General features: G+C 43.8%; 196 protein-coding genes, 5 tRNA genes and 1 pseudogene (1 of these 202 cut by a window edge). 83 read left to right on the top strand and 119 right to left on the bottom strand.

Annotation, left to right across the window (positions count from 1 at the left end; all coding sequences use genetic code 11):
- Positions 1–902, bottom strand: the 5' portion of a protein-coding gene (epmA, locus tag AB6D93_RS07005; protein ID WP_102332661.1) for an elongation factor P--(R)-beta-lysine ligase. The gene continues 70 nt to the left of window position 1, outside the view; only the first 902 of its 972 coding nucleotides appear in the window; its start codon is at positions 900–902; its stop codon lies off the left edge, out of view.
- 451 nt (positions 903–1,353) lie between these two features.
- Here epmA and frdA point away from each other — a divergent pair, with 451 nt between their 5' ends.
- From frdA to frdD, 4 genes are read left to right on the top strand one after another with little or no spacing between them, the layout of a single operon-like run.
- Positions 1,354–3,195, top strand: coding sequence for a fumarate reductase (quinol) flavoprotein subunit (gene frdA, locus AB6D93_RS07000; RefSeq protein ID WP_102332660.1), 1,842 nt, complete (start codon positions 1,354–1,356; stop codon positions 3,193–3,195).
- Positions 3,195–3,959: a succinate dehydrogenase/fumarate reductase iron-sulfur subunit gene (locus tag AB6D93_RS06995; RefSeq protein WP_102332659.1), complete on the top strand. Its 765-nt coding sequence runs from the start codon at positions 3,195–3,197 to the stop codon at positions 3,957–3,959. Before frdA ends, AB6D93_RS06995 begins: the two co-directional genes overlap by 1 nt.
- A 1-nt stretch (position 3,960) precedes the next feature.
- Positions 3,961–4,344 carry a fumarate reductase subunit FrdC gene (gene frdC, locus AB6D93_RS06990; protein WP_017061300.1) on the top strand — a complete coding sequence of 128 codons (384 nt, stop codon included), beginning with the start codon at positions 3,961–3,963 and terminating at the stop codon, positions 4,342–4,344.
- Between the two features lie 12 nt (positions 4,345–4,356).
- Positions 4,357–4,743, top strand: a complete 387-nt coding sequence (frdD, locus tag AB6D93_RS06985; protein WP_102332658.1) for a fumarate reductase subunit FrdD — start codon at positions 4,357–4,359, stop codon at positions 4,741–4,743.
- A gap of 74 nt (positions 4,744–4,817) precedes the next feature.
- Here the strand turns inward: frdD and AB6D93_RS06980 are convergent, their stop codons facing one another.
- Both AB6D93_RS06980 and efp read right to left on the bottom strand, forming a co-directional pair.
- Positions 4,818–10,634 (bottom strand): hypothetical protein, encoded by a 5,817-nt coding sequence (locus AB6D93_RS06980; RefSeq protein ID WP_240799506.1) that lies wholly within the window; start codon positions 10,632–10,634, stop codon positions 4,818–4,820.
- A 406-nt stretch (positions 10,635–11,040) separates the two neighbouring features.
- A complete protein-coding gene (gene efp / locus AB6D93_RS06975; RefSeq protein ID WP_017067165.1) occupies positions 11,041–11,607 on the bottom strand; it encodes an elongation factor P in 567 nt (188 codons plus the stop codon).
- A gap of 33 nt (positions 11,608–11,640) precedes the next feature.
- Between efp and epmB the strand changes: the two genes are divergently transcribed.
- On the top strand, positions 11,641–12,663 hold the full coding sequence (gene epmB, locus AB6D93_RS06970) for an EF-P beta-lysylation protein EpmB (RefSeq protein ID WP_102332657.1): 1,023 nt from the start codon (positions 11,641–11,643) through the stop codon (positions 12,661–12,663).
- Positions 12,664–12,866: 203 nt separating this feature from the next.
- Entirely contained in the window at positions 12,867–13,355 is a 489-nt protein-coding gene (locus tag AB6D93_RS06965) for an MgtC/SapB family protein (protein WP_004733333.1), read from the top strand.
- A gap of 86 nt (positions 13,356–13,441) precedes the next feature.
- Here the strand turns inward: AB6D93_RS06965 and AB6D93_RS06960 are convergent, their stop codons facing one another.
- Both AB6D93_RS06960 and AB6D93_RS06955 read right to left on the bottom strand, forming a co-directional pair.
- Positions 13,442–14,920 (bottom strand): sensor domain-containing diguanylate cyclase, encoded by a 1,479-nt coding sequence (locus AB6D93_RS06960; protein ID WP_102332656.1) that lies wholly within the window; start codon positions 14,918–14,920, stop codon positions 13,442–13,444.
- 237 nt (positions 14,921–15,157) lie between these two features.
- Entirely contained in the window at positions 15,158–15,715 is a 558-nt protein-coding gene (locus AB6D93_RS06955; RefSeq protein WP_017061293.1) for a VC2662 family protein, read from the bottom strand.
- A 441-nt stretch (positions 15,716–16,156) separates the two neighbouring features.
- Here AB6D93_RS06955 and AB6D93_RS06950 point away from each other — a divergent pair, with 441 nt between their 5' ends.
- Positions 16,157–18,577 (top strand): ATP-binding protein, encoded by a 2,421-nt coding sequence (locus tag AB6D93_RS06950; RefSeq protein ID WP_102332655.1) that lies wholly within the window; start codon positions 16,157–16,159, stop codon positions 18,575–18,577.
- A gap of 151 nt (positions 18,578–18,728) precedes the next feature.
- On the opposite strand, the gene groL is transcribed toward AB6D93_RS06950, so the two are convergent.
- Both groL and AB6D93_RS06940 read right to left on the bottom strand, forming a co-directional pair.
- Positions 18,729–20,375, bottom strand: a complete 1,647-nt coding sequence (gene groL, locus AB6D93_RS06945) for a chaperonin GroEL (protein ID WP_102332654.1) — start codon at positions 20,373–20,375, stop codon at positions 18,729–18,731.
- Between the two features lie 206 nt (positions 20,376–20,581).
- On the bottom strand, positions 20,582–20,872 hold the full coding sequence (locus AB6D93_RS06940) for a co-chaperone GroES (protein WP_102332653.1): 291 nt from the start codon (positions 20,870–20,872) through the stop codon (positions 20,582–20,584).
- Between the two features lie 218 nt (positions 20,873–21,090).
- Between AB6D93_RS06940 and AB6D93_RS06935 the strand changes: the two genes are divergently transcribed.
- The 3 genes from AB6D93_RS06935 to AB6D93_RS06925 all read left to right on the top strand — a co-directional run bounded on the left by AB6D93_RS06935 (position 21,091) and on the right by AB6D93_RS06925 (position 23,364).
- Positions 21,091–22,440, top strand: a complete 1,350-nt coding sequence (locus AB6D93_RS06935) for an MATE family efflux transporter (protein WP_102332652.1) — start codon at positions 21,091–21,093, stop codon at positions 22,438–22,440.
- A 141-nt stretch (positions 22,441–22,581) separates the two neighbouring features.
- Positions 22,582–23,067: a methylated-DNA--[protein]-cysteine S-methyltransferase gene (locus AB6D93_RS06930; protein ID WP_017063159.1), complete on the top strand. Its 486-nt coding sequence runs from the start codon at positions 22,582–22,584 to the stop codon at positions 23,065–23,067.
- Positions 23,068–23,175: 108 nt separating this feature from the next.
- Entirely contained in the window at positions 23,176–23,364 is a 189-nt protein-coding gene (locus AB6D93_RS06925; protein ID WP_017071100.1) for a hypothetical protein, read from the top strand.
- A 15-nt stretch (positions 23,365–23,379) separates the two neighbouring features.
- On the opposite strand, the gene AB6D93_RS06920 is transcribed toward AB6D93_RS06925, so the two are convergent.
- The 17 genes and pseudogenes from AB6D93_RS06920 to AB6D93_RS06840 all read right to left on the bottom strand — a co-directional run bounded on the left by AB6D93_RS06920 (position 23,380) and on the right by AB6D93_RS06840 (position 41,058).
- Complete coding sequence (locus tag AB6D93_RS06920; RefSeq protein ID WP_017067158.1) at positions 23,380–23,703, bottom strand: nucleotidyltransferase family protein; 324 nt, start codon at positions 23,701–23,703, stop codon at positions 23,380–23,382.
- Positions 23,693–24,139 (bottom strand): HI0074 family nucleotidyltransferase substrate-binding subunit, encoded by a 447-nt coding sequence (locus AB6D93_RS06915; RefSeq protein WP_017093683.1) that lies wholly within the window; start codon positions 24,137–24,139, stop codon positions 23,693–23,695. Before AB6D93_RS06915 ends, AB6D93_RS06920 begins: the two co-directional genes overlap by 11 nt.
- A 332-nt stretch (positions 24,140–24,471) precedes the next feature.
- Positions 24,472–26,004: a 2,3-bisphosphoglycerate-independent phosphoglycerate mutase gene (gpmM, locus tag AB6D93_RS06910; protein ID WP_102332651.1), complete on the bottom strand. Its 1,533-nt coding sequence runs from the start codon at positions 26,002–26,004 to the stop codon at positions 24,472–24,474.
- 226 nt (positions 26,005–26,230) lie between these two features.
- Complete coding sequence (locus AB6D93_RS06905) at positions 26,231–26,413, bottom strand: hypothetical protein (protein ID WP_017063154.1); 183 nt, start codon at positions 26,411–26,413, stop codon at positions 26,231–26,233.
- Positions 26,414–26,550: 137 nt separating this feature from the next.
- Positions 26,551–28,488 (bottom strand): nucleoside-diphosphate sugar epimerase/dehydratase, encoded by a 1,938-nt coding sequence (locus AB6D93_RS06900; RefSeq protein ID WP_102332650.1) that lies wholly within the window; start codon positions 28,486–28,488, stop codon positions 26,551–26,553.
- A gap of 308 nt (positions 28,489–28,796) precedes the next feature.
- Positions 28,797–29,972 (bottom strand): DegT/DnrJ/EryC1/StrS aminotransferase family protein, encoded by a 1,176-nt coding sequence (locus AB6D93_RS06895; RefSeq protein ID WP_102332649.1) that lies wholly within the window; start codon positions 29,970–29,972, stop codon positions 28,797–28,799.
- A gap of 25 nt (positions 29,973–29,997) precedes the next feature.
- Positions 29,998–30,624, bottom strand: a complete 627-nt coding sequence (locus AB6D93_RS06890) for an acetyltransferase (RefSeq protein WP_102332648.1) — start codon at positions 30,622–30,624, stop codon at positions 29,998–30,000.
- Positions 30,621–31,232 carry a sugar transferase gene (locus AB6D93_RS06885; RefSeq protein WP_170967446.1) on the bottom strand — a complete coding sequence of 204 codons (612 nt, stop codon included), beginning with the start codon at positions 31,230–31,232 and terminating at the stop codon, positions 30,621–30,623. Before AB6D93_RS06885 ends, AB6D93_RS06890 begins: the two co-directional genes overlap by 4 nt.
- Positions 31,232–32,359, bottom strand: coding sequence for a glycosyltransferase family 4 protein (locus AB6D93_RS06880; RefSeq protein ID WP_102332646.1), 1,128 nt, complete (start codon positions 32,357–32,359; stop codon positions 31,232–31,234). Before AB6D93_RS06880 ends, AB6D93_RS06885 begins: the two co-directional genes overlap by 1 nt.
- On the bottom strand, positions 32,352–33,509 hold the full coding sequence (locus AB6D93_RS06875) for a hypothetical protein (protein WP_102332645.1): 1,158 nt from the start codon (positions 33,507–33,509) through the stop codon (positions 32,352–32,354). Before AB6D93_RS06875 ends, AB6D93_RS06880 begins: the two co-directional genes overlap by 8 nt.
- A gap of 22 nt (positions 33,510–33,531) precedes the next feature.
- Complete coding sequence (locus AB6D93_RS06870) at positions 33,532–34,449, bottom strand: hypothetical protein (protein ID WP_102332644.1); 918 nt, start codon at positions 34,447–34,449, stop codon at positions 33,532–33,534.
- A complete protein-coding gene (locus AB6D93_RS06865; RefSeq protein WP_102332643.1) occupies positions 34,446–35,702 on the bottom strand; it encodes an oligosaccharide flippase family protein in 1,257 nt (418 codons plus the stop codon). Before AB6D93_RS06865 ends, AB6D93_RS06870 begins: the two co-directional genes overlap by 4 nt.
- A 2-nt stretch (positions 35,703–35,704) precedes the next feature.
- Positions 35,705–36,571: a polysaccharide pyruvyl transferase family protein gene (locus AB6D93_RS06860; protein ID WP_102332642.1), complete on the bottom strand. Its 867-nt coding sequence runs from the start codon at positions 36,569–36,571 to the stop codon at positions 35,705–35,707.
- A gap of 60 nt (positions 36,572–36,631) precedes the next feature.
- The gene (locus AB6D93_RS06855; protein WP_102332641.1) at positions 36,632–37,687 is read right to left on the bottom strand and encodes an NAD-dependent epimerase/dehydratase family protein; all 1,056 of its coding nucleotides are present in this window, start codon (positions 37,685–37,687) and stop codon (positions 36,632–36,634) included.
- Between the two features lie 187 nt (positions 37,688–37,874).
- The gene (gene tviB, locus AB6D93_RS06850; protein WP_102332640.1) at positions 37,875–39,155 is read right to left on the bottom strand and encodes a Vi polysaccharide biosynthesis UDP-N-acetylglucosamine C-6 dehydrogenase TviB; all 1,281 of its coding nucleotides are present in this window, start codon (positions 39,153–39,155) and stop codon (positions 37,875–37,877) included.
- Between the two features lie 336 nt (positions 39,156–39,491).
- The gene (locus AB6D93_RS06845) at positions 39,492–39,812 is read right to left on the bottom strand and encodes a hypothetical protein (protein WP_102332639.1); all 321 of its coding nucleotides are present in this window, start codon (positions 39,810–39,812) and stop codon (positions 39,492–39,494) included.
- 163 nt (positions 39,813–39,975) lie between these two features.
- Positions 39,976–41,058: pseudogene (locus AB6D93_RS06840) on the bottom strand (helix-turn-helix domain-containing protein).
- Positions 41,059–41,344: 286 nt separating this feature from the next.
- Here AB6D93_RS06840 and AB6D93_RS06835 point away from each other — a divergent pair.
- The 3 genes from AB6D93_RS06835 (at position 41,345) to AB6D93_RS06825 (ending at position 42,807) form a co-directional block, all read left to right on the top strand.
- The gene (locus AB6D93_RS06835) at positions 41,345–41,818 is read left to right on the top strand and encodes a hypothetical protein (protein ID WP_102332638.1); all 474 of its coding nucleotides are present in this window, start codon (positions 41,345–41,347) and stop codon (positions 41,816–41,818) included.
- The gene (locus AB6D93_RS06830) at positions 41,770–42,375 is read left to right on the top strand and encodes an N-acetylmuramoyl-L-alanine amidase (RefSeq protein ID WP_102332637.1); all 606 of its coding nucleotides are present in this window, start codon (positions 41,770–41,772) and stop codon (positions 42,373–42,375) included. Before AB6D93_RS06835 ends, AB6D93_RS06830 begins: the two co-directional genes overlap by 49 nt.
- Before the next feature lie 96 nt (positions 42,376–42,471).
- Complete coding sequence (locus tag AB6D93_RS06825; RefSeq protein ID WP_016784030.1) at positions 42,472–42,807, top strand: hypothetical protein; 336 nt, start codon at positions 42,472–42,474, stop codon at positions 42,805–42,807.
- Positions 42,808–42,919: 112 nt separating this feature from the next.
- Here the strand turns inward: AB6D93_RS06825 and AB6D93_RS06820 are convergent, their stop codons facing one another.
- From AB6D93_RS06820 to AB6D93_RS06790, 7 genes are all read right to left on the bottom strand, one after another.
- Complete coding sequence (locus tag AB6D93_RS06820) at positions 42,920–45,091, bottom strand: polysaccharide biosynthesis tyrosine autokinase (protein ID WP_102332636.1); 2,172 nt, start codon at positions 45,089–45,091, stop codon at positions 42,920–42,922.
- 232 nt (positions 45,092–45,323) lie between these two features.
- Entirely contained in the window at positions 45,324–45,764 is a 441-nt protein-coding gene (locus tag AB6D93_RS06815; protein ID WP_102332635.1) for a low molecular weight protein-tyrosine-phosphatase, read from the bottom strand.
- Between the two features lie 116 nt (positions 45,765–45,880).
- A complete protein-coding gene (locus tag AB6D93_RS06810; RefSeq protein WP_102332634.1) occupies positions 45,881–47,014 on the bottom strand; it encodes a polysaccharide export protein in 1,134 nt (377 codons plus the stop codon).
- A gap of 717 nt (positions 47,015–47,731) precedes the next feature.
- The gene (locus tag AB6D93_RS06805) at positions 47,732–50,050 is read right to left on the bottom strand and encodes a YjbH domain-containing protein (protein WP_102332633.1); all 2,319 of its coding nucleotides are present in this window, start codon (positions 50,048–50,050) and stop codon (positions 47,732–47,734) included.
- Positions 50,050–50,931, bottom strand: a complete 882-nt coding sequence (locus tag AB6D93_RS06800; protein ID WP_102332632.1) for a capsule biosynthesis GfcC family protein — start codon at positions 50,929–50,931, stop codon at positions 50,050–50,052. Before AB6D93_RS06800 ends, AB6D93_RS06805 begins: the two co-directional genes overlap by 1 nt.
- 84 nt (positions 50,932–51,015) lie before the next feature.
- On the bottom strand, positions 51,016–51,720 hold the full coding sequence (locus AB6D93_RS06795) for a YjbF family lipoprotein (RefSeq protein WP_102332631.1): 705 nt from the start codon (positions 51,718–51,720) through the stop codon (positions 51,016–51,018).
- A 114-nt stretch (positions 51,721–51,834) separates the two neighbouring features.
- A complete protein-coding gene (locus AB6D93_RS06790; protein ID WP_102332630.1) occupies positions 51,835–52,080 on the bottom strand; it encodes a hypothetical protein in 246 nt (81 codons plus the stop codon).
- 459 nt (positions 52,081–52,539) lie between these two features.
- On the opposite strand from AB6D93_RS06790, the gene wecA reads away from it, so the two are divergent.
- The gene (gene wecA, locus AB6D93_RS06785; RefSeq protein ID WP_102332629.1) at positions 52,540–53,598 is read left to right on the top strand and encodes a UDP-N-acetylglucosamine--undecaprenyl-phosphate N-acetylglucosaminephosphotransferase; all 1,059 of its coding nucleotides are present in this window, start codon (positions 52,540–52,542) and stop codon (positions 53,596–53,598) included.
- A 213-nt stretch (positions 53,599–53,811) separates the two neighbouring features.
- Here wecA and AB6D93_RS06780 read toward each other — a convergent pair whose 3' ends face one another.
- The 3 genes from AB6D93_RS06780 to AB6D93_RS06770 form a co-directional block, all read right to left on the bottom strand.
- On the bottom strand, positions 53,812–54,426 hold the full coding sequence (locus tag AB6D93_RS06780; RefSeq protein WP_102332628.1) for an SDR family oxidoreductase: 615 nt from the start codon (positions 54,424–54,426) through the stop codon (positions 53,812–53,814).
- Positions 54,423–54,884 (bottom strand): adenylyltransferase/cytidyltransferase family protein, encoded by a 462-nt coding sequence (locus AB6D93_RS06775; RefSeq protein WP_102332627.1) that lies wholly within the window; start codon positions 54,882–54,884, stop codon positions 54,423–54,425. Before AB6D93_RS06775 ends, AB6D93_RS06780 begins: the two co-directional genes overlap by 4 nt.
- Positions 54,885–55,019: 135 nt before the next feature.
- Entirely contained in the window at positions 55,020–55,865 is an 846-nt protein-coding gene (locus AB6D93_RS06770) for a glycosyltransferase (protein WP_102332626.1), read from the bottom strand.
- A 173-nt stretch (positions 55,866–56,038) separates the two neighbouring features.
- Between AB6D93_RS06770 and AB6D93_RS06765 the strand changes: the two genes are divergently transcribed.
- The 10 genes from AB6D93_RS06765 (at position 56,039) to AB6D93_RS06720 (ending at position 67,389) form a co-directional block, all read left to right on the top strand.
- A complete protein-coding gene (locus AB6D93_RS06765) occupies positions 56,039–58,096 on the top strand; it encodes a CDP-glycerol glycerophosphotransferase family protein (protein WP_102332625.1) in 2,058 nt (685 codons plus the stop codon).
- A 65-nt stretch (positions 58,097–58,161) separates the two neighbouring features.
- Positions 58,162–59,253 (top strand): hypothetical protein, encoded by a 1,092-nt coding sequence (locus tag AB6D93_RS06760; RefSeq protein ID WP_157938693.1) that lies wholly within the window; start codon positions 58,162–58,164, stop codon positions 59,251–59,253.
- Between the two features lie 8 nt (positions 59,254–59,261).
- Entirely contained in the window at positions 59,262–60,494 is a 1,233-nt protein-coding gene (locus AB6D93_RS06755; RefSeq protein ID WP_102332623.1) for an oligosaccharide flippase family protein, read from the top strand.
- A complete protein-coding gene (locus tag AB6D93_RS06750) occupies positions 60,484–61,419 on the top strand; it encodes a glycosyltransferase family 2 protein (protein ID WP_102332622.1) in 936 nt (311 codons plus the stop codon). Before AB6D93_RS06755 ends, AB6D93_RS06750 begins: the two co-directional genes overlap by 11 nt.
- On the top strand, positions 61,416–62,594 hold the full coding sequence (locus AB6D93_RS06745) for an EpsG family protein (RefSeq protein WP_102332621.1): 1,179 nt from the start codon (positions 61,416–61,418) through the stop codon (positions 62,592–62,594). The genes AB6D93_RS06750 and AB6D93_RS06745 overlap by 4 nt, the downstream gene beginning before the upstream one ends.
- Before the next feature lie 391 nt (positions 62,595–62,985).
- Complete coding sequence (locus tag AB6D93_RS06740; RefSeq protein ID WP_017061445.1) at positions 62,986–63,420, top strand: rhodanese-like domain-containing protein; 435 nt, start codon at positions 62,986–62,988, stop codon at positions 63,418–63,420.
- A gap of 88 nt (positions 63,421–63,508) precedes the next feature.
- Positions 63,509–63,976, top strand: a complete 468-nt coding sequence (secB, locus tag AB6D93_RS06735; RefSeq protein WP_009847959.1) for a protein-export chaperone SecB — start codon at positions 63,509–63,511, stop codon at positions 63,974–63,976.
- A 262-nt stretch (positions 63,977–64,238) separates the two neighbouring features.
- Positions 64,239–65,285 carry an NAD(P)H-dependent glycerol-3-phosphate dehydrogenase gene (gene gpsA, locus AB6D93_RS06730; protein WP_102332620.1) on the top strand — a complete coding sequence of 349 codons (1,047 nt, stop codon included), beginning with the start codon at positions 64,239–64,241 and terminating at the stop codon, positions 65,283–65,285.
- 47 nt (positions 65,286–65,332) lie between these two features.
- Positions 65,333–66,154 carry a serine O-acetyltransferase gene (gene cysE, locus AB6D93_RS06725; RefSeq protein WP_009847961.1) on the top strand — a complete coding sequence of 274 codons (822 nt, stop codon included), beginning with the start codon at positions 65,333–65,335 and terminating at the stop codon, positions 66,152–66,154.
- 83 nt (positions 66,155–66,237) lie between these two features.
- The gene (locus AB6D93_RS06720; protein ID WP_016797614.1) at positions 66,238–67,389 is read left to right on the top strand and encodes a murein hydrolase activator EnvC; all 1,152 of its coding nucleotides are present in this window, start codon (positions 66,238–66,240) and stop codon (positions 67,387–67,389) included.
- 62 nt (positions 67,390–67,451) lie between these two features.
- Here the strand turns inward: AB6D93_RS06720 and AB6D93_RS06715 are convergent, their stop codons facing one another.
- Positions 67,452–68,090 carry a TetR/AcrR family transcriptional regulator gene (locus AB6D93_RS06715; RefSeq protein WP_004733226.1) on the bottom strand — a complete coding sequence of 213 codons (639 nt, stop codon included), beginning with the start codon at positions 68,088–68,090 and terminating at the stop codon, positions 67,452–67,454.
- A gap of 194 nt (positions 68,091–68,284) precedes the next feature.
- Positions 68,285–69,448 carry a nucleotide sugar dehydrogenase gene (locus AB6D93_RS06710; RefSeq protein WP_102332619.1) on the bottom strand — a complete coding sequence of 388 codons (1,164 nt, stop codon included), beginning with the start codon at positions 69,446–69,448 and terminating at the stop codon, positions 68,285–68,287.
- Between the two features lie 151 nt (positions 69,449–69,599).
- Here AB6D93_RS06710 and rfaD point away from each other — a divergent pair, with 151 nt between their 5' ends.
- The 5 genes from rfaD (at position 69,600) to AB6D93_RS06685 (ending at position 74,670) form a co-directional block, all read left to right on the top strand.
- A complete protein-coding gene (rfaD, locus tag AB6D93_RS06705; protein WP_102332618.1) occupies positions 69,600–70,541 on the top strand; it encodes an ADP-glyceromanno-heptose 6-epimerase in 942 nt (313 codons plus the stop codon).
- Between the two features lie 133 nt (positions 70,542–70,674).
- On the top strand, positions 70,675–71,631 hold the full coding sequence (gene lpxM / locus AB6D93_RS06700; protein ID WP_102332617.1) for a lauroyl-Kdo(2)-lipid IV(A) myristoyltransferase: 957 nt from the start codon (positions 70,675–70,677) through the stop codon (positions 71,629–71,631).
- A gap of 16 nt (positions 71,632–71,647) precedes the next feature.
- Positions 71,648–72,847, top strand: coding sequence for an O-antigen ligase (locus AB6D93_RS06695; protein WP_102332616.1), 1,200 nt, complete (start codon positions 71,648–71,650; stop codon positions 72,845–72,847).
- Entirely contained in the window at positions 72,840–73,586 is a 747-nt protein-coding gene (locus tag AB6D93_RS06690) for a glycosyltransferase family 25 protein (protein ID WP_102332615.1), read from the top strand. Before AB6D93_RS06695 ends, AB6D93_RS06690 begins: the two co-directional genes overlap by 8 nt.
- 4 nt (positions 73,587–73,590) lie before the next feature.
- Positions 73,591–74,670, top strand: a complete 1,080-nt coding sequence (locus tag AB6D93_RS06685; protein ID WP_102332614.1) for a glycosyltransferase family 4 protein — start codon at positions 73,591–73,593, stop codon at positions 74,668–74,670.
- Positions 74,671–74,716: 46 nt separating this feature from the next.
- Here AB6D93_RS06685 and AB6D93_RS06680 read toward each other — a convergent pair whose 3' ends face one another.
- The 3 genes from AB6D93_RS06680 to AB6D93_RS06670 are packed head-to-tail and all read right to left on the bottom strand — an operon-like array spanning position 74,717 to position 77,461.
- Entirely contained in the window at positions 74,717–75,649 is a 933-nt protein-coding gene (locus AB6D93_RS06680; protein ID WP_102332613.1) for a polysaccharide pyruvyl transferase family protein, read from the bottom strand.
- Positions 75,650–75,652: 3 nt separating this feature from the next.
- Positions 75,653–76,420 carry a glycosyltransferase family 2 protein gene (locus AB6D93_RS06675; protein WP_102332612.1) on the bottom strand — a complete coding sequence of 256 codons (768 nt, stop codon included), beginning with the start codon at positions 76,418–76,420 and terminating at the stop codon, positions 75,653–75,655.
- 9 nt (positions 76,421–76,429) lie between these two features.
- Complete coding sequence (locus AB6D93_RS06670; RefSeq protein WP_102332611.1) at positions 76,430–77,461, bottom strand: CDP-glycerol glycerophosphotransferase family protein; 1,032 nt, start codon at positions 77,459–77,461, stop codon at positions 76,430–76,432.
- 132 nt (positions 77,462–77,593) lie between these two features.
- Here AB6D93_RS06670 and waaA point away from each other — a divergent pair, with 132 nt between their 5' ends.
- Positions 77,594–78,856 (top strand): lipid IV(A) 3-deoxy-D-manno-octulosonic acid transferase, encoded by a 1,263-nt coding sequence (gene waaA, locus AB6D93_RS06665; protein ID WP_016792883.1) that lies wholly within the window; start codon positions 77,594–77,596, stop codon positions 78,854–78,856.
- Between the two features lie 40 nt (positions 78,857–78,896).
- Here waaA and AB6D93_RS06660 read toward each other — a convergent pair whose 3' ends face one another.
- Positions 78,897–79,610 carry a 3-deoxy-D-manno-octulosonic acid kinase gene (locus tag AB6D93_RS06660; protein WP_010433793.1) on the bottom strand — a complete coding sequence of 238 codons (714 nt, stop codon included), beginning with the start codon at positions 79,608–79,610 and terminating at the stop codon, positions 78,897–78,899.
- Positions 79,611–79,706: 96 nt separating this feature from the next.
- Between AB6D93_RS06660 and AB6D93_RS06655 the strand changes: the two genes are divergently transcribed.
- From AB6D93_RS06655 to AB6D93_RS06645, 3 genes are all read left to right on the top strand, one after another.
- The gene (locus tag AB6D93_RS06655; RefSeq protein ID WP_010433790.1) at positions 79,707–80,789 is read left to right on the top strand and encodes a glycosyltransferase family 9 protein; all 1,083 of its coding nucleotides are present in this window, start codon (positions 79,707–79,709) and stop codon (positions 80,787–80,789) included.
- A gap of 1 nt (position 80,790) precedes the next feature.
- Positions 80,791–81,273 carry a pantetheine-phosphate adenylyltransferase gene (gene coaD / locus AB6D93_RS06650; RefSeq protein WP_010433787.1) on the top strand — a complete coding sequence of 161 codons (483 nt, stop codon included), beginning with the start codon at positions 80,791–80,793 and terminating at the stop codon, positions 81,271–81,273.
- A 242-nt stretch (positions 81,274–81,515) separates the two neighbouring features.
- Positions 81,516–82,268, top strand: coding sequence for a glycosyltransferase family 25 protein (locus AB6D93_RS06645; protein WP_016792613.1), 753 nt, complete (start codon positions 81,516–81,518; stop codon positions 82,266–82,268).
- A gap of 134 nt (positions 82,269–82,402) precedes the next feature.
- Here the strand turns inward: AB6D93_RS06645 and AB6D93_RS06640 are convergent, their stop codons facing one another.
- The 6 genes from AB6D93_RS06640 to radC form a co-directional block, all read right to left on the bottom strand.
- A complete protein-coding gene (locus tag AB6D93_RS06640; protein WP_010433784.1) occupies positions 82,403–83,407 on the bottom strand; it encodes an NAD-dependent epimerase in 1,005 nt (334 codons plus the stop codon).
- A gap of 91 nt (positions 83,408–83,498) precedes the next feature.
- Entirely contained in the window at positions 83,499–84,308 is an 810-nt protein-coding gene (gene mutM / locus AB6D93_RS06635) for a bifunctional DNA-formamidopyrimidine glycosylase/DNA-(apurinic or apyrimidinic site) lyase (RefSeq protein WP_102332610.1), read from the bottom strand.
- A gap of 2 nt (positions 84,309–84,310) precedes the next feature.
- A complete protein-coding gene (locus tag AB6D93_RS06630; RefSeq protein WP_032546317.1) occupies positions 84,311–84,835 on the bottom strand; it encodes a hypothetical protein in 525 nt (174 codons plus the stop codon).
- A 204-nt stretch (positions 84,836–85,039) separates the two neighbouring features.
- Positions 85,040–85,207 (bottom strand): 50S ribosomal protein L33, encoded by a 168-nt coding sequence (rpmG, locus tag AB6D93_RS06625; protein WP_002535344.1) that lies wholly within the window; start codon positions 85,205–85,207, stop codon positions 85,040–85,042.
- A 13-nt stretch (positions 85,208–85,220) separates the two neighbouring features.
- Positions 85,221–85,457, bottom strand: a complete 237-nt coding sequence (gene rpmB, locus AB6D93_RS06620; protein WP_004728407.1) for a 50S ribosomal protein L28 — start codon at positions 85,455–85,457, stop codon at positions 85,221–85,223.
- 291 nt (positions 85,458–85,748) lie between these two features.
- On the bottom strand, positions 85,749–86,423 hold the full coding sequence (radC, locus tag AB6D93_RS06615) for a DNA repair protein RadC (protein WP_017071069.1): 675 nt from the start codon (positions 86,421–86,423) through the stop codon (positions 85,749–85,751).
- Between the two features lie 223 nt (positions 86,424–86,646).
- Between radC and coaBC the strand changes: the two genes are divergently transcribed.
- From coaBC to lpxL, 3 genes are all read left to right on the top strand, one after another.
- The gene (coaBC, locus tag AB6D93_RS06610; RefSeq protein ID WP_102332609.1) at positions 86,647–87,888 is read left to right on the top strand and encodes a bifunctional phosphopantothenoylcysteine decarboxylase/phosphopantothenate--cysteine ligase CoaBC; all 1,242 of its coding nucleotides are present in this window, start codon (positions 86,647–86,649) and stop codon (positions 87,886–87,888) included.
- Between the two features lie 139 nt (positions 87,889–88,027).
- On the top strand, positions 88,028–88,618 hold the full coding sequence (gene slmA, locus AB6D93_RS06605) for a nucleoid occlusion factor SlmA (RefSeq protein WP_004741428.1): 591 nt from the start codon (positions 88,028–88,030) through the stop codon (positions 88,616–88,618).
- Between the two features lie 39 nt (positions 88,619–88,657).
- On the top strand, positions 88,658–89,638 hold the full coding sequence (lpxL, locus tag AB6D93_RS06600; protein WP_102332608.1) for an LpxL/LpxP family Kdo(2)-lipid IV(A) lauroyl/palmitoleoyl acyltransferase: 981 nt from the start codon (positions 88,658–88,660) through the stop codon (positions 89,636–89,638).
- 138 nt (positions 89,639–89,776) lie between these two features.
- On the opposite strand, the gene pyrE is transcribed toward lpxL, so the two are convergent.
- Entirely contained in the window at positions 89,777–90,418 is a 642-nt protein-coding gene (gene pyrE / locus AB6D93_RS06595; RefSeq protein WP_017059267.1) for an orotate phosphoribosyltransferase, read from the bottom strand.
- Between the two features lie 107 nt (positions 90,419–90,525).
- Complete coding sequence (gene rph, locus AB6D93_RS06590; RefSeq protein ID WP_009847983.1) at positions 90,526–91,242, bottom strand: ribonuclease PH; 717 nt, start codon at positions 91,240–91,242, stop codon at positions 90,526–90,528.
- A gap of 248 nt (positions 91,243–91,490) precedes the next feature.
- Here rph and AB6D93_RS06585 point away from each other — a divergent pair, with 248 nt between their 5' ends.
- On the top strand, positions 91,491–92,357 hold the full coding sequence (locus AB6D93_RS06585; protein WP_048618554.1) for a YicC/YloC family endoribonuclease: 867 nt from the start codon (positions 91,491–91,493) through the stop codon (positions 92,355–92,357).
- A gap of 327 nt (positions 92,358–92,684) precedes the next feature.
- On the opposite strand, the gene AB6D93_RS06580 is transcribed toward AB6D93_RS06585, so the two are convergent.
- The 3 genes from AB6D93_RS06580 to AB6D93_RS06570 form a co-directional block, all read right to left on the bottom strand.
- The gene (locus AB6D93_RS06580) at positions 92,685–92,897 is read right to left on the bottom strand and encodes a cold-shock protein (RefSeq protein WP_004735656.1); all 213 of its coding nucleotides are present in this window, start codon (positions 92,895–92,897) and stop codon (positions 92,685–92,687) included.
- 310 nt (positions 92,898–93,207) lie between these two features.
- A complete protein-coding gene (locus AB6D93_RS06575) occupies positions 93,208–93,633 on the bottom strand; it encodes a phosphate-starvation-inducible protein PsiE (protein WP_102332607.1) in 426 nt (141 codons plus the stop codon).
- A 221-nt stretch (positions 93,634–93,854) separates the two neighbouring features.
- Positions 93,855–95,225, bottom strand: a complete 1,371-nt coding sequence (locus AB6D93_RS06570) for an NCS2 family permease (RefSeq protein ID WP_102332606.1) — start codon at positions 95,223–95,225, stop codon at positions 93,855–93,857.
- Positions 95,226–95,991: 766 nt separating this feature from the next.
- Here AB6D93_RS06570 and gmk point away from each other — a divergent pair.
- The 4 genes from gmk (at position 95,992) to recG (ending at position 101,429) form a co-directional block, all read left to right on the top strand.
- On the top strand, positions 95,992–96,615 hold the full coding sequence (gmk, locus tag AB6D93_RS06565) for a guanylate kinase (protein WP_017062466.1): 624 nt from the start codon (positions 95,992–95,994) through the stop codon (positions 96,613–96,615).
- 119 nt (positions 96,616–96,734) lie between these two features.
- On the top strand, positions 96,735–97,007 hold the full coding sequence (rpoZ, locus tag AB6D93_RS06560) for a DNA-directed RNA polymerase subunit omega (RefSeq protein ID WP_009848003.1): 273 nt from the start codon (positions 96,735–96,737) through the stop codon (positions 97,005–97,007).
- 39 nt (positions 97,008–97,046) lie between these two features.
- Positions 97,047–99,173, top strand: coding sequence for a bifunctional GTP diphosphokinase/guanosine-3',5'-bis pyrophosphate 3'-pyrophosphohydrolase (spoT, locus tag AB6D93_RS06555; protein ID WP_019826453.1), 2,127 nt, complete (start codon positions 97,047–97,049; stop codon positions 99,171–99,173).
- 177 nt (positions 99,174–99,350) lie between these two features.
- A complete protein-coding gene (recG, locus tag AB6D93_RS06550; RefSeq protein ID WP_017066313.1) occupies positions 99,351–101,429 on the top strand; it encodes an ATP-dependent DNA helicase RecG in 2,079 nt (692 codons plus the stop codon).
- A 276-nt stretch (positions 101,430–101,705) separates the two neighbouring features.
- On the opposite strand, the gene envZ is transcribed toward recG, so the two are convergent.
- On the bottom strand, positions 101,706–103,001 hold the full coding sequence (gene envZ / locus AB6D93_RS06545; RefSeq protein WP_102332605.1) for a two-component system sensor histidine kinase EnvZ: 1,296 nt from the start codon (positions 102,999–103,001) through the stop codon (positions 101,706–101,708).
- 153 nt (positions 103,002–103,154) lie between these two features.
- Positions 103,155–103,874 carry a two-component system response regulator OmpR gene (gene ompR, locus AB6D93_RS06540; RefSeq protein WP_008218409.1) on the bottom strand — a complete coding sequence of 240 codons (720 nt, stop codon included), beginning with the start codon at positions 103,872–103,874 and terminating at the stop codon, positions 103,155–103,157.
- Between the two features lie 178 nt (positions 103,875–104,052).
- On the opposite strand from ompR, the gene greB reads away from it, so the two are divergent.
- Together greB and AB6D93_RS06530 are read left to right on the top strand one after the other, a co-directional pair.
- The gene (gene greB, locus AB6D93_RS06535) at positions 104,053–104,535 is read left to right on the top strand and encodes a transcription elongation factor GreB (protein ID WP_017062470.1); all 483 of its coding nucleotides are present in this window, start codon (positions 104,053–104,055) and stop codon (positions 104,533–104,535) included.
- Positions 104,536–105,198: 663 nt separating this feature from the next.
- Positions 105,199–107,529: a Tex family protein gene (locus AB6D93_RS06530; RefSeq protein WP_102332604.1), complete on the top strand. Its 2,331-nt coding sequence runs from the start codon at positions 105,199–105,201 to the stop codon at positions 107,527–107,529.
- A 126-nt stretch (positions 107,530–107,655) separates the two neighbouring features.
- Here the strand turns inward: AB6D93_RS06530 and AB6D93_RS06525 are convergent, their stop codons facing one another.
- Positions 107,656–108,129, bottom strand: a complete 474-nt coding sequence (locus AB6D93_RS06525; RefSeq protein ID WP_017063078.1) for a hypothetical protein — start codon at positions 108,127–108,129, stop codon at positions 107,656–107,658.
- 355 nt (positions 108,130–108,484) lie between these two features.
- Complete coding sequence (bioH, locus tag AB6D93_RS06520; protein WP_017063077.1) at positions 108,485–109,261, bottom strand: pimeloyl-ACP methyl ester esterase BioH; 777 nt, start codon at positions 109,259–109,261, stop codon at positions 108,485–108,487.
- Between the two features lie 93 nt (positions 109,262–109,354).
- Between bioH and AB6D93_RS06515 the strand changes: the two genes are divergently transcribed.
- The 4 genes from AB6D93_RS06515 to cysQ all read left to right on the top strand — a co-directional run bounded on the left by AB6D93_RS06515 (position 109,355) and on the right by cysQ (position 112,467).
- Entirely contained in the window at positions 109,355–110,068 is a 714-nt protein-coding gene (locus AB6D93_RS06515; RefSeq protein WP_170962812.1) for a ComF family protein, read from the top strand.
- 109 nt (positions 110,069–110,177) lie between these two features.
- Positions 110,178–110,762, top strand: coding sequence for a Fe-S biogenesis protein NfuA (gene nfuA, locus AB6D93_RS06510; RefSeq protein ID WP_102332663.1), 585 nt, complete (start codon positions 110,178–110,180; stop codon positions 110,760–110,762).
- A 289-nt stretch (positions 110,763–111,051) separates the two neighbouring features.
- Complete coding sequence (nudE, locus tag AB6D93_RS06505; RefSeq protein WP_102332603.1) at positions 111,052–111,603, top strand: ADP compounds hydrolase NudE; 552 nt, start codon at positions 111,052–111,054, stop codon at positions 111,601–111,603.
- Positions 111,604–111,639: 36 nt separating this feature from the next.
- Complete coding sequence (gene cysQ, locus AB6D93_RS06500) at positions 111,640–112,467, top strand: 3'(2'),5'-bisphosphate nucleotidase CysQ (protein ID WP_017062477.1); 828 nt, start codon at positions 111,640–111,642, stop codon at positions 112,465–112,467.
- A gap of 119 nt (positions 112,468–112,586) precedes the next feature.
- Here cysQ and AB6D93_RS06495 read toward each other — a convergent pair whose 3' ends face one another.
- The 12 genes from AB6D93_RS06495 to gspC form a co-directional block, all read right to left on the bottom strand.
- The gene (locus AB6D93_RS06495) at positions 112,587–113,366 is read right to left on the bottom strand and encodes a type II secretion system protein N (RefSeq protein WP_017062478.1); all 780 of its coding nucleotides are present in this window, start codon (positions 113,364–113,366) and stop codon (positions 112,587–112,589) included.
- Position 113,367: 1 nt separating this feature from the next.
- Positions 113,368–113,856: a type II secretion system protein M gene (locus AB6D93_RS06490; protein WP_102332602.1), complete on the bottom strand. Its 489-nt coding sequence runs from the start codon at positions 113,854–113,856 to the stop codon at positions 113,368–113,370.
- 20 nt (positions 113,857–113,876) lie between these two features.
- Entirely contained in the window at positions 113,877–115,106 is a 1,230-nt protein-coding gene (gspL, locus tag AB6D93_RS06485; protein WP_102332601.1) for a type II secretion system protein GspL, read from the bottom strand.
- On the bottom strand, positions 115,075–116,124 hold the full coding sequence (gene gspK, locus AB6D93_RS06480) for a type II secretion system minor pseudopilin GspK (RefSeq protein WP_017062481.1): 1,050 nt from the start codon (positions 116,122–116,124) through the stop codon (positions 115,075–115,077). The genes gspL and gspK overlap by 32 nt, the downstream gene beginning before the upstream one ends.
- Positions 116,108–116,875 carry a type II secretion system minor pseudopilin GspJ gene (gene gspJ / locus AB6D93_RS06475; protein ID WP_017063073.1) on the bottom strand — a complete coding sequence of 256 codons (768 nt, stop codon included), beginning with the start codon at positions 116,873–116,875 and terminating at the stop codon, positions 116,108–116,110. Before gspJ ends, gspK begins: the two co-directional genes overlap by 17 nt.
- Complete coding sequence (gene gspI, locus AB6D93_RS06470; RefSeq protein WP_017062483.1) at positions 116,862–117,257, bottom strand: type II secretion system minor pseudopilin GspI; 396 nt, start codon at positions 117,255–117,257, stop codon at positions 116,862–116,864. The genes gspJ and gspI overlap by 14 nt, the downstream gene beginning before the upstream one ends.
- On the bottom strand, positions 117,244–117,837 hold the full coding sequence (gspH, locus tag AB6D93_RS06465) for a type II secretion system minor pseudopilin GspH (protein ID WP_017062484.1): 594 nt from the start codon (positions 117,835–117,837) through the stop codon (positions 117,244–117,246). Before gspH ends, gspI begins: the two co-directional genes overlap by 14 nt.
- A gap of 78 nt (positions 117,838–117,915) precedes the next feature.
- Positions 117,916–118,359: a type II secretion system major pseudopilin GspG gene (gene gspG, locus AB6D93_RS06460; protein ID WP_017062485.1), complete on the bottom strand. Its 444-nt coding sequence runs from the start codon at positions 118,357–118,359 to the stop codon at positions 117,916–117,918.
- An 88-nt stretch (positions 118,360–118,447) separates the two neighbouring features.
- Positions 118,448–119,668 carry a type II secretion system inner membrane protein GspF gene (gene gspF / locus AB6D93_RS06455; protein ID WP_017070113.1) on the bottom strand — a complete coding sequence of 407 codons (1,221 nt, stop codon included), beginning with the start codon at positions 119,666–119,668 and terminating at the stop codon, positions 118,448–118,450.
- A gap of 1 nt (position 119,669) precedes the next feature.
- Positions 119,670–121,172 carry a type II secretion system ATPase GspE gene (gene gspE, locus AB6D93_RS06450; protein ID WP_372050050.1) on the bottom strand — a complete coding sequence of 501 codons (1,503 nt, stop codon included), beginning with the start codon at positions 121,170–121,172 and terminating at the stop codon, positions 119,670–119,672.
- Positions 121,172–123,196, bottom strand: a complete 2,025-nt coding sequence (gspD, locus tag AB6D93_RS06445) for a type II secretion system secretin GspD (protein ID WP_102332599.1) — start codon at positions 123,194–123,196, stop codon at positions 121,172–121,174. The genes gspE and gspD overlap by 1 nt, the downstream gene beginning before the upstream one ends.
- Positions 123,197–123,237: 41 nt before the next feature.
- Positions 123,238–124,119, bottom strand: coding sequence for a type II secretion system protein GspC (gene gspC / locus AB6D93_RS06440; RefSeq protein WP_017062489.1), 882 nt, complete (start codon positions 124,117–124,119; stop codon positions 123,238–123,240).
- Between the two features lie 331 nt (positions 124,120–124,450).
- Here gspC and hslR point away from each other — a divergent pair, with 331 nt between their 5' ends.
- From hslR to AB6D93_RS06420, 4 genes are all read left to right on the top strand, one after another.
- A complete protein-coding gene (gene hslR, locus AB6D93_RS06435; protein ID WP_017062490.1) occupies positions 124,451–124,837 on the top strand; it encodes a ribosome-associated heat shock protein Hsp15 in 387 nt (128 codons plus the stop codon).
- A gap of 18 nt (positions 124,838–124,855) precedes the next feature.
- The gene (hslO, locus tag AB6D93_RS06430) at positions 124,856–125,749 is read left to right on the top strand and encodes an Hsp33 family molecular chaperone HslO (RefSeq protein WP_017063067.1); all 894 of its coding nucleotides are present in this window, start codon (positions 124,856–124,858) and stop codon (positions 125,747–125,749) included.
- A 337-nt stretch (positions 125,750–126,086) separates the two neighbouring features.
- The gene (gene pckA, locus AB6D93_RS06425) at positions 126,087–127,712 is read left to right on the top strand and encodes a phosphoenolpyruvate carboxykinase (ATP) (RefSeq protein ID WP_017062492.1); all 1,626 of its coding nucleotides are present in this window, start codon (positions 126,087–126,089) and stop codon (positions 127,710–127,712) included.
- Positions 127,713–127,866: 154 nt separating this feature from the next.
- A complete protein-coding gene (locus AB6D93_RS06420) occupies positions 127,867–129,837 on the top strand; it encodes an AsmA family protein (protein ID WP_102332598.1) in 1,971 nt (656 codons plus the stop codon).
- Positions 129,838–129,881: 44 nt separating this feature from the next.
- Here the strand turns inward: AB6D93_RS06420 and AB6D93_RS06415 are convergent, their stop codons facing one another.
- Genes AB6D93_RS06415 through AB6D93_RS06405 form a run of 3 tightly spaced genes read right to left on the bottom strand, consistent with a single transcriptional unit; the run spans position 129,882 to position 132,181 of the window.
- Entirely contained in the window at positions 129,882–130,817 is a 936-nt protein-coding gene (locus AB6D93_RS06415; RefSeq protein ID WP_102332597.1) for a bifunctional GNAT family N-acetyltransferase/hotdog fold thioesterase, read from the bottom strand.
- Between the two features lie 16 nt (positions 130,818–130,833).
- Positions 130,834–131,268, bottom strand: a complete 435-nt coding sequence (gene dtd / locus AB6D93_RS06410; protein WP_004735590.1) for a D-aminoacyl-tRNA deacylase — start codon at positions 131,266–131,268, stop codon at positions 130,834–130,836.
- A complete protein-coding gene (locus AB6D93_RS06405; protein WP_102332596.1) occupies positions 131,240–132,181 on the bottom strand; it encodes a virulence factor BrkB family protein in 942 nt (313 codons plus the stop codon). Before AB6D93_RS06405 ends, dtd begins: the two co-directional genes overlap by 29 nt.
- Positions 132,182–132,223: 42 nt before the next feature.
- On the opposite strand from AB6D93_RS06405, the gene AB6D93_RS06400 reads away from it, so the two are divergent.
- Both AB6D93_RS06400 and AB6D93_RS06395 read left to right on the top strand, forming a co-directional pair.
- Positions 132,224–132,865 (top strand): DUF2959 domain-containing protein, encoded by a 642-nt coding sequence (locus AB6D93_RS06400; protein ID WP_029235101.1) that lies wholly within the window; start codon positions 132,224–132,226, stop codon positions 132,863–132,865.
- 31 nt (positions 132,866–132,896) lie between these two features.
- Complete coding sequence (locus AB6D93_RS06395; protein ID WP_102332595.1) at positions 132,897–133,427, top strand: AAA family ATPase; 531 nt, start codon at positions 132,897–132,899, stop codon at positions 133,425–133,427.
- A gap of 144 nt (positions 133,428–133,571) precedes the next feature.
- Here the strand turns inward: AB6D93_RS06395 and typA are convergent, their stop codons facing one another.
- Positions 133,572–135,407, bottom strand: coding sequence for a translational GTPase TypA (typA, locus tag AB6D93_RS06390; RefSeq protein WP_017059220.1), 1,836 nt, complete (start codon positions 135,405–135,407; stop codon positions 133,572–133,574).
- A gap of 562 nt (positions 135,408–135,969) precedes the next feature.
- Here typA and glnA point away from each other — a divergent pair.
- The 5 genes from glnA to AB6D93_RS06365 all read left to right on the top strand — a co-directional run bounded on the left by glnA (position 135,970) and on the right by AB6D93_RS06365 (position 143,618).
- Positions 135,970–137,379: a glutamate--ammonia ligase gene (glnA, locus tag AB6D93_RS06385; RefSeq protein WP_017059221.1), complete on the top strand. Its 1,410-nt coding sequence runs from the start codon at positions 135,970–135,972 to the stop codon at positions 137,377–137,379.
- 214 nt (positions 137,380–137,593) lie between these two features.
- Positions 137,594–138,157 (top strand): DUF4124 domain-containing protein, encoded by a 564-nt coding sequence (locus AB6D93_RS06380; RefSeq protein ID WP_102332594.1) that lies wholly within the window; start codon positions 137,594–137,596, stop codon positions 138,155–138,157.
- 168 nt (positions 138,158–138,325) lie between these two features.
- Entirely contained in the window at positions 138,326–139,402 is a 1,077-nt protein-coding gene (gene glnL, locus AB6D93_RS06375; protein ID WP_019826501.1) for a nitrogen regulation protein NR(II), read from the top strand.
- A 121-nt stretch (positions 139,403–139,523) separates the two neighbouring features.
- A complete protein-coding gene (gene glnG, locus AB6D93_RS06370) occupies positions 139,524–140,927 on the top strand; it encodes a nitrogen regulation protein NR(I) (protein WP_017059224.1) in 1,404 nt (467 codons plus the stop codon).
- Positions 140,928–141,035: 108 nt separating this feature from the next.
- Positions 141,036–143,618, top strand: a complete 2,583-nt coding sequence (locus tag AB6D93_RS06365; RefSeq protein ID WP_017063058.1) for a GGDEF and EAL domain-containing protein — start codon at positions 141,036–141,038, stop codon at positions 143,616–143,618.
- A gap of 83 nt (positions 143,619–143,701) precedes the next feature.
- On the opposite strand, the gene hemN is transcribed toward AB6D93_RS06365, so the two are convergent.
- The 5 genes from hemN to AB6D93_RS06340 all read right to left on the bottom strand — a co-directional run bounded on the left by hemN (position 143,702) and on the right by AB6D93_RS06340 (position 148,305).
- Positions 143,702–145,093 (bottom strand): oxygen-independent coproporphyrinogen III oxidase, encoded by a 1,392-nt coding sequence (hemN, locus tag AB6D93_RS06360; protein WP_102332593.1) that lies wholly within the window; start codon positions 145,091–145,093, stop codon positions 143,702–143,704.
- 346 nt (positions 145,094–145,439) lie between these two features.
- Positions 145,440–145,928: a DUF2489 domain-containing protein gene (locus tag AB6D93_RS06355; RefSeq protein WP_017060164.1), complete on the bottom strand. Its 489-nt coding sequence runs from the start codon at positions 145,926–145,928 to the stop codon at positions 145,440–145,442.
- Between the two features lie 6 nt (positions 145,929–145,934).
- Positions 145,935–146,492, bottom strand: coding sequence for a Der GTPase-activating protein YihI (gene yihI, locus AB6D93_RS06350; protein WP_017060163.1), 558 nt, complete (start codon positions 146,490–146,492; stop codon positions 145,935–145,937).
- Positions 146,492–147,130 carry a class I SAM-dependent methyltransferase gene (locus AB6D93_RS06345; protein WP_010433503.1) on the bottom strand — a complete coding sequence of 213 codons (639 nt, stop codon included), beginning with the start codon at positions 147,128–147,130 and terminating at the stop codon, positions 146,492–146,494. Before AB6D93_RS06345 ends, yihI begins: the two co-directional genes overlap by 1 nt.
- Positions 147,131–147,687: 557 nt before the next feature.
- A complete protein-coding gene (locus tag AB6D93_RS06340; RefSeq protein WP_012602993.1) occupies positions 147,688–148,305 on the bottom strand; it encodes a cytochrome c in 618 nt (205 codons plus the stop codon).
- Between the two features lie 148 nt (positions 148,306–148,453).
- Here AB6D93_RS06340 and yihA point away from each other — a divergent pair, with 148 nt between their 5' ends.
- On the top strand, positions 148,454–149,113 hold the full coding sequence (gene yihA / locus AB6D93_RS06335) for a ribosome biogenesis GTP-binding protein YihA/YsxC (RefSeq protein ID WP_017060162.1): 660 nt from the start codon (positions 148,454–148,456) through the stop codon (positions 149,111–149,113).
- Between the two features lie 218 nt (positions 149,114–149,331).
- A complete protein-coding gene (locus AB6D93_RS06330; RefSeq protein WP_102332592.1) occupies positions 149,332–149,931 on the top strand; it encodes a GTP-binding protein in 600 nt (199 codons plus the stop codon).
- Positions 149,932–150,438: 507 nt separating this feature from the next.
- Here the strand turns inward: AB6D93_RS06330 and polA are convergent.
- The 3 genes from polA to hemB form a co-directional block, all read right to left on the bottom strand.
- A complete protein-coding gene (gene polA, locus AB6D93_RS06325) occupies positions 150,439–153,237 on the bottom strand; it encodes a DNA polymerase I (RefSeq protein ID WP_102332591.1) in 2,799 nt (932 codons plus the stop codon).
- Positions 153,238–153,916: 679 nt separating this feature from the next.
- Positions 153,917–154,351, bottom strand: a complete 435-nt coding sequence (locus AB6D93_RS06320) for a GNAT family N-acetyltransferase (RefSeq protein ID WP_017063054.1) — start codon at positions 154,349–154,351, stop codon at positions 153,917–153,919.
- A 76-nt stretch (positions 154,352–154,427) separates the two neighbouring features.
- On the bottom strand, positions 154,428–155,471 hold the full coding sequence (hemB, locus tag AB6D93_RS06315; protein ID WP_102332590.1) for a porphobilinogen synthase: 1,044 nt from the start codon (positions 155,469–155,471) through the stop codon (positions 154,428–154,430).
- A 208-nt stretch (positions 155,472–155,679) separates the two neighbouring features.
- Between hemB and AB6D93_RS06310 the strand changes: the two genes are divergently transcribed.
- The gene (locus AB6D93_RS06310; protein ID WP_102332589.1) at positions 155,680–156,441 is read left to right on the top strand and encodes a TatD family hydrolase; all 762 of its coding nucleotides are present in this window, start codon (positions 155,680–155,682) and stop codon (positions 156,439–156,441) included.
- Positions 156,442–156,729: 288 nt separating this feature from the next.
- On the opposite strand, the gene tatC is transcribed toward AB6D93_RS06310, so the two are convergent.
- The 7 genes from tatC to rmuC form a co-directional block, all read right to left on the bottom strand.
- Positions 156,730–157,485 carry a twin-arginine translocase subunit TatC gene (tatC, locus tag AB6D93_RS06305; RefSeq protein WP_017060156.1) on the bottom strand — a complete coding sequence of 252 codons (756 nt, stop codon included), beginning with the start codon at positions 157,483–157,485 and terminating at the stop codon, positions 156,730–156,732.
- Positions 157,486–157,633: 148 nt separating this feature from the next.
- On the bottom strand, positions 157,634–158,041 hold the full coding sequence (tatB, locus tag AB6D93_RS06300) for a Sec-independent protein translocase protein TatB (RefSeq protein WP_017060155.1): 408 nt from the start codon (positions 158,039–158,041) through the stop codon (positions 157,634–157,636).
- 3 nt (positions 158,042–158,044) lie between these two features.
- Positions 158,045–158,299, bottom strand: coding sequence for a Sec-independent protein translocase subunit TatA (gene tatA / locus AB6D93_RS06295; protein WP_017060154.1), 255 nt, complete (start codon positions 158,297–158,299; stop codon positions 158,045–158,047).
- 53 nt (positions 158,300–158,352) lie between these two features.
- On the bottom strand, positions 158,353–159,987 hold the full coding sequence (gene ubiB / locus AB6D93_RS06290; protein WP_102332588.1) for a ubiquinone biosynthesis regulatory protein kinase UbiB: 1,635 nt from the start codon (positions 159,985–159,987) through the stop codon (positions 158,353–158,355).
- Positions 159,984–160,589, bottom strand: a complete 606-nt coding sequence (locus AB6D93_RS06285) for an SCP2 domain-containing protein (RefSeq protein WP_102332587.1) — start codon at positions 160,587–160,589, stop codon at positions 159,984–159,986. The genes ubiB and AB6D93_RS06285 overlap by 4 nt, the downstream gene beginning before the upstream one ends.
- 98 nt (positions 160,590–160,687) lie before the next feature.
- Complete coding sequence (ubiE, locus tag AB6D93_RS06280) at positions 160,688–161,467, bottom strand: bifunctional demethylmenaquinone methyltransferase/2-methoxy-6-polyprenyl-1,4-benzoquinol methylase UbiE (RefSeq protein WP_026012235.1); 780 nt, start codon at positions 161,465–161,467, stop codon at positions 160,688–160,690.
- Positions 161,468–161,532: 65 nt separating this feature from the next.
- A complete protein-coding gene (gene rmuC, locus AB6D93_RS06275) occupies positions 161,533–163,065 on the bottom strand; it encodes a DNA recombination protein RmuC (protein WP_017063049.1) in 1,533 nt (510 codons plus the stop codon).
- Between the two features lie 138 nt (positions 163,066–163,203).
- Here rmuC and AB6D93_RS06270 point away from each other — a divergent pair, with 138 nt between their 5' ends.
- The 3 genes from AB6D93_RS06270 to AB6D93_RS06260 all read left to right on the top strand — a co-directional run bounded on the left by AB6D93_RS06270 (position 163,204) and on the right by AB6D93_RS06260 (position 167,202).
- Entirely contained in the window at positions 163,204–164,112 is a 909-nt protein-coding gene (locus AB6D93_RS06270) for a DMT family transporter (RefSeq protein WP_102332586.1), read from the top strand.
- 328 nt (positions 164,113–164,440) lie between these two features.
- Positions 164,441–165,613 carry an amidohydrolase gene (locus AB6D93_RS06265; protein WP_017079350.1) on the top strand — a complete coding sequence of 391 codons (1,173 nt, stop codon included), beginning with the start codon at positions 164,441–164,443 and terminating at the stop codon, positions 165,611–165,613.
- A gap of 56 nt (positions 165,614–165,669) precedes the next feature.
- Positions 165,670–167,202 carry an AbgT family transporter gene (locus AB6D93_RS06260; RefSeq protein WP_102332585.1) on the top strand — a complete coding sequence of 511 codons (1,533 nt, stop codon included), beginning with the start codon at positions 165,670–165,672 and terminating at the stop codon, positions 167,200–167,202.
- A gap of 10 nt (positions 167,203–167,212) precedes the next feature.
- On the opposite strand, the gene AB6D93_RS06255 is transcribed toward AB6D93_RS06260, so the two are convergent.
- Positions 167,213–168,103, bottom strand: coding sequence for a LysR family transcriptional regulator (locus tag AB6D93_RS06255; protein ID WP_017079352.1), 891 nt, complete (start codon positions 168,101–168,103; stop codon positions 167,213–167,215).
- An 854-nt stretch (positions 168,104–168,957) separates the two neighbouring features.
- Here AB6D93_RS06255 and AB6D93_RS06250 point away from each other — a divergent pair.
- Complete coding sequence (locus AB6D93_RS06250) at positions 168,958–169,431, top strand: hypothetical protein (RefSeq protein WP_372116305.1); 474 nt, start codon at positions 168,958–168,960, stop codon at positions 169,429–169,431.
- Between the two features lie 95 nt (positions 169,432–169,526).
- On the opposite strand, the gene AB6D93_RS06245 is transcribed toward AB6D93_RS06250, so the two are convergent.
- From AB6D93_RS06245 to ftnA, 15 genes are all read right to left on the bottom strand, one after another.
- Complete coding sequence (locus AB6D93_RS06245; RefSeq protein ID WP_372116308.1) at positions 169,527–170,039, bottom strand: hypothetical protein; 513 nt, start codon at positions 170,037–170,039, stop codon at positions 169,527–169,529.
- Between the two features lie 63 nt (positions 170,040–170,102).
- The gene (locus AB6D93_RS06240; protein WP_116869844.1) at positions 170,103–170,453 is read right to left on the bottom strand and encodes a hypothetical protein; all 351 of its coding nucleotides are present in this window, start codon (positions 170,451–170,453) and stop codon (positions 170,103–170,105) included.
- Positions 170,454–170,614: 161 nt separating this feature from the next.
- The gene (locus tag AB6D93_RS06235) at positions 170,615–171,661 is read right to left on the bottom strand and encodes a hypothetical protein (RefSeq protein WP_372116312.1); all 1,047 of its coding nucleotides are present in this window, start codon (positions 171,659–171,661) and stop codon (positions 170,615–170,617) included.
- Between the two features lie 33 nt (positions 171,662–171,694).
- Positions 171,695–172,849, bottom strand: a complete 1,155-nt coding sequence (locus AB6D93_RS06230) for a hypothetical protein (protein WP_372116315.1) — start codon at positions 172,847–172,849, stop codon at positions 171,695–171,697.
- On the bottom strand, positions 172,849–174,630 hold the full coding sequence (locus AB6D93_RS06225) for an AAA family ATPase (protein WP_372116336.1): 1,782 nt from the start codon (positions 174,628–174,630) through the stop codon (positions 172,849–172,851). The genes AB6D93_RS06230 and AB6D93_RS06225 overlap by 1 nt, the downstream gene beginning before the upstream one ends.
- Entirely contained in the window at positions 174,630–175,958 is a 1,329-nt protein-coding gene (locus AB6D93_RS06220) for a restriction endonuclease subunit S (RefSeq protein ID WP_372116318.1), read from the bottom strand. Before AB6D93_RS06220 ends, AB6D93_RS06225 begins: the two co-directional genes overlap by 1 nt.
- A 3-nt stretch (positions 175,959–175,961) precedes the next feature.
- Positions 175,962–177,500 carry an N-6 DNA methylase gene (locus AB6D93_RS06215; RefSeq protein ID WP_372116320.1) on the bottom strand — a complete coding sequence of 513 codons (1,539 nt, stop codon included), beginning with the start codon at positions 177,498–177,500 and terminating at the stop codon, positions 175,962–175,964.
- A 64-nt stretch (positions 177,501–177,564) separates the two neighbouring features.
- On the bottom strand, positions 177,565–181,086 hold the full coding sequence (gene hsdR / locus AB6D93_RS06210; protein ID WP_372116323.1) for a type I restriction-modification system endonuclease: 3,522 nt from the start codon (positions 181,084–181,086) through the stop codon (positions 177,565–177,567).
- A 74-nt stretch (positions 181,087–181,160) separates the two neighbouring features.
- Positions 181,161–182,738, bottom strand: coding sequence for a TnsD family Tn7-like transposition protein (locus AB6D93_RS06205; RefSeq protein ID WP_372116326.1), 1,578 nt, complete (start codon positions 182,736–182,738; stop codon positions 181,161–181,163).
- Positions 182,739–182,770: 32 nt separating this feature from the next.
- A complete protein-coding gene (locus AB6D93_RS06200) occupies positions 182,771–184,198 on the bottom strand; it encodes an ATP-binding protein (protein WP_372159160.1) in 1,428 nt (475 codons plus the stop codon).
- On the bottom strand, positions 184,195–186,333 hold the full coding sequence (locus tag AB6D93_RS06195) for a transposase (protein WP_372116331.1): 2,139 nt from the start codon (positions 186,331–186,333) through the stop codon (positions 184,195–184,197). The genes AB6D93_RS06200 and AB6D93_RS06195 overlap by 4 nt, the downstream gene beginning before the upstream one ends.
- Entirely contained in the window at positions 186,320–187,147 is an 828-nt protein-coding gene (locus AB6D93_RS06190) for a TnsA endonuclease N-terminal domain-containing protein (RefSeq protein ID WP_372159158.1), read from the bottom strand. The genes AB6D93_RS06195 and AB6D93_RS06190 overlap by 14 nt, the downstream gene beginning before the upstream one ends.
- Before the next feature lie 132 nt (positions 187,148–187,279).
- A complete protein-coding gene (locus AB6D93_RS06185) occupies positions 187,280–188,473 on the bottom strand; it encodes an NAD(P)/FAD-dependent oxidoreductase (protein ID WP_017060150.1) in 1,194 nt (397 codons plus the stop codon).
- 250 nt (positions 188,474–188,723) lie between these two features.
- On the bottom strand, positions 188,724–189,047 hold the full coding sequence (uspB, locus tag AB6D93_RS06180; RefSeq protein ID WP_004735557.1) for a universal stress protein UspB: 324 nt from the start codon (positions 189,045–189,047) through the stop codon (positions 188,724–188,726).
- 68 nt (positions 189,048–189,115) lie between these two features.
- Positions 189,116–189,643: a non-heme ferritin gene (ftnA, locus tag AB6D93_RS06175; protein ID WP_004735556.1), complete on the bottom strand. Its 528-nt coding sequence runs from the start codon at positions 189,641–189,643 to the stop codon at positions 189,116–189,118.
- 189 nt (positions 189,644–189,832) lie between these two features.
- Here ftnA and uspA point away from each other — a divergent pair, with 189 nt between their 5' ends.
- Positions 189,833–190,267 carry a universal stress protein UspA gene (gene uspA / locus AB6D93_RS06170; RefSeq protein WP_004735555.1) on the top strand — a complete coding sequence of 145 codons (435 nt, stop codon included), beginning with the start codon at positions 189,833–189,835 and terminating at the stop codon, positions 190,265–190,267.
- 52 nt (positions 190,268–190,319) lie between these two features.
- A complete protein-coding gene (locus AB6D93_RS06165) occupies positions 190,320–191,198 on the top strand; it encodes a carboxylate/amino acid/amine transporter (protein WP_102332584.1) in 879 nt (292 codons plus the stop codon).
- A 165-nt stretch (positions 191,199–191,363) separates the two neighbouring features.
- Here the strand turns inward: AB6D93_RS06165 and AB6D93_RS06160 are convergent, their stop codons facing one another.
- The 3 genes from AB6D93_RS06160 to AB6D93_RS06150 all read right to left on the bottom strand — a co-directional run bounded on the left by AB6D93_RS06160 (position 191,364) and on the right by AB6D93_RS06150 (position 196,155).
- A complete protein-coding gene (locus AB6D93_RS06160) occupies positions 191,364–191,939 on the bottom strand; it encodes a hypothetical protein (RefSeq protein WP_102332583.1) in 576 nt (191 codons plus the stop codon).
- A 141-nt stretch (positions 191,940–192,080) separates the two neighbouring features.
- Positions 192,081–192,860 carry a class I SAM-dependent methyltransferase gene (locus tag AB6D93_RS06155; protein WP_004735552.1) on the bottom strand — a complete coding sequence of 260 codons (780 nt, stop codon included), beginning with the start codon at positions 192,858–192,860 and terminating at the stop codon, positions 192,081–192,083.
- Positions 192,861–193,032: 172 nt separating this feature from the next.
- Entirely contained in the window at positions 193,033–196,155 is a 3,123-nt protein-coding gene (locus tag AB6D93_RS06150) for an EAL domain-containing protein (protein WP_102332582.1), read from the bottom strand.
- A gap of 126 nt (positions 196,156–196,281) precedes the next feature.
- On the opposite strand from AB6D93_RS06150, the gene asnC reads away from it, so the two are divergent.
- Complete coding sequence (gene asnC, locus AB6D93_RS06145) at positions 196,282–196,746, top strand: transcriptional regulator AsnC (RefSeq protein WP_008218581.1); 465 nt, start codon at positions 196,282–196,284, stop codon at positions 196,744–196,746.
- Between the two features lie 91 nt (positions 196,747–196,837).
- Here asnC and prlC read toward each other — a convergent pair whose 3' ends face one another.
- A complete protein-coding gene (gene prlC / locus AB6D93_RS06140) occupies positions 196,838–198,880 on the bottom strand; it encodes an oligopeptidase A (protein WP_102332581.1) in 2,043 nt (680 codons plus the stop codon).
- Between the two features lie 279 nt (positions 198,881–199,159).
- Between prlC and AB6D93_RS06135 the strand changes: the two genes are divergently transcribed.
- The 9 genes from AB6D93_RS06135 to AB6D93_RS06095 all read left to right on the top strand — a co-directional run bounded on the left by AB6D93_RS06135 (position 199,160) and on the right by AB6D93_RS06095 (position 209,882).
- A complete protein-coding gene (locus tag AB6D93_RS06135) occupies positions 199,160–199,999 on the top strand; it encodes a 23S rRNA (adenine(2030)-N(6))-methyltransferase RlmJ (RefSeq protein WP_017060143.1) in 840 nt (279 codons plus the stop codon).
- A 187-nt stretch (positions 200,000–200,186) separates the two neighbouring features.
- Positions 200,187–201,545 carry a glutathione-disulfide reductase gene (gene gorA / locus AB6D93_RS06130; protein WP_102332580.1) on the top strand — a complete coding sequence of 453 codons (1,359 nt, stop codon included), beginning with the start codon at positions 200,187–200,189 and terminating at the stop codon, positions 201,543–201,545.
- A gap of 95 nt (positions 201,546–201,640) precedes the next feature.
- The gene (locus AB6D93_RS06125) at positions 201,641–202,960 is read left to right on the top strand and encodes a tyrosine-type recombinase/integrase (protein ID WP_102332579.1); all 1,320 of its coding nucleotides are present in this window, start codon (positions 201,641–201,643) and stop codon (positions 202,958–202,960) included.
- Positions 202,953–204,686, top strand: a complete 1,734-nt coding sequence (locus AB6D93_RS06120; protein ID WP_102332578.1) for a hypothetical protein — start codon at positions 202,953–202,955, stop codon at positions 204,684–204,686. The genes AB6D93_RS06125 and AB6D93_RS06120 overlap by 8 nt, the downstream gene beginning before the upstream one ends.
- A gap of 11 nt (positions 204,687–204,697) precedes the next feature.
- Entirely contained in the window at positions 204,698–206,743 is a 2,046-nt protein-coding gene (locus tag AB6D93_RS06115; protein WP_102332577.1) for a hypothetical protein, read from the top strand.
- Entirely contained in the window at positions 206,740–207,198 is a 459-nt protein-coding gene (locus AB6D93_RS06110; protein ID WP_102332576.1) for a hypothetical protein, read from the top strand. The genes AB6D93_RS06115 and AB6D93_RS06110 overlap by 4 nt, the downstream gene beginning before the upstream one ends.
- Before the next feature lie 291 nt (positions 207,199–207,489).
- Positions 207,490–207,663, top strand: a complete 174-nt coding sequence (locus tag AB6D93_RS06105) for a hypothetical protein (RefSeq protein ID WP_157938408.1) — start codon at positions 207,490–207,492, stop codon at positions 207,661–207,663.
- Between the two features lie 51 nt (positions 207,664–207,714).
- On the top strand, positions 207,715–209,274 hold the full coding sequence (locus AB6D93_RS06100; RefSeq protein WP_102332575.1) for an anti-phage dCTP deaminase: 1,560 nt from the start codon (positions 207,715–207,717) through the stop codon (positions 209,272–209,274).
- A gap of 356 nt (positions 209,275–209,630) precedes the next feature.
- Complete coding sequence (locus tag AB6D93_RS06095) at positions 209,631–209,882, top strand: DUF6482 family protein (protein ID WP_102332574.1); 252 nt, start codon at positions 209,631–209,633, stop codon at positions 209,880–209,882.
- Between the two features lie 92 nt (positions 209,883–209,974).
- Here the strand turns inward: AB6D93_RS06095 and AB6D93_RS06090 are convergent, their stop codons facing one another.
- The 11 genes from AB6D93_RS06090 to AB6D93_RS06040 all read right to left on the bottom strand — a co-directional run bounded on the left by AB6D93_RS06090 (position 209,975) and on the right by AB6D93_RS06040 (position 219,516).
- Positions 209,975–211,216, bottom strand: coding sequence for an NADH:ubiquinone reductase (Na(+)-transporting) subunit B (locus AB6D93_RS06090; protein ID WP_102332573.1), 1,242 nt, complete (start codon positions 211,214–211,216; stop codon positions 209,975–209,977).
- A gap of 179 nt (positions 211,217–211,395) precedes the next feature.
- On the bottom strand, positions 211,396–212,358 hold the full coding sequence (locus AB6D93_RS06085) for an SPOR domain-containing protein (RefSeq protein ID WP_102332572.1): 963 nt from the start codon (positions 212,356–212,358) through the stop codon (positions 211,396–211,398).
- A 187-nt stretch (positions 212,359–212,545) separates the two neighbouring features.
- Positions 212,546–213,484 carry an ABC transporter permease gene (locus AB6D93_RS06080; RefSeq protein ID WP_017060135.1) on the bottom strand — a complete coding sequence of 313 codons (939 nt, stop codon included), beginning with the start codon at positions 213,482–213,484 and terminating at the stop codon, positions 212,546–212,548.
- 2 nt (positions 213,485–213,486) lie between these two features.
- Positions 213,487–214,464: an ABC transporter permease gene (locus AB6D93_RS06075; RefSeq protein ID WP_008218600.1), complete on the bottom strand. Its 978-nt coding sequence runs from the start codon at positions 214,462–214,464 to the stop codon at positions 213,487–213,489.
- 178 nt (positions 214,465–214,642) lie between these two features.
- Positions 214,643–216,196, bottom strand: a complete 1,554-nt coding sequence (locus AB6D93_RS06070) for an ABC transporter substrate-binding protein (RefSeq protein ID WP_017060133.1) — start codon at positions 216,194–216,196, stop codon at positions 214,643–214,645.
- A gap of 94 nt (positions 216,197–216,290) precedes the next feature.
- Entirely contained in the window at positions 216,291–218,018 is a 1,728-nt protein-coding gene (locus AB6D93_RS06065) for an ABC transporter ATP-binding protein (RefSeq protein WP_017060132.1), read from the bottom strand.
- A gap of 891 nt (positions 218,019–218,909) precedes the next feature.
- Positions 218,910–218,986: transfer RNA gene (locus AB6D93_RS06060), tRNA-Pro, on the bottom strand.
- Between the two features lie 55 nt (positions 218,987–219,041).
- Positions 219,042–219,117, bottom strand: a tRNA-His gene (locus AB6D93_RS06055).
- Positions 219,118–219,161: 44 nt separating this feature from the next.
- Positions 219,162–219,238, bottom strand: a tRNA-Pro gene (locus AB6D93_RS06050).
- A 77-nt stretch (positions 219,239–219,315) separates the two neighbouring features.
- Positions 219,316–219,391: transfer RNA gene (locus tag AB6D93_RS06045), tRNA-His, on the bottom strand.
- 48 nt (positions 219,392–219,439) lie between these two features.
- Positions 219,440–219,516, bottom strand: a tRNA-Arg gene (locus tag AB6D93_RS06040).
- 298 nt (positions 219,517–219,814) lie between these two features.
- Here AB6D93_RS06040 and AB6D93_RS06035 point away from each other — a divergent pair.
- Positions 219,815–220,228 carry a cytochrome c5 family protein gene (locus AB6D93_RS06035; protein WP_017063036.1) on the top strand — a complete coding sequence of 138 codons (414 nt, stop codon included), beginning with the start codon at positions 219,815–219,817 and terminating at the stop codon, positions 220,226–220,228.
- Positions 220,229–220,309: 81 nt separating this feature from the next.
- Here the strand turns inward: AB6D93_RS06035 and rep are convergent, their stop codons facing one another.
- Complete coding sequence (gene rep, locus AB6D93_RS06030; protein WP_017061960.1) at positions 220,310–222,328, bottom strand: DNA helicase Rep; 2,019 nt, start codon at positions 222,326–222,328, stop codon at positions 220,310–220,312.
- A 180-nt stretch (positions 222,329–222,508) separates the two neighbouring features.
- On the opposite strand from rep, the gene AB6D93_RS06025 reads away from it, so the two are divergent.
- The 4 genes from AB6D93_RS06025 (at position 222,509) to ubiK (ending at position 227,720) form a co-directional block, all read left to right on the top strand.
- Positions 222,509–223,090 carry a TetR/AcrR family transcriptional regulator gene (locus AB6D93_RS06025; protein WP_017061961.1) on the top strand — a complete coding sequence of 194 codons (582 nt, stop codon included), beginning with the start codon at positions 222,509–222,511 and terminating at the stop codon, positions 223,088–223,090.
- An 18-nt stretch (positions 223,091–223,108) separates the two neighbouring features.
- Positions 223,109–224,215 (top strand): efflux RND transporter periplasmic adaptor subunit, encoded by a 1,107-nt coding sequence (locus AB6D93_RS06020; protein WP_102332571.1) that lies wholly within the window; start codon positions 223,109–223,111, stop codon positions 224,213–224,215.
- Positions 224,216–224,226: 11 nt separating this feature from the next.
- A complete protein-coding gene (locus tag AB6D93_RS06015; RefSeq protein WP_048661258.1) occupies positions 224,227–227,349 on the top strand; it encodes a multidrug efflux RND transporter permease subunit in 3,123 nt (1,040 codons plus the stop codon).
- Between the two features lie 119 nt (positions 227,350–227,468).
- The gene (ubiK, locus tag AB6D93_RS06010; protein WP_009848085.1) at positions 227,469–227,720 is read left to right on the top strand and encodes a ubiquinone biosynthesis accessory factor UbiK; all 252 of its coding nucleotides are present in this window, start codon (positions 227,469–227,471) and stop codon (positions 227,718–227,720) included.
- 274 nt (positions 227,721–227,994) lie between these two features.
- Here ubiK and ilvC read toward each other — a convergent pair whose 3' ends face one another.
- Positions 227,995–229,479 carry a ketol-acid reductoisomerase gene (gene ilvC, locus AB6D93_RS06005; protein ID WP_102332570.1) on the bottom strand — a complete coding sequence of 495 codons (1,485 nt, stop codon included), beginning with the start codon at positions 229,477–229,479 and terminating at the stop codon, positions 227,995–227,997.
- Between the two features lie 146 nt (positions 229,480–229,625).
- Between ilvC and ilvY the strand changes: the two genes are divergently transcribed.
- Positions 229,626–230,516, top strand: coding sequence for an HTH-type transcriptional activator IlvY (gene ilvY, locus AB6D93_RS06000; protein ID WP_102332569.1), 891 nt, complete (start codon positions 229,626–229,628; stop codon positions 230,514–230,516).
- Positions 230,517–230,686: the final 170 nt, after the last annotated feature.

Raw genomic sequence — 230,686 nt, 5'->3', positions numbered from 1 at the left:
CGATCAATACCTAAAGCAACACCCGCACAGTCTGGTAAGCCCGCTTTTAATGCCTCAATCAAGTGATGGTCAATCGGTTGAGGCGATAAGCCCATCTCAATACGTTTGGCATTGTCATCTTCAAAGCGCTTGAGCTGCTCTTGTGGCTTATCTAATTCATGGAAGCCGTTTGCCAATTCAATCCCTTTAAAGTACACCTCAAAGCGATCCGCCACTCGCGGGTCCTCAGGATTAATCTTAGCCAATGCCGCTTGTGAAGCCGGAAAGTCATAAACAAACGCAGGGACTTGTTGGCCTATTTTGGCTTCAACCCCAATACTAAACAGCAACTGCAGCAAGGTATCACGATCTTCTTCAGGGTCAGCTATATCGCTGAGCCCAAGTTTTGCTGCGGCTTGCTTTAGCGTAGCCATCGAATCTTCCAGTGGACACACACCTAACACGTCAATAAAGGCTTGTTGGTAAGTCATTCGCTCTGCTGAGCCCGATTTAAGTACCTGCTGTAACAGCAAATCCATTTCATCCATCAGGTCATGGTGATCAAAGCCAACGCGATACCACTCCAACATGGTGAACTCAGGGTTGTGGTAACGGCCATTTTCTTCGTTACGGAAAGACTTACAAATTTGGTAAATACAGCCACTGCCCGCCGCTAATAGACGTTTCATATGAAACTCAGGGCTAGTCATAAAGAACAGAGGCTGACCGTGCGCATAACCCGGCCCTACGAATTCAGTTTTGAAAGTATGCAAATGCACGTCCGTCACCGTGGCGTGGCTCATCGCAGGCGTATCCACTTCCATCACGTTTCGCTCAGCAAAGAACTGACGAATTTGATTAAGGATATCAGCACGTTGCTTTAACTGTTTAATGGTTGCGGCCGGTTGCCATGTAGAGTGCATTATTGAGTTCCATATTACTGAATTCTAGGCGACGAAAATTACCACCTTTCATCGCTTTTGTAAGCTTCTATCTTTCTATTCGTGAAAGCAAAATGTTGTTTTAATGAAGCCAGAAAATTACGTTCTACAATACAATTATCAATACATATTTCACATCAACATTGATAACAAAAATCATACTCAACAAGCCGTTAACACCCGTCCTGTGGGTTAATCGTTATCAACGATTCATTGCCGTGATTGCAGTCACATAACCTATAATTTCTATGCCTCCATATGCATTACCGACCTAAAAACCCAAATGCATCAACTTTTCGAATACCTTCCTCTCTTACACTGAACCTACCACTTAAGGCTTAGGGGTGCTAAATGGTTCCTACAATTTAGAACCTCCTAAATAGGCTTTTTATAATAACAAGCGGAATACTCCGCATCACACTGGAGAATAACTGTGAAGACAATTACCACAGATATCGCAGTCATCGGCGCAGGCGGCGCTGGTCTTCGTACAGCTATTGCTGCGGCTGAAGCTAATCCTGAACTGGAAGTAGCACTGATTTCTAAAGTTTACCCAATGCGTTCGCACACGGTAGCGGCAGAAGGCGGTTCAGCAGCGGTAATTAAAGACGAAGATAGCCTAGATAACCACTTCAACGATACTGTTGGCGGTGGCGACTGGCTATGTGAACAGGATGTTGTTGAATACTTTGTTGAAAACTCGACTCGCGAAATGATCCAAATGGAACAATGGGGCTGCCCATGGAGTCGTAAAGAAAACGGTGAAGTAAACGTACGCCGATTCGGCGGTATGAAAGTAGAGAGAACGTGGTTCGCAGCGGATAAAACCGGCTTCCACATGCTTCATACTCTGTTCCAGACTTCGATGAAGTACGACACAATCAAACGATTTGATGAGTACTTTGTGGTGGACCTTCTCGTAGAAAACCAGAGCGGCGTTGAAGATGGCGAAGTACAAGGCCTAATCGCGATTCACATGTCTGAAGGTGAGCTTGTTACCATCAAAGCAAAATCTGTTGTTCTAGCAACCGGTGGCGCAGGTCGTGTTTACCACTGTAATACCAACGGCGGCATCGTAACTGGCGACGGTATGGCAATGGCTTATCGCCACGGTGTACCACTGCGTGATATGGAGTTCGTTCAATACCACCCAACAGGCCTACCGGGCACTGGCATCTTGATGACCGAAGGTTGTCGTGGTGAAGGCGGTATCATCGTCAACAAGAACGGCTACCGTTACCTGCAAGATTACGGCATGGGCCCTGAAACTCCAGTGGGCGAGCCGAAAAACAAATACATGGAACTGGGTCCTCGTGACAAAGTTTCTCAAGCATTCTGGCACGAGCAGCAGAAAGGCAACACCATCAAGCACCCACTTGGTGATGTCGTACACCTTGACCTTCGCCACCTTGGTGAAGAGTACCTACAAGAGCGTCTACCGTTCATCTGTGAGCTAGCAAAAGCGTACGTAAACGTAGACCCAGCAAAAGAGCCGATCCCAATTCGTCCAACCGTTCACTACACCATGGGTGGTATTGAAACTAACGGTACCTGTGAAACTCGTATTAAAGGCCTATTCGCCGTTGGTGAATGTGCTTCAGTTGGCCTACACGGTGCAAACCGCCTAGGTTCTAACTCACTGGCTGAGTTCGTGGTATTTGGCCGCGTTGCTGGTGAAGAAGCGGTGAAACGCGCTGCTGAATTCAAAGGCTGGAACGAAGAGTCTATCGCTAAGCAAGTGAAAGCGGTTGAAGATCGCATCGCAGGCATCTTGGCTCAAGAAGGCGACGAGAACTGGGCTGATATCCGTACTGAAATGGGTCACACCATGGAAGCGGGTTGTGGTATCTACCGTCAAGAAGACTTGATGCAAAAGACCATCGACAAACTCACTGAACTGAAAGCTCGCTACAAGAAGATCAGCATTAAAGACAAAGGCAAAGTATTCAACACTGACCTACTTTACGCTATCGAAGTGGGTTACGGTCTTGAAGTTGCAGAAGCGATGGTTCACTCAGCGATCCTTCGTAAAGAGTCTCGCGGTGCACACCAACGTCTAGACGACAACTGCACAGAACGTGATGACGTAAACTTCCTGAAACACTCTCTATCTTTCTACAACGAAGATGCAGCACCAACCATCGACTACAGCGGCGTTAAGATCACCAAATCTCAACCTAAAGCTCGTCTGTACGGTGAAGCTGCAGAGAAAGCCGCTGCCGCTGAAAAAGCAGCAGAAGAGAATGCGAAGAAGAGCGAAGAGGAGCAAGCATAATGTCAGCGAATCGAATCCAAAAAATTGAAATCCTGCGTTATGACCCTGAGCACGATGCAGAACCTCACTTTCAAACCTTTGAAGTACCATTTGATGAAACCATGTCGGTACTTGATGCGATTGGTTACATCAAAGATAACCTAGATAAAGACCTGTCTTACCGTTGGTCTTGTCGTATGGCGATTTGTGGTTCTTGCGGCATCATGGTTGATGGCGTGCCAAAACTGGCATGTAAGAGCTTCTTACGTGATTACCCGAATGGCTTCAAGATTGAGCCTTTGGCTAACTTCCCAATCGAAAAAGATTTGATTGTCGACATGACACCGTTCATCGAACGCCTTGAAGCAATCAAGCCTTACATCATTGGTAACGACCGTAAGCCAGAAGACGGCACGAACATCCAAACTCCAGAGCAAATGGCGAAATACAAACAGTTCGCTGGCTGCATCAACTGTGGTTTGTGTTACGCAGCATGTCCTCAGTTTGGTCTAAACCCTGAGTTCATTGGCCCTGCGGCACTTGCTCTTGCTCACCGCTACAACCTAGATAGCCGTGACAATGGTAAAGCTGAGCGCATGAAGCTTATCAATGGCGACAACGGCGCTTGGGGCTGTACGTTTGTAGGTTACTGTTCTGACGTTTGTCCGAAGAAAGTAGACCCAGCGGCTGCAGTAAACCAAGGCAAAGTTGAGTCTTCAATGGACTTAGTTATTTCGATGTTCAAGCCTGATGGATCGCAAGTAAAAACAGCAGAGGAGGCATAATATGAGCAATCGTAAGCCTTATGTTCGTGAGATGAAGAGAACGTGGTGGAGCAACCATCCGTTCTACCGCTTCTACATGCTACGTGAAGCGACTGTACTGCCTTTGATTTTATTCACTCTGTTCCTAACCTTCGGTTTGGGTGCACTAGTGAAAGGGCCTGAAGCTTGGGCTGGTTGGTTGAGCTTTATGGCTAACCCTATCGTTGTTGGTATCAACATCGTGGCACTGCTAGGCAGCTTGCTGCACGCTCAAACCTTCTTCAGCATGATGCCTCAAGTAATGCCAATCCGTCTTAAAGGCAAATTGGTTGATAAAAAAATCATCGTACTGACCCAGTGGGCAGCGGTGGCTTTTATTTCTTTAATCGTTCTTGTTGTGGTGTAAGGAGCTTTCGTTATGAACACAAATTACAAAGTAAAACCTGTTAACCACAACCCACAACGCTCTGATGAGCCAATCTGGTGGGGCCTATTTGGCGCTGGCGGTACTTGGTTTGCGATGATCACACCAATCACGGTTCTAGTGTTAGGTATCTTAGTGCCAATGGGCATCATTGATGCTGACGCAATGAGCTACGAGCGTGTGTCTGAATTCGCCACCAGCATTATCGGTGCGCTATTCATCATCGGTACGCTAGCACTGCCAATGTGGCACGCAATGCACCGTCTTCACCACGGCATGCACGACCTTAAGTTCCATGTCGGTGTTGCGGGTAAAGTTGGCTGCTACTTCTTCGCAGGCCTAATCAGCGCACTGTCTATTATCTTCATTTTTATGATTTAACAGTTAAATAGAAAACGCCTAGGTTTGACCCTAGGCGTTTATTCTATGCTAGATGATAAGTCTATGCGTTACGGCTATTCAAACCCCACAAATCGCATCACACCTGAGGTTATCTCCGCTTCTCCCTCTGCCGGCGCAGGGTTGCTCCAGGTTGGATCGCTCCAGAAGGATTTAGTCGTAATATACTCTCCATCTTGATCAACCTTATTCCAGGTGTCTTTGGCTCCTATAAATTCCTCTTCGGTTATGGTTAAGGTCACCTCACCATTCAAAATCACCCAATCGAACCCGAACAATCCCTCATCATCGTCAAAGTAGCCAGTACCGTTACTATGGAACACAACCTCTTCTTCAACTACAGCCATGACGGTGCCATTTATCTCCCAAAGATCGATGAGCTCCCAACGAGAACTTTCACTGCCATTACCTGTGAAATCAGACTCTATAAACTGAGCACCACCAACGGTACAGTTGGCGACTGCGCTGTCATAGTCCGAACGAGTGCCAAAGTCAGAGGGTTGGTCCGTAAAATCATCCCACGGTGAATCACCATCCTCACAGACCGTTACTGTTCCCTCGTAGGTAACATTTGTAAGCACCTCCTCTGAACCATCCCTAGAGATAGTTAATTCATCATCAGTTTGTGATAAAAGTACCCATTGCTCGGTTGAGGTATCTTCATAAGTTATCATCATGGTATTAGCTGAAGTTTTCATCCAACTGTTCCCATAGGTCTCAGTGCCATCATTGCCGATATAGCTCATACTGCCGTTATCATGGAAAAAGAGGGTGTTACCATCGTACTCCATCAATACCAAGTTAGTCGGGTCAAACTGCAGAGCGTTTCTATCTTGTTGCACCACGGTATCTGCCCATATCCAACTTTCAGTCACACCGCCTAACGTTTCTTCCTCGAAGAACTTAATTGACCAAGTTTGCTCCATTGACTCTAATAACGCCCAGTAAGTCGTGAAGCTCTCCGATTCATCAGAATAGCTAACCTTAATAAAGCCATCTTCTATGGCCCAGTCATCGATATAGTCACCACCCTCACTCTTCAATACATGTACAGTACCATCAGCATTGAACAAGTAATCACGAGTATCTCCATTGCCTTTAACGCGTTGGAAGTTTAGACCCTCGACCATCTCACTGGTAATGTGAGTTCGACCGCCACAATCCGTGATCGCCGTTTCGTAGTCACTCATACTCGGGATAGGTTGCCCCTCAACAGGTTCTGCATCACCGATGTAGCACTCTTCAAGCACAATCGGACGATCTTGTTGAATAATAGTATCCATCCAGATATAGCTACTTGATTGACCGTCCACAACTTCGTTCTCATAGAACTTGATTGACCACGTATCATCCAACGAATCTAACAGTGCCCAGTAAGTCGTGAAGCTCTCCGATTCATCAGAATAGCTGATCTTAACCAAGCCATCTTCTATGACCCAATCGTCAGTATAGTTACCGCCCTCTCCCTTCAATACATGCACTGTGCCATCAGCATTGAACAAGTAGTCACGAGTATTTCCATTGCCTTTAACGCGTTGGAAGTTTAGACCCTCGACCATTTCGCTGGTAATGTGAGTTCGACCGCCACAATCCGTAATCGCAAGCTCATAGTCAGCCATGATTGGGCTTGACTGATCATCGCTATCACCCAAGTAGCAGGTAAATAGGTAATCGCTCAACACTACACCATCTTCTATAGACTGTGCGGCAATACCATTGAAAGCGTACATAGTATCGTCCGACGGTTCAGCACTTGGCGCCTCAATCTCACCTACCGTAAGTTCACCATTGTACATGCTAAAGATCATGGTAGGCGTATCCCCCTCTCCCATGTAGGGCATAGCCTCAACTGGTACGGTAAATTCGACGATATCTTCACCGTGTAATGTGTAACGTAAGTAATCCGCAGTAGCGACGCGACTTGCCGTTCCTGCGTCCCAATCAAAGAAGTAATAATGCGCCGTGCCATCACTCACTAACTCGATATCAAAGTCTAGATAGAGGCCAACAGAGGTAGTAAGATCTGTGGAAACCGACTCACCGACCGACTGCGACACAATAATGTCGTCCAGACTTGTAATAGAGCTACCATCCGTATCATAACCGACGTCAGAGAACCTCACGTACGGACTACCACCCTCCCATAGGAAGTACTGGTTTACGGCTGGAGAGAAGGTAAACATTACCGCTTGTGAGCCTTCAGCGAACCTCGCCTCTTCCATGAAGTCGAACCACTCAAAGTAGACTTCATACAATGCCATACCCGATAGGTTTACCACTTCTGATTCTACTGAATAATAGAAACTGGAATTGTCTTCTGGATAGGCAATAAGTTGCTCTCCAGAGAAGTCTATCGTATAACCTACCGGAGTTTGCCAGCCGTTTTCAGTGAGCTGTACGTCCCCCTCAGCTTCAAGTGGTAGCTGGATAAAGGATTGATCACCACGGTACTGTATGAGTTCCGTAAGGGTTAACGTATCACCGCCATAACTCAAGGTTTCTTTAAACAGAATATCTACGAACGATAGTTCGCTCCAATCGCTGAAGAATCCGTAAAGAGTCCCCTCTTGCTCCGCAAACTCTTGGGCGGTAATAGTCCACTTATTTGGGTCGGTTGGATAAAGGTCTTCACCGTCATAAACGCCGTCTTCATCTGAATCAGCATTATTCGGATCTAAACCTTCGGTTGCATTCTCATGGTTATCGCCTAAACCATCACTATCAGAATCCGCCCACTCTAATGAGTCATAAGGGAAGGCATCGCTATTGTCGCCAACATAGTCACCATCACTATCATCCCATTCATTTGGATCATTAGGGAAAGCATCCTCGTAGTCTTTAAAGCCATCGTCGTCGCTATCTTGATTTAAAAACTCTGCAAGATAATCTTGCGCAGCTGTCTCGTCTAAGAAGAACACTCCTAGACTGTTATGCCAACTAAACGCTTCCTCCGTTAGGTCCATGCTCCAAGTGTCTATGCCCCTGCGATAGTAAGCATTGTGCCAAGGCCAAGGATTCTCAACATCCGGGACCATAAGCACCATATCAACATCATTCACTCCGGTAAACGAACCAGGAACCACACCACTATCACCAAGATCCAGTGTAACCAGTGTTGGAATACCAGTATCAGTGAACAGATAGTCTTGTGTTACGACGTGCCATTGAATTGGCCCATTGTCATCGTATTGGAAACTGCTTGTAGGTAACAGCGTAGCGTATCGGCTCAGGCCTGGAATGATTTGGTCATCAATAAGCTCCAACTCTGTGCCAGCAACACGGGCATCCTCTACCTGTTGTGGTAGATCCACAACAGCTTGTGTTCCCCACTCATCAAATGAGGTAGCAACCCAAAGGCCATTAGATTGTTTCTGGTAAACGCGATAGGCCTGTCCGACGTTATCTGTGTCAGTCGTAAATGAATAATCAGTTAATGGGTAGTGCTGCCACTCTATGTGTTTATTTTCTTCCACATCACTAACAGAGCGAGACACTGCATTCCATTCATTGAACAAAGTATTTTTTGGATCACTATCGACAATAAGTTGAGTATTCGTCTCCTCGTCTAGAACCGTACGCTCTCCACTTTCAAGAACATCACCATTAATCAGTACCTCTTTGCGGTAGTAATTCCAGTACGCTGTGAGATCGTCCCATTTGCCATCATTAAAGTTAAAGTCTGCGTACTCATGGAATTCACCATCTTGTGGGTTTGCCCATATTGGTGTCGAATATTCGTAGACATAGCTACCATCAGGGATATTATTAAATCGAAGTTCAACATTGATGTAACCGTCTGCACCCCAGTCCTGCTTAGACTCCACGAAACTCTGCACGTAATCCTGCGTTACAGTGGTTAAAGTCTGAACCCATTGAGCTTGATGGGTTTGAACATCGTCGATATCAAAGCCATTTACCGTGTATTCGGTTAACGTTTCGACCGCTTGAACGCCCTCTGCGACGTCCTCAAATTCCACTGATACACTATGTATTGTATCTATTTGAGATAAGTCATTTGGGTGAACTCTAGATGTTAAGGCTACGCCTTGTTCATAGACACGACCATTACCGCCGAAACCGCCCTCAAGAGATGCATCACCCTCATCGATATAGCGCCAATACGTCTCGCTTGTTTCGGTTCTAGTACCAATTTCAAGAGACATGCCTTCGTAACGTGCAGTACCATCGAGGTTATAGTCGTACGCAAAGGTCTGGATACGAGTAAAGTCATCATTTAACAGGTGATCGACACTTTGTGTCGTGCCATATACCACGTCATCAGCAGTGATATATTGAGTAGTTATGGTGGTAACAATCTCTCCGCTATTCAGTGTCTCAACCATTTCTTCGACCTCAATATCCAGTGTAATGATATCGCGATCTGTTATGTTTAAAACTGCTACATCAGTTGCACTAACATTGGCCACAACATCAGCAATTGACTTATTTCCATCCTCTGGATGAACATCGGCATTATTACCAACGCCATCACCGTCCACATCGACCCATTCGGTCGCATCGGTTGGGAATTCATCAACATCATTGTTGTAACTGTCGTTATCCGTATCGTTTGGATACGGGTCATCCTCGTTATCGCCTAAGCCATCATCATCCGTATCTGCCCATTCGGTCGCATCGGTTGGGAATTCATCGGCATTATTACCAACGCCATCACCGTCCGTATCTAAGGACTCGTTGGGATCCGATGGGAATTCATCGGCATTATTACCAACACCATCACCGTCCGTATCTGCCCATTCGGTTGGGTCATTATCAAATACATCTTGATTGTCACCATAGCCATCAGAGTCATTATCAGCCCACTCAGTTGGATCTTGTGGGAAGACATCATCAATACTGTCTACCCCATCCGAATCATGGTCACCAGCACGAGAACGATCCGTCGGAAACGCATCATTGGCATCAGGGTAGATGTCATCTTCTCCGTCCACCGTATCATCATTTAGGTCGGCATTATTACCGATCTCATCACCATCGGAGTCCAGACTTTCATCGGGATCATTCGGAAAGTCATCTAAGTCATTGGGGACGCCGTCATCATCTGTGTCATTAGAAAAATCGACACCCTCTGTCGCACCACCAACATTATCAAATGTCTTATCGCTATCACCTGCAACTTCTTCAATTTTCTTTTTGATTTCATTATTCACAGATGCAGTCACAGAGATAAACTTAGTCCCTTTATCTTCACTTTCAGCAACTTCTTGCAACTCTTGAGGAGATGAAGGCAAAACATTTGAATCAACCAAGTTTTCAGCGGCATAAGCGGCAGCCTCAACACCTGACTCAACAAAATCACCTAAGATTTCATCTTCATCTAAGCCTAGCTGATCAGCGACTTGCTGAATGGCAGCTTGCTTTGCTGCTTCAACCGCAGCAGCATCGTCAGAATCTGTAGTGTTTTGCTCGATCAATATGTGAACTAGCGTACTCAAAGGGGTGACATCTTTTTCACCTGGAGGGGCTGACATAATATAGTCGTCAGACACCGTAACATCAGGTTCATCTTCATCAATCGTCTGCCCGGAGATCGCTTGCACAACGACAGGGTACTGTTCAGGGTTGTCGACATCGGTGACGTCTAAATCTGCAACTCCGCCATCACCAGAAATAGCATTAGGCTCACCGTCGTCTAAGACGTAGTTACCGTTAAGGTCTAACCAAATTCGAGCATGACGTAAATAACCATCAATTGCAGTCACACTGTATTTAGTCGTTTCAGCTGGGGAGCTGGGAGTCGAGGGAGTCTCACTCGGAGTCGTGGTTGACACGGTTGTATCATCGTCATCACATCCTGAAAGCCCGACGATACTAACCAAACCAAGAGCCAACTTAATTGCATCAAGTCTCATATCAATACCCACATAGTTGCTTAATAACATCGCGTATAAAGCTAGTAGACTCTACTCATTCTAACAATATTGTAATCAGCTTCCCTTCCCACCACACACATTCACAAAATCAATATTAAACAGTCACATATTGAATTGAGAGATTTTTGTTGCGATATATAAACGCCAACAACACCTTGTAAATCTATAAGTTAGATAAAATTTTTGATTTTCATCCAGAATACAACCAAAATATGACACTAGTCACATAATGTAGCCTTGTAACCAAGGTGAATCGCATCTGGCTTACTCACTCTTGATTTTCCAGCTCTTCGTATCTCGCATCCCGCATCTCGTTTACGCGAATCTGATCTTGGGATACAAAAAAAGGCCGCCTAAGCGACCTTTTTCAGATACTTGAAGTCAATTACTTCACACGACCAACGTATTCGCCAGTACGAGTATCAACTTTAACAACTTCACCGATAGCGATGAATAGAGGTACGCGAACTACCGCGCCTGTTGCTAGAGTTGCAGGCTTACCGCCAGTACCTTGTGTGTCGCCTTTAAGGCCAGGATCGGTTTCTGTTACTGCGATCTCAACAAAGTTTGGTGGAGTTACTGTGATAGGGTTATCATTCCACAACGTTAGAGTACATACGTCGTTTTCAACTAACCATTTAGAAGTCTCGCCTACTGCTTTTGCATCAGCAGCGATTTGCTCGAATGTTTCGTTGTTCATGAAGTGGTAGAATTCGCCATCGCTGTATAGGTAGCCTAGTTCAACGTCTACAACGTCCGCTAGTTCTACTGTATCGCCTGACTTAAATGTTTTCTCTAACACTTTGCCTGACAGCAGTTTACGAAGTTTAACACGGTTAAACGCTTGGCCTTTACCTGGCTTAACGTATTCATTTTCGATAATTGAGCAAGGCTCGTTATCCATCATGAATTTTAAACCGCCTTTGAATTCATTGGTGCTTACTGACGCCATGATTTTCTCTTCCACATCTTTGAGTTAATTTCAATGCCGCATATCATAACCCGAAAAGTCGAATCTGTTGAGCAAAACTGGCTCAAACAACTATCGAATGCGATCTCTGACCCGACAAAACTGCTTGAGGCATTGGAAATAGACCCAACACCATGGCAAGCAGGCTTCGCTGCTCGTGAGTTATTTGCACTTCGGGTACCTCTTAGCTTTGTCGAACGAATGGAAAAAGGCAACCCACACGATCCATTGCTACGACAGGTTTTACCGCTAAGCGAAGAGTTTGAGGTACACCAAGGCTATTCCGCCGATCCTTTGGAAGAACAAGAAAATGCAATTCCGGGCTTACTGCACAAATACAAAAATCGTGCACTGATGATTGTAAAAGGCGGTTGTGCGATTAACTGCCGCTACTGCTTCCGTCGTCACTTCCCTTACCAAGATAACAAGGGCTCGAAGTTTGTTTGGCAAACCAGCCTAGACTATGTGGCTGCTCACCCAGAGATCAACGAAGTTATCTTGTCGGGTGGCGATCCACTGATGGCAAAAGACAGCGAACTAGAGTGGCTAATTCATGCTATCGCACAAATTCCACATGTGAAAACAGTTCGAATTCATAGCCGATTACCGGTTGTGATTCCCGCTCGAGTAACGGATGAACTGTGCCAATTGTTAGCTCAAACTCGCCTCAATGTGGTGATGGTGAGCCATATTAATCATGCCAACGAGATTAACTTAGAACTCAAGCAAGCCTTTCATAAGCTAAAGCAAACTGGGGCTACTCTGCTCAATCAAGGCGTGATGCTAAAAGGTGTAAATAACAACGCTAACTCATTGAAAGAATTAAGCGAAAAGCTATTCGACGCCGGTGTTTTACCTTACTATATGCATGTACTTGATAAGGTTCAGGGCGCCGCTCATTTCTATATTTCAGATGAAGAAGCCAAGCGTCACTTTAAGGGATTAATCTCTGAGGTTTCTGGCTACCTCGTACCTAAGTTAACTCGTGAAATTGGCGGCCGCACTAGTAAGACACTACTCGACCTACATATTGAATAACTCTATCTAGAGCAATGGTCGCTTCTTATCGTATTGAGTACCAAGAAGCGACAGAGACCACGACACCAGCCTTCACCTTAACAACAAGCGGCTGCTAGGTTTTAAGTAATCTTTATCAATCGTTAAGACAAAAAGTTTTTGTTCGATCGTCCGGTCTATTATTAGCATACTCGGCTCTATTCTAAATTTTTAGGAGGGGTGATATGTCACAATTTATAGAACAAACTCTCAACCTTGCCCCCTTTAGCTGGGCAGGCCTCGCTGCATGCATGCTGTGTGGTTCTTTAATCGGAATCGAAAGGCAAACACGCGGTAAACCCGTCGGAATCCGAACGTCGATTCTGATCATCAGTGGTACCTATTTCTTCCTTACGATGGCGATTAGCCTTTCCCCTAACACACTCGATCAAGCTCGTGTGCTTGGTCAGATAATTACGGGTGTTGGATTTCTTGGGGCTGGTGTAATGATGACACTGGATGGCAAGATTCATGGCGTGACTTCAGCCGCAATTATCTGGGTACTCGCAGCATTAGGTATGATGATCGCACTAGGGCATCTTTCCCAATCGGTCATTATCACGCTAATGGCGCTAGTGATTCTGCTTGGTGTCGATAAAGTGGAAAACAGCTTCCAAAGCTTACGTCGTGGCGTTCACCAAAAGTGGATGCGAAAAGGTCGCGTGAAGAAATAGCGCAGCACTTGATAGCCTTAGTGGTAATGCCAATGATACAAAGAAGCCTAGTCAAACGACTAGGCTTCGCATTATTTTGGGAGAACTTAATACACCTGAATACACACCTGATTCTTACCCGCAGCCTTTGCCTTATAGAGCTGCTCATCAGACGAACGAATACTCTGGTTTTCCCACAAGTGCCCTACGCTGTCGAACTTATACAAAGAGTAAAGCGTCGCGCCACCAGGCACTGAGATACTAATCTTGTCACCCGTAGGGCATCGATAACTCTGTAGGCTAATGTCGTTTTGAATTCGCTCAAAGATCGATGAAAGCAACTCAGACGATTCACCCGTAATCGCGACAACAAACTCTTCGCCACCAAATCGAGCCACGATATCTTGCTGTCTAACGCTGTTCAGCATCAACCGAGCAACATGGCAAATCACCTCGTCCCCCACTTTATGGCCATGCTGATCATTAACGACTTTGAAATCATCGATATCAAACACGCCAACACCAATAATCGGCTCTTCATCTTGCGCCAGTAATCGAGCCTCAAAACCACGTCGATTCAGCAAGCCCGTTAATGGGTCGCGCATTGCTAGCTCATTTAAACGCTGGTGCTCTTGTCTTGTATAGAAGCGCCATAGCCATAAAACCGAGAGCAGATACAAAACCAACAGTATCGAAAGCTGAATCTTCTCCATCTCCAATACATGCAGAAAGTGCTCGCTCTTATCTTCTTCAATACTCAGATATAGCTGGGTGTTAATGTCATCAACATACAGAGGCTTGGAATACGTAAAATCCATAAACCCGTATTTGTTTGCGCCTCGAGTACTGGTGACTTTATAGCCATGGGTAGGGTTCGATACTAGGTTCGAGACATAACCATCGACACCCAATACCCCTTTAAACTCACCATTAACGTAGATTCCTTTGGTTAAGGTCACCACTTTCTGACCTGTTAAGTGATCATCATATTGGCCGGTATACACCACTTGGTCTTGCCCTTGAGCTAAGCCAAAGCGAATCGTATTCACCCAATAAGGCCTGCTATTCACAACCGAATCAAAGGTGTCGCCCTTAATGTAACTGGCAAAATCAGAAGGCGAAGAGATAATGAATTTCTCTTTTGAAATGAAATAAATCGCAGAGATGGTATCAATGGTATTGGCAAAATAAGCCATGGTCGGCGCGATGAACAGGCGCTTACCCGCTTCGGTATAAAGGTCCGATTCCGGGTTGCACATCTCGCGAGGGCCAGAGAACATAAAATCAAAACGAGGGGCATGTTGCTCCTCACTGGTGAAGTAACACGTCTCACCCTCGATCTTTTTGTCATGCGAGAATACGTAGGTATCCCCATGCAGTGGATAAAGCGCAGTGATGTTGTACTCAAGCGCATTTATGATCTGTGTGAGCTCCGCTAAAGAGCGTGTTACGCCTTGGTTCTCCATTCCATACTGTTTATCTGATTCTTCCGCTGAATCAACGAGCAACAAGCTCAAAACTACTAAAAAACTGGCGGTCAGGCCTAAGAAAGCCTTTTTAAAATCGACGGTATGGTGGTTAATCAAAGCATATAAATCATCATTGGGAATTTATCGCACATTGTACCTATAAATTCAAACATCGCAACAACAAATATAAAACAACATGCTTATTGGGTAATTTGAGAAGTTTATCGTGGAAGTAGAATTGAATGTAATAACGCCCAAACAAGGGTTTAGGCGTTGATAGGCTTAGCGCTTAAAAGCTAATGCACTAACTGAACGTTGCTCGCCAATGGGAGAACCAAAGGCTAAACGACAGCGTTATTTAGCAAAGTTTACAATCGGGAAGCACGGGAAGAAACCGTTGTCAGCACAGTTGATCAGACCAACTTGTACGCCTTCGATTTTGTTGGTTTTGTTGAAGATACCAACCTGAACCGTAGACACTTCTGAAAGGTTCGCAGCGCCAACATCAACCATAGTGTTACCTTCTGAGTAGTTGACGAAACTCACGTTCGCGCCTTTCACATCATTAGTAATGTTCACAGCACCAAGGTTAACACCCGTTGTTTTACCCGTGTTCCAGTTGAAGAAACCTAGAGATGCACCGGTCATTTCTTGGTTCACTTTTGATGCACCCAAAATACCCAGGTTCACACCTGTGGTCGTTTGCGTCTCAGACATACCAACAACAGCAAGATCAAGACCTTTAAGGTCGTTCACTTGTCCGTGAAGTAAAGCCAAGCGCACACCGCCAACAGCATCTGAGTCAGGTGCGTTGAAGCCATTGATCGTTGAAAACATAACAGGCGAAGAAGCAAATGCCGCCGGTGCCATTACTGCTGCAGACACAGCAAGTACTGAAAGTAGTTTTTTCATTGGGGAGTCTCCACTGACTTATTGTTCACTTGATTAATCCATTTTTAATCAAGCATTTATTGTCCTTTATTCAACAGCTACCCATGTTAAATCAATGTAATAACTGTACTGTTGAATATAAGCCGCTAAATCATAAAGAGCAATGGTTAAGAGCAGATGCGGGATTCGAGTGAACGAGATGCGAAAAGCAAAAAAAACAGAGACCGAAACCTCCGCTCTAACGCTTATTATTCCAAACAAAAATCTAGGCGAGAAAATCAACATGTTTCACAAGCTTATAGCCCACACACTTATTGCCGCATCTAAAGCGATGTCATCCTAAAAAATTTATTGATAAAAGATCAACAGACCTCAGGTATTCAAAAACTAATGTTCGTAAAATTCTGAAAATAAACTAAATTCTAATATAGGAATAGAACGATATGAAACAGTGGGAATAGCATGATTAAGGAACCTACGAATAAACAGACCATTAAAGCGATTATTTCGCGTGGTTTTTTGGCTATCGTGTTATTTTTAGGCCTCTATATCTATGTTAGCCATGCTCTGAAGAACAAAGAGCAGGACATGATTAATCTCCAGCTCAGTCTTTCTGAAGCTTATAGCGTTATGCTCTCTGTCAGACGACAAGAGCAGCAGTTTGTTTCCACAAGGCAACCAGAGATTCAAGAACAACTCAATATAAAGCGAAGTCAGCTGATCGAAAAGCTGGCTGAGATCGATGGGAAAATCGTACGAAGCGACCTCAATATTTCTTTTAATTATGCCAAAGTTGTCGAGTATCTCGACGAGTACCACACCGCCTTTACATTATTAGCCCTTGAGTTAGTCAGCATACATGGCAAGAGGGACCAAATTGGGCTCATTGAGAAACTAAAAAATGCAGCGTTGACACTTGAGCGCTTCGTACATGAATCCAATAATGTGCAGCTTGAAGAATTGACTTTAGAAACACAAGATCTCATGTATCAGTTCTTTACCGATTTTGATCAGACAACATTAGATAAGATTGTCGATTCATTGTTCAAAATCCAAGATGAAATAGAACAGAATTCCCGAACGATCAGTGCATTAGCTTCGTTTAATAATTTTAAACGCCACTTTTGGCGATTGCAGCGAGGGTTAAAGAGTGTCGGGTACAGCTCTGATAGCGGCCTCAAAGGAGAACTCACCAGCAGTATTTATCATGTTGAAGATGAGCTCAACTTACTTTTCACCGAAACACCCAAGCAGATCGCAGAGAGCCTGACGCAGATAAAGTCGTACAGCTACTTATCGACAGCCGCATTAGGAGGGGTGACGTTACTGGTGCTGCTTTATGTTGTGTGGCGTGCCAGTCAACTTGAAACTCAATTGATTGTTTCACAAGAGAAAGCACGACAAGCAAACCGTGCAAAAAGTGCCTTTCTTGCCAATATGTCTCATGAGATACGGACACCGCTTAATGGCGTGATTGGTATGTCAGAAATACTGGCAGAAACCAAACTATCCGCAGAACAGAAAGACTGCCTTGGGACTATCTATACCTCTTCTCAAACCTTACTTATGTTGATCAACGATGTTCTCGATCTGTCCAAAATTGAATCGGGTAAACTGGAAATTAATCCACATACGACAGACTTAAGAGAGCTGCTGTTTGATAGCGTGACTCTGATTTCTTCTAAAGCTTATCAAAAGCAGATTAAGTTGGAAGTTGAAATTGATGGCGAGCTCCCAGAGTACATTCATGTTGATGGGAATAAAATTCGCCAAGTGTTGATGAATTTAGCCTCAAATGCGATCAAATTTACAGAACAAGGCTCTATCGTATTCACCGCTAAACGGCTTCCATCATTGGAAACAGAGTGTGTGGTCGAGTTTTCTGTTCGAGATACGGGTATTGGTATCGCAGCAGACCAACAAGAGCACATTTTCAAAGCGTTTTGCCAAGAAGATACCAACATCACCTCCAATATTGCGGGGACCGGATTAGGGCTTAGTATTTCGTCACGTATGGTGGAAATGATGGGAGGCTCGATAAACGTTGAGTCAGAGAAGGACGTGGGCAGTTGCTTTCATTTCCAATTAACCGTAGTGCCATCAGATCATTCTGAACATAAAAATCGTAAACAAACCGTTGTCTATTATTCAGATGCGCCATCGAAACTTTTACTCGATGACTTGTTCCGCCTTGGTTACTCACCACAACTAAAATCAATCGAAACAAACTTGGCGGCAACTGACCTCCCAGAGATCGCTTTGATGGAAGATATTAACCAAGCCAAAACACTGCATCGCTTAGCACCAGAGGTGAAAATCATCATAGTGAAAGATAATCTTAGTGATCCTATGAGTGAGTGTCATTTTATCTCAGGCTATGTGACTCTTCCTATGCTCGGTTCCCGCTTAAGTAGCATGTTGAACTCCGTACTTGAAAGGTCACAGCCACAACCCCCTCAACATCAACCTGAGCCGATAGAAGCGACTGTACGTCAAAAAGTCCTCGTAGTTGAAGATAACCGCGTAAATCAGAAGGTGGTATGTATCAATTTAGATAAGTTAGGGATTGAATATTGGGTTGCCAATGATGGACAAGAAGCGATTGATTTATATAAAGAGCATAATCAAGACATCGGCCTTATCTTGATGGACTGCATGATGCCGAATGTAGATGGCTTTGAGGCAACAGAGCGAATCAGGCGCTATGAAGAAAACCTGCAACTTCAGGCAACACATATCCTCGCTTTAACGGCATCCGTGCTCGATGATGATATTAAACGTTGCTTCGAGTGTGGAATGAACGATTATCTTCCAAAACCATTTAAGCGTGACATGATGCTGCAAAAAATTGATGAACAACAGTTTACGCACAAGGCAGGCTGACCAAGGAGCTTTGGAAAAAAGGGGGATGGTGAAGCTGAAATACAGATACGGGATGCGAATAAATAAGGCTTAAGAGCAAAAAACGGAGACCGAAGTCTCCGTTTTCTAAAGCTTATGTGTGACTTTCTCTGCTATAGAGAAAGGGGGATGATTACATCATGCCGCCCATGCCACCCATACCGCCCATGCCACCCATATCAGGCATTGCAGGGCCAGAATCTTGTGGCTTATCAGTGATCATCGCTTCTGTTGTGATCATAAGACCAGCAACTGACGCTGCGAACTGAAGTGCAGAGCGAGTTACCTTAGTTGGATCTAGGATACCCATTGCAATCATGTCGCCGTATTCGCCAGTCGCCGCGTTGTAACCGTAGTTACCTTCGCCAGCACGAACGTTGTTAGCAACAACAGATTCTTCATCACCTGCGTTCTTAGTGATTTGACGGATAGGCGCTTCCATTGCACGTAGTGCAACACGGATACCGACGTTTTGCTCTTCGTTGTCGCCTTCAAGGCCAGCAACTTTAGATGCAGCGCGGATAAGTGCAACACCACCACCAGCAACCACACCCTCTTCAACGGCAGCGCGAGTTGCGTGAAGTGCATCTTCAACGCGGTCTTTCTTCTCTTTCATCTCAACTTCAGTTGCAGCGCCCACTTTGATTACTGCAACACCGCCAGCTAGCTTAGCTACGCGCTCTTGAAGTTTCTCTTTGTCGTAGTCAGACGTTGCATCTTCGATTTGTTGACGGATTTGAGAAACACGACCTTGGATCATTGTTTCTTCGCCCGCGCCATCGATGATGGTTGAGTTTTCTTTAGTGATAGTTACACGCTTAGCTTGACCTAGGTCTTCTAGCGTTACTTTCTCTAGGTCTAGGCCGATCTCTTCAGAGATAACCGTACCGCCCGTTAGGATAGCGATATCTTGTAGCATAGACTTACGACGGTCACCGAAACCAGGCGCTTTAACAGCCGCGACTTTCACGATGCCACGCATGTTGTTCACAACAAGTGTTGCTAGCGCTTCGCCTTCTACATCTTCAGCGATGATAAGAAGTGGACGAGATGCTTTTGCTACAGCTTCTAGAGTCGGAAGAAGCTCACGAATGTTCGAAATTTTCTTGTCGATAAGAAGAATGAATGGGCTTTCTAGATCAACAGAACCCGCTTCTTGGTTGTTGATGAAGTAAGGAGATAGGTAACCGCGGTCGAACTGCATACCTTCAACTACGTCTAGCTCGTCTTGTAGAGCCTGACCTTCTTCAACAGTGATAACGCCATCACGGCCTACTTTTTCCATCGCTTCAGCAATGATGTTACCCACTGTAGCGTCAGAGTTTGCAGAGATAGTACCTACTTGCGCGATAGCTTTTGTATCTGCACATGGAACAGAAAGGCCTTTTAGCTCTTCAACTGCAGCGATAACTGCTTTGTCGATACCGCGCTTAAGATCCATTGGATTCATGCCAGCAGCAACGGCTTTTAAGCCTTCAGTGATGATTGCTTGAGCAAGAACTGTTGCTGTAGTCGTACCGTCGCCCGCCGCGTCATTCGCTTGCGAAGCCACTTCTTTAACCATTTGCGCGCCCATGTTTTGGAACTTGTCTTCAAGTTCGATTTCACGTGCAACTGAAACACCATCTTTAGTGATCGTTGGTGCGCCAAATGATTTGTCTAGAACAACGTTACGGCCTTTAGGACCTAGCGTTACTTTTACTGCGTCAGCCAGAACGTTTACACCTTCTAGCATTTTAATACGTGCGTCATTACCAAATTTAACGTCTTTAGCAGCCATCTTAATTTCCTTTCAAATTCTTTGTTTCGGGGCGTCTCAGCGTTATCGCGTCATTCTGAACAGTGAGGGACGAACGTGATTCAGAATCTACTCAAATCGCACTCTGTTTAGATTCCAGATAATTCGTTCCTCATTTCTGGAATGACGATATGAATCATCCAATACTGGCTCTGATAACTTTTACTGAGAGTTAAATGAAAAATAGATTACTCGACGATCGCCATGATGTCGTTTTCAGACATAATCAGAACTTCTTTGCCGTCGATTTTTTCAGATTTAGTGCCGTAACCTTCAGCAAAGATAACGGTATCGCCAACTTTTACGTCCAACGGTTGCACTGAACCGTTTTCTAGAATGCGGCCTTTGCCAACAGCTAGAATGATACCGCGAGTCGATTTTTCTGCGGCAGAACCAGTTAGAACGATGCCACCAGCAGATTTAGATTCAACTTCTTGGCGCTCAACGATAACTCGGTCATGTAGAGGACGGATATTCATCGGTCTTATCTCCTGATAATTTCCATTTAAATTTTGATAGTTGCCACGATTAGCGTGGGTCAAACAATATGTTGGGGGCGATGTGAAAGATCCCAAGGGGGGAACGAAAAAATTGTGAGCTAAAGTGCAGATTCTCACCCCTCATCTTTCCCTGCTTTTCGTTTACTCGTATCCCGCATCTGTTTATCCTACGCTTTTGGTTTCTATCGGCGTTTTGCATGCAAGATAAGCACGGGCTATTAACTGCCCCAATTGAGAGTACATTGCGTACCATGACCATACCGACCATATTCGGTATGGTGGCGATCTTGATGTTTAACCTCGTCGATACTTTCTTCATCTCATTGCTTGGCACCCAAGCCTTAGCCGCGGTGAGTTTTACCTTTCCAGTCACCTTTGCCATCAACTGCATCACCATGGGGATTGGTATTGGCTTATCGACATGTATCGGTCGATTGCTTGGCCAAGGCAGCGCACAAAATGCAGCACGCTTTACCTGTCATGGCTTATTGCTGGCTCTGCTTCTGGTCGGCTGCGCGTCTACATTAGGTATTATCGCCTTAGAACCACTGTTTACCCTGCTAGGAGCAAAGCAAGAGTTGTTGCCGCTGATATCGGAATACATGTCGGTGTGGTATCTCGCGATCCCATTGTTGGTCATCCCCATGGCAGGCAACAGCGCGATTCGAGCGACCGGTGATACGAAAACACCCGCCAAGATCATGCTACTGGCTGGCCTTATCAATGGCGTTTTAGATCCGCTACTCATCTTCGGGTATGGGCCTTTTCCTGAACTGGGGATTCAAGGCGCTGCGATTGCCAGTGGTTTCAGTTGGTTTGGTGCGTTGTGTGGCTCACTCTACGTATTGATGGTGCGAGAAAAACTGCTTGCGCCGCCTAAGCTGACAAACATCGTCAGTGACTGGCGACAGATCTTAAAAATAGGCACCCCAGCGGCTTTGTCTAACGCTCTGAACCCACTTGCCGGCGCTATCATCATGATGATGCTGGCCAAACAAGGGACTGAAGCCGTGGCGGCGTATGGCGCAGCGCAACGTATCGAGTCCATTCTTATCATTGTGTTGATGTCTCTTACTTCGGCGCTTACGCCTTTCATGGCGCAGAACTTTGGCGCAAACAACCCACAACGCAGTTTTAAGGCACTGTTTCTGAGTATGCGTTTTGCTGTGATGTTCCAAGGTTTGATTTTCTTAATGATGGTGCCGTTGAGCATTCCTTTGGCTGCCCTGTTCTCTCAAGAAGAATCCGTCCGAGGCATATTGTGGCATTACCTGTTAGTCGTGCCCTTTAGCTATGGATTCCAAGGCATTGTGATGATGCTGATCAGTGGGATGAATGCCATGCATCAACCACTCAAAGCCTTTCAATGGAGCTTCATGCGTTTGTTTGTCTTTACCTTGCCATTCGCTTGGATAGGCAGCCAAATTGATGGTGTCGAAGGGCTGTTTATAGGCTTAGCCTTGGGGAACATTTTCGGCGGTATTTCAGGGTACTTGTTTGCGCTTCGTGTAAGGGGTAAAGCAGATGCGGGATACGAAAAGATATAGGAGCAGATACGGGATGCGAAAAGATATAAGAGCAGATACGAGATGCGAGTAACCGGGATGCGAAAAGATTTAAGAGCTTAAGAGCAGTTACGAGATTCGAAGAGCTTGAGAGCAGAAAAAGACTAAAAAAAGGAAGATGACATGGAAGACACCACTTACAAAATGTTCTATGACGCACCAATTGGCAAGATGATCATTGTTAGCAATGGTGTGTCGCTTATTGAAATTGACCATGTAAATCACGAAGAGCTAATGATTAGCAATCCAGATGACCTTTGCCAACTGGCAGCGAAACAGTTAGATGAGTACTTCGCAGGTCATCGAATAGAATTCGATTTGCCATTAAGAGCGATAAAAGGCACTGACTTTCAAAAAGTAGCTTGGCAAGCTTTAACAACCATTCCTTATGGCGAAACCATCAGTTACGGTGAACAAGCGAAAATAATGGATAACCCAAAAGCAGTAAGAGCTGTGGGTGGTGCAAATGGCAAGAACCCATTTAGTATTGTTGTGCCTTGCCATAGAGTCATCGGCGCGAATGGAACATTAACCGGCTACACCGGCGGTATGAATCGCAAAGAGTGGTTGTTAGATTTTGAGCGTTCGATCTTAAATAAAAAGAAGTAAACCTTATCTCACTAGATCAATAATATAAAATTTCGCCATCAAGAAGCGCCATTATCACCAGACAACATATAGTCTATATTTAAAATTTCATACAAAGAGGTGATGGTAATGTCCACTGATACGATTGAATCTTATGAAGATCGAAAGCGTAGAGATGGAGCTATAGCGCTAATGAAACTATTATCGTTTTCTATTGATGATAAAAAACATGGCCGAGTCAATTCAGGTACTCAGATTCGAGATAAACTGGCAAAACGTAAACAATCGGTTCAAGAATCAACATCACCGTTACGCTGATAATAATACGTTCGGTTACTTTAGTTTAATCCCATAAGTGTCAATATGGGCAAGTAGCTCATTCGATGTAATTCTATGCTTAACGAGCAAGTCAACCTTGAATGGAAGCGACGACTGTTCTAAACGATCTTGCAAGCCTGCGACGACACTTAACGAAATCCCATGCCCCTCGATAACAATATCGATGTCGGAGTTATCTTTATAAGTTCCAAGGGCTCTAGAACCGAATACCCAGGCATGAATGACTGCGGCATGACTCAAAACAATATCCTCAATCAACTGATACTGATGAGGCTTAAGGCCGACCGAGTCTGGTTTAACCAAATAACTATCGATCACATTTAACCTCTTGTTCGCATTGACCCTCTTGATCACATTTAAGCTTTAAATAGAGTGTGACTTGCCCTATCACTGGTGAAAATGACTCTAAGATCAGTGACTGAGCTTCAAGGACATTTTCCTCATCATAGGTGTGGGACAATAAATTTCGTTTTATGAGTGCTTCAAGCATAATCTCACACTGCTCCGAAGACAGGTGCTTAGCTTCTAAGGCCGTACGAAAAACGCTCCTCGGCGAAGCCACATCAAACCCTTCAAACTCAAGTAAGTCTTTAAGGGTCTTCCATGTCAGTTCGAAAGAAAATTCAAAAGTTTGTACTAACCCAGCGAGCTCTAACTCATTGTAGCTATCTTGTGAGCACGCTCTCTCAAGCCTTTGCTGCGCTTTCATTAAGTTTTGCAGTCGTTGCTTCCAACGGTCTGGGTTTGAGTTCATATAAACAGCCTAGAGATAAGGTAAAAGATAAGTATAGTATGAGCCTTAAGCTACCTAATCATTCAAGCAATGTCACTCTTTCGATATTCATCAAGACTGTTCTTTTCGTCTTTTGTTTAAGGTCGTGCCCTTATGTTCTCCCCTGCATGTTTTTCTTACCCAATACCTGTCCTTAAGCTCTTCGCTACTCGTTTACCCGTATCTCACATCACGCATCCGTTCTTAAGCTCTTCTCATCTCGCTTACTCGTATCTCACATCTATAAAAAAGCCCGCACTTTAAGTGCGGGCTTTCAAAATCGTTAAAGCTCAGTGAACCGCTGAGCCAAACAACTATTTAACGATCACATCGCCTGACATTTCAGCCGGGATTGCGATACCAGATAAAGAAAGCATCGTTGGCGCTAAGTCAGACAGTTTACCGCCCTCTTTGAACTCAACGTCTTTGCTACCTACGTAGATAAGTGGCACTGGTAGGTTAGTGTGTGCTGTGTGGATGCCGCCCGTTTCTGGGTTAACCATCATTTCTGCGTTACCGTGGTCCGCTGTGATTAGCAGTTGGCCGTCAGCTTCTTTGATTGCTTCAACCACTTTACCAAGACATTCGTCTAGAGACTCTACCGCTTTAACCGCTGCATCATAAACGCCAGTGTGGCCAACCATGTCACAGTTAGGGAAGTTACACACGATAGCGTCGTATTTGCCGCCTTTGATCGCTGCAACTAACTTTTCAGTTAGCTCTGGTGCGCTCATTTCTGGCTGTAGGTCGTAAGTTGCTACTTTTGGAGAAGCAACAAGTTGACGCTCTTCACCTTCGAACTCGTCTTCGATACCGCCATTGAAGAAGAAAGTAACGTGCGCGTATTTCTCTGTTTCAGAGATACGTAGCTGCGTTTTACCTTCCTTCGATAGCCATTCACCGTAAGTGTTCTCTAGAGAAGCCGGTGGGAATGCACATAGAAGCGGGATGTCTGCTGCGTATTGAGTCAGCATCACGAAATCGATCGCTGGGAATACGTTACGAGCAAAACCGTCGAAATCAGGAACGAATGCACGTGTAATTTCACGAGCACGGTCAGCACGGTAGTTCATGAAAATAACCGCATCGCCATCAACGATAGCGGCAGACTCTTCGCCTTCCGCTTTGATTTCAGTCGCTTTTACAAACTCATCGTTTTCATCACGAGCGTAAGCCGCTTCTAGGCCAGCTACTGCAGTGTCGAATGTGAACTCTGCTTTTGCTTGAGTCAGCAGGTCGTAAGATTCTTGAACGCGATCCCAGTTGTTATCACGGTCCATTGCGTAGTAACGACCAATAAGCGAAGCCACACGGCCTTTGCCTAGCTTAGCGAACAACGCTTGGAAACGTGCCAGTGTGTTTTCTGCGCTACGTGGCGGCGTATCACGGCCGTCTAGGAATGCGTGTAGGTAGATTTTCTCTGCGCCACGTTCTGCTGCCATTTCAACAGCCGCGTAGATGTGATCTTCATGAGAGTGAACGCCACCTGGAGACATAAGGCCCATGATGTGAACCGCTTTCTCAGCTTTCACCGCTTTATCGATAGCGTTCACTAGCGTTTCAGTTTGGCCGAACTCGCCGTCTGAAATTGACTTAGTAATACGAGTAAGATCTTGGTATACCACGCGACCCGCACCAATGTTGGTGTGACCCACTTCAGAGTTACCCATTTGGCCATCAGGTAGGCCTACATCTAAGCCAGAAGCCGAGATTAGCGTGTTAGGTTGGTTAGCAATAAGACCGTCTAAAACTGGTGTTTTAGCGTTCGCGATAGCGTTGTCTTGGTTGTCTTCACGGTAACCGTAACCGTCAAGGATCACTAGAGCCATTGGCTTCTTAGCTGACATAGGACTGACCTCGTTCAATTCAAAATAAATCGGTATAAAAACAAATTAGCGTAATTTTACTACAGTTTACAGTCAAAACTGTAGCGGAAGATCAAGAAAGGGCGCAGGTAGGATGATCGAATGTGAAAAAAAGCGTCATTTTAGAAGGGAGTAAAGTAGGGATATGAATACTTATATCCCCACCATCCATATTGAAAAAGCGGAACAACGGTAGCCTCACGGCTCTTCAGTTTAGAAGATTAATCTCAGTGTCATGCTCTTCATCATCGTCCTGTGATTTTAGATCATGCACTGCTGGTTGCTCTATCACTGTGGTTTTGTTGGTAACATATTGAAAGCTAAAATCATCCCACAATATTTGATCCAAACTTTCTTCAATTTCTTGATTAGATGAAATATCTATTATCATGATTACTGCCTCATATCGCTATTAAAGCTCATAGTAATTATGGACAATAAACAGAACACCTTCGAAAGAATTGTGTAAAAAACACGCTAACGGAAGGTCATAATTCAAATAACCGAACCCAATATCGGTTCTAGGCTCTAGGCTCTAGGCTCTAGAAGGAGCTCTTCTTGGTTCTGAGCAGCATTCCAAACCAAATCCCCTATCCCATCTGTCGGCTTAAACCCGGTTGGTGCATCGAGAAGAAGCTGGCGAATCGCATCATGTTGTAGGTTATGACAAGCAAAATCCAAAGATTCAAGTAGCGTGTCATATTCATTAATCGGTAAGAACACTTCTTGTGCCGTCATGATTCGCTCATGAGCGGTTGGGGATACATTATCGCCAATCAATAACTCTTCATAGAGCTTCTCACCAGGGCGCAGGCCGGAGAACTGGATTTCAATATCACCATGAGGGTTCTCTTCATTCTTAACAGAAAGGCCTGAAAGGTTGATCAAGTTTGCTGCAAGGTCTGTGATTTTGACCGATTCGCCCATATCAAGAACAAACACATCACCGCCTTTACCCATAGCGCCCGCCTGAATAACCAGCTGCGCCGCTTCAGGGATGGTCATAAAGAAACGGGTAATATCGCGGTGGGTAACAGTAAGTGGGCCACCGGCTTTAATCTGCCTTTTAAACAGAGGAATAACCGAGCCAGACGAGCCAAGTACATTGCCAAAACGAACCATACAGAAACGTGTGCCGTGCTCTTTTTGGTTTTCTTGCTCAGCTAAAGCTTGCAGGCCTAATTCCGCCATACGCTTGGTGGTGCCCATCACGTTAGTTGGGCGTACCGCTTTGTCTGTCGAGATAAGCACGAAAGACTCAACACCCGCTTCAATAGCGGCTTTAGCCGTATAGTAAGTGCCGTAAACATTATTACGCACACCTTCTACCACGTTGTACTCGACAAGAGGAACGTGTTTATAAGCCGCGGCATGATAAACCGTTTGGACACCAAAAGACTGCATTGAGGTCAATAAGCGATGTGAGCGCTGAACGGAACCTAGTAAAGGCACGATTTCAACATCGTAACCTTTGGTTTCTTTAACTAAAGAAAGCTCACGATCAATTTGGTACAAGCCAAATTCAGACACTTCAAACAACACTAATGTTTTAGGTTGTTGTTTAAGGATCTGACGACAAAGTTCAGAACCAATAGAGCCGCCAGCACCGGTCACCATCACCACTTTGCCTTTGATGTTGGCTTCCATCAGAGCTTGCTGAGGTGCAACTGCATCACGACCGAGCAAATCTTCGATAGGTACATCGGTAAGCTCATCAATTTTTGCTTTACCTGACACAATATCCGCCATTTCAGGAACGGTTTGAATCTCAACGGGCAGCTGCGCCAGCAAATCCAATACTTGCTTACGGCGAGCGCGAGAAGCGCTTGGGATCGCGAGCAAGATTTTAGAAACATCGTGCTTCTCAATCAACCTTTCCGCTTTGTCTAATACAATAACGGGCAAACCCAAAATCATCGTATTGGTGAGCGTTTTATCTTCATCAATGAACGCGCGTACTCGATAGTTTTCAGACGCTCTTAACGCGACAGCCAACTGTCGGCCGCCTGAGCCCGCACCGTAAATTAATACTTCTTGACGTGAATCTTTCGACGTCGTCGCGACAAGATTGCGAACCACCAAACGAGAGCCGCCACATAACAAAGCTAAATAAGCACCGTAAATAATAGGCACCGTACGAGGGACTGGTTCTTGCAGGTAATAGGCAAACAGAGCCAAAGAGATTGCCGACAATATTGCGCCTGCCGTTACCACAAACAGTGCTTGAAAGGTGAGATACCTAAGTACTGCGCGATAAAGCCCTAATTTAGTAAAAATAAGCACCGTCATTATTACTGTTAAGCCTGTCAGTAATAAGTTGTCGCCATCATTCAAAAATTGGAAATCGCCTAGCCTTGTCCACAACGCAATGTGCAGAGCAAATATAATGAGTAAAGCATCAATAGAAACACTGATAACCCGCTTTTTAAAACGAGAAAGATGCCATATGAAGTTTAGACGTTGCATAAAGTTATTCTTATTTATGAGTATTTAATAAACCACAGAGACTGCATTAGTGGATGTATTGAACATGGTTAGGGTTTACAAGGAGAGTGTGCAAACTCCAACCCAAACATTTACTTCGAGCTTAAATTTGTTACTGACCTAAACACCCCAACAGTTCGACAACTTTAACTTATTGGGGTGTTTGTGGTCTGTCTAAGAAAGGATTTTAAACTAACTGGCATCTCATGTATTGGAAACTCAAACAAATAAGCCAATAATGTTGAGACCAAAAATACCAAAAGAAAAAACCTTTTTACTCATGAAAGCTATTAAGCTTGCGCTTCAAGTAAAACAGCACGAAGCACTTCCGCCGTTTTCTCAATCTCGTTCTGCGTTAAAGTTGGGTGCACTAAAAACATTAAGCTGGTTTCACCTAACTCAACTGCGTTCTTTAATGGTATTTCTGGCCTGAAGTTTGTGCCATCAAATGCTTTTTCTCGGTAAACTTCAGAACAACTGCCTTGGTATGCAGGCACACCTTGCTCAACAATCGCATCAACAATTTTATCGCGAGTCCAACCTGGTTTTAGGTGCTCAGGGCGAATAAACATATAATGCTTATATTCGGCATGTTCAATGTATTCAGGAATATCCACACTTCGAACAATTGGAAGATCAGCCATCGCCGCTTCAATCACAGCGGCGTTTGCTTGACGCTTTTGCGTCCATTCAGCCATGCGTTGAATTTGGATACGACCAATAACCGCTTGCATTTCTGTCATACGCCAGTTGGTACCAAAGCTTTCATGAAGCCAACGAAAGCCTGGTGGGTGCTCGCGGTTGTAAATAGCATCATAGCTTTTCCCATGATCTTTATAAGACCACATAAACGACCATAGTTCTTTGTCGTTAGTGGTTACCATGCCGCCTTCGCCACCTGTGGTCATGATCTTGTCTTGGCAGAAAGACCAAGCACCAATATGACCAATCGTACCGACACTGCGACCTTTGTATTTCGCACCATGTGCCTGAGCACAATCTTCAATAACCTTGAAGCCGTGCTGTTCAGAGAGCGCCATAATGGCATCCATCTCGGCAGGCATGCCTGCAAGGTGAACAACAATCACGACTTTAGTTTTTGGCGTAAGTACCGCTTGTATCGATTCAGCGGTAATGTTTTGACTGTTCAGATCAACATCCGCAAAAACAGGTGTCGCACCAGCTGTTACAATAGAAGAAGCCGATGCTAAGAAAGTACGAGATGTGGTGATCACTTCATCACCTTGACCAACCCCAAATGCCTTTAATGCAACATCTAACGCGAGCGTTCCGTTACCCAGAGCCACTGCATATTCACAGCCAACCCAAGCCGCAAACTCTTTTTCGAATTCACGACCTTCTTGACCCGTCCAATAGTTTACTTTATTTGAAAGTACAACCTTACTTACGGCATCCGCTTCTTCTTGAGTAAACGAAGGCCATGGGGAAAATGATGTATTAAGCACGATGTCACCTAATCAGTTTTAATTTTTATGATTTGATAAACTCATGAGCTGGAGAGCCCACAACAGTTTTAAAATTTGGAACATTATTGATAACTGTTGAACCTGCGCCAACAACGGTATCACATCCAATAACAACAAGTTGTTTCACTTGGCTTCCGATTCCGATCCAAGTATTTTTACCAACTTCAACGCCACCCGCCAAGTTTACACCAGGACTAATGTGAACACCTTCAGCGAGCTTGCAGTCATGATCAACAGTGGAGCCTGTATTAATAATGCAGCTCACGCCAATATGACTAAAAGGGTTAACGACCGCATTCGCCATAACAACCGAACCGATACCAATATTAGCGTACTTACTTATTACAGCTTTGGGGTGAGCAAGTACACCAAAGTTCGCTCCCGCAGAAGTCAATTCACGCTGTTTGGAACAGCGAGTCGCATTGTGACCAATCGCGACAACAGCCAGGTCATACTCTTTCACATTAGAGAGCAGCGTACTTGTATCACCAGACACCGACCAGTGTTCAACGGATTTTAAGCTTGGCCAACGGTCATCAAAAAAGACGATATTGTGATAACCATTAAGTTCAGCTATCTCGGCGATTACTTTTCCATGCCCACTTGCCCCTAAAATGGCGCAGCTTTTCATGATTGGTTATTGCCTTGATGCGGTGAACCTGTAAAAGGTTCGATGGTAACGTGCCCATCAGCTGATATGCCCTCTTTAACGAAGACTTTTTTTACCGTTAAGAAAAGGATTTTAATATCTAGCCAAAGGGTTCTGTTATCTACATACCAAACGTCTAATGCGAACTTATCTTCCCAACTGATTGCATTGCGACCGTTAATTTGAGCCCACCCCGTTATACCAGGGCGAACGTCATGGCGACGAGCTTGCTCTTTGTTATAAAGAGGGAGGTATTGCACCAATAAAGGACGAGGGCCAACCAAACTCATGTCCCCTTTCAATACGTTCCAAAGGCCTGGTAACTCATCTAGACTACTTGAACGTAACTTGTCACCAAATGGTGTCATGCGTTCTGCATCAGGTAGCGGATTGCCATTAGCATCAACCGCATCTTTCATACTGCGAAACTTCACCATTTCAAATGGCTTTCCATTCAATCCAGGGCGAGTTTGACGAAATAAAACGGGAGAGCCAAGGTTTTTACGAATCTTCCAAGCCACTAAAATCACTATAGGCGATAACAAAACCAGTGCAATTAAAGAGGATAAAAAATCAAATAGTCTTTTCATCACTTAATTCTCATCTCTTTTAACATAAAGTCATTAACCTTGTGTACATCAAATTTTTGCTCAGCAATTTCCCTTGATTTCAATCCCATTGTTTCGGCTAAAGGTTTATCTTCAATGAACTGAATCATTTTATTGTATATAGCAATACTATCTTTAACCGGTATAAGGAATCCATTTACACCATTTACAACCGTTTCACGACAACCTGGTGCATCAGTCGTGATAATTGGCCGCCCCATCGCCATAGCCTCTAACACAGAACGGGGCGTGCCTTCTCTATAGGACGGTAATACATAAACCGCAGATTGTGTTATCGCAGGTTTGACATCATCCATGCGCCCCAAAAAGTCGATATAACCTCCATCAACCCAAGATTGAAGTTCAGACTCTTGTATCGAATCAGGGTTATCATCTACAAAACCGACAAGACGACAAGTAGCAGTAGGATGAGATTCCTTTAGCATTTTGGCAGCTTTCGCGTACTCTCTAATACCTTTATCACCAAGTAATCGTGCAATTAATAGAAAGTCAACGGATAACGGGAAGGCAGTTGGTTGAAAATCTTCAACATTTATACCTGAACCGTTTACAACGGATATAGGAGTTTTAGTAGTTACTAATCCTAGGCTTTGGAATAAGCATTTATCATCATTATTTTGAAAAAATACACCTGCATTAGTATTCAATGCAATCTTGTATAAGAACTGCAGTATTTTTTGAATAAACTTACGTTTACCCTTAGCCTCTCCTGTAAAAGCATAACCTAAACCGGTGATCAGGGAAAAAGTGTTTTTTACACCAGCTAACCATGCGGCTAAAGAACCATAGATTACCGGTTTTATGGTATATCCCATTACAAAATCAGGCCCTAATTTATTCAATATTTTATAGATTTTAAAAAAATAAATAATATCTGCAAAGGGGTTTAGTCCGGTTCGCTGAAGTTTAACTTGATGTACAGAAATGTTTTTTATCTTAAAAGAATCTTGTAAACTCATAGGCATATTCGGTACGATGACATGCACATCATATCCTTTATTTTGAATAGCCCTTATTAACGCGCCACGAAATGATTGAATCGACCCTGGGAAACTAGCTATCAAAACAAATTTTTTATTTTTAGTCATAAGAGTTACTTTTTCGCCTTGCTTCTTGAGCTGAAGCGATTATAGAGATAATCAAAAAAATCAATATTGGTGTAAACATCCATTTTTGTCGTACAGCAATACCTAAGTTAGCGGTTGTCATAGACAAAATAACCCAACTTATAAAAACATACCACCACATAAATATTCTATTACCTGTCAAACATAAGTTTTTAGTCGTTAACTTTGCTTTTAATGCCAAATAACAAAGGTACATAAGTAACATGTTATCTAGAGATGCTAACAGTTGTGTAATACTATGAGCTTCAACCGGCAATGGTCTAAACATATAAGTAAACATCTGCATTGGTAGTGACATTGAAGAAATATCAATACCGCCGCCACCTTCTTGATTATATCCTTGCCGGGTTTCAATATAACTTTCTAAGTTTGAGGCGTCATTTTCAACACCTGCATACTCTAAAGCAAAGGGGATCATTATGAGTGCAGTTACAAGTCCAATCGACCCTAGAACAAATCGTGGTATTAAAGAAATATCACGACTTAACACAGTTGATATTACAACAGCTATTATCATAATTCCTGCCATATGTGGCCTAACAAGAAGCATTAATACCAAGGCAATGAACATTAACAATATACGCTTATGAAAGTTCAGAGATGAAAATAAGGCGATCCCCATCGCCAAAAAAGAGATAGCGTCTTTACCCAGACTTGAAGACCAGAAGCTAACAGAAGGCAGAAATAAAAAAACTAAAACCAGTCTCCTAAGAAAAAGACTAGAGTTACCAGTAATAGTGTTTAAACTTGCATAGACGAAAAGCAGACCTATTGAACCAAAAAAATTAAAGACTAAGAACATGCCCAGTATTGATAAGTCTAATTGGTGCAAAATACTAGTTATATAATTAATAGCTACGGTCCCAGGCCTAAAGCTTGCTAAGGGCTCAGCTCCCCAATAGTAATAATTAACAGCATCACCGCCGTGCTTTAATACATAACTAAGTGCGACAAAACAAAACATCGTATGATAAAAATACAGCCCAGTAGATAACTTTTGACTAATTTGCAAAAACCATGAACATTTGAGCGTTAGAAACCAGCCGAAAATAAATATCAATAGCGCACTAATTATATGCCACACAGTAGAAGCCAAATCAATATTATACATTTTCACCTCTAAGTTATGATATTCAACTTTGATTCAAAAAATTGATGAAGTTACATTTCCTAAGTATTTCTGACCATGAGTGATCTGAAATTTCACTCCCTGAGTTGATATTTTTAAGTTCAGATAAATCTGTATCAACATTAATGCTGGAAATTCTACCTTTTTCAAATAAATCGTCAAAATAGAAGAACTCAGAGTCTACTTCTAACAAAAATTTGTCTACCCAATGATAACTATTAGTTAAAACCATTAGTCCAAGACCTAAATACTCTTTTACCTTTGTACTATCTTGCAAATAAAAAGGGTAAGAGACTGGCGTATAGTTAATTCCTGCGACGGCCTGTGACATATAGAAATAGCAATCATCTCTATCTAATCGCCCCTTAAAAACAATACGTGTAGATTGAAGCTTACGTTTATCTTGCTCTGAGTTACCAATAACTATAATAGAGTAGCCTAAGCTATCTATTTTTTTTAAATACTCAATGACACCTGTGCGATTCAGTGAACCACAATAAACAAAATGGTATTTCTTATGACTCTTCTTATAGTGATTGGCAAGCTGTGAATCAAACCCCATAGGTCTATATATTTTTTTTGTTGCTCTAGTGAAGAAATAACCTTTACGAACGCTTTCATTAAGAAAAATATAACGGCCACACTTTACGTTAAACAGCCTTTTCAGAAGGTTTTTTAATATTGGATAACTTCCTGTAGATAAAGAGTGGTATTCTCCTATTAATTGACTTCGTTTAAATCCTTTGAACTTCCAGAATGGGATAAAGCCAAAGTAAATAATCACCAAATCAAATTCTCTTGCCTCTTTTATGTCACTACCAAATGAAACAATAAACCCCCTGCTTTCTAAATATTCTAAATATGCCTTCGTTTCAGGAAGAAATGATTCAGTCTCCTTAAAGTAAATATATATTTTTTTCATAATAAAACACCTAAGCTAATTCCTCTACAAAATCTATAGTAAATACTTGGAAGCAATCTATTGAGAACATATCCTACACCGGTCCCAATTGCTGCTCCAACAATACCATAATGATTAATTAGAGAAACCCATAGAATTATACTAACGAACATAGAAACTACCATGAAAAAAAGCAGTCTCTTACGCTCACTGTTTTCTGAGTATAACATTATAGTGGAACCAAACCCGAACAACATACTTGCTGATTGAGATAACATTAATATATATACTGATATTGAAAATAATTCATTATCTATATTAAATATCATTTCTAACATAGGAATAAATGCGAGCAACAATACACACACGGACAAACCAAATAAGAATGAAATCAATGAGTACTTTCTAGAAAGAACAGAAAGTTCTTGCAACTTACCTTCATTATTAAGCTTTACAAGCTTTGGATTTATTCTCAAAATAACAGATTGAACAAAATAGTTTAGTATATAAACTATTGTTTGTGCTTTAAAATAAACACCCAAGTCAGAATATCCATTAAAATTAGCAATAAAAACACGGTCAAACTGGTTAAGCATTAGTTGCAAAAGAGAAATAAATAAAACCAAATATCCAGATTTAACTACTGAATGAACTTCTGATTTTAAAGTTACATTACATAAAATCTCCCATTTAAAATCTAATAATTTAATTGTATGATAAGCAACAAATAAAACAACAGTTAAAGTAACAACCATTAGAAGCATTGAAATGCTAAAAGTTCTTATTCCACCACCAAAAAATATATTAACAGCCAAAAGTATAGCAAATATTAATGTAATGGCAGGTCTTATAAAGTCATCAACTAATGAATTAATAAAAAACTTTTCATTTACTGTCCAAACAGGTGTTTTCAATGAAATTAAAACCAAAAGAATAAATAAAGCCAGAAAAATTGGAGCTACTTGTCCATCAATACGATAAAGAACATAATACAGAAAGGGAATGATAAATATGCTGGTAACTAGGCAAATAAAAAAAGAAGCATACGTCCTATTTACGCTATCTTTTTTTCTGTGCACATAATTTTTCATTATAACTACATGTTGACCAAGAGAAGCCAAGATCGCACAGACTGCTATTACAGTCAAAGACAATGAATACTTACCTAAAAAATCATCCCCTAAGTACTTAGATAGTAATATTGCTGTCAATACACTAAATAGTGCGCCAGTACATTTTAACAGAAAAATAAATGCTGTTTTTGGTATCTTCAAATTTATGCTTTCTTTATATTTTCAAATTCATACATTGAATAATTTATTATACCTTCAACCTTGTAATAGCTATTGCTATATGCTTTGACTTTTTTCCCTAGCACACCAGCAGCTATAACAACATGTAAGCGATCTGTTGTTATTTTTTCATAACAATTAATAAGCTCTACGAATTTTTTTGCACTATAAAAAGATTCGGCTTTGCCACCAGCATCGAACCGAGCAATTGCAGATATATCATTATATTTACGACGTTTTACATCTAAATTTTCATTTATCTCCCTATCACAGCGATAGGCAAGTATCTCTTCTGATATCTTGGATTTTAGATATTTATGATATAGAAATATCCCATGCCTAAATACATTGTATAAATGAAGATTCGGCTTATAATCAGTAGTTTCTTCATAACTAAGTAGCTTTACGAGATCTACATTAAACGCCATGTCATGATCAATTAATATATTACATTTAGTAGCTAATTTTTGGCAGTAGTTATAAGATGGTAGCTCTCTACAAAATACTATATCATCCTCTTTAAGATTAGTAATGAATTGATCCACCCCTCTAATAGACTGAGGCAGAATTATCAGCTTCTTGCAGTTTTTTGACATTTCAATATACGCGTCGATTATAGTTAATTGCTCAGGAACTAAAGCGCCACCACCACCAGTTACAACAACATCAGTAGAGTTTACACTCCTCGAGTCATCATAGTTAATAATTTCATAATCAAGTCCTATTGAATCAGCCAGCATATAAAAGCCGACGTTTATTAACGAGTCACCGGCATTACCTCTATTTGGAAAATATTTTATTTTATTTCCTGATTTTTTTAAATTTTCTAAAACACTCTTAACAGATGTCATTCTTTACATTCCACTCTAACAGTTAATTTAACTTTAAAAATAACTAAAACCGCATACTAATTATATTATATGAACTAGTGGTACATTTACAAACTGGTAGTTTGATTTAATATACCAAATTACTGCTTTATCAATACCTTTTTTGATATCATATCTCGGTATATAACTTATTTTTGATCTTGCCTTCGAAATATCAGCTTGCGAATGCCTTACATCTCCGGCTCTAAACTCTCGATAAGTTGGTGCTGCTGAGTGTTGTAGACCTAAAGCTTTAAGTGCTGTTTGTATAGAATAATACAGTTCGTTAAGTGTTGTTCTGTCCCCTACAGCTACATTATAGACTTCGTCTTTTGCTTCATCTTGTGCTATCGCAGCCAATAAGTTCATTTGTACAACGTTATCGATGTAGCAAAAATCTCGGCTCGTTTCGCCATCACCATTAATGTAAACGTCTTCGCCATTAATCATCGCCGCAGTCCATTTTGGAATTACCGCCGCATAAGCGCCGTTTGGATCTTGTCTGCGACCAAACACGTTAAAGTAGCGTAGGCCAATGGTCTTGAATCCATAAGTGCGAGCGTATACTCCTGCATAAAGCTCATTTACGTACTTGGTTACTGCGTAAGGCGACAGTGGGTTGCCAATGTTTTCTTCTACTTTTGGTAATGCTGGATGGTCGCCATATGTCGAACTGCTCGCGGCATAAGTGAAGCTTTTCACTTGCTCTTCTTTCGCTGCGTCTAGTATATTTAAGAAACCAGTAATGTTCGCAGCATTCGTGGTAAGTGGATCGGCGATAGAGCGAGGCACGGAACCGAGTGCTGCTTGATGCAGTACGTAATCAACGCCTTGCACGGCTTGTTGGCAGGATTTTAGTTCACGAATGTCCCCTTCCATAAAATTAAAGCGAGACCATTGTTCTTCTGATACTAGGCTTTTCACTTCATCTAAGTTGTGTTGGTGACCAGTTGCAAAGTTGTCTAACCCTACTACGGTTTGATTAAGCTTTAGTAGCTTCTCTAACAGGTTTGAGCCGATGAAGCCAGCGACACCTGTTACTAACCACGTTTTCGGTGATTCCAGTAACTCTTGTTGGATTTGTTCGTATTTGGTCATTATGTTTTCCGTTACGGGCGAACTCAACGTTAATAGTTAAGGTTGATTGCTGTTGCCAATAGATTCTGAATCACGCTTACTCCTCGCTGTTCAGAATGACGAGATTTAGGCTACAGTGTGGGGGTCTTTCATTCTTCAAGCTAAGGTTCAGGAGTCCTTAATCAGACTCCTGAACTTTGGCTTGAGATTACAGGCGCATGTCTACGCTTTCTTTGTCTAGTACGTACTTCAAGTCATATAATACGTGTGCTGGCTTGCCCAGTGCGTGGATCTTCTCTGCGCCCATCTCTTTGAACTCATCGTGAGATACAGCCATGATGATAGCATCGTAATCACCTTGTTGTGGTTCTTCAGATAGAGTCAAACCATACTCATGCTGAGCTTCTGCGCTCGAGCACCATGGATCCACGATGTCTACATTGATGTTGTACTCTTGTAGCTCAGCAACAATATCAACCACTTTGGTGTTACGTAAGTCTGGACAGTTCTCTTTAAAGGTAAGGCCCATCACTAGTACATTTGCACCCTCAACGTGAATACGCTTCTTAAGCATCTTCTTCACAAGCTGAGATACAACATATTGGCCCATACCATCATTCAAGCGACGACCTGCTAAGATCATCTCTGGATGGTAACCGACTGTTTGAGCTTTGTGCGTTAGGTAGTAAGGATCCACACCAATACAGTGGCCACCAACCAAACCCGGGCGGAATGGTAAGAAGTTCCATTTTGTGCCAGCCGCTTCTAACACTTCTAAGGTGTCAATACCTAGTTTGTTGAAGATGATTGAAAGCTCGTTGATAAGTGCAATATTGACGTCACGCTGTGTGTTTTCAATCACTTTTGCTGCTTCTGCTACTTTGATTGAAGATGCTTTGTGTGTGCCAGCTGTTATAATACTTTTGTAAAGCTGATCAACATATTCTGCCACTTCTGGAGTAGAACCACTGGTTACTTTTAAGATATTAGTCACGCGGTGCTCTTTATCACCTGGGTTAATACGTTCTGGTGAGTAACCAGCAAAAAAGTCTTGGTTAAACTTAAGGCCAGAAACACGCTCTACAACTGGGATGCAGTCTTCTTCCGTCGCGCCTGGGTATACTGTTGATTCGTAAATAATTACATCACCTTCAGAGACCACTGTTCCCAATGCCTCAGAAGCTTTGATTAGCGGTGTTAGATCCGGTTGTTTATGCTCATCAATCGGTGTTGGAACCGTAACAATATAAACATTGCACTCTTTTAAGTCTTGAAGAGAGGTGGTGTAAGAAAGGTGAGTGGCTTCCGCCAGTTCATTGTCACTGCACTCTAGTGTGCTATCACGGCCCTTCGCCAGTTCGTCAATACGTACTTGATTGATATCAAAGCCAATCGTTGGCGACTTTTTACCGAACTCTACAGCCAAAGGTAACCCAACGTAACCTAAGCCAATGATTGCAATTCTTGCATTTTCTACTGACATATTCATAAGTAATAAAACCTAATTATTAATAATTATTTTATCGAGGCTCCGGCCTAACACTTGGTTCCGTTTAACCTAGTGTTAGGAAAGCCTCAAAATGCCTCAGCACGCTTTTGGTTACTCAGGCATGTTTAATTTCGTTTAAGAAGATATATTTGACGCGCAGACTAAGCTGGCCAGTCGCATTTGGGTACGCTACCGCCCTTAGGTTTGGCTCCTACAGGCAATAGTCACAATTTGTTCGCTTTATGCGGTTTTCATACGGTTTTAAATATGCGGAGCATTCTAGCAAAGTAAGTGCATATTAACCAGTTTGAAATTGACTCTGGCATGACAAACAACTCACCACGCATTCAACCAGCGAGAGCATTGTACGTCTTGTAGGTACTGAGTGCCTATGTGGTATCGGTTTTCTTGTGCTGCGTCGCAGTAGCGTTTTTCTATATCAATAAAAATATTGCCGTTGCGGTACAGCGAGACGAAGCTCGGGTTATTGTTTACCGCCAATAACGCTTTAATCTCGGTGCGTGTTAGCCCTTGTGGGTAGTGGTTAACCAGCAGTTTCAAAAACTCGCCAATGCGTCCTTCTACTCGCGCTATCTCTTTTTCTAAAATGGTGACTTTTTCTTCCGTTGTCAGTTTTTTTAGGCTGATATCGTCCATTTGCCCTCTCCCTAATTCTACTTTTGTTTCTTGACGTTTTTTGTCTGTATTCGCGCTTGGTCTGCCCTAGCCTTTTGGTTTCCTAAGATCTTGGTTTTCTAAGCTATTTTTTTAATAGCTTTGGCTGTGTGAACAAGCGCTTCGTCTGTGAATAATCGAATGGTCACTTTTTAGAATCCGTGCAGGGCGATTTGGATTGAACTAGGGCCTTGATACGTGCTTCGAACGGATTGGTGGTGCTTTTGGCTTGGTAGTCCGCTAGGGCCTGAGAGACGGGCGTGGGTTGTTTGTGAACCATGGGCTTGGCTGCCGGTTGGGTTTTAGCTTCCTTGGTCGATGTAGAAGCAGAAGCCCTTGCTGGTTTAGCCGCTTTTGTTTGCTTAGCCGCTCTAGCCTGCTTAAAGACTGGCGATGAGTCTCGCTTCGCTTTGGCTTAGGCGCTTCTTCTTAGCCAGCCATTCACAAAGTGGCCAATGTGCTCAAAGGGTTTGCGCTTATCGGGGTTGATGTACAGCCAGGCTTGCATAGCATGCAGTTCTTGCAGCACATCTAACTTTGGGTAGGTTCGCTCTAAGATTTTGTAGAACTCATGATAAATCGGCGCGCTGCCCTCTTTGGTGAGCAGGTGAATCACGGCTTCATTCTGTTGGCTTATGGGGTTTGTGACGTTGGTTTTAGGTGTCGAGGTCTCATGTTGTTCAGAACCGCTTGGGGGATCAAGTACATCGGTGTCATCCAAGCTGCCGTTTTTCAAGCTCAACTCTGTTTTATGTTCTTTATGAAAGATTATGTGTGCCGGATGATCACTCTCCGTGGTGGATCTTGAGTCACCCAGGGGAGTGTCTGAATGGTCGGTTTTCTTCGCATGTTCTGTCTTCTGTGGATATTCCGACGAAGCTGACGGTAAACCTGTTTGTTCTACATTCGTGTTCTCTTGATTCGCTTGGTCTAGATCGATCTGTTGAATGTGGCTGTCGCTGGGAAGGCGCAGCTGATATATGTTGCTGCGCTGGCGTCCTGAATCATCAAACCGCTTTATCCGCTTCACAAACCCTTGTTTTTCGAGCTCGTTAACGTGTCGTTTAACGGTTCTTACCGACACTTCACAATATTGCGCCAAGTAATTGAGGGAAGGAAAACACACGCCGCGCGCGTCTGCGTTATCGGCTAATTTCAATAGCACTAACTTGCTTATTGGCGAGCCAGTTTTTAATGGGATGAAAGAAAGAATTAGAGAAACACACATGGTTAACGCTCCTTGTTAATTAGTCATTCGTATAGAAATCCATTGATATACAGAGCATTAACAACACTTTTTGGCGCTTTATGGGCGAAAGGCCCATGAGATAAGTTGTAAGAAAAGATGTTTGGTTAATCGCCTCGGATAGATATCCAACATCAACCTTATTAAGCAATGGCTTTTCGAAGCACCTCTCACTTTTTTGCGTTCCTCTGTTTTCGTGTTATTCCCGCCAAACCCAATCAAGAATGTTGAAGTACATTGCCCTCCCCATGCAGCAATAAGGTGCTTAATGAAGGCGATAGTTTCTCTTTTTATTTCAGCGTATCAACCCGGAATGGCGAGCATCGAGTGCCACGCTAACTCCCTCATTCAGTCACGCCAGCCGTTACTTTTTAGTGATAGTGATGGGTCTGGCCAAGTACTGAGCTATGAAGTTAACGGTTATAAAGAAAGCCATTTAGAAGGTTGTTATTTTAATGAGGATGAATGCGGTGACACCCCCAGCTATGACGATATTTGTTGGATGATCAGCCGAGCACGGCGTAAGCAGCCTCTGGGTTATTACGTGATGTATCTGCGTTATGTCAGCCACCACCCCGGCTATGAAAAAACCGTAGCCACCAGTCTGCGACAACACATCGCATTGCACCCTGATTTAAAAGAATCGCTATCAACGTCTTTAATCGCCTATTTACAACAACACGAGGATTTATTTTGTCAAACACTCCACCAGCAACTGATCGAGTTCCAAATCAGCCGTTAGAAGCGTCTGTTTTACAAGAGCGGGCTGACACCAAAGAACGAATTGATTCGGAAGAGCAGGCTAGCAAGATGGAGCTTATCCCTTCGTTAGAGCCTTGTTTACCTTCAGCATCCTATTCATTCAGCCTGGTTTCGGTTTTACTCCGCTTACCTCATAGCCCGCCATATTCCTTTATTACGGTGCATTGCAGCGCCACGCCACCACAGCAAGATGTAGACGTAGCCGAGATTCGCAAATGGCATAAAAAGAAAGGCTGGCGCGACGTGGGCTATCACTTTGTTATTCGTCGCAACGGGGATGTCGAACTTGGCAGGCCGCTGTCGCAAACCGGCGCGCATGTGAAAGGACACAACAAGGGCAATATTGGGGTTTGTTTGGTCGGCGGCTGTAATGCCGAGCTGCAACCAGAAGATAACTTCACACTTGCGCAGCGTAAGGCACTGTTTGGTTTGACGGCAGCGTTACAAGAGCAGTTCTTGATTTCAGATGAGAATGTTAAAGGGCATAAAGATTGGGGCGTAAATAAGGCGTGTCCGGTTTTGGCTTTAAGAGCTTAAGAGCAGATGCGAGTAACGGGTAGCGAGATTCGAAAGGCTTAAGAGCGGGAGTGACGAGAAAGGCGCTATATAACCATCAATAAACCAAGGAGTTGTATGACATTGTTCGGAAGAATATTCGGGAGCCAGTCTTCTATTAACAAGGGGTTAGATGCACTCACCAACACAGGAGATGCGATGTTTTTTACTGATGAAGAAAAAGCGAAGCACAAACTGGCACTGCTTAAAGCGTATGAACCTTTTAAGTTAGTACAGCGCTACATTGTGTTGTTGTTCACTATTCCTTATGTGGCATTGCATGTGATGGTAATTCTGGGTTGTATGCACGGTTACGATTGGAAACCGTTGGGGGAAATGACCAATGAAGCGTTTGGCTATCCGGTGTTAGCGGCGATTGGATTGTATTTAACGGGAGGGGTGGTAAAGAAGTAGAAGAGCAGATGCGGGTAGCGGGTATACTAGTAACGAAGAGATGAAGAGATGAGGAGCAGATTCGAGTGGCGCTTTTCGTATCTCGCCACTCGAATCTCGTTACTGCTTTTAGTTATTTCTTGTCGCTCGAATACGTGTAGTTGTAGTAACCGTAGCCATACGAGCTTGATGCTTTCTTCTCGATGGCATTGAAGATAACGCCTTTCACTTCGATACCCGATTGTTCGAAACGGTGGCGAGCCACATCGATCTCTTTAATGGTGTTTTGGCCGTAGCGCGCAACCATTAGTGTAGTACCAGCGAAGGCACCGACAATGCTTGGGTCGGTTACCGCCAGTACAGGTGGAGTATCGACAATCACCAAATCATATTCTTTTGATGCCCATTCCATAAGTTCTGCAAAGCGCGGGTGCATTAGCAGCTCAGATGGGTTGGGTGGTACTTGCCCGCGGGTAATGATTTCTAGGTTTTCTACTGGGGTCGTTTTAACTGATTGAGCGAATTCTTGCTTGCTGCTCAATACATCAGAAAGGCCGTTTTCCCATTTCAAACCAAAGCTTTGTTGTAGGTAACCTTTACGCATATCGGCATCAATCAACAATACTTTCTGGCCTGTTTTTGCGGCTACTGCGGCAAAGTTAGTCGAGATGAATGATTTACCAATGCCTGGCGCAGGGCCAGAAATCATCAAGATGTTATTTTTCGCTTCTAGCATTGCGAAGTGCAAGCTGGTACGAAGGCCACGCAGCGCTTCAACTGAAAGATCCGCCGGGTTCGATTCAGCAAGTAGTGCTTGAGTCCCCTTGGTCTGCTGTTTCTTCGATTTAAAGCGGTTGGTTAGTTCAATCTGTAAATCAGATTTTGGTACCGCTGCGTAAACAGGCAGGCCGATTTGTTCAATTTGGTCTGGGCTTTCCACACCACGGTGGAACGCTGCTTTTACTAACACAAACGCGACACTTAGCATGCTACCCAATAGCGTTGCTAACACAACAATCAGCGGCTTCTTAGGTTTAACGGCGCGAGCATAAGCTTGAGCGTCATCTAAGATACGAACGTTACCGACCGTACCGGCTTTAATAATGCTTAGCTCTTGAACCTTGTTTAATAACTGGATGTAGATTTGTTGGTTTACTTCAACATCACGTGTCATACGCAGTACTTCACGTTGTGTTTTCGGTAGTTTTTGCACTTGTTTGTTTAAGCGCTCTCTCTCACCCAATAGCGTTTTACGCTTATCAAGCAGGGCTTTATATGCAGGGTGATCTTTAGTGAAGCGCTGGCTGATTTCACTCTCTTTAAACGTCAGCTCATTTAATTGCGCTTCAAGCTCTACCATTACCTTCAAGGTTGATTGTGCCTCTAAGCCCAAGTCGATCGATTCGTTCTTCTGGCGATAATTGTTCAGTACGTCTTCATAGCCGGTTAGCTCAGATTTAATGCCCGGAAGGTGGCTTTCTAGGAACTCGAGGCTCTTCTCTGCTTCTGCTGAATTACGCTTCACGTTTTGTAAGAAGTAGATCTGGCTAATATGATTAAGAATTTCAGAAATCTGTTGTTTGTCTTCACCTTCAAAGCTTAGCTTCAAAATACCGGTTTGCTTGCCTTGCTCAGACAGAGACAAAGAAGCTTTCAACCATTCGATTGCTTCTAGTCGGCTTTGTTTCGCAATAGAGAATTCAAAATCGTTGTGTGATTCAAAACCCGCCACAAACAAACTGTAATCGTCAGCGGTGGCTAGCTCACCCACCTTGCCTTGCAAGATAACGCGCTCATCGTCACGAACCAATTGGTAAGTACCCTGCTCCGCATCAACAATCTGAATGGTGTGCGCGTAACTGTTCGCGTAGCTTGGCAAAGTAAAACGGCTTACTGCGATGTGGTTGATGTCGCCAGTTAAGCGGGCAAAGCCTTTACCTACGATGGGTGCATAGTTGGGTGAAGTCACAGTCGTTAAGTTAAACTTATCAACCGTTTCACCCAAGATCATACGAGATTTGATGATCTCCACTTCTGTTGTGGCAGAAGATTCTTGAGAGAACAGTTCTCCCATATCACCGACCATAGAAGAGATGCCACCAGAGCTTTTCTCTTCAATTTGAATCAGGGCATCGGCTTTGTATATCGGCGTTGAAAGCAAAGCAAACGCAATACCAAGCACAGCAAAAACAAATGTGGTCAGCATGATTAACCATTTAGCATCTAATAAGATACCAAGCAGTTTCCCTAAGTCTATCTCATCAGAGTTATCTGTGTGTGATTGCTGAGATGGTTGTGTTGTCATCAGATTACGACTTCCTAAACTAGTATTTTGAAGAGAAGTTAAGTACGGCTTATTGGCTTCTCTTTTATATGATTCGATTAATGGCTGTGTGTATAGCTTTACTGGGTATCTCTAAAGCCTAACTGGGCATACCTAAAAACTTAATGAGCCATCTAGAGCTTTTGGCTATATCCAAAGCTTAACTGGCTATATAGAAAGCTTAACGAGCTTTAGTTAACGCTTAACTTCTTCTCTAGAGCTTTTTCGCCCAAGCTTGTGCGGCTTCGTCAATCAACTGGTAAGCGTATTCAAACGCTTCGCGGCTTTGGCGGTGCGGGTCAGGAATGTCTTTTTGACCAATCCACTGACCAAACAGCATGGTTTTACCACGCGCTTCAGGTGATATTTGAGTGAGCGCCTCCATATGGCCCTTCTCCATCACCAAGATCAAGTCATACTGGGCACAAAGCTGTGGTGTCACTTGTTGAGACTGATGATTTTCAACATCGACCCCGTTTTCTGCGGCGATTAAAATCGCGGTATCGTCTGCTGGCTTACCAATTAAACGACTTTTCTCGGCAGCAATACCGGCAGAGGCCACTTCTTTGTTGGGGAGCAGTTTTTGAAGAACGCGCTCTCCCGTCGGGGAACGGCAAATATTGCCCACGCAGACGACTAAAATTTTATTAAACATAATGGTCTCTAATTGTATTGGGCCTATAAGCTGGGTTTACTTTTAGATGTAAAAATCAGGTTACACGTACAATGCAACCTGATGATTAATTAGGGTTTATTACAAACCAGGGCTTATTACCAATTACGAACGCGCAACATGCCTTCAGTTAGGTTGTTAAATCCAGAAATGGTCGGAAGCAACTGTCCTATCACACGGTTCCAGCGGGTGATTGGTGCTGCCGTGACATAAACAATGTCGTAAGGTTTTAGATCAAACTCAGTGCCAATCACCAATGCAGAGGTATCTTCCATATTCAGCTGGTAGATGTCTGCCATGCGTTCTGATTTATCATCCGAAGTGCGAATCACAAATACGCCCGTGGCGTCTGCCGTTAATTGGTTAATGCCACCAACGTTGCTGAGAGCTTCCGTTAAGCTCATGCCTACACGGTCGATCTTCAACAGTTGCGGGTCATTCACTTCACCCATCACGAATACTTTTTGGTTATCGTTACGCGGCACGTGAACAATATCACCCGCTTGCAGTAAGCGGTTTTGCGTTAGGTCACCACGTTGCATCAAGCCGTACAAAGACAGGCTTTCTTCCACGCCATTACGTGTTAGTGAAACATTACGCCAGTCGGCATCTTCAGATAAACCGCCAGAACGGTTCACGGCATCCAATAACGTTAAGGGGATGTTGGTGATTGCTTGCTGGCCAGGTTTCGACACCTCACCCGTAATGTAGGTTTTCTTAGATCGGAAAGCCGCGACGTTTACATCAACTTGCGGGCTTTCGATGTATTTCGCCAAACGTTCTGCTATATCAGAACGAATTTCACGAACCGTTTTTCCTGCAACGTCTACTGTACCAATGTACGGGTAGAAGATGGTGCCGTCTGCATGAACCCAGTTACCCGCTTCTGTGCTGCTACGGTAAGAACCGGCAGGAATCGTCAGTTCAGGGTGATCCCAGATCGTGATATTTAAGATATCACCGACGCCAACTTTGTATTCATACTTTGCGATGTCTACGTCAAGCTCAGGGTTGGCTTGTGAAACCGACAATGTACCCGTTTGATAAGTCGATACTAGCTGTGCCGTCAGCGGATACACATTAACCACATCAGAGATATCAGATTCTTGCTGTTCTTCTGAAGGCTGAATCACATTCTTATTGTCAGTGGAAAGGTGGGTCCCTGGAGTGGTACAGCCTGCTAATAATGCTGGCAGGAGCGCTAAAATGAGGCGATTTTTATTAATCTTCATGTTTACCAAGTCATAGAAACGGAATGTGTCGTGATATCCCAAAGGACACCCAAAGAAGTTAGAACAAACAATTTTATCAGCTACGCAGTATTTAATAGAGTTAAGGAGGGCTATTACTGTGATATCGCTCCCACTTAATATCAAAGATAGGAACGCTACCGCCCTTTGATATTCCGCGACATCACACTGCGTAGTTAATCTGCCTCTATCTATCTGGAATTGAGATAGAGGTTTTTTGTCATAAACCGAGCCAAAGATCGGACTTTCACCCGGTTATTTTATTGCGTATGCATTATCCACAATTTGTGTTTATTATCAACCTAGTTGAATGGTTAAAGAGCAGATACGGGATGCGAGTGAACGAGTGGCGAAGAGCTAAAGAGCAGATGAGAGTAGCGAGATACGAGTAAACGAAGAGCCTAAAGCCGTGTCGGGATGCTTTTAGCTCCTCCCCTTTATCACAACTGTTGCTTGGCAGAAAATACCAACATAAGGGGAGGCTGGGAGGGGTTGGTAACACATAGATTAATATCCCCCTCTAACTCCCCCTTTGATGAACATCACCGATCAAAAACGAACGGCGTTCAAGGGGGAGAACCAAAAGCTAGACCCAATGAATATCACGATATCTTAAGCTATTCGTTATTCGATTATTCGAGACTGCTCTTTCCCCGCTCTTCGTATCCCGCTTACTCGTCACCCGCATCTGCTTTCGATCTACTTAACGCTACTCGGCCTTTGGAACCAAGGTGAGCGCGCATCGGTTTGATCGAACAAGTTGTACTGCTTGTTCAGCACTTGGCCGCCGTCACGCGTGATCGGTAACCAGGTAAAACCAGCGCGGCTTGAGCTTGGTTTCACGGTAACAAGATCAAACGGAATCGATACATAGAAGCCTTTGGTATAGCTGCCTTCACCGTACTCTTCCGTTGTCATGTCGGTTAAGCTGACAAACGCACCGGCAATAACGCCACTCTTGAATTGCTTAGAGAAATCGACACGAGTCCCGACATCACCCGCAAGAAATTTACCCACACCCACTTTAAGCAAGGTATCGCTCAAGAAATCCCATTGTGGGGTGTAGTAACCAGTAATAAAGCCCGTCGTGCCTTTGTCGATCACTTTGTACGTTCGGCTGCTGTCGTCTGGGTTAACTTGGATCTCTTCATCAAACGTGCCAAACCAGCTTTCTGGATCGCGCTGGCTTATTGCTGTCATGTCTGCGCCAATCGCCCAGTTTTGGTTGAATGGACGATACAGGATTTCGCCACCCACACCCGCGAACATGCTCTCTAGGTAACCGCCGTAAGCTTGTGTGTAGACACCGCTGCCGTAGTCTTCAAACCACGTCAGTTGTAAACGGTCTAAACGAACCGGATCATCAACATAAGAGCGGAATAAGGTTCTTACTCTTGGCGTTTGGTCAGTGCCGTCTGATGGGATTTCGTAATTAAACTTGTCGTAGTTATCGACTAAGTTAACGTAAAGCGAACCCGACAGTTCAACATTGTTTAACGCCCAGAATGACGCATTGGTGTATAAGCCTAAACTGTATAAGTAGAAGTTTTCAGCCGAACCGAACGATTGCGCTAGGTTTGGTGAAATCGACACGTCGAATCGTTCACGCCCATCATGATAAATAACGGATTTCTTACGCTCTAATTCGTGAGTATCGGTTGCATCACTGGTTTGAGCATTGAGATAACTATTGTTAGCTGCCGCTTTGAACGCTTGGGCATCTACCGTTGTCTCGGTGAGTTCCAACGATTTGTCGTTTTCAATGATTTTGTAGGTGTCTATGTAACTCGGGACCGCGTTGGCAATCACGGTCGCACCGCGCTCAAGGGCGATATCTCTGTCTCGGTATTTAACCTGAGTACCCTTTACCACAATACTATTATCGTCGACCAAGATTTGCGCTTGTTCATAGCCCGCGATCGTTTCAAGTTCTTCTGCAAGGGCCGCCATATCAATATCGTCAACCGTATCGACACCACTTGGGCGCAATTCTGCTGTTTCGGTATCTCGCCACACAGAATACATTTCATTGAAGTTGGTAGAAAGATCGAAGCCAAGGGTTAAAGTATCACCACGCTCATAACTGACTTTTGCCGTTGCCCAATCAGTAAAACGATACACTGCGCCCACATTCCAAGGGGTATGCTGCGTCATAACCGCAGCACCATTCGTTACGGGATAATCTTGTGAATAGTCATTGCTGTCATATTCAAGCTTAAGCGTTAATGGCTTATAAGGCGTTTGATATTCTAAACCACCATAGATTGCCGCATCGCCTTTGAACCAGCGCTCAAAATCGACCATACCACCTCTACCTTTTGTATCTGACTCACGCTCGCAAAATTTATCACTGGCTTTACAGAACGGATTGGTGAAATTACCACTGGTGCCCATGTAGCCCCAGCCCATGCCTAACGTGACATCAAGCGGGCCAAATCGTTTACTCGCCGCGACAAATTCGCCATCAAATAATCCTGTTCCACCGAAGTCACGTACTCCGACAGAAAACTCTGGCAAATAGTAGCCTTCTTCGATTAAGCGAACTTTAAAATCGATGCCTTTGTCAGCGTGCGTGTTACAACCACTAAAATTATCAGCAGAGCAATTAGGGTCCCCAGCATTATCCCCGCTATAAAGTACATCTTGTGTTTGTGTGTAACGAATGGTGGTTTCTAACCAAGGCATCAATTGCAGGCTAACGTTATAAAAATAATACTCGTTATTGAACGATGCACTAAGGTTGAATTCACCCTCTGGAGCCATGCGCGCGGTAGGCATTTGCATTAAGCCAACACCACCAAAGTTCATTTGCGACGTTCTGTATTCTGTGTCGTCGAATGGTGATTTTTCTGCTCGAATCGAAGAGGAATCAATGGTTGTTTCTGCACGAGCCGTGTCTGTAAAAACCGGGGCTGCAATAACCGTATCTGCAAATACAAGGCCACTACTGGCCATTAACAAGGCGCAGGTAACCGATGTGCACACTGCCGATAGAGGGAATGATTTCTGTTTCAGCATTACAGGCCAACCTTATGACGTAGCAAATCGACAATATCTTGGTTCAACGTTGAGTATTCCGATGGCAAAGAGTAGAACGCCATAAATACGATGGCACCTGGTGCTAAGTAAACCGGCTGTTCGTTCCAGTACGCATATTGAATGGTTTGCACCACGCCATCTGGCTGAACAACATACGCCACACTTTTATCTGCAGATTCACCAATAAAGCCGTTCGGTAATGCATCAAGATAATCATTCAACGTGCCATGCTCAATCAGATTCATTGTTACCGACTCTTTCATTGCACCCATCAACTGAATTGACGTTGGTCGTTGTGGTAAGTACAGAGAAAAGGCTTGAGTTTGACTGTCTGACGGCTTGTTAGTATGAGAACTTGAAACAAGCAGTGGATTCTTATCTGATTGCGAGATAACGGCATTACGGTCTAACTCAATAAAAACTCGATTGAGATATTGGAAAGAGGCTAATTGTTGGCGCACTAAATTTGCTTCTGGCTCTTCTACTGCGAAAGCTTCAAGCTGGTTAAATACATTGCGCTTTTTGGCTTCGATAGCTTGGTTAGCTTCTTTAAATCCAGTAACTGCAGTCGCTTCAGTATTGGTTATATCAAACAGTTGAGCTGAAAGGGGGAAGTAACCAATAGTACCGTTAGCGTTAGAGCTCGCATTCGCGTTTGCGTCGTCTAATACACGAAGCAGTCGAACGTTAGTTTGATACTCAAGCGTCACACCTTGAAGAGGAAGCTCGATTGTTGTTTTAACTGAAGAAGCGCTGTCAGGCTTATAAAGAGAAGCAGGCGTAACAAGATCAGAAGCCGCAGAAGCGGAGCTCAAAGCAAACAAAGCGCTCATCATTAACAGAGCTCTCATCGTTAACATAGTTCTCACCAATGGCAACCGACGCCCCGTCATTTTTGATGTATGACTCATATAATTCATCATTTTAGTTCATTACCCTGTTCGTTAATTGCTTTGATAATGCTTAAGGACGGTTAACTCAAGCCTTGTCATATCAGGGCCTAAATACTGTATGGTTTTTACCACTTTGCCTTCGCTGTCGACCCAATATTCGTTGGTGATGTCTTGTTCTAATATTGGGAATTGAATTTTTTCTTGGAATTTCTTGGTATCGATAGACGCTAACGGAGTTTCAACCGTGTCATTTCCCACATACGTTCGGGTGATGTTCGCTTTATAGCCGAATCGATAGTTAGGTTGCCAGTCGTAAACCGCTTGCCATTTTTGAGCTCCGGGGTTGGCAGACACATCAAACGCAGAAGAAGAATCGGCTGACGAATTGTTTGCAGAAGAGAATGCATTCAACGGTTGGAATGCCAAACCAGAAAGGTTTTCGTAAGGAAGCAATAACGTTTGTACGACACGTCCATTTTCAGTGACGATCATCGCTTTGTCAGAAGACATCCACTTTAACTGTTCTGCGCCCGTTTGCGGGTTTTCACCGACGTACGCTAAGACCATGAAGATTTTACCTTGGTCATTCACTTCTGCATAAATGCTCGAATAAGGTAAGTTTTGAATGTATTCCTTCGACAGCTCAACATCAGAGCTTCCAAAAAAGGCTTCATCAAAAGTAGAGTTAACGTCTTGAAACTGCTGAGAACAACCAGCAAGAAAAAGACCAAGAGATATGATTAGAGGTTTAAGCATGATGAGTTCTGCTTCCTAGCAATCTTGTTGCTGATGTCCAATATGAAAATCTGATATAAAAAAACCACTTTATGCTTTCACATAAAATGGTTTTGAACATACTCTAACAATAAATTAGTTAGTAGTAGTTGTTGTTGTTGCGCCGCTTTCGTTAGAAGCAACGGCTACTGCTGCCGCTGCTGCTACTGCTGCTGTCGCAACTGCAACGGTTGTTGCTGTGCCAGCTGCTGCTGCAGATGCACCAGCGCCTGCTGCTGTACCAGTACCTGAACCAGTACCCGCCGCTGCTGTTTCTTCAGCTGCAAATGCAGCACCTGAGAAGCTAACTGCTAATGCAGCTGCTAGAGCCATCTTTTTCATAATGATTTCCATTAATATAAACGTTTATATGTAGAGAGTAAGTTTTACACCCTCAATCAGTTGCTCAGCTTAAACAACTGATTGATCATCATAGATAATAACCACAATCAAGTAAATGGATAAATCATAAGCAATACCTTATAAAGCAATATTTAGGAAATTACATCACATGAAAAGCAACTACGGAATGATCATCACCGCCAAAGAGCATAAGTCACTACCACAAAAGCGGAAAGTGACACCAGGTTACACTCTTTAAAGTTAAAAACTTAACAAGAATTCCTCGATTAGTATTTAGGTTTAAAGAATAACAGCAGCAGCAACAAAAAAACATCCGCCCATCGTTGATCAACCAGCCCCAAAATTAACAAAAATGAGTCACGTTACTTTTGTATTAGCCTTTTATATCTATAATAAATAAACTAAAATCAACAGCAACATACATAATTAGGTTTAATCGTGCTAACTCCAACCCTTGACCTCTTGTTTCTCTTTTTCTTTTCTCTTGCAACCCTTTTTACTATGCGTAAATTCGCCAAGAGAATTGGCTTAGTCGATAGACCTAATACTCGTAAGCTCCATAGCGGAGCTGTGCCATTGGTTGGTGGGATTTCTATTTGCATCTCGCTTTTATATTTTCTTCTTAACAACCCGAACATTCTCCCAAATACAGAGCTTTATGCTGCATGTATTCTAACATTAGTTGGAATTGGTGCTCTAGATGATAAATTCGATTTGAGCTTTCAACTACGATTTGCTATTCAAGCCTCTTTATCTGTAGCTATGATGATTGTCGGCGGCATTGAGCTTAACACTATTGGCGATATCTTGGGCTCTGGTGAAGTTGTAACATTGGGCTGGTTTGGTTACTTCGTTACAATATTTGCAGTTGTAGGTGCTATTAACGCCTTTAATATGGTAGATGGTATAGATGGGCTACTTGGAGGATTGTCAATAGTCACATTTGGCGGGTTAGGAATTATGCTAGGTTACGACAAACAATATAATCTAGCTTACATCTGCTTAGTACTTGTCGTTGTGATTACTCCTTATATCCTGTTAAACCTTGGTGCTTTCGGCAGAAAAAGAAAGGTTTTTATGGGAGATGCAGGAAGCATGCTCATCGGCTTTACTGTTATTTGGCTTTTACTACTATCAAGCCAAAACGGCACAAAACCCCCACTAAGACCAGTAACAGCTTTATGGCTTATTGCTGTACCACTAATGGATATGGCTGCAATAATGATTAGAAGAATAAAAAGAGGAGACTCTCCTTTTAAACCTGATCGTGAGCACTTGCATCATATCTTTCAACGGTTAGGACTAACCTCAACTCAAACTCTTATAGTTATTTGTACTATTGCTGCTACATATGCTGCTATAGGAATTTATGCTGAAATGGTAGCAATTCCAGAGTTTATTATGCTTTATTCATTCGTAGCATGCTTTATTATATATCTAGTAATTTTAAGTAATATCTGGAAAATTATCGCATATATTAGAAAAGTGATGACATGAAGTTAGAGGTAATACCGCTCTGCTGCAGCTTACGAATAAGAAGTTAAGAAGTCGGCATTGGGTATGTAGGGAGTATAATAACCAGATTTTAGGTTGGAGAATATCGTTATTTAGTCTCAGCGAATAGCTTACTAGTTCCTCAAGATAGGAACTAGCTGCCATAAAAGAAGTTCTGTAATTAGTTGTCATAAAGGTACTGAACGCTAGCAAAGACTACCAAATATCAGACGGAGGATTAACAGAAATAGTCCCTTTACGATAAAATACAATATCACCAGAATGATACAACCCAGAGATAGCGTCAAGAACCGGAGCAACGGCTTCATCGAGCGTCATTATATTATTATTTATAATATTCAAACCACCTCTCAGTTTCGTATCAATAGCTCCTGGACACAAAATTATTACATTATACCCATCTAATGCCATCCCCTTAGAGAAGGTGACGACTCCAGCTTTCGAAGCACAATACGAAGTCCAATCTTTGTAGTGATTGAAGGCAGCTGTAGAAGCCAAATTGATAACTAGGCAATTCCGATTTCTTTGGACAGCTAAACGAGAGACCAGATAAGTGCCAATGAGATTCACGTTAATATCGTTTATCCATTGTTCAGGCTCAGAATCAGCAACTAACGATGAATATAGAGTTCCTGCTGCATTTATAACAATATCAAAAGACTTGCCATTAAAGTACTCTTCAACACTACAAGAATTGCTAACATCAAGCTCAGAGCGTAAGGGGGAAAAAACTAAGTAGTCCTCCGAAAGCACTCTAACTAGCTTTTTTGCAATATCACCATTCCCACCAGTTATTAGAATTGACTTCATAATTTAGCAACATCTTGAGGTTCTGGGATTGGGTGGTCGTCTGCCGGCCTTATCAGTTTTTTATATTGACTGTAGATCTTTTCTTTAAGGTTAGTAGAGCTCACCCCTTTTCCATAAGGTAAGTAAAATACTTGTACACCACGCTCACGTAAATAATCATACTTACCTTTCCAATCATCACCTATAACAAAAATATCTATGTTAAGGTTCTCTACCGTTTCATTGTGTTCTAGAGTGTGCTGGGGAATAACAAGGTCGGGGTACTTTAAACCTTCTATTATAGCTATTCGCTCTTCAAAAGGTACAGCTGGCGGGTTCTTGTAAGAGCACACCAGTTCGTCAGTACTCACGCCTACAATCAACGTTTCACCTAATCCGCGGCTATACTTTATCATTTTGAGGTGATTACTGTGAAAAAGATCAAAAGTACCTGATACATAAACAATTTTATTATTCATAAAGCCCTGTAACTATCATGTTTTTAGTAAAAGTGCAAATCCGAAAACTTCATAATACACAACAGTGTAAAGCCCCAGACCATAGAAAGTGTACCAACCTAGATTATATTACAATCCACCACAGTAAGGTATACTTTAACGTAGATTTTTATATGCAGACTTGAGAAGTCTGATCGGAAGAAAATGGAAAACTATACGTAACAAGATCAACACTACATTTTTCAATGAGAATTTTCTGAGTTTTATCATATAACGTAAACGCAATTTAATCTCACTAACAGCTTTATTCAAACCTTTTCTACGTTGAACAGTATTTTCATTCAAACGATATTTTAACAATACCTGATCTAAGTTATGAAACTTGAATCCATGATCTAATAGAATGAACCATAACGCCATATCCTCAGTAAGCTCCGTATCTACGGGATACTTAAAACCACGTTCAAACACAACGTTCCTAAACATAACTGTTGGATGGATAAAGGGACAACGAGTAATACTAAACTCGACTAATTCATGATGTTGTATGGGTAACCGCTTTTCAGTCAAAGCATAACTCGCACCAAACTCTTCACAAGCAGTACCAAGGACGTCTATCGTCCTATTAGATTCCATAAAACGTACCTGCTCTGATATACGATTAGGTAGTGATATGTCATCAGAATCCATTCTAGCAATATAATAGAATTCACCTGCGAGAGTAATTTCTATTAATGCATTTAAACCATTAGCCAAACCTTCGCTATCTTGAGATTCTACCACGGAAATCGTGGGGTCTGATTTGTATAAGTTTAACTGGTCTTGCAACTCTGTAGAAACAAGACCATCGCGATATATATATAAGGAACAAGGGTATGTTTGCTGTTTAATACTCTCAACAGCTAGTCGAAATAGTTCAACTGTATCGCCACGATAAACAGACATGATCACAGCAACTGAAGAAGAGTGTGTAACAGGGGTTAACGTCTTGGTCAATGGCATAAAAAAGCGTTGCGTAAAAAAAAGATAATGAACTTTACACTAAAAGATAGAAATATTAAAGTGATGACGATATAATCGTCGTGAAATGTTGTGTAGCAATTATCAATGCGCTTAAGGTGCTTCTTAAGTTAACAAAGAACCATAAGGCATTGAAAAACAAGAAAAGTGTGTAAATGATTTCAATTGCAATAATAATTACATTGTACAACCGAGAGCGATCCATCGTAGCTGCTGTTGAAAGTGCACTAGAACAAGAATATCCCCATAAAGAAATCATTGTTGTAAATGATGGATCTACAGATAAATCTGCTGAAAAGCTAATTCCATATTTAGAGCAAATCACACTTATAAACCAACAAAACGCAGGACCAGGAGCAGCAAAAAATGCGGGGGCAAGTCACGCAAAGTCTAAATATTTGATATTTTTGGATAGTGATGATGTACTTCCTAATAATAATGTGTTGAACGATATAGCTGAAAAATTAGATGCGGGTTACGATTTCGTATCTTATTTAAAAATAAAAAAATTGGATAAGAACGGCTTACATATTGACTCAGTAGATGCTCCAAAAGATATAAACTCCTATATACTTAACTCCCCTTTAAATTACCCAGCACTACCACCTTATTGTTTAAATACTAAATTATACAGCAAGGCCGGAGGAATGGCATGTCAACCTTGGGGAGATGCCATGAATTTTTGGCGAGAGTATATGAGCAACATAAAAAAACCTACATACATTAATGATGTGGGTTATTTTTATGATCTTTCAGGCGATGACAATGTGAGTAAAGGAGGGGGGAAGGGAAATTCCATAAAAAAAATAAATGATAATATAATCAATGCGATATCTTTTGCTTATAATAATCACAAACATAAAATGGTTCGAACACAAAAAGCAGTGTGGCTTATTTTCATGCTAGGCTACTCGATAAATTCCAATAAGAAAAGTAAATACTACATATCTGAAATGTTAAAGTTAAATATATTAGATTTGACGTCAGGGTTAACCTATATTTACAAAACAAAATTGCATAAAAAATTAATAAGTAAATTTAAAAAAAAACAATCAAAAATAATTGATTTATTTGAGAAATTTTCATGCAACAGCAGAGTTTTAACTTATTCATTTCTCCGTAAAAAAAGAGAATTAAACTCTGAAGTGGTTATTATAAATTCAACCGCAAATAATAATTTCAACTTTAATTCTAAGTTCTTCTTTGAATACTTGTTAAATAAAAATGTTAGTTTAGACTATTATTTTGTGATCAATGATATTGAAAAGCGAACAATATTAAACTCGATACATCCTGGCCGATTTATTAGCAATACAAGTAAGGATGACATAGACCTAATTTTAAATGCAAAAACATGGGTTTGCTCAACGATTGACATGCCCCTACCTTTTACATTAAAGCACAAAAAACGAATCGTCTATCATTTTGGTCATGGTATACCACTAAAAAACATAGGCTTCGGTGAAACCAAGATTTCCTTATTAAGGAAGTTAAATCGTTATATTTGTATGAGAAACATTTCACACGCAGTTTGTTACTCAGATGCATTCCGTGATGATATGAAAAAGATGTTTTTACCTCTGACTCCTGAATTTGTATCATTAGGTCAGCCACGTAACGATAGTTTATCCTCTGATAACTCAAAAAAAATTGATGAGTATGTTGCTCATTTATCGGTCAAGAGAAAAGTTCTATACTGTCCGACTTGGCGTTCATATGAAAATGCAAAATTCTTTCCATTCGATGACTTGAATTCTGAAACTTTGTCTGATTTTTTAGAATCAGAAGAAATTGTAATAATTCTAAGAGAGCACCCTTACTATAAATCAGACATTCCAAAGCAAATTTTAATGCTTGAACGTGTTATTGTACTCAACGCAGATCTGATTACTGATTTTACCCCTTACTTACCGGATATGGATGTTGTTATTACCGACTACTCCAGCATTTATTTCGATGTAATTGCAAATCGGAATACTGATTTAATTTTCATTCCATATGATATAGAGAAGTATGTAAGCAGAACAGGTTTCTCAATGGATTATAATGAGTTGACACCAGGACCGAAGATTAGCTCTATGTTAGAGTTAATCGAAAACCTTAAAAATAACGGTAACTATGACCAACAAAAAGAATACTTGATTAAATTATTCAATATAAAGTATCAAGGGAACAACGAAGAGCATTATAAAAAAATTATAAAACTACTTTGACACTTGCTACTAAGATAAACATTTCCATTTTATCGCTATAAATTTACTTAATAAAATTAGGATACATGATGTTACTGGAAGATGATGTTAAAAACCGTAGGTCTATTAATACAAAAGAACTATTACTTATATTTATTTCATCTCGTTATTTGATCTTATCATTTGCTGCATTAGGTTTTTTAATATCAATGTTAATTTATTCAAACACTCCCGTTTGGTGGACTAGTCAAACTGAGATATCAAAACCTCAATATCATAGTTACTCTAGCTTCACTCAATATGCAAATAGCTTAAAAATGGGAGATATAAGTAATAAAGAGTTAACGAAGATTATTGATCCAATTGAAAATTATTCAATGTTTATTAACCAATTATCATCATATACCAATAAGAAAAATTACATTGAAAACACTCTCGTCTTCAAAAATTATTTGACTGTTAACAAAATAAACGATGAGCCCGATATTATAAAGACTCTTGATAACTTCACAAAAAAAATAATTGTGAAAAAGACATCATTGATTCTTAATTCTGATTCTTACCAGTTAATAACTTTAGCTATGACACCAGATGAAAGCTTGTCTTTCTTGACAGGGTATATTGAGTACACAAGGAAAAATATTAACACTGAAGTATTTAAGTCGTTGAGTCATTTCCGAGATAATTTGATGCATGACTTAACGAATCAACTATCAGAATCTGAAGCATATGCTGACTTAGAGCGACAAAGACATCTTATTGAAACTGAAGCAGCAATAAAAATTGCAAATAAAAGTGAGATTAAAAAGCCGCTTCTTAACTTCCATGTAGAAAAAAAATACTTAAATATAACATTAGGTTCAGAAGCGCTTACTACAGAACGAGATTTATTGAAAAATAGCGATATATCTATTGTCTTCAACAATAAATATACTACTTTGAAAAACAAGTTAGATGCCATTAACTCGTTAACTATACCAGATGTGCAAAATGATGCGTTCTTTAATTTCTTAGAAAAACCACGAAAACTCTTAACACCCGCAGGTTCTAATAAAAATGACATCGTACTCTCAATAACATTCATATTTATATTATTTGGTTTTTTCATTGCTTTGATACTAGCATTTTTTAATATAAGCGTTCATCCTTTTTTTATTAAAAAAAATCTTCGTAAGTAGACTTGCTTATGCTTAAAAATATTTTCATGTTATTTATATCTCAAGGGGTGAACTATTTGGTCCCTTTGATTTTAGTTCCATATCTCGTTCGCACTCTTGGAGCTGAATCATATGGCGAGTTTAATTTAGCATTGTCTATTATTCTTTACGGTTGTTTGTTTATTGATTTTGGGTTCAATTTATATACGACCGGAGAGATCTCAAAGACTGAAAATAAAGAAAAAATCCGTCACTTATATACAGTAACAATAGCTAGCAAATTTCTTATATTTTTCCCTGTAGCCTTAATAATAATATTTACAGTCAATAATGTTAGTCAATTCGATAATATTAAGAGTGTTTGTTACATATTGATAATCCAGATGTTGTCGTCAGTTATCTCGACTGTTTGGCTGTATCAAGGCCTAGAAAAAATCCGCATCTACTCTTTAGTTAATGTTGTTGTGAAGTTATTAATGCTGCCTATGATTTTTACTTTGGTACGAGACACAAATGACATTAACATACTTGCAACAATACAAAGTGTATCGTTTCTATTATCAGCATTGCTATTAATAACCATTGCCAAACGTTACGATATATATTTAGTGAAAATTAATTTTTCAGACATCAGAAGTATACTATCTAGCGCATCTCATATATTTACAGGTACAATTAGTGTCAGTTTGTACACTATGAGCACACCTATTATATTAGGTTTAGTGAATACAGCATTTGAAGTTGGACAATTTAGCGCAACAGATAAAATCCGAGGAGCCTTCATTTCAATTTTTCTAATTCTTTCGAATGTGATATATCCAAGAATTAACAAGCTAAAAGTTGATAACGAATTTTTAGCTTTTCGTTTTATTAAAAAAATCACCATGATTCAGTTTTTTTTAGGGTTAACTTTTGCTACAGCAATTTATTACTCGGCACCGTATATAGTAATCAATTATCTTGGTTCTGAATTTCAAGAATCTATTGACTTGCTAAGGTTAATGAGCCCAATGGTTATATTAGTACCTCTTTCAGTTATCTTGTCAAATTATGTTTTATTAACTTGGAATTATAAAAAATACTATTTATGCGTACCGTTAATAACATGCATTTTTCACTTTTCATATATAATCCCACTATCTCACTACTATGGCGCAATTGGATCTGGTATTGGTATTCTTATTACCGAATTTATCAGCTTCTCCTTATTGCTTATATTTTCATTAAAGTCCGGGATGTTAAGGAAAATTTATGAATCCTAGAATAAGTATAATCGTACCAGTCTATAACTCGGAAGAATATATACGTGATACACTACAAGCAATCGAAAATCAAGATTACCCGGAATTAGAATTAATACTAATAAACGATGGTTCAACAGACACAACATTTGATATCATATCAAAATTCGAATTCTCACACGTTTCTACTGTTATTTTAAACGAAAAAAATAGCGGTGTAAGCAATAGCCGCAACAAAGGCATAAAAATATCCACAGGTAAATATATCACGTTCGTTGATGCTGATGATCTTATAGAACCAGATTTTATTAGCGAGTTAGTTTGTCAATCAGAAAATAAAAATTTAGTAATTGCTAAAAATATTCATGATTACGTCAACCAACAACCCAAACCTTGGTCGGCTAATTCTACTAATTTATTGCCTATTGAAGAAAATAGGTTTTTTGTCTATGTATGGGGTAAGTTATATTTAAGGCAGCACGTGTTGGATAATAAATTATTGTTTGCCCCCTATTTACGCGTTGGTGAAGATTTTTGTTTCAACATTCATTATCTTATATCTTTAGATAATGAAGAATCGATAAAAGTTGTAGATAATCAAGCAAAATTTTTGTATCGAGTAATCCCTACATCATTAAGCCATAATGTTTCTGATAGTGCCGTTCGAAATAGAAAGCAATCAGCCTTAGTTATTTTTAAACTACTTTCTCGCTACCGTCAACGCGATACAGCCTCATCTATCTATTATAGCTACTACTTAAAAAGGGTAGTATTGAACGCAATCAGGGACACTGACTTATCTCGTTTCCATCTAATAATAAAAATGGAAGCAGTAGATACACCGTTATTTTTCCGTGATATACTTAACTTAAATGTCGACATAAAACAAAAGATATTTGGATTAAGTATCTACTTATTTATTAGTATCTATCGATTAGTAATATGATTTATTATTTTATTTTTTTAATTTTATCTCTTTTGTCTTTGAGTGATTTACTCAAAGACAAAAGGTTTCAGACGATATCATTTTTTTTATCATTTCTTCTACTTTTTGTTTTCGGTAGTTTTCGCTTCGATACTGGTTGGGATTTTGCAACTTATCGGTTCTATTTCGACAAGATACCTACAATTTCCATATTCTTGAACAATGGATTTTCACCAGATGTTTATTTTGAATTTGGATTTAAACTATTAATTTCAATAATAAAAACATTAAACTTAAGCTTTCAGTTTCTTATTTTCCTTTCAAATTTATTTGTGTTGTTTTGTGTTTACAATTTCATTGATGAAGAAGTAAAACATAAAAACTTAGCTGTGCTCTTATTCTACAGCACATGTTATTTGTTTCTGAATTTTTCAATTTTACGTCAGGGTATCGCAATCGGCATCCTGTTATTGTCGTTGAGATTTCTCTTCAATAAAAAAATAATAGCCAGCTTAATGATGATATTCCTTGCTAGTTTATTTCATATGACCGCAATCGTTTTTTTACCTATATTATTAATAGCTAACTATACTTACTTACCAAGGCACCTATATTTAATTTTGTTTTCTTCTGTTACAATGTTTGCATTTTTACCAATTTCATTAGTTGAAATATCCTTACATCTGTTCCAAGGAATACTACCAAATACAATCGTTTCCAAGCTACAACACTATATGGGGAATAATTACTATGGCTCCCAAAGAACTCTTGGACTCGGTTTTGTGGAAAAATTTGGTTTTATAACTCTATTTATTTTCCACGCATACTACCTTCGATCCGACATGAAGCCAACGAAGCGCATTAGTACCATTGGTTACTTATTCTTAGCTTATTATTCAATTTACATATTATTTATCGACATCCAAGTAATATATACGAGAATGAAATTTTACTTCATGACTATCTCATCATTTACATACTCTTATTTACTAATTGAATTATTTAGAAAAAACTCATTCCGAACCCTATCTGCCATTTTGATAATATTATTTTCATTTGTTAATTTACACAACACATTACGATATAAACCAAATAATGTTGTATTCATTCCATATCAAAGCATTATTTCAGAACCTGATTTTTTGAATACCGACTATTATCGTATTTTGCGAGCATCGGAATTAATCGGACCGTAACAACACCTCTCATGTAATATAAATATTGAACGAGTAATGTCAAAGTCCACCTTATATTAAACTACCGTCTGGATATAAGGTGGTAGTTGAATGGTTGTAACAGAGTCAATTTTTGATGTTGCTCGTTTAGAGGAGTAACGTATAATATCTATCTAAAATTAGGGTGATATTTTCTTCAAGCTCCCACTATTAGTATACGACCATCTTTCCCTAAAAATAATGCAAGATTCCATGCATGAAACACATAATATCAAAGGCTATAGCTACACTTCTTTACTATAAATCCATTATTTGTTTATCCAACCCCATGCTTCCCCTGTATTCTCCTATCCTTTCTCGCTATACTCCTACCCTATGATTTTTCGCCCAATAACGAATAAGAGTTCAAGATATGCAAGAGTTAGTTCCATTTGTTCAAGAGAATATGATTTTAGCCATCGTATGGATCGGCTTGGTTGTTGCCATCATTGCGAACGTTATCAAGACATCAAACGCAGCCTACAAAGAGATCACGGCAGCGCAAACCACACACATGATTAACCGTGAAAACGGTGTTGTGGTTGATATTCGTACTAAAGATGAGTTCAAAAAGGGCCATATTACGGACGCAGTTCACATTTTGCCGTCAGATATCAAAGCAAATAGCTTTGGTAGCCTTGAAAGCCACAAAGCAGACCCAATCATCGTAGTATGCAAGACAGGTCAAACTGCTCAAGAAAGCGCTAACCTAATGGTTAAAGCAGGTTTCGAAAACGTAAGCGTGCTGAAAAGCGGCTTAGTGGCTTGGAGCGAAGCTAACCTTCCTTTGGTTAAAGGTAAGAAATAAGCTGACCGAGTAAAACGATATTACTTTAGGGCTTTGTTCGACTGATATGATGAACAGAGCCTAATTATAAATTTTTAAGGACAAGAAAATGGCTGAAGCAGCACAACAAGACGCACAACAGAACTTCGCAATCCAACGTATTTTCCTAAAAGACGTCTCTTTCGAAGCGCCAAACTCTCCAGATATGTTTCAAAAAGAGTGGAACCCAGATGTAAAACTGGACCTAGACACTCAAAGCCGTGAGCTTGGCGAAGGTGTTTACGAAGTTATCCTACGTCTAACTGTTACTGTTAAGAATGCAGAAGACACAGCGTTCCTTTGTGAAGTTCAACAAGGCGGTATTTTCTCTGCAAGCGAAATGGAAGCTGGCCAACTGGCACATTGCCTAGGTGCATTCTGCCCGAACATCCTGTTCCCATACGCGCGTGAAACAATTTCTAGCCTAGTGGTTAAAGGTACGTTCCCACAATTGAACCTAGCTCCAGTAAACTTTGATGCTTTGTTCATGAACTACCTACAAAACCAAGCTCAACAAGCTGAAGGCGAACAAGCTTAAGTCTCAATATAGTCTTAACGCTTAGCGAATAAATGACCAATAAATAACTAATAAACGAACGGCCAACAAACGGCTATTTCTATTAGAAGATTGCCTTTTATTCGATAGCTAGTTTTTGTGAAATAATTAGTTTTAAATGCACATCGCAGCTTCTGCGATGTGCATTTTTTATTTACACTGTACTTTGGTAGAGCGCTTTTTCTTCTTAGTAAAGGGTTTCTCCAAAACTCTTCGATTTCCCTCATTATTTTTAGGTGGAAGCATGACAGACACAACTCGCCCGACTAACACGGCAGACGCTTACGGTAAAGACATTGCGATGACAGTGATAGGCGCCGGTTCTTACGGAACCTCTTTAGCGATATCTCTAGCGCGTAACGGTGCCAATGTTGTTCTTTGGGGGCACGACCCTGTTCATATGGCTCGTCTTGAATCTGAGCGAGCTAATCATGAGTTCCTACCAAATATAGAATTCCCAGAAAGCCTGATCATTGAATCAGACTTAGAAAAAGCAGTGACATCAAGCCGAGACCTTTTACTTGTAGTCCCGAGCCACGTATTCGGCGTTGTGCTTAATAGCGTTAAACCTTACTTAGCCTCAGACTCTCGCATCTGTTGGGCGACCAAAGGCTTAGAGCCAGAGACCGGCCGCCTGCTTAAAGATGTCGCGCATGATGTGCTGGGTGATGGTTACTCGTTAGCGGTTCTATCAGGACCGACCTTCGCCAAAGAGTTAGCGATGGGCATGCCAACGGCTATCTCTGTAGCTTCACCTGATGAAGTTTTCCTAGAAGAGCTCCAAGAAAAAATCCACTGCGGCAAAACATTCCGCGTGTATGCAAACTCAGATTTCATTGGTATGCAGCTTGGCGGCGCAGTGAAGAATGTTATCGCAATTGGCGCAGGCATGTCGGATGGTATTGGCTTTGGTGCCAATGCACGTACCGCACTTATCACTCGCGGCTTAGCTGAGATGAGCCGCTTAGGTGCAGCTCTTGGTGCGCAACCAGAAACCTTCATGGGCATGGCTGGGCTGGGTGACTTAGTACTCACCTGTACTGATAACCAATCACGCAACCGCCGCTTTGGTTTGGCACTTGGCGCAGGCAAAGATGTGGATACCGCACAAAAAGAAATTGGCCAAGTCGTTGAAGGCTATCGCAACACCAAAGAAGTTTGGTTATTATCAGAACGCATGGGCGTTGAGATGCCAATTGTTGAACAAATTTATCAAGTGTTGTATCAAGGGAAAGATGCACACTTAGCAGCACAAGATCTACTTGCACGAGACAAGAAGTCAGAGCGATAACATCGCTTATTAAGTCGTGGAATGAAATAGATAAAATGGATGGAAAAATGAAACACTGTGAACAGCAAAAGGTTTGGCAATGCATTGTGAAGGAAGCTCGACAGCAGTCAGAGCAAGAACCTATGCTTGCGAGTTTTTACCATGCCACCATTATCAACCACGAAAGCTTAGGCGCTGCATTAAGTTATATCCTAGCCAACAAGCTAAAGACGGCTTCAATGCCCGCAATGGCGGTGCGTGAGGTGGTTGAACAAGCATTCAAGCAAGATCAATCGATTATTGATGCGGCTGCTTGTGATATCTGCGCGACGGTAAATCGAGATCCTGCGGTCGAGATGTACTCGATGCCTCTGCTTTATCTGAAAGGCTACCACGCTTTGCAAGGTTACCGAGTGGCTAACTGGCTATGGAAGCAAGGGCGTATTGCGCTTGCTACTTACCTACAGAACCAAATTTCGGTTGCTTGCCAAGTGGATATTCACCCAGCCGCTCGTATCGGTAAAGCGATCATGCTCGACCACGCCACTGGTATCGTGATTGGTGAAACTGCTGTCGTCGAAAATGATGTATCGATCCTTCAAGACGTGACTTTAGGTGGTACGGGTAAAGAAGGTGGCGATCGTCACCCTAAAATCCGAGAAGGTGTAATGATCGGTGCCGGCGCTAAAATACTTGGCAATATTGAAGTGGGTGAAGGCGCGAAAATTGGTTCTTGCTCTGTGGTTCTTCAAGCCGTTCCGCCTCATACGACTGTCGCTGGTGTTCCTGCAAAAATTGTTGGAAAGCCGAAAACTGATAAGCCATCTTTAGACATGGATCAGGGGTTTAACGGTCGCTCTCAGAACTTCATCCATGGTGATGGGATTTAAGAGCAGATTCGGGATCCGACGAATAGCCGATAGCCGAGATGCGAAAAGACTCGCAGCAGATGCTGATTATTAATAAGAGCAAAATGACGATAATGATGAAACCCGTTCAATCAATGAGCACTGTTCTTTTGATATCTGCCAGCCTTGGTGTTGCTCTTTTGTCTTCATCATCATTTGCTGCATCTCAAGGTGAACTGAAAGGCGTATCAAGCGAAATCTCTCGTCAACAGAAAGCGCTCTCTTCCCAGCAAAAGAAACTCGATAGCCTACAGGCAAACCTCAAGAAGCAGGAGCTGTCCATCGCTTCACTTGAAAAAGCGATTCTAGACAGTAAAAAGCAGCTCAATACTGCTAATGCTAATATTGCTAATTTAGACACAAAGATTAAAGCGCTCACTGCACAGAAAAAAGTCCAGACAGACAAGTTAGAGCAGCTCATTCAGACTTACTACATGACGAGTCGAGCTAAGGCTTCTTCTCACATTCTCAACACCGGTGTAGAAGAAGATCGCATCAGTCATTATTACCAGCACCTTGCCAAAGCTCGCTCCGCAACCATTAAAACGATTGAACAGACGCAACTTGAATTAGAAGAAAGCCACAAACAGCGTCAACTCGAGCAAGAACAAATCGCAACATTGTTAAAACAGCAAACCACCAAGCGTGACAAGTTGTCTCAGACTCAAACACAACGTAAGAAAACCGTTGGCAGTATTAAGAAGAATATTTCTGGCGACAAAAATTACTTGGCTGAACTTCAGCGAAATGAAACTCGCCTGAAAGCTGAAATAGCAAAAGCAGAAAAAGCGGCTCGAGAACGACGTAATGCCGTCCCGATGGATGGCCTAGCAAAACGTAAAGGTAAGCTACCTTGGCCGATCAAAGATAAAGTTCTACATAACTACGGTTCACGTCAAACGGGGCAAATTAACTGGAAAGGCATGGTGATCAACGCCAAGTACGGTCAGCAGGTTAAATCCGTTTACTCAGGTACGGTGGTATTTGCCGAGTATCTGCGAGGCTATGGTTTAGTGGTTCTTCTCGATCATGGTAAAGGTGATATGACGCTCTATGGCTTTAACCAAGCACTACTGAAGAAAGAAGGTGACAAGGTTAAAGCGGGTGAAGCCATCGCGCTTGCAGGTGACACTGGCGGCCAAACACGCCCATCATTGTACTTTGAAATTCGTAGAAACAGCCAAGCTCAGAATCCAAAGAGTTGGTTGGTTAGGTAAAGAGCAGATACGGGATGCGAGTATCTTTCTTCGAATCCCGTATACCGCTTACTCGTCTCTTTCTATTTAGAGTTCAACGCCCTTACACCATCTTCCAATAATGTCAGCTGCTCAAAACCTTGAGCTGTCGCAATCGGTTTAACCGTCGCGATCATCTGCAGCATTCCTTGATGAACCACTTGCTCGGTAATTTGAGCTTTTGGAGACATCGCAGATTGATACGCCAACCAACCTGATGCAATCAAGTGAAGAGACGTCACCATCGATTTCATTTCCGTATCCGTTGCTTTGAGCAGGTTCAACTCAACGAAGGCTCGCATGATATCGACAAGATTCGTTTGCAGCTTTTCTTGTACGGCCATGTAATCAAGGTGGAGTTTTTCATCACGTGACAATATTTCAGGTAAGTTCGCATAGAAGAATCGGTACTTCCACATCAACGTGAAGATAGAATCTAAGTAGCGCTTTAGTAGCGTCAGGCTTTCTTGTTGGCCTTGAATCGGTGTGAACCTTTCAAGTAACTCTGTCGAATAGAGAGTAAAGATGTCACGGACAATTTCTTGCTTGTTGCGGAAATGGTAGTAGAGGTTACCAGGGCTAATCTCGATATGCTCAGCAATATGATTGGTCGTAATACTACGCTCACCGTGCTCATTAAAAAGCTCTAGAGCAGCGTAAACAATCTTGTCACGTGTTTTCATTAGTTATTAGTATCCCTATCCGTTTAGTGGTTCAGTATATCGCCACTAAGCGGATAGATCGAGCTGATAACATCTGGTCGAATTAGCAAACGCTAAAATTCACCTTCAACCGTCACACCTTTGATCAATCACAGCTGTAATTAATCGCTCGTGTCATTAATCTTAATCACTCGTACAATCAATCGCTACTGTAATCAATCGCTGCCAAACAGGTCTCGTGTGTACACCTTATCTGCTACGTCTGCGATTTCTTCTACCATTCTGTTAGATACAATCACATCCGATACTGTTTTAAAATCTTCAAGGTCAGAATAAACTTTAGAGTTAAAGAAATGCTCTTCTTCCAATACCGGCTCATACACGACGACTTCGATGCCTTTGGCTTTTAAACGCTTCATGATCCCTTGGATGGAAGAAGCACGGAAATTGTCAGAGCCCGCCTTCATGATCAAACGATAAATACCGACAATTTTAGGCGAGCGCTTAATAATTGAATCCGCAATGAAGTCTTTTCGGGTACGGTTTGCATCAACAATCGCACCCACAATGTTGTTTGGTACATCTTGATAGTTTGCTAATAGTTGCTTGGTGTCTTTTGGTAAGCAATAACCACCGTAACCAAATGAAGGGTTGTTGTAATGATTGCCGATACGAGGGTCTAAGCCAACACCTTCTATGATCTGACGAGAATCCAAGCCATGCGCTTCCGCGTAAGAATCAAGCTCATTGAAATAAGAAACTCGCATCGCTAGATAAGTATTTGAGAATAACTTTACTGCTTCTGCTTCCGTTGAGTGAGTAAACAGTACGTCGATATTTTCTTTTTCCGCACCTTCCACAAGAAGATTCGCAAACACTTTAGCGCGTTCAGAACATTCACCAACGATAATACGTGATGGGTGTAGATTATCGAACAGGGCCTTGCCTTCACGCAAAAACTCCGGTGAGAACATGACGTTTTCGCAGTTCAGCTCTTGCTTAATACGCTCGGTATAGCCAACCGGCACCGTTGATTTAATAACCATCACCGCATCAGGATTGATCTCCATGACGTCTTTGATGACAGATTCTACAGAGCTGGTATCAAAATAATTGTTTTTAGGGTCATAATCGGTAGGTGTAGCAATGATGACAAATTCAGCATTTTTGTAAGCGGCTTTATCCGTTGTAGCCATGAAGTTCAGCGTCTTATTTGATAGAAAGTGCTCAATCTCATTGTCTACAATCGGTGACTGCTTATTGTTTAGCATTGCCACTTTTTCATCGATGATATCTACCGCGACTACTTCATGATGTTGTGCTAACAGCATTGCGTTTGATAGACCCACATACCCAGTACCGGCTACTGCAATCTTCATGATAATACCTATAGTTTTGAGTAATTAACTCAACATAATTTATAACTTAGCTTGCCGTATCATACTCTGGTTGGGGAATTATTCCACTAGCCCGCTTTATCCATTCCTTGCTATACTCGTGACAGTTTTGTATTCAAAAGAGTTAGAAATTATGATTATCGTAACTGGTGGTGCTGGCATGATTGGCAGCAATATTGTTAAGGCGCTTAATGAAGCGGGCCACAACGATATTCTAGTCGTCGACAACTTAAAAGATGGTAAGAAATTTAAGAACCTTGTAGACCTAGACATCACGGATTACATGGATCGTGATGACTTCCTAACTCAAGTCATGGCCGGTGATGATTTTGGTCATATTGAAGCTGTTTTCCATGAAGGAGCATGCTCTGCTACCACTGAGTGGGATGGCAAATACATGATGCTCAACAACTATGAATACTCAAAAGAGCTACTTCATTACTGTGTTGAACGTGAAATTCCTTTCTTGTATGCCTCTTCAGCTGCAACTTACGGTGAAACCGACACTTTCATTGAAGAACGAGAGTACGAAGGTGCATTGAATGTCTACGGCTATTCAAAACAACAATTTGATAACTACGTTCGCCGCTTAACCGCGGATGCAGCAGCACACAACGAAAAGCTTTCGCAAATCGTAGGGTTTCGTTACTTCAATGTTTATGGTCCACGCGAGCAACACAAAGGCAGCATGGCCTCTGTCGCTTTCCACCTAAACAACCAAATGAATTCCGGTGAAAACCCGAAATTGTTCGCAGGTAGCGAAACCTTTAAGCGTGATTTTGTGTATGTAGGTGATGTTGCGGCTGTAAACTTGTGGTTCTTAGAAAATGGGGTATCTGGCCTCTTTAATCTAGGTACTGGCAATGCTGAGTCGTTTGAAGAAGTCGCCAAGGCAGTTATCAAGCACCATGGTAAAGGCGAAATCGAAACGATTCCTTTCCCTGATCATTTAAAAGGTGCTTACCAAGAATTCACTCAAGCAGACCTAACGAAGCTTCGCGGTACAGGTTGCGATATCGAGTTTAAAGCAGTAGCCGATGGCGTTGCTGAGTACATGAAGATCGTAAACGCTTAACGTATATTTCAGATTAGGACCAATAATACACCTTACTTTTAGCGTGTATTATTGGGAATATCTAACGAATATAATCATTCCCAGAGTGACCGATATTAAGTTAACTCTCTGATTTAAATAATGTAGTGAATGAATGACCACACAACGCAATGATTTTGATCCAAAAGCTTACAACCCTGAGTTTGAATGGGGTTTTCTAGCACCTAAATACTGGGGAACTTGGATTGCTGTTTTGTTATCGTCTTTAGTCTGCTTCTTACCTAACAACATTCGTTTAGCATTAGCTAAGTTTATGGCTAAGCAAGCTGTAAAAATTAAGAATAAGGCTAACCGCCGGGCTCGAGTTAACCTTGAGATGTGTTTCCCTGAGCAATCTATCGAAGAGCGCGAAGAAACTCTCTATCAGTCATACGTTACTTCCATCTCATTTTTGATGGGATTTGCTTCACTGACACTCAAGAGTAAAACTTGGCTAGAGAATAACACTGCGATAAACGGCCTGAGCAACCTAACCGATATTACAGACAGTGGCGAGAATGTGATCTTGCTGGTGCCACACACATGGGCTATCGATATCCCAGCGGTATTATTAGCTTCACGCAATTTACCTGTATCTGCGATGGCAAAAGCACAAAAAAACAAACTCAGTGACTGGCTAATGCACCGACAGCGCGTGCAATACGGCGGTCGTGTTTATGATCGCAGCGGTGGTATCAAACCTTTCATCAAGTCGGTACGTGATGGGTACCTGGGTTACTACCTCCCTGATGAAGATCTTGGCCGTGAGCACAGTGTCTTCGTTGACTTTTTCGCGACTCAAAAAGCAACTATCTCAGGCCTTGGTCGCCTATCAAAACTAAGTAAAGCTAAAATTGTGCCCTTGTTTGCTCAATACGATAGCAGTACAGGCCAATACACCTTGGACTTCTACCCTGCTCTACCATTCCCAACAGGAGGCGAAGAGGAGGACGCGCGTATGATGAATCAATGTATTGAAGACTACGTAAGCAAAAAGCCTGAGCAATATATGTGGATCTTAAGACTGCTTAAGACTCGTCCTGAAAGTAATATAAATCCTTATAATAGTTAGCATTAAATTCAACAGTATGAATATTATTAACAGAAAGCAGATTTATACAGCACTCTTACTATTACCTTACTTTCTTGCTGTTACAGGTATGTTAGTTTTAGATAGTGGTGATAAGAAAATGATCCCACTATTTTTGATTAGTATCATCGTCAGTATATTAGTATTTAAAAAAGAAACTATATTAAATAACATACAGAGCCCGTTTGTGTGGTTAATTGGCATTTCATGTATATATACAGTATTTAGTTACTATTATCATGGAGCAAGCTCTAGAGAACTGAGGTCACTGATTGGCGTTACTCTTTTTCTTATAGCTTTCCCATATCAAATGCTTACTCAAAAAGTAATTCAATGGGTAGTTTTGATCGGTAGTTTTGTTGTATGTGTCAATAGCGTATATTTCAACCTTTATATAGGTATAGAACGTGATGCTGGCTATATAAACCCAATACCTTACGCGACAGCTTGCGCTTTGATATCCATAATCGCTTTCTCTTTATTGCTAGATAATTCATCTTTAAAGGGAAAAACACTTCCTTTGATAGCTTTTTTATTGTCACTCCAACCTATTATCCTAAGTGAAACTAGAGGTATCTGGTTAGCGTTTACTTTGAGTATCTTTTTTATATTCATTACTAAATGCATTAAGAACCCGCCTTCAAAAAGGAAAATATTACTTGCCTTTATATTCACAGCCATTCTAACTTCTACTGGTGTATTCTTATTTAAAGAAAAAATAAATGATAGATATGACAGAACCATCTATGAAATAGAGAGAATACAATCAAATGACTATAGTACTTCTATTGGGCTTAGGCTACAAATGTGGATGCTGGCACCAGAACTAATAAAACAAAAACCAATACTAGGACACGGACAAGAACAACGAGAAATATTAAAAGGTAAGTTGAAAAATGGTGAAATATCCAAACAACTTTTTCACTTCGCTTCAGCTCACTACCACAATCAATTTTTAGATAAAATGGTTAAGTCTGGAATTATAGGGCTAACACTTGTAATTGGACTTCTAATTTATCCACTAATGATAGTGAAAAATTTACCATCACTCGATACATATATAGTGATTGGTTTAGTTAGTCTATTTTTCATTGCAGGGCTAACAGATGTCCCTTTCAATCACCCTCAACCCCTGATGTTGTATTTATTGTTCCTTCTACCTATTTGCTCAAGATGTAAGAGAGTTACCAATGACTAAAATATTTGTCATAAATTTAGAATCTTCCACAGATAGAAAAAAAAACATTAGTCGTCAACTAGATGAACTATCTCTTCCTTTTGAGCTCTTTTCTGCGATAGATGGTCGAATTTCTCCTCCTCATCCGCTACTAAAACGTTATAACGATAGTTTAAGCCAAACGTACCGAGCAAAAACACTGAGTGCAGGGCAACTAGGGTGCTATGCAAGCCATTTTTTATTATGGGAAAAGTGTGTTGAACTCAATCAACCAATAATCGTAATCGAAGATGATGCTCTTCTATATAAAGATGAGTTCCTTAACTTCATTCGAGATATTAGTGACATACCAGAAAATGTAGAGTGTGTGAGATTATTCAAAAATAAGCGCCGTAAATATGGTTCTTACGAAGTTTTCGAAGCTAAATCTACTAGTATTCATAAGTTTACTAAAGGGCATATGAGTGCAACAGCCTATTTCTTAAGACCTTCAGGAGCTAAAAAATTCCTTGAACACTCAAAAGAGTGGTATATGGCTGTAGATATTTATATGGACCGATTCTGGCAAAACGAAGTCGAGTGCTACGGCACTGCAGTACCCTGTTTAACGAACGACCCAAAGTTTGATTCTGATATCGGATATGAAAAACGCACAAGCACCAGAAGTTTATTCAAGAAATTTAAGCGTGAATGGTTCAATTTAAACGAAACTATCCAGCGTCACCTACATAACATAAAATTCAAATACTCGAAGCGGTAATCCAATGAAAATTCTTATTGCTAGTTCCTACTATCATGCTCGAAATAGTGTACGTCCTGAAGCCGAAATGTTTATAGAAATGGTAAAGCAAGGTCATGAGGTCACAGTTCTTACCCAAGGCGATGCAGAATACGCTCAACGGTTTCAAGAAAATGGCGTAAGAGTTGTTGATGCCTACCCAAATAAAAAGATTTGTATAAAGACTATCAAAGCTTATAAAAAAGAACTTAATAATAAAAGCTATGACATCTTTTATGCATTTAACTCCAAAACAATCCCAAACGCGGCGTTTGCGTGTATTGGCACAAAAACAAAATTAATCACATATCGCGGGACTACAGGTGGTCTGTATCGTCATGATCCTTCAGCCTATCTTACTCACCTGCACCCAAAAGTCAGCGGCGTTGTTTGTGTATCAAAAGCTGTTGCTAACGACGTCAAGAAGAGAGTTTGGTGCAATAAAGACAATGTAGTCACCATCTACAAAGGTCATGAACTAGACTGGTACACTGTTCAAGCAAATAAACCGGAAGAATTTGGCTTAGATTCCAATAAAGTCGTTGCTGTGTGCGCTGCTCATGTAAGACCCAGTAAAGGAATTGATGTTCTAATCAGAGCTACACACTTTGTAGATAATCCCGACTTCCATCTTCTTTTGATTGGCAGTGGCTACGAACCTTATTTCGAAATGGCCAAAGAAAGCCCTATGTCGGAAAGAATACACTTCATTGGTCACAGAAAAGATGTGCCATCTATAATGGCAATGGCTGACTTTCAAATCCAGCCATCAATCAGTGGAGAAGGCCTTCCAAGAACGATAGTTGAAGCCATGGCTAATGGGACACCATCCATCGTAACGACAACTGGTGGCTCCCCAGAACTTATTGAAGAAAACGAAACTGGCTACATTGTTCCCGTAAAAAACGCCCAGTTATTAGGTGATTCTATAAACAATATGGCGAAGAATAAAGAACATTGCGCGGAGATGGGACGTAAAGCAAAAATCAGACTTCAACGCTACTTTTCGTCATCAGAAACAGTAAAACAGCATATTAATTTTTTTGAAAAACTAACTAAGAAATAATTTAATACTAAAAGGGCAGGAAAATGAGTTAACCTGCCCTAACGATTTAGTTTTGATCTTTGATAATTTTACTTATCACTTCTTTTTGAATTTCGACTATCGCATTGAGTTGTGCCAAAGAGCTCAATTGGTAATTGCTCTTGTCATTGGCTAAAACTTTAAGCTTCAATTGTAAATTTTTCATATCGTCATTAGAGGCCAGTTTGTACACAGTCACGAGTGACAGCCACTTTCTCGATGAAGATTTAAATAATTTAGCTACATTTCTCTTAAACGTATTTTCTAACAATTTACCAATGGGCATCTTATTAACACTCATAAAAGGTAAGTCGTGTAATATTAGCTCTACATCCATAGATTCAGCAAAGTCATACCACTTTTCATCGTCAAATGTCGGGGAGAAACGAACTCCTTTCCAAGGGGTGCGAAGTGCGTCCGCAATAATTGCACCGTGCATGGCCTCAGTCACAACGGACTCACACTCTTGAAGAGCCAACAAAAAAGTCTCGACCGGTTGTTTTGCTGTAATGTATGTTAAACCTATCTTCTGGCAAACTTTATCCCAATCGATAAAATCTTCACTACGATGATGAGGTATAAAGCCAATCTTCCCTTTTTGTATTTCCGCTTTAGGGAAGTCAACTTCACGAAGGAGATAAGCACCATCTCCAACCACCAGTTCGGGTTTTAACCCTAATTTTTTTGCCGTCCTAGGCCCTCTTACACCATAAACAGTACACTTGTCAGATAACTTGGGGACGTTCCACTCCCATGCACCTGATGAGAAAATAATAACTTCGTCCGCACCTGAAAGCGTTTTATTTAATCGCTTCTCCGTCAAAATCGTCCCTATGCCTAAAAAATAACGAGAGCTATCTTCTACAATCAAGTCACCAAACAGTTGTGGCCATAGCCAAGGGTTAAGATCATCCCCTACATTGTAAGTATCTGACAGGCAGTACTCTAATTTAAAAGCCACTGGTTAACTCCTTTCTTTTTCGATAAGCCACAAGCCGACATATTTATTGAAATTCACTTGAGCGTAAGTCATCGCCATAATGAAGCCGACACTGCCATCCATAAAGCCACGGCGAATGATATACACAAGGAAGAACGTCCATATTGCACGTAATAAAGCTAAAAATAAGCCGTGTGATTTCTTACCTTTGCGATGATACTTTTGCGATCCAAGCCAAGCGTACTGCGCTGCTTTGTCTAAACCATGACCATAATCGCGATGGGTGTAATGAAGAAGAAACCCCTTCAGTACTCCTGTAGAGCCTTGCTCAGGAACGACGGTCTCGTGAACCTCGTCTAACGTATATCGAGAGCCTTCTCTCTTAAACAGTCTTAATACTGCACGAGCACTGCGGCCATGTTTTAGAGTCGTGCCATAAAGCGTCACTCCCCAAGGCAGCTTGTACGCAGTGTGTTTGATTTGATCTTGTTTTAATAGTTCAACAAGAGCGTTGCTCATCTCTTTATCGAGAGCTTCGTCAGCATCAATTGATAGCACCCAATCACATGTCGCTTTATCTAGCGCTCGCTGCTTTTGCTTACCAAAACCAGGCCAATCTGTGATTGTCACGTTATCTGTATATTTTTGGCATATTTCAACGGTTGCATCTGTTGAGCCACTGTCTAGAACAATCAGTTCATCGGCAATATCAACAACAGATTTAAGGCAAGTTTCAATTCGGTCTTCTTCATTCTTGGTAATAACAATGACAGACAGGGTATGTTTTCTCATTATTCAGCCCTAGAATTTCCAATAGTTTAATGATTTACGGATTTTAAAGTTACGAATCCAATTTTTTGGCTTGTTATCTTGCCAGCCGCTTTCTAGCACATCCGTAATAGCACTCAGAACTCTCGCTGAGGATTGCCCATCTAAATATGGTGTTATTGACGGTCCGTAATGAGCGATAGCGTTATCTCTTTCTTCATCAGGTAGCATTGCTTGCTTAATTGCTGACTCTAATTGCTCGGCTTGAGTAATGTTAATAAAGCTTGCTTGAGGGTCTCGATTATTTACCGTGACAACAGGCTTATTGAGCAACAAGAATTCCTGAAATATCGATGAGTTGTCACATACCATCACATCAGCACGATGCTGCATCTCAATCACTCGATCATTATCGAAGAACAGAAGATTATCACCTTCCAACGCTTGGTATTTCTCTCGTGTCTCTAGCTTCATTTTAGGGTGCAGTGTGACTAACCATTGCCACTGGCTCAGTTTGCTTAAGCGCTTAAGCTCTTCATAAACCAATTCGGCACAGGATAAGCTTGGCGAAAAAGTGGAAGCAAATAGAATTTGCGGTCTTTCAAAATGCTTGTCACTGGCTTGGTAATTAAACAAGCTATCGAGCTTCAGCCACCCGGTCTCTTTTACTTGAAAATAGCCGCGCTGTTTAGCTAGTGGTTCCAATGAGCTCGTTCTTTCATGGCCTTCGGTGCAATACAAATCAAATAGACCACGTTCAGGGTATAAGTTCCCACGTTTGCTCTCGTTCAAACCATGAAATACTTGTACCTTCAACCCTGGAATAAACGCTGGAACACGATCACCGGGCACTAGAACGGCAGAAGGATTAAAAACAATAGCTTCTGTCAAAGAGACGCTCTGCTCTTGATCCAGTAAAAGATGTTCAGAAGCGTCTTCACCAACAAGCAACCACTTAACCTCATGGCCGAGTTGCTTCGCGTAATCATAGAATGGGCGAAGAATAGCAAATGAATAATTTTGCTCGACGTAGAGCAAGAAACGATAGGTTTGATCGGTTTGCATAAGCGATGAGATAAAATTCACCATGTCCGTTTGAAAGCGCAACTAAGCATTTAATTATAACGCTCTTTACTTTCGAGATTGAAGAAAATACTCTTCTGAATATTGATTTTACCTTCTGGTGTCACTGTTCTTATGCTTATACGACTTATCTATACTCTCATATTGTCATTAGCTTCTCCGCTACTGCTGTATGGGCTTTATAAGAGCAAACCTGGAAAGCCAAGTTTTGGTCAGCGTTGGAAAGAACATTTCGGGATCACACCGCAAACTCAAGGTAAGAATCCTATCTGGATTCACGCAGTATCGGTTGGTGAATCGATTGCCGCCGTACCGATCATCAAGCAACTGAAGCGACGCAATCCAAACCAAGCCATTATCGTTACCACGACAACCAGCACGGGTGCAGAGCAGATAGAAAAACTCGGTGATTTAGTCGAGCATCGCTACATGCCGATTGATTTTTCTTGGTGTATTCGAGGTTTTTTGAAGACTGTTCAGCCTAAACAGATGTTAATCATGGAAACCGAGTTATGGCCAAACACACTGCACTGCGTCGCGAAAGCTGGAATCCCCATTTCGGTACTCAACGCTCGCCTATCTGAACGCTCGTGCCAGCGTTATGCTAAATTCCAAGCCGTTTTTGATCTCTTAGCCAAAAATCTCTCTCAAGTACTTTGCCAATACCCAAGTGATGCTGAGCGTTTTATACGATTAGGGTTAGATAAAGCATCTGTGCATGTGACTGGGTCGATCAAGTTTGATATTGAAGTTTCAGCTGAACAAGTATCAAAAGGCAAAGCGTTACGTGAACAAATTGGCTTTGAACGCTGTGTGTGGATAGCAGCCAGCACTCATCAAGGCGAAGATGAAATTGTCTTAGACGCTCATAAACAGCTCCTTAAAGACAATCCGAATACCTTGCTGATGATTGTGCCTCGTCACCCAGAGAGATTTAACCAAGTGTCTGAGCTAGCTCAAGAGCACGGCTTCAAGACTATCACTCGAACGAGTCAGCAACCAATCACCTCTAATGTTGAAGTTTATATTGCGGATACGATGGGAGAAATGTTGGTATTACTCGGCGGATCTGATGTGTGCTTTATGGGAGGAAGCCTTGTGGGCGGTAAGGTGGGTGGCCACAATCTTCTAGAGCCTGCGGCACTGCAGTTACCTTTACTCAATGGCCCTAGCTATTTTAACTTCAGCGAGATCACAGACAAACTGCTTGAAGCTCAAGCCGTCACTATTTGTCAAAATAGCCAAGATATCGCTGGCCAACTCCAACAACTGTTCAAACAATCAGAACTGCGTAAAACTAAAGGCTTAGCGGCTTATCAAGTGGTTGAACAGAATCGAGGGGCGTTGGATAAAACCTTGGTATACATTCTTAATTAATGACCATTCTTAGCTAGTCACCACTCTTAACTAACAGCAACTAACCTTGGTAGCCTTGCAATAACGGTTCCCAATCCTGCTCTTGCCATTGAATCTGGCGCTTGTTCACTTCTTTTAAGAACGAGCGCTTTAAGCGATTCAAGTTGTCTTCTTTCCAGTCATCACCCGCTTGATGACCACACTTATCAAAGTCAATAATCCACACGTTTTGTGAAGTATCAAGCAAGATATTATGAATGTTGAGATCGGTATGATTAACCCCAGCATCGTGCATCTTGCGTACCTCTTGCCCAATTCGACGATAAACATCCGCATCTATCGGGCCATTGACCAAGACATCAACCAGATCTTTGGCATTGGGAATTCGTTCAGACATTAAGTCCGCTCGATAAAGTAGTCCGCTTTTAATGGCTCTAGCAGCAATGGGCTTCGGTACATTCACACCTGAGTTTGCCAATGCCTTGAGAACATTAAGCTCCATCGCACAGCGCGTGCTTTCCCAATCAGAGAAGCGATATTGGTCTTCGACTAGCTTCCCAAACAATCCGCCACGGCGATAATGGCGCAATGCGGCCTGTATTCCATCAAGCTGGATGAACCATGTGGTACCGCGTCCTTGAGCACTGCCTGAAATGGCGTCTTGTTGCTGCCAATATTCAGCCTCAAAGATCTGAGCGATATCGCCCTCTGGTACCTGAGCCAAAAGTTCAGGGTCGTACCAAATTGTTTGGTTCTTGGTGCTAATCGTTTCCATCTATGAGGCCTTTGGGTCGCTTTTCGTCATTGCTATTTTACAACTAATGCGAGTATCTGCATAATTCTGATGTTATTCACTTTTTTCGGGCACTTTATGTCACTGTTCTCAACTGCACCTCAATCTCTTTGCATACTTCGCCTCTCCGCGATTGGCGATGTTTGTCATGCTATTTCTGTGGTTCAAGCCATCCAGAAGCAGTGGCCTGAAACGAAAATCACTTGGATAACGGGCAAAATAGAAGCCATGCTGATCGGTGATCTACCCGGTATTGAGGTGATTGTTTTCGATAAGAAACAAGGCTTCAAAGGAATGCGTGAATTATGGCGTCAGCTATCTGATCGTAAATTTGATGCACTTCTGCATATGCAAGCCGCACTCAGAGCCAGCGTGCTATCTTGGGGGATAAAGGCGAAGTGCAAAGTGGGATTTGGCAAAAACCGTACTCGTGAAATGCAGTCACTCTTTACCAACCACCATCTACCTATTTCAGATAAGTTTCATGTGTTGGATAACTTTGCCGAATTTGCTCGCTACATTGGTGTCCCCTTCGATAAGCCTCAATGGGATATCCCTTTGACACCTGAAGATGAACAACTCGCAATTAGCACCATGGCAGACAAGCCGACCTTGGTTATCTCCCCAGCTGCAAGCAAAGATTCACGCAATTGGTTAACTGAGCGATATGCAGCTATTGCTGATTATGCTGTCGAACAAGGCATGCAAGTGGTGTTATGTGGTTCTCCGGCACCAAGAGAAGTTAACCTTGGTAGCGACATCGAAAAATTATGCCAGTCGCCAGTAACCAACTTGATTGGCAAAACGAACTTGAAGCAACTGACTGCCGTACTGAAACATGCAACGGTGGTATTGGCACCTGATACTGGCCCAGCCCACTTGGCAACTACGCAGTCAACGCCTGTAATCGGCTTGTACGCGCACAGCGATCCTCGTAGAACAGGACCTTACAACGATCTCGATATCGTAGTGAGTGTTTATCAACAGCACGTAGAAGCACAACAAGGTAAACCAGTCGCAGACCTTCCATGGGGAACCCGTGCTAAAGGCGATGACCTGATGAAAGACATCACACTCGATATGGTAAAGCAGCAACTCGATAAGGCCTTAAACTCTAGTAAAGCACCGAATTCGAACACTACATTAAGCAAGGACAGCTAAAATGAGCACACACGTTATTTATCCAGGAACTTTTGATCCGGTGACCAATGGCCACCTTGATATCATTGTTCGTGCCGCTAGCATGTTTGACCATATCACTGTTGGAGTAGCAGCGAGCCCAAGTAAAAAAACCATGTTTGAATTAGATGAACGTGTAGAGTTGTTACGTGATGCGGTGTCTCACTTACCTAACGTGTCTGTTGAAGGATTTTCGGGGTTACTGGTCGATTTTGCTAAACAGCAGCAAGCGAATGTGTTGGTGCGAGGCCTAAGAACAACCATGGATTTTGAGTACGAGTTTGGACTCACCAGCATGTACAGAAAGCTACTTCCAGGCCTTGAAAGTGTATTTTTAACACCTTCAGAGGAGTATGCATTCCTCTCTTCGACAATAGTTCGAGAGGTGGCCATTCATGGTGGAGACATTAGCCAGTTTGTGCCACAAAAGGTGGCAGCCGAGATAAAGCTGAAGACAGCCAAGTAATTCTCTTTACCTAAACCGAAAAAAATAGCGCTCATTGAGCGCTATTTTTTGAGACAGATAAATTCATTTAGACCCCTACATATTAGCTCTAACACTGCAGAACCGATGAATCAGATCATGCGAACCCCGAACACTCTTGAGGTTCGTCACAACCATAACCTCTAACAAAGCGAACAATCATTACAAAAAGCCAAACGAGTGATAACATAATTTCTTGTGAATAAATACATCAATATAGCTTTATGAAATCATACTGTATTACCTTAAAAGCAAACCATTGTAGGCAAAAATCAACAGCTAACGCCCTTAAGGATGCTCAGGTTGATTTTGAGTTTTTTATCGGAGTGGATGCACGAACCGATGAACATCCTCTACTAACAAGAATTCACGATAGAGCTTTTTTACACAATATGGGTAGACCGCATGCAATTGGGGAAGTGGGGTGTTATGCAAGCCATTATCTTATTTGGCAAAAATGCATAGAGTTAAATGAACCCATTTTAGTCTTCGAAGATCATGCCGATATTGATATCGATATATTTCGCAATACTTTGACTATCGCCGAGCAGCATATTGAGCAGTGTGGTTTTATTCGCTTACAAGACAGTAAGAATAGACTACATTATTCAGTTGATAAGTACGATACACAGCATCTTGTAAAGTATTTAAAAGTTCCTCAAGGAACCGCCTGCTATGCTATATCTCCCAAAGCGGCACAAGCTTTCATCGAACAAAGTTCAACTTTTAATTATCCAGTTGATGTATTCTTAAGGAATACTTGGATTCATAAGCACCCCATGTTTGGTGTTTCTTCTGCTGGATTACAGCGTAGTAAACGGCCGTCAATTATCGGTAGTCGTAAACATAAAGGTAGAAAAGACTATTCTGTCGCCTTTATGAAGATTGTGAACAAAATAAAGAGTATGGCACTTAATCTATCAACAAACCTTTATCACCTTGCAGTACTAGATAAAGAGTTCAGACCAAAATTCTAGGTCTAGGAAAAGTACACTCACATTAAATTGCCCCCTCTCTTTATGCTTATGTTTATACCTAAAAAGCAATCATGCGATTACCTATAAAAATAGCGCTCATTGAGCGCTATTTTTTATTCAAAGTTTATCAATTACTACAGCGAGTAATAGGCTTTATACCAATCCGCGAAAGCTTTCGCGCCTTCTTGGATCTTCACTTGAGGTTTATAGCCAACCGCTTCAAACAAATCTTCCGTATCAGCGTAAGTCGCGTACACATCACCAGGCTGCATTGGCATGAAGTTCTTTTTCGCTTCAACACCTAGAGCACCTTCTAATGCTTCGATGTAGTCCATTAATTTAACCGGGCTGCCATGACCGATGTTAAACACGCGATACGGAGCAGAACTGGTTGCTGGTGACCCTTGCTCAACGGTCCAATCTGGTTGCTTGGCTGGTATACGATCTTGAACACGAATAATACCTTCAACGATATCATCGATATAAGTGAAGTCACGCATCATGTCGCCGTTGTTATAAATGTCGATTTCTTTGCCCGCTACGATTAGATTCGCAAACTTGAACATCGCCATATCAGGGCGACTCCAAGGGCCGTAAACCGTAAAGAAGCGAAGACCTGTCGTTGGTACGTCGTATAAATGAGAATAGGTATGCGCCATCAACTCATTCGACTTCTTAGTCGCGGCGTACAGTGAAATCGGGTGATCAACACTGTCTGCTGTATGGAATGGCATTTTTTGATTCAAGCCATAAACGGAACTCGATGAAGCATAAACGAGGTGTTCAACCTTATTATGGCGACAACCTTCAAGAATAGCTAAGTGACCGACAAGGTTGCTATCGGCATACGCCATTGGGTTATCAATTGAGTAACGAACGCCAGCTTGCGCTGCTAAATGAATCACACGGTCAAATTTTTGCTCAGCAAACAGCTTCGCCATGCCCTCTCTATCAGCAAGATCCAGCTCAATAAAGGTCAGGTTTTCATGTTCGATACGTTTAAGGCGGTCATGCTTTAAAGAGACTTCGTAGTAGTCATTCAAGTTATCAATACCGACAACCTCATGGCCTGCTGCGCATAGTCGCTCTGACACTGCAGATCCGATAAAACCGGCAACGCCAGTTACTAAATATTTCATTCTACTATTCTCAATTCATATCATTAATGTAATTGTAGCGACTAGCACTTATATCTACTAGCAGTAAAAAGTGAACGCGCGTTCAGTTTTTTTATACTTGGCACTCTTCGCAAAAAAACGTATTTCTTTGCCCTATTTTCAATTCTTGAATCAGAGCTTCACAGCTTGGGCACTTTTCACCCGCTTTCCCATACACTTGCAGCTCTTGGGCGAAATACCCCGGTTTGCCATCTGCTTGTGCGAAATCTTTTAGCGTAGTACCACCTTGTTTAATGGCGGTGGCGAGCACTTGTTTGATCTCTTTGGTCAACAAGACCCACTCTTGTTTTGTCACTTTGCTTGCAGGGCGCAAAGGGCTAATACGTGAAGCAAATAGCGCTTCATTGGCATAGATATTACCCACACCAACCACCACTTTGTTGTCCATGATGAACTGCTTGACGGCCACTTTACGCTTTTCTGCTTTCTCAGCGATGTAATCAGCGTTAAAGTCGTCCGTTAACGGCTCAGGACCAGAACCAAGCAACACAGAGTGGACTTCATCAGGCGCCGACCACAACCAAGCGCCAAAACGACGTGGATCGTTGTAGCGTAGTACTTTTCCATTAGTGAGCTTAAGATCCACGTGATCGTGCTTTGCTGCTGGGAAGTCAGCATCTAATACGCGTAGTGAGCCAGACATACCAAGGTGAACAATGGCAGTGCCAGTATCCGTTTCAATCAATAGGTACTTTGCACGGCGCGAGATAGAGCGAATCACCTGCCCTTCTAATGCTTTTAACTCTTGTGGGATATCCCAACGCAGCTTAGGCGTGCGAAAAGTAAGGGTTTTAATGGTCTCGCCAACTAAATGAGGCGAGATCCCCATACGGCTTACTTCGACTTCGGGTAATTCAGGCATAGTTAGTCGTCCGATTTAGAGGAGTGGTTAGCGTTAAAGCTTGGAAACAGGTAGCTCTCTTCAATAGACACCGCCAACCACTGATCATTCCAGTTTTTTAACAACCAGAACTCAGGCAATTGATAATAGGTAATACGCTGGGGCTCTTCTTGGTCTTGATACCATACTTCGATGGTGTGTGGTGTATTTAACCGAGGCGTAAGGTCTGTGTAAGTCTGTGAGTCGACTTCCGTGCCCACAAGCTCTTTCCAACGTTGTGACAGCTCTTGTGCATTGGTGGCTTGAGGAAAGTCAGTATCTTCGAACTGGTAAACCCATTGATTATCTTGTTGAATGACAGACCACTTAGCAAAGTGTAACGCTTGAAGCTTTGCTGTTGGGTTCAGGAGATAAGGATAAGGGCTATCAACCTGCGGTTCAGGCTCGATAAGGTACGCTTTGATCAATGTTGGAAGGTTTAACACGCCAATAAAAGCGATCACACTGAACATGAGTATGTTGTTCCACCGGCGTCCACGATATCTCATCTGATTCTGCTCATCTAACCTATTGAACATTCAGTATATCGTGAAAGTGGCAATACTTTCTATGTTGTATAGATTTCTATCTATCAGAGGTTATATCAAGCAAGAATAATTGAGTTCCTCAAATTGTAGATATAAAAAAACCCAGCGATTAAACTGGGTTTTTCAATTCTTTCTTCTACTGAAGAAGAGCAAAAAAAGCATCAATTACTTGATTTTAGCTTCTTTGTACATAACGTGTTGGCGAACTACTGGATCAAACTTTTTGATCTCAAATTTGCCTGGCATGTTACGCTTGTTCTTATCAGTTGTGTAGAAGTGACCAGTACCTGCAGAAGATACTAGACGAATTTTCTCACGAATGCCTTTAGCCATTGCTTAATTCCTCTTAAACGTTTTCGCCACGTGCACGGATATCAACAAGAACAGCATCGATGCCTTTCTTATCAATGATACGCATGCCTTTAGCAGTTAGACGTAGTTTAACAAAACGTTTTTCGCTCTCTACCCAGAAACGATGAGTTTGTAGGTTCGGCAGAAAACGGCGCTTAGTAGCATTGCGTGCGTGTGAACGGTTGTTACCCGTTACTGGACGCTTACCAGTTACTTGGCATACTCGGGACATGAATGTCTTCTCCAATCGTTTCAGCTCGATATCAACCTTGGTGGCCGAACCTCTCTATCAATTAAAATAGAAGGTAAAAACCGTTATGGAAAATCCATACAAGGCTATCAAAGGTCGCGCATTATACTAACTTGACACGCATTGCTCAAGACCCGAACAGATCCTTTTTACGGATTTCGTGATCTTTTTTTGTGCAGCGCAGCTTGCTTGAGTAATCAGAGCTGATTTTAGGTCTAAAAATGTGGCCGGAATAATAGCAGATTTAACGCAACTAACAACCTAAAATGTGATTCAAATCCATCCACGCTCTGCAAAAGAGACAACTTCACCATCTCCAACGACAAAATGGTCGAGAACTCGGATGTCCACCAGCGCTAATGCGTCGGTTAATCGGCGTGTAATCCGCCTATCCGCTTGGCTGGGCTCAGCAACACCTGAAGGATGGTTATGAGCTAAGATTAATGCCGCCGCATTATGATGAAGTGCCCGTTTAACCACTTCCCGCGGGTAAACCGATGCGGCATCGATGGTTCCTTCAAACATCACCTCGTCCTTTATTACCCTATTTTGGTTATCGAGGAACAATATATAGAAGGCTTCTCGCTGGCGATCACGCAACATGCTCGAAAGATAAAGCTTAGTATGGCTAGGGCTCGTAAGCGCATCTCCACGAGATAAAGTCTCTGCTAGATAACGCTGCGTCATCTCTAATACAGCCTGCAATTGAACATACTTGGCCTGCCCCATCCCTTTATGAGCACAAAACTCTTCCTGTGTTGCTGAAAAAAGATGACGGAGTGAGCCAAAGTCTTTGATCAACTTGTCAGCGAGTTCCAACACGTTCATTCCTTGTGTCCCTGTTCGCAGGAATATCGCGAGCAGTTCAGCATCACTCAAAGAATCAGGCCCTCTATTTAACAACTTTTCTCTCGGCATCGATTCGGCAGGTATTTTATCTATTGGCATATAAAGACAATCATTGGTCATGAACACAACCCATCACCTTAATGAGATCGTAATCAGAGATCCTTCGATAGAGATCAAAGGAAACGAGACACTAACAAAATCGTGTAATTGATAAGTTTGATAACACCAACTTGATGAGCGTCAACTCTGTTCGAGTTCTGCTTCTAGGCACTTATCCTTTGTTCTGATATCGTAAGTCGCAGAGAAATTAAGGAACAGAATCATGCAAACATTGGTTAATCAACTGGATAACGCTGACCTACAAGGCCTGGCTGGGAAAAAAATCCTACTTGGCATTAGTGGTGGTATCGCTGCGTATAAATGTGCCGAACTGACTCGACGCTTAATTGAACGTGGAGCACAAGTACAAGTCGTGATGACGAATGCAGCCAAGGAGTTCATCACTCCTCTCACCATGCAAGCCGTCTCTGGAAGGCCAGTGTCTGATAGTTTGCTTGATCCTGCTGCTGAGGCTTCCATGGGGCACATCGAGCTCGCAAAGTGGGCTGACTTGGTATTACTAGCGCCAGCAACCGCCGACCTTATTGCGCGCATGACAGCTGGCATGGGTAACGACTTGCTGACCACTTTGGTTTTAGCAACCGATGCACCAGTTGCGGTCTCTCCGGCCATGAACCAGCAAATGTACAGCCATCCTGCGACTCAAGAAAACATCGCGACACTAAAACGTCGTGGTTGTGAAATCTGGGGGCCTGCGGCTGGCGAGCAAGCGTGTGGTGATGTCGGTATGGGTCGTATGTTAGAGCCAATGCAGCTAGTACATCGCTGTGAAGACTTCTTCCAACCTAAGCCGCTTACTGGCCGTTCTGTGCTTATTACTGCAGGTCCGACTCGTGAAGCGATTGACCCTGTGCGTTACATTACCAACCACAGCTCAGGCAAGATGGGCTATGCACTGGCTGAAGCAGCCGCTAAACAAGGCGCAACAGTCACTCTAGTCAGCGGCCCTGTATCACTCGCGACACCAAGCCAAGTGACTCGTATTGATGTCGACAGCGCTCAACAGATGTTTGATGCGGTTACAGCAAGCGCTTCTCAACACGATGTTTTCATCAGCTGCGCAGCGGTTGCCGATTACCGCCCAGAGACCATTGCAGACCAAAAGCTTAAAAAGGTCGACGGTAAAGACGACATGACCATTCAAATGGTGAAGAACCCAGATATCGTTGCTTCTGTCGCTTCAATGACCGAAGGTCGCCCCTTTACCGTAGGCTTCGCAGCTGAAACTCAAGATGTTGAGAAATACGCGCGCGGTAAACTGGAAAGAAAGAATCTCGACATGATCTGCGCCAACGACGTCTCAGTCGAAGGGCAAGGCTTTAATAGCAGTAGCAATGAGCTGCACCTTTATTGGAAAGGCGGCGATAAATCTCTGCCACTGGAAAGCAAAGACACACTTGGTTTCCAGATCCTCGATCAGATCCAACAGCTTATTAATGTATAAACGCACAAATTTGCTCTGATAATCTGCTGACACCTCTCGATTCTGTTGACCTAGGGCTTACAAAACTAGGAAACAGAATTGAATGGTGTTTATAATCCTTCTTCACTCAATCCTCATCTTTAGGAAAGGAAGTAAATAGATGGCTGGTACTCGAAAATCAAACCGTCGTGAAGAAATCCTACAAGCTCTCGCACAAATGTTGGAATCGACCGAAGGTGCTTCTCGTATCACAACGGTAAAGTTGGCCAAGCAAGTGGGTGTTTCTGAAGCTGCGTTATACCGCCACTTCCCAAGCAAAGCCCGCATGTTTGAAGGCCTGATCGAGTTCATTGAAGAAGCGTTGATGTCTCGAATCAACCGTATTCTGGATGAAGAGAAAGACACGCTAGAGCGCATACGCCTAGTACTACAACTTATCTTAGTTTTCTCAGAACGTAACCCAGGCCTGACTCGAATTTTATCTGGTCATGCTCTAATGTTTGAAAATGAACGCCTGCGTGATCGCATCAACCAACTTTTCGAACGCATTGAGACGCAACTTCGCCAGATCCTGCGTGAAAGAAAGCTTCGTGAAGGGAAATCATTCCCGGTTGATGAGAAAATCTTAGCCGCTCAACTGCTCGGTCAAGTTGAAGGCAGCTTGAATCGATTTGTTCGCTCAGACTTCAAATATCAACCAACAGAAAACTTTGATGCTTATTGGGCTCTGCTAAGCGCTCAGATTAAGTAACAATCAAATTAAGTAGCAATCAAATCTTAAGTGATGGTTATGACGACGAAAACTTCTTCAGCAAACGGCACAGCACAACACGTGATTACTAAGCCGCCTTTTACTCTAGCTCTACTTCACCCTAAATATTGGGGTGTATGGTTTGGTTTTGGGTTATTGGCGCTTATTGTTAACGTTCTCCCTTATCGCCTCTTACTGCTGTTAGGCCGATCGTTAGGCTCTTTGGGTGCTCGCTATGGTAAAAAGCGCGTCGCGGTAGCAACACGTAACTTGGAGCTCGCCTTCCCAGACAAGCCAGCAGATGAAGTCGCGGCAATGGTCAGTGAGAACTTTAAGAACACAGGTATGGCACTCATCGAAACCGGCATTACCTGGTTTTGGCCTACGTGGCGCTTCAAGCGCATCCTAGTAGATAAAGACACCCAAACACTGCGTACGCACAAAGCTAACGGTAAAGGTGTTCTTCTATGCTGTGTGCATGCCTTAAACCTAGAGATCACTGCGCGAGCAATGGCTGTTCTCGGTATTTCAGGTTTAGGTGTTTATCGCCCGCACAACAATCCGGCTTATGAATTCATTCAATACCGTGGTCGTACTCAGAACGGCAACCGCCTGATTCACCGTAAAGACGTGAAGCGTATGATTCGAATCCTGCGTCAGGGTGAGATCCTTTTCTACCTACCGGATCATGATTACGGCCGTAACAAATCTGTGTTTGTGCCTTTCTTCGCAGTAGAAGATGCGTGTACCACAACAGGCACCAGTATTCTGGCTTATACGAGCCGATGTGCACTTGTTCCGGGGTCTGGTTTTAGAAATGCCAACGGCAAATATGAAATCATGGCTGATGAGTCAATCGAAGAAAACTACCCGCAGAAAGATGAGAAAGCGGCTGCCGCCTACATGAACCGCTACCTTGAGAAGATTATCTTAAGAGCACCAGAACAGTGGATGTGGCTGCACAAGCGATTTAAGACTATGGAAGACCCAGAAGCTGAACGCGGCATTCGTTACAAATAGAGCACCTATCTTCAGATAAGAAAGCAGCTCACCTCAATAGAAAAGTAAAAGGCCCGAAAGATATTTATCTCTCGGGCCTTTCTCGTTTTGAAATTCTAAACCTAGGGATCTAAACCATCAGGTTCAAAACTTCAGGCATTAGATACCATATTGAGCGCGGTACGCTTTTACTGACTCTAGATGCGCTGCGTCGGTGCCTTTCTCTTCAAGGAAAGTCACCAAGTCAGTCAGGCTAACGATTGAGATAATCGCACAACCGAAGTCACGCTCAACTTCTTGAATCGCAGACAGTTCGCCTTTGCCCTTCTCTTGACGGTCGATAGCAACAAGCACGCCCGCTAAATCAGCGCCATTTGCTTGGATGATTTCCATCGACTCACGAATCGCAGTACCTGCAGTGATCACGTCGTCCACTAACATGATGCGACCTTCAAGCGCGCTACCGACAAGGTTGCCACCTTCACCGTGGTTTTTCGCTTCTTTACGGTTAAAACAGTAAGGCGTATCTACATCGTGGTGATCTGCCAGTGCAACCGCTGTCGTCGTTGCAATTGGGATACCCTTGTATGCAGGACCAAATAGTACATCAAACTCAATGCCAGAATCAGCCAATGCTGCTGCGTAGAAGCGACCTAAGCGCGCTAGGTCACGACCTGTATTAAACAATCCAGCATTGAAGAAGTAAGGGCTCTTGCGGCCAGACTTTAAAGTAAACTCACCAAACTTAAGTACTTCTTTCTCTAGTGCAAATTCAATAAATTCACGTTGATATGCTTTCATGCTCATCCTCTATGTTTACTCAATAAAACTTAACTTACGCCCTGTACCACCCTTTCAGGTTTTACAGACAAAAAAATAGCCCCCAAATTGGGAGCTATTAAAAATGACTAGTCGGCCAACGCAGCTTTCTGCGCTTCGACGATATCGGCAATGCCCTTATTAGCCAGGGCTAAAAGCTGCATCAACTCTTCGTGGCTGAACGGTTCGCCTTCTGCGGTACCTTGAATCTCAATCATCTTACCGTCTTCCGTCATTACAACGTTCATGTCGGTATCGGCTGCTGAGTCTTCAACGTACTCAAGGTCACACAGTGCTTGTGCACCAACGATGCCCACTGAAACTGCCGCTACGTGGCCTTTCATTGGGTTCTTTTTCAGTTTGCCGCTTGCTAGTAGGCTGTTGATAGCATCAGCCATTGCAACGCTTGCACCTGAGATAGAAGCAGTACGAGTACCGCCGTCTGCTTGGATAACATCACAATCGACAGTGATCATAATTTCACCCATTACTTTCAGGTCAACAACAGCACGTAGGCTACGAGCGATCAGACGTTGGATTTCCATCGTACGACCACCTTGCTTGCCGCTCGCCGCTTCACGACGGTTACGAGTGTGCGTTGCACGTGGCAGCATGCCGTATTCAGCCGTTACCCAACCCTTTCCTTGGCCTTTTAACCAACGCGGTACGTTTTCTTCTACCGTCGCATTACATAGAACTTTAGTGTTGCCGAACTCAACTAATACAGAACCTTCAGCATAAGCTGTGTAGTTACGAGTAATTTTAATTGGACGAATTTGATCTACAGCGCGGTCATTTGGACGCATTGGTATCTACCTTATTAACAGTCTGAAGTGATTTACTATCGAAAGAGTGCATCACCTAAGAAAGGGGTGAGACAGTTTTGATTGGGGCAAGATTATATAGCAGTTTATCGTGCAAATCTATTTACCGTTCAAAGCTATTTATCACGAAAGGCTATTTACAGTGAAAAGCGACAGGCTTCGAGAGCACACCATATCGTGATACTATGCGTGCGCGTTATTTTCAGAATGATAAAAGACAGGAAAATTCGATGATTTATAGTATGACCGCGTACGCACGCAAAGAAGTAAAAGGCGATTGGGGCACAGCAGTATGGGAAATCCGTAGTGTAAACCAACGCTACCTAGAAACTTACTTCCGTATGCCTGAACAGTTCCGTGGTTTAGAGCCAATCTTGCGTGAGCGTTTCCGTAAGCGTCTTGCACGCGGTAAGGTTGAATGTAACCTACGCTTTGAAGCAAACCCTGCTGCAAAGGGAGAACTAAGCATTAACGAAGGTTTGGCTCAGCAAGTAATCAATGCGGCGAACCAAGTAATGACGATGACTGGCGAAGAGAGCCGTTTGAACCCATTCCAAGTCATGAACTGGCCTGGTGTGATGGAAACGCCAGAGCAAGACATGGATGCCATCAACAAAGACCTACTTGAAGCATTCAACGATGCTATCGCAGAGTTCATTGATGCTCGTGCTCGTGAAGGTGAGAACATGAAGGCGCTAATCGTACAGCGCTTAGATGCAATCACTGAAGAAGTAGTGAAAGTTCGTGCACGCATGCCTGAGATCCTAGAGTGGCAACGTGAGCGTCTTCTTACCAAATTTGAAGATGCGAAAATCGAACTTGAAGGTTCTCGTGTTGAGCAAGAGCTTATCCTACTTGCGCAGAAGTCAGACGTAGCAGAAGAGCTAGACCGTCTAGATTCTCACGTGAAAGAAGCAAATGCAGTACTGAAGAAAGGTGGCGCTTGTGGCCGTAAGCTAGACTTCATGATGCAAGAGTTCAACCGTGAGTCAAACACGCTAGCGTCTAAGTCTATCAGCACAGACATCACAGCATCAGGCGTAGAGCTTAAGGTTCTTATCGAACAGATGCGTGAGCAAATTCAGAATATTGAATAACAGTTTGTCAGTAACACGCTGAATAGCCATTAACTGAATCAGTGTTGATTAACTAACCGTGTTGATTAGATCAAGATAAGCTCCTAGTTTTAGGGGCTTTTTTTATGGATACAATAATGCCAATCAGGATGAGTAAGTGAGCAGGTTGTTACGCAGGAGATTTGTTTGGAGCAAGAGATAGATACAGCTATAGATAGAACAGAGAAGCGGATGTAGCAAAGGATTTTAGAATATTTTGAAGGGGGTATTACAGGTGGAACTAAAGGGGAAAGATTTAAGGAAGAAAGTGACGCAAGTTGCTGTTGCAACCTGCGCCGACTTAAAATCTTATAGAGCTACAACGTTTGCAGCTTGAAGACCTTTTTGGCCTTGCTCTACTTCGAAAGACACTTGTTGGCCTTCTTTAAGAGTCTTGAAACCTTCAGAAGCGATTGCACGGAAGTGTACGAATACGTCAGCGCCGCCGTTGTCTTGAGTTAGGAAACCGAAACCTTTCTCTTCGTTAAACCATTTTACTACGCCGTTTGTTTTGTTAGACATGATGTGTCCCTTATATAAAAATAAAAAATTAATCGCCAAAAGTGCGATGCGCTGAAAGCTTGAATTATTTAATGTATCTATGAAGCCAAGGGAAACACTGAGAATAACAATGAAGCAATACTAAGGGTTTTACTTTACAACTGATGTTTCATTTAATAACTCTGAAAACAGAGCGAGGCCATTCTTGGTGATCTGGGTCGGGTTGTAAAGCTTTATTTGAAAATAATTGATGTTTTTTTGTTCGGTTGGCTTGAATTCAAGCCCAGCTAGGTCACCGGGCTTGATTTGTAAGACTTTGATCTCAAAAAATTTACTCGTCCGGCTGCTTAGTTCTGAGATCGACATATGGCCAGTAATGGTGACCGACTCGAATCAACAGAGTTGCTGCTGCTAAGATAAATGCCGCTAAAGATAACCAAACGATCAATACCGCATCGAGTTCTTTCATGCCCAAAGTGATGTAACGAGCAATCGCCATCATCGCGATATAGATTGGGTATCGCACTGGGATCTTACCGTTCATCACAAACTGCTGAACCATCGCCAACACTTCTAAATAGATAAACATCAGCAGAATGTCGGTCAATTGCACTCGGCGTTCAGCGAAGACATGCATGAACTCTTCGACCATCGCAAACAAGGTCGCGAGCGTGATCGCCACCAGCAATACCGCTTCCATAATGTAGAATACTTTTAAAAACGGCTTACTAAAAGATTTAGGTAAGTGAGAAGGCATAGTCACTCTTCAAAAAATAATTAATCCAGTCTCTACAATAGCATGCATCAATATAAGTCGCGTACTGTCAAAGCACCGACTTTAGGCTAACGCCATCAACTCATCGGTAACCAACATTAAGAAGCAACGGTAAAAAGCAACAAATACAAAAATGGCCCCGCATTCACTGCAGAGCCATCTGTTTGTCTTTTACTTAGCGACTTCTTAGTGACTAATTAGCCTTAAAGCAGAATCAGGTAAGTTAAGAACACCACACACAGTCCGTAGATAAGCGGGTGTACTTCTTTGCGCTTACCTGCCACAACCATTGTGAATGCGTAGCTGATGAAGCCCATCGCCATACCGTTCGCTGGAGAGAAGCTTAGCACTGTGAACATGATGGTAAAGAAGGCTGCAATGCGTGACTCTTTCTTTTCCCAGTTGATCTGACCAAGACGACCTACCATGTAGATGCCGACTACTACCATCGCCGGTGCAACCATTGCAGCCGAGAAGATAGAGAAGATTGGGTATAGGAATAGCGAGATTAGGAACAGACCAGCCACCATGACTGCTGCCAAACCCGTTTTTGCACCTTGAGAAGAAGCGATGCCAGACTCAGAGAAAGCAGTGATCGATGTGGTACCAAGAATTGAACCAATCACAGTACCGCCCGCATCTGCTACTAGAGCCGATTTCGCGTTTGGCACCTTGCCGTCTTTATCGATGATACCCGCATCACGGCCAACGCCGACAATGGTGCTCAAGCCATCAAAGAAATCGACAATCAAGAAGATAAGTACGATGAACAGTAGGTCGAACATTTTCTCTGGCGTGAAAGCAGAGAAATCGAAGATAGCGCCGAAGCTGCCAGCCATGCTTGGTGGCATAGCAATGAACTGCTCTGGGATTGGTGCGTTTGAAGTGCCCATGAAGACGTCAGCAAGAATCGTCAACACGATAGCAGAAACGAATGAGATGAACGTTGCTAGCTTGATGTCACGAACCATACAACCCAGTGCGATGAAGATGCTCACGTAAGCGATGATCACTTGTGGATCAGAAATGTCGCCTAAGCCTACCAATACGAATGGGTTAGAAACGATGATGCCCGCATTCTTAAGACCTAAGAAAGCAATGAACAGTCCGAGAGACACGGTAATCGCCAACTTCAAATCTTCAGGAATCGATTCAATCATCGATTTACGAATATTGGTCAATGAGAACGCAAGGTACAAAATACCAGATAGGAAGATACCGAACAGCGCTTCATTCCAAAGCACGGCAACAGATCCACTTAACAGCAGACCTTTGAAAAAGCCGTTCATACTCATGCCCGGCGCTAGCATTACAGGGTAGTTGCCCCAAATGCCCATAATTAGGGTTGCGATTGCCGCAGACAGAGCCGTTGCAGTAAACACGGCACCTTTGTCCATGCCTGGAATATCACCCAAAATTGCTGGGTTAACCGCCAGAATGTAACTCATCGCCAAGAAAGTAATGAAACCCGCATACAGCTCAGTGCCAATCGTGGTTTTTCTTTCAGTGATTTTAAACATCGAATCAAGCGAGCCAGAGGTGTTCTGGGCTTTCAGGGTGGAATCGGTACTCACAACAAAACCTTTGCAATAAATTAAGAATTTGGTGATTCAAATGCTGTGAGAATAGAGAGGTCTCTACACTAAAAACTGTAGTCACCAAGGTAGGCTCGGTAGTAGAAACATCTAGTTTAGTAGGGTCTGTTGGCCCTTCGAGATGATTTTTGCAGCGAGTTGTTGGGGTTTTCTACAAGGCAGAGACTTTGATGTGTAGCTAGCCTACATAAGAAGTCGATAACGCAGTAGAAATCACCAACAAACGCTGCCCGAAGGGTTCGGCTAAAATCGTTTTATGCTTTGTTAAGGAGTCTTTACTTAGAATGCTAGGTTACAAACTCCTTGCCGCGCCTAAAACGATTTTTTCTCGAACAAAACTCCATCGCGAAAGGTCAACAGACCCTAGATATATACAGCATTTAATCGTTTGCGCGGATTGTAAGGATTGAGATTAAAACTTCAACAAATTTTGTCCAGATCACATAAAAAAGTACCGATGACGAGTCATTACATTTATACAAAGATCCTTGAGAAGATCATTCGCTAATAAATAACGATCAAGCCAGTTGTTCTCAATCATCTAAATATGCTACTCTTCGCCTCCATTTTTCTGACCTAATTTTCACCAGTTGCTTCTATTAGTTTTACTCGTTATCTCTTTATAGACGTAACCAACGGCACAATTAGTAGATGCGCCATCGGAACAAAAATTAGAGTCAGTGCTATCTTTTAAAGTGTAGGTTTATTGCCTTCACTCAATCCAACCAACAGTGGAAATATACAGATGGGCAAAGGTACTCTTTACATCGTATCTGCACCTAGTGGCGCAGGTAAGTCGAGCTTGATCTCAGCAATGCTAGAAACCAATCCAACCTACGCAATGAAGGTATCTGTTTCACACACCACTCGCGGTATGCGCCCTGGTGAAGAAAATGGTGTTCACTACCACTTCGTAGAGAAGCATCATTTTGAAGACCTTATTACTAAAGGTGAATTCCTAGAGTACGCTGAAGTGTTCGGCAACTACTACGGTACTTCACGCGTTTGGATTGAAGAAAACCTAAACCGCGGTATCGATGTGTTCCTAGATATCGACTGGCAAGGTGCTCGTCAGATCCGTGAACAAATGCCTCAAGCGAAGAGTGTATTCATTCTTCCACCATCAAATGGTGAGCTAGAGCGTCGTTTGAATGTTCGTGGTCAAGACAGCGACGAAGTTATTGCGAAACGCATGAGCGAAGCAAAATCAGAGATTTCTCACTATGCAGAATATGATTATGTGATCGTGAATGACGACTTTGATGCAGCCCTAATGGACTTCAGAGCTATCATTCGTGCGGAGCGCTTAAAAGAAGATAAGCAAGCAGCGAAATACAGCGGCATGCTTACTGCTTTATTAGCGGAATAATCTAGATCCCCTAGATTTTCTATTGAGATAAGTATACGGTGATCTAGAAAGTATCTAGTTAAACTTGTATACTTTCTCGTCATCAAAAATTTATTAGTTAATTACTATTTGGAGTCCTCATGGCACGCGTAACTGTTCAAGACGCTGTTGAAAAAGTTGGCAACCGTTTCGACCTAGTTCTTATTGCGGCTCGCCGCGCACGTCAAATGCAAACTGGCGGTAAAGATTCACTAGTGCCTGAAGAAAACGATAAGCCAACGGTTATCGCTCTTCGCGAAATCGAAGAAGGTCTTATCACTAAAGACGTACTAGATGCTCGTGAACGTCAAGAGCAACAAGAGCAAGAAGCGGCTGAACTTGCAGCAGTAAGCAGCATCGCTCACACTCGTTAAGAACGTCATTCGAACTAATTAACCTTCCGGGCCTTTAATTTGTATCTATTCGATAGCCTCAAAGACGTTGCCCAAGAATACCTAACAGAGCCTCAAATTGAGGCTCTGCGTCAATCTTATGTGGTAGCGAGAGACGCCCATGAAGGGCAAACCCGCTCAAGCGGTGAACCATACATTATCCACCCTGTAGCTGTTTCAAGAATCCTGGCAGAAATGCGTCTGGATATCGAAACCCTGCAAGCTGCTCTGCTTCATGATGTCATCGAAGACTGTGATGTCACTAAAGAAGATCTAGAGGAAAAATTTGGCAATACCGTTGCTGAATTGGTTGATGGTGTATCTAAGCTGGATAAGCTTAAATTTCGTGATCGCAAAGAAGCGCAAGCAGAGAACTTCCGCAAGATGGTTCTCGCCATGGTGCAAGACATCCGCGTTATCTTGATCAAATTAGCTGACCGTACTCACAACATGCGCACGCTTGGGGCACTTCGTCCTGACAAAAAGCGTCGTATTGCTCGTGAAACCCTAGAGATTTATTCTCCACTAGCTCACCGTCTTGGTATTCATAACATCAAGACCGAACTAGAAGAGCTGGGCTTTGAAGCCCTCTATCCTAACCGTTATCGCGTACTTAAAAACGTAGTGAAAGCTGCGCGTGGTAACCGTAAGGAAATGATCCAACGTATCCATAGCGAAATTGAAGGCCGCCTTGAAGAGGTCGGTTTGCCTGCTCGCGTACTTGGTCGTGAAAAAAACCTGTTCTCCATCTACAACAAGATGAAAACTAAAGAGCAGCGCTTCCACACCATTATGGACATCTACGCTTTCCGCGTCGTGGTTGATACCCCAGATACTTGTTATCGCGTACTTGGTCAGGCTCACAGCCTGTACAAGCCTCGCCCTGGCCGCATGAAAGATTACATTGCGGTACCAAAAGCCAACGGCTACCAATCTCTGCACACGTCAATGATCGGCCCTCACGGGGTGCCAGTTGAGGTTCAGATCCGTACTGAAGATATGGATCAAATGGCAGACAAAGGTGTCGCAGCGCACTGGTCTTACAAAGGCAACGGCTCACGCAGCAGTAATGGCACAACCGCACAGGTTAAAGCACAACGTTGGATGCAGAGCTTACTTGAGCTGCAACAAAGCGCGGGTAACTCATTCGAATTCATTGAAAACGTTAAGTCTGATCTGTTCCCAGATGAGATCTTCGTGTTCACGCCGAAGGGTCGCATTGTCGAGCTTCCGGCAGGCGCAACAGCGGTCGATTTTGCTTACGCGGTGCATACCGATGTCGGCAACATGTGTGTAGGTGCTCGTGTAGACATGAACCCTTACCCACTCAGCAAATCGCTGAAGAACGGTCAAACTATTGAGATCATCAGTGCTCCGGGCGCACGTCCGAATGCAGCATGGCTCAACTACGTGGTGACATCACGTGCGCGTACTAAGATCCGTCAGGTTCTGAAGACTATGCGCCGCGAAGAGTCGATTACCTTAGGTCGTCGTCTACTGAACCACGCACTTGGCGAACACTCGATTGGTGATATCGGCCAAGAGAACGTTGAACATGTATTGTCTGATCTTCGTCTCGACAGTATTGAAGACTTGCTAGCGTCAATTGGTCTTGGTGAGCTGATGAGTATCGTAATTGCTCGTCGTCTGCTTGGTGATGCTGACGAACTGACTGAAGTAGAAAACAACAGCGACACGCCTAGGAAGAAACTTCCAATCCGTGGTGCTGAAGGTCTACTGCTAACGTTCGCCAACTGTTGTCACCCGATTCCAGATGATCACATCATTGCCCATGTCTCTCCAGGTCGTGGCCTTGTGGTTCACCGTGAAACGTGTCCAAACGTTCGTGGTTACCAAAAAGAACCAGACAAGTACATGGCGGTGGAATGGTCTGACGATTACGACCAAGAGTTCACAGCTGAACTTCAGGTTGATCTGCAGAACCACCAAGGTGCACTGGCTGAGTTAACTAACGTTATCTCGAAAACAGGCTCGAACATTCACGGTATTTCAACTGAAGAACGTGATGGACGCCTGTACACAGTGACTATCTTGCTGACCACCAAAGATCGTGTTCATCTTGCAAGTATTATGAAAAAGCTACGTGTGATGCCACACGCGCTGAAAGTAAGACGTCGTAAGAACTAACGTTTAAACTTGATAATAGTTTTGCCAAGAATTTAAATCCCCTTAATGCTTTATCGCTTAAGGGGATTTTTATAACCGTAATCCTAGTATTTACCGCGCTCCCTCCCATTCCTGCCTGTACAAAAATCCAGTAAAATGCTTGAATAGATCATCTCTCTTACGTTTATGAGCCTTGTTATGTCACAGCTTTTATCTGCTATCCCTCTCAACTCTTTATCTGGAGTCGGCGCAAAAGTCGCAGAGAAACTGGAGAAGGTTGGGCTTAACAACGTACAAGATTTACTGTTTCACCTGCCTTTGCGCTACGAAGATCGAACGCGTATCTATCCAATCGTAAAACTGCATGCTGGTTTATGGGCAGCAGTGCAAGGCAAGGTAATGCACGTCGATACCATTTTCGGTAAACGTAAGATGCTCGCAGTAAAGATCAGTGATGGTAATGGCACTATTACACTGCGTTTTTTCAACTTCACTGCAGGCATGAAGAATAACTTTGCCGAAGGCAAACAAGTGCATGCTTATGGTGAGATCAAGCGCGGCAATATGGGGCTTGAGATTGTCCATCCGGACTACAAATTCTTTGCGCCGAGGCAACAGCCAGACGTTGAAGCCAATCTGACTCCGGTGTACCCAACCACCGAAGGGCTAAGACAAGTCACGCTGCGTAATCTTACCGATCAAGCCTTAGAGCTAATCGACAAGGCCGCAGTTAACGAGCTTCTCCCATCAGGTTTATACGACCACCAAATTACCCTCGCACAAGCACTGCATACCATTCACAGGCCGCCCCCGGGCATTGACCTAGAGCTGTTTGATGAAGGCAAGCACCCTGCGCAACTGCGCCTAATTATGGAAGAGTTACTGGCTCAAAACCTGTCTATGTTGTCTGTTCGTAGCAAAGGGCAGCAAGACAAGGCAATGCCTTTTCCTCCAGTAAACACCCTTAAAGATAAGCTACTGGCTCAGCTGCCGTTTTCACCAACCAATGCCCAAGCACGAGTGACCAAAGAGATCGAAGCTGACTTGGAAAAGCCGCATCCTATGATGCGTTTAGTGCAGGGTGATGTGGGCTCTGGTAAAACCTTAGTCGCTGCACTGGCGGCGGTTCGCGCATTGGAACACGGTCAACAAGTAGCACTTATGGCACCCACTGAACTACTCGCAGAACAACACGCGATTAACTTTGCCAACTGGTTTGAGGCAATGGGTATTCAAGTTGGATGGCTAGCAGGTAAGCTCAAAGGCAAAGCTCGTGAAACTGAACTAACACGTATTGCCAGTGGCGAAGCGCAAATGGTGGTCGGTACTCATGCCTTGTTCCAAGAGCATGTCGAGTTCAAAAACCTTGGTTTAGTGATCATTGATGAGCAACACCGATTTGGTGTCCACCAGCGATTAGAGCTACGTGAGAAAGGCGCAAAGCAAGGCTACTACCCCCATCAGTTGGTCATGACCGCTACCCCAATCCCACGAACGTTAGCAATGACGGCCTATGCCGACCTCGAAACTTCGATTATTGATGAACTGCCACCGGGACGAACCCCAATTCAAACCGTGGCAATTCCTGATACCAAGCGCGATGATATTGTTGAACGTGTGAAAAATGCGTGTCTCAATGAAGGCAAACAAGCCTACTGGGTATGTACGCTGATTGATGAATCGGAAGTACTGGAAGCTCAAGCTGCAGCTGATACAGCAGAAGAGCTACAACGCAAACTGCCTGACGTAAAAATTGGTTTAGTCCATGGCCGTATGAAACCCGCCGAGAAACAAGCGGTGATGCGAGAGTTCAAAGAGAACAAGCTGCATCTATTGGTTGCGACAACCGTGATTGAAGTGGGCGTGGATGTTCCGAATTCGAGCTTAATGATCATCGAGAACCCAGAACGTCTTGGCCTAGCGCAACTGCACCAACTGCGTGGCCGTGTCGGCCGAGGTTCGGTCGCAAGTCATTGTGTATTGTTGTATCACTCTCCGCTGTCTAAAACCGCTCAGAAACGCCTAGGTGTGCTACGTGAAAGTAACGATGGCTTTGTGATTGCACAGCGCGACTTAGAAATCCGTGGCCCCGGTGAATTGCTCGGTACCAAACAAACTGGCTTGGCTGATTTCAAGATCGCCGATCTAATTCGTGACCAACGTTTGATACCTGAAGTGCAGCGTATTGCGCGTCATATTCACGATAGCTACCCAGACAATGCTAAGGCGATCATCAACCGTTGGTTGGGTGAACGCGATGTTTACTCTAAGGCGTAGTTAACACTAAGGCATAGTTAACACTGAGACCGTATTCAAACGTAAAAAAGGCTTCCTCAAGGAAGCCTTTTTAGTGTGCGTTACTTTCATCAAGCAAGAGCGAGATTCCCTATTCGCTCGTTCCTCACGATAGGGAATGACGATCAAAGTAAACTTTCATCATCAAAGTCCATGGTTAGCAATTCGTCATCCTCGGAGAGGGAAGAATGACCGAGTCGGGGATCTCTTAACCGTTCCTCGAACCGAACTTATCGTCATCAAACGGACCGATGATAACTAGGGCTTAACCGGGAAACTGATCTGCGCTTTTAAGCCACCTTCACTGCGGTTATTGACCACAACAGCACCTTGATGCTGGCTAACGATACGTTTCACAATTGCTAAGCCCAAGCCCGTTCCTTCGCTACCACGAGCCGTGTCACCACGCGTGAAAGGTTCAAACAGCTTTCCGATCTGGTCTTGTGGAATACCCGGCCCGTTATCTTCTACCGTCACCCAAGCAAGCTTGTTATCCGCCGTCATACCAGTTGATACCTTGACCCAACCATTACCGTAACGCAGCGCATTCACCACCAAGTTGCTCACAGCACGCTTCATCGCGATCGGATTACCTAGCGCTGGCTTCATCGATTCTGGAATATCGGTTTCAATCTGAACCTCGTAGCCACCCTCAGAGCTCGATACCTCACGAGCAATATCATCGACAAACACCGCTTGGAATGAATCTCGGTCGACAGGCTTTAGGTAATCCATGAACTGGCTGATGATTTCATTACACTCTTCGGTATCACTGATAATCCCCTCAGCTAAGTAGGCATCCTCTGGTGACATCATCTCAGTCGCTAAGCGAATACGCGTTAACGGAGTACGTAAATCATGGCTGATACCCGCCATCAACAAGGCGCGGTCTTCTTCTAGCTCTTGGATGCCTTTCGACATCTGGTTAAAGGCTCGAGTTACCGAGCGAATCTCTTGTGCGCCTTGAACTGGCAATGGCGGTGGAATATCACCTCGCCCGACACCTTGCGCCGCTTTCTCTAGCGCTATCAACGGACGGTTTTGCAATCGGATAAACAGCCAACCACCTGCGACAATCAACAGCGCCATGATCAGACTGTTACGAAACAGTGGTGCAAAATCCTCTTCTTGCAGCTCTGATAACGGAATACGAATTAAAGAGTTGGGTAACTGCGCAATGTCCATCCAAAGCACATAGCTCTCTTTACCCAAGATCAGCCGCACTTCAGTTTCAGAACCCAGCTCCTTGGTCATCTCCTCACTCATCAGGTCGATTGCGACCGCATGGTAATACTCACCCGCCGCTTCGCTGTCCTTGGCGTGAACGGTTACCCCGAGCTGTTCAAGCACACGCTGACGCAATGGCGCATCGATCTCGATATCACTGCCTTGGTCCAATACCAGGTTTAGCTCGTGAGCCAAAATCTTATTAAACTGCTGCAAACTTGGCATCAACGCATAGTTAAACACCGCGTAATAAGAAAAAATTTGGCTAGCGACCAATAGCGTTAAGAAAAGCACTATCGACTGAGTAAAGGAGCTACGTATACGCATGGGGTACCCGAGATGTAGAAAGATAAAGAAAGTGTTATATGACTATAACTCTAAACCATTGTGCTGAATAGAAAACGGGCCATCGCATATTAATGAGATGACCCGTAAGATTCACAGAATCGATAAAGCTACTGTAGAGCTTATTAAGCTGAATTACACAGCTTTGCCATCTGGAACGAATACATAACCCAAGCCCCACACCGTTTGGATGTAGCGAGGTTTGCTTGGATCTTCTTCAACTAGACGACGCAGACGTGAAATCTGAACATCGATAGAACGTTCCATTGCTGAATACTCACGGCCACGAGCCATGTTCATCAGCTTATCGCGAGACATTGGCTCACGAGCATTCGTTACCAAGGACTTAAGAACCGCAAATTCACCCGAAGTAAGCGGCATTGGCTCTTCACCGCGGAACATTTCGCGAGTACCTAAGTTCAAGCGGAACTCACCAAACTCAACCACAGACTCTTCTGTGCTTGGTGCACCCGGTGCTTCAATGACTTGGCGACGCAGTACAGCTTTAATACGAGCAAGCAGTTCACGTGGATTAAATGGTTTTGGCAGGTAATCATCAGCACCCACTTCCAAGCCCACAATGCGATCCACTTCATCACCCTTTGCAGTAAGCATCAGGATTGGTAGCGAGTTGTTTGCGTTTCGTAGACGACGACAGATCGATAGACCATCTTCGCCCGGCAACATTAAATCCAATACCATCAAGTGAAAATTTTCACGGGTTAACAGGCGGTCCATCTGCTCACTGTTTGCCACGCTACGCACTTGAAAGCCCTGCTCTGACAGATAGCGCTCTAACAGTGCACGTAAACGAGCATCGTCATCGACCACTAAAATTTTGTAGTTTTCTTGCATGTAATGGTTCCACCTATTAAAGCTTAAACCTAAGGTTAAGCATTCTTGGTAAATTGTATATTGGTATAAGACATTAAAAATGTAACATTATTGGAGAAAAAGTCGCCTAAATAATTGTTAACGTATGTTGCCTTTCTATATATTCTATCTTAGATCATCATTTCATTAAGTCAGATTTATGAAAACCAAACTTATTACTCGAGAAGGTTATAACAAGCTCAAAGCAGAACATGACCACTTATGGCACGAGAAACGCCCTGAAATTACTAAGATAGTCACTTGGGCGGCAAGCCTTGGAGATCGCTCAGAAAACGCAGATTACACCTTCAATAAGCGTCTACTTCGTCAGATCGATCGCCGAGTGCGTTTTTTAAGAAAGTTCCTACCTGATGTCACGATCGTTGATTACTCGCCACAACAAGAAGGTAAGGTATTTTTCGGTGCTTGGGTCGAAATTGAGAATGATGATGGGGAAATTAAGAAGTTTCGAATTGTCGGCCCAGAAGAGATCTACGGCGATGCTAAAGGCTATATCTCTATCGACTCACCAATGGCTAGAGCTCTGCTCAAGAAAGAAGTAGATGACGAGTTTACGGTAAAAACACCGGAAGGCGACAAAGAGTGGTTCATTAACTCGATTCGCTACGCAGACAACGAATAACCAAACTTAATAAACACTTAGCGATAAACTGAGTGTTCAGCAAACCCAAACTCCAGATAAAAGAAAACCCCGCAAGGCTTTCGCCTAGCGGGGTTAAGTCTCTATCGCAGCAATCCGGCTACTGTTTATCTCTTCGAGATAAGGTGCTCCCTGCATCTTTCCTTGATAGTGGCTAAATCCTTTAACCAATTTCCTTTTTGTTCATCGCCATCCTAGCGGTGTCCATTCTAGCCTGTCATCCTGACTGGCGAATCTCATCCAGAGATTATCACTTCCTTGCTGACCACTCATCCTAAGTAATCAAATCTTCATCCTGAAGATACCTAGTCCATTAGGCTTTTTCCTGTTCCTGCCAACTCCCTGTCGACAAGTTAAATATTACGGCAAATGGCCGTGTTTCCTAGATAGTCTTAAAAAACATTTCAGGTGAGAAATACGCCCACAAACACACAATCAAATAAAATCAGCAACTTAGTGTAACATCAAGACGATTTCATCGGTCTAAAGCGACTTACTCTCACATCACTTGTAAGAGATCTCGCACAAAGCGGGTATCAGAAACGGAAATTCGACTTCTGACAGGATAATTACACAGCCAAAGCTAGAAAAAGCGTACGCTCACCCCCATGTATTTGTCATGATATTAAATAAGAGATTCATCGGATGAGCCAAGCTATCTGTCGACTGATCGCTGAAGAACTGAATGTCCGTTCTGAGCAAGTCACTGCCGCAGTAAACCTAATTGACGACGGTAATACCGTTCCCTTTATTGCCCGCTACCGTAAAGAAGTTACGGGTGGCTTAGACGATACCCAGCTACGTAACCTTGATAGTCGCCTTTCATACCTTCGTGAGCTTGATGATCGTCGCCAAACGATTCTTAAGTCGATTCAAGACCAAGGTAAACTCACGCCAGAACTCGAGCGTGATATCACTCAAGCCGACAGCAAGACTCGTCTAGAAGATTTATACCTACCTTACAAACCAAAGCGTCGCACTAAAGGCCAGATCGCGATTGAAGCGGGCTTAGAACCACTTGCCGACACACTGTGGAATGAACCGCAGCACGATCCAGAAACGGAAGCGGCGAACTTCATCAGCAACGATAAAGGCATTGCCGATACCAAAGCTGCTCTCGATGGTGCTCGTGCGATCATCATGGAACGCATTGCGGAAGACGCAAACCTACTAGAAAAGATTCGCCAACACCTAACACGCAACTCAGAGCTAGTCGCTCGTGTAGTGACAGGTAAAGAGCAAGAAGGCGAGAAGTTCAAAGACTACTTCGAGCACAACGAAACACTCAGCAAAGTGCCGTCTCACCGTGCACTTGCCATGCTGCGTGGCCGCAATGAAGGCTTCCTAACACTGGCGATGAATGCCGATCCTGAGCAAGAAGAAGGCGCTCGTGGTTCTTACTGTGAGAACATTATCTCTGATCACTACGGCATTACTCTGAGCAGTGCTCCTGCGGATGCTTGGCGTAAGCAAGTGATTAGCTGGGCATGGCGCATCAAGGTTTCTATGCACATGGAAACTGAATTGATGGGCGCAATGAAAGAGCGTGCAGAGATCGAAGCGATTGAAGTATTCGCAACCAACCTAAAAGACCTACTCATGGCAGCGCCAGCTGGTCCTCGAGCAACCTTAGGCTTGGACCCAGGTTTACGTACCGGTTCGAAAATCGCTGTCGTGGATTCAACCGGTAAGGTTTTGGCAACAGAAACTATTTACCCTCACCCACCTCAAAAGCAATACGACAAATCGGCACACGTGGTTGAGCAGATGGTTCGTCAATTCAATGTTGATTTGATTGCGATTGGTAACGGTACGGCTTCACGCGAAACCGACAGCTTTGTGGCTGACGTAATTAAACGCGGCAACCTAAAAGCGCAAAAGATCATTGTTAGCGAAGCGGGCGCATCGGTGTATTCCGCGTCTGAACTAGCTGCAAAAGAGTTCCCGAACATGGATGTATCAATTCGTGGTGCGGTGTCTATTGCTCGTCGTCTGCAAGATCCACTGGCAGAGCTAGTGAAGATTGACCCTAAATCGATCGGTGTGGGCCAATACCAACACGATGTGAGCCAAACTATGCTCGCTAAGCGCCTAGATGCGATTGTCGAAGACTGTGTAAACGCGGTTGGTGTTGATGTGAATACCGCTTCGGCTGCGCTACTGACTCGTGTTGCTGGTCTGTCTAGCACCATTGCTCAGAACATCGTGGATTTCCGTGACGAGAATGGTCGTTTTGAAGCGCGCACTACGTTGAAGAAAGTGGCTCGTTTAGGTCCAAAAGCCTTTGAACAGTGTGCCGGCTTCCTACGCATTATGGATGGCAAAAACCCACTGGATGCATCATCGGTTCACCCAGAAGCTTACCCAGTAGTGAAAAGCATCGCTGAGAAAAACCACAAAGACATCAAATCTCTGGTGGGTAACACAGACTTCTTACGTGGCTTACACGCCATCGATTACACCAATGAGAACTTCGGTGTACCAACGGTCAGCGACATCATCAAAGAGCTCGATAAACCGGGCCGTGACCCTCGCCCTGAATTTAAGACTGCAACCTTCGCCGATGGCGTAAACAGTGTTTCAGATCTAGAACCGGGCATGATTTTAGAAGGTGTGGTATCGAACGTGGCTAACTTTGGTGCCTTCGTTGATATTGGTGTTCACCAAGATGGCTTAGTGCATATTTCAGCGCTCACCGATCGCTTTGTCTCTGACCCACGTGAAGTGGTTAAAGCGGGCGACATCGTGAAAGTGAAGGTGATGGAAGTGGATGTTCAGCGTAAACGTATTGCACTGAGCATGCGTATGAAGGACGAGCCTGGACAAGACAACCGTGCTCAACGTTCAAGTGCACCTCGTACACAAAACCGCTCGAATCAAAACTCGCAAGGTGGCCAACGCCGTCGTGAAGAGCCGCAACAAAACGCTGCAATGGGTGGAGCATTCGCTGCCGCTTTTGCTAAAGCGAAAAAGTAATCCATTAGCTCATCTAAAAAGCTGATGTGCTTAAAACAGAAAACCTGCATCCCTTAGGGTATGCAGGTTTTTTTATTATGTGTTCAAAAAAGACATCGAAGCTTGGTTGACTCGTAAACTTTTGATTTATAAGACCACCAACATCTCTGATGGAGCATGAGGCGCAACAGCATGACCATAATGATACTTTATGACCTTACGTCGTTTCTCCATCTGTCCTTCCTGAATCGCCGCATCTAAAACATGCTTTGGCAGGCGGAAACGCATGGTATAACCTTTGCCTTGATCAGCACTGTATGTTTTCAGTGCCAATAAGCTGAACAGCCGATCAAAAGGGTCTTGTGGCTCTTCTTGGCTAACCGAATTGGCCTCTGACTCGTTCTCCATTTCATAACCTGGATGGTCTGAAGGATCCCAAGCCGACTGCTGCCTTCGTTTATCGTCTGATTTTACCTTACGCTCTGCATTGGTTCTCGCCAATGCTACTGCGGGAGCAACAGGCTCTCGGACTCTATTATCACGCGCAACTTGCTCTGTTTGCACATTAACGGACGGGGCGATTAGTGGCACACTCACTGCAGTTGCAGGTGACACAATCATCGCGAACTCTCCTCAAGAATCGCCCATCGTTTTTGCTATAACGCTGTTGTACTGTGAGTCAGCACAACAGGCATAGCCCAACTTAGCGCAATCAGCTCAGGAGAGAGTTAGGTCTGAGTATCAAGCAACACGTTGGTGTTATACCAATCGTAGTAAATAACTGATCATCCTAGCTTGTTAAAATGCTCGATAACGGCGTTAAATTTTTTGATTGTAGAATAACTACTTATCGAAACTACTTGTCAAAAAAAAGCTGCCTTGTTCTCAAGCCTTTTACCTACGCTATTTTTGAACACTTACTTACTGTGATTGGTATTAGCTTATATATCGACCAAGCCGGATATATATTTAGCAATTATTTTTGTGCGAAGCTGACAAGCTCACTGCAAAAGGCATCCGCTTCGGTCATAAACGGTGCATGCGAAGACTGGGTAAATATGTATTGCTCGGTATGAGGCAAGGCTGTGCCTAAGTCTTTCGCAACCTTGATTGGCACCAATCCATCTAATCGACCATACAAGCGTAGCATTGGTACTGAAATCTCAGGCAGTTGTTCACGCAGATCGACATCCGACAGCATCTTTAATCCTGCCAATAATGAGTCAGGGTTCGGCAACGGGCGAGACAGCACCGCTTGCTTGAGTTGTTTTACATCTTGCCTTGCTGAAGGGCTGCCCATGGCTTGCAATGCCATAAAGCGTTCGATGGTGGTTTGGAAATCTTCAACCAGTTGCTCGGTGAATGCGCTTAATACGTTGGGCTGAATGCCTCGCCATAACACGGGCTCTTTTGCAGCGGCGAATTTGGGAGAACTGGCGACAGTCACCAGCTTGCTCACGTAATCTGAGTGATGGAGAGCCATGTGCGTTGCGACCAAGCCTCCAAGTGACCAACCCACCCAAATCGCTTGCTTTGGTGCTTCGGCCAAAAGCTGCTGAGCAATCTCTTCAAGATCTTGAGCGTGGCAGTGCGCGCTGTGTCCATACCCTGGTAAATCGACAACATGCACTCGAAAATCAGCTTGTAATGCATTAACGGTTTGTTGCCATACCGCACCGTTCATTCCCCAGCCGTGAACCAGTACTAAATCAGGCCCTTGCCCAGAAACATGCCAATATAACGCGTCACTCATTCTCAATATTCCCTACTTTTTCCATCAGCGATAATCCGCGCTTTTCAGTATGGTGAGCAAAAGGAACACCATAACCCAAAAGCATCACGAGCTATGTTATCCGATTGGCTACAAAAACACACACCACGTCTGGTCACACCTCAATGCCACCTGTGCAAACTTGATAAACTGCCCAGTGATACACATCCTCGATGGTGCAATTCTTGTCTCAAACTCTTTCAGCCAGTACCACGCTGCCAACGATGTGGTTTAAAAACACTGCTCACAGTAGAGCAGTGCGGACAGTGCTTATCTCAACCTCCACCTTGGCATCGCCTCTACTGTGTCGGCGATTACACCTTCCCTACAGCAGGTTACATTCAGCAAATGAAGTACGCTGATAAGTTTTGGTTTGCACGTGATCTATCTAAGCTATTGGCATCACGTATCGAATATCCTGCTCCGCTGATCACCAGCGTGCCGCTGCATTGGCGTCGATATACTCATCGCGGCTTTAATCAAAGTAAGCTGCTAGCCGACTACACGGCTCAAGAGCTTGGCGTTGAAAGTGATGTGCTCTTTCGTCGAATTCGCTCAACGGCTTCCCAGCAGGGGCTGACTAAATCCGCACGATTACACAATCTAAAGAGCGCTTTTGCGCTGCGAAAACAAGACGTTCAAGGAACTATCCCCTCTCACGTCGCGATAATTGATGATGTTGTAACCACCGGCAGTACTGTGTATCAATTATGCCAATTACTACTTGAAGTGGACGTTAAAAGGATTGATATTTACTGCATCTGCCGCACTCCTGAGCCCTCTGGATAAAAGCTGTGAATCACTACTTGTACAGCAATCCAACAAAAAAGGGCTGAATTACAAATCTGACAGGAGTAGAATGGCGCTAATAACCTACAAATCTACTCAGGTATTCGTCGTGTCAAATATTACTATTACAGAAACAGCTCAAACTCACTTTGCCAATCTGCTGTCACAGCAGCCTGAAGGTACAAACATTCGTGTGTTCGTGGTAAACCCAGGCACACAAAACGCTGAGTGTGGTGTTTCTTACTGCCCAACAGATGCTATCGAAGCGTCTGACACAGAGCTTAAATTCGAAGCTTTCTGTGCATACGTAGATGAGCTAAGCCTACCGTTCCTAGATGAAGCTGAAATTGACTTCGTTACTGACAAAATGGGCTCTCAGCTAACGCTTAAAGCACCAAACGCTAAGATGCGTAAAGTCGCAGACGATGCACCACTTGTAGAACGTGTTGAATACGCAATTCAAACACAAGTTAACCCGCAACTTGCTGGTCACGGCGGTCACGTTAGCTTGGTAGAAATCACTGAAGACGGCGCAGCTATTGTAGCATTCGGTGGTGGTTGTAACGGTTGTTCTATGGTTGATGTAACGCTAAAAGAAGGCATCGAGAAAGAACTTCTTCAACAGTTTGAAGGTGAACTGACTGCTGTTCGTGATGCAACTGAGCACGATCGTGGTGAGCACTCTTACTACTAATCACTGATTTAGTGTTAGTTGTTATTTGAAAGGTTGATGCGCAAGCATCAACCTTTTTTGTTATGTGGATAAGCAAGTTAGGACTATCGCGTTCTCTCTATACTCTTTTGCTATACAACCATATTTTCACCTCGTTACCATCTTGAGTAAGGTATTCAAGTGATCGTAATCGATTCCTGCTTCAATAATTTTCGGATATGAAAACTCGGATCTAGGAACTCAAGGTCATTTCCCCTATATTAGAATGACTTTATAAGAAAGAATTCCAATGAGCTAAGGAGCGAGCGCAATGACGAAAAGGACCAAGCCAGAGATTTTGGCTAAACAAACTGTCGCTCAATCAAGACTATTCTCTATCGAGTCTCTCGACTTACGCTTTTCAAACGGCGAAGAGCGCACTTACGAACGCATGAAGCCCAGCGGGCGCAACGCAGTGATGATGGTTCCTATTACTGAGCAAGGCGATATTCTATTAGTACGTGAATATGCAGCGGGAACTGAACGCTACGAACTTGGCTTTCCAAAAGGGCTGATTGATCCAGGTGAGCAGCCAAACGAAGCCGCCGTTCGCGAACTCAAAGAAGAGATAGGCTTCGGTGCCAACAAGCTTACTCCGCTGAAGGAAGTGATCCTTGCACCCTCTTACTTCTCTAGCAAAATGACGTTGTTTATTGCAGAAGACCTCTACCCAGACAAGCTAGAAGGTGATGAGCCAGAGCCACTCGATATTGTGCGCTGGCCACTTGCTCAAGCCGAAGAACTGTTAACACATCTCGATTTCTGTGAGGCTCGGAGTATTACAGCCCTGCTTTTAAGCCTTCGTGTATTAAACAATAACTAGAACATTCAGGCTCGCTCTAAGAGTAAGAGAACATTTATGCCAATAACAAAAGATTTGTCTCACCTCCTACCCTCTGTCATTGAGATTGCTCGCTCTGCTGGTCAACTCATCTTAGAGATATACGAGAAAAAGGATTACGAAGAGTTCATTAAGAGTGATGACACTCCAGTAACCAGTGCCGATCTTGCAGCACATAAGCTGATATTAAAAAAACTCAGTGAATTGACGCCTGATATTCCCGTATTATCCGAAGAAGACGCCGACATCAGCCTAGAGCAACGCTCTCAATGGGATCGCTACTGGTTGGTTGACCCACTCGATGGTACCCAGGAGTTCATCGCACGAAGTGGTGATTTCGCGACAATTATCGCCCTAATCGAGCATAACAAGCCAGTGATGGGCGTGGTATACGCACCCGTTTCAGGAGTGAGCTATTACGCTTACAGTGGCAAAGGCGCTTGGAAGATCCCAGACCTTAATGACAGCGTGAAAATCAAAACGCATCGTCACGAGCTGCCAAACCAGTCAATCGCCATGGCGATCAGCCGTCGCCAGGACATCAATCGCATCACTAGCCGTATGAGCTCAGCATGGAATTATGATTTGGTTCCTCTAGGCTCAGCAGCGCTTAAGGCATGTTTAGTAGCAGAAGGTGCTGTGGATTGTTATCTGCGCCTTGGACCAACCGGAGAGTGGGATACCGCCGCAACGCAGTGCATTGTTGAAGAAGCTGGCGGACGTATCTTAAGTACTCAACTAGAACCGCTTTCGTACAATGAAAGAGAAACGCTAGAAAACCCGAACTTCATTGTACTCGGTGATGCAGATTTACCGTGGGTAGAAATTTTGCAAGGCAAAGACTAGGCGAGTTTGCTCCCTTTAACTGTCAGATATCCTCTAGATTCTCAGAACAAACAAAACGGGCACCTCAGTGAGGTGCCCGTTTTTTATATCTCGTAATTTAGTGACCCTTAGCCGTTTAGCTAAAAACGACCTTGATAAGTAAACTGGTACTTACCTTGGCTATCAGGATTACCCAACCATTTAAGCTGATTTTGCATCGTTGGCGGGAATTCAACACCCGGTTTAAACCACGCTGCAGATGTGTAGCGCTGGTTAGATGTTAGACTCGCTGAGAACTCACTGTCTACTTGAGTGCTCTTCTGAACGCCTTTGGCTGCAATTGTACTGTCTTCACAGGTTATGTCCGCAATCACAGGACCAAGGTCTAACGAACCAACAGGTGAATCGACTGCAGCACCAGACCAAGCCACAGTACCTTCACCAGACTGACACCAAGGTTGAGCATGAACCGCATGCTTGATCGTCAGCTCAACCTGTCCACCAATTGAAACCGGGACTGGAATGGCTGGAGCATATTTCATCACGTTAGCAGCGGGCATTGATGCGACTAAGTTTTCCGCATACGCACCACTCATGCTGTACCCAACACGCCCTTTTCCTGACAAGTTCATGTCGCTATTACGACCAAAACGAACCGCTAATTCAGCTTTGGCTTGGAAGAGTTTAGAGAACTGAAAGTCCCACTGTACTGAACCGTAATTAACACGCTGCCAGGCGATATTATTGGCGCTGCCCTGCCAAACCGTTCCTTCAACACCTTCAATATTCAAGCCACGCACAGCCGGTGCATGTTTGAGTACAAAAGAGGCCGGTAGATGCAGCAACAGACTAACCGAGAAAAAGACAATAAAGATGCCGCCAAAAAGTAAACCTAACTTCAAAGATAAACCGCGTTTCACATTAACCTCGTTTAAACTGTAGTCGGTTGACCTCAATAACCCCTGGGTTATCGGAGCGATCAATGTCCATAAACTCAACCTCCACACCCTGTTTTTCTTTCAGGTATGTTAGCCAGTCAACGAACTTATTAAAAGGCACAGGTTTTACCCACACTTGCAACATTTCGCCACGTGGTTGCACGCGTATTAGCTCGATATTAAAGCGACGCATAGAAGCTGGCACAGATTGATTCAGAGGTTGACTGGCACTAATGCCGCCACTGCCTCGTAGTTCAACCACTTCATTGGCTTTATTGGTTACCCAAGCCAGTAGTTGCTTCTCGCTTTGAATGCGGGTCTGCGCAAGTTCAGCTCGCTGACTGAGTGGCTGGATTAGCCCCCAATAAACGACACCGACCACCAATAGAATTGAGCAACCAATCACTAGTCGTTGCTCTCTTTGACTTATTGAAGTCCACCACGCTTGGAGTGGCTCAATCATATTTCTCATCACTGATCTCCTTACGCAGGTTATTGATGGGGTTTAAGAGTAAAGCTGCCAAATACGGCATCACCATTACGATTCAATGGCCCTTGCTCAACGGTAAACTTCTCTTCAAGTTTCACTCGCGCAGTCTCGAAATATTGGAAGTCAGTACTTTTCGCTTCCAATCTCACCTCTGAGCGGTTGCCGTCGTAGCGAATACTATTCACTTCGATGGCTTTCACTTGTCCTAAAGTTTCTGGCAGTAACGCTAGCCATCCAAGTAAGGAATCACCATCACCCGAGCCACCATACTTCTTAGCTTCATCGTTCATCTGGCGCTTAAGGTAGCTGACCGTCGGAATACGCTGTTTACCAGGCAGCACCGCTCTAAAGATACGTTCACTCTCCGTTCGGTACGCTTCGGCTTGTGCTTCGTACTGCTGAACCTTTAAGGCTTGCTGAGTGACGATCACCGCCACCAGCAAACAAGCTGCGATCGCTACTTTTTGCCATACACGCCAGTACTTACTGAATGAAGATTTGGTTTTAAAGGTGCCAGTCAGTAAGTTTACGCCACTTGTAATGGCTTGTTGGCTCAGTAAAGACATCACCAGTTCAGCAGGTTTAGCTTGCCACTCAATGCCACTTTGCAGTTGAACGTCATCACTTGGCAGTGCGGTGTAGCTAAAAATCGTTGGTGATTGCTCTTCGTCATCTAAGGCAACCCAATCGCTTTGTAAGAACATCGCTAGCCACGCCTCATTGATCGACACTGCTTGATAGTTGCTTTGACGCAATAACCAATGTTGGTCGATCTGCAGCGCACTGATGCCTTGATCTTCTAAAGGCAACGCTAAGGTATCAGGCAATACTTTACGAAAGATAATGTTCGCTTCGCGGAAAGTATCCAGCGCCTGCTTAAGCCAATCACGTTCCACACCACACACTGTCGCGTGCGTTGCGTCTTTCTCTAAAATAGTCAGGTGTAAGTCTTCGATATCTTGTGCGACTTCGTCTTCTAATAAAAACGGCAGCATAGAATCGAACTGGCGAGCAGCACCTTTCGGGATCTCAACACGCTTAATTAAGCATTCACTTCCCGGCAATAAAGCGATACAGCTGCGCTTTTCAGCGTAAGGCGTTAACTCGTCAAGCTGATCCCAGCTAGACAGTTCACCGCTTGCTATCACTTCTTGTTGGCTTGTCGACCAAACTAACCACTGCACAGGGCTTTGTGGTTCGCTACTCAGTCGAACGGTCAGAAACTCGCTCACTGATTCCTCCAAAACGACGGCGTACTACCGTCACTGTTTCTCGATTACTACTATAGAAAAGCGTCCGTATACGTACACGTGACTGCTCAACTAATACCTCTGCATCTAGCTCAAAATAGGCGCTATCTACAGTTAAATATGCTTTCGCTTTTTTGCTGACTTCGGCACTCACACCCACAATAGCAGGCTCAGCCATAAACGCATCCACCGTATCCCAACCATCGAATGGGCGTTTGTCTATCAGCTGTTTGGCATCCGATTCACTTAAGCCGGGGGCAAACATCGCTTCCAATAACGGCGCCTGCTTTTCCGTAAGAGTATTCACATTCAAACGGAAATCGTCGCTCGGCAGAGCACAAACAAAGGGGCGAACCTTATTCATCACCTCACCAGTGACTTGATAAACCGAGCGTAGCTCGGACTCATCGGCCATTAAGCCATTCGCTGCCAAATAAGATGGCTTCATCGCCTCATAAGTACTGTCTTCTACACCAGCTGAAGAGGTGGTTCGGGTATCACTATCAACAAATTCCCAGCTTGAATGTGCAATAACCTCGGCCTGATAAGGCTCAACATCTTGGTTTTCCAACAAGGTTTGCCAAACCGTAATTAAATAAGGTGTTTGGTTACTTGAAGTCGTCGCCACACCAGCCAACGCATTGAGATTAAAACATGCCTGAGCATCAACAATACGGCCTTTAACTTGACCATAATCCAACGGGTATACCTGTTCTTCTAACGCCCATGGTTGACTCAAGTTGACGGTATCACTGTCTTTGTAGCTTTGCCTAATGCCGTCTTGCACCAGCGCTTCGACACCAATGCTGTACCAGTAAGCCTGTTGGTAATTCAGTTGATTGCCCACGCGCTTAAATTGAGTAAACAGGCGTTCCGACATACTGCCTGCGATGGTTGCCATTATCGCCAGTAGCATCAGGATAATGATCAGCGCAACACCTCGCTGCTTGCGCCCCATGGCAGACCTTGTCAGTGCAAACTTATTAGTTCGATGAGTCATTATTCCCCTCATTACTACTTGAAGAGTCACTGTTTGAAGAATCATCGGCCTGATCTAGCGTGCCACCAGGGGTGAGATAAATACGCTCTATCTCACCATAATCTTTCAAGGTTAGCTTTAACCTTACCGCTTTCGGTAGCGATTTGTCGGCTTGCCACTCTTTCCCCCAGCGGCTTCCGTCATAAAACTCGAATTCCAAGCTTTCAACATCATCAAGCAAAGGCGTAATCACACCTTCTTGTCCTGCAGGAGTATCGGGGTAGCGCCACCACACACGCTCAAGCGTTTCTTCTTTAATGCGGTAACCCACTTTGGTGACTTCTCCGCGAGGAAACTGCTGCTGTGGGTTATGCCAGCCAAGGCGAGTAAACATGATGCCAACGCTGTCGGAATCCAGTAAATACTCTTTAATTAAGATCAGCTTAGATGATGCTTCTTCACCGTTGGTACGAAATTGTCGCACCGCCATCTGGCGAAAATCATTATCTAAAATGACTAAGCTACGTTGCAGTTGATTTAAACGAGCACTGCGCTCGATTGAAAGCTCGTTGCTGCGCTGAACCTGATTTACTACCTGATAAGCCGCCATGCTTAACGTGGCAAAGATAGCGATCGAGACCAAAACCTCAATTAAGGTAAAGCCTCTCCCTTTCGAAGATAGTCCTTGTTTACGAGGCACACGCTTATTGGCGGACATGCTCTTACTTAGCGACTTGCTCTGAGCTAACGACACGCTTTTACTTGACCACATAGCTGCGCACCGTGACCACTGGAGAAGCTTGTTTACTGGTTGCCACACTCACATCAAACGCCTTTAATAAATCATCGCTAGTATCGATTGGCGTGACCTTCCAAAACCACTCTCTCTCGGCCAACTCTTGTGTGCCCTGCGCTTTTTTTAGCTTCTCAGGATGCAGCATCACCAAAGCCATTTGATTATCAACGACCATAGCCGCGAAGGTTTTTTCTTCGAGATAACTGAGGGTATTGATGTGCTGAGTAACAGCACGAATCACACTGATCGCCGCAGTCGCAAAGATAGCGAGCGCAACCAATACCTCTAGCAGCGTCATTCCTCGAGAACCAAGGGGCATACCACGAAAACGATAAGGAGAACGGTTATTCCTCTTCATCTTCTTCTCCCGGTTCTAGCAGTCGAATCACACCATTGTCCAATACTCGAATACGCCAACCATCTTGTATGGTGTCTCCGGTATTTGGATAAAACGACAATACAAATGGCGTCATTTCAGCACTCGACAAGATGTAGATCTGTGGTGGTTTCGGCTTCTTTTCCTCTTCAAGATCAGCAAACATATCTTCATCAAACAAGCTTCCTGGGTTGAACAACCGATCATCGTCTTCCCATGCGCCACCACCTAAGGTCAGTGACAATGCGAGTTCTTCCGGTAGTTCAGTTAAAGAGGGGATTTTTTCAAAATCGACTTCTTGCCAGCCTTCAGACTTAAGCGCCATCAGTACATAGGTCGATTTCTTTTCATCAACTCGAACGCCAAAATCTAAGCCGCTCAAAATAGCCTCTTCATTGAGTAATTGAACTCGCTGATAAAAGCTTTGAGCGTATTTTTTAGCAACATCTTTGCTATTGGTAGGAATGGTCGCGATCACCGCAACCGCCGTTACTGACAGTAGTACCAACACCAAGAGAATCTCAATCAAGGTGAAACCTGGCTGTGTTTGCTTAGTTTTCACCTTTAGACTCCATCTGTTTACGTCCTACCATCAATAACGTATCAAGCATCAATAACGAATCAAACAATAAGCTGAAGCTTATTGGAAATCCTGCATGTTCCAGTTGCCGATATCCGCCGCAATACCTTCACCACCTTCTTGGCCATCAGCACCAAGAGTGAAAATATCAATAGTGCCGTTATCACCAGGGCTTAGGTATTGGTACTCGTTACCCCATGGGTCGTTTGGCAGACGCTTGATGTAGCCACCGTCGCGGTAGTTACGAGGCTCTGGGCTGCTTGGCTTAGAAACCAATGCATCAAGACCTTGATCCGTTGTTGGGTAAACGCTGTTATCCAGTTTGTACATATCTAGCGCGTTCTCTAGCGCCACAATATCAGTGATGGCTTTTTGTTGGTCAGCCTTCTCTTTGTTACCCAATAGGTTAGGTACAACAAAGCTCGCCAATACGCCAAGGATAACCACAACAACCATCACTTCTAATAGGGTAAAGCCTGATTGTTTCTTCATTCTGTTTTTCATTATTTTCTCCAAATTACAGACAGCGAGTTGAAGGTAATAATGTCCTTCTTCTCGTTAATCCAAAAACTAACGTCTTATGAGCAGTTGATTAACCACTCATCAAATTATTCATTTCAAGCATCGGCATCAGAGTCGCCATCACAATGAACAGCACTAAGCCTGCCATCAAAGCGATAAGTGCTGGCGTAAAGATACCTAACGCGATATTCACGGTCGATTCAAAGCTTTGATCCTGGTTATCTGCCGCTCTTGTTAGCATTTGCTCTAACTGACCACTCTGCTCACCACTGGCGATCATATGCAGCATCATTGGAGGGAAGAGTTTGGTTTGATCGAGCGCTTTACGCAGGCTTGCCCCTTCTCTAACACTGTCTGACGCCTGCAGTACTTGTTGCTTCACATGGTGATTCGACATTACATCAACCGCAACCTTCATCCCCTCAAGGATAGGAATCGCACTCGAGGTACAGATAGAGAGTGTTCGTGCAAAACGAGAGGTATTAATTCCTTTCGCGATCTTGCCGATCAGTGGAATGCTTAATAGCTTGCGATCCCAACTCATGCGAACACCCGGCTTTTTCAGAGCGGTCTTAATCAACACAATCACACCGATGATCAACAACAGTAATTGGATGCCCCAATTCTGGATAAATTCACTCGATGCCAATAAAAATTGTGTCGATTGAGGAAGTTCTTGGCCCATTTGGATAATCGGTTCAACGATCTTAGGTACCACGGTTGCCAGCAGGAACGAAACAATCGTCACCGCAAACACCACCAGCACCACAGGGTAGATCATCGCTTGCAGCAACTTAGAGCGCATCTTCTGACGGTTTTCTGCGTAATCAGCCAGTCGCTCCAATACCGCATCTAAGTGACCCGATTTCTCACCAGCCGCGACCATGGCTCTAAACAGTTCATCAAAGATATGTGGGTAATCAGCCAAGCTATCGGCTAGCGAATAACCTTCCGTTACCTTCGAACGAACCGCCAGTAACATGGTTCGAATACGTGGCTTTTCAGATTGCTCCGCCACGGCTTTCAAGCACTCTTCTAGCGGCATGCCTGATTGCACCAAGGTGGAAATTTGGCGAGTAATCAAAGCAAGGTCTGGCGTGCTGATACCACGCTTAAAGCTGGTCGAAGGCTGTGCACCTTTCGTCGTTTTAGCTTTAGCTTCGGTCATCTCAACCGGCATCAAGCCTTGTTCTTTGATTCTTTGGCGAGCCTGACGAGCGTTATCCGCTTCAATCGAGCCTTTTTTACTTTTGCCTTTGGCATCCAGTGCTTTGTATTCAAATGCCGCCATACTAGACTTCCTTGGTCACTCGCATCACTTCTTCTAGGGACGTTACCCCTTTCAGAACTTTGCTCAAGCCATCATCTCGAATACTTGGTGTTGTGCCACGAATTGCTTTCTCAATCGCCTGTTCACCAGCCTCACTGTGAATCAGCTCTTGTACCGAATCGTCAATCATCAATAGCTCATGAATACCAGTACGGCCTCGATAGCCTTTGTGACTGCAGCTTTCACACCCTTTGGCATGGTAAAGCGTTAGGCTGTCTTTCTTCTTCAACCCAAACAGTTTTTTCTGTTCTTTATCCGCTTCGTAAGGTTCTTTACAGTCGTTACACAGGGTGCGAACCAAGCGCTGAGCCAAAACACCCAGCAGCGAAGAAGAGATCAAGAAGGGTTCGATGCCCATATCACGCAGACGCGTAATTGCACCGATTGCCGTATTGGTGTGAAGGGTCGACATCACTAAGTGACCGGTCAAAGAGGCTTGAACAGCGATCTCTGCGGTCTCTAAGTCACGTATCTCACCAATCATTACCACATCGGGATCTTGACGAAGAATCGCACGTAAACCACGCGCAAAGGTCATATCAACCTTAGGGTTCACTTGTGTTTGACCAATGCCATCGATATCGAATTCGATCGGGTCTTCAACGGTTAAAATGTTTCGTTCATTGCTGTTGAGTTCTTGCAGGCCTGCGTACAGGGTCGTCGATTTACCTGAACCTGTCGGGCCGGTCACCAAGATAATGCCGTGTGGGCGCTGAATCAGCTTACGGAAGTTTTCATGGTTTTCTGCTGTCATACCTAAACTGTGCAAGTCTAGACGAGTGGCGTTTTTGTCCAACAGACGCATTACCACACGCTCACCGTGCGAAGAAGGCATGGTTGAAACACGAACATCAACCGCTCGGCCACCAATACGCAAAGAAATACGACCATCTTGTGGCACGCGTTTTTCCGCAATATCCAATTTAGCCATAACCTTTACACGTGACACGAGCAGCGGAGCCAGTTTACGGCTCGGCGCCAACACATCACGTAACACACCATCAATACGGAAACGGATCGACAGTGATTTCTCAAAGGTTTCGATGTGTATATCCGAAGCACCCTCTTTGATCGCCTCACCCAGCATCGCATTGATTAACTTGATGATTGGTGCATCATCTTCTGATTCAAGTAAGTCTTCGTCTTGAGGCAGTTCTTCCGCTAGTGAGAAGAAATCATCACTATCAGCACCAATGTCTTCCATGAGCTGACGAGCTTCCGACGAGTCACGCTGATAAGCATCGGTCAGTTTTTTATCAAACTCATCGAGAGTAATCGCTTGTGGCGTGAAACCATTTTTCACAACACGACTCACTTCAATGATCGCCGCCGATTTCAGTGGCTCAACATAATAAAGTATCGGTGCGCGCTCTGGATGTTGATACTCCAACACCATCTTATAGCGATTCGCAAAGCTAAACGGCAAGCGCTGATAAGTACGTGCCGCCCTTACCAATTCAGCCATTATTCTGTTTCCATCTGATCAATGAAGGCTTGAAGTTCAGCCGGGTAATTCATGCTTTCGCCAAATTTAGGCAATACCGGGATGTTATCGTCTGCCATTAATTTCAGTCCTTGCTCAGCCTTGTACAACTGCTCAGCACGGATGAAGTTGTATTTACGCTGCGTGATACCATCGGCTGTCATACCATCACGAATAATGGTTGGTTTGATGAAGACCATTAGGTTCTTTTTCTCAACCTGAGTACTGGTTGATTTGAACAGGTGTCCTAGAACAGGGATATCGCCCAAGAACGGCACCTTAGATTCACTTTCCAGCGCTCGCTCGTCAATCAAGCCACCCAGCACCAGCATTTGACCGTCTTGAACAATCACTGACGTATTTAGCTGACGCTTAGCAAAACGAACATCTACTGCCCCGTTTGCGCCTAATACGTTCGATACTTCTTGTTCTATTTGCAGCTGAACTGAGTCACCTTCATTGATTTGTGGCACGACTTTTAGCTTGATACCCACTTCTTTACGTTCAACCGTTTGGAATGGGTTATCGTTACTTGAGCCTGCGGTCGAGCCAGTTAAAACAGGCACCTCTTCGCCCACAATGAACGACGCTTCGCCGTTATCCATCACGGTGATACTTGGAGAAGATAGGATATTTGAATTTGAATCGGTCGCTACTGCACTGATCAAGGCAGTCCAGTCACCCATCACTACGCTCATTGCCGCGCCATTAACGCCAGAAAGAGCAGAAGCTAACGTTGAGTAGTCACCGGATTCTGTGGTCGTTTCATTACGCAAAAAGGCGCCATTATCATCATAGACTGCGGTGGTCGTTTCAGTGTCTTTCGCTTCTTCTAAACCAACCATTACGCCACCGATTGACGCACCTGTGTTGCCATACTGAATCACAGCACCAGTATCAAGGTTACCCCATTGCACACCAAGGTTAATGCCATCACCCTCTGCCATCTCGACAATTAGGGCTTCAATCAATACTTGAGCACGACGAATATCCAACTGTGCGATCACATCTTGAAGCGCATTCATGATGTCCGGTTGTGCGGTAATCACCAACGAGTTGGTATCACTGTGAGCGGAGATCATCACTTGGTTACGTTGCGATGAGCTGCCTTTGGTTGAAGATTGCTTTTCTGATTGCAGGTTGTCCGACACGCCTTTCAGCACATCGACTAAATCTTCTGCTTTGGCGTATTTAAGGTAAATTACTTGGTTGTTGCCCTTGGTTGCCATTTCCACATCAAGCTGTTCAATCAACCTTCTTAAACGGCTACGTACCTTAGGGTCACCTGAGATAAGAATCGCATTGGTACGTTCATCGGCAACTAATTTAGGTTGTAGAAATGCAGGTGTGTTTTTCGCATCAGTGGTTTTGCTTAACGCATCAACGATACGTACCATTTCTGCCGCAGAAGCATTCTTTAGCTCAACGACTTCAATCTCTTTATCACCCGCTTGGTCAACACGCTTGATGATTTCTGCTAAACGGTTCACTACCGCCGCACGACCGGTAATCAAGATGATATTGGCAGGATCGTAGTGCACAACGTTACCCGCACCGGCATTATCGTTCAATTGACGAAGCAAAGGAGAAAGTTCACGAACCGAGACATTACGAACCGTCACAACACGTGTCACCACGTTGTCGCCTTTGATCGTATCACTGTCTCCAACGACTGGAATTGCCGATGTTTTCGAATCCTTGGCTTTGATGATCTTAAGAACACCCGAGTCCATTTCAACGACCGCGTAGCCATACACCTCTAATACGTTTAAGAAGAAGCTGTAATATTGCTCTTCATTGAGTACGTCATAACTGCGCACATCAATTTTCCCGCGTACCGAAGGGTCAACGATGATGGTCTTCTCTAAGTTGCGGCCAACAATATTAATAAACTCTTGAATGTCAGTGCCCTTAAAGCTGGCACTAAAATCACTCGCGATGGCTGCGGGTGTGCAGATCAAGCTTCCTGCTAATAACCATGCACTTTTCTTAAACCAATGCTTCACGTACTTCTCCTACACTTTCGTCCTTCGTTAGACGCAAAGTTTTAAAATTCAATAAACACTTCATGTTGTTGACCATCTCTCTCGACCACCAGATTTAGCTCTGTTAGTTCTGAGATGGAACGGAATATGTTGCCCATAGCAGCAGGGTCTGTCAGGTCTTGTCCATTTAACTGAGTGGCAATATCTCCGTTTTGGAGCCCAACAGAGTTAAAAAGTTCTGAATCTTTGCCAGGGCTCACACGATAACCGATCACTTTATCGTCACGCTTCACCTGAGACAGTCGAACATATTGGAAGATTTGTTGCGGATCTTTCATTATCTTCGCTTTAATTTCATCAAGCTTCTCTTCTGCTGAAGCCGGATTATTACCACGAACCGAAGAAGAGCTACGAGGTGGCGCAGGCGCTGATACAGCCAAACGCTTGTACTCAATACCTTCAAGCATCAAGGTTTCGTCTCGTCCTGAGTTATCAATGATAACGCGGTCGATTAATACCGCTTTTAACTTGGCTCGAGTGCCTTCAATCTCTTCATTAATTCCGTAGGTCGCTTGCGTGCCGCGATTGGCGATCACCGCTAAGCTCAGTTTTGGATTCGAGCTCGCGACTGCACCCACTAAAACGAGGTTTAATCGCGTCTTAGGCGCATCTTGGATAACTTGCTGTTCAACCACAGCGGGCGTGCTTGGGTTGTAAGCACCAAACATGTTGCTCTGCTGCAAAGAAGAGATATCAAGGGTCGATTGAGGTGCTGAAGACGATGAAGCCGTTGCTGTCCAAGGCGCGATAGTTTGCTCAGCAGGTTCGATAAACCATGCAAGCTGCCCTAAGATCCATGCGGAAGCTGCAATCAATACACAACAGGTCGCTAAGCTTAGTTTCTGCTGAAGTACAAATCCATTCTCTAATAAGCGGCTCAACATAGGAGAATTCCCTACGCGATTTTTGAGCTCTAAAAAGTTCACTTTCCTAGTCCCTTTTCATGACGACAAACGCTGCAAATCATTAAACTTTCAGCTTTTTTATTCATTCGTTCGATACCAAGCTTATTTAAGCAATAAGATCCTGAACTATATCATAGCAAATCGATAAATCGGCATAACATGGCTATTTTGTATTATGACTTGAAAAAAATGCCAACCGCCTCCACTTTAAGCTTCTACTTAATGTGATAAGCATCATCAAAAACATGTTGCGCACTGTTCGTTACAGTTAAACCGCATTCATTTCTCACTTAATAAGGCACAGCCCTATATGAAAACTGCTAATGAAGCTGTCAGACTCGATAAATGGTTGTGGGCAGCTCGTTTTTACAAAACCCGGTCTATTGCTCGCAACATGGTCGATGGTGGCAAAGTCCACTATAATGGTCAGCGCAGCAAGCCAAGTAAAATTGTCGAACTTGGGGCTGTGATTACACTGCGCCAAGGTAATGAAGAAAAGACGGTAACGATCGAGAAAATCTCAGCCCATCGTGGTGGAGCCCCGATCGCTCAAACCCTCTATGAAGAAACCACCGAAAGCTTGGCAAAAAGAGAAGAGTTTGCACAACAGCGCAAGCTAAATGCTCATAGCCCAGCACCAGAACGTCGCCCAGATAAAAAGCAACGTCGTGACATCATCAAGTTCAAGACTCAATAAGCTAGAAGGAATAGCCAAATGGCAGACCCAATGTCTACAAGTAATGTTTTAAATCGCTACCTATTTGAAGACCTATCAGTACGTGGTGAATTGGTACAGATGGACGAAGCGTACCAACAGATTATTTCTAGCAAGGAATACCCAGCTCCAGTACAAAAGCTGTTGGGTGAGCTACTGGTTTCAACGACGCTACTAACGGCGACCCTAAAGTTTGAAGGTTCTATCACGATGCAGCTGCAAGGTGACGGCCCAGTATCTCTAGCAGTTATCAATGGCGATCACGATCAGAAGATCCGTGGTGTTGCTCGCTTTGAAGGCGATATCGCAGACGACGCAGGTCTACACGCCCTAATGGGTAAAGGTCATCTAGTGATCACTATCGATCCTAAGAAAGGTGAGCGTTACCAAGGTATCGTTGGTCTTGAAGGTGACACGCTTGCACAAGTGCTTGAAGGCTACTTCGCTAACTCTGAACAGCTTAAGACTCGTCTATGGCTGCGCACTGGCGAGCATGAAGGCAAAGCACACGCTGCAGGTATGTTGCTACAAGTAATGCCTGACGGCACCGGTACTCCAGACGACTTCGAGCACCTAGAGCAACTAACAGACACCGTGAAAAACGAAGAGCTATTCACTTTAGAAGCTAACGAACTGCTTTACCGTTTGTACAACCAAGAGAAAGTACAGCTATTCACACCACAACCGGTTGAGTTCTTCTGTGGCTGTTCACGCGATCGAAGTGCAGCAGCAATCATTACTGTTGCTCAAGAAGAGATCTACGACATCCTAAGCACCGAAGGAAGCGTTGGTCTACACTGCGATTACTGTGGCACAAACTACTCGTTCGACAAGAATGATGTTGATGCACTGTACGCAGAAGCAGCAGATAAAGGCAGCAATACGGTTCATTAATTTACGGCGTACCAAAAACACGTAATTTACCCCAAAAAGGTCAGCACTCAGCTGGCCTTTTTTGTGATCAAAATAGCGCAAACTCCGTAACATCTCGTAATAAAATCACCGCTTAATTTTAATCAATTAATAATGTTCTCGCCCCTAGCGCAAAGGTTTGCGTACAGGATAGACTAGTCGGGCCAATATGTGACGAGACGCTTAAAACCCCATGGCTAATATGGATATTTTTTGAGCTATATCCCTGTTTCCCCCGAGTCTCGTTGCTAGCATGGTGAGCAGATAACAATAAAAAATTAATACAAAATCCCTACAAAATATCCTACAAGGAGCACCTATGACCGTTATGGAACATACAAAGGCTGCACAAATTGATCTAACTAAGCACGGACTGACTGGCGTTACTGAAGTTCTTCGTAATCCTAGCTACGAGCAGTTATTCGTTGAAGAAACACTGCCAGGTTTGGAAGGCTACGAAAAAGGCGTAGTAACGGAACTAGGCTCTGTTGCGGTAGACACTGGTATCTTTACTGGCCGCTCACCAAAAGATAAGTACATTGTTAAAGATGACACAACCCGCGATACCATGTGGTGGTCAGATCAAGGCAAAAATGACAACAAACCGATTACAACTGAAGTATGGAATGAGCTGAAAGAGCTTGTGACAACTCAGCTATCTGGCAAGCGCCTGTTTGTCATCGACGGTTATTGTGGTGCTAACCCTGATACGCGCTTAAGCGTGCGTATTATCACTGAAGTAGCGTGGCAAGCGCACTTCGTTAAGAACATGTTCATTCGTCCAACTGACGAAGAGCTAGCAACGTTCGAACCTGATTTCGTGGTAATGAACGGTGCTAAAACAACTAACCCTAACTGGGAAAAGCAGGGTCTAAACTCTGAAAACTTCGTTGCTTTCAACCTAACAGAGCGCGTTCAAATCATCGGTGGTACTTGGTACGGCGGTGAGATGAAGAAAGGCATGTTCGCAATGATGAACTACCTGCTTCCTCTGCAAGGCATTGCTTCAATGCACTGTAGTGCAAACGTCGGCGAGAAAGGCGATGTAGCCATCTTCTTCGGTCTATCTGGTACAGGTAAAACTACGCTTTCAACCGATCCTAAGCGTGAGCTAATCGGTGATGATGAGCACGGTTGGGATGACGATGGTATCTTCAACTTCGAAGGTGGTTGTTACGCGAAGACGATTCGTCTATCTAAAGAAGCAGAACCTGAAATCTACAATGCAATCCGTCGTGATGCACTACTAGAAAACGTAACAGTTCGTGGTGATGGTTCTATCGATTTTGATGACGGTTCAAAAACTGAGAACACTCGTGTTTCTTACCCAATTCACCACATCGATAACATCGTTAAACCAGTATCAAAAGCCGGTCACGCTCAAAAGGTTATCTTCCTGACTGCTGATGCATTCGGTGTACTGCCACCCGTTTCTAAACTGACTCCAGAGCAAACGAAGTACCACTTCCTATCTGGCTTCACTGCAAAACTAGCGGGCACTGAGCGTGGTATTACTGAGCCAACGCCAACGTTCTCTGCTGCATTTGGTGCGGCATTCTTAACTCTCCACCCAACTCAGTACGCTGAAGTGCTTGTGAAGCGTATGGAAGCAGCTGGCGCTGAAGCTTACCTAGTGAACACAGGTTGGAACGGTACTGGTAAACGTATCTCTATCCAAGATACGCGAGGCATCATCGACGCTATCCTAGATGGCTCAATCGACAACGCTGAAACTAAGGTTATCCCTATGTTTAACCTAGAAGTGCCACTAGCGCTGCACGATGTTGACCCAGCGATCCTTGACCCACGCGATACGTACACTGACCCTCTACAATGGGAAAGCAAAGCGAAAGATCTAGCCGAGCGCTTCATCAACAACTTTGATAAGTACACAGACAACGCTGAAGGTAAGTCACTGGTTGCAGCTGGTCCTCAACTGGACTAATCCAACCATCTGCTCGGGCTTAGCCAAAAGCAAACGCCCAATTTAAAATGATATTTTTGTAGCAAGCCCCTCTTTTGAGGGGCTTTTTTGTTGATGCTTGACCCTTTTTGTTCCACTCTGTTTTAAGACTATTGAAATTTAAGGCTTTCAGGGAATGAAAAAGGTATTCATGGTGTTCGGCATTGTGTTGGCTATCGCCGTTGCAACTATCGCAGCGCTGCTATTAAGCCTGCAGACCCAATACCGTGCGGATGTTGCCAACTTTTTTATCAAACATACGATTGAACAACCTGTATTCATTGAAGATGTTGAGTATCAGGCGCCTTATCACATCACCTTAATGGGCATTACCCAAAGCCAACCAGAAAAGCAAACACCTCTGTATATCGACAAGATCGATCTTTGGTTCAGCCCCAGCTCGATGACAGAGGCCAAACTGGTCTTTGAATCTGTTTTGATCAGCGGCCTACAATTAGAGGCAGACGATCTAAAAACACTGACTTCTTTATTTACCCAACCAAACATCAAGCTCCACCAGCTGGCCATCAACAATCTCGACTTTTCGACGCCAGAGTTTAATGCGCGAGGCATCGACCTGCAGATCTCCGCCCCAACGTGGAACAACGATAACTCGCTGCTACCTTATGGAAAAACCCAACTCTCTGCCTCACAACTGTATTGGCAAGGTGAAGCATTCGATAATCTGTTGATTGACCTAGACTTAAAACCTAGCGATAGCACGCTTTATGGTGCTTCATTTGACTGGCGTGGCGCCAAGATTTCCGGTCAAGCAGAGCAGTATCAACAAGATTGGTCGTTGGTGAACGTGACCGTCGATGGATTACGACTCAATCAGAAACAGACCCAAAACCTACTAAGCAAAGAGTGGGATGTTGCAGGCATTAAGATTAATCACATCAATAGCTTAGATATTCTGCGTAGCGACGTAGAGTGGCAAGATGGCCACCTCGCTGCCTTTGATGCCTCATTAGAAAATATCCAACTGCCTTTTGAAATCTGGAAACAACAGAAAGCCATTTTTTCTCTACAGGCAGAAGGAGTGACCATTGATGATGACATGTTCATCGAGCCAAGCCTAAAGCTCAACCTAGAAGCAAACCGGATTCTGATTGAGGATTTCTATACTCAATTGCTGCAGGGCACTGTTCAGCTCAATGGCGAAGTTACCCCTAGCAGCATTCAATTAGCGCAGCTCGACCTGCAAGGCATCAAGTGGATTACCGAAAACCAAGATAGCCCTCTACCGGCCGCTCGCCTATTACCTTGGCTCACACAGCTCCAGAACGTCGAGATTAACCGACTTAACATAGAACGCAGTCAACTTATCCAACTCGCACAACAACCTTACTGGCAGGTCTCAGGATTACATGTCGAGGGGCATCAAGTTCAACTACTGCAAGATAGAAAACTGGGTCTGTGGCAAGGGAAGCTGATGGCGAGCGCCAATGATGCCAGCTATCAAAATATTCTCAGCGCACAGCCTGTGGTTGAGATGAATAGCGAACAAGGGAAATGGACGCTGACACGTCTGTTTGCGCCACTCAGGAATGGCTACATTGAAGCCAATGCAACGCTCGATTTTAACCAAATCAGCAAGCCATGGAGCTTAGATATTTCTGTCGATGGGTTACCGATAGCACCCATGCTGCAGCGACTTGAATTACCACTCGATGCAACCGGCTATGGCGAGTTTGAACTTCAAGCCGCAGGTTTATATGGCGACTCACTGATGCTCGGTTACTCAACCACAGGGCAACTCACTGGCAGCGTTCGCCAGGGTGTGATGACCTTTAATGACAAGCTTTCTGAAACATCGACTGATAACGTGTTTGAAATTCCAGAGCTTAATGCGCATTTTGACCGTGGGCGCTTCACTCTCGAACCGATGCACATTATTGGTGCGTCAGCAGCAGAGCAAGGCGAACAAAGGGTTCAAACGCTCAATGGCGAGGCTTCTGGAGAACTCGACTTGCTTAAAGCCGAGCAACACACCCTCTCGATTACCCTATCGGACCCATGTCATCAAATCTCAGGAAAGCTCACCCAAGCTGAGTATTCGGAGATTAACGACTGCCAACAAAAAAACGCCACTCCTCAGGAGTAGCGCTTTCAGTCAATAATTCTATCTATCATCAAGCGAGCGTGAAGTTATTCACTCGCCTTGCTATCCGTCGATAGTATTTTCTTATAATCAGGGATCAGCATATAGGTTCCCGTAAACTCTACCGCTTCCACATCGCCGCTATGAATGGTCACGTGAATGATGATACGTGCCTTTCTTCCTGACGCAAGGCGGTCCAAGTCACCACTGATCCCATCCAATGAAGTAGAGGCAACAGGGTTTTGCTCAACCGGGTGACGATAACGAATATTACTGTCTGCCAGCACGATATCACCGGTCAGCCCGCGTTCTTTCATCAATAACCAAGTCATCCCCCAACCAGTTAAGGTCGCTAAGGTAAAGGCAGAGCCTGCAAACATGGTATTATGCGGGTTCAAGTTGGGATTCAGCTGAGCACTACACTCAAATTGGTAACCCGTGTATTGGTTGATCTTGATGCCCATCTTGTCACTGATCGGGATCTGATGTTCCCAGCGCTGCTGAAGCTCATTACACCACTCAGGCTTACGCAGAACGTCTGCCATTGGGTCAAGATGCTTAACCATCTGTTGGTGACGCACAGGGCCACGTTGATCGTTAATCTCACCGCGACGTTCAAATTCATTCTTCTCATAGAATGAGATCGCATCTTCACGTGCATTACACACCAAGCGCTTAGCACCTTCTTGGCGAGCCAATGACTCAAGTGCGACTAGAATCAACGAACCCATGCCTTTACTTTGGCGAGATTTCTTCACCGCCATGTAGCGGATCTGACCTTCCAGATCTGGGGTGATATACAGACGACCAATCGCCATCGGGCGACCACGACCATCAACAATCATGCGATGGTGACTCATTGGGTCATATTCATCGCGCTCAGAACCTACCGGCATTCGCCAAGGTTCACGGAGCATCTGCCAACGAAAATGGTAATACTTGTTTAGCTGATTTTCGGTGGTTGGTGTTATGAGTTTAAACATGCTTATTCCTTTAAGCCTAAACCTGCAGCCAGAATGTCACTGGGCCATCATTAACCAAAGACACTTTCATGTCGGCTGCGAATCGGCCACGTTCCGTTGGTAACACTGATTCACACTGGTCAGAGAAATAGTTATAAAGACGCTCAGCATCTTCTGGGTGAGCACCACGAGAGAACCCTGCTCGAGTCCCTTTCTTGGTATCGGCCGGCAGAGTGAATTGAGACACCACTAATACCTTACCTTCTACTTGCTTCACGTTGAGGTTCATTTTATCGTCTTCGTCTCCAAAGACACGATAAGTGGTCACTCGTTCCATCAAACGTTTGGCTTTGGCTTCGTCGTCACCTTTTTCTACGCCTAACAAAACTAATAAGCCTTGTTCAATCTCACCAACTACTTCGCCATCAACACGGACGGCAGCTTCACTTACTCTCTGGATCAGTGCTATCACTGTTGTTTCCTTGCTCTGTGATTTTGTCGTTATCCGAAGAGTGTACCATTTCTTTCGAGTCACTCCACTGTTCCTGCTCACCCAATGCAGCGGTCACCTCAGCACCCACCAGCACAATCAACCAGCACAAATAAACCCAGACAAAAAGAATTGGTATTGCCGCCAATGCGCCATAAATCAACTGGTAAGAAGGGAATTGAGTAATGTAGGCCGCGAAGCCTTTCTTACTGAGTTCGAACAACAGAGCCGCCACTAGAGAACCTGCAGCCGCATGAGAAAAGTGTATCTTTTTGTTGGGAACCAACAGGTACAGACCGAAAAACGCAAAGAAAGAGAGAATCAAAGGCAGTTTGCGAATTACGGTATTAAAGGCGCCAGATACGACTTCATTTTGTAGCAGACTGAGCGATGTCACATACGAAGTGGCAGCAATACTCGCCCCAACCAAGATCGGCCCAAGTGTTAGCACCATCCAGTACATTGAGAACGACAATACCGCACGTCGCTTCTCATTAACACGCCAGATGTAGTTTAGGTTCTTATCGATATTCGAGATCAACATCAGTGCCGCAATGAACAAGAACACACCACCGACCGCCGTCATCTTACCCGTGTTGGCAACAAACTCGAGCAAGGCACCGTGCACCGCATCTCCTGACGCTGGAACAAAGTTGATAATAACGAAGTTTTGAATCACGATACCAACATCAGCAAAGATGGAAAATGATGACAAGATAGAGAGCAGAACCGTCAACATCGGTACGATCGAGAGCAAAGTAATGTACGCCAAGTAGCCCGCATTCACGTTGACTCTATCGTGCGTCATTCGCGCCAAAAGATAGCGAGAAAACTGAATACTGAGTGTGGCGACCTTTTTTATCTTCAACTTGTAACTCCCTTGTAACTCGTTCATAGTCCTAATTAATATTCCGTTACTTAACTATAGGAAACTAGGATGCCTTATTTAATAGTTATAGTCCTCTCTATTTTTACTCTTACTGGATGCCAGTCAGCTTATTACTCCGCCATGGAGCAAGTGGGTTACCACAAGCGTGACATTATGGTCGATAGAGTGGAAGACGCTAAAGAGTCGCAGCAGGATGCTCAGGAAGAGTTTACCAGCGCACTTGAAGCCTTGAGTAGCCTGACTAATTTCAGTGGCGGCGACCTTGAAGACATGTACAACCAAATCAATGATAAATACCAAGACAGCGAGAAAGCCGCGCAAAATGTCAGTGACCGCATTGCTGCGATTGAAGATGTGTCGGATGCGCTGTTTGAAGAGTGGCAGAGTGAGTTAGATCTCTACACCAGTGATTCACTGCGCCGCTCGAGCGAGCAAAAACTTCGTGAAACTAAATTGTCTTACCAAACGATGCTGTCAGCAATGAAGCGCGCCGAGAAGAAAATGGACCCAGTGCTCAATACCCTTCGCGACAACACGCTTTACTTGAAGCACAACCTCAATGCGAGCGCTGTCGGCTCGCTGCAAGGTGAGTTTATGAGCTTAGAAAAAGACATCGCCTATGCAATAGAGCAGATGAATGCGGCAATAGCAGAGTCGGATAAATTCCTAGCTCAACTCAATCAGAAGTAGTGCCATTAGAAGCGAATTAAGATAAACCCGTATGAACCCAATCATTGTTACTGGCGGCCCAGGGGCTGGTAAAACCACACTAATTAATGCCTTGGGTGACATGGGTTACCCGATATTCGCTGAGTCCTCTCGCCAGTTAATCGAACAGCAGAGTCAACTTGAGAACGGTATCTTACCTTGGTTAGACCTTCCAGGCTTTGCTCGCCTATGTTTAACCGTCATGAGCGAACACAAAGACCAAGCCAGTCAGCATCCTGTTGCCTTTCTCGATCGCGCCATTCCAGATATCTGTGGCTACTTGGCTCAGGCGAAACTAGAGATAAACACAACCTACCGAGAAGCGAGCCAAGGTTATCACCCCCAAGTGTTGTTCTGTCGCCCTGAGGCTTCAATTTATGTACAAGATGATGTGAGACCTTATCCGTTTGAGGAGGCGTTAGAGATTCACCACGCGTTAGAAAGAGTCTACCAAGAACTTGGTTATGAGGTGGTTGAAGTGCCGTTTATGCAAGTCGAAGAACGGCTTCAATTCGTTGAGCGTTACTTAGGTATCAAAAGCTAGATCCCCAACTCGGTCGTTCCTCCCTCTTGAGGATGACGAAATCTCGTTTAACCGTATCTAAACAAACTAAAAAACAAAAGCCCCGAGCAGCTAGGCTACTCGGGGCTTTCTTATCTACTTAGCTAGAAGCTAGTCAGCTGGCAATTAAGCCTTAGCTGGACGTGCTGCACGCTTACGTTCGTTTTCAGTAAGAAGCTTCTTACGGATACGAATGCTTACTGGCGTTACTTCTACTAGTTCGTCTTCGTCGATGAACTCAAGAGCTTGCTCTAGAGTGTGACGGATAGGTGGCGAAAGAACCTGTGCTTCATCAGTACCAGATGCACGAACGTTCGTTAGCTGCTTACCTTTCAGACAGTTTACTGTTAGGTCGTTTGAACGGTTGTGAATACCGATGATTTGACCTTCGTATACTTCATCCGCGTGCTCAGCAAATAGACGACCACGTTCTTGTAGGTTGAATAGTGCGTAAGTCAGAGCTTTACCAGTTGCGTTCGAGATTAGAACACCGTTGTTACGTTGACCGATTACGCCGCCTTTGTGAGGACCGTAGTGATCAAATGAGTGGTAAAGAAGACCAGAACCAGACGTTAGAGTTAGGAACTCAGTTTGGAAACCGATAAGACCACGAGAAGGCATCATGAAGTCCATGCGAACACGGCCTTTGCCATCTGGAGACATATCAGTTAGCTCACCTTTACGTAGACCGATGTTTTCCATGATGCCACCTTGGTGCTCTTCAAGCACGTCGATAGTCACAGTTTCAAACGGTTCAGTTAGGTTGCCATCTTCGTCTTTCTTGATGATAACTTCTGGACGAGATACAGCTAGCTCGAAACCTTCACGACGCATGTTTTCGATCAGGATAGATAGGTGAAGTTCACCACGACCTGAAACACGGAAACGATCTGGGTTATCAGTTTCTTCAACACGTAGTGCAACGTTGTGTACTAGTTCTTTCTCTAGACGCTCAAGGATGTTACGTGAAGTAACGAACTTACCTTCTTTACCCGCGAACGGAGAAGTGTTTACTTGGAACGTCATTGTTACTGTTGGTTCATCAACAGAAAGCGGAGTCATTGCTTCAACATTGTTTACGTCACAGATAGTGTCTGAAATTTTCAGCTCACCAAGACCAGTGATTGCAATGATGTCGCCAGCGTTAGCTTGCTCAACTTCGTGACGGTCAAGACCTAGGTAACCAAGAACTGTACCTACTTTACCGTTACGTTTTTTGCCTTCTGCATTGACGATAGTTACTTGTTGGTTTGGTTTAACAGAACCACGAGTAACACGAGCAACACCGATAACACCTACGTAAGAGCTGTAATCAAGTTGCGAAATTTGCATTTGTAGTGGACCGTCAAGGTCAACTGCAGGCGCGTCTACTGTATCAACAACAGCTTGGAACAATGGTTCCATGTTCTCGCCAGTTTCGCCTTCAGTCATTGTTGCCCAGCCGTTTAGAGCTGAAGCGTAAACAACTGTGAAGTCTAGTTGCTCATCAGTAGCACCTAGGTTGTCGAAAAGGTCGAATACTTGATCCATAACCCAATCAGGACGAGCGCCTGGGCGGTCAATCTTGTTGATTACAACGATTGGCTTAAGACCGTGTGCGAATGCTTTTTGCGTTACGAAACGAGTTTGAGGCATTGGGCCATCAACTGCGTCAACGATAAGCAGAACAGAGTCAACCATAGACATGATACGCTCAACTTCACCACCGAAGTCCGCGTGTCCCGGAGTATCTACGATGTTGATGCGGTAATCATTCCAGTTGATTGCTGTGTTCTTAGCAAGAATGGTAATGCCACGCTCTTTTTCGATGTCATTCGAATCCATGACACGCTCTTCAGCTTCACCACGAGACTCAAGAGTGCCTGACTGTTGTAGCAGTTTATCAACCAAAGTCGTTTTACCGTGGTCAACGTGCGCGATGATCGCGATATTTCTTAACTTATCAATCTGTGGAGTAGACATGGATTCTCGATTCACTCATAAAAGTAGCCGTCACTTATCTCAAAAGTTTGGATAATAACCGCTAGCTTGATTTAAAAAACGGTCAATAATATACCAGATTCTAGACAAAAACCCAGAAATATGTGATCTGAACCGGGGCTTTTTTCTTTATTAGCGATTCATATCCGCTTAACTTTGATTCAGTACAGTGTTGAACAGCCCAATTCGTAGGACTCTAAAAAAGTATCACCTGCGAGTGGCGAACCAAATCTCCCGCAAAATAACAAAAGTGGATTGACAACTTAGGCAATTCATTGCTGAATGGTGCTCGCTTATGTCTCATATTGGTGCACAGACAAACAGTTGCACCAATAAAGTGCAACTAGAGATCATTTTGGTGCAAAAACCAGATTAAGAAAAATCGCAAAACAAGTAAATCATTGAAATTAATGGAATAATTTTTTTGGCACGTTTTTGGCAGTAGATAAATCAGCATCGATTAATGCACTTATAGACATTAATCAATGCTAGTTTCAACCGAATCGAGCTAATACCGAATTAATAACACTGGAGGTTATCCAAGATGTCAGTAGAAAATGTACTATCCCTGATCCAAGAGAACGAAGTTAAATTTATCGACTTACGTTTTACTGATACAAAAGGTAAAGAGCAGCATATCTCTATTCCTTCTCACCAAGTTGATGCAGACTTCTTCGAAGAAGGCAAAATGTTTGACGGCTCTTCAGTAGCTGGTTGGAAAGGCATTAACGAATCTGACATGGTAATGATGCCAGACGCAGCATCTGCTGTACTGGACCCATTCACAGAAGACGCAACACTAAACATCCGTTGTGACATCCTTGAGCCTGCAACAATGCAAGGCTACGACCGTGACCCACGCTCTATCGCTAAACGTTCTGAAGAGTACCTACGTTCTACAGGTATCGCAGACACAGTTCTAGTTGGTCCAGAGCCAGAATTCTTCCTATTTGACGACGTTAAGTTCTCAAACGACATGTCTGGTTCTTTCTTCAAGATCGATGACGTAGAAGCAGCTTGGAACACAGGTTCTGACTTCGAAGGCGGTAACAAAGGTCACCGTCCTGGCGTTAAAGGCGGTTACTTCCCAGTAGCTCCAGTAGATTCATCTCAAGACATCCGTTCAGCAATGTGTCTAGTAATGGAAGAGATGGGCCTAGTTGTTGAAGCTCACCACCATGAAGTAGCAACTGCGGGTCAAAACGAAATCGCTACTCGCTTCAACACGCTAACAGCGAAAGCTGATGAAACTCAAATCTACAAGTACGTTGTACACAACGTTGCTCACGCATTTGGTAAAACAGCGACATTCATGCCTAAGCCACTAGTTGGTGACAACGGTTCTGGTATGCACGTTCACCAATCTCTAGCAAAAGACGGCGTTAACCTGTTTGCTGGTGATAAGTACGGCGGCCTATCTGAAATGGCTCTTTACTACATCGGTGGTGTAATCAAGCACGCTCGTGCAATCAACGCGTTTGCTAACCCATCAACTAACTCGTACAAGCGTCTTGTACCTGGTTTCGAAGCACCTGTAATGCTTGCTTACTCAGCACGTAACCGTTCTGCTTCTATCCGTATCCCAGTAGTACCAAGCCCTAAAGCACGTCGTATCGAGCTACGTTTTGGTGACCCAGCAGCTAACCCATACCTATGCTACTCAGCAATGCTTATGGCTGGCCTTGACGGCATCAAGAACAAGATTCACCCAGGCGAAGCTATGGATAAAGATCTATACGACCTTCCTGCAGAAGAAGCAGCTGAAATCCCAACAGTTGCAGAATCTCTACAAGAAGCTCTAGCAGCGCTTAGCGAAGACCGTGAGTTCCTAACAGCTGGCGGCGTATTCTCTGACGATTTCATCGATTCTTACATCACTCTGAAATCTGACGACGTACAACGCGTGAACATGGCTACACACCCACTTGAGTTTGAACTGTACTACTCAGTTTAATCTCCTGTAGAGATAAGCCATTTCTTACTGCAACCTTGTAAGAATCGCTGACTAAATATTAGGCTCGCCTCGCAGGCGGGCCTTTTTTATATTCTCCCTCCCCCCGCTTCCTCGTACCATACCTTAGACAAAAGCCCTCAGAGGCTGTCGCGCTAAATACAATAAAACCAACGCCAAACGTGAAATCACCTAGCGGTGAAAAGAGGCTAAAGATATGAAAAACATACTGTTCCTAATCGGGTTAACAGTCGCGCTCTCGTGCTCTGCTCAAACGGTGTATACCTGGATAGATGAAGATGGCGTGCTCCACTTTAGTGATAACCCTAGCGCTCAAGATGCCGAGGCTCTTCGCCTGCCAGATGTGCAAGCTTCAGCACCCGCCCCTAAATTTGAGGCCTCGACTCCGGTTGACGCCGCAGCTTCCTCTACAACTAAAACGCCAGCTAAAACCCAGGCAGAAACCGAAACCACAGAGCGCGAGGTTCCCACTCAATTAACCCTCACCATGCTGACTCCAGTTCATGATCAAACCATTCGCAACAACCGCGGCTTAATCCCGATTCAGATAGAGCTCAACCGAAAACTTGGTATTGGGGAGCAATTACAATTGATGCTTGATGGCCGTCGATATGGCGCCCCACAGACCCAACCTATTTGGGAATTAAAAGGTATCGATCGAGGTACTCACACCATTGCAATTCAAGCACATAGAAGCGGCAAGCTTATTGCATCTACTAGTCCAGTCACCGTGTATTTACATCGAGCGACGCTCAAGTAGGCCAATGTGTTAAAAGAGGCCAAATAACCTCTACTTTTCACCTAATCGAAGCAGCTTTCAGCGACTCTAATGAATTATCTTTAGCTTCTGGTTGATATGCGCCATACTTGAACTTAGCCACGCACCAATTTGGTGCAGTGAGAAAAACACCAGTTCAAGGACGAAATAGTGAATCGATCAGCCAAAAGCGACAGCATAGATACACATCATCTTTCCAGCGCCATTCTCGACAATATGGTGACTTCGACATTGATGCTCGATGAGCAATTGTATGTCCGATACGCCAATCCGGCCGCTGAGCAGCTCTTTTCACAGAGCGCACGACGCATCGTTGATCATCCACTGAGCCAACTTATCCAACACGCTTCACTTGATTTGGCACTGTTGACGCAACCGCTACAAAGTGGCCAGAGCATTACCGACAGTGACGTTACCTTCGTTGTTGATAACCGCCCACTGATGCTTGAAGTCACGGTTAGCCCAATCTCTTGGCAACGAGAGACGCTGTTATTGGTTGAGATGCGCAAGATAGACCAACAAAGACGCCTCAGCCAAGAGCTCAACCAACACGCACAACAACAAGCAGCTAAGCTGTTGGTGCGCGGGTTAGCACATGAGATTAAGAACCCACTCGGTGGCTTAAGAGGTGCGGCGCAGTTACTTGGAAAAATGCTTCCTGATCAGTCTCTTAATGAATATACACAGATCATTATTGAGCAAGCCGACCGCCTAAGAGCTTTAGTTGATCGCCTGCTTGGCCCTCAGAAACCGGGGACGAAGTCAGAAGAGAACCTACACCAGATACTTGAGAAAGTCAGACAGCTCGTGGAACTCGAGTCGGGTTCAACGCTCGCCATCGAACGAGATTACGACCCGAGCCTACCGGACATCTTGATGGATTCGGCACAGGTTGAACAAGCGATGCTCAATATCGTGAGCAATGCAGCGCAGATTCTAAAGACTCAAGATTCTGGCAAAATCACCATTCGCACCAGAACGGTGCATCAAGCAAATATTCACGGGCAGCGACACAAACTCGCGGCTCGTATTGAGATCAGCGATAACGGTCCGGGCATCCCCGATGATTTAAAAGACACGCTGTTTTACCCAATGGTCAGCGGACGAGAAGGTGGAACAGGGCTGGGGCTATCGATTTCTCAAAACCTGATCGATCAACACAATGGGAAAATTGATGTTGAAAGCTGGCCAGGCAACACCACATTCACGATTTATCTACCGATTTAGGTCATAAGAACCTCGCTATTGGACAGCGAGATGAAAGGCTTAGCTCGGTAACACAAAGATTAAGAGATCATAAAAACAACAATGATTATCACAATAGATTTGGCTGTAAAGGAATTGAATTATGAGTAAGGGATACGTTTGGGTCGTCGATGACGACAGCTCTATCCGCTGGGTAGTAGAGAAAACACTTTCATCTGCGGATATTAAGTGTGAAACATTTGCTGATGCTGAGAGCGTGTTGCTTGCGCTTGAGCGCGAGACACCGGACGTATTGGTGTCTGACATTCGCATGCCCGGCATTGACGGGATTGAGCTGTTGCATCAGGTTCATCAACGCTCTCCCGACCTGCCCGTGATCATTATGACCGCGCACTCAGACCTTGATGCGGCGGTGAATGCTTATCAAAAAGGCGCCTTTGAATATCTTCCAAAGCCGTTCGATATTGATGAAACACTGACTCTAGTCGAACGAGCGATCGCGCACAGCCAAGAGCAGAAACGCGAACAAGCCAGTGAGGTCGCTGAAGACACCAACGCGCCAGAAATCATCGGTGAAGCACCGGCAATGCAGGAGGTTTTCCGAGCGATTGGCCGTTTGTCTCGCTCATCCATATCCGTGCTGATCAATGGTGAATCGGGTACCGGTAAAGAATTGGTCGCTCACGCTCTGCATCGTCACAGCCCAAGAGCTAAGAAGCCCTTCATTGCCTTGAACATGGCAGCAATCCCCAAAGATCTGATCGAGTCTGAACTGTTTGGCCACGAAAAAGGTGCCTTTACCGGTGCTAACAGCGTTCGCCAAGGACGCTTTGAACAAGCCAACGGCGGCACCCTATTTCTGGATGAGATCGGTGACATGCCACTCGATATCCAAACTCGCTTGTTGCGTGTACTTTCTGATGGTCAGTTCTATCGTGTCGGCGGTCACTCTGCAGTTAAGGTAGACGTTCGTATCGTTGCCGCAACCCACCAAGATCTTGAGCGCTTAGTGCATGAAGGCGACTTCCGTGAAGACCTTTTCCACCGACTCAACGTTATCCGAATCCATATCCCGGCACTTCGCGAACGTAAACAAGACATTGAAAAGCTGACTCATCACTTCCTAGCATCCGCCGCCGAAGAGCTCGGTGTTGAAGTGAAGACACTGCATCCTGAGACCATTTTGAAGCTCAACCAGCTCAATTGGCCGGGTAACGTGCGTCAGCTTGAAAACATTTGTCGTTGGCTTACCGTGATGGCCAGCGGCAGCGAAATTCTTCCTTCAGACCTGCCACCAGAGCTGCTAGAAGAAAAAGTGGTGACCACCTCAGGAACTGGAGATAACTGGCAGCAACTGCTCGCTAATTGGGCAAAGTGTGCGCTTGATTCAGGAGAAAAAGAGCTGCTAACTTATGCTCTGCCAGAATTTGAACGTATACTGCTAGAAGCTGCACTCCACCACACTAATGGTCATAAACAGGATGCAGCTAAGGTTTTGGGATGGGGAAGAAACACCCTAACTCGTAAACTCAAAGAACTGTACTAGACCTTATATGATTCTCGATGCAGCTACTTTTTAACCAAAAAAGTGTCGCTTGGTTTGAATAGTGTCGGTACAATTACAGTACACTATTCACCAAAGTTGTAGCTAAAGATGTCTTTGAAAACACAAATTACTTTGAGAACCGCAGTGGTTCTGCCATTCGTGATGATTTTTCTGTTCACTATGGGTGTAATGGTTTTCACTCAAAAGCTAAGCTACAAAGAGATGGTGAGTGATGTTAGTGCACGCCAGCTGACATCACTGACTGACAATGTTCATCAAAGCCTGTCTAATTTTTTAGAAAAGCCATTTCACGCCAACCTCTCGCTCAGCCATAACATCGGCTACCACCATCTTTATCAAGCAGGCAATCTTAGTAAGGTCCAAGACTATATTTTTTATACGTTTTCAGACCATTACACTGCTGTACCTCAACTCGATGCGATCGGCTTTGGTTCTGAAGATGGTAACTACGTCGGTTTCCGCAAAGAAGCCAACAAAGGCTACACCTTGATGGTGCAAGACGAACGCACCAATGATCAGCTGGTCATTTACCGTGGCAGCAAAATTAGTGAAGACATTCGATCGGTGATTTCAGGTTACGATCCTAGAATCCGTCCTTGGTACACACCCATTGCGACACAGAAAAAACCGTTATGGTCACCAATTTATGCCAATGCTGACGAACGTCAAGAAATCACCTTATCTGCTCTAGCGCCTATCTATGATGATAATGAATTCAAAGCCGTCGTAGTCAGCGACATCAAAATCAATACCTTCAATGCGTTTCTCAGAAAGCTCAAAGATAGAACGGATGCCTCTGTTTACATCATCGATAAGCAGCAACGCTTGGTCGCGCACTCAGGCGGAGGCAGTGTCGTTTCATGGGGCACAGGACAAACCAACAAAGGGCAACGCAAACTAGCAACAGAGAGTGCTAATCCAGTCATACGTGAGAGTGCTAGCTACGTAGAGCAATTCCACCTAATCGAGAATTTGGGCGAGCAGCGCTTTAGTTTTAGCCTAGACAACGAACGCTACTTCAACCAAATCACCCCATACGAAGATGAGCACGGGCTCACGTGGTTTATTGGGGTGTCGATCCCTGAAAGCAATCTGCTCGGTGAATTGCCAGAAAATCAAAGAAACAGTTGGTTGCTTGGGCTAGCACTGAGCTGCATTGGGGTCATTGCAGGATTAATTGCCTTTAATCGCGCAACCCAACCCATCACCTCGACAGCGGATGCGGCAAAACGCCTTGCTAAGGGCGATTGGGACGCGAGCATGCCAAAAACAGGGCATATATATGAAACCAGCATGTTGGTCGAGTCATTCAATGAAATGACCAACAACTTAAAGGCTTCGTTTCATGCATTACAGTCTCAACTTACCTATGACTCATTAACCAAGCTATACAGCCGTGAAGGCTTTATTGACGCTGCCAAGAAACACCCCGACAACGAAAAAGGCACACTGTATTTGATTGGTATTGATCGCTTCCGAGACATCAATGACAGCCTAGGTCATTACAATGGCGACCAGCTACTTATCATTGCGGCCGCTCGTTTAAGAGGCACACTGCCATCCGAATACCTACTAGCTCGCACTGGTGGTGATGAGTTTGCCATCTACGCGCCAAACGTAACGCAAAGCGATGATGTTCAGCTGCTGACTAACCGCTTACTTCAAACCTTCGCTTCCCCATTTTCAATGGAATCGGAAAGCGTGGTGATTAAGGTATCGATGGGGATAGTGAATGTCTCGAATCTTCACGACATTACACTCCTGCTACGCAGCAGCAGCATTGCATTGAGCAATGCGAAACAAGACAAAACCAGTGTCTGTATTTATAGCCTTGAAATGGGCAAAGCATCGAGACATCGCACCAAGATGTTAGCGCGGATGAACCGAGCGATTGAGCTTCAACAGTTCGAACCGTTTTATCAGCCTATTATTGATCTGGAATCTGGCTCGACCATAGGAGCAGAAGCTTTAGCTCGCTGGATAACGGATGAAGGGGTGATCTCGCCACTCGAGTTCATTCCTCTCGCGGAAGAGAGCGGGCTCATTGACGATATCGGCAAGCAAATTCTACATAAGTCGTGTCGAGATACTGCCATCGCGATTGAATCAGGAAAGTGGAGCAAGGACTTCTCTATTCACGTTAACCTGTCGGTCGATCAACTGAGTGAAAGTGGCTTTGTGGAACAAGTAAAAGGCACGTTGCGAGACACAAATCTGCCAGCAAGCAACCTGACACTAGAGATCACCGAATCACGCATCGTCGACAACGACCCGACCATCATCGATAACATGCTGACTCTAAAAGCACTAGGGATATCAATTGCGATTGATGACTTTGGTACCGGCTATTCGTCACTGGCTTACTTACACAAACTGCCATTCGACTGCCTTAAGATCGACCGCAGCTTTGTCAGCAAACTTGATAAAGAGAACCTAGATAGCTCCATCGTCGCGGCCATCGTTAACATCACTAAGGGCTTCAAAGTAAGCTTGGTGGCAGAGGGCGTTGAAACACAGCAACAGGCTGAACTTCTCAAGCAGCTGCAGTGCCCGCTTGCTCAAGGCTTCTTATACAGTCGCCCAGTTCCGTTTGACCAATGGCCTACCGACCTCATCAACTCCAAGCAAAGTGCCAAGGTCAAACAAAATACCACTGAGAGTCTCACCTAAACCAGGCAGAAATCGAATGAGTCAGATACAAAAATGCCAGCATGATGCTGGCATTTTTTATTGTTCTATTCTCTATCGAGCGATTAGATAACGCGAGAGAATTGCTGCTGGCGAGCCTTTGCACGTAAGTATTTATCAAAACACATACAGATGTTACGGATCAGCAAGCGGCCACGCAGAGTAACGCGGATTTCTTTGTCATCGACTTCAACCAAATCATCGTTGATGAAGGTTTGTAGAAGCTCTAAATCTTCTTTGAAGTAGCGATTAAAGTTAACCGAGAACTCAGATTCGATCATTGTTTTATCAAGCTTGAAGTTACAAATCAGCTGCTTGATCACTTCACGACGTAGAAGGTCGTCACTGTCTAGAGCAACACCTTTCCAAAGTGCATGACGCAGGTCATTCACCTGAGCGTAGTACTTCTTCAGCTCTTTCTGATTTTGTGCGTAAGCATCACCAACCATAGAAATCGCAGAAACACCGAAACCAATTAAGTCAGCTTCACCTTGGGTGGTGTAGCCTTGGAAGTTACGATGCAGAATACCTTCACGCTGTGCTACGGCTAGCTCATCTTCAGGTAGTGCGAAGTGATCCATACCAATGAACTGGTAACCCGCTCCCGTTAGCGTCTCGATGGTATCTTGCAAGATAGCCATTTTCTCTTTCGCTTCAGGTAGATCTTCGTCTTTAATCTTACGCTGCGCCGCAAACAGCTGAGGCATGTGTGCGTAGTTAAATACCGATAAACGGCCCGGCTTCATTTCTAACACTTGCTTCAATGTTTCAGCGAACAAAGCTTGAGTCTGCTTTGGTAGGCCGTAGATCAAATCAAGGTTGGTTGAACGGAAGCCTAGCTCTTTCGCACGTTTAACCATCGCAATGATGAACTCTTCATCTTGCTCACGGTTAACCAGTTTCTGCACTTCTTTATTGAAGTCTTGCACACCAATGCTCAGGCGGTTGAAGCCTTCGTTACGCAGGTGGTCAAGTACGTCTAGCTCAATCTCACGCGGGTCAACTTCAATACTGATTTCAGCGTCAGCAGTGAAATTAAATTCCTCACGCAGAATCATCATCAAGCGAGTAATTTGTGTTTTGGTCAAGAACGTTGGCGTACCACCACCGAAGTGCAATTGCGTCACTTCACGGCCATTCAACAAAGAGGCGCGCTGGCGGATTTCATGTTCAATCACATCTAAGTACTCATCCGCTTTATGCGAGTGACGAGTAATGACTTTATTACAACCACAGTAGTAACAAAGCTTATGACAGAACGGGATATGCACGTAAAGAGAGAGTGGACGCTCAGGGTACTGAGTACACGCCATGTCGTAATCAGCGACGGTAAACGCTTCATGAAACTCCAACGCTGTTGGATATGAAGTGTAACGAGGTCCCGAATAGTTGTACTTGTTTAAGATCTCTTGATCCCAAACGATTTGCTGATTCGTTGTTACTGGCTTGCTCGACATAGCGGTAATTCCAATTTAGATCCGCGAGAACCTAAGGTCTCTCAAATCATTTTACATACATTAAAATATAGACGGGTTATTTTGCCACACGACCAGTAAGGTCGTTCCAAGACAAAATCAATTTTTCAGACAAAAACTCAGAACTGCTAGCTTGATCACTAACAAAGCGTCGGGATTAACGAGACGCAAAAGGTAAGAAGGCTCATTTAACATTGTCTATTAAAAGATAAGGCGACTTAAAAACAAGATGCATTTAAGATGAAAAGTCTTAAATGCATAGGTATTAAAAGCAGCGCATCTAAAAACGGAATGTTAAACAAGCCTCTATATTTAAAAGTCTTAGTGACTAGATCATCTGAATGTTGATTTGGTTATTGAGAGGCTTAACCTTCTCCTGCAACCTTTTCAAATCTTCAATGACCGCATCATTCAAGCGAGTCTCCGCCTTATGGCGTGTGAGATTCTGCTGCATGCGCTCTTTCTTCGTCAGTTCCTGTCTTGCCTCTCCGCGAGCCATATCTTTTACGATATGGTACAGCTCAGAAAGAGCAGGATACTCAGAATCAAAATCGACACGCTCATCACCCTGAACATTATCCATAATGATACACACTCGGATACTGATCTCAGGTAAGTCACATTGCCCTTGAATGCCCGCTAAGCACAAAGTATTTACGTTTTCGTAAATCGTCGCGTTGCGTTTTTCAATGGCTAGTGCTTGATGCTGCTTTTGCAACTCCGTCTGCTTCTTCACTTGAAGTAGAAGGTAACCTGCGTAAGAGCCCAAGCCGAGAATGATAATTCCACCAGCAATTGCTAATAAGGTTACGTTCACTGGCTATTAACCTTTAAAGCTGTCTAAATCGAAATCTTCGAATTGAGATAGCAAGTCTTCATCAGAGCTCGCTTTCTTCTTAGAGGCAACCGGTGCTTCTTCGAAGATCTCTTCTTCATCGTCTTCTGGCTCTAGTAGACCTAAGCGTCCCATTAAGTGTTCGATACGATCAAGTTTCTCATCAACAAACTTCTGTAGACCAGCACCTAGGTTTTCACCATTTTCGATACGATCTAGGAGTGTGTTCAGTTGAGCGTCATTCTCAAGCATCTCTAACTCTTGTTCGTTAGATAGCTTGCGCTCTTGTTTAGTCGGCTTCTTCGCTGGTTCAACGATCAGCGGAATTTTTTTCTTGCTGCCTAAACGTGGATCACGAGCTTGTGCAGCTTTACGCTGTTTTGCTTCGCTACCATCTGAGTGACGGCTGCCAGACTTAAGGCCTTTACGCTTTTTAACACGCTTACGTTCACGACCTTCAACATCAGATTCACTACGGTTACGAGTAACCATAGGCTCCGGAGCGCCAAGTGCTCCCGGCTTTCTTGATTTCTTACTACGACCCATTACTGCACTTTCCTCAGTAAAATTACATCATTTCCAAAAAATTCTAGTTCGAGCTTATCCCGCTCTGCCAAAAACTGGAATGTTTGACGACTAAAGAAGACGACATGTGTCGGGTCATTCTTGTAGTGCCAACCAGCAAACGCGTCTACGTCTATTACTAGTTTAGTCATAAGACCAATCCAGCCCTTGGGTTTAACTAAATTCAACCATTGCTGCCACACTTTGTCTGGGTGATAAAGATGCTCTATCACCTCCGTGGCAGTCATAAAGTCATACGTTTTTTCCAACACAGAGGGTTCTGGGTGGTAATAGATATCGTACAACTCCATGGTGTGTCCGGCTTCTTCTAACATAATAGATAGCGTAGGGCCTGGGCCACAACCAAAATCCAACCCGTGTGAGTTAGATGAAATTTTGTCTGTTAGTGGATCCGCGATGCGAGATAAAAAGCGGCGATAGCCTGCATCACTAGGATCGTTCTCATGGAGATCATAGTGTGCTTTTTCTTCTTTTGCTTCTAACCTTTGTTCAGGTTTAACAAATACCAGTTCACATTGCTGACACTGCAGATAGGCTCTGCGTTTGTCTTCAAAATAGTGATTCACGCCTTGGTGATGGCATAAGGGACAAGTATACATAGCACATCCTTAAACAGGGATGCGAAACATACCAGAAACTGAGTTTATAGTGGAGAGGTATTGGGTGTTTTTTCATCAAATCAATAAAAAAAGCGATAGGAAAACCTATCGCTCTCTAAATCTGCCTATATCGGCCAAAATTTGCATACTCAACTTGGTACACAAATCTCCATTTGTTATTGGTGCTTTCCATGCCAAATTTGTTTGTTGTTCATCGTCCTGATGAGTTTTGGCTATCCTTTTCTAACACCTTGTTACTGGGCTGTCCTAGCCTGATCCGTTTCTGTCTATACCGTTAGACTAGATGACCATCCGTATCTAAGTCAGCTCCTAGCTGATGACGGGTACTTTACCTTGTTACAAAAAGACTACAAGAGTGCGACTTCACACTTTTGTACACAAATTGAGCTCGTATTGATAAATAAAATATGAACACGGCACTCATAGACAATAGTAATACAAAAGAAAACGCCCCAACCATTTCTGATCGGGGCGTATCTTGAATCTCGCTCGAACGTACATTTCTTTACTCTGGCTAAGAGCAAGAAACCGACATATTAGTGTAAACCACCAACGTACTTCGATAAGGTATCAATATCTGCGTCTGTTAACTTTTTAGCTACATCACGCATCATCGCATTCATGTCGTTATTACGGTCACCATCGCGGAATTTTTCAAGTTGAGCCTTGATGTAATCTGCGTGCTGACCTGAAATCTTAGGGAAACCAGAAAGTTCGGTACCATTACCACGTGGGCCGTGACAAGCAATACACGCCGTTACGCCGCGTTCTGCGTTACCCGCTGTGTAAAGAACCTTACCTTCATCTACTACATTTTCAGGAGTAGAGTTACTAGAGATAGGTAAAGAGGCGTAGTATGCCGCTAGGTCAGCCATATCTTCTTCAGATAAAGGCATCGCCATTGCACCCATTACAGGTTCGTAACGACCTTGCTTACCACCACTTGTCATACCTAGCTTAAGCTCTTTTAACTGCTTCTCTAGATACTTCTCATGTTGACCAGCCAGCTTAGGGTACTGAGTGATCAGGCTGTTGCCGTCAGCACCGTGGCAGGCAACACATGTTTGTGATTTGGCTTTACCAGCTTCAATACTACCTTGAGCCCATACTGAGCAGCTGGCTAAAAGACTCAAAATTAGCGCTAATTTCTTCATGACATTCCATTATAATTATCAAGCTTCCAGTACCACTCTATGTTGCCACTCATGGTACAATAGGCGACCTTATGCCGAGCACGGTTATTTTACACAAATTCACAAAAAAGTAATCAATCGACTACACAAAGTCGAGATGGAGTTAACAGTGAGCGTAAAAATTCATTATCAAAACACGCATTTCATTACCAGTGCACCTGATATTCGTCATTTACCAGAAGACGAAGGGATCGAAATTGCGTTTGCAGGACGCTCCAATGCTGGTAAATCTAGCGCGCTAAATCGCGTTACAAACCAAAAAAGCTTGGCGAAAACCAGTAAAACACCCGGTCGAACTCAGCTAATCAACCTATTTAAGGTAACGGACGGTTGTCATATCGTCGATTTACCTGGATATGGCTTTGCTCAAGTACCACTTGAGATGAAGAAAAAATGGCAGAAGTCGCTAGGTGAATACCTACAACGACGTGAAAGCCTGAAAGGTTTAGTGGTATTGATGGATATCCGTCACCCAATGAAAGACCTTGACCAACAAATGATCTACTGGGCTATCGATAGCCGCATCCCAGTACAGGTTTTGTTAACAAAAGCAGACAAACTGAAAAGTGGTGCGCGTAAAGCACAGCTACTGAAAATCCGTAACGATGCAAAATCTTTCGGTGGTGATGTTGCGGTTGATGTCTTCTCTTCAATGAAGGGCATCGGCGTTGACCAACTGCGTGCCAAGATGGATGAGTGGTTTGCGCCTGCGCTTGCTGATCAAATCATTGATGAGTTAGCAGACGAAGAGCACAACGACTCAGAGTAGTTCCTCTACTTATCGCTATAGGTTAGAGCACTTACAACACGTGATTTAGCCTTATCAATGCCCCTCCTTATATAGGTGGGGTATTTTTTTGCCCAAAAATGAGTGAGTTAAGCATAAGTTTTTAGTGTTAAAAATCGGATTTAGCCACTAAAACCAATAGAAGTGAACCATACTAAAAGACACATCTAAATAATCAGAACAATGAGAAAGGAATACTCATGTGGAAAACACCATTGGCCATCATTGCACTTATGTTGGTCTCACTGACAGGGTTTGCCTCTGAAGCAGAACAAGAACAAGCCCCACTGATCAATGTCGATATGACCTTAGACCTCGATGGCATGGAAAAGTACGCCCAAGATGCGAGTGAGTCTCTTGAGGTGATATCGCAATCTTTGCAGGCGATAGTCAACAACCCCAACCTAAGCGACGACCAGCAACAAGCCCTCAATCAAACCGTTGAAAGCATCAATAAGCTTGCGAGCTCCACCAAGACATCACTCAATCAACTACCACAAGCCTTAGACCAATCTCGACTCGCCTTTAAACAAACCAGTCAAATGCTGTTGGATGATGTTCAGACCAAGATCATCATTGCGTTAGCGGCCGTTATCGCCGTCATTATTATCGCTTTGACCGCTATCTATCTGCTTATCCTGAAACCCATGCAGCAAACCTTGGTAAAAGCGACCAACAATATCTCTTCGATGGCACAATCCATCCAGATCACCGCCGAAGCACTGAAATACAGCACCGAGAAGCAACAGAAAATCATGGATTACATTGAGCATTCACCGACTCAATACACTGATAAATAAGGCGTGAGCCATCAATCCTTTATCGATAACTTGTAAAATAAAAGTTATTTCAAGTGATAAAACAATCGACTTAGAGACGGATTTAAATTACCAAAAGCTGATCGAATTCCAGATCTAAGGCAAATCAGGGGCTTATCACTGTGCTTGAGAAAGTGTAATAAAAGGCACTAAAAATGAGAGGTTTTACGGGGGAATGGTAGGTTGGAAATATTTTTCTTTCGCACAAGAAAAAACGCCCCAGTCAAATACTGACTGGGGCGGCTGAATCAGCCTAATCCAATAACGTGAAACAAAAGGTCTGAAAGATAGAACATCTTACCTCTGTACCCTACAAGATTTAATGTACAACAATTGCTCAGAAATGAAAACAATTTTTGTAGTTTTTTTTCATGAATGTTTTATTAAAACATCTAAGTTCTTTTCACAGCTTATCTTTATTCGAGACAAAAAAAAGCCAGTGTTTGTGCACTGGCTCATACTAATTTGCTTAATAAGGTCAAAAACTGATTAGTGGGCTTGATCCCAGTTATCACCGTGGCCAGCTTCCGCCACAAGCGGCACTTCTAGTTCTGCCGCGGATTCCATCAATTGTTGTACTTTACTTTCAATTTCGGCTAAAGCTGACTCTTCCACTTCAAATACCAATTCATCGTGTACTTGCATCAATAACTTAACTCGACCATCGCCTTCCGCTTGGATCCATTCATCAACCAATAGCATCGCTTTCTTGATGATATCTGCCGCTGTACCTTGCATTGGCGCGTTGATCGCTGCGCGCTCAGCAGCTTTACGACGCATGCCATTACGAGATTGAATTTCAGGAAGGTGCAAACGACGACCGTAAATGGTTTCAACGAAGCCCTGCTCTGAAGCAGCACTGCGCGTGTCTTCCATGTACTGCATCACACCAGGGTAGCGCTCGAAGTAAGTATCCATGTAGTGCTGTGCTTCGCCACGAGGAATACCTAGCTGCTTAGCCAAACCAAAGGCACTCATACCGTAGATAAGACCGAAGTTAACGGCCTTAGCACGACGACGTTGTTCCGTCGTTACATCCTCAATATTAACGCCGATGATCTCAGCCGCAGTTGCTGCGTGGATATCTTTACCTTGTTGGAATGCTTCCAGAAGCGCTTTGTCACCCGATAAGTGCGCCATGATACGCAATTCAATTTGAGAGTAATCGACCGCTAGAATCTTCCAACCATGCTGTGCAACGAATGCTTGGCGGATACGACGACCTTCATCATTACGAATTGGGATGTTCTGTAGGTTTGGATCAGTAGAAGACAAACGACCCGTCGCCGTTACCGCTTGGTGGTAAGACGTATGAACACGACCCGTTTCAGCGTTGATCATCTTCGGCAGCTTATCGGTGTAAGTTGATTTCAGCTTCGCAAGACCACGATACTCAATGATCAGCTTAGGTAGCGGGTAATCCAGCGCAAGTTCTTGCAGCACTTCTTCATTGGTTGAAGGTGCGCCTGATGGCGTTTTCTTGATAACAGGCAAGCCCATTTTTTCAAAAAGGATCGCTTGCAGCTGTTTTGGTGAGTTCATGTTGAACTCTTGCTCTGCAATCTCGTAAGCTTTCTGCTCTAGCTCATCAAGACGAACCGCAATCTCTTGCGATTGAGCGCCTAGCAACATGTCGTCGATGAATACACCTGTGCGTTCAATACGAGACATCACTGGAATCAGTGGTACTTCGATCTCTTCATAAATCGCTTTTAGCTTTTCGTCTTGCTCGATGTTTTCCATTAAACGGTTATGAAGACGTAGCGTGACGTCCGCATCTTCTGCAGCGTATGGAGACGCCTCACCCAGCTCAATCTGGTTGAAAGTAAGCTGCTTCTTACCTTTACCTGCGATTTGCTCAAATGAGATGCAGCTGTGCTGAAGGAAACGCAGCGCTAGGCTATCCATATCATGCTTGCCGCCAACGCTATTAAAAACATAAGACGCTAGCATGGTGTCGTGCTTGATGCCTTTCATCTCGATACCGTAGCGCGCTAAAACGCTCATATCGTACTTCAGGTTTTGACCGACTTTAGCCTGTGCGTCATCTTCAAGAATCGGCTTAAGCTGTTCAAGTACCCAATCACGGTCGAGTTGTTGAGGTGCATCTAGGTAATCATGGGCAACCGGTACGTAAGCGGCAACGCCTTCTTCGGTTGCGAATGATAGACCAACAAGGTTAGCCACCATGTAGTCCAAGCTATCCGTTTCAGTATCAAAGGCAAACACCTCTGACGCTTTCAGTTTCTCTAGCCACGCATTAAAAGAGGCTTCATCTAGGATGGTTTCGTAGTTGCTGCGATCAATCGTCACTGCAGAGGTGTTCATTTCTACAGTAGATGTAGTTGATGCCTCGCTGCTGCGCACTGCACCCGACTTCTCATCCGCCTCAACCACACCGCTGCCGCCTTCAAGTAGCTCGTTCAACCAAGATTTGAAGACCAGTTGACCGTATAGCTTAATCAGCTCATCCGTATTTGGTTGTGCTTTTACAAGCGACTCAGGTGTCTCTTCTAACTCGACGTCCAGTTTGATCGTTGCAAGCTCGTAAGACATCTCAGCGTTGTCTTTATTATCAATCAGCTTCTTAGCCATGGTTTTTGAACCACGGAAGCCAAGAGCGGCAATATCATCCAGGTTTTGATACAGCTTTTCGATGCTACCAATGCCTTGTAGTAGAGCAGTTGCTGTTTTGTCACCAACACCTGGAACGCCAGGAATGTTATCCACTTTATCGCCCATCAGTGCAAGGTAGTCGATAATCAGCTCAGGTGGGATGCCAAACTTCTCTATCACGCCTTCGCGATCCATAACCACGTTGGTCATGGTGTTGATCAAAGTAACGTTGTCATCAACCAGCTGCGCCATATCTTTATCGCCAGTACTGATCAAAACCGGCATGCCCGCTTTAGATGCTTGAGAAGCTAGCGTACCAATCACATCATCCGCTTCAACTCCGGGAATAGAGATAAGTGGCAAACCCATTGCACGAATCACATTGTGCAAAGGCTCAATCTGGCAACGAAGATCATCAGGCATAGGTGGACGATTTGCCTTGTACTCTGGGTACATGTCATCACGGAACGTCTTTCCTTTCGCATCAAAAATTACCGCAATACGATCAGAAGCAAATTGACGCATCATGCTGCGCAGCATGTTAACTACACCGTAAACAGCGTTAGTTGGGATATCACCATTGCTCATTGTGCCAGGGTAAGCATGGAACGCGCGATATAGGTAAGAAGAGCCATCGATCAGAATCAATGGATTATCAGGAATACGAGCCATAATGTTTGTGTATCCAGTAAGTACAGAAATTATCTGTTAAGAATGCCACGTCTGTTGGTTGGATTCCACGTTGTCGATCTGTATCCGTTCACTCGGTTGTGTTCGTTATAATCGATTTGTTGTTATTTTTTGTTCTTAGACGCAAGCGTTCTGTGGATAACTCTGTTTATATTATTTATCCACCCTGTTGAGAACTAAGGTGAACAACTCAAAAAACACCAATAAACAACTGAAAATAAAGAATAATTTTACAGATCGAACAGATGATCAACGATCTTTTCTCGATCTTGCGTTGTGGAAAAGAATGCTGATGGCGTTTTATTCATAAAAATACGTGCCACTAAATATGCATCTTGTTGAAATGGTAGGTATAAAAAAAGCGACACCCGAAGATGTCGCCTAGCAAAAACCGGTAAAGCCATTCAAATTGAATACCACAGCTTTACCTAAAAGCTATAAATTACACTGGAAGCAATGTGAGCAATGTCGTGTCAAAAAGAACTTAGTACAAGTTCGCGAGAATTCTGTTGGGTAACCAAGTAGATACTTGAGTACTTAACATCCTTGTGAACATTTCCTCATTCCCTAAGACGAAGTTAATAATAATGATTCTCATTTAATAGTCAATAATTAAATGATAATAAATCTCATTTGATTTATAAACCGTTAACAGCAGTGCTTAAATTTGCTTCAAAAAATGGATTCTATGGTCATTAATGTCTTCTTTTTCTTCAAATCTTTCGATTAGGTAACCGTTTCTCAATAACAGGCGCAACATTGCAGGGAACTGGTTACGAGACTTAACCTTTAACTGTCTGTAGCCCTGCTCTTTCGCCCACTGTTCCTGAACGTCTAATTGCGCCTGTGCAACGCCTTTGTTCCTCGCGAGCGGTGACACGCCACCAAACCAGCTGTAAAAAGTATCTTGATCCAATTCATAGCCGATCTTAAAGCCAAGCAACACGCCAGCTTCTTCAGCCACTAAGATAAGGCTCTTTTTCCCTGCCAGCCGCTCTGACAGAGAAGCGACACTCTCTTTTTTAGCGAACTCAGAGATCTGCTCGACCACAGACACCACTTCTTCTAAAGAACCTTCACGTACGACAACTGACATCTTATTCATCCTTATAAACGAAAGGGCTGGCACAATGGCCAACCCTTTACTGATCACTTAAGTGAGATCTACACGGTTACTTTTCTTTTAAATGCTCAGCAGCTTGTGCGTTATCTTCAGCAAGCCACTCTGCGACATCTTTAGCGAAGTAAGTAAGAATGCCATCAGCGCCAGCACGCTTAAAGCACAACAGTGATTCCATGACGGTTTCGCGCTCTTTCAGCCAGCCGTTTTGAATCGCCGCTTTGTGCATCGCGTATTCACCAGATACTTGGTAAGCAAACGTAGGCGCTTGCAGTTCGTGCTTAACACGACGAACAATATCAAGGTAAGGCATGCCTGGTTTCACCATCACCATGTCCGCACCTTCATTAAGATCCATCGCGACTTCATGAATCGCTTCATCGCTGTTGGCTGGATCCATCTGGTAGTTCTTCTTGTTACCACCTTTCAGGTTCGAAGCACTGCCAACTGCATCACGGAATGGGCCGTAGTAGCACGATGCATATTTTGCAGAGTACGCCATAATCTGAGTATGAATATGGCCCGCTTCTTCTAACGCTTCACGGATCTTACCAATGCGACCATCCATCATATCCGATGGGGCAACTACGTCAGCACCCGCTTCAGCGTGTGATAATGCTTGCTTGATCAAGACTTCAGTCGTCTCGTCATTCATCACGTAACCGTCTTCATCGATGATGCCGTCTTGGCCGTGAGTGGTGAACGGGTCTAGTGCTACGTCAGTAATAACGCCAATGTTTGGCACATGCTCTTTTAGTAAACGTACAGCGCGCTGCACCAAACCTTCTGAGTTATTAGCTTCAGCTGCGCATAAACTTTTAGCATCTTGGTTCACGACTGGAAATAGAGCAATCGCAGGAACACCCAGCTTTGACAGGTAATCTGCTTCCTCAAGCATGTAGTCGATCGACAAGCGTTCAACACCTGGCATTGACTCGACAGGCTCGCGGCGGTCTTTACCCATCAGGATAAACATTGGGTAGATTAGATCATCCACAGACAATTGATTTTCTGCCATTAGGCGACGGCTAAAGTCGTGCTTACGCATACGGCGCATACGGCGACCTGGGAATTGACCTTGAATTGAAACAGACACTAGATTCTCCTTGCCTAGTCTAAGCACCGAAATACTTAGATATGAAAAGTGCTAAATACAGGCAAAAGCATATCACTGATGGCTCAGGACGCTAGCAGTAAAATATGAAACCCACTCAAAAATAGGGATAAATGGCAAAAAATGACCTTCTCCTCACACTGCCGTATACTCATGACAACTCAGTAAAGACCGCTTTCAGGACAAAACAATGATCGACACCCATGCTCATATTTACGCTAGTGAATTCGATGAAGACCGCGAACAAGTTGTGCAGCGCGCACTGGCTCAAGGGATTGATACCATTCTATTGCCGAACATCGATTTAGAATCTATCGAACCAATGTTAGCAACGGAAGCGCAGTTTCCTGATGTGTGCCGTTCAATGATGGGCTTACACCCTTGTTATGTGGATGCGAATATCGAGCAAACCCTCAAAACCATTCGAGCTTGGTTTGATAAGCATGACTTTATCGCCGTGGGTGAGATTGGTATCGACTTGTACTGGGATAAAACCTTCAAGGCTGAACAAGAGATGGCGTTTGTGACTCAACTGCAGTGGGCAAAAGAGCTTGATCTACCTGTGGTGATCCACACTCGTGATTCCATTGAAGAGACACTTGCCCTACTTCGTAAAGAACAAGATGGCAGCTTACGCGGGGTATTCCACTGCTTTGGTAGCAGCTTAGAGGAAGCTCAAGCGATCAACGAGCTAGGCTTTCATTTAGGTTTAGGCGGCGTTTCGACCTTTAAGAACTCTGGGATGGACAAGGTGATCCCACATCTCGATATGGATTACGTCATTCTAGAGACAGATTGCCCATACTTGGCACCAACACCGAATCGCGGTAAACGCAATGAACCAGCCTACACAGAATTAGTAGCAAAACGCATCGCCAAATTACGCGGAATTACCCTTGAAGAAGTCGAAAACATAACCACCAAAAATGCTAAGGCATTGTTTAATTTATGACAAATCTATTAATAAGTAATTATTACGGATTTTTCCTGAATTTATTTGAGAAAGCTAAGTGACATGTATAGTATCAACCACCTGCATATAGAGGTAGTTGATTATGTGTGACCATTCACAACACTTACAACGTCAACATCGAACCCTATGGCATAAAATTTTGGGCATCAAAGAGCTCTATATATGTCAGAACTGTGGCTATCAGTTAAAGATTCGATAAACAGACATAATAAAAAAGCGGCCCTAGGCCGCTTTTTTATTATGTGATTTTTACTGAAGCATTCCGAATCAAGATTCAGCTTCTTCCTCTTCATCCGCATCTGGCTTACGCGTATAAAAGCGTGCGAAAAACAGACCAATCTCAAACAGAATACACATTGGAATCGCCAACAGTGTTTGCGAGATCATATCTGGTGGTGTCAGCATCATACCGATGATGAAAGCACCCACCACAATGTAAGGACGCTTTTCAGACAGAGATTGAGGCGTTGTTGCCCCCGTCCAACACAACAAGATAATCGCAACAGGCACTTCAAAGGCAATACCAAAAGCAAAGAACAGCGCGAGTACAAAATCAAGATAGCTTGAGATGTCGGTTGCGAACTCTACTCCCCCTAATGATATGGCCGTAAAAAAGCCAAATACCAACGGGAATACAATAAAGTAAGCGAACGCCACACCACAGTAAAACAGCAATGAACTTGAAGCCAATAGCGGCATGATCAAGCGTTTTTCATGCTTGTATAAACCCGGAGCAACAAAAGCCCACACCTGATACAAAATAAACGGAACCGCGAGGAATATAGACGCGATCAAGGTTAATTTCAGCGGTGTGAAAAATGGCGATGCAACATCGGTTGCGATCATCGTCGCCCCTTCCGGTAGACGATCTACCAAAGGTGCTGATACGAATTCATAAATATCATTAGCAAAATAAATTAGCCCGACAAATATCACTAGCACCGCGACAATCGCACGTAGTAGGCGATTACGTAGTTCTAGAAGGTGGCTAATTAAAGGCTGTGTCTGCTCAGTCGAAGACATGTCAAACCTCTTAAACAGGAAGATCGAAAAGGAGCCGCGCGTGTATCTATCCAGTTGAATTGGTATCCACTTGAATAGTTATTTACTTGAATAGATATCTATTTAAACATCTAGCGAATCAAGTATCCGGCGACTCCTCCTTGCGAGACTATTCGGCTTTCTTATCTGACGGTGCTGAAGCTTCGCTGTTGACCTGAATGGTTTCAGATTCCACAGTTTCCATGACACTAGGTTTAGTCTCACTTGGCTTATCAGACTCAGGCTTAGCATACGGACGTTGAACCTCAGCAGCGGCCTGCTTGAGTTCATCGACTGACGCTTTAAGGTCTGGAGATAAATCTTCCATACCCATTTTTTCCGCCTTGCGTAGGTTTTCTTGCAGCTCTTGCACCTTAAGCTCATGAGAAAGTTCATCTTTCACACTGTTTGCCATGCTTTTCGCTTGTCCAACAAACTTGGAAATACTGCGAATCGCCACGGGCAAACGCTCAGGCCCTAAAACCACTAACCCAACGACAGATATTAATACCAGTTCCCAAAAACCGATATCAAACACGATTTACGCCTGCTCTTTGTCTTTCTTTGTTTCAGCAGTTGTTTCAGCGTGAGCTTCTGTCTTCTGCTGTTCAATATTCTTTGGTTCGAAGTCTGCATCTTTCTTATCTGCAGGCTTGTCTTCATCGCTCATCGCTTTTTTGAAGCCTTTAACCGCTGAACCTAAGTCACCACCCATACCGCGCAGTTTCTTTGTTCCGAATAGCAAAATTACAATTACAGCAATGATTAGAAGTTGCCAAATACTGATACCACCCATTGTCATTGTCCTCGGGTCTGTCTACACATAAAAATATTAAGAGAGTCTACTGTCTAACGACGGTAAGCTCGCCAACTAAGCAACCAAAATGTGACACCTGCGATGCCACAGCCCATAGATAGCTGCTCATAAGGGCTTGAAACTAATATTGCGGAGCATACGACTAAAGTGGCTCCAACGCCAAACAAAAACTTTCCAGTTGCTTGCTGACGCTTACTATCTCGGTAACCTTGATAAAGCTGATCCATTCTGTGGTTCATCGCTTTACCTTGGCGCAAGCTGTCATAAAGTAGCTCTGGCAGCTCTGGCAGTTTTTCTGCCCAGAATGGCGCACGCTCTTTTACTGCGTTGATCACAGCTTGCGGCCCCACCTGATTCATCATCCAGGTTTCAAGGAAAGGCTTCGCCGTTGCCCACAAATCAAGTTGCGGATACAGCTGACGGCCTAGGCCTTCGACATACAACAAGGTCTTTTGCAGAAGCACCAACTGAGGTTGAACCTCCATGTTGAAACGTCTTGCTGTATTAAATAAGTTTAGCAACACATGGCCAAATGAGATCTCACCAAGTGGTTTTGCAAAAATTGGCTCACACACCATGCGAATCGCGAACTCGAAATCGTTAACGTTGGTGTCGTGTGGCACCCAACCCGAATCCACGTGCAGCTCTGCGACTTTACGGTAATCTCGATTGAAGAAGGCCAGCAGGTTCTCTGCTAAATAACGCTTATCTTCGCTGTTGAGCGTGCCAACAATGCCACAATCCAAACCAATCCACTGAGGGTTGTCTGGATTTTCTGGATTAACGAATACGTTACCCGGGTGCATGTCGGCATGGAAAAAGCTGTCTCGGAATACTTGAGTGAAGAATACCGTCACACCACGTTCTGCCAACAATTTCATGTTAGTGCCGTTGGCGTTCAGAGTTTCAATATCGGAAACCTGAATACCATAGATTCGCTCTGATACCATCAGGGTTTCACTGCTTAAATCAGGGATAACCTCTGGGACATACAGCTCTTCGCTGCCTTCAAAATTACGTCGCAGCTGAATGGCATTGGCTGCCTCTCGGCGCAGGTCCAGTTCATCAATTAACGTTTTTTCGTACTCGTGAACGACCTCAACCGGTTTCAAACGACGTGCTTCAGGAAGCGACTTAGCGACTATACGCGCCATTCGGTGCATCAGTTTTAGATCTGCATCAATCACCGGGCGAATATCAGGTCGAATTACCTTCAGAACAATCTCGCGGCCGCTCTCTTTTAGCTTTGCAGTATGCACCTGAGCAATAGAAGCAGAAGCCAATGGCTCGATATCAAAGTCGGTAAACCAGTTATCTAGACTGCCACCCAGTGCCTTTTCCATGTCTTGCTTGGCCAGTTGACCATCAAATGGCGCCACTTGGTCTTGCAATAAAGCCAATTGATCAGCGATATGAGGAGGAAATAGGTCACGACGCGTTGACATCATTTGACCAAACTTGATCCACACAGGCCCTAACTCTTGCAAAGCGAGACGCAAGCGCTGACCCAATTCTTTATCTTGATGCTTGTTCTTGAGCCAAAACAGAGACTTTCTCGCTAACAATGGGGCTTTAGTCAAATGGTGCTCAGGCATCAATTCATCAAGGCCGTACTCTAACTGTACCTTGATAATATGATAAAGACGTTTCAGTTCTGTTGGGGTCATGCTTTCTCCAACAGAGCGTTCAACTTAGCTTCAAGGCGAGCTACCGAGCTTTTTACGTCATCAACCTGATCGCAAAAATGCACTACTTCTAACGGAGCCGGTGCAATCTTCCACTCTTCTGTCAGAATCTGAGCAACATGGTTTTGATGCTTAGTTGCTTGCTTCGCCACAAAACCACCGACGTTTTTAACGCCTTGTACCACGGTATGCGCAACCACATCGCCCGTTACGCGCGATAGCCACTCTTCTAAGTCCGGCTTGCAGTCTGTCATCAGCTGAGCAAATTTCTGAGCCAGTTGAATATCACCCTCTAAGATCAGCTTATCTTGCTTGATCAGCTTGGTGATGTTCGATTGCTCACGCAGTTCAGGCAGTACCGATAGGTTCAAAGATAGGTAGCAATCAGGCTGCCCTTCGTATTCCGACAACACATCGATCTGTTGGCTGAAAACGAAAGTGAGTGTTTTATTCAACTCTTTCAAATTAACTTGAATGATCTGCCCCTTTAAACGAGACAAACGACGAACCAAGGCTGGATCATCGTTCACGAAAGTATTTAAAGAGGTTTCAATAACCGCGGTTACCAATGGATCAAATGGCATGACTGTCCTTACCTTTGAAAACGGATAAGCCTTAACCTATCCGTTCTATCTTTATTCTTATTGTTTAGCACGCTCGGCGAGCCTGCTACCAAGCTCGACTAGAACTTGTAACCGCGGTGCAGCGCAACAATGCCGCCCGTTAGGTTGAAGTATTTTGTATTTTCAAAGCCCGCTTCTTGCATCATGCCTTCCAAAGTCTCTTGATTTGGGTGCATACGAATAGATTCTGCAAGGTAACGGTAGCTGTCTGCATCGTTAGCAATCAACTCACCCATTTTTGGCAACAGGTGGAAAGAGTATGCGTCGTAAACCTTTGATAGTGGCTCAAGCACTGGCTTAGAAAACTCAAGAACCAACAGACGGCCACCCGGCTTAAGTACGCGGTACATAGAACGCAGCGCTTGGTCTTTATCGGTTACGTTACGCAGACAGAAGCTGATCGTAATGCAATCGAAGTAGTTATCTGGGAATGGCAACTCTTCAGCGTTCGCTTGTACGTAGTGTACGTTGCCAACAATGCCGCTATCACGCAGCTTATCACGGCCAACATTCAGCATTGAGTTGTTGATATCAGCAAGAACCACGTGGCCTTTTTCACCAACGATACGCGAGAATTTCGCAGTAAGGTCGCCAGTACCACCACCAAGATCTAGGATACGCTGACCAGGGCGAACGCCACTGCAATCAATCGTGAATCGCTTCCACAAGCGGTGAACACCACCCGACATTAAGTCATTCATGATGTCGTATTTAGCGGCTACAGAGTGAAATACCTCTGCTACTTTCGCGACTTTTTCGTCTTTCGCGACTGTTTCGAAACCAAAGTGTGTGGTTTCTGACTCTACTGCTGAATTTGTCTGCACGCTTGTGTCCATAATGCTGTTATCTACCATGGTAAGTTCTCATCGACAGCACGCTCCGTGTTTAGAGGCGCTGCGGCCGATTAGTTTACTTTATCCTCAGCGGGTTGTCTTTCTACTAAGGAGGCATTTTCTGAAAAAGCCTCATTTTGCGCCATTTCGGCCAAACCAATCGAGATCGGTTTCTTCACTTCAACACCCAATTGCTTGAAGCTTTCGGCCTGACGAATCACGTTGCCTCGCCCTGTGACTAGCTTATTCATCGCCCCTTGATAACTTTGGTTTGCTCTATCAAGTGAGCTGCCAAGGCCTTCCATATCATCAACAAACAGGCGCAGCTTGTCGTAAAGCTTGCTCGCACGTTCTGCGATAACCTGTGCGTTCTGGTTCTGTCTGTCGTTACGCCACAGGTTATCAATTGTACGCAGTGCCACCAGCAAAGTGGTTGGGCTGACCAAGATGATGTTTTGCTCCATCGCATCTTTCACCAAGCTAGGATCCGCCTGAATCGCCACTTGGAATGCTGGTTCAACCGGGATAAACATCAACACATAATCCAAGCTTTGGATGCCTTTGAGCTGATGATAATCTTTCTGGCTCAAACCTTTGATGTGCGCTCTTAACGACACCAAGTGATCACGCAATGCAGCATCACGCTGCTGGTCGGTTTCAGCATTGAAGTAACGCTCAAACGCCACCAAAGCCATTTTTGAATCCACCACCACTTGCTTGTCTTGTGGCAGATGCACAATCACATCTGGCTGGTAACGCTTGCCCGCATCGTTTTGCAGGTTCACTTGAGTTTGGTATTCATGACCTTCGCGCAGCCCTGATTCTGCCAGCACCCGTGCCAGTACTACTTCGCCCCAGTTACCCTGCTGTTTATTATCGCCCTTTAGTGCTTGAGTCAGGTTCACCGCTTCACGCGTCATACTCTCATTAAGACGCTGCAGGTTTTTAAGCTCATGCACCAAAGTATGACGCTCTTTGGCTTCTTGGCTGAAGCTGTCGTTCACTTGTTTCTTAAAGCCTTCCAACTGCTCTCTTAGTGGAGACAACAAACCTTCTAGGCTCTGCTTATTCTGCTGATCGACCTTGGCGGTTTTGGTTTCAAACAGTTGGTTCGCTAACAATTCAAACTGCTGCTTAAGTCGTGATTCAGCTTGCTCTAGCAACTGCAGCTTTTCGCTATTGGCGAGGTTTTCTTGGTCATGCCTTGCTTCTTGCTCGCGCAGCTCGGCTTCTAATTCAGACTTATGATCTTTAAGCACATTGATCTCATCAGCGTACTGCTGGCGCTCTTGCTTTACCGCCTCAAAGTAGCGCAGTTTTTCCATTGCAGCCATCACCTTACCGTGCGCCTGCTTGAGCTCGAATGCCGCTTTGTCTCGGTCATCATCTAACTCATCGAGCTCTTGTTGCGCCTCTGCGAGTGATGCTTTGAGCTGAGCTTGCTGAGATTCATGCAACAAACGATCGGACTCTAGCTGCTGCTCGAGCAATCGCTGCTGAAAAGAGAGCTTCTGTTTAATCCACCAACCCACCACACCGCCGCTGACGAGCGCGCCAGAAATTGCAGCAATAAGCGTTGCCTGATGTTCGATAATCCATTGCATGATAATGATTTAGCCTAATTGGAAATAACTCATTAAATGGTATTTTGATACTGGATAAATGTCCAGTTTGCCGTATTAAAATTCGACAGATAGACTAGGCGCTCCGTATTCTGTCCCATCAAATTAGAATGAGTTGCCATGAACGAACGTCGTGCCTTGGGCTTTGGCCTTTCCGCAGTACTGCTGTGGTCAACGGTCGCTACTGCTTTTAAGCTGACCCTTGCTGAGTTTTCACCTATTCAAATGCTGACTATCGCTAGCATTGTGTCGTCGATTGCGCTGATCGCAGTCTGCGCCTTTCAAGGTAAGCTCTCTCAGCTGAGTACAACGTTCCTTTCAAACCCTTGGTATTACCTGCTGCTCGGCTTGGTTAACCCATTGGCTTATTACCTGATTCTATTCAAAGCCTACGACCTACTGCCCGCTTCTCAAGCTCAAGCCATCAACTACAGCTGGGCTATCACGCTAACCTTAATGGCGGCGGTTTTTCTGGGGCAAAAGATTCGTAAGCAAGATTGGATTGCGTGTACCTTCAGCTATGCGGGTGTGGTAGTTATTGCCACCAAAGGCGATGTGTTAGGCATGCAGTTCGATAGCCCACTCGGTGTGGCACTGGCGCTGCTTTCTACTCTGCTTTGGGCGGGATACTGGATTCTAAACACCAAAAACAAGGCTGACCCTGTGATTGGCGTATTGCTTGGTTTCTTAGTGGCATTACCTTTCGCGATCGGTTTAACCCTTTACGAAGGCGAGAGCTTTAGTCAAATCACAGCAAAAGGTTGGATGGCTGTGACTTACGTAGGCCTGTTCGAGATGGGCATTACCTTTGTCTTGTGGCTCTCGGCATTAAAACTGACCAACAACACGGCACGTATCAGCAACCTAATTTTTGCCTCGCCGTTTATCTCGTTGATGCTACTTTCCACTATTATCGGCGAAGAGATTCACCCAGCGACCCTGTTTGGCTTGGTACTGATCATTGCCGGCCTTGTTATCCAGCAGATCAAATGGGGAAAGAAGAAAAACAACCTCAGCCCTGAAAGTTAATGCCCAGAAAGATTAGGATTATCGCACTACGCGACTTCCCGAATTATCAACGATAACAAGCTTTGAATACAAAAATGGCGAGTCCTATGACTCGCCATTTTTATTTTAATTATTAAGCATCTACCTCTAGAGTCATGTTAGTTCCCTAATATTTCACTGAAGTCATTTTCAGCGAATAACCCCAACACCTCCGATATTCAAAAACACCACATCAAAAAGTTCGATATAGATTGCTATAAGTTTTACTAATAAGACTATTACGCATCCAACTAGGTAATACGACACCGTCATGATTATATGTTATGAAAATGTTACCTAAGGAAATGACGTGTCCCTATTACAAGAACTAGAAGAGTGGCTACCAGAAATGGTAGAAATTAGACGAAATATTCATCAACACCCAGAACTGGGTTTTGAAGAGCACAACACACAAAGTATGGTAATCGCCAAGCTCAAGGAATATGGCGTTGAACAAATAGACTCTCGCTTTGGAGGAACAGGCGTTGTTGCGGTTATCCAAGGGGAACTCGGTGACGGAAAAACTTTAGGTTTAAGAGCCGATCTGGACGCATTGCCGATCCACGAAGAAAACAACTTTTCTCACCGTTCTTGTCAGGCCGGAAAAATGCACGCATGTGGGCATGATGGACATACCACAATGCTGCTATATGCAGCAAAATACCTCGCAAAAAACCGTCAATTTAATGGTAAAGCCGTACTCATTTTTCAACCCGCTGAAGAAGGCGTTGGTGGCGCGCAAAAAATGCTTCAGGATGGCTTACTTGAGTGCTATCCATTAGATGCATGTTACGCACTTCATAACATGCCAGGAATACCAGAAGGGCATTTCGCATTCAAAGAAGGACCGATCATGGCAAGTTCCGATCGTCTCTTTATTCAGATTAATGGCAAAAGTGGGCATGCGGGCCTACCACAAAACACTCAAGATCCTTTATTAGTTGCGACCCATATCTATCAAGGTATACAAGGCTTAGTTAGTCGAACTTATAGCCCGTTTGAACCGCTTGTCGTTTCAGTCACACAGTTACATTGCGGTGAGACAACTAACGCTATCGCTGATACCGCTCAAATGAGTGGCACCTTCAGAACTCTCTCCCAAAATGTGCGAGACCGCTTGGTCTCTCAACTTGATACTTTGGTTTCTCACACTGCCATGGCTTTCGACATGACCGCACAATTCTCCCTAGGTCCAATATCTCACCCACCCACCGTCAACAGCTTCCCCGAAGTCGAGACAGCAGTGAAAGCCGCCTCTTCAGTCGTTGGTAATGATCAGGTTAACGCAACATGTGAGGCTTTATTAGCCAGCGAAGACTTTTCTTTTTTTCTAGACCAAGTACCGGGATGTTATGGGTTCATCGGCAACGGATTAACCATCAATGGAGAAACGATAGGCTTGCACCACAAGAACTACGATTTCAATGATCGAGTGTTACCGACCGGAGCCGCATACTTCATCTCTCTACTTCAACAAAACTAGCTCATAAAAATTAGCACAGGGGTCACGGTGACCCTCAATAATCACAGGAGTGTGAAATGTCAGGTTTACTAGATCAAAAACAACTCCCTCAGAAAGTCAGCATAATTGATCGTATTGAGAAGTTTGGTGACCGAATACCCCATCCATTCTATATGTTTATTACCTTATGCTTAGCGGTCATATTCTTGTCTTGGATAGTGTCGACTTTTGGTGGGAATATAGCGCACCCTTTGAGCGGAGATGAAATCAAAGTAAAGAACCTGCTCAGTGGCGAAGGGTTTGTGTACATTCTAAATTCAGCTGTATCAAATTTTATCGCGTTTAAACCTCTTGGTTTGGTACTTTGCATGATGCTCGCGGTAGGGCTTGTTCAAGAAGTAGGATTAGCAGACTCAGCAATTAAACAATCGCTTTTAAACGCACCCAAAAATTTCGTAACTGCCTCTATATTTCTAACCGGGATCATCGGTAACTTAGCATCTGATGCGGCGTTTATCTTAGTGCCTCCTTTAGCTGGCATCATTTTCTCTGCGACCAATCGAAACCCTGTCGTAGGAATTGCTGCTGGCTTTGTTGCTGTGGCCGCAGGCTTTACTGCCAACGTATTTATCGCAGGAACGGATGTTTTACTCTCCGGTATTTCAACAGAAGCTGCCCGCATTGTTGAACCTGTAGAAGTTAGCCCCGCGGCTAACTGGTACTTCATGCTTCTTTCGGTACCTCTCTTGGTCATACTTGGAACACTTATAACAGACAAATACATAGAACCGCGATTTGATAAGCAAACAAAACGCTCTGCCGAAGAGTCTCCACTGAGCACTGAAAACCCTGAGAAATATAGTGTCACCGACATTCAAAAACGAGCTTTAAAATGGTCTGGGTACGCATCAATTGTTTTTATCCTAGGAATGGTGGCGCTACTACTTCCAAGTGATTCGCCATTGAAAAACGCCGATGGCGGCTTAGTTCCATCTCCCTTCCTTACTGGCATAATCCCAATAATTATGGCGTTTTTCATTATGAATGCCGTGGTTTACGGTGTAAAAGCCGGAGAGATAAAGAAAGCGAGTGATGTGCCCGATCTGATGGCGAAGTCATTGCATGGTATTGGGGGTTACATCGTCTTAGTTTTTGTTATTGCCCAATTTATTGCTTGGTTTAATTGGTCTAACTTGGCTATATTTTTCGCTGTGAATGGCGCTGAAATGCTCGCTCAGGTTGAAGTGCCAAAGCTATTAATGTTAGCCATGTTTATGATACTTGCAGGGTTCATGAACCTGATTGTTTTCAGTGGTTCGGCTCAATGGGCAATCATGGCCCCAGTCTTTATTCCACTATTCATGCTACTGGATATATCACCTGAATATACTCAGATGGCTTACCGAATCGCAGACTCAACAACCAATATTATATCTCCAACAAACCCTTACGTGCCGATGGTATTAGCGTTGATAGCCAAATATAACCCCAACGTAAAATTCGGTACATTTCTAGCTATGATGGTCCCATATGCATTCTTTCTATTTACAATCTGGGGAGCTGTATTCTTGACCTACACTATGCTAGGTCTACCTGTTGGACCTATGTAGACCGCGTAAACTACAGTTTGAGACTGACTTGCTTTCTGAGCATTAGATTAAACTCATCGATGATCTGTCGGTGAGTTTCTTTTCTTGTAATTAGCCCAATTGAACGATATTGAATTGGTTTTACTATTGGGATAAATCTCAAGTTCTCATGAGCATGTAATGAAGCGATGGTTGAGGATAAAATAGCAGAACCTAAACCGCTATCGATCATACCAAGCAATGTTGAAGTGTGTGACGCACTAATTTCAGGATCATAGGTAAGACCTGCTCGCATAAATGCCTGGTCAGCAAGTGTTCTTAAACTATTTCCTGGACTGATACCAATAGAAGCATACTGATGAGCCTGCTTCCAGTTAACCTCACTCTCTGCACTCAAGTGATGAGCCTTATTACAGGTAAAGCATAAGTGATCACGAAACAGCAGTTCAAAATTTAGTTCCGAGTTATTAGGGGGAGTACCAATACCTATATCCGCACGTCCTTCTAGAACTGAATTATGGATATCATTAACTCGCTCCTCAATTAACCGAAACGAAAAAGATGGGTGCGTTCTTTTCAGCTCACTGATGGTTTTCGGAACCAATGAAGAACACATTGAATACAAAGACGAGATAACCAGCGTTCGATGGTAGCCTTGCTGACGAGCTTTATTTTCCAACTCCCACTTATCCAAACGGTTAACAATGAACAAAGCTTCTTGATAGAACGTACGACCAGTTTCAGTTAGCAGTATTTTTCGGCCTCTTTTCTCAATAAGTTCTGAGGCAGTTTGTACCGCAAGTTTTTGCATCATTTGGCTCAATGCAGATTGCGTAATGTGTATTTGTTCAGCCGCGGCTGTAAAACTTTTAGTTTCAGCAAGAGTAATAAACGCTTTAAGTTGTCGATAACTCACATCCATAAGACTGACACCACCTTAAGTATTTTCTTTGCACAAAGTTATCGATTACGAAACATCAATAAGAAGACTCACAATATAAGATTCACACAAAGCGATAGAGTCAGTTCAGCGTCATGGGTTGCTACAATGTGTGTGGCTTCTCATTAAAAATCATATCAAGCAGAAAGTTTTACAACCGTTCTGTGCCCTTCCAATTTAGAGTGCGAAGTGACTAAGGAGTTGGACTTTACTGATGCTTATGGTTGTTCAGTGTTCCATGAGATGTGAGGTGCGTTAACAGCTTAGCGTTAGATAGGAAATTATTGCGGGTTTAGATTTGAAAGTTAAATTAACCGTGAAGCATATATGTTATCCAAACTAGGCTCTAACAACTCAGAGCCCAATAAAGACGATTACAAATTGAGTTTTGGTTTGAAAGTTGAAATTTAGTCACCAAAGAAACTAAATGTAAGAATGCAAAATAGCTACTCTCGAGGGATAATTAGTGGCTGTCACTATTAAGAGACAAACCTGTTGTCTGTCACTCTTTGTGCAGCGACAATAGAGTTTGCCCGTAAGAGTAAAACGAGACAATAAAGTTTGCCCGCAAGAACTGTCTGAACCATCATCCACCTGCTGCAATTATGGGAGAACAACGTTTAATCAAAATTTAACCTTCCACACAAACTAACCTCAATCGATTGGCGAGAACTCGCATAAATTTTTAGCTGTAGTTCAATGCCAAGAACAAACTGCGTTGGTTGATGAAGCAAGGCTAGACGTACCACAATTTCTAAAATTCAGTATGGCATGGTACATTGATTACTCATGATTTATTCTATTAAAGTAACCCAAACAGCCTAATAGGGTGTAGATTGAGTAAAAATAAAAAAGCCTTTCCTGAACATCAAATATCTCCTGAAGTCTTTGTGCTCAATGCATGGGATATGGACTTTAGAATCTCGACTGCTGATTCATCAGCGCTTCACCCAGACTTCATTAAAACTGTTACTCTACTTGCTAGACAAAAAGATATAAGTGTTCATTATTTAGACTTTTCTGAATACGCCACTGCTGCTGCTGCATTATCCGCAGAAGAAAACTCTGCTTTTCTTGAAGCTATCGAAAATGGACGCAAAAAGTCGTTATTATGGTTTGTGAACTGCGATTCACTTGCGCCGTTGAATATTGATGTGACTTACTCTCTCCGTACCGTATTGACGACACGGCAAGGAAACAATACACAATCAGTATTCATCGCAACTAAAACGTCACTACTAAAGATGTTCGCTAACCCCGAAGCCCCCTTTTACCAAAGTCATTTTAGACTAACTAAGTATAGCCGTTAACTTTGAATAGCGATGCTCTATAGTATGCGAACGGAGATTAATAAGTCGGGATTAATTTTTATATGAAACAGCGACATTGCAGGCATAATCGTTTGCTATATATCACGCTCTCGACCTTCAACCGCTTCTTTTTTAGATTTTTGCCATTCGCTTTTTAACAATTTTTGAGCACACTTTTCAAGATTAGCTATTTCAGTTTTGAGCTTGGTTAAGTTCAATCGATCTTTCGCGCAGGTGGCATAAATAGAATTCACGGATCTTAACACTGCATGATCGAGTGCATGCTCTGAACTATAAGACCACGCTTTAGGGTTAAGCCGCATAACAATTAGAGATTTCAAACAACTAAGTTCTGAAAGTTTGCCTGTGCTCTCGATAAATTTAAATGAACACTCTATGTACTTACCAATCCCTTCACGTAACTCACTGCGCCAAACTGCTCTCTCATTGGTAACTGACATAGTAAAAACAGTCTTATCTGTATCTTTTGTAGTTTCTGCAAACTTTCTTATCGCTGATTTGTAACCGTAAACAACACCAACCGCGCCTACTGAAAATTGAGCTATGACCTTAAGACCTTCCAAATACCAATTTACTTCTAAGTTCAAATTTATACCTCAATCTAGTCGTGATGCTTAAGCAATTATTATGTTGTTGTTCCCTTAAAACAATTAACAACCATGTGGCGTTGCTCTACCACAAGATACGGAGCCAGAGCCATCACCAGAAAAAAACATACCTATAAGCCAAGCAGCCATAACAATACCAACCGTAACCTTGAAAGCATCTAGCATCCCATCATATATAGTAACATCGGCTTTGAGCCCTTTCGCTCTTGGATCATACAAGTTCATTCCGATACAAAGAAAAAATATGACTAATGAAGCCCACATAGTAAACTTGTTTATTAGGACTATACCTAAAACTAGTAAGACAAGTGGCCAGTATGCGAACAAAGATGACAGCATAAACATCAGAAAAAATGCTGCTGCCACATAAGTTACAATGTCGATTAATTCCATGATATGTATGTTTTCTTTCTGTTCATCCAAATAGTCTTAGACATCAAACCTTAAAATGGATGAGGAGTTACAACTGGAGGTGTCCATAACAAAGTTTATGGCCTCTAAACACTAAATGCGAAGCACCAATAAACTTTCTAAAAACGCAACTAAGAGCTTCTCTACTTTTCCGAGGGGTAATATGAAGTCATCCTTTCTCCATAGCATTTGTAATCCCGAAAAGCAGACCAAAACGCTTGGCGAGGCTGGACAATTATTAAGTTAGCGGGGCAATAGGCATCACGACACTTCGAGCAGTTAACTCCTCGAAGTCTAGCAATTGTTCCTTTAAGCCCCTGTTTTTGAATAACTCCACAATAAAAAGTATGTAACTCACAATGCCGTTTCCAAAACTCATGAAACCTTGAATAGTCAGATTTGTGAAGAGCAAAATAGGCCTTATTGAATACATAACCTCTAAAAACATGACTCTCCATATAACGATTCAAAGAATAATTGCTAGCGCTCCCCACCGCTGCGATCATATTGTTGGGAAAAGTATGCCCATCAATAAGTAACCAAGCTTTTAATTTGTTCTCTAAGCACGAGGCCAAATGAGGCAATACTTTCTCAGAATCGCCTGAACGATAATGTTCATCTTCATCTTCAGCCTCAACTTCACGATAGTATTTTAGATCTCTTAAACTTTTACAAAACCTAGAGCGCTTTCCCATCATTACAGATTGAACAGCTTGCAAAGAATCAGCTTGATTACCACTATCGATGATATTAAACGGTTCTCTATGAACCCGACAATTGTGATTCGAACTCCTTAACGCCCAATCCGCTTTAAGGTATGAAAATCCATACAATCCTATAAAATCTGCAATACACTTTGGACAATACTTTACATAGGTGGAGCGTTTTTTAACTCTGCTGCCTTTCAAAAAGTCAGCCATAGTTCTCGTATAGTCTACAGGGCTTTTTAGTATATCTTTTTGATACTCAATAACTCCCGATTCTAAGAGTAACTTAAACACTTTAGAATCAGTTTTTTTTAAGAAAATCTCTTGGTATTGTTGAGGTAAAGTGATGTACTTAGACCAATGTCCTTTTTTGTTGACAATATTAGGCATTCGGCATGGTGCCAACACCATATTAATACGAAGAATATAGCTAAAAACACATTCTTCTGGCATTGGAGCAATAAAAAACGCATCAGTGCTCATATTATTCTCACTGCGATGTTTAGAAATAGAGCTTTATCCAAAAGTGGCAACCATATCCTCTTCCTTGGCCAAGCTCAGTTTCCATTGAAGCAGTGGCCATATATTCTGTAAATAATCCTCATTTTGGCCATTTAGGAATATATATAATCGGTTAAGCCAGAACCTCCATTCAGTCATTTTTACATCTAAAGGCACCCTTGCCGCACGTTGCAGTTGTCGTAAAAATTCATCAAACTCATCCTGATAAGTAAGAAGTAGATCGCCCGCAAGGCGTTCACAGAAGTGAGTAATGACATACTCCTCGACCCGACTTGGTACTTGATAGACTTCTTTCCAAACACTGATTTTGGCAATTATATCGGGGGGAGCTGTAGGAAAACTAATTGAAGCCGAAGCTATTGGGTCTTGCCAATCTCCACCATGCAGTTCTGCTAATCCTCTAAAAATAGGTTCTATATGTGCATACTGGTGGCAAGACTCTTGCGACGGAGGTAAGGGATAGAAAGCCGCTCGACGACGCTCTTGAGGCCCGATAAGAACGTTCTTCGCCCCTTTTGCCTTGCTGTTACAAATATGGCAAGTAGGAATGAAGTTTCCAGGGTGAGCGGTGTAAATCGGATATTTATCTTTGCAAAGCACATGATCGTAATCGGCTCGCCATTGTTCGTCATCATCTAAGTTTGCTCTATCTTGCGACAGTAGTGAAGTTCCACATAAAAAACACAATTGGGAGTTACTATTTTCACGCCTAAACTCCTGGAAATGTCGCTCTATCGAACTATCAGCCTGTTGCTTTGCTCCAGATAAATCTTTAGTACTAGTGAATAAATGGGACGTCAGAGACTTTAGCGCTTCAAACAAGTCGTCCTCTAATTCTGGTAGTGGGGTAACTAAATCATCAAAATACGCAGTGATATCTTGGGAGTTTTGAACAAGTTCAAATAATTCACGGCGAGTCTGTTGCTCTAAAGGATCTAGAACAAGCCAGAGTGCTTGAAATTTTTCTTTCGTAGGCTTGTTTAGCCAACATACACTTCTTTTTTGTTGCCCATCATATTGGTACTGAGAAAACAAACCTTGATTGAAGCTGTTCGCCAGAATAGCTGCCCTTAGGAAATGTAACAGTTCATTATTTAGCACTTCAAAAACTCGACACTGAGGAGTATTTGGATTTAATGGGAACAGCATTAGCTTTGCAACTTCCTTAGTAAATAGGCTTTTTCCATTGACTCACCAAGATTCGCTTCTATCCATATTCGTGCAGCTTCTAACGTCTCTGGTTGTTCATCTTTAGGTAGTTGTTCTTTTACCGCTTCAACAACCGTTTGAGAGATAAGGGAGCGCAAACCAAAGTGTTTTTTTATCAACACTTCAAAAGACGCACCATAGGTTTGGCTACCAACTGGCTCCATCTGGATAAGGCCTTCATCATCACGCTCAAAGAACAGCACATCTTCACGCTTGAGGGATGACACCATGAATGGGGAGTGGGTCGATAAAAATACTTGTGCTTGAGCTTCGCCATTATCTGAAGACATCATAGCTTTGCTCAAATGGCTGTGGAAATATGTACGCCATGACGGGTTGAGATGAGTTTCAGGCTCATCAAATAAGAACAGTGTACGTTCTGGACTAAAAATTCTCGCGGTGGCAAGTACTTCAATTAACTGTGCCTCACCATCTGATAAATCATCTAAACAGACTTCTCGACCGCTTCCATCAGCCAAAACGAGTCTTTCTACAGATAGAGGTAGTTTCGTTTTCAACGGTTTTTTTACTGTACCCTCAAAATTATCTTTTCGTAGTTTCTGGCGAGTAACTCCCAGCCAACTTTTAACTCCAAGCTGTTGTAGCTTATACAATCTTCTAAAAAATGCTGCAGGCTCCCCATAGCTAGCATCATTTAGCTGCTCTTTAATATTTGGGTCATCTAGATTTAAGGTTATCAAGCCACTCAGATAGTTCATCTCAAACACTTCGTATTGAGCATCTGTAGTCCTTTGGCTTAGTCCTTCTATATTATCTTCTCCGGCAATGCGAGCTAATAACTGAATATCTCTGACTTCATCCCTACCAGCCACGCCTCCACGCAAATCATAGTGAAGTACCAACTCTTTTGGGTACTTAAATGTAATCTCACTGAGTATGGTGTCGATATCGTCAGTAGGTAAAAGGGCTAACGAAGCTAGAGCTAAGCCTGCACAGTCGTAGTCTAAGTAAACACATTTGCTAAGGGCTGTTGGGTACTCTCTCAAGTCTAGCAAGTAGCTCTCAGCGTCAAGTGGTTCTCCCGCCTCAGTTGTCAATCGTTCCCCAGACTCTGTTGTCAGATAACGACTTTCAAAATAAGAGTCTTCGGGTTCAAACAAATGAGGAGCTCGCTTTAAATATCGCTTATTTATATCAGAGATCTGAGCATCGTTTAATTTGGCGTTTAGCTCTTTCTTTCGATTCAATCGAATGCGCATATTGTCAAAATATTGCACTGCATTTTTCATAAAGCTACGTTGCAGATTTTCATTCTGCCCAGAGGAATACCCCACAATATATGGGAGCTCCACTCCTACTAATGGAATTTCCTGCCACGCTTCCTGCTTCCAAATGAAAGCCTTCGGTTCTAAAGAACCCTGCTCTAGCATTACTTTGAACTTAGGGTTGTGAATTCCCCCCACAACCGCAAGAGGGCTGCCATACACCATAGCAGGACTTCCGGCACTATGATTAGTCACTCCTCCTAACTGGTAGAGCAGCTCAAAGCCAAACCCGAGCGGTGTTCTAACCTTAAAATCGGCACGTTGTTTGCGTTCTAAAAACGCAAACGCTTCGGCGATTAACTCTAGTAGTTGCGACTTACCGGAGCCATTAAGACCAATCAACGCTAGGATATTGCCCTGGGTACGATGAAAATCAAAGTACTGGTTTTTTAGTCCTTTGTATTTTCCATCAAGGCGTAACGACAGCAAACGCATCAAGCTTTCTTCCTTGTGTTACGTGTCGGTTTAGTTATCGCACGCTCAGCTTTAATTTTTTCAAGTAATACCTCGGCAGAGTTATCGCCTGAGATCAACTCAGGATTATCTTTACGCCATTGCTCGGTTAAATCGCCACGTAATGCTTTGGCAAGGATTGACTGAGTGAGATTATTAACCCGTTCTAATGCTTGGCTTACTTGCTGTTCGGTGGCATCAGCGCCAGCAAAGAGTTTTTCTACGCGATTGACGATTTCGGTTTGCTCTGATTCTGGAGGCTTCGGCAAATCAATGTCTAACAATGCTTTTTGACCAATATTACGCATCGACATTTGATTCCCTGTAGATCTTGACTCAATTTCTTTTCTACCACTCGTAGACCGCAGAAAGATACTAATCCAAGGTTTATCCTTATCGTTCATGACTAGCCGGAGAACCTTATCGCTCAACATTAAGTTTTTCGTTACTCGATGAACAATGACAGGGTTGCCAAGCAGTTCTAACGTATTAGCTCTAGAAATCAGAAAATCACCAACAAGTATTCGGCGAGACTCAATAAACAAATCATTTTGAGGTAATGTCTTACTCTGCTCTTCGTCATAACTCCCCCAAGTAACAGCGCTAATTTTGATAATGCCAAACTCATTATCTTTAGGAGGAGACTCTATACATTTCAGGTTCTTTCCCGCTTCAATTTTTTCAACAAATGAACCCAATTTAACAGGTTCCCAGCGAATTAATTCTGATGTCTTTCGCCAATCCTCCGTCAACTTACCGCTCACAGCATCAGCTAATACTGACTGGCGGAACTGCCGTAGGTTTTCAAGCGTGCTTTCAAGGCGGGCTTTGGTGGTTACCACCTGTTCAAGCAAAGTATCTAATTTATCGGCAATGGCTTTTTGTTCTGCCAGAGGGGGAAGTGGTACTCGTACTTCTTGAAGTCCTTTACCAGTGATTTGAGGCTGCGCTGAACCAGAGATAGTGTCTTGAAGACCACGGGCTTGCAGCGCATAAAACAAAAATTCCAAGCCAACCAATTCAATAGGTTGGCTATCTAAAGCCATAGCATTGCCATTGATGTAGGAGAACGCTTCTGAAATATGTAGATTGCCACAGGTTGCACCACGGCAAGTTATCATCAGCGTTTGCTTTTCATGTGTGTACTCGCTGTAAAATCCAATTTTTCCATTTGCACCGTATACTACATAACCATTTTCAGTTAAATTTTTGGTTGGAATTGTCTTCCATTGCTTAGGAGAAACTAAATCCACCAAAAGAGGTAATTCCCAGTTTTTCGGGATATCACTCCCTATTTGACCTAGCGACATGACTTACTCTCCACCAAGTTCAGCAATCATTTTATCTAGCTCTGTAAGAGCTTTGTTCAATTGCAGCTTGGCTTCTCTAGCCAATACTGCGGGCTCAGGTAGATTCGCCGAATCCACACTATCTTTATCTTTTAGCCAGCTAATATCTAACGAATCTCTTTTATGCTCTGCAATCCATTCACGGCTAAAACAACGCCAGCGACTATGGGCTAGCTTGTCATCAATTCCTTTATTCTCATCGTTTGAACTGGTTTCAACCTGCTTGGCGTTAAAGCTCCACTCGCCTTCTGTACGCTCAGATTGTCTATTGGCACTTTCACCATAAACCTTTTCAAACGGTTCTAAGTGAGTTTCATTAAACGGAGTACGTTTACCAAAACTTGGCATGTTGGTACGCAGGTCATAAATCCACGTATTCTTGGTACAGTTTTCCTCTTGCAGCTTATCTATGGCACTACCCTTGGTGAAAAACAGCACATTGGTTTTAACCCCTGCGGCATAGAAGATACCAGTAGGTAAACGCAAAATGGTGTGCAGATTACACTTGTTCATCAAGTCACGGCGAATATCTGTACCCACACCCGATTCAAATAGTACGTTATCGGGAAGAACTACCGCTGCACGACCTCCGGGCTTTAGATTGCGATAAATATGTTGTAAAAATGCCAACTGCTTGTTACCGGTTGGGTAGGTTAAATCGTCACGAGTAATGGATGCCTCACCGCCCTTACTTGTACCAAAAGGTGGGTTAGCTAAGATAATATCTGCTTTTTCTAAACTCGCACCAACCTGACCCAGCGCGTTACCTAAATGCACCACTCCTTCATCGTCACCTTCCATCCCATGCAACAAGCAGTTCATTAGCGCTAGACGGCGTGTAGATGGCACTAGCTCCACTCCAATAAACGCTTTGTTCTTTTGGAATGCTTGCTGTTTTGAATCTAAGTCGAAGTAGTCATCGGTCTGGTCTTTCATGTAGCGGTCAGCTGCGATCAAGAACCCAGCGGTACCTGCTGCTGGATCTTGTATCACTTCCCCTGGTTGAGGCTGAATACAGCGCACCATAGAATCAATCAAAGCTCGCGGTGTGAAGTACTGACCTGCACCAGATTTAGTTTCGTTAGCGTTCTTTTGCAGTAACCCTTCATAAAGGTTACCAAGGCCATCTTTCTCATCACTAAACCAGTCTTTAATTTGATCCAGAGACCTCACCAGTTGCTCTAGGTGGCGAGGCTCACGCAAACGGGTTTGTGCTTCGGCATAGATAGCACTGATCAGTGGATCACTGTCTTTGGATAGGTCTAACAGCATCTGCTTATAGTGGTTTAGCAGGTTAAGGCCAGATCTACTATTCAGGTCTGTCCAACGACATCCCTCTGGTAAAGTGTACTTGTCTAGCGTTTCTGCTTCAGTGTTCTCATGTACCATCTTGATAAACAGCAGTAACACAAGCTCGGTGACATAATCCGAATAGTTAATACCGTCATCGCGCAGCACGTCACAAAGGTTCCACAGTTTTTGTACGATATTATCGTTTGTCATCTTACGTCCTATTTTGTTTACTTACGCCTTGGCATTTGGCGGAGACACTTAATTTGTTTCGGGTCTAGCTCGCGACCTGGGTAGGCCACATCGCTTCACTTAACTCAACCAGTACGATGTCTAGCTGGTTCACTAAAATTTTATCCAATTGCTTGGCACCACCATGATCAGCAAAGCGCTGGTTAACGAATTCGCGATCGACAATGACTTCATGGATCAATTGCTTAGCTAAGCGATCCAGCCACTTACGCTGAGCTGGCATCCATTGATGGGTGGTGTAAATACGATCCATTGCTTGGGCAACGCGCTGTTCAAATGGCACTAACGGTTCACCAAAGGCAGCACGGCGAATATGACCGATAATGCTGGCTGCAATATCTTGGCTGGTTTGATTACGCACTGCGCTTTGCAGTTTAGCTTCAGAGTAACCAGCACCATCAAGTAGCAAGCGAACCTCTTTTAGTTGTTCGCGAGTCAGGTCACGAGGCTTATTTACAACCACAGCCAAAGCCGCTGACTGGTTTAGCTGCTCTTTTATGAACTGGTTAAAACTGTCTAAATAATCCTCTGGCCGTTGGTGCACACCATAGCTTTGGCTGCGATCTCGGATTTCATCCTTATGATCTGAAATCACTGGCTTACGTTCGCTACCGATTAACAATGATACCTCAGCCAATTGATTGAGTAAGCCGCTTTGTTGACTCACAAACTGTGCAGCCTGTTTCGGTCCTAATTGGTGTAAGTGTTTATGTAGCAACTTAGGCTCAACCCCCCACATATCATGCAGCTCATCCAGCTTTTTCTTGAGCTCAGGCTTAAATTCTGCTTTCTTCTCCGCTTTACGTAGAACTCGCATCAGTTTCTGGCTGAGTTGACTGAGCACCACATCAGCGTGGGACTCACCCTGTTGCTCACCTGGGCTACTTAGGGCTTGATCTAACTTTTCAGGGTCGGTCAGCTCATCGACAAGTTGCTCAATGGTAATATTGGGGTCTTTCACTAACGGTTTCATCGTGTTGACTTCACTCAGCGCAGCGTAAATATCTACCGGATCGTAGATGCGAAATACTGTCTTACCTATATCATCACAACGACGGGTGGCGCGGCCAACCATTTGCTCATAGAGGATACGAGATTTTACCCGACGTAGGAAAACCAGGTTACAGATTTTTGGTACATCAATGCCCGTCGTCAACAAGTCAACGGTGATTGCGATGTTGGGATAGCGTTCGTTTTTGTATTGGCGAATCAACTGATCGACTTTGTCGCTCTGTCCGGTGATTTTAGCAACTGCCGCCTGATTGTACTCGCCGTTATAAAGCTCTTTGAAGGCGTCATCCAGCAACCGCTTAACCATATCAGCATGGAGATCGGTGGCACAAAAGATCATGGTTTTCTCGTCACCAAATGGGTCAAGCTCCTGCACCAATTGCTCGCAAATCACTCGATTGAAATTTTCATTGATGACGCGACGGTTAAAAGCATCGACCTCGAACTTCAGTTCATCTTCAAGTTCCGACGATTCTACTTCACCGGTTTGGGTGTTAATAGCAGAGACTTTCGCCCCTTTTTCAAACTCAATGCCCTTTTGAGTCAACAAGGTTTCATAGCGTATTGGCGGCTCATGATCGATCAACCAGTCATCAGCGACCGCTTCACGATAGGAGTAAGTATACACTGGCTTACCAAAGACCTCGCTGGTGTGCTTAGCTGGAGTTGCAGTCAAACCCACCTTAACTGCGTCAAAGTAGTCTAAAACTCGACGATAACTAGACAGATACTGACTTGCATCCCTTGTTGCTAATTCACCCTCGGTCATTTCTTGATCTAGGGTGTAACCACGGTGCGCTTCGTCGACAATGATACAATCAAATTGATCCACAGGCGGTGGGTTATCCGACATAAATATACGCTTCACCATTGCCTGAACGGTGGCCACTTGCACCCGTGTCTCAGCCTCCGATGCCATGTCTCCCAACTCGGCAACATTATAAATTTTGGAAAGTGTCTGGTTTTGCTCTAGTGGCGCTTCGTTAAATGAATCAATGGCTTGCTGCCCAAGAGCTGTACGGTCAACCAAGAACAGGATGCGCTTGAAACGCTCAGCCTTCAGGAATCGATACATCAAGCCAATGATGGTTCGAGTTTTACCGGTACCAGTCGCCATCGCCAGCAGTGCGCTGCGAATATTTTTCGCCAAGGTATTTTCTACGGCGGTGATGGCCTTTTCTTGGTAACTACGCAGCTTTAGGTAAGCAAAACCCTCTTGCTGCAAGATTTGCTCTGCTTCTTGTTTACTTCGTTTCAGTAGGTCCAGCAGGCCATCAGGCGTATGGAAGTGCTGCAAAGCGCGCTTAGTGTTACTAGGCTCACGCACATCTCGAAACCAAGTGCCTGACTGTTCAGCAAGCTGTGGGATGTATGGACGACCATTGCAGGAGTAAACAAAGGGAACTTTATAGTGACCGTAATGTTCATCTGGCCAAGCGATAGTTTGACCAGCTAACTCCCAAGCCCCTTGCAAGATATCATCGACCTTGAAACCTTTACTGTAGCGTTCTGCCTGCGGGATTTTACCCGCCACATTGGTGTTCTCTTTTTTAGCTTCAACCACAGCAATAGGCATTAGGCCGTGAAATAGCACATAATCAGCTCGGCCACCTTCGCCATTATAGTTTGTTGGCCACTCAGCAATGGCCTTATTGACGCCTTTCTCTGGTCGTGCGCCACTCTTAAAGGTTTGCTCTTGGCTGTCGGCAGGCCAGCCAGCCTCCGTTAACTGCTGATCGATAAGAATTCGTGTAAGTTCCTCGCTAAGAACTATCTGCTGGCTAGCACTGCGAATATTACTGCTTACCTGCTGCTTCTGTGTTGCGGCAGCTTTTTCACCTTGCAGATCCAGCTTTTTTTGCAGCTCTTGCAATTTAGCTTCGTACTTTTTTTTCTGCTGTAATAGCGCCTGTTCATGGGCTGTGGCTTGCCCTGAGAATTGCTTAGACTCCTCATCCATCGCCAACGCAAGTGCTTCATACTCAGTCTTTTCTTGGTTGATTAGGTCGTTTAACTGCTTGCTGGAGTCCAGCTCAACGTTCGCTTGAGTCAAATCAGCCTTCAGCTTCTCAATTTCCGTTTGAAGTATGCGTAAATCGCTACTCGGATCGGCTGGAAGTACAAAAGGCCCAGCTTTAAAAGCTGTGCCTTGCTTGCCAAAAGACTGATGAAACCAAATTGAAAGAGCCCGTGCCACTTTTAGACCATCAAGAGCTTCTTTGTGCTGTGTTCTAAACTGATGAGTAGCTTTGTTGCCTTCAATACGTAGGGTATGAAAAAGCTCACGCACCACTGGCTCGAACTTAACTTCACGATTGAGACGGTACAAAAGGTCGGATTGTGTTGTTTTTTCATCAAACTCAACCCCCACCACTGCCGCAATGTGTTGTGCTAGCGCCTCTCCTAGCTGTCTGAGTTTGATTAACGTTGTATTGGGGTCACTGGAAAATACACGCTCAGCACCTGAAGCTAACTCAACAAAAAGTGAGTCGTGTTCAGCAAGAAAAGAAAAACTACTTGTGTTTTTTAAGTCCATAAGTCCTATCAATCCGTTATTCAGCAACACCGGACATATTATCATGAATCTATTTGGGAGGAAGTTTACTCGCCCTAGGTATTTGAACTGAACAGATTATTCTTCTTGAGCAGCTCTTTTGTATTTGGCATTTTTTTCAGCTTTGATGTTAGCCAGCCATGCCCCCCCAAGGCTTTATCTAGTTCAGTACGGGATAGCTTGTTACTTGAAGAAAGCAACAACTCACGAATCACCTCTACGAGCTCATTGTCTCGCTGACACCAATCAACTCTATCAACATGTCGCGTCTTACTTGCATTAGGGAGCACGGTTTCAAGCCATTCATGCTCATGACTGTATAGCCAATAATATGCTGCTTCTCGAGCATTTTTTATCTCTTGTCGAGTCGCTTCTGGGGTAGAGTCAATAAACCGTATGATCTGGTAACGATACCGTCGCCGTAAAGACTCAAACTTACACTTCTTCCGCCACGCGACCAGACCTGAAGTAGAAGAGATAATTAACTCTACGCTACCTGAAGAAATATCATGAAGTTTAGCTATGACCTCTCGATGGAAGCCTCTCCTCGCCAGCCGAATAACCGACCTCTTGAGACTCAAAGTGATTTTCCTTGGCTTTAAGTTCACTGGGATATTATGCTTTAAAGCCATACTTTTTACGTAACAACGACTCTTGCAAATTTCCCGACTTACGGCTGCCATTGACAACCCTGACCTCAATAAATCACAACATTTTTCTTCTTCGTATACAGCTAACTCAATGGGGAGGCTCTTTACTGTATCTACATTAGGTGGCTGGCATTTCGAAAAATAAAACTCTAACATCAAATGCTTAAATGGATGTTGAGGATACTTACCTGAAAACAGTGTCGATACAAAGCTGAAATCTGACTTTGACCTGACAGACAATGGGGTTGGTGAAATAAATAAGCCTTCGGATAACTCATACAGTCCTTCTAAGATGCTCTTTCTTCTAATTCGACCGTTTGCCGTTACAAAGCCATTCAGGGCTAGCTGCTTTCGGTAATACTCACTCAATATAGATTGACTCTGATGTTCATCCTCTACTTGCAGTGCTAGTACTCGCTTAGTAACAAAAAGCGCGAATTCAGTTGCGATATCAGTGCAGTGTATTGGCGTCGTTTGTGGGCTAGGCAAAAAATGGCAGCGAACATGGTTGCGACTAGGCAACTCTTGATGTACCAACCACGAGCTGTGCGCTGAACATGCCTCCACTCCTGGAACCTGATGATTCAGGTGCCAATAAGAAACACCATATTCATACAAGTCTTTTTTTGCACACACAGGGCAGTACTTAACAGATAAGGTATCTTTTCCACGAAAGGTTGAAAGCTGGCTAGCTCTTATAACCTCATTAGTACTAGCAGCAACATCTTCAATCGCGTTGCTATATTGTGGCAGATAATAGGAAAACAATGGACGCAGTGTTTGAGACGATAAGAGTGTCATTGATGATTCATCAGCTGACTGAGCGAGAAAGTGTAAGTTTGATGTAAGGTATGGATGAACAGCGGCTCTCTTATCAGCCACAAGCAGCTCTAAAGCTTGCTCAGCAGAATGTTCACAAACTGATAAGCAACGGCATATCCGACTGTGTAAGGACTCATCAGGTAGTGCTTTGGGCAACTGCATGATGAGTCTCCTTAATTGATAATGCCTATGTCTTAACTATAGGATAGTTCTGAAAGAGGGTCGTCCAGAACAACATTACAAGACCTTAAGTAGAGCATAGGGTCTTCCAAGCCAGCAGCTTGTTGAAATAAATCAGGGTCTTTAATTCTATCTAGTAGATCTACCGCTCCTACTAGTTCGACAAGCTTAGAAGCAAACTCAGGGTGCTGAGGTTTAGTAATATCACCTGTTTTATCGACAGTCTTAATCGTTGACTCATCCTTGCGCTGAGAGTTACGTTGCTTACCTTTGGGTAAAGGAATAAGAGCAGCTTTTAAGCTATCCACTTCTTCTGTTTGCCTCGAAAGACCACAAGCTGCTGCATTACCAGCGGATAAGGTTGCAGGAGTAATACGTTCATCATCCGAACCTATAACCAAACGTTGGGCTTCTCTATAGGTTCTACTTGCCATATCTATATTACCAACAGACAAAGAATGAAGAGCATAATTTAGCTCTTCAGTTAGCTTCGTATAAACGTTGGTCCATTGGTACTGCCAGAGTTGCTCTATAAACGCATTCCATGAAATGCTGTCTCTTGTTAAAACAGACATAATATGATGATAACCGCTTTCAGCTCGACGAGCAGCTTTGAGCTCTTTAATTAGAGACTGGTCAAACGGAGGATTTGCGACAAAGAAAAGCGGAACACCTAACCTGTTCATTAGTCGATGTAAAAATTTTAATAGATTGTTCTCTCCACCTGTTCTTTTAAACTTTAGATTTTGCATTTCATCAATAACTAGCATACCAAGAAAGCTTGATTTGATTGATCGTTCTAACTGCCGAATTAATTCTCCAATTGTCCCTGCTGGTTTTGTTCTTTCCCTATCTAAGGTTAAGTCTAGTGTTGAGAGTATCTCTTCACATAAATCCCTAACGCTAGAATTACTAGGACAGTCCACCTTTATCCAGACAACTTGTTTTCTTAGTTCGAGTGGATGGCCTTTATAGGACTCATGCACAATTACTGTAGGAAAATATTCTAGGACTTGCTCCACCATCGAGGTTTTACCAACACCACTTTCGCCAATTAGAGTGAGTCCATCTCCTTTAGGTTTAAAGTACCCAGTTCTCGGCTCTATATTAGGTCGTTCATCAACCAAATAATGCAAGAATTGGGCAGTTGTAGGGCTCAATGGATTCTTGGCCGAGTAGCCCTTTTTTATAGCCCTTTCAACAGCACGGAAGCATTCTTCATAATCGGTCAGCGGCTGCCTAATTTCTTCAATGCGATTTAGGTACTCATCACGAACTAATGGATCTTTATGGTCAGCAATTTCTTCTGACAAATCCGGGTAATTACTAAAATCGTCCATAACAGTTACCCATGCTTTTTTAGCTGGAAGTGCCTCTATTATCGGATTACCTCGATGCTCAGGAAGAATTGCATCTTGATACACTGCTGACTCAATTCTCATGACTCACCTCTACTCACTCTTCTTTTCGGACCTTTTGGTAATGGAATAACTTTGTTAGCAGTAGATAAGGGGGCAGACTCTTTATTAGTGGCTAAAGGCTCTGGAGTTGATGCAGTCATATTTGTGGTTGCTTCTAGCTCTTCTTTTCGACGTTGACGAGTATTAGCAGTTTTATCCCTAAAAGAGGCTTTCTCTGCATCTTTGCTTCTTTTCTTCGCTTGTCGGGTTACTTCCTGGCGATGCTTGTGATCATCAATTGAAGTCGTTGATATTGTTGTTAATTCTTTCTTCGTATCAAGCCAGTCCTGAATGAAGTTAGACTCATACATAGATTTATCACCCAACATTCGACTTCGAGGTAACAAATTACACCTAATGAATTCCCTGTTTTTATCTAAGCGAACATAGATGTAATTCGTTGTATTTTCATCAATACGCGCCTCTAGTCTCCAACGTCCTGATGACCTAGCGACAGATGCTAAATTAAGTTCTTCAACTTCTGAACACGAGTAATACATACCATTAAAATAAATTCCGCTTCGAGTCATGCTGACTTCTGCTGAGGGCAACAACCTAGCTATAACTTCATCACTGTTAGAGGATTGAAGTTCATGCCTATGTTTTGCGAGATGTATTTTCCAATAATTAAGAGGTGTCGGAGATAGATCATTCTCAATGAGGAGAGGGCTAGAAAAGGCTAAATTATCAAGAGTCGAACGATTATGCTCTAGTACCGCTTTTATTATTTCAGCGGTAACTTCCTTAAGCGTATAGATCGCGTCTTTTCGTGGATCTCGACTCCCTCGTACAACCTGTCCACCTCTCGTTGTACCCAATAACTCATGAAGTACTTCTTTATTGATAATATCAAAGCGCTTCTCTACCACACCTTTACAGTCTGGCCTATATGGTGGAGTAAACGATAGTTTCGTCATTGGCGTCAGTGCTTTGTTGGGTTGTACCCCAATCATTTCACCATTGTCACAAACCAGCTCATTGGGAATGTGGGCGCAAGGCCATTCTGAATCTTCAATATCAACGCCAAAGCTTTTACAGTAAGTCGATTTAGATAAGAAACTATTCGTTAATGCCAGACGTGCAGCTCTCCATGAAGCATGATAAAGCGATACATGCATACCAACTATCATTCGGCTCGCTCTATCTGCAATGATATAAATCGTCGGGCGCCCTAAAATATACTGAGACCCAAGCTCGGATACGATATGTACATCAGCAACTGTTGCATCAATTTCAAAGTGAGCTCCAGGCAAGTAACTTCGATCAGTTATACTGCCTAGCGCCGCTCTTTTGTTTCTGAGGTAATCGTTCTCTGAGGTTCGTTGTTTGATTATGTGTTCTTTGCTGAATAGCTTTGTTCGCCAATAACTAAACTGCTTTTGAGTTGGGACTAAAGGAGGCTTACCACAGGCCTCAGCCGAGCTTATTTCTTTTGAATAGCTATCTTTGAGCAAGTTGTCATAGGTTTTTGCTAGTGTCAGACCTGACTCTTTGAGGTAATATTTCTTTAACGCTTTTTTGAATTTTTTCTTGTCGCCATCACTAACAATAAACTTGTCGGCTCTATTAATAGCTATAGTTCTTGGTTGTTTTGGTGCTCCCAAGGGTTTTGTTGTTGGCTCTCTGTCTCGCCCAGAACCCCCACTTTTCGAAAAGGCGGGCAAGAGAGCCATTTTGTCTTGCCCATTTCGCCAATATAAAGTCAGTAATCTAGATAAAGATTTACGGTCGACACCCACGTCTTTAGCATATTCAGCAAGCTGAGGTACGCGTTTCTTAGTCGCATAATCAAAAACAAAGGATCGATCGAATACAATACCTTTGATGTAACCATAATTTTTATCTCGGCGACTAATATGTTCATCTGAAATATGACCTTCATCAACCAGAAGATAGGTTGGTAACTCATAATGTGCTTTTTGGGCTTTGCGGCTAGAAACGAGTTCAATAAAGCTTTCTAGTGAAACGGCTATAGGCCTTACCGTTGTTGAAGTATCAGCAAGCGAATATAAAATGACAGACTCAACATCTTGCATTATATCCAGCAAACGATAGAGCCCATCTTCAAGCAAATCCGAACCTTTCACACCCCAAACGCTATTTCTAGGAAGCTCCATATAGAATGCCTCCTTGGTGTTCGGCTACATATTTCACATCAATAAGCCCAGATTCGGGGATGTTAGTCGATAGATCTACATCAATAAATTTATCAGCTATGAGGAAACGAATTAACAATAGAGCATCATAATCAGATGTAATATTCATTGATATTAGCTGATTACATAGATCTTCAATAAAGTGTTGCCCAATAGCCAGAACAGAGAGAGCACAATCAACCTGATCACTAGAAAAGACTTTCGGGTTCTCACGAAAAGGGGATGTTGCCCAATGAAGGTTACTACTTTGAACTCTCGTTAATTCATTTCCCGTAAAGTAACTAAATTTAACTCCAAGTAATTCCCAACAGACTCGCTCGATATCTATTTTTTCAAGTACACGTAGATCACCCGACTCATCTTCGGGTTTTACAGAAATTGCATGATATGTAGCGCCTTGAGGGGAGTCTATCGTGAGCAACTGATCCGTTGTCATGATAATAGGCTCTTTAGATTGAGGGTGTTTAGGGTGTTCTACACCAAGTGTTCTAGCTATTTTTTGCGTGTAATTTAAAGGAAGAAGTGGAAATTGCTCTCTAATATCAATGACATTATTTGAAAACTCAGCAAGGTAGAAGTGCTCACTTTCAATTGAAGACATCATATGGTGATCTCGTTGAGACTTTCTACCATAGATCAGTGAACGTGTACCTTTGGATTTTACATCCTGAATCCTAAGCCAAGGTTTGTAGTTAAAGCCTTGCCCAATCCCGTATTTATTCTTTAATGCTCGTTCAAAATCTTTAAACGATTCTAGCTTTCGCCCACGTCCCATACTAAATCCAAAAAAGTTTGCCTATATTAACCATAGTAAACAGGGCCACTACGGGCAAACTTTATTGTCTAAAAATACTCTTACGGGCAAACTTTAGTGCTTACAGGCAAACTTTATTGTCTCTACACACTCTTAAACCCACTGGCCTGCTGCAAAGCCAGAGCTCCAGCACCATTGGAAGTTATATCCTCCTAACCAACCTGTTACGTCCATTACTTCACCGATGAAGTAGAGGCCAGAAACCGTCTTACATTCCATGGTTTTTGAAGATAGATGATTGGTGTCCACACCGCCTAGAGTCACTTCCGCTGTTCGGTAACCTTCCGTGCCGTTTGGTGCAATTTTCCAGTTCTCTAGATGCTCTACAATGTCATTCAGCTGCTTTTCGTTGAACTGCTTAAGCGGCTTGTCTTCCAGCTCTTTACGATCAATCAACACTTCAACAAAACGCTTCGGCAGTGCTTTCGCCAAGGTGTTTTTCAGGCTCTGATTTGGGTGCTTCTCGCGAGAGTTAGCCAGCAGTTCAGCCACATCGACTTCAGGTACTAGATTAATCGAAACCGATTGACCCGCTTTCCAGAACGAAGAAATTTGCAATACCGAAGGACCAGATAAGCCGCGGTGGGTAAACAGCAACGCTTCTTTGAATAAGGTGCCGTCTTGCGCGGTGATCTCGGCAGGAATCGCGATTCCTGAAAGCTCAGCAAAGGCTTCTTTGTCTTCTTTATGCAGAGTAAATGGCACCAAACCCGCAGTAGTCGGCATCACAGACAAACCAAACTGCTCGGCAATCTTATAGCCAAATGGCGTCGCGCCTAGTTTCGGCATCGATAAACCGCCCGTCGCCACAACCAGTGAGTCACACTCAACTTCGTCGGTATTAAGGTGCATCTTAAAGCCAGCGTCTGTTTTTTCGATGGAGTGAACATCACAACGGTAGCGCTGTTCAACTTTCGCTTGCTTACACTCTTCAAGCAACATGCTCACGATGTCTTTTGCAGTGTGGTCATTCACACAGAACAATTGGCCGTGGTCACGCTCTTCGAACTCAATACCGTACTTGCTCACCATCGAGATAAAATCCCAGTTGGTGTATTGAGATAAGGCTGACTTCACGAAGTGAGGGTTGTTACATAGGAAGTTGTTGGCTGAAACATCATAGTTAGTGAAGTTACAACGGCCGCCACCTGAGATTAAAATTTTTCTGCCTGGTTTCTTTGCATGATCAACCACCAGCACTCGTCGGCCACGTTTACCCGCTTCCGCAGCACACATTAAGCCCGCGGCGCCCGCACCAATTACGATTACATCAAACTTTTCACTCATTGGGGTTCTGCTTTCTTCACTTTTGCACCTCGAGTACGCCCTGTTCTCGAAATGCCATCAATAAAAAAGGATGTGCATAAACAGCACATCCTTACTAATTGCTCGCTATTCTAGCGGCAATTTTAAACTTTGCAATTGATGTTCAATTGTACAATTTGCAGACAGCAGCAAAACCACTACTTGGCTTAGCGAACCAACAACCGAAGCTTTACACCAAAACCTAAACTCTACTTCACACGTACTAAATAACTTAGACGATGAAAGAAGACAGCAACGTTACACCCAGCAGAGCGGAAGAAAGTATAAACAACTGTCTTACGCGATCACACTTCGACATAAACACTTCGTCGTGATGATGGTGGTACTCTTTGCTTTTGATGTAACTAAACAAGCGAACCTGCTTGGTCATATTGCCATGAGTTGTGAAGAATCCACCTCCGTCTACTTGTTGATAAAGTAGAGGATGTGCTTCTCGCATTATATAAATGAGTGTTCTTAGCGCAGTAAAATATCGCGCCCAGTTCACGCAAGTCACAACCATTAGTGCAAATAGAATAGTGTCGCCGCTGATCATCCTTTCCTCCCTACATCTTCATAAGAAAACTCAAAAGAAAAAGATAATCAGTGTCTTTCCCGTACTACCTAAACGGCAGGAGCTTCCATAATTGAAGATGAACCATCTTTTGCCAATTGCGCTAGGTCTTTATCAATAAAGAACAGTGCTTTACCGTCTTCACCAACAAGCTCTAGCTTATCCAATACACCTTTAAACAACTTCTCTTCTTCGTGTTGCTCTGCAACGTACCATTGCAGGAAGTTAAAGGTTGAGTAATCTTGTGTGCTGAAAGCAACGTGAGCCAGTTTGTTGATCTTTTGAGTAATCATTTGCTCATGTTCATAAGTTTCACGGAACACAGCACCAAGGCTATCAAATTCATGTTTTGGCGCTTCAATCGCACCTAGAATTGGCATTGCACCTGTTTCACTTACGTAAGTGAAAAGACGCTGCATATGTTCCATTTCTTCTACTGCATGAACACGCAGAAACTCTGCTGCACCTTCAAATCCTTTGTCTTCACACCAAGCACTCATTTGTAAGTATAGATTGGATGAGAAAAATTCTAGGTTAATTTGATCATTCAGTTGCTCAACCATAGTTTTTGACAGCATTTAAGACTCCTAATTACATCCTCAATTTTCTCTACTATATCACTATTTAATGAATATCTCGCAGGCCATTAGTTAACCAATATTTCGAGCTGTCATTACGCAAGACAGTGGATATGAGATCACTTCAGCAAAAAAAGCCATCGCATAGTGCTAATCTTAAATCAGACAATGAATAAAGGAGGTAGCGATATGAGTTACAAACATATTTTGGTCGCGGTCGATTTATCAGAAGACAGCAAATTAATTGTGGATAAAGCGGTAGCATTGGCTAAGCCATTGGAAGCCAAAGTCTCTTTTATCCATATCGATATTAACTACGCAGAGCTGTATACCGGCCTGATTGATATCAACATGGCAGAAACCCAACATAACGCGATGGAAGCATCTCGAGTTCAGCTGCAAAATTTTGCTGAGCATGCTCAATACCCAATCACCCATACCTTAGTGGGCAGTGGCGATTTGAGTCATGAGCTGTGTGACACCATCAACGAGTTCAATGTTGATTTGGTGGTTTGTGGTCACCATCAAGACTTCTGGAGCAAGCTACTTTCTTCAACACGACAACTGATCAACGCCTCTCCGGTTGATATGCTGGTCGTGCCTCTAAGAGATTCAGAAGACTAATGAATTAAGGTTAGGTAACATACGGCTCATATCTTATTAACGAAGTTTTACTATGAGCTATTTAGCTGGTGTTACCCTCCTATGGGCCTTCTCCTTTAGCCTGATCGGCGTTTACCTTGCTGGTCAGGTTGATGCTTGGTTCTCTGTACTGATGCGTGTTGCCCTTGCCGGTATCGTGTTTCTTCCTTTCCTTAAGTTCCGTGGCGTCTCGCGTAAGCTGATCGCTAAATTGATGGCCATTGGTGGCATCCAGCTTGGCTTAATGTACTGCTTCTACTATCAGTCTTTCTTGCTGCTATCCGTTCCTGAAGTCCTTTTGTTTACCGTTTTTACCCCAATTTACGTCACGCTTATTTATGACTTCCTCAAAGGGCAATTCTCTCCGTGGTACTTAGTGACTGCGGCAATTGCGGTATTGGGCGCGGTATTCATTAAATTTGCGGGCATCAATGAGAACTTTTTAGTTGGCTTCCTCGTCGTGCAAGGCGCGAACCTGTGCTTTGCTATCGGTCAGGTGAGTTACAAGGTGGTGATGGAGAAGGAATCGACTGAATTACCTCAGCGAACCGTATTTGGTTACTTCTACTTGGGGGCGTTATGCGTCGCTTCCGTTGCTTTCATGCTACTGGGCAATCCAGAGAAGCTGCCAACCACCACTCTTCAATGGGGAATCCTGATCTACCTTGGCTTGATTGCTTCGGGGCTGGGTTACTTTATGTGGAATAAAGGCGCGTGCATGGTCAATGCTGGCGCACTGGCTGTGATGAACAATGTCTTAGTTCCAGCTGGCCTTGTGGTGAACATCCTGATTTGGAACAGAGATGTCGATTTGGTTCGATTGTCTATTGGTGGTGCCGTTATCTTGTTCTCTTTGTTCGTCAATGAGACGTGGGTGAAGAAGCGTGTTGCGAGAGATGCTAACAATGCCTAGTGCGTTAAGCTAACAAGCTGTATTTAACTAATAAGCTGTATTTAACTAATAAGCTTTGTTTGACTAGCAAGATTCTTATTTAAAATAATACCCAGAAAGCAAAAGAGCGACCGTAGGTCGCTCTTTTTAAATCATCTGTGTAGCAATAAGCTCTTCGAATTAACTTCAGTGGATGTGATTGTGGCTCACCACCTGAGTCTTACTTTCAGTGAAGGCAACGTCATCAAGTTGTAGGTTGATGCGTTCCAGGTCACTTTCCAGTTTTTGGCTTTTCTTAAACAGCTTTTGCTGCTTCTTAATCATCTTCGCGAGCTTTTTGTTGTACTTCTCTTGTTTCTTCGCCGCTTTCTTCGCTTGTTTGAGTTCAGCTTTCTCATCGCCGCTCGCCTTCCCCATCAGTTTTTTCAGCTTGGCTTTTTTCAACGCGACTTTATCCGCTTTTTCTACGATAGCAGGATCAAAGATTTGTACCGTTGGCTCAACGCTGTCCATTACCTCGATAAGAGAAACTTCTGGAGTTGGCAATGTTTCAGCAAGTAGACCACACGCGACTTTTTCTTCAGCGGGTTTATTCTGACAATCAATCGGTGGGATGGCTGTTGGTTTGCATAGATTCGCTTGATCCGACGATGAGCGCGCACAAGAGCGGCACACGAACTTTGGTTCAGTGACCAAGCTGTGGATTTCTCCCAAGTGTTCGGTGATATCTCGACGGTTTAACTTACAAAAGCGTTTAGCCATGCTACAACTCCAGCTAAGAATAATAATGATTCTTAGTTAGATATACATCCGTAACGCGACTATCGCAAGTGTTAAATAGTGATTTATCGTATTTATGACGGGAAACTTTCTTAGCGTGTCTCTAAGTTATTGATGTCTTAACTAGGTCATTGATGCTTTCACATAGACATCAAAACGGTTCTTTTTGGTTTCGATCGCCATGCTCGGCTTTTGCTCATCTAACCATGCTGCGTAATCCGGCCTTTTGACCACAACTCGCTTAGATGCGAGTTTAAGGGCTGGTTGCAATAAAGCATCAGCATCCATATCGGCACCCACCAATGATTGGAATACACGCATCTCTTTCTTAACCAACGCCGATTTCTTCTTGTTCTCAGGATGCGGGTACATTGGGTCTAGGTACACCACATCAGGCTGTTCGAAGTTTGGATCGTTGCTGAGTTTATCTAACGCATCGTGACTTGAAGCGTGAATCAACTTCATACGTTCAGTTACCCAACCACCGATGTCAGGGTCTTGCTGAGCTCGCTGCAAGCCATCATCAAGCAGTGCTGCCACAACAGGGTGACGCTCGACCATTTGCACCTTACAACCTAGAGAAGCCAACACAAACGCATCGCGCCCTAAGCCTGCAGTACCATCAAGAATAGTTGGCGTTGCGCCTTTGTTTAAACCAGCTGCTTTGGCAATCGCCTGACCTTTACCACCGCCAAACTTACGTCGGTGACCAACTGCCCCTCCGACTAAATCAACAAAGATAGCGCCAAGCTTCGGTTCATCGACTTTACGTAACTCAAGTCGCTCGCTAGTCAATACCAAAGCGAAATCGCTGTTTTCATCATGAGATAAATTCCAACGGGTCGCTAAGTCATTTAGATGATCGATTTGGGTAGCATCTTCGCAAATCAGTTGTAGTTGCAAGGTCGTCTCCAACAGACAGTAGTATTCAAAACAAAAGAGGCAACCAGTTTACCTGATTGCCTCAACAATACATATTAGCGGTGCAAACTATTAGTAGCTCTGAAAGCTATTAGCACTACAAACGATTAGCACTGCTAGTGCTAAAGAATACTCATCGTGCAGCTTGGTTCAGTTAATCCAAGAACTCTAACGTTCGCTCTTTTTGTAACTCTTCAACGAGCTCAGCAAGTGGTTTAGGTCGGCCTATGATGTAACCCTGTGCGTAGTTCACACCAAGTTCGATCAGCTTGTCGATTATCTGGGTATTTTCAACAAACTCAGCCACCGTGTGTTTACCCATCTGCTTAGCTAAATCATTGATCGAGCGAACCATCACATGGTCCATCTCGTTGACAGCAATATCACGCACAAACAAGCCATCGATCTTCACGATGTCGACCGGCAGTTTCTTTAAGTAACCAAACGACGATAATCCAGAGCCAAAGTCATCCAGTGCAATCATACAGCCAAGCTCTTTGATTCCAGTAAAGAACTTGATCGCCTGCTTCATGTTACTCATCGCAGCCGTTTCGGTGATCTCTAAACAAATCTTATGGCAAGGCACTGACGAGTTAGCCAAGCTTTCAATCAAGAACTCTACAAACTCCCGATTACCCATCGAGTGGCCAGAAAGGTTGATAGAGCACATTCCAAGTTCATCAATCACCTTTGGTCGATGTTCCAACCAAGCGAGCGTTTGACTGACAACTCGGCGGTCAATCAAATGCGCTATGTTATAGCGCTCTGAGGCTGGCATGAAAATCCCCGGGGAGATGTATTCACCTTGGATATTCTTGATACGAACCAAGATTTCGAAGTGCATTTTCTCGCTGTTTTTATCTAGGCCAAGAATGCGCTGAGCAAACAACTCTAAGCGATCATTAGCTAAAGCCTCATGCACTAGATTGACGCATTCCATCTCTAGGTGACGACGACGCAGGTCTTCATCATCTTGATGGTAAAGGTTGTAACGGTTACGCCCTTCCTCTTTAGCAGCATGGCAAGCAGCATCAGCCTGAGCGTGTACCATCTGTGGTGAGGCCGCAGTATGGTCAATCAATCGGATACCAATGGAGCTGGTAAGATTAAGGCGAATATCACCCCACAAGAATGGGTTCTCACTCATCGTCGAGATAATACTGCGACACACATTCACCGCATCTCGCTCAGTACAGTCTTTCATTAATACTGCAAATTCGTCACCACCCATTCGCGCTAACACGGCATTGTATGGCAGAACCTCTTCCAGCAGCTTGGCACTAAACATGATTGCGGCATCTCCCGCTTCATGCCCCGCTGTATCGTTCAAGACCTTGAGTTGGTCTAAATCCAAGAACAGCATAGCGTGAGTTCGCATGTGGCTCTCAACCTCTTTGAGCGCCTTTTGCAGCTCTTGCTCAAAGTGGTTACGGTTAAACGTGTCCGTCAGCAAGTCATAACGAGCTTGATATTCTAGCTTTTCAGACAACTCACGAGTTTCGGTAATGTCTTCTCCAACAATCAACAGCTGATCAGACTCAACCAGCGGGCGAATATTTTCACGAATCCAGATGGTGCTGCCATTAGCATGGCGATATTCAATATCACGACGCCATACGCCACGAATCTTATGCTGTGGTTGCAATAAAATATGACGCGGGATCATTGAGTTTTCATCGACATAGAACTCTCTAGGACGATGACCTAATAGCTGGTCTAGCGGGTAACCTAGTAACTGCTCAGCAAACTGATTGACTTGTTGAATGCGATTATTGCCATCGAGCGTAATCATCATCACGGGTTGTTTGTCGTAATACAGCTTGAGATTCGCTTCACGCTGAAACAACTTATTCTCCGCGAGCTTACCCGAGGTAACATCACGAGCTTCAAATAAGAACTGAACATCATCCTCTTCACTGCCCGGCATAGGCTTTAAAGAGATCTCCAACACCATCGCACCACGATCACGACACCACACCTCAGCTTCAAATCGCAAAATCTGATGTTCATCGCTCGAGATAAAGTATTCCTTCAGTTCTTGCCTTGCTGAGTCTTCCCAGTGTTGGTGGCTTTGAAGAGGTGTTCCCAATTTATAGCCTTGGTTATAAAGCAGCTCATGTAACTTACTGTTACTCGACAGCAATACACCGCCCTTATCAATGATCCCCATGAACTGCAGGCTTTGGTCGAATATCGACTCCAATAACAGTTGGCTTTGTCGGCTGGTACGCTCACTTTTCTTAAGGCGATTGAGGTAATACACCAAGGTTGCGATGACACACGACATAACCAAAAACAGCAAACCTATGGTGCGAATTTCATCTCGGTAGCGAACTAAAAATGACTTAGGTTTGTTGAGAAAAGTCACCGCCGCTTCATTCTCTGCGCCCAAATCCCATCGTGATATTTGTTGGTAATCGAGTTTGATTTCTGGCGCGCCAGCAACCACTTGGGGCAGCGGTTTATCCGGATTAGCGAGCACATTCAGTAGCACTCGCCCAGTGTCTCGTCCTTGCGTTTCTCCACTGTGGATCACGCCACCAATCGCACCAAACCCAAGCCCTAAATCATGCACGATATACAATGGCATCTGAGTTTTTTTGTTGAGCTGACGCCAGTCTTCTTTGCTACTGACACGACCATTGATGTCGCGGTAGTAGGCCCAGAACAACAAGCTTTTGGTTAGATCAGCGCGTTGCGCGAACGTCATCAGTTCTTGATAAGAATCAGGCGTATATTGCTCCACCATCCCAGAAAACTCAGGGCGTTTTTGTAGAAATAAATCCACTTGAGCGCGAATAGCTTCACCCGTTACCGAGTGATCGGTAACCACGTAAACTTTTTTAACCGTCGATTGAAGTCGATTGATCAGCTCAATATTGCTCGCCATATCAATATCTTCAGTGATACCGGTTGCGTGCAAGCCTTCAATCATTTGCGGAGAAAAATTGTTGATGCCACCAAAAATAACGGGCGTGCCATTGAGTTCGGGCGCTAAGCGTTTCATCAGATTGAGGGCGTTATTATCACTGACGACTACAGCGGCAAACTCTTCATGCGACAGCTTAGTGCGGTATAGCTGATAAATTCGCTCTAAGTATTCAGCGTTTTGAGTTCGCTTGGTATCAAGATAAACAACCCGGTAAGATAACCCATCGCGATCGAGCTCATCAGATAGTCCTTTATGGAAATCATCTGTCCAGAAAAAGCCTTGATGATAAGAGTGAATAACCAACACATCTTTTGCCTGAGCTGAAGCAAAAACACTCCAACACATCACAATAAAAAATAACGAAAATCGCACTGAATTCACCCTAACCCTATAGTTACTGCTAATATTATCACCCTTGGCTATGATGTGTACTCAAGCCGGTATGTTTTTCATTCAACCTAAGGATTATGCATGTCCACAACCACAGCTCGTCTAGATGATCTAGACCGTGCCATTCTCAAAACCTTGATGGAAGATGCACGAACTCCTTACGCTGAAATGGCAAAGCAGTTCGATGTCAGCCCTGCGACGATTCACGTTCGCATCGAAAAGATGAGATCGGCAGACATTATCGAGCGAACGGAAGTTGTGGTAAACACCAAAAAACTGGGTTACGACGTGTGTTGCTTTATTGGCATCAACCTTAATGCTGCCAAAGATTACCACTCGGCGATCGCTAAGCTGAATGCCTTAGACGAAGTGGTTGAGGCGTACTACACCACTGGTGCTTACAATATCTTTGTAAAGCTGATGTGTAAGTCGATAGAAGAGCTGCAGTTTGTATTGATCGATAAGCTGCAAGCGATCGATGAAGTTCAGTCGACAGAGACACTGATTTCATTGCAGAACCCTATCAACCGCAATGTGAATCCATAACATTGATTCGCCTTGCTTGGCATAACGCACAGACAAAAAAAGAGCCTCTAACTAGAGGCTCTTTTCGCAATAAACTAGATAGTTACCGTGATTATGCGTTGATTCCCGCGTGGCGCAGCATTGCGTCGATTTGTGGCTCACGACCACGGAAGCGTTTGAACAGCTCCATTGGCTCTTCACTGCCACCCATTTCAAGGATGTTGTTCAGGAAGCGATTACCCGTTTCAGTGTTGAAGATACCCTCTTCTTCAAATGCTGAGAACGCATCTGCCGATAGCACTTCTGCCCACAGGTAGCTGTAGTAGCCCGCGCTGTAACCACCAGCAAAGATGTGACCAAAGCTGTGTGAGAAACGGTTCCAATCTAGGCTTGGCAGTACCGACACCTTAGACTTAACATCCGCTAGCGTTTCTAGTACGCGAGCACCCACTTCAGGGTCGTATTCTGTGTGTAGCGTGAAATCGAACAAACCAAGCTCTAGCTGACGCAGGATAAACATCGCAGATTGGAAGTTCTTCGCCGCTAGCATCTTCTCTAGCATCTCTTTTGGTAGCGCTTCACCCGTTTCGAAGTGACCAGAGATGAACGACAGCGCTTCTTCTTCCCAACACCAGTTTTCTAGGAACTGACTTGGTAGCTCAACCGCATCCCAAGGCACACCATTGATACCCGCAACTGCGCCCGCTTCTACTTGCGTTAGCATGTGGTGGATACCGTGGCCGAATTCGTGGAACAAGGTCACCACTTCATCGTGAGTAAACAGTGCTGGCTTATCACCAACTGGCTTATTGAAGTTACACGTTAGGTAAGCAACCGGGGTCTGTAGCTCGCCAGATTCGGTAATGCGACGACCACGACAGTCATCCATCCAAGCGCCACCACGTTTGTGTTCACGTGCGTATAGATCTAGGTAGAAGCTACCACGCAGTGTTCCAGTCGCATCAAAGATATCAAAGAAACGCACTGACTCATGCCAAGTGTCTACGCCTTGACGCTCTGTTACCGACATACCAAACACGCGGTTCAGTACCTCAAACAGACCTGAAACCACATTAGATTCTGGGAAGTAAGGACGAAGCTCTTCATCAGAGATCTCGAACAGTTTCTGTTTTTGTTTCTCACTGTAGTAAGCGATGTCCCACAGGTTTAGCTCAGAGACACCAAATTCTTTCTCAGCAAACTGGCGTAGCTCTTCAACTTCTCGCTCACCTTGCGGTTTGGCTTTTACTGCTAGGTCGTTTAGGAAGCCAAGCACTTGGTCTGGCGTTTCTGCCATCTTAGTCGACAGTGATTTTTCGCTGTAAGTACTGAAACCAAGCATGCGCGCGATCTCGTGGCGCAGCTTAAGTTGCTCGGTGATGATCTCAGTGTTGTCCCACTTACCTGCGTTTGGACCGCGATCTGAAGCGCGCGTTACGTACGCTTCATAAAGCTCTTTACGCAGTTCTTGGTTATCACAGTAGGTCATCACAGGTAGGTATGATGGGATATCTAAAGTCAGTAGGTAGCCTTCTTGCTCTTTAGACTCAGCCGCCGCTTGAGCTGCCGCCAGTGCTGATTCAGGCATACCTGCCAGCACAGCTACGTCTGTGATCTGCTTGCTCCAACCCATGGTTGCATCAAGCACGTTATTTGAGAATTGAGAGCCTAACTCAGACTGGCGCTTGCTGATCTCGCCGTAACGATGCTGTTCATCTGCAGGTAAGCCAATGCCCGACAATTCAAAGTCGCGCAGTGCGTCGGTAATAGTTTTTTGTTGAGCTCGGTTCAGTGCAGAGAATGCTTCACTCGCCTTGATCGCTTTATACGCTTCGAACAAGCCTTTGTGTTGGCCAACCCAAGTGCCGTATTCAGATAGCACAGGTAAGCAGCTCTCATACGCTTCACGCAGTTCGTCACTGTTCACGACAGAGTTCATATGGCTTACAGGTGACCAAATGCGACCTAAACGATCATCCACTTCTTCAATTGGAGCAACTAGGTTGTCCCAGCTTGGTGAAGTATTACCTTCAAGTACTTGTTCTATCTTGTTGCGACACGCTTCAATCACTTGCTCAACTGCAGGCTTTACGTGCTCTGGCTTGATCTGTGAAAACGGAGGTAAGTCCGTGAAGGTTAATAGCGGATTAGACATATAAACATTCCTTTGGCTTTAGAGACTTTCGTCTTTTTTGTAATGAGGTCGTCTTACAGTCATCAGGCTAAAGTTCGCCCTAAAAAATCACCTGCGAATAGTTATTAAATAGTGCCCAACAAGGCAAATTTCAATAGTAGAACCAATAACTAACTGCAGATAGCTGACGACTGTCCCTGAATTGTTCGAGAATTTATGGTCCATTGAGGGTTATAATAGTCTGATTAACCCCACCTACACTAACCACACTCTAATTCGAGAGTGTTACGAGAGTTTAATTTGTTAAGTTATCGCCACAGCTTCCACGCAGGTAACCATGCCGACGTAGTAAAGCATATCGTACAGAGCCTTATTCTTAATTCTTTGAAACAAAAGGATAAGCCTTTTGTTTATCATGACACTCACTCTGGTGTAGGTCGTTACGACTTAACGCATGAATGGTCTGAAAAAACCGGTGAATACAAGCAAGGTATTGCTCGTGTGTGGGAGCAAACAGACCTTCCTGAAGACATTCAAAGCTACCTTGAGTCTATTTCCATTCTCAATAATGGCGAGAAACTGCGTTACTACCCGGGTTCTCCACGTGTTGCACGTGCACACCTGCGTGACCAAGACCGCATGGTACTGACTGAGCTTCACCCAGCCGATCACCCGCTGCTTGAGCAAGAGTTCCACCGTGATCGTCAGGTATCTATCTACAAAGAAGATGGTTTTAAGCGCTTAAAGGGCAGCCTGCCACCAAAAGAACGTCGTGGTTTAGTACTGATCGACCCGCCTTACGAGCTGGCAAAAGAGTACCGTGATGTCGTGACTGCAATCGCTCAAAGCCACAAGCGCTGGGCAACCGGTATCTACGCAATTTGGTACCCGGTAGTAAATCGCTGTGATATCGAAGATATGATCGAAGGTCTCGAAGGCTTAGGCATCAACAAGATTCTACAAATCGAACTTGGCGTATCACCAGACACCAACGAGCGTGGCATGACGGCATCAGGCATGATCGTGATTAACCCGCCTTGGAAGCTAGAAAGCCAAATGAAAGAGATTCTTCCATTCTTGAAGGAAGCAATTGCGCCAGCGACCGGTCACTTCAAAGTAGAGTGGATCGTACCCGAGTAATCTCGAGTCCACATCATAGACTGAAGAATCTTCAACAGACTGTGATGTGGACGAATAAATTTTAAACAGGGAGATTGAGTTCAACCGATCTGCCCTCAATATAATAATTAGACAATTTAAGAATCTATAGGACGTAGGTATCCAGTGCTCTCACTGTGACTACAACCTTCAATAAATGGAGAAAGTAATGGCGACTCATTTTGATTACATCTGTATCGGTGGCGGTTCAGGCGGCATCGCATCGGCTAACCGCGCAGCTATGCACGGTGCAAAAGTTGCACTTATCGAAGCTCAAGACCTTGGTGGTACTTGTGTAAACGTTGGTTGTGTTCCTAAAAAGGTAATGTGGCACGGCGCTCAAGTCGCTGAAGCAATCAACCTATACTCTGAGGACTACGGCTTCGACGTTGAAGTAAAAAGCTTTAACTGGAGCAAGCTGATTGAAAACCGCCAAGCGTACATTGGTCGTATCCACCAATCTTACGACCGCGTACTAGGTAACAACAAAGTAAACGTAATCAAAGGCTTTGCTAAGTTCGTTGATGAAAAGACAGTTGAAGTGAACGGTGAACACTACACAGCAGATCACATCCTGATCGCGGTAGGTGGTCGTCCAACAATTCCAAACATCCCAGGTGCAGAATACGGCATCGACTCAAATGGCTTCTTCGACCTAATGGAGCAACCAAAACGCGTTGCGGTTATCGGTGCTGGCTACATCGCAGTTGAGATCGCAGGTGTACTAAGCGCACTAGGCACAGAAACACACTTGTTCTGTCGTAAAGAATCTCCACTACGTAGCTTCGATCCAATGATCATCGAAACGCTAGTAGAAGTAATGGAAGCAGAAGGTCCAACACTTCACACGCACTCAGTGCCTAAAGAAGTGGTCAAAGAAGCGGATGGCACACTGACTCTACACCTAGAGAACGGCAACACTCAAAACGTTGACCACCTAATCTGGGCTATCGGTCGCCATCCAGCAACTGACGCTATCAACCTAGCATCAACTGGCGTTGAGACGAACGATCGTGGTTACATCAAGGTAGACGAGTTCCAAGCAACTAATGTTCCTGGTATCTACTGTGTTGGCGACATCATGGAAGGCGGCATCGAGCTAACACCTGTTGCTGTTAAAGCCGGTCGTCAGCTTTCTGAGCGTCTATTTAACGGTCAAACTAACGCGAAAATGGACTACAACCTAGTTCCTACTGTTGTATTCAGCCACCCACCTATCGGCACGATTGGTCTAACGACTCAAGAAGCTGAAGAGAAGTACGGCAAAGACAACATCAAGGTTTACACATCTGGCTTCACTGCGATGTACACAGCAGTAACCAAGCACCGTCAACCTTGTAAGATGAAGCTAGTATGTGCTGGCGAAGAAGAGACTGTCGTTGGCCTACACGGCATCGGTTTCACGGTTGATGAGATGATTCAAGGCTTCGGCGTTGCAATGAAGATGGGCGCAACCAAAGCAGACTTCGACTCTGTTGTGGCGATTCACCCAACGGGCAGCGAAGAATTTGTTACCATGACAGGTTAGTGTAGGAAAAGTATCTTACACACATAAATAAATCTGGAAAATAATTAACCACTGACTGTACTGTATGTATGGTCAGTGGTTTTCTAGGTAAATTTATGTATCTCATACAATCAAGCAATGTCTATAAACAGACAGAACTATCAATCAGTGACAACACCTACCAGTGCTCTCCTGTTAAGGGGAATATTGGCAGCCTCCCAACTCTCTTCAATGGTGATGGTTCATTCAACCATGAAGCTAATAGCTACCTCTTTTACCAAAAAGCGGTTAAGGATGCTAAAGACCTTAGTCCCTGCTCTCAAGCTCTTTATGCCTATTATCATTTCCTTGAAGATGAGAACTTAGCATGGGATACATTTCCTCCCGTCAAGAGGCTAAAACCAACTTATCTTTTTCGCTCTCACCTGTTAAAACAAATCAAGAACGGTGTATTAGCGCACAGTACAGCAAGCGTGCGAATGAATCAGATTGTTAACTACTACAAGTGGTTAATGCATGATGGTTACTTGAAAATCAAGAACGAGAAAGAGGCTCCTTTTAAGATGGAGTTTGTATCCGTTCAAAGCACAGGGATGCTAGCACACATATCACCAAATTTTACCGTTGAAACGAGTGACTTGAGAATAAAAGTACCCAAGGATGCAAGCAGTAGGAATATTCGACCTTTATCCCCATTCACTCAAGAGTCACTAAGCATTCTGACACAGCATCTTCCTAGCACATCCGAAGAATTACGTTTGCAGGTGTTAATTTCTATTGATACAGGAATGCGGATCCAAGAGGTAGCAACGCTCTCCCTGAATGCCCTTGATACCGCAACATCACTGGCTGAAAGTGAGCATCGTTACGAGATAGTTTTATCACCTCAATCGACAGGTGTTCAGACTAAATACTTAAAGCAAAGGCGTGTTGAAATCTCATCAGAGCTATTAAACACACTGAATGAATACCGCACCTCTGAACGTAGAATCAAACGGGCAATCAAACTCAATGCCAAGCTAGAATCTTTACCTGAAGATGCGCCTGCACTAAAGCAAGATGCCATTGAAAGATTTGAACTATGTGCGCGTCATGAGCCTCTTTTTGTGAGTGAACAAGGCAACCCTTTGACAGCTAAATCTATTGAAGCACGGTGGACGGAATTTAGAACGTCCATTAAGAAAACCTACCCTTCCTTTACCCACCGCTTCCACGACCTACGGTCAACATACGGTACATACCGATTAAATGACTTGCTTGAGGTTGGTCTATCTCCAATGGAGTGTATGGAGCTATTGATGGGATGGATGGGGCATCGAAATGAATCAACCACTTGGAAATATCTGCGCTACTTGAAACGAAAAGAGGCATTTAAGGTGAAATTCGGCATTCTAGACACCATTATGCACGAAGCGTTAGGAGGTAACGGTGAGTAACATTTCCTATCTACATGGCTGGAACCCTGAGCTTTCAATTCAACTAAAAACCAGCGACAACATCAAGGTCGATTTTAACCGTTTCTTAGTTAAGCATTTTCCTTCTACAGAGGCACTACAGAAAGGTGGTCAGTTTGAGTATGCTGATCGTGAGGGTTTTGTGCGTCAAATAAAAGCTCGATTTGATGACTTTATAGAAGAGGATAAAAGCCACAGCACACTATATGGAACCTTTTCTGTATGCTCTCGATATCTTCGCTGGTGTGATGAGAATGATGCAGAAGCTTTTACGCAGGTTTCACTTGAAGGCTATTTTGATTCGCTATATAGAAAGGTGCTTCTCGGGAGTATAAAACATAGCAACTACAAGCTTACACACTCAAAGATGAAGCGCCTTTTTATCGATTACTTGTTTTTGCCAGAGCACTACTTTAACCACATCACCATAACATACGACAGTGATAAGGAATCATTTGAAGCCTACACTCGTAATGACTTAAATCAATTACTGCCTTTTTTACGCAGCCTATTTAAGCAAACCTACCAGCAGTTTATCGAAAACCCTAAGAAACACATTAACGCGTATAAAAGCGTGACTACAATGACCTTTAATTGGAAAGGAAAAAACTATGCACTGTTTGGTGCTACCAACAAAATGATGTGTGCAGGCACATTTCTGCTTTCGTATTACACCTATGCCAATACTAGTGACTTGTTCCAACTAAAACAGCCTACTAACGCCTCAACATCACTCGGTGAAACATGGTACACCATGCCCGCATTTAAGCGCAGAGCATTCAAAACCATTCAAGTAGAAATGGGAGCACATGAGCTAGAAATACCTAAGTACGCCATGAGTTTTTTTGATAATTTACTCACGGCTTCACGCCTAATCTCAAGTGACGCAAACGCCACACTACTTCAAGCGGTAGCCTCGAAGAAAACAAAACCAATGGCAAGTAGCAACCTTGCCGCTTTCCTTAAATTATGGTTTGAAAAACATTTCACATTTACTGACGAAACTGGACGCAGATTGCGGCCTGTTATTAGTCGATTTCGTGAAACGGGTGCACAAATTACGGCCTATCACCAAGGCGATATGATGAACGATATCATGTTAAATAATACACCCAACACAAGGAAGAAGAGTTACAGTGAAGGAAATAAAGCCGCTAACAATGGAATGATGCAAGATGCGATGTCTTTGCGAATGGAAGAAATTAAACAAGGCGTTAGCAAAAAAGAGGCGCAAGCTAACTTAGGTATTGATGTGCTGGTTATTGAAGAAGAGCACAAGATTCACCTTCCCAACTTGAGTCGCACACCCAATGGTGGAAGTTGCTCTTCTCCTTTTGGTGGTAAATCAGAAAAATATACGAGAAAAGCCATCAAACACGGTCTACTTACTGAAGGTGAAAAGCTGGCTTGTGCTGACTTACTGGCATGCTTTGGATGCCCTAACCAAGTGATTATTCAAGCACTATCTGATATTTGGTGCCTGCTCAGTTTTAGAGCATGTATCGAAGAGTCGCTTTACCTCCACCTTGATGCGAGCCATTACCGACAAAATTTTGAGGATATTGTGACATTTATCGATGTAAAAATTCTCCCCTACATCAATAAAACACTGCTTAAGCAAGCAGAAGAAAAACTGAATGACGAAGGGTGTCACCCTCTTTGGGATGAAGCCGTTTCCATCCTTGGTCTTATTCCCACTCAAGCATAGGAGTTATCACAATGAAAACCGAACACTTGTATGGTGTGGATTTTCCTGTTGAGCATAAAGTTCAAGGGGTGGACATTGTTAAGCTCTACCATGAACAACAGTTTGATGAGCTGGATAAGGTGATTGTCTGCAAAGATAAGAATGGCAATGTAACCGCAACCTTTGGTCAAAACAACTGGGATTGCTTTGCGTTCTCACGCAAAAAAAGGAAAAACAACCTCAATTTTTCGCAACTAGATGATGCACCCGAGTTACAACGAGAACTAAAACTATTCACTTTTGGCTGGTTGTTTAATCTATCTATTAAAGGCAAGAAACCATTAAAATTCTCAAGCGTAGAAGCCCGATTAAGCAAGCTAAAGGGAGTGTACCTATTTTTGCTGCAAGAAAATCTTAACTCACTTAATGCACTTTCATCGCCGCGGGTACAGCAGAAATTCAACAATTATTTGATAAGTATTAGCTATTCACAGAATCATCTTGAGAAAGTTTTTAATGCTATTAATGCAACTATAGACAATGCCGGTTGGCACAAGGTGGTGCTCGGTATCAACCCAATCAAATCCAACAAAGAAGCAAGACTATTAAGTAGCAGAGAAAATCAACAAACTTTAGTGATTCCTGAGCGTTTATGTCACGCAATTTATGGTAAGGCAATAACACTAATTGAAGAAGCTCTGCCCCACGCACAGCTCATCGCTGATACTGAGAATGCACTGCAATACAATTATTTAGAAGGTAAAAGAATTGTAGAAAGCAGAATTGAAACAGGTAGTGTTTATACATTTATAAAGGCTGACAAAAGCATTGATAGACATAGATTCGCCAGTGTAATAACTGACAACCAACCTCACAGACCCAATGAGCTAATTGCCAAATTAGCAGATAAACTCCCTAATATACCACTTAAAAATGCCAGTGAGTTTAAGCTATATCTAGGACAAATTATCACTGCAAGCTATATTGTTTGTGGTGGATTCAGCGGTATGCGTGAGTCTGAACTAGATAAATTGACTCCAAGTAGTTACTACCAAGACTCACTAAGCGGTAGAGTCCACCACATGCTTCAATCTCATACATTTAAGCTGGGTGAGAAAAGAGAAACGTGGGTCACGGCAGCAATATCGAAAACGGCTATTGATTTGATGTCGATATTGACAGAAAAATGGCGTAATGATGCTAAATACCCAGAAGAAAAGTACTCAAACTCGTTATGGGTAAATCAATCACATCGCTCACAACCACCAAAATTCACAACGCAATGGAACTTACGCCTAAAACGTTTTTGCAAGCAGTTCTCTTTTATCGTGACTAAAGAAGACTATCAAGAATGCTTAGAGTCCAATCCTCGCTCACTGCAAAAGGTAGAAAAAATGGTAGTCATTGGCCAACCCTGGCAATTGACCACTCATCAATTTCGACGCACTTTGGCATTTTACTGCATTAAAAACCGTTTAAGCACACTAGTTGCACTCAAACAGCAATTCAAACACCTCTATCTATCGATGACGGAGTGGTACACCAATGGTGGAAAACTGGCTAGCCTTCGAGACTTGACGGTGGATGAAAAAATACAACAAGCGCTTGATGGGATTAATGCGGAAATGACAACCAATAAAATCTTTAAGCAGTGGCACTCTGATGAAACTTTATCAGGCTCTCACGGTAGGGCAATCATGAAGATGCGAGGCGATGTGCCGACCATCTATAGCTCGTGGGATGTTATTTACAAAGCAGTAAGGGAAGGAAAACTAACCCTTCACGGTTCACTGCATAGCTATTGTAAAAGTGGATACGATTGCGATATGGATGGTGTGATCACCCCACAGTTCTGCGTAGATTGCAATTCTGGCAGCAGTATCATTGACGAACAACAAGCTAAGTGGTGGCAGAAAAAGCACCATAGTTTAACGAGTTATATGACATCTGGAGAGGATATTTCGGTTAGTGAGCGCAGCCATTACATCACGCAAGTTCGAGCTGCTGAGAAGGTCATGGCTGACTTTGATATGCCCTTTACCCCTTTTGAACCTGATTTGAAGGTAGCTAACTTATGAGCAAGAGCAAAAACACACTATTGGCATTAGAAGCGGCTCTAGATCGCATTAAACAGGGTAAGCCTAAACGTATTCCTGCTCACCGCAAGCTTAGTGTACGGGCTGTTGAGGAAGAAGCAAACTTAGGTAATGGCAGTGGCTATTACTACCCTGATTTTGTTGAGAAGGTTAAACAGACCAAAGCTGAAATTGCGACAGACAAAGGTAAAGTCGTTCAGCCAGAGATTCAGACAGTACGTGCAAAGTTGAATGAGCAGAAGCGTATCAAGGAAAACTTTAAGGCTAAGTATGAGGCTGAGAGGGAGAAGTTAGCCCTGTTCGCAGCTGCGCAGCACCATTTGAATGACAGGTTAGTTCAAGCTCTGGCACGTGTTGATGAACTGGAGTATGAGAATGCTGAGCTTCGGGAGCAGCTTGCCAAGCTAAAAAGAAGTACGGTAGTGTCAATTAAGTAGTACTACCGTTACCACCCCTCTGAGGTTTGCTTAATGAGGATTACTTTGTAACTAAACCTAGAACAAAGAGTCAATAAGAATCAAGGTCTTACCTTTGCACTTTTACTTACTACTTTAGTACTAGCATGTATCATATGTTTGCACAGCGCTCACACAACTTAAACAAAGTTGTTAAATTGATTTTTTTTACTATTGTTAACGTGTTACTTTCAGATTGAACATTGCAATAATTTAATTGAAAGCATGGATAGCTTGTGTATAATTTGCGCGAATATTTCAAGGTGGAATACAATGAACGTTGTTGATTTAGCAGTACCTGAAACCCGTTCTATCGGAAAACTAACCAGTCGTGTGTCAACCTCAAAAAACGCTACAGTAACTTCTATTCATCAAAAGAAAAAGATGATCGCTTTCGAAAATGCAAAGAAAAACTTAAAGAAAGCTGCAAGTAAACTTGATTGGTAGGGTTTTAATACCTGATACTATGCCCCTATATGCATTCTATAGGGACATTCAATGTCAGCGCAAACAGTTACAAACTTACACCCTTCTCAATCTATTTCAGCTGCTAACAGCAGTTATGAAAACTCTCTAGAAGCAATACGATCACGCCACTCCCAAGAACTTGTAATAGGTCTATGCGGTGCTGTTGGAGCTGGCATTAAGCGACTCAAAAATTCTGTAATTAAAGAGCTTAAATCTGCTAATTATCATGTAGAACATATCAGATTAAGTGACCTGATTGCGGCTACACAACCTGACCCAGAATCCATTCTTAATCTAGTCGGTTTTTCCCGTTACAATACATTACAAGATCTTGGAGATAAGTTAAGAAAGGATTATTCAAACACTACCGTTGCAGAAATGGGAATTCGAAGAATTCATCTTATACGCAATGCAATGTTTGGTGATGGCAGCGATAGTGGGAAAGCAGTAAAAGTCACCAAGAAAGTAGCCTATGTTATTGACCAGATTAAACACCATGACGAAGTGGCTTTATTCCAAGAAGTTTATAGGAAAAACTTCTATCTAATTGGACTTTTGAGAACAAAAGACCAAAGACTGCAGAATCTTAAAGAAGAAGGCATTACAGATAGTTCAGAAGCAATGCAGCTGATAGAAAGAGACCGAAACAGTAATGATAAATTTGGTCAACATGTCGAAAAAGCTATTCAGATGTCAGACTATTTTATTAGAAACCTCGATGATGCTACGGAGCTTGGTGCATCAATTAGAAGATTCATTAATCTCATTCATGGAGTCGGTAACTTTACACCTACTCGGGACGAAAAAGGGATCTACTCAGCACACTCTGCATCTTTAGCTTCAGCTTGCCTATCTCGACAAGTAGGAGCTGCAATCATGGACGACAAAGGCAAAATCATTGCAACAGGATGTAATGATGTTCCTCAATTTGGAGGGGGTCTATATGATGTTGAAAGCAAAAAGGATCTACGTTGCTATAACAAAGCTGGGTGTCAAAACGATAAGCACAAGTTACAGCTGAAGGGTCAAATCAGACAAATTTTATCTGAAGAGGGCATTGCTGATCCAGATAAAGTCGCAGACAAAATCTTCAATAACTCAAAAGCAAAGTCACTAATCGAATATTCTAGAGCTATACATGCTGAAATGGATGCAATTATATCTCTAGCTCGTAACAGTGGCTCTAGTACACTGGAAAAGACTTTATATTGTACGACTTTCCCTTGTCATAACTGTGCTAGACATATTGTTGCAGCGGGTATTACGAGTGTCGTATACATTGAACCGTATGAAAAAAGTTTAGCTCTCGATTTACACAGTGACGCTATATCACAAGAAGATAACTCCAACGATGAAAAACTCGTACTAAAGAACTTTGAAGGTGTATCTCCGAACAGGTATGCAGAATTCTTTGTTTATAAAAAGGACCGTAAAAATAATCAAGGGGAAGTTATTAGTTACGAGTTGCCAACTTCAAACCAGGTTGAGCCTCATCAGCTAGATTGTTACGTAGACTATGAAGTAAAAGTCGCTGATTATGCTAACCAATCTGTCGGAGAGGATCTTTACTCAACATCCGATAGCGAATAGTGAGGTATCAGTAGACTATTGTTCAGACATTAAAAATGTATACAGCAGTTTGATTTACGATCTCTAGGGTGAAAATTCTGTAAAATGATATACTAAAACTCAATTTTTAGGAAAAGTAGTGCATTTTTTCTGCTTTTCTGGAAAAGGCACGTAAGCCTTATCACACAAACCTTTCCAGATTTATTGCTGAGACCACCTGTGTAGGTATTGCGTTACGATGAGATAATCAACGTCTTAGTTGAGCTCTCTTTAGAAGCAGGCCTTGTGCCTGCTTTTTTTATGCCCGCTTTGAACCTTGGTTCTCGATTCGACGTAACACAAATATCCACCTATCTAGATCAGCAATGGAGTTTGTGATGAATCTACTAATCGAATCATTTGAAGGCGGGATTTACTTGGCTTACCAAATCGTTGGCGAGCAAAAGCAATTAATTAAAGATGACCACCAGCATCCTATGAAGTTTTTGAGTGTAAACCAAGCACGCGATCATTTTAGTGACCAAGGCGTAGCATCAGCAATGCTGGTTCATAACAGCGCCTACGACGAGATGTGCGGTGAGCATTGTGGTAGCACACAGCCTTTCGAGATTGATTTGAAGTGGAGTTAAATCAACCTCAAATCAATCGCGATAAAAATTGAAAGGCTTGCATCAATGCAAGCCTTTCTTATGGGAGTCACTTTCACTTTTAATCACCTAGATTAGCGCGATGTCCGTTTAAGTCTTCGTTTAATGTTCTGCTCTTTCACTACAAAGTCGAATAGCGGAGCGAACAGGTTGGCGAACAAGATAGCCAGCATAATGCCCTCTGGGTAGGCTGGATTAAGCACTCGAATACCGACCGTCATCACGCCGATCAAAATCCCATAGGCCCATTTACTCTGATTGGTAAACGCGGCAGATACAGGGTCTGTTGCCATGAAGAAGGTACCAAAGGCAACACCACCCAACACAAAGTGCCAGTAAAACGGCATCGAAAACATCGAGTTAGTATCCGACCCTATCCAGTTCAGTAAACTCGACGTCACGACAAGGCCGACAATCACACCGGCGACAATGCGCCAAGACGCTATCTTCATCACAATCAAAATCAACCCCGTCAGCATGATCAGCAGTGACGACACCTCACCCATCGAACCTGGAATATTACCGATAAAGGCATCCATCCAGGTGATCGCCTCGCCAGTCATGTTATTGATGAGTGACGTGCTGCCGCCTTCATACCATTGACTCAGCGGTGTCGCGCCTGAATAGCCGTCAGCGGCAACCCACACAAGCCCACCCGACATGTTGGCTGGATAGGCGAAATAGAGAAACGCGCGGCCTGCAAGGGCTGGGTTCAAGAAGTTTCGTCCTGTACCACCGAACAGCTCTTTGGCGACAACGATACCAAAGGTGATACCTAAAGCGGCTTGCCAAAGCGGGATGGTTGGCGGAAGAATGAGTGCGAATAGTACCGAGCTAACAAAGAAACCTTCATTCACCTCATGTTTTCGTACAACGGCAAATAAAACCTCCCAGAAGCCACCTACCACAAACACCGTGGCATAAACGGGTAGGAAATAGAGTGCACCAAGCAACATCTGACTTGCCCAGCCACTTGCCATCAATGACTGCGCATCACCAAATGCCCACGACAGACGCCAGCTACTCTCGATAACCGAGGCAAGTTCATTTAATTGATAACTGGATGTGAGTGCGAGAACGCTTTGGTGTCCGACGTTATACATTCCCCAGAACATTGCCGGGAAGGTCGCCAACCACACCAAAATCATAATGCGCTTTAGGTCAATGCTGTCACGAACATGGGTTATGCCGCGGTTTACGTTTCCGGGTGTATAGAATATTGTCGCGAAAGCTTCATACACTGGGTAGAGCTTTTCGTACTTACCACCGGCTTCAAAGCGTGGAGCCACGTCTTCTAATCGTTTTTTTAAACTCATAATCTCAATCACCTTATTGCTTGAGTTATGGTTTTCTACGCATCAACCGTACTATTTGAACAATTTTTAACGATTTTTAATCAAATTCGTCTTGAAGAACGAGTGTTGAAAAAGAGAGGCGTATAAACAACAAAGCCCCAGCAATGGCTGAGGCTTATTTGGTTTGGTAACGGTCGTCGTTACTTAACGCACATGACATTAAGCAATGAAGACCCTTTCAATTGGTTTACATTACCATTGGTAAACAGACCCTTCTTGCCTGCCCCCCAATAAGGTAAGTGCATTGGCCAATTCTGTTTTTCCATGACTTTTGAACCCAAAATACTCTGCCACTGCTTTTCAGTCATCAGCTTCATGTTGACCTTATTGCAGACTAATTCAGCGCTACCGTAATCGAGGCGGCTCCAAGGCTTGCCTTGCTCCATATAGAACTGCTGCTGATGGTCTAGGAGGTAAGGAATAGCATATTGGTTGCCCGACACATTGGCTGTCACGCGAATTTCGATTTCTAGATCGTTGTCTGTACTCGCATTACCGCTTGGTAGCGTCTGAATTGCTGCAGCGCTCGCTACCGCAGCCGCTTGCTTAACCGCCACAGGTTTCGGCGCAGGTTTAGCTTCTACTTTTACAGGAGCCTTAGGCTTTACAGCTTTTGACTCTGCTGGTTTTGCAACGATAGGCTGTGATGAGGTTTTAGACTTATCAACCATACGAATAAAGGCTTCACCATAACCAGACACCTTGCGTACTTGAGCTAAGTCTTTTCTCGCATCAGAGAAGGTAGAATAAGGTCCGATTAAGCAACGGTAGTCTCCGCCTTCCGGCTTCATCCAAACGTTGGTCGAGATCTTCTCATACAGAGGCTTTGCTCGGCTCAGTGACAAAGGCTTGTTCAGCAGGCCACATTGAACCCAAAACAGTTCGTTATCTGAATGACGTTTTGGTGCTTTACTGCCCCACACGCCCTTACCGATCGGACATGATTGCTCTAGCTGTGGTAATTGGTTGGTGCTTGCCTGAGTTGCATCACATAGAACCGACTCTGCATTCACTTGGCTCGATACCAAAAGAGATGCAGCGATAAGTCCCATACGATAATTTCTCGTCACAGCACGACATACAGCATTCATTGTCAATTTCATAACCACCACTTAAACCCTTGCGGGCTAATTATTACCGAATCTATGTCGATAAAACATGAATTCCATTTTAACTATTATTGACACTGTCAATAATACTAAGTTCCAGATCCATTAAGCAAAAAAAGAGCCGTAATTGCTTACGGCTCTTAATTTAGTGACTTTTTTTACTAAAAATCAAACCGGGCTATCACCCTTTATAAATTTTCGGGTTAAACACGTCACGTAACCAGTCGCCTAATAGGTTAATAACGAGAACCAATGTTACCAAAAGCACACCTGGGAATGCTGTGATCCACCATGCTCCTGAGAAAATGTAGTTAAAACCAGTACTGATCAGGGCACCGAGTGACGGTTGGTCTACCGGAAGACCTAAACCGAGGAAAGAAAGTGCCGCTTCTGACATGATGGCATTTGCCACCTGTACCGTAGAGATAACCAAAATCGGTGATAAACAGTTAGGCAGAATATGGCGGAACATGATGCGAGGCGCTCTAAAGCCCATCACACGTGCCGCTTCTACGTACTCTTTCTTCTTCTCTGCCAATACCGATGCACGAATCGTACGAGCATACTGCGGCCATTCAGCAATACCGATGATCACCACCAGCATAACAACCGCATATTGCGCGTAGAAGTCACTACCGAAACTCGCCTTAAAGATGGCCGAGACAATGATCGCAACCATCATGGTTGAGAACGAAAGCTGAACATCGGCAAAACGCATCAAGAAGCTATCAATACGACCACCGAAGTAACCTGCAGACAGGCCAATGATGATACCGAGAGTCAGCTGAAGACCTACCGCTAGGAAACCGATCGTCAATGACAGACGCGAGCCGTAAAGCATCGTAGATAAGATATCACGACCCTGCTCATCAGTACCCAGTAGGAAGCGTTCTTCGCCGTCTTCCATCCAAGATGGTGGCAACTCAGAATCCATGATGTCGATAGACGTCACGTCATACGGGTCTGTTGGCGCTAGAATCGGTGCCGCTAATGCCATAACAAGGAAAGCCGCAAAGATAGCGAAGCTCACCATTGCCACTTTGTCACGTAAGAAGTAGTACAGAATGTCTGACTGCTTGAATCGCTCCCAACGAGATGGAGCTGTTGTTGTTTGTTCCATGATTATGCTCCTTTCCCTGTGATGTTCACTGTTGGGTTAATGATGCCGTATAGCAAGTCAACAATGGTGTTAGTTACTACGAAGATCAGGCCAACGAAGATAACGTATGCGGTAATCAGTGGTGTATCCACTCGGTTAATCGCTTCAAGGAATAGGAAGCCGGTACCCGGCCACTGGAATACAGTTTCAGTAAGAATGGTGTAAGCCACCATAGTACCGATTTGAACACCGCCTACCGTTAGTACTGGCAGCATTGTGTTTTTCAAAGCGTGTTGGTAGTAAATCTTGTTCAGCGCTAGGCCTTTTGCTTTACCAAACTTGATATATTCAGAGCTAAGAACCTCTAGCATTTCAGAGCGTACTAGACGAATGAACAGAGGCAGCATGATAGATGCTAGAGCAATACTCGGCAGCACTAAGTGTGCAAGGCCATCTATCGTTAAGAAACCAGACTCCCAGCCAAACCAGTTTGCGGTCTCACCACGTCCAAACGACGGCAGCCAACCTAACTCAATAGAGAATACATACATCAACATGATTGCGGTTAAGAAAACAGGCACAGAAATGCCGATACTACTGCCCGCCATCACCAGTTTAGTGAAGAAGCTTTTTGGGTGTATTGCAGAATAAACGCCAAGTGGAATCGACAGACAAACAATGATCAGAGAAGCGCCGAACACAAGCTCAAGCGTTGCGACTAGTTTATCTAAGATTACGTCCACAGCTGGGCGTTTAAAGAAATATGAAGTACCAAGATCACCTTGTAGAGCTGCGCCCACAAAGCGAGTGTATTTTGTAATGAAGGGATCATTTAAGCCGAGTTCATCACGCAGCGCTTGACGCTCCGATTCTGAAACAGATTGACCGACTAACTCACGCAACGGGTCGCCCAGGTTATCCTGAATGGCAAACGCCACCAAACTGATCACAAACATCACTATCAGTGCCTGAAACAGGCGCTTGACCAGAAACGTAACCATTCCTTGCCCCTTATCTATCCATGACTATCTAGTCGAAATCCGCGACTAGATAACAAAATTCAGTCTTAAAAAAGGTATTTAGCCAGACTGAAGGAAGACCAAATACCGAAACTTAAATCTATATCTTAATAATTTGAGAGCCTGAAAAGCTTCAGGCTCTCGATTCTAGCAAGCTAGATTATTTTACAACTAGGTCGCCGAAGTAAGGCATAACCATTGGGTTTACTACGTCTGCTGCACCAACGTTAGACTTCGCGCCCCACGCTTCACTTTGCCAGTGTAGCGGTACGAATGCTGCGTCGTTGTAAAGTGTTGCTTCAACGCCTTTCAGCATTTCAGCACGCTTAACTGGGTCAGTTTCAGTGTTAGAAGCTTCTACGATCGCATCCATTTCTGGGTTTGAGTAGCCAGAACAGTTGTATTGACCACGGCCAGTCTCTTCGTTACGAGTCATAGTTAGGAACTCGTTGAAGTTAGCTGAATCTTCTGTATCTGAGTGCCAGCCGATCATCATCATGTCTGCTGAACATAGGTCAAACTCAGGCCAGTACTGTGCTTTAGGCATAGTTTTAAGATCAACTTTGATACCAATCTTAGACAGCATTGCCGCAGACGCTTGCGCTACTTTCGCATCGTTCACGTAACGGTTGTTTGGAGCCATCATAGTTAGCGTAAAGCCATCTTCGTAGCCCGCTTCTTTCATCAGCTCTTTCGCTTTTTTCAGATCGTAACGAGGAACTAGGTCTTCGTTGTGACCCGCGTAGCCTGTTGGGCTTTGCTGACCAGCTGCTGTTGCGAAGCCTTTCATGATCTTCTTAACGATACCTTCGTTGTTGATTGCGTGAACAATCGCCTGACGAACGCGAACATCTTTAAGTGCTTCGTTGCTGTTTTGGTTCATTTGGAACGTGATGATACGAGTACCAGGTAGCGTCACTAGATCGATGTTCTTAGCGTTTTTAACACGCTTGTGATCGTTTGGTGCTACTGGGTGAATCATATCAACGTCGCCAGAAAGAAGTGCTGCAACACGTGTCGCGTCTTCTTTGATTGGCACAAGTGTTAGCTTGTCTACGTTGCCTTCAGTTTCTGTGTCCCAGTAATCGTTGAAACGCTCGAACGTTACTTTAACGCCTTGCTCACGCTGCGTTACGATAAATGGACCAGTACCTGAAACGTTAGTCGAAGCAAACGAGTTACCGTGCTTAACTAGCTCAGACTTGTCTTTACCTTCCGCTGTTTGGCCAGAGTAGAACTTGCTGTCCATTGGGAAGATGTAAGTTGCTGTTTGTAGTACTAGTGGGTAAGCCGCTTTTGATACTAGCTCAACTGTGTAGTCATCCACTTTTACCATTTTTTCGTATGGCGTGAAGATAGACTTAAAGTCTGGAGAAGCTTGTAGACGTTCAAAAGTCCACACAACATCATCAGCAGTCAGTTCGTTACCAGAGTGGAATTTCACACCTTTACGTAGGTTGAAGCGGAAAGTCGTTTCATCAACACGCTCCCAGCTAGATGCTAGGCGGCCTTCAAAATCCATCTCTTGAGTGAAACGTACTAGAGGGTCAAACACCATGTGAGACATTTGCAGTGTGCCACCAGACAGCTGCTCGTGCGGGTCAAGTGATACTGGGTCAGCTGCGTAGCCAACGGTAATATCTGCTGCTGCTGCACTAAAGCTTAGGCCAGCTGCCATTAAAGCTACTGCTAATTTGCTTTTCATGGTTTTCATTGCATAACTCCTTCATGCGGGAATCCAGATCCCTAGTTGTTGTATTTGCGTCTGTTTATTGTTGTTAGCAAGCTAAACTCCAGCCTGCTGATTTTTATACCGCGGCTTGTGCCACTGCTTTTTCTTCTCTTAAGCCTGTAAATTCAGGCATTAAAGAAATCAGTTGTTTGCTGTATTCATGCTGAGGTGATTGGAACAGCTGCTCCGTTGGCGCAACCTCCAATAATGTCCCCATCTGCATCACACCAACACGGTCACACATTTGGCGAATAACCGGTAGATCGTGACTGATGAACAGCATGGTTAGGTTTAGCTCGTCTTGTAAGTCTTTTAGTAGGTTAAGAATCTGAGCCTGTACCGACACGTCCAGTGCCGATGTTGGTTCATCACAAATCAAAAGACGTGGGCGAGTCGCCAAAGCGCGAGCGATAGAAATACGCTGACGTTGACCACCTGAGAATTCGTGTGGGTACTTCACCCCAGCCATTTTGCCTAAACCCACGTGCTCTAGCAGGTCGTTCACGATCTGACGAGTTTCATTTTCGTTGCGAGTAAGCTTATGGAATCGGATAGGTTCAGCAATGATGTCGAATATCTTCATTCGAGGGTTCATTGATGTGTAAGGGTTTTGGAAAACCATCTGCATTTGACGACGCATAGGGCGACGTTCTTTTTCAGATTTCAGACCAGTAAGATCAACGCCTTCAAACGTTACCTTGCCTGAGTTTGGTGCGTACAAGCCAGCAATCACACGAGCAATCGTTGATTTACCTGAACCTGATTCACCTACTAAACCAAACGTCTCACCTTCATGCACTTCAAAGCTCACGTTGTTTGATGCTTGAACGTACTCACGACGGCTCTCAAAGAAAGAATCTTTGGTAGTAAAGCGTAAGTTTACGTTCTCAACGTTCAACAGAGGGCCAGTGTAATCACGGTGATCTTGGCTTTGACCTAACCAGTGGTTCTTCACATCCAATGGTTCCATCTCTTGTGCTTCTTCGATGTAGCTAACAAGAGGGAAACGATCGAGTTTGCGATCCGAACGAGGAACCGCAGAGATAAGACTGTGTGTATATGGGTGCTCAGGAGTACCCAGAACTTTCGCTGTTGGGCCAAACTCAACTAAGTCACCACGATACATAACGGCTACGCGGTCGGTAACGTTAGATACCACGCCCATGTCGTGCGTGACCAACATGCAACCTACGTTCTTCTTAATACATAGGTCGCGAATCAAACCCAAGATCTGGTCTTGGATAGAAACATCCAGTGCTGTTGTTGGTTCATCTGCGATGATTAGGTCAGGTTCACCTGCCAATGCGATCGCGATAACCACACGCTGACGCATACCGCCAGAGAATTGGTGAGGGTACTGCTTTAAACGGTTTTCTGGTTGTGGGATACCCACTTGGTTCATCAAGTCTAATGAGCGCTGGTAGGCTTCTTGATCCGAAACCTTCATGTTGGCATGAATCGTCTCTTTTAACTGCTGTTCTACTGTGAATAGAGGGTTAAGAGAAGTCATTGGGTCTTGGAAGATAAAACCAATCTTTGAGCCGCGAACAGAACGCATCTGTTCAGGAGATAAACCAGAGACTTTTTCGCCATCCAGAAATACCTCGCCGCTAGCAATGCGGCCAGGAGGGCTCAGCAAATCGATCACAGCATTACCTACTGTTGATTTACCTGCACCAGACTCGCCTACAACACCAACAATCTCACCACGTTCAATGTTGAACGAAAGTGATTTAACTGCGGCGTGAACTCCATGACGAGATGGGTATTCGATACGAAGATTTTTTACTTCTAAAAGTGACATTACCAGACCTCTACTGCTTTGGCAGCTTTCTGCCCTGTCTGCAAAATTGAATCCATTCTTACCAGAATATTGTTCTGATATTTTATACGGTTGACAATTTGGCAAATAATTCACAGAAAAGCAACAAAAATAGGATAAAAAGTCGACATTAAACGCTTAGCAAGCAAAAGTGCCACATAACTATTCATCAAAAGAGCATATAGTAAGAAAAATCAACATTATATTATCGGCAAGAAATACTCACAAACTCCTTACCACTACTTACTTGTAGAGTTAAAGCCGTGCTTCAAAGCAGATCTCACTACCAGTCACTAAAAACAAATAATTATTCCAAAAAAACAATTAACACTATAGAAACAAGCGCTAATTTTGTTAATTTGAACAAATAAAACAACCAGATAAACGTTAATTAGCCATACATTTAACCATCTGTATTATTTTGGTAAATACAAAACAGACAAACGAAAGGCCTAATAAATCAGAGGAGTTTTTGAACGACCAAATGCGTACAAAGCTGTCAAATTCAGGCCTTAGTGAGCAAATTTAGGGTCAGGTTTCATTTTTCATAAAAGTCTTTAGACCAAACCCATTAATATGTCGAATTATTGAGCACTCCATTTATATAAAATTAGATATAGAACTGTACATTTGATAAAGAAAGCAACTCTGTAGCAGCACCATTATCAAGCAGATCGTTAGGAATCTGTCTTATATAAGAAGGGGAGATAGATGTAAGAAGCCCCGTCATTTCTGACGCGGACGGCTAGTTGAGGCTTCTTAAGTGATCAGTGAAGAGACATTCTTTGAACATCAGGCGAACCCCACTCTGTTCAAGTTATCTAAGTTTCAGATGTAAAAAAGCCCTAGTCTTTTGACTAGGGCTTCTTAAGGTGGTCGGTGAAGAGGGATTCGAACCCCCGACCCTCTGGTCCCAAACCAGATGCGCTACCAAGCTGCGCTATTCACCGAGACGTTTCGTTTGATTTCTCAAACTGGGAACTTCAAAGAAGCTACCAAAATTAATGGGGTGGCTAACGAGATTCGAACTCGCGACCACCGGAATCACAATCCAGGGCTCTACCAACTGAGCTATAGCCACCACTAATTTTTTATATAACCGCTTAAAAGCGATTATTGAAATAGTGGTCGGTGAAGAGGGATTCGAACCCCCGACCCTCTGGTCCCAAACCAGATGCGCTACCAAGCTGCGCTATTCACCGACTAGTTTTGTATCGACTCTTGGGAATAATGAATCAACACTGGAAGCCGAAGCTACCGATATTTTGTAAAGAAAGAATGGGGTGGCTAACGAGATTCGAACTCGCGACCACCGGAATCACAATCCAGGGCTCTACCAACTGAGCTATAGCCACCATTATTTCTTTTTGCCAATTTCTCACTTACCGAAGTAAGAGACCGGATGGCGCGCCTGAAAGGATTCGAACCTTCGGCCTTTGGCTCCGGAGGCCAACGCTCTATCCAGCTGAGCTACAGGCGCATGCCCTGTCGGCGGAGTGGAATAATACGTATATCACCCAATGCCGTCTAGTACTTTTTTAACTTTTTTTTCTGTTTGGTCTCTTTTTCGACAGTTAATATGTGATAAACCCCTTATTTGAGTACTACAACCCGCCACAGCTTATAAGTTGTTGTTTATTGCAACAACTTATCGGGATATAATCACCCATTATTTACATTGGTTTAACAGTTGCTCTTTGCTGGTTAAAGCCAAAACACCCTTCCAACACTATAAATTGGTAAGCATGTACTTACCTTGGGAATGTAAAGTGAGTTTAATGGATATGTCTCGTCGAATTTTAAGCGTTGTCATCGCAGTTTTAACCTTTTCAACTGGCGCAATGGCTGCAGGCCTAAGCGAAGCGGAGCACGATGCAATTGCTGAACGCATCAAACCAGTTGGCCAAGTTTACCTAGTCGGCAGCGAGCCAGTAGCCGCAGAACCAACAGGCCCTCGTGATGGCGCAGCAGTTTACGGTACCTTTTGTATCGCTTGTCACGCATCTGGCGTAAGTGGCGCACCTAAAACAGGTGATGCTGGTGACTGGGGTCCTCGCATTGCTCAAGGTCGCGACATTCTAGCTGACCACGCAATCAACGGCTTCAATGCGATGCCAGCGAAAGGTTCATGTATGGATTGTTCAGACGACGAAATCAAAGATGCTATCGAGCACATGATTGCCGGTCTGTAATTAAAAATGCCAGATTCAGAAAAGGTGACCTCATGGTCACCTTTTTTATTGGCTTCTATATAGTGCGATTAAAGTAGGGCATTACTTCTTGTTGAACATCGCTCGAATATTCGCAATGTGCGCCTGCCCTTTTTCCATTCTTTCTTCAGCGGATTGAGGCTTCTTAACGCTTTCCCACTCCACATCATCGTGCGGCAGCTCATCGAGGAAGCGGCTTTGTGTTGGCTTTATTAATTCACCATATTGACGACGTTCACGACACTTAGTAAAAGTCAGCTCTTTCTGCGCTCGAGTAATCCCCACATACATAAGACGACGTTCTTCTTCTACGTTGCCTTCATCGACACTGGTTTGGTGCGGCAAGATGCCCTCTTCTGCACCCATCAGGAATACATATGGGAACTCTAGACCTTTCGATGCATGCAATGTCATTAATTGGACTTGATCTGCATCGTCATCATCCTCACCACGCTCCATCATATCGCGCAGCGTTAAACGTTGAACCACCTCGCGCAGGGTTTTCTCTTCTTTATCGTAGTTGTCACCCTCAAGATCGGCCACAATCCAGCTATACAGATCAGAGACGTTCTTCATTCGCATTTCAGCGGCTTTCGGGCTCGCTGAGGTTTCGTACAACCAATCTTCGTAGTTGATGTCACGAACCAAAGAACGAACGGCTTCAACCGTATTACCACGCTCGGCATTGTCTGAGATACGAACAATCCAGTCACCGAAGCGGCGCAAATTTTCTAAACCACGCCCCGTCAGTGTCTGCTCTAAGCCCATCTCGAAGCTGGCCTCAAACAAGCTCTTACCACGCATATTGGCATAGCTACCTAGCTTTTCTAGCGTAACCGGGCCTATCTCACGGCGAGGCGTGTTTACAATACGCAGGAAGGCGTTGTCATCATCAGGGTTCACCAACACTCGTAGGTAAGCCATGATGTCTTTAATTTCGGCTCTAGCGAAGAAAGAGGTTCCGCCAGAGATCTTGTAGGGCACGCGGTTCTGCATCAGCGCTTTTTCAATTAAGCGCGATTGGTGGTTACCACGGTAAAGCACCGCGTAATCTTTGTACTCAGTACGGTTCAAAAACTTGTGGGCGATGATCTCGCCGGTAATACGCTCTGCTTCATGCTCTTCATTCTTAGCATTCAGTACCTTGAGCTTTTCACCGTCTGGGATCTCTGAGAACAGTGACTTTTCATAAACGTGTGGGTTGTTGGCGATCAAGATGTTCGCCGCACGTAAGATTCGACTGGTTGAACGATAGTTTTGCTCGAGTTTGATCAAACGAAGATTCGGATAGTCCTCACCCAGCAACACCAAGTTTTGCGGTTTTGCACCACGCCATGAATAGATAGATTGGTCATCGTCACCTACTACTGTCAAGCGACCACGCTCTCCCACCAGTAAACGAACCAACTCATATTGGCTGGTGTTGGTATCTTGGTATTCATCGACCAGTAAATAGCGGATACGCGACTGCCAGCGCTCACGCACCTCTTGATTGGTTTTCAGTAGTAATACAGGCATCGCGATCAGATCATCAAAATCGAGTGCGTTGTATGCCTTCATCTGTTTCTGGTACATCTCAAAACAGAATGCAAACAACTGCTCTTGTTCGCCTTGAGCACGTGCTTTCGCCTGATCTGGCGTCAGCATGTCATTTTTCCAATTCGAAATGGTGCTCATTAAAGCGCGTAGCAAATCCTTATCACCATCGATCTGTCTCTCTGTTAACTCTTTTAACAAAGCTAACTGGTCTTGGTCATCAAACAAAGAGAAACCCGCTTTCAAACCCAGCGCTTTGTATTCACGGCGAATGATGGTTAAGCCCATGGTATGAAAAGTCGAAACAATCAGCCCTTTCGATTCGCCCTTACCTAGAGTTTGCCCAACACGCTCTTTCATCTCGCGTGCCGCTTTATTAGTAAAGGTCACCGCCGCAATATTACGCGCCTTATAGCCACATTCCTGAACCAGATAAGCAATTTTATTGGTGATAACACGTGTTTTACCGGATCCAGCGCCCGCTAATACTAAGCAGGGGCCCGAAACATATTTCACGGCTTCATCTTGTCTTGGGTTCAGTTTCATTTGATTCTCAGTTTGGTCTAGAGGGGCGAATTCAATTGCGCGCCTATAATAATGCTGCAACAGCACGAATGCTACGTTCTCTTATACAAGATTTTTACGCTGATTATGTAAAACTTTGTTGCACATGTGTGTGGTTATTAGGCTATAATGAATGAACGTTCATTCATTGGTGGTTGAAATATGACAACTCATGCACCTCGGGATAAACGCCAGCAAATACTTTCTGCAGCTGAAAAGCTAATTGCAGAGGTCGGTTTCCAAGGCCTTTCAATGCAAAAATTAGCCAAAGAAGCGGGAGTGGCTGCAGGCACTATCTATCGCTACTTCGATGATAAAGAGCATTTGATAGAAGATGTTCGAATGCTCGTGACTCAAAGAGTAGCTGATGCTGTTCAACAAGGGGTTAATGATTCGGATCCAATTAAACAACGCTACCGTACTATGTGGTTGAACATATGGAACTTAGCAGGAACGAATTTAGCCGCAATAAAAAATCGGGTTCAGTATGACTCTCTACCCATCACAAATAGCCTAAACTTCAGGGAACTAGAACGTAAGATGTTTGCCCAAGTTGAGCTGCTATTTAATGAGGGGAAAGAACAAGGATTGTTTAAACCACTTAACAATGAAGTATTAGGTGGATTGAGCTTGGCGGCTAGTGTTTCTCTAGCACGCAAGCATTCTTTAGGATTTTACCAACTTGATGAGGCAGAACTAGAATCTGCAATCGAAGCCAGTTGGGACGCAATAATTAAACACTAGATCGGAGTTTTGACCATAATGAAAAAGTGGACTTTCTTCATGTTACTCATCGCTGTACTACTTTTCGGCAGCGTTATTGGGTTTAACATGTTCAAACAACAAAAAATTGCTGAGTATATGGCCAACCGCCCTGAACCCGAGTTTCCAGTAACGGTAACTGAAGTTCAGCCGATCGACTGGGTTCCCGTAATTGAAGCTATCGGCTTCATCGAACCAAATCAAGGTGTGACACTAGCGAACGAAACCAGCGGTGTTATTGACCAAATTTCTTTCGAATCGGGTACTGATGTTAAGAGTGGTCAGCAACTGGTACGTCTTGATTCTGACGTAGAGAAAGCCAACCTTAAGAGTTCTGAAGCTCGTTTGCCTGCTGCGAAAGCAAAATACAAGCGTTACCAAGGTCTATTCAAGAAAGGCTCTATTTCTAAAGAAGCGTACGATGAAGCAGAAGCTAACTACTTCTCTCTTTCAGCTGATATTGAAAGTCTAAAAGCGTCTATCGATCGTCGCGAAATTCGCGCACCATTCGATGGTACCGTTGGTATCCGCAATGTTTACCTAGGCCAATACCTACAATCAGGTACTGATATTGTTCGCCTGGAAGACACCAGTGTTATGCGCCTACGCTTCACGGTTTCTCAGACTGACATCTCTCGCATCAGTGTGGGTCAAGCAGTTGATATCTTCGTTGACGCTTACCCTGAAATCCCATTTGAGGGCTCTATCAGCGCAATTGAACCTGCAGTAAGCGTGCAAAGTGGTCTTATTCAAGTTCAAGCAGACATTCCAAACAATGATGGCAAGCTTCGTAGCGGTATGTTCGCTCGCGCTAACATCATTCTGCCTAAATTAGAGAACCAAGTAACTCTGCCTCAAACAGCGATTACTTTCACTCTATACGGCGACAATGTTTATATCCTAACTGAAGAAGACGGCGTTCAACGCGTTACTCAACATGTTGTAAAAGTAGGTGAACGTACAGCTGATATTGCACACATCCTTGAAGGCGTTAAAGCCGGCGATACGGTTGTAACTTCTGGCCAAGTACGTCTAAGTAACGGTGCCAAAGTTAAGGTTGTTGAAAGTGATGCAATCACTCCACCATCTGAAACACCTAAGCTGTAACTGGAGGCACAATGCGCTTTACTGATGTTTTTATTAAACGTCCAGTTCTAGCGGTATCCATCAGCTTTTTGATTGCGCTGCTTGGCTTACAAGCAATCTTCAAAATGCAGGTGCGTGAATACCCTGAAATGACGAATACCGTCGTAACCGTAACCACGAGTTACTACGGTGCAAGTGCCGATCTTATCCAAGGCTTTATCACCCAGCCCCTCGAACAGGCTGTGGCTCAAGCGGATAACATCGACTATATGACTTCTTCTTCTGTGCTCGGTAGTTCTACTATTACCGTGAACATGAAGTTGAACACCGACCCGAATGCGGCGCTGTCTGACATACTGGCCAAGACTAACTCGGTGCGTTCTCAGCTTCCTAAAGAAGCCGAAGATCCAACCGTAACCATGTCTACCGGTTCAACGACAGCTGTACTCTACATTGGTTTTACCAGTGATGAGTTGGTGTCGAGCCAAATTACCGACTACCTAGAGCGTGTAATCAACCCGCAACTATTCACGGTAAATGGTGTATCTAAAGTCGACCTTTATGGTGGTATGAAATACGCACTGCGCGTATGGCTAGATCCATCAAAAATGGCAGCTGTTAACCTAACTGCTACTGATGTTATGTCGGTATTGAATGCCAACAACTACCAGTCAGCGACAGGTCAAGCTACTGGCGAATTCGTTCTTTATAACGGCAGTGCCGATACACAAGTATCAAACACTGAAGAGTTAGAGAACTTAGTCGTTAGAAGTGGTGAAGGTGAGATTATCCGTCTGTCTGACATCGCTAAGGTTTCTCTAGAGAAAAGCCACGACGTTTATCGTGCAAGTGCGAACGGTCAGGAGGCGGTTGTTGCAGCAATTAATGCGGCACCAAGTGCGAACCCAATCAACATCGCTGCAGATGTACTTGAGCTTCTTCCTCAGCTAGAGAAGAACCTTCCAAGCAACATCTCAATGAACGTAATGTACGATTCAACCATTGCGATTAACGAGTCAATTCAAGAAGTTATCAAGACAATTCTTGAAGCGGCATTAATCGTATTAATCGTAATCACATTGTTCTTAGGTTCATTCCGAGCGGTACTGATCCCTATAGTTACTATCCCACTGTCGTTGATTGGTGTAGCAATGGTAATGCAGGCAATGGGCTTCTCTTGGAACCTGATGACGCTACTGGCAATGGTACTCGCCATCGGTCTGGTGGTTGATGATGCGATCGTAGTACTTGAGAACGTCGACAGGCATATCAAGCTCGGGGAGTCCCCTTTCCGCGCTGCGATCATCGGTACTCGTGAAATTGCGGTCCCTGTTATCGCAATGACACTCACGCTAGGTGCGGTATACGCTCCAATCGCGATGATGGGCGGTATCACGGGCTCGCTATTTAAAGAGTTCGCATTAACCCTAGCCGGTTCTGTATTTGTATCGGGTATCGTGGCACTTACGCTGTCGCCAATGATGTGTTCAAAAATGCTAAAAGCTCACGCTGAGCCGAGCAAATTTGAGCAGAAAGTTCATAGCGTTTTGGATGGCATGACTAACCGTTACGAGCGTATGCTTGGCGCGGTTATGAACCACCGCCCAGTATTCATTGGTTTTGCGATCATCGTATTTGCAAGCTTGCCGATGCTGTTTAAGTTCATCCCTAGTGAATTAGCACCTTCAGAAGATAAAGGTGTAATCATGCTGATGGGTACGGCACCATCTAATGCGAACTTAGACTTCATGCAAAATACCATGAACGACGTAAACAAGATTCTGTCTGATCAGCCAGAAGTAGCTTACGCGCAGGTGTTCACAGGTGTTCCTAATGCAAACCAAGCGTTTGGTATTGCATCTATGGTTCCTTGGAGTGAGCGTGAAGCAAGCCAATCTGAGGTAGCAAACCGGGTTGGTGGTTTGGTGAAAGATGTACCTGGAATGGCAGTAACAGCCTTCCAAATGCCAGAGCTTCCAGGTGCGGGTTCAGGTCTTCCAATTCAGTTTGTTATTACAACGCCAAACAGTTTTGAGAGCTTGTTCCAAATTACCACTGACATCTTGACTGATGTAGCGACAAATCCACTATTCGTATACTCGGATCTCGATCTAAACTACGACTCAGCAACGATGAAAGTACACATCGACAAGGATAAAGCGGGCGCATACGGCGTAACCATGCAAGATATCGGTATCACGCTAGGTACCATGATGTCAGATGGCTACGTAAACCGTATCGACTTGAATGGTCGTTCTTACGAGGTTATCCCTCAGGTTGAACGTAAATTCCGTTTGAACCCAGAATCGATGAATAACTACTACGTACGTGCTGCGGACGGTAATGCTGTACCACTAGGCAGTTTGATTACGATTGATGTTGTGGCAGAGCCTCGCTCTCTTCCTCACTTCAACCAATTGAACTCAGCTACGATTGGTGCAGTACCTGCTCCAGGCGCTGCAATGGGTGATGCAATTGCATGGTTTGAAGACACGGCGGCGAATAAGCTTCCAAGTGGCTACAACCACGATTACATGGGTGAAGCACGTCAATACGTAACTGAAGGTAGCGCACTTTACGCGACCTTTGGTCTAGCACTGGCTATCATCTTCTTGGTACTAGCGATTCAATTCGAATCTCTGAAAGATCCATTGGTTATCATGGTATCTGTTCCACTGGCGATCTGTGGTGCCCTAATCGCTCTGGCTTGGGGTGCGGCAACGATGAATATCTACTCGCAAGTGGGTTTGATCACCTTAGTCGGCCTAATTACCAAGCACGGTATCTTGATCTGTGAAGTTGCAAAAGAAGAACAGTTGCATCATCACAAGACTCGTATCGAAGCGGTAATGGAAGCTGCGAAGGTTCGTCTTCGTCCAATCCTGATGACAACAGCTGCGATGATCGCGGGTCTAATCCCACTGATGTACGCAAGTGGTGCGGGTGCAGCTCAGCGCTTTAGTATTGGTATCGTAATCGTTGCTGGTCTAGCGATTGGTACTATCTTCACGCTATTTGTACTGCCAGTGATTTACAGCTACTTGGCTGAAAAACACAAACCTCTACCTGTATTTGTAGAAGACAAAGACCTAGAAAAGCTAGCTCGCGTCGATGAAGCAAAAGCGGCACACAGAGAATTAGCTGATAATAAGTAATCGCTAAGTCGTATTAACAATAAAAAGGCTACTTCGGTGGCCTTTTTTTATACGCCATAGGCGACATCTCAAGTGTGATTAAATAGAATAGTGGTAAATATTCAGGAGTTTTAATTGATATGTTTGATCCAAAAAAACTAGAGCAGATTGCTAAGCAGATCCACGATTCTATGCCTCAACCAGTAAAAGAGCTTGGTTCAGACGTAGATCAAAAAGTTCGCCAAGTTATCCAAGGCCAACTAAACAAGCTAGACGTTGTGAGCCGTGAAGAGTTTGATGTTCAAACACAAGTACTGCTTCGCACTCGCCAAAAGCTAACTGAAATGGAACAAAAGCTAGCTGACTTAGAAGCAAAGATTGCCGATAAGTAAGCGCAAAGCAAGAAAACTGAAAGGGTTGGTGTGAAAACGCCAACCCTTTTGTATTTCTGAGGATCAATCAAGACCTGAAAGTCGACGAAGACTGATCAAACAATGTTCATTTGATTGATTTTTAAGACTTTGTTACTAAAAGCAAAAAGGCTTGGTCAACGGCGACCAAGCCTTTTTATTAGATGTTGTGTTGCTTATTTATAACTCAAACCTGTAAGGAGTTAGTGATACTGCTTCGCTTTTTCTGCAAATTTATCAGTATCTAAGCGACTAATTAACCGCCTACAGCGATACGCTTCATGTCGCTCATGTAGCTACGTAGCTCTTCACCAATGTACTCTACAGGGTGGTTACGGATAGCTTCGTTTACTTCAATTAGCTTAGCGTTATCAACTTGGTTAGATGTCTCACCTAGACCACGGCCGATGACGTCCGTTGCTACTGAAGGCATGAACTTCTCACGTAGTAGCGGTGTTGCTACGTTAGCGAATAGGTAGTTACCGTACTCAGCAGTATCAGAGATTACAACGTTCATTTCGTAAAGACGCTTACGAGCAACTGTGTTTGCGATTAGTGGAAGCTCATGTAGAGATTCGTAGTAAGCAGACTCATCAATGATGCCTGATGCCGTCATAGCTTCGAATGCTAGCTCAACACCGGCACGAACCATAGCAACCATTAGGATACCGTTGTCGAAGTACTCTTGCTCTGAGATTTCTACGTCAGAAGCTGGGTAGTTTTCGAATGCAGTTTCGCCTGTCTCTTCACGCCAGCCTAGTAGGTTCACGTCATCGTTCGCCCAGTCAGCCATCATTGTGCTAGAGAAGTGACCAGAGATGATGTCATCCATGTGCTTGTTGTAAAGCGGACGCATTAGGTCTTTAAGCTCTTCAGAAAGCTCAAACGCTTTAACTTTAGCCGGGTTAGATAGGCGATCCATCATGTGAGTTACGCCACCAAACTTAAGTGCTTCAGTAATCGTTTCCCAACCGTATTGTAGAAGCTTGCCTGCGTAGCCAGGTTCGATGCCATCAGCAATCATCTTCTCGTAAGATACGATAGAACCCGCTTGTAGCATGCCACAAAGGATAGTTTGCTCACCCATCAGGTCAGATTTAACTTCTGCTACGAAAGAAGACTCTAGGCAACCTGCACGGTGACCACCAGTACCTGCAGCCCAAGCTTTAGCGATATCCCAACCTTCGCCTTTAGGGTCGTTTTCTGGGTGAACAGCGATAAGTGTTGGTACACCGAAGCCACGTTTGTACTCTTCGCGAACTTCAGAGCCAGGACACTTAGGTGCAACCATTACTACAGTAAGGTCAGCACGTAATTGCATGCCTTCTTCCACAACGTTGAAGCCGTGAGAGTAACCAAGAGCAGCGCCTTGCTTCATTAGAGGCATTACTGTTTCAACAACGTTTGTGTGTTGCTTATCAGGAGTAAGGTTGATTACTAGGTCTGCTTGAGGGATTAGCGTTTCGTAGCTACCCACAACAAAGCCGTTTTCATCAGCATTTTTGAATGATTGACGCTTTTCATCAATTGCCGCTTGGCGTAGAGCGTAAGATACGTCTAGACCAGAATCACGCATGTTTAGACCTTGGTTTAGGCCTTGAGCACCACAACCAACAATTACGATTTTCTTACCTTCAAGAAATTCAGCTTCTGTCGCGAATTCCTCACGATCCATAAAGCGGCAACGACCTAGTTGGTCTAGTTGTTCACGAAGGTTTAATGTATTGAAATAGTTAGCCATTCTAGGGCACTCCTTTAAAAATAAGTCCGTAAGGTCGATATCTCTCTATCGAATGACTTCATACTAAAACAGACACTCCGTTGCTGAAAGTGATATATTCACAATTAGTTATTGCAATAAATGCAACATGGAAACGATCGCAGAACATGAACATAAAATCTCTACAATTATTTATACATTTATGTGATAGCAAGAGTTTCAGCAAAACCGCTGCTGCTATGCATGTCAGTCCTTCAGCGCTGAGCCGTCAGATACAAAAGCTTGAAGAGGAAACAGGACAAGAACTGCTTATCAGAGACAACCGCAGTGTTGATCTCACCCCAGCAGGAAAACACCTATTGCCTGTAGCATTACGCATCGTTGGAGATTGGCAGCAATACAATCTTCATTTGAAAGGTGGAGAGCAAGAGCTTAAAGGTGAGATCCGTATATTTTGTTCAGTAACAGCTAGCTACAGCCACTTACCCGAACTAATTACTGAATTCAGAGCCATTCACCCGTATATTGAATTCAAGCTCTCTACGGGCGATCCTGCTCAATCTATCGACAAAATATTAAATGATGAAGCGGATATTGCTATCTCGGCGAAGCCGGACATCCTTCCTTCAAGGTTAGAATTCGAAACGATTAGCGATATACCACTATCCGTCATAATTCCATCAGGTGTCAGCAGCTTTAGCCAGCAACTTCAGTCTGACAAGCCAAACTGGAATGAAGTGCCTTTTATCATCCCTGAAGCGGGTACGGCGCGTGAACGTGCCAATGCATGGTTCAAAAAGATGAAGATAAAACCCAACATATACGCGCAAGTTTCAGGCCATGAGGCGATAGTGAGTATGGTGGCGCTAGGTTGTGGGGTAGGAATTGCACCTGATGTGGTGATTAACAATAGCCCTGTAAGAGATAAAGTCGACCGTTTAAAGATAGAACCTATCAAGCCATTTGAGTTAGGCGTATGTTGTAAGCGAGCACAGCTAGATAACCCTCTAATTCGAGCGTTCTGGCAAGTTGCAGAAGGGAAATATTTAGCGGACTAGTCGTCATTGTTTTAAATACAAAAAAGGGAAGAGCACGTCAGTGCCCTTCCCCTTTTATTTATGTATATCGCAGATAAGAAAAAAGCCCGCTGATTTCTCAGCGGGCTTTCTAATGGTGGTGGAGGGATAGGGATTTGAACCCTAGAACCGCTATTAACGGTTGCCGGTTT

The organism is Vibrio sp. 10N.247.310.23 (assembly GCF_041467155.1).
In the GTDB taxonomy this organism is placed as follows: domain Bacteria; phylum Pseudomonadota; class Gammaproteobacteria; order Enterobacterales; family Vibrionaceae; genus Vibrio; species Vibrio crassostreae_C.
This window is presented reverse-complemented; position numbering and strand designations above follow the sequence as displayed.

Bases quoted from the DNA above. Each gene is read 5' to 3' on its own strand.
- gspI (WP_017062483.1), bottom strand. From the start codon at position 117,257: ATGAAGAGGAATAACCGTTCTCCTTATCGTTTTCGTGGTATGCCCCTT.
- epmB (WP_102332657.1), top strand. From the start codon at position 11,641: ATGCCGCATATCATAACCCGAAAAGTCGAATCTGTTGAGCAAAACTGG.
- AB6D93_RS06750 (WP_102332622.1), top strand. From the start codon at position 60,484: ATGAATCCTAGAATAAGTATAATCGTACCAGTCTATAACTCGGAAGAA.
- AB6D93_RS06580 (WP_004735656.1), bottom strand. From the start codon at position 92,897: ATGTCTAACAAAACAAACGGCGTAGTAAAATGGTTTAACGAAGAGAAA.
- recG (WP_017066313.1), top strand. From the start codon at position 99,351: ATGTCACAGCTTTTATCTGCTATCCCTCTCAACTCTTTATCTGGAGTC.
- ompR (WP_008218409.1), bottom strand. From the start codon at position 103,874: ATGCAAGAAAACTACAAAATTTTAGTGGTCGATGACGATGCTCGTTTA.
- secB (WP_009847959.1), top strand. From the start codon at position 63,509: ATGGCTGAAGCAGCACAACAAGACGCACAACAGAACTTCGCAATCCAA.
- AB6D93_RS06880 (WP_102332646.1), bottom strand. From the start codon at position 32,359: ATGACTAAAAATAAAAAATTTGTTTTGATAGCTAGTTTCCCAGGGTCG.
- AB6D93_RS06925 (WP_017071100.1), top strand. From the start codon at position 23,176: ATGTCCACTGATACGATTGAATCTTATGAAGATCGAAAGCGTAGAGAT.
- AB6D93_RS06965 (WP_004733333.1), top strand. From the start codon at position 12,867: ATGTCACAATTTATAGAACAAACTCTCAACCTTGCCCCCTTTAGCTGG.
- cysE (WP_009847961.1), top strand. From the start codon at position 65,333: ATGAAACACTGTGAACAGCAAAAGGTTTGGCAATGCATTGTGAAGGAA.
- AB6D93_RS06810 (WP_102332634.1), bottom strand. From the start codon at position 47,014: ATGAAGATTAATAAAAATCGCCTCATTTTAGCGCTCCTGCCAGCATTA.
- hslO (WP_017063067.1), top strand. From the start codon at position 124,856: ATGGCAGACCCAATGTCTACAAGTAATGTTTTAAATCGCTACCTATTT.
- AB6D93_RS06800 (WP_102332632.1), bottom strand. From the start codon at position 50,931: ATGTTAACGATGAGAGCTCTGTTAATGATGAGCGCTTTGTTTGCTTTG.
- hemN (WP_102332593.1), bottom strand. From the start codon at position 145,093: ATGTCGAGCAAGCCAGTAACAACGAATCAGCAAATCGTTTGGGATCAA.
- AB6D93_RS06935 (WP_102332652.1), top strand. From the start codon at position 21,091: ATGCAAGATAAGCACGGGCTATTAACTGCCCCAATTGAGAGTACATTG.
- typA (WP_017059220.1), bottom strand. From the start codon at position 135,407: ATGTCTACTCCACAGATTGATAAGTTAAGAAATATCGCGATCATCGCG.
- AB6D93_RS06020 (WP_102332571.1), top strand. From the start codon at position 223,109: ATGAAAAAGTGGACTTTCTTCATGTTACTCATCGCTGTACTACTTTTC.
- polA (WP_102332591.1), bottom strand. From the start codon at position 153,237: ATGGCTCGTATTCCTGATAATCCATTGATTCTGATCGATGGCTCTTCT.
- AB6D93_RS06270 (WP_102332586.1), top strand. From the start codon at position 163,204: ATGAACGAACGTCGTGCCTTGGGCTTTGGCCTTTCCGCAGTACTGCTG.
- AB6D93_RS06940 (WP_102332653.1), bottom strand. From the start codon at position 20,872: ATGAATATCCGTCCTCTACATGACCGAGTTATCGTTGAGCGCCAAGAA.
- AB6D93_RS06765 (WP_102332625.1), top strand. From the start codon at position 56,039: ATGATTTCAATTGCAATAATAATTACATTGTACAACCGAGAGCGATCC.
- AB6D93_RS06025 (WP_017061961.1), top strand. From the start codon at position 222,509: ATGACAACTCATGCACCTCGGGATAAACGCCAGCAAATACTTTCTGCA.
- AB6D93_RS06720 (WP_016797614.1), top strand. From the start codon at position 66,238: ATGACGATAATGATGAAACCCGTTCAATCAATGAGCACTGTTCTTTTG.
- bioH (WP_017063077.1), bottom strand. From the start codon at position 109,261: ATGAGTGACGCGTTATATTGGCATGTTTCTGGGCAAGGGCCTGATTTA.
- uspB (WP_004735557.1), bottom strand. From the start codon at position 189,047: ATGATCAGCGGCGACACTATTCTATTTGCACTAATGGTTGTGACTTGC.
- gspJ (WP_017063073.1), bottom strand. From the start codon at position 116,875: ATGTGGTCAAGTAAAAGCGTGTCGTTAGCTCAGAGCAAGTCGCTAAGT.
- AB6D93_RS06015 (WP_048661258.1), top strand. From the start codon at position 224,227: ATGCGCTTTACTGATGTTTTTATTAAACGTCCAGTTCTAGCGGTATCC.
- ubiK (WP_009848085.1), top strand. From the start codon at position 227,469: ATGTTTGATCCAAAAAAACTAGAGCAGATTGCTAAGCAGATCCACGAT.
- AB6D93_RS06950 (WP_102332655.1), top strand. From the start codon at position 16,157: ATGATTAAGGAACCTACGAATAAACAGACCATTAAAGCGATTATTTCG.
- gspF (WP_017070113.1), bottom strand. From the start codon at position 119,668: ATGGCGGCATTTGAATACAAAGCACTGGATGCCAAAGGCAAAAGTAAA.
- AB6D93_RS06585 (WP_048618554.1), top strand. From the start codon at position 91,491: ATGATTTATAGTATGACCGCGTACGCACGCAAAGAAGTAAAAGGCGAT.
- glnA (WP_017059221.1), top strand. From the start codon at position 135,970: ATGTCAGTAGAAAATGTACTATCCCTGATCCAAGAGAACGAAGTTAAA.
- AB6D93_RS06285 (WP_102332587.1), bottom strand. From the start codon at position 160,589: ATGCCATTTGATCCATTGGTAACCGCGGTTATTGAAACCTCTTTAAAT.
- pckA (WP_017062492.1), top strand. From the start codon at position 126,087: ATGACCGTTATGGAACATACAAAGGCTGCACAAATTGATCTAACTAAG.
- ubiB (WP_102332588.1), bottom strand. From the start codon at position 159,987: ATGACCCCAACAGAACTGAAACGTCTTTATCATATTATCAAGGTACAG.
- AB6D93_RS06100 (WP_102332575.1), top strand. From the start codon at position 207,715: ATGTCAGCGCAAACAGTTACAAACTTACACCCTTCTCAATCTATTTCA.
- lpxM (WP_102332617.1), top strand. From the start codon at position 70,675: ATGACCACACAACGCAATGATTTTGATCCAAAAGCTTACAACCCTGAG.
- AB6D93_RS06380 (WP_102332594.1), top strand. From the start codon at position 137,594: ATGAAAAACATACTGTTCCTAATCGGGTTAACAGTCGCGCTCTCGTGC.
- AB6D93_RS06490 (WP_102332602.1), bottom strand. From the start codon at position 113,856: ATGAGAAATATGATTGAGCCACTCCAAGCGTGGTGGACTTCAATAAGT.
- slmA (WP_004741428.1), top strand. From the start codon at position 88,028: ATGGCTGGTACTCGAAAATCAAACCGTCGTGAAGAAATCCTACAAGCT.
- AB6D93_RS06740 (WP_017061445.1), top strand. From the start codon at position 62,986: ATGCAAGAGTTAGTTCCATTTGTTCAAGAGAATATGATTTTAGCCATC.
- AB6D93_RS06515 (WP_170962812.1), top strand. From the start codon at position 109,355: ATGTTATCCGATTGGCTACAAAAACACACACCACGTCTGGTCACACCT.
- rmuC (WP_017063049.1), bottom strand. From the start codon at position 163,065: ATGCAATGGATTATCGAACATCAGGCAACGCTTATTGCTGCAATTTCT.
- AB6D93_RS06190 (WP_372159158.1), bottom strand. From the start codon at position 187,147: ATGGGACGTGGGCGAAAGCTAGAATCGTTTAAAGATTTTGAACGAGCA.
- rep (WP_017061960.1), bottom strand. From the start codon at position 222,328: ATGAAACTGAACCCAAGACAAGATGAAGCCGTGAAATATGTTTCGGGC.
- rpmB (WP_004728407.1), bottom strand. From the start codon at position 85,457: ATGTCCCGAGTATGCCAAGTAACTGGTAAGCGTCCAGTAACGGGTAAC.
- waaA (WP_016792883.1), top strand. From the start codon at position 77,594: ATGCTTATACGACTTATCTATACTCTCATATTGTCATTAGCTTCTCCG.
- tatC (WP_017060156.1), bottom strand. From the start codon at position 157,485: ATGTCTTCGACTGAGCAGACACAGCCTTTAATTAGCCACCTTCTAGAA.
- efp (WP_017067165.1), bottom strand. From the start codon at position 11,607: ATGGCGTCAGTAAGCACCAATGAATTCAAAGGCGGTTTAAAATTCATG.
- AB6D93_RS06825 (WP_016784030.1), top strand. From the start codon at position 42,472: ATGACATTGTTCGGAAGAATATTCGGGAGCCAGTCTTCTATTAACAAG.
- AB6D93_RS06710 (WP_102332619.1), bottom strand. From the start codon at position 69,448: ATGAAGATTGCAGTAGCCGGTACTGGGTATGTGGGTCTATCAAACGCA.
- AB6D93_RS06815 (WP_102332635.1), bottom strand. From the start codon at position 45,764: ATGTTTAATAAAATTTTAGTCGTCTGCGTGGGCAATATTTGCCGTTCC.
- AB6D93_RS06655 (WP_010433790.1), top strand. From the start codon at position 79,707: ATGTCACTGTTCTCAACTGCACCTCAATCTCTTTGCATACTTCGCCTC.
- hslR (WP_017062490.1), top strand. From the start codon at position 124,451: ATGAAAACTGCTAATGAAGCTGTCAGACTCGATAAATGGTTGTGGGCA.
- AB6D93_RS06790 (WP_102332630.1), bottom strand. From the start codon at position 52,080: ATGAAAAAGATGGCTCTAGCAGCTGCATTAGCAGTTAGCTTCTCAGGT.
- AB6D93_RS06660 (WP_010433793.1), bottom strand. From the start codon at position 79,610: ATGGAAACGATTAGCACCAAGAACCAAACAATTTGGTACGACCCTGAA.
- AB6D93_RS06630 (WP_032546317.1), bottom strand. From the start codon at position 84,835: ATGAGATATCGTGGACGCCGGTGGAACAACATACTCATGTTCAGTGTG.
- AB6D93_RS06820 (WP_102332636.1), bottom strand. From the start codon at position 45,091: ATGACAACACAACCATCTCAGCAATCACACACAGATAACTCTGATGAG.
- AB6D93_RS06065 (WP_017060132.1), bottom strand. From the start codon at position 218,018: ATGTCACTTTTAGAAGTAAAAAATCTTCGTATCGAATACCCATCTCGT.
- AB6D93_RS06915 (WP_017093683.1), bottom strand. From the start codon at position 24,139: ATGAACTCAAACCCAGACCGTTGGAAGCAACGACTGCAAAACTTAATG.
- radC (WP_017071069.1), bottom strand. From the start codon at position 86,423: ATGCCAATAGATAAAATACCTGCCGAATCGATGCCGAGAGAAAAGTTG.
- AB6D93_RS06760 (WP_157938693.1), top strand. From the start codon at position 58,162: ATGATGTTACTGGAAGATGATGTTAAAAACCGTAGGTCTATTAATACA.
- AB6D93_RS06955 (WP_017061293.1), bottom strand. From the start codon at position 15,715: ATGAAAAAACTACTTTCAGTACTTGCTGTGTCTGCAGCAGTAATGGCA.
- AB6D93_RS06870 (WP_102332644.1), bottom strand. From the start codon at position 34,449: ATGAAAAAAATATATATTTACTTTAAGGAGACTGAATCATTTCTTCCT.
- AB6D93_RS06345 (WP_010433503.1), bottom strand. From the start codon at position 147,130: ATGTATACTTGTCCCTTATGCCATCACCAAGGCGTGAATCACTATTTT.
- nudE (WP_102332603.1), top strand. From the start codon at position 111,052: ATGACGAAAAGGACCAAGCCAGAGATTTTGGCTAAACAAACTGTCGCT.
- AB6D93_RS06855 (WP_102332641.1), bottom strand. From the start codon at position 37,687: ATGACCAAATACGAACAAATCCAACAAGAGTTACTGGAATCACCGAAA.
- greB (WP_017062470.1), top strand. From the start codon at position 104,053: ATGAAAACCAAACTTATTACTCGAGAAGGTTATAACAAGCTCAAAGCA.
- AB6D93_RS06085 (WP_102332572.1), bottom strand. From the start codon at position 212,358: ATGAAATTGACAATGAATGCTGTATGTCGTGCTGTGACGAGAAATTAT.
- rpmG (WP_002535344.1), bottom strand. From the start codon at position 85,207: ATGGCTAAAGGCATTCGTGAGAAAATTCGTCTAGTATCTTCTGCAGGT.
- AB6D93_RS06640 (WP_010433784.1), bottom strand. From the start codon at position 83,407: ATGAAATATTTAGTAACTGGCGTTGCCGGTTTTATCGGATCTGCAGTG.
- AB6D93_RS06095 (WP_102332574.1), top strand. From the start codon at position 209,631: ATGAATCTACTAATCGAATCATTTGAAGGCGGGATTTACTTGGCTTAC.
- AB6D93_RS06260 (WP_102332585.1), top strand. From the start codon at position 165,670: ATGTCAGGTTTACTAGATCAAAAACAACTCCCTCAGAAAGTCAGCATA.
- AB6D93_RS06225 (WP_372116336.1), bottom strand. From the start codon at position 174,630: ATGCGTTTGCTGTCGTTACGCCTTGATGGAAAATACAAAGGACTAAAA.
- gpsA (WP_102332620.1), top strand. From the start codon at position 64,239: ATGACAGACACAACTCGCCCGACTAACACGGCAGACGCTTACGGTAAA.
- AB6D93_RS06690 (WP_102332615.1), top strand. From the start codon at position 72,840: ATGACTAAAATATTTGTCATAAATTTAGAATCTTCCACAGATAGAAAA.
- cysQ (WP_017062477.1), top strand. From the start codon at position 111,640: ATGCCAATAACAAAAGATTTGTCTCACCTCCTACCCTCTGTCATTGAG.
- AB6D93_RS06310 (WP_102332589.1), top strand. From the start codon at position 155,680: ATGATCGACACCCATGCTCATATTTACGCTAGTGAATTCGATGAAGAC.
- ilvY (WP_102332569.1), top strand. From the start codon at position 229,626: ATGAACATAAAATCTCTACAATTATTTATACATTTATGTGATAGCAAG.
- AB6D93_RS06530 (WP_102332604.1), top strand. From the start codon at position 105,199: ATGAGCCAAGCTATCTGTCGACTGATCGCTGAAGAACTGAATGTCCGT.
- AB6D93_RS06715 (WP_004733226.1), bottom strand. From the start codon at position 68,090: ATGAAAACACGTGACAAGATTGTTTACGCTGCTCTAGAGCTTTTTAAT.
- AB6D93_RS06090 (WP_102332573.1), bottom strand. From the start codon at position 211,216: ATGAGTTTAAAAAAACGATTAGAAGACGTGGCTCCACGCTTTGAAGCC.
- AB6D93_RS06885 (WP_170967446.1), bottom strand. From the start codon at position 31,232: ATGAAAAGACTATTTGATTTTTTATCCTCTTTAATTGCACTGGTTTTG.
- rpoZ (WP_009848003.1), top strand. From the start codon at position 96,735: ATGGCACGCGTAACTGTTCAAGACGCTGTTGAAAAAGTTGGCAACCGT.
- frdC (WP_017061300.1), top strand. From the start codon at position 3,961: ATGAGCAATCGTAAGCCTTATGTTCGTGAGATGAAGAGAACGTGGTGG.
- AB6D93_RS06845 (WP_102332639.1), bottom strand. From the start codon at position 39,812: ATGGACGATATCAGCCTAAAAAAACTGACAACGGAAGAAAAAGTCACC.
- coaBC (WP_102332609.1), top strand. From the start codon at position 86,647: ATGCAAACATTGGTTAATCAACTGGATAACGCTGACCTACAAGGCCTG.
- AB6D93_RS06890 (WP_102332648.1), bottom strand. From the start codon at position 30,624: ATGAAAAGCTGCGCCATTTTAGGGGCAAGTGGGCATGGAAAAGTAATC.
- AB6D93_RS06235 (WP_372116312.1), bottom strand. From the start codon at position 171,661: ATGAGCACTGATGCGTTTTTTATTGCTCCAATGCCAGAAGAATGTGTT.
- AB6D93_RS06125 (WP_102332579.1), top strand. From the start codon at position 201,641: ATGTATCTCATACAATCAAGCAATGTCTATAAACAGACAGAACTATCA.
- AB6D93_RS06150 (WP_102332582.1), bottom strand. From the start codon at position 196,155: ATGTGTTGGAGTGTTTTTGCTTCAGCTCAGGCAAAAGATGTGTTGGTT.
- AB6D93_RS06930 (WP_017063159.1), top strand. From the start codon at position 22,582: ATGGAAGACACCACTTACAAAATGTTCTATGACGCACCAATTGGCAAG.
- AB6D93_RS06775 (WP_102332627.1), bottom strand. From the start codon at position 54,884: ATGAATAATAAAATTGTTTATGTATCAGGTACTTTTGATCTTTTTCAC.
- rph (WP_009847983.1), bottom strand. From the start codon at position 91,242: ATGCGTCCAAATGACCGCGCTGTAGATCAAATTCGTCCAATTAAAATT.
- AB6D93_RS06215 (WP_372116320.1), bottom strand. From the start codon at position 177,500: ATGACAAACGATAATATCGTACAAAAACTGTGGAACCTTTGTGACGTG.
- AB6D93_RS06835 (WP_102332638.1), top strand. From the start codon at position 41,345: ATGAAGGCGATAGTTTCTCTTTTTATTTCAGCGTATCAACCCGGAATG.
- AB6D93_RS06795 (WP_102332631.1), bottom strand. From the start codon at position 51,720: ATGCTTAAACCTCTAATCATATCTCTTGGTCTTTTTCTTGCTGGTTGT.
- envZ (WP_102332605.1), bottom strand. From the start codon at position 103,001: ATGCGTATACGTAGCTCCTTTACTCAGTCGATAGTGCTTTTCTTAACG.
- AB6D93_RS06035 (WP_017063036.1), top strand. From the start codon at position 219,815: ATGGATATGTCTCGTCGAATTTTAAGCGTTGTCATCGCAGTTTTAACC.
- AB6D93_RS06230 (WP_372116315.1), bottom strand. From the start codon at position 172,849: ATGCTGTTCCCATTAAATCCAAATACTCCTCAGTGTCGAGTTTTTGAA.
- AB6D93_RS06900 (WP_102332650.1), bottom strand. From the start codon at position 28,488: ATGCAACGTCTAAACTTCATATGGCATCTTTCTCGTTTTAAAAAGCGG.
- AB6D93_RS06770 (WP_102332626.1), bottom strand. From the start codon at position 55,865: ATGCCATTGACCAAGACGTTAACCCCTGTTACACACTCTTCTTCAGTT.
- AB6D93_RS06075 (WP_008218600.1), bottom strand. From the start codon at position 214,464: ATGGTTACGTTTCTGGTCAAGCGCCTGTTTCAGGCACTGATAGTGATG.
- rfaD (WP_102332618.1), top strand. From the start codon at position 69,600: ATGATTATCGTAACTGGTGGTGCTGGCATGATTGGCAGCAATATTGTT.
- AB6D93_RS06420 (WP_102332598.1), top strand. From the start codon at position 127,867: ATGAAAAAGGTATTCATGGTGTTCGGCATTGTGTTGGCTATCGCCGTT.
- AB6D93_RS06160 (WP_102332583.1), bottom strand. From the start codon at position 191,939: ATGGCTAAACGCTTTTGTAAGTTAAACCGTCGAGATATCACCGAACAC.
- AB6D93_RS06105 (WP_157938408.1), top strand. From the start codon at position 207,490: ATGAACGTTGTTGATTTAGCAGTACCTGAAACCCGTTCTATCGGAAAA.
- AB6D93_RS06395 (WP_102332595.1), top strand. From the start codon at position 132,897: ATGAACCCAATCATTGTTACTGGCGGCCCAGGGGCTGGTAAAACCACA.
- lpxL (WP_102332608.1), top strand. From the start codon at position 88,658: ATGACGACGAAAACTTCTTCAGCAAACGGCACAGCACAACACGTGATT.
- ilvC (WP_102332570.1), bottom strand. From the start codon at position 229,479: ATGGCTAACTATTTCAATACATTAAACCTTCGTGAACAACTAGACCAA.
- gspC (WP_017062489.1), bottom strand. From the start codon at position 124,119: ATGTTGAGCCGCTTATTAGAGAATGGATTTGTACTTCAGCAGAAACTA.
- AB6D93_RS06330 (WP_102332592.1), top strand. From the start codon at position 149,332: ATGTGGAAAACACCATTGGCCATCATTGCACTTATGTTGGTCTCACTG.
- AB6D93_RS06205 (WP_372116326.1), bottom strand. From the start codon at position 182,738: ATGCAGTTGCCCAAAGCACTACCTGATGAGTCCTTACACAGTCGGATA.
- AB6D93_RS06995 (WP_102332659.1), top strand. From the start codon at position 3,195: ATGTCAGCGAATCGAATCCAAAAAATTGAAATCCTGCGTTATGACCCT.
- AB6D93_RS06400 (WP_029235101.1), top strand. From the start codon at position 132,224: ATGCCTTATTTAATAGTTATAGTCCTCTCTATTTTTACTCTTACTGGA.
- AB6D93_RS06685 (WP_102332614.1), top strand. From the start codon at position 73,591: ATGAAAATTCTTATTGCTAGTTCCTACTATCATGCTCGAAATAGTGTA.
- frdD (WP_102332658.1), top strand. From the start codon at position 4,357: ATGAACACAAATTACAAAGTAAAACCTGTTAACCACAACCCACAACGC.
- AB6D93_RS06185 (WP_017060150.1), bottom strand. From the start codon at position 188,473: ATGAGTGAAAAGTTTGATGTAATCGTAATTGGTGCGGGCGCCGCGGGC.
- AB6D93_RS06200 (WP_372159160.1), bottom strand. From the start codon at position 184,198: ATGAGAATTGAGTCAGCAGTGTATCAAGATGCAATTCTTCCTGAGCAT.
- gspE (WP_372050050.1), bottom strand. From the start codon at position 121,172: ATGGCTGAATTGGTAAGGGCGGCACGTACTTATCAGCGCTTGCCGTTT.
- groL (WP_102332654.1), bottom strand. From the start codon at position 20,375: ATGGCTGCTAAAGACGTTAAATTTGGTAATGACGCACGTATTAAAATG.
- AB6D93_RS06220 (WP_372116318.1), bottom strand. From the start codon at position 175,958: ATGTCGCTAGGTCAAATAGGGAGTGATATCCCGAAAAACTGGGAATTA.
- glnG (WP_017059224.1), top strand. From the start codon at position 139,524: ATGAGTAAGGGATACGTTTGGGTCGTCGATGACGACAGCTCTATCCGC.
- AB6D93_RS06670 (WP_102332611.1), bottom strand. From the start codon at position 77,461: ATGCAAACCGATCAAACCTATCGTTTCTTGCTCTACGTCGAGCAAAAT.
- AB6D93_RS06875 (WP_102332645.1), bottom strand. From the start codon at position 33,509: ATGTATAATATTGATTTGGCTTCTACTGTGTGGCATATAATTAGTGCG.
- AB6D93_RS06645 (WP_016792613.1), top strand. From the start codon at position 81,516: ATGAAATCATACTGTATTACCTTAAAAGCAAACCATTGTAGGCAAAAA.
- AB6D93_RS06525 (WP_017063078.1), bottom strand. From the start codon at position 108,129: ATGATTGTGTCACCTGCAACTGCAGTGAGTGTGCCACTAATCGCCCCG.
- asnC (WP_008218581.1), top strand. From the start codon at position 196,282: ATGTCCACAACCACAGCTCGTCTAGATGATCTAGACCGTGCCATTCTC.
- hsdR (WP_372116323.1), bottom strand. From the start codon at position 181,086: ATGGACTTAAAAAACACAAGTAGTTTTTCTTTTCTTGCTGAACACGAC.
- ftnA (WP_004735556.1), bottom strand. From the start codon at position 189,643: ATGCTGTCAAAAACTATGGTTGAGCAACTGAATGATCAAATTAACCTA.
- AB6D93_RS06365 (WP_017063058.1), top strand. From the start codon at position 141,036: ATGTCTTTGAAAACACAAATTACTTTGAGAACCGCAGTGGTTCTGCCA.
- AB6D93_RS06860 (WP_102332642.1), bottom strand. From the start codon at position 36,571: ATGACATCTGTTAAGAGTGTTTTAGAAAATTTAAAAAAATCAGGAAAT.
- AB6D93_RS06115 (WP_102332577.1), top strand. From the start codon at position 204,698: ATGAAAACCGAACACTTGTATGGTGTGGATTTTCCTGTTGAGCATAAA.
- AB6D93_RS06675 (WP_102332612.1), bottom strand. From the start codon at position 76,420: ATGAGAAAACATACCCTGTCTGTCATTGTTATTACCAAGAATGAAGAA.
- AB6D93_RS06745 (WP_102332621.1), top strand. From the start codon at position 61,416: ATGATTTATTATTTTATTTTTTTAATTTTATCTCTTTTGTCTTTGAGT.
- gspG (WP_017062485.1), bottom strand. From the start codon at position 118,359: ATGAAAAACAGAATGAAGAAACAATCAGGCTTTACCCTATTAGAAGTG.
- gorA (WP_102332580.1), top strand. From the start codon at position 200,187: ATGGCGACTCATTTTGATTACATCTGTATCGGTGGCGGTTCAGGCGGC.
- AB6D93_RS06195 (WP_372116331.1), bottom strand. From the start codon at position 186,333: ATGGAGCTTCCTAGAAATAGCGTTTGGGGTGTGAAAGGTTCGGATTTG.
- AB6D93_RS06070 (WP_017060133.1), bottom strand. From the start codon at position 216,196: ATGAAAACCATGAAAAGCAAATTAGCAGTAGCTTTAATGGCAGCTGGC.
- AB6D93_RS06320 (WP_017063054.1), bottom strand. From the start codon at position 154,351: ATGTCAGTTGTCGTACGTGAAGGTTCTTTAGAAGAAGTGGTGTCTGTG.
- AB6D93_RS06080 (WP_017060135.1), bottom strand. From the start codon at position 213,484: ATGGAACAAACAACAACAGCTCCATCTCGTTGGGAGCGATTCAAGCAG.
- AB6D93_RS06165 (WP_102332584.1), top strand. From the start codon at position 190,320: ATGAGCTATTTAGCTGGTGTTACCCTCCTATGGGCCTTCTCCTTTAGC.
- prlC (WP_102332581.1), bottom strand. From the start codon at position 198,880: ATGTCTAATCCGCTATTAACCTTCACGGACTTACCTCCGTTTTCACAG.
- AB6D93_RS06780 (WP_102332628.1), bottom strand. From the start codon at position 54,426: ATGAAGTCAATTCTAATAACTGGTGGGAATGGTGATATTGCAAAAAAG.
- yihI (WP_017060163.1), bottom strand. From the start codon at position 146,492: ATGGGTCGTAGTAAGAAATCAAGAAAGCCGGGAGCACTTGGCGCTCCG.
- AB6D93_RS06110 (WP_102332576.1), top strand. From the start codon at position 206,740: ATGAGCAAGAGCAAAAACACACTATTGGCATTAGAAGCGGCTCTAGAT.
- gmk (WP_017062466.1), top strand. From the start codon at position 95,992: ATGGGCAAAGGTACTCTTTACATCGTATCTGCACCTAGTGGCGCAGGT.
- mutM (WP_102332610.1), bottom strand. From the start codon at position 84,308: ATGCCTGAATTACCCGAAGTCGAAGTAAGCCGTATGGGGATCTCGCCT.
- AB6D93_RS06415 (WP_102332597.1), bottom strand. From the start codon at position 130,817: ATGTTTAAACTCATAACACCAACCACCGAAAATCAGCTAAACAAGTAT.
- pyrE (WP_017059267.1), bottom strand. From the start codon at position 90,418: ATGAAAGCATATCAACGTGAATTTATTGAATTTGCACTAGAGAAAGAA.
- AB6D93_RS06405 (WP_102332596.1), bottom strand. From the start codon at position 132,181: ATGAACGAGTTACAAGGGAGTTACAAGTTGAAGATAAAAAAGGTCGCC.
- gpmM (WP_102332651.1), bottom strand. From the start codon at position 26,004: ATGTCAGCTAAGAAGCCAATGGCTCTAGTGATCCTTGACGGTTACGGT.
- coaD (WP_010433787.1), top strand. From the start codon at position 80,791: ATGAGCACACACGTTATTTATCCAGGAACTTTTGATCCGGTGACCAAT.
- tatA (WP_017060154.1), bottom strand. From the start codon at position 158,299: ATGGGTGGTATCAGTATTTGGCAACTTCTAATCATTGCTGTAATTGTA.
- gspK (WP_017062481.1), bottom strand. From the start codon at position 116,124: ATGACTCATCGAACTAATAAGTTTGCACTGACAAGGTCTGCCATGGGG.
- AB6D93_RS06340 (WP_012602993.1), bottom strand. From the start codon at position 148,305: ATGAAGAAATTAGCGCTAATTTTGAGTCTTTTAGCCAGCTGCTCAGTA.
- AB6D93_RS06755 (WP_102332623.1), top strand. From the start codon at position 59,262: ATGCTTAAAAATATTTTCATGTTATTTATATCTCAAGGGGTGAACTAT.
- AB6D93_RS06695 (WP_102332616.1), top strand. From the start codon at position 71,648: ATGAATATTATTAACAGAAAGCAGATTTATACAGCACTCTTACTATTA.
- uspA (WP_004735555.1), top strand. From the start codon at position 189,833: ATGAGTTACAAACATATTTTGGTCGCGGTCGATTTATCAGAAGACAGC.
- AB6D93_RS06805 (WP_102332633.1), bottom strand. From the start codon at position 50,050: ATGCTGAAACAGAAATCATTCCCTCTATCGGCAGTGTGCACATCGGTT.
- AB6D93_RS06980 (WP_240799506.1), bottom strand. From the start codon at position 10,634: ATGAGACTTGATGCAATTAAGTTGGCTCTTGGTTTGGTTAGTATCGTC.
- AB6D93_RS06255 (WP_017079352.1), bottom strand. From the start codon at position 168,103: ATGGATGTGAGTTATCGACAACTTAAAGCGTTTATTACTCTTGCTGAA.
- AB6D93_RS06575 (WP_102332607.1), bottom strand. From the start codon at position 93,633: ATGCCTTCTCACTTACCTAAATCTTTTAGTAAGCCGTTTTTAAAAGTA.
- tviB (WP_102332640.1), bottom strand. From the start codon at position 39,155: ATGAATATGTCAGTAGAAAATGCAAGAATTGCAATCATTGGCTTAGGT.
- AB6D93_RS06905 (WP_017063154.1), bottom strand. From the start codon at position 26,413: ATGATAATAGATATTTCATCTAATCAAGAAATTGAAGAAAGTTTGGAT.
- AB6D93_RS06240 (WP_116869844.1), bottom strand. From the start codon at position 170,453: ATGGAATTAATCGACATTGTAACTTATGTGGCAGCAGCATTTTTTCTG.